This window comes from Nonomuraea montanisoli (genome assembly GCF_013363975.1).
Lineage (GTDB): Bacteria > Actinomycetota > Actinomycetes > Streptosporangiales > Streptosporangiaceae > Nonomuraea > Nonomuraea montanisoli.
Genome location: NZ_JABWGN010000007.1, coordinates 339,381 through 551,020, shown reverse-complemented (window position 1 = coordinate 551,020; position 211,640 = coordinate 339,381). Strand labels below are relative to the sequence as shown.

General features: G+C 70.6%; 203 protein-coding genes, 1 tRNA gene, 3 pseudogenes and 4 CRISPR repeat arrays (1 of these 211 only partly in view). Of the genes and pseudogenes, 83 read left to right on the top strand and 124 right to left on the bottom strand.

Annotation, left to right across the window (positions count from 1 at the left end):
- Positions 1-235: 235 nt before the first annotated feature.
- Together HTZ77_RS20910 and HTZ77_RS20905 are read right to left on the bottom strand one after the other, a co-directional pair.
- Positions 236-925, bottom strand: a complete 690-nt coding sequence (locus HTZ77_RS20910) for a hypothetical protein (protein ID WP_175591291.1) — start codon at positions 923-925, stop codon at positions 236-238.
- Positions 926-991: 66 nt separating this feature from the next.
- Positions 992-1,276, bottom strand: coding sequence for a hypothetical protein (locus HTZ77_RS20905; protein WP_175591290.1), 285 nt, complete (start codon positions 1,274-1,276; stop codon positions 992-994).
- A gap of 628 nt (positions 1,277-1,904) precedes the next feature.
- On the opposite strand from HTZ77_RS20905, the gene HTZ77_RS20900 reads away from it, so the two are divergent.
- From HTZ77_RS20900 to HTZ77_RS20890, 3 genes are all read left to right on the top strand, one after another.
- Positions 1,905-2,216 (top strand): immunity 53 family protein, encoded by a 312-nt coding sequence (locus HTZ77_RS20900; RefSeq protein ID WP_175591289.1) that lies wholly within the window; start codon positions 1,905-1,907, stop codon positions 2,214-2,216.
- Between the two features lie 69 nt (positions 2,217-2,285).
- Positions 2,286-2,495 (top strand): hypothetical protein, encoded by a 210-nt coding sequence (locus HTZ77_RS45345; protein ID WP_205302879.1) that lies wholly within the window; start codon positions 2,286-2,288, stop codon positions 2,493-2,495.
- Between the two features lie 527 nt (positions 2,496-3,022).
- Positions 3,023-3,406, top strand: coding sequence for a hypothetical protein (locus HTZ77_RS20890; protein WP_175591288.1), 384 nt, complete (start codon positions 3,023-3,025; stop codon positions 3,404-3,406).
- Between the two features lie 337 nt (positions 3,407-3,743).
- On the opposite strand, the gene HTZ77_RS20885 is transcribed toward HTZ77_RS20890, so the two are convergent.
- Entirely contained in the window at positions 3,744-4,442 is a 699-nt protein-coding gene (locus HTZ77_RS20885; RefSeq protein ID WP_175591287.1) for a hypothetical protein, read from the bottom strand.
- Positions 4,443-5,291: 849 nt separating this feature from the next.
- Here HTZ77_RS20885 and HTZ77_RS20880 point away from each other — a divergent pair.
- A complete protein-coding gene (locus HTZ77_RS20880) occupies positions 5,292-6,401 on the top strand; it encodes a DUF2267 domain-containing protein (RefSeq protein ID WP_175591286.1) in 1,110 nt (369 codons plus the stop codon).
- A 244-nt stretch (positions 6,402-6,645) separates the two neighbouring features.
- Here HTZ77_RS20880 and HTZ77_RS20875 read toward each other — a convergent pair whose 3' ends face one another.
- Complete coding sequence (locus HTZ77_RS20875; protein ID WP_175591285.1) at positions 6,646-7,860, bottom strand: acyltransferase family protein; 1,215 nt, start codon at positions 7,858-7,860, stop codon at positions 6,646-6,648.
- Between the two features lie 547 nt (positions 7,861-8,407).
- On the opposite strand from HTZ77_RS20875, the gene HTZ77_RS20870 reads away from it, so the two are divergent.
- The 3 genes from HTZ77_RS20870 to HTZ77_RS20860 all read left to right on the top strand — a co-directional run bounded on the left by HTZ77_RS20870 (position 8,408) and on the right by HTZ77_RS20860 (position 11,004).
- Positions 8,408-9,190, top strand: a complete 783-nt coding sequence (locus HTZ77_RS20870; RefSeq protein ID WP_175591284.1) for an alanyl-tRNA editing protein — start codon at positions 8,408-8,410, stop codon at positions 9,188-9,190.
- A gap of 200 nt (positions 9,191-9,390) precedes the next feature.
- The gene (locus tag HTZ77_RS20865; protein WP_175591283.1) at positions 9,391-9,768 is read left to right on the top strand and encodes an EF-Tu C-terminal domain-related protein; all 378 of its coding nucleotides are present in this window, start codon (positions 9,391-9,393) and stop codon (positions 9,766-9,768) included.
- Positions 9,769-10,470: 702 nt separating this feature from the next.
- Positions 10,471-11,004: a site-specific integrase gene (locus HTZ77_RS20860; RefSeq protein WP_235994881.1), complete on the top strand. Its 534-nt coding sequence runs from the start codon at positions 10,471-10,473 to the stop codon at positions 11,002-11,004.
- Positions 11,005-12,336: 1,332 nt separating this feature from the next.
- Here HTZ77_RS20860 and HTZ77_RS47565 read toward each other — a convergent pair.
- Complete coding sequence (locus tag HTZ77_RS47565; RefSeq protein WP_268960049.1) at positions 12,337-12,471, bottom strand: hypothetical protein; 135 nt, start codon at positions 12,469-12,471, stop codon at positions 12,337-12,339.
- A 233-nt stretch (positions 12,472-12,704) separates the two neighbouring features.
- Between HTZ77_RS47565 and HTZ77_RS20855 the strand changes: the two genes are divergently transcribed.
- Positions 12,705-13,268 carry an NUDIX hydrolase gene (locus HTZ77_RS20855; protein ID WP_175591282.1) on the top strand — a complete coding sequence of 188 codons (564 nt, stop codon included), beginning with the start codon at positions 12,705-12,707 and terminating at the stop codon, positions 13,266-13,268.
- Here the strand turns inward: HTZ77_RS20855 and HTZ77_RS20850 are convergent.
- Entirely contained in the window at positions 13,246-14,469 is a 1,224-nt protein-coding gene (locus HTZ77_RS20850) for an XRE family transcriptional regulator (RefSeq protein ID WP_175591281.1), read from the bottom strand. The two genes, HTZ77_RS20855 and HTZ77_RS20850, sit on opposite strands and share 23 nt — an antisense overlap.
- 118 nt (positions 14,470-14,587) lie before the next feature.
- On the opposite strand from HTZ77_RS20850, the gene HTZ77_RS20845 reads away from it, so the two are divergent.
- The 10 genes from HTZ77_RS20845 (at position 14,588) to HTZ77_RS20800 (ending at position 22,096) form a co-directional block, all read left to right on the top strand.
- The gene (locus HTZ77_RS20845) at positions 14,588-15,010 is read left to right on the top strand and encodes a hypothetical protein (RefSeq protein ID WP_175591280.1); all 423 of its coding nucleotides are present in this window, start codon (positions 14,588-14,590) and stop codon (positions 15,008-15,010) included.
- Positions 15,007-15,348 carry a hypothetical protein gene (locus HTZ77_RS20840; RefSeq protein ID WP_175591279.1) on the top strand — a complete coding sequence of 114 codons (342 nt, stop codon included), beginning with the start codon at positions 15,007-15,009 and terminating at the stop codon, positions 15,346-15,348. Before HTZ77_RS20845 ends, HTZ77_RS20840 begins: the two co-directional genes overlap by 4 nt.
- A 302-nt stretch (positions 15,349-15,650) precedes the next feature.
- Positions 15,651-16,367, top strand: coding sequence for a GntR family transcriptional regulator (locus HTZ77_RS20835; RefSeq protein WP_175591278.1), 717 nt, complete (start codon positions 15,651-15,653; stop codon positions 16,365-16,367).
- 122 nt (positions 16,368-16,489) lie between these two features.
- Positions 16,490-16,900, top strand: a complete 411-nt coding sequence (locus tag HTZ77_RS20830) for a plasmid replication, integration and excision activator (RefSeq protein WP_175591277.1) — start codon at positions 16,490-16,492, stop codon at positions 16,898-16,900.
- Positions 16,897-17,211, top strand: a complete 315-nt coding sequence (locus tag HTZ77_RS20825; protein ID WP_175591276.1) for a hypothetical protein — start codon at positions 16,897-16,899, stop codon at positions 17,209-17,211. The genes HTZ77_RS20830 and HTZ77_RS20825 overlap by 4 nt, the downstream gene beginning before the upstream one ends.
- 87 nt (positions 17,212-17,298) lie before the next feature.
- Positions 17,299-18,726, top strand: coding sequence for an FtsK/SpoIIIE domain-containing protein (locus HTZ77_RS20820; RefSeq protein ID WP_175591275.1), 1,428 nt, complete (start codon positions 17,299-17,301; stop codon positions 18,724-18,726).
- The gene (locus HTZ77_RS20815) at positions 18,726-18,926 is read left to right on the top strand and encodes a hypothetical protein (protein ID WP_175591274.1); all 201 of its coding nucleotides are present in this window, start codon (positions 18,726-18,728) and stop codon (positions 18,924-18,926) included. The genes HTZ77_RS20820 and HTZ77_RS20815 overlap by 1 nt, the downstream gene beginning before the upstream one ends.
- Positions 18,919-20,520 (top strand): replication initiator, encoded by a 1,602-nt coding sequence (locus tag HTZ77_RS20810; RefSeq protein ID WP_175591273.1) that lies wholly within the window; start codon positions 18,919-18,921, stop codon positions 20,518-20,520. Before HTZ77_RS20815 ends, HTZ77_RS20810 begins: the two co-directional genes overlap by 8 nt.
- Entirely contained in the window at positions 20,517-20,708 is a 192-nt protein-coding gene (locus HTZ77_RS20805; protein WP_175591272.1) for a helix-turn-helix transcriptional regulator, read from the top strand. Before HTZ77_RS20810 ends, HTZ77_RS20805 begins: the two co-directional genes overlap by 4 nt.
- Positions 20,705-22,096: a tyrosine-type recombinase/integrase gene (locus HTZ77_RS20800; RefSeq protein ID WP_175591271.1), complete on the top strand. Its 1,392-nt coding sequence runs from the start codon at positions 20,705-20,707 to the stop codon at positions 22,094-22,096. Before HTZ77_RS20805 ends, HTZ77_RS20800 begins: the two co-directional genes overlap by 4 nt.
- A gap of 404 nt (positions 22,097-22,500) precedes the next feature.
- Positions 22,501-23,262: a CRISPR direct-repeat array (repeat unit 29 nt; unit sequence GGGACCATCCCCGCGTGCGCGGGGAGCAC).
- A gap of 179 nt (positions 23,263-23,441) precedes the next feature.
- On the opposite strand, the gene cas6e is transcribed toward HTZ77_RS20800, so the two are convergent.
- From cas6e to HTZ77_RS20765, 7 genes are all read right to left on the bottom strand, one after another.
- Positions 23,442-24,131 carry a type I-E CRISPR-associated protein Cas6/Cse3/CasE gene (gene cas6e / locus HTZ77_RS20795; RefSeq protein WP_175591270.1) on the bottom strand — a complete coding sequence of 230 codons (690 nt, stop codon included), beginning with the start codon at positions 24,129-24,131 and terminating at the stop codon, positions 23,442-23,444.
- Complete coding sequence (cas5e, locus tag HTZ77_RS20790) at positions 24,131-24,835, bottom strand: type I-E CRISPR-associated protein Cas5/CasD (RefSeq protein ID WP_175591269.1); 705 nt, start codon at positions 24,833-24,835, stop codon at positions 24,131-24,133. Before cas5e ends, cas6e begins: the two co-directional genes overlap by 1 nt.
- Entirely contained in the window at positions 24,832-26,010 is a 1,179-nt protein-coding gene (gene cas7e / locus HTZ77_RS20785) for a type I-E CRISPR-associated protein Cas7/Cse4/CasC (protein WP_175591268.1), read from the bottom strand. Before cas7e ends, cas5e begins: the two co-directional genes overlap by 4 nt.
- Positions 26,007-26,657 (bottom strand): type I-E CRISPR-associated protein Cse2/CasB, encoded by a 651-nt coding sequence (gene casB / locus HTZ77_RS20780; RefSeq protein WP_175591267.1) that lies wholly within the window; start codon positions 26,655-26,657, stop codon positions 26,007-26,009. The genes cas7e and casB overlap by 4 nt, the downstream gene beginning before the upstream one ends.
- Entirely contained in the window at positions 26,654-28,327 is a 1,674-nt protein-coding gene (gene casA / locus HTZ77_RS20775; RefSeq protein WP_328808672.1) for a type I-E CRISPR-associated protein Cse1/CasA, read from the bottom strand. Before casA ends, casB begins: the two co-directional genes overlap by 4 nt.
- Positions 28,317-31,232 (bottom strand): CRISPR-associated helicase Cas3', encoded by a 2,916-nt coding sequence (gene cas3, locus HTZ77_RS20770; protein ID WP_175591265.1) that lies wholly within the window; start codon positions 31,230-31,232, stop codon positions 28,317-28,319. The genes casA and cas3 overlap by 11 nt, the downstream gene beginning before the upstream one ends.
- Positions 31,233-31,491: 259 nt before the next feature.
- Positions 31,492-33,164: direct repeats of the CRISPR family, unit length 29 nt; unit sequence GTGCTCCCCGCGCACGCGGGGATGGTCCC.
- Positions 33,165-33,400: 236 nt separating this feature from the next.
- Positions 33,401-33,856 (bottom strand): GntR family transcriptional regulator, encoded by a 456-nt coding sequence (locus HTZ77_RS20765; protein ID WP_175591264.1) that lies wholly within the window; start codon positions 33,854-33,856, stop codon positions 33,401-33,403.
- Positions 33,857-34,876: 1,020 nt separating this feature from the next.
- On the opposite strand from HTZ77_RS20765, the gene HTZ77_RS20760 reads away from it, so the two are divergent.
- Positions 34,877-35,182 carry a hypothetical protein gene (locus tag HTZ77_RS20760; RefSeq protein WP_175591263.1) on the top strand — a complete coding sequence of 102 codons (306 nt, stop codon included), beginning with the start codon at positions 34,877-34,879 and terminating at the stop codon, positions 35,180-35,182.
- A gap of 242 nt (positions 35,183-35,424) precedes the next feature.
- Here HTZ77_RS20760 and HTZ77_RS20755 read toward each other — a convergent pair whose 3' ends face one another.
- The 4 genes from HTZ77_RS20755 to HTZ77_RS20740 form a co-directional block, all read right to left on the bottom strand.
- Positions 35,425-35,814: a hypothetical protein gene (locus HTZ77_RS20755; RefSeq protein ID WP_175591262.1), complete on the bottom strand. Its 390-nt coding sequence runs from the start codon at positions 35,812-35,814 to the stop codon at positions 35,425-35,427.
- 118 nt (positions 35,815-35,932) lie between these two features.
- On the bottom strand, positions 35,933-36,253 hold the full coding sequence (locus tag HTZ77_RS20750) for a hypothetical protein (protein ID WP_175591261.1): 321 nt from the start codon (positions 36,251-36,253) through the stop codon (positions 35,933-35,935).
- A gap of 136 nt (positions 36,254-36,389) precedes the next feature.
- Entirely contained in the window at positions 36,390-36,941 is a 552-nt protein-coding gene (locus HTZ77_RS20745) for a hypothetical protein (RefSeq protein ID WP_175591260.1), read from the bottom strand.
- On the bottom strand, positions 36,938-37,270 hold the full coding sequence (locus tag HTZ77_RS20740) for a hypothetical protein (RefSeq protein WP_175591259.1): 333 nt from the start codon (positions 37,268-37,270) through the stop codon (positions 36,938-36,940). Before HTZ77_RS20740 ends, HTZ77_RS20745 begins: the two co-directional genes overlap by 4 nt.
- A gap of 134 nt (positions 37,271-37,404) precedes the next feature.
- Between HTZ77_RS20740 and HTZ77_RS20735 the strand changes: the two genes are divergently transcribed.
- The 10 genes from HTZ77_RS20735 (at position 37,405) to HTZ77_RS48285 (ending at position 46,106) form a co-directional block, all read left to right on the top strand.
- A complete protein-coding gene (locus HTZ77_RS20735; protein WP_175591258.1) occupies positions 37,405-37,578 on the top strand; it encodes a hypothetical protein in 174 nt (57 codons plus the stop codon).
- Between the two features lie 99 nt (positions 37,579-37,677).
- Positions 37,678-38,010, top strand: coding sequence for a WhiB family transcriptional regulator (locus tag HTZ77_RS20730; RefSeq protein ID WP_175591257.1), 333 nt, complete (start codon positions 37,678-37,680; stop codon positions 38,008-38,010).
- Positions 38,010-38,357 (top strand): RRQRL motif-containing zinc-binding protein, encoded by a 348-nt coding sequence (locus tag HTZ77_RS20725; RefSeq protein ID WP_175591256.1) that lies wholly within the window; start codon positions 38,010-38,012, stop codon positions 38,355-38,357. The genes HTZ77_RS20730 and HTZ77_RS20725 overlap by 1 nt, the downstream gene beginning before the upstream one ends.
- Entirely contained in the window at positions 38,354-39,316 is a 963-nt protein-coding gene (locus tag HTZ77_RS20720; protein ID WP_175591255.1) for a conjugal transfer protein TraI, read from the top strand. Before HTZ77_RS20725 ends, HTZ77_RS20720 begins: the two co-directional genes overlap by 4 nt.
- Before the next feature lie 110 nt (positions 39,317-39,426).
- Positions 39,427-41,619, top strand: coding sequence for a cell division protein FtsK (locus HTZ77_RS20715; protein ID WP_205302878.1), 2,193 nt, complete (start codon positions 39,427-39,429; stop codon positions 41,617-41,619).
- A gap of 142 nt (positions 41,620-41,761) precedes the next feature.
- On the top strand, positions 41,762-42,013 hold the full coding sequence (locus HTZ77_RS20710) for a hypothetical protein (RefSeq protein WP_205302877.1): 252 nt from the start codon (positions 41,762-41,764) through the stop codon (positions 42,011-42,013).
- A 29-nt stretch (positions 42,014-42,042) separates the two neighbouring features.
- A complete protein-coding gene (locus tag HTZ77_RS20705) occupies positions 42,043-42,945 on the top strand; it encodes a bifunctional DNA primase/polymerase (RefSeq protein ID WP_175591254.1) in 903 nt (300 codons plus the stop codon).
- Positions 42,942-44,519 (top strand): YfjI family protein, encoded by a 1,578-nt coding sequence (locus HTZ77_RS20700; protein WP_175591253.1) that lies wholly within the window; start codon positions 42,942-42,944, stop codon positions 44,517-44,519. Before HTZ77_RS20705 ends, HTZ77_RS20700 begins: the two co-directional genes overlap by 4 nt.
- 13 nt (positions 44,520-44,532) lie before the next feature.
- Positions 44,533-44,730 carry a helix-turn-helix transcriptional regulator gene (locus HTZ77_RS20695; protein WP_175591252.1) on the top strand — a complete coding sequence of 66 codons (198 nt, stop codon included), beginning with the start codon at positions 44,533-44,535 and terminating at the stop codon, positions 44,728-44,730.
- 20 nt (positions 44,731-44,750) lie between these two features.
- Entirely contained in the window at positions 44,751-46,106 is a 1,356-nt protein-coding gene (locus tag HTZ77_RS48285) for a tyrosine-type recombinase/integrase (RefSeq protein WP_175591251.1), read from the top strand.
- 1,061 nt (positions 46,107-47,167) lie between these two features.
- Positions 47,168-48,233: direct repeats of the CRISPR family, unit length 29 nt.
- 588 nt (positions 48,234-48,821) lie between these two features.
- Positions 48,822-49,461: direct repeats of the CRISPR family, unit length 29 nt; unit sequence GTGCTCCCCGCGCACGCGGGGATGGTCCC.
- Between the two features lie 285 nt (positions 49,462-49,746).
- Here HTZ77_RS48285 and HTZ77_RS20685 read toward each other — a convergent pair.
- Positions 49,747-49,828, bottom strand: a tRNA-Tyr gene (locus HTZ77_RS20685).
- 271 nt (positions 49,829-50,099) lie between these two features.
- Between HTZ77_RS20685 and HTZ77_RS20680 the strand changes: the two genes are divergently transcribed.
- Positions 50,100-50,591, top strand: coding sequence for a YajQ family cyclic di-GMP-binding protein (locus tag HTZ77_RS20680; protein WP_175591250.1), 492 nt, complete (start codon positions 50,100-50,102; stop codon positions 50,589-50,591).
- Positions 50,592-51,091: 500 nt separating this feature from the next.
- A complete protein-coding gene (locus HTZ77_RS20675; protein ID WP_235994939.1) occupies positions 51,092-51,556 on the top strand; it encodes an NUDIX hydrolase in 465 nt (154 codons plus the stop codon).
- Here the strand turns inward: HTZ77_RS20675 and HTZ77_RS20670 are convergent.
- From HTZ77_RS20670 to HTZ77_RS46385, 18 genes and pseudogenes are all read right to left on the bottom strand, one after another.
- Positions 51,531-53,018 (bottom strand): bactofilin family protein, encoded by a 1,488-nt coding sequence (locus HTZ77_RS20670; protein ID WP_175591248.1) that lies wholly within the window; start codon positions 53,016-53,018, stop codon positions 51,531-51,533. The genes HTZ77_RS20675 and HTZ77_RS20670 overlap by 26 nt on opposite strands.
- 37 nt (positions 53,019-53,055) lie before the next feature.
- A complete protein-coding gene (gene htpX / locus HTZ77_RS20665) occupies positions 53,056-53,907 on the bottom strand; it encodes a zinc metalloprotease HtpX (protein ID WP_175591247.1) in 852 nt (283 codons plus the stop codon).
- Between the two features lie 149 nt (positions 53,908-54,056).
- Positions 54,057-54,848: a two-component system sensor histidine kinase NtrB gene (locus HTZ77_RS20660; RefSeq protein WP_175591246.1), complete on the bottom strand. Its 792-nt coding sequence runs from the start codon at positions 54,846-54,848 to the stop codon at positions 54,057-54,059.
- The gene (locus HTZ77_RS20655) at positions 54,811-55,560 is read right to left on the bottom strand and encodes a response regulator transcription factor (protein WP_175591245.1); all 750 of its coding nucleotides are present in this window, start codon (positions 55,558-55,560) and stop codon (positions 54,811-54,813) included. The genes HTZ77_RS20660 and HTZ77_RS20655 overlap by 38 nt, the downstream gene beginning before the upstream one ends.
- Positions 55,561-55,658: 98 nt before the next feature.
- Positions 55,659-56,321, bottom strand: coding sequence for a family 16 glycoside hydrolase (locus HTZ77_RS20650; protein ID WP_175591244.1), 663 nt, complete (start codon positions 56,319-56,321; stop codon positions 55,659-55,661).
- Positions 56,318-57,565: a glycosyltransferase family 2 protein gene (locus HTZ77_RS20645; RefSeq protein ID WP_175591243.1), complete on the bottom strand. Its 1,248-nt coding sequence runs from the start codon at positions 57,563-57,565 to the stop codon at positions 56,318-56,320. Before HTZ77_RS20645 ends, HTZ77_RS20650 begins: the two co-directional genes overlap by 4 nt.
- A complete protein-coding gene (locus HTZ77_RS20640; protein ID WP_175591242.1) occupies positions 57,562-57,720 on the bottom strand; it encodes a hypothetical protein in 159 nt (52 codons plus the stop codon). The genes HTZ77_RS20645 and HTZ77_RS20640 overlap by 4 nt, the downstream gene beginning before the upstream one ends.
- Positions 57,721-57,759: 39 nt before the next feature.
- The gene (locus HTZ77_RS20635; RefSeq protein ID WP_175591241.1) at positions 57,760-59,562 is read right to left on the bottom strand and encodes a DUF2334 domain-containing protein; all 1,803 of its coding nucleotides are present in this window, start codon (positions 59,560-59,562) and stop codon (positions 57,760-57,762) included.
- Complete coding sequence (gene wecB / locus HTZ77_RS20630) at positions 59,559-60,779, bottom strand: non-hydrolyzing UDP-N-acetylglucosamine 2-epimerase (RefSeq protein WP_175591240.1); 1,221 nt, start codon at positions 60,777-60,779, stop codon at positions 59,559-59,561. Before wecB ends, HTZ77_RS20635 begins: the two co-directional genes overlap by 4 nt.
- A gap of 131 nt (positions 60,780-60,910) precedes the next feature.
- A complete protein-coding gene (locus HTZ77_RS20625; RefSeq protein WP_175591239.1) occupies positions 60,911-62,536 on the bottom strand; it encodes an FAD-binding oxidoreductase in 1,626 nt (541 codons plus the stop codon).
- A 109-nt stretch (positions 62,537-62,645) separates the two neighbouring features.
- Positions 62,646-63,359 (bottom strand): GAP family protein, encoded by a 714-nt coding sequence (locus tag HTZ77_RS20620; RefSeq protein WP_175591238.1) that lies wholly within the window; start codon positions 63,357-63,359, stop codon positions 62,646-62,648.
- Positions 63,356-63,958 (bottom strand): TetR/AcrR family transcriptional regulator, encoded by a 603-nt coding sequence (locus HTZ77_RS20615; RefSeq protein WP_175591237.1) that lies wholly within the window; start codon positions 63,956-63,958, stop codon positions 63,356-63,358. Before HTZ77_RS20615 ends, HTZ77_RS20620 begins: the two co-directional genes overlap by 4 nt.
- Before the next feature lie 318 nt (positions 63,959-64,276).
- Positions 64,277-66,334 carry an NADH-quinone oxidoreductase subunit N gene (locus HTZ77_RS20610; RefSeq protein ID WP_175591236.1) on the bottom strand — a complete coding sequence of 686 codons (2,058 nt, stop codon included), beginning with the start codon at positions 66,332-66,334 and terminating at the stop codon, positions 64,277-64,279.
- Complete coding sequence (locus tag HTZ77_RS20605) at positions 66,331-68,178, bottom strand: complex I subunit 4 family protein (protein WP_328808671.1); 1,848 nt, start codon at positions 68,176-68,178, stop codon at positions 66,331-66,333. Before HTZ77_RS20605 ends, HTZ77_RS20610 begins: the two co-directional genes overlap by 4 nt.
- A 61-nt stretch (positions 68,179-68,239) precedes the next feature.
- Positions 68,240-70,333: an NADH-quinone oxidoreductase subunit 5 family protein gene (locus HTZ77_RS20600; protein ID WP_175591235.1), complete on the bottom strand. Its 2,094-nt coding sequence runs from the start codon at positions 70,331-70,333 to the stop codon at positions 68,240-68,242.
- Positions 70,334-70,947: 614 nt separating this feature from the next.
- Positions 70,948-71,250 (bottom strand): annotated as a pseudogene (gene nuoK, locus HTZ77_RS20595) (NADH-quinone oxidoreductase subunit NuoK); the annotation flags it as partial.
- Positions 71,250-71,945 carry an NADH-quinone oxidoreductase subunit J family protein gene (locus HTZ77_RS20590; RefSeq protein ID WP_328808670.1) on the bottom strand — a complete coding sequence of 232 codons (696 nt, stop codon included), beginning with the start codon at positions 71,943-71,945 and terminating at the stop codon, positions 71,250-71,252. The gene HTZ77_RS20590 and the pseudogene nuoK (HTZ77_RS20595), both read right to left, overlap by 1 nt.
- Complete coding sequence (locus HTZ77_RS46385; protein WP_235994934.1) at positions 71,945-73,537, bottom strand: 4Fe-4S binding protein; 1,593 nt, start codon at positions 73,535-73,537, stop codon at positions 71,945-71,947. The genes HTZ77_RS20590 and HTZ77_RS46385 overlap by 1 nt, the downstream gene beginning before the upstream one ends.
- 313 nt (positions 73,538-73,850) lie before the next feature.
- On the opposite strand from HTZ77_RS46385, the gene HTZ77_RS20580 reads away from it, so the two are divergent.
- Positions 73,851-75,182, top strand: a complete 1,332-nt coding sequence (locus HTZ77_RS20580) for a serine/threonine-protein kinase (RefSeq protein ID WP_175591234.1) — start codon at positions 73,851-73,853, stop codon at positions 75,180-75,182.
- A gap of 701 nt (positions 75,183-75,883) precedes the next feature.
- On the opposite strand, the gene HTZ77_RS20575 is transcribed toward HTZ77_RS20580, so the two are convergent.
- Positions 75,884-76,840 (bottom strand): GNAT family N-acetyltransferase, encoded by a 957-nt coding sequence (locus HTZ77_RS20575; RefSeq protein ID WP_175591233.1) that lies wholly within the window; start codon positions 76,838-76,840, stop codon positions 75,884-75,886.
- A 698-nt stretch (positions 76,841-77,538) separates the two neighbouring features.
- Here HTZ77_RS20575 and HTZ77_RS20570 point away from each other — a divergent pair.
- The gene (locus tag HTZ77_RS20570; RefSeq protein ID WP_175591232.1) at positions 77,539-77,814 is read left to right on the top strand and encodes a hypothetical protein; all 276 of its coding nucleotides are present in this window, start codon (positions 77,539-77,541) and stop codon (positions 77,812-77,814) included.
- Between the two features lie 367 nt (positions 77,815-78,181).
- On the opposite strand, the gene nuoH (HTZ77_RS20565) is transcribed toward HTZ77_RS20570, so the two are convergent.
- The 4 genes from nuoH (HTZ77_RS20565) to HTZ77_RS20550 all read right to left on the bottom strand — a co-directional run bounded on the left by nuoH (HTZ77_RS20565) (position 78,182) and on the right by HTZ77_RS20550 (position 80,891).
- Positions 78,182-79,123 (bottom strand): NADH-quinone oxidoreductase subunit NuoH, encoded by a 942-nt coding sequence (gene nuoH, locus HTZ77_RS20565; RefSeq protein WP_205302875.1) that lies wholly within the window; start codon positions 79,121-79,123, stop codon positions 78,182-78,184.
- Positions 79,124-79,287: 164 nt separating this feature from the next.
- Entirely contained in the window at positions 79,288-79,851 is a 564-nt protein-coding gene (locus tag HTZ77_RS47560) for an NADH-quinone oxidoreductase subunit C (protein ID WP_175591231.1), read from the bottom strand.
- Positions 79,848-80,462, bottom strand: coding sequence for an NADH-quinone oxidoreductase subunit B (locus HTZ77_RS20555; RefSeq protein WP_175591230.1), 615 nt, complete (start codon positions 80,460-80,462; stop codon positions 79,848-79,850). The genes HTZ77_RS47560 and HTZ77_RS20555 overlap by 4 nt, the downstream gene beginning before the upstream one ends.
- A gap of 57 nt (positions 80,463-80,519) precedes the next feature.
- A complete protein-coding gene (locus tag HTZ77_RS20550) occupies positions 80,520-80,891 on the bottom strand; it encodes an NADH-quinone oxidoreductase subunit A (RefSeq protein WP_175591229.1) in 372 nt (123 codons plus the stop codon).
- Between the two features lie 85 nt (positions 80,892-80,976).
- Here HTZ77_RS20550 and HTZ77_RS20545 point away from each other — a divergent pair, with 85 nt between their 5' ends.
- From HTZ77_RS20545 to HTZ77_RS20530, 4 genes are all read left to right on the top strand, one after another.
- Entirely contained in the window at positions 80,977-82,836 is a 1,860-nt protein-coding gene (locus HTZ77_RS20545; RefSeq protein ID WP_175591228.1) for a polysaccharide deacetylase family protein, read from the top strand.
- Positions 82,837-83,093: 257 nt separating this feature from the next.
- Positions 83,094-84,938, top strand: a complete 1,845-nt coding sequence (locus HTZ77_RS20540) for a 2-oxoacid:acceptor oxidoreductase subunit alpha (RefSeq protein WP_175591227.1) — start codon at positions 83,094-83,096, stop codon at positions 84,936-84,938.
- Entirely contained in the window at positions 84,931-85,977 is a 1,047-nt protein-coding gene (locus tag HTZ77_RS20535; protein ID WP_175591226.1) for a 2-oxoacid:ferredoxin oxidoreductase subunit beta, read from the top strand. The genes HTZ77_RS20540 and HTZ77_RS20535 overlap by 8 nt, the downstream gene beginning before the upstream one ends.
- 69 nt (positions 85,978-86,046) lie before the next feature.
- On the top strand, positions 86,047-86,943 hold the full coding sequence (locus HTZ77_RS20530) for an NAD-dependent epimerase/dehydratase family protein (protein ID WP_175591225.1): 897 nt from the start codon (positions 86,047-86,049) through the stop codon (positions 86,941-86,943).
- Here the strand turns inward: HTZ77_RS20530 and HTZ77_RS20525 are convergent.
- From HTZ77_RS20525 to HTZ77_RS20515, 3 genes are read right to left on the bottom strand one after another with little or no spacing between them, the layout of a single operon-like run.
- Entirely contained in the window at positions 86,925-88,253 is a 1,329-nt protein-coding gene (locus HTZ77_RS20525; protein ID WP_175591224.1) for a hypothetical protein, read from the bottom strand. The two genes, HTZ77_RS20530 and HTZ77_RS20525, sit on opposite strands and share 19 nt — an antisense overlap.
- Positions 88,253-90,298, bottom strand: a complete 2,046-nt coding sequence (locus HTZ77_RS20520; protein WP_175591223.1) for a glycosyltransferase — start codon at positions 90,296-90,298, stop codon at positions 88,253-88,255. The genes HTZ77_RS20525 and HTZ77_RS20520 overlap by 1 nt, the downstream gene beginning before the upstream one ends.
- Positions 90,299-90,328: 30 nt before the next feature.
- On the bottom strand, positions 90,329-91,081 hold the full coding sequence (locus HTZ77_RS20515) for a WecB/TagA/CpsF family glycosyltransferase (RefSeq protein WP_175591222.1): 753 nt from the start codon (positions 91,079-91,081) through the stop codon (positions 90,329-90,331).
- A gap of 303 nt (positions 91,082-91,384) precedes the next feature.
- Between HTZ77_RS20515 and HTZ77_RS20510 the strand changes: the two genes are divergently transcribed.
- Positions 91,385-91,933 (top strand): dTDP-4-dehydrorhamnose 3,5-epimerase family protein, encoded by a 549-nt coding sequence (locus HTZ77_RS20510; protein WP_175591221.1) that lies wholly within the window; start codon positions 91,385-91,387, stop codon positions 91,931-91,933.
- Here the strand turns inward: HTZ77_RS20510 and HTZ77_RS20505 are convergent.
- Both HTZ77_RS20505 and HTZ77_RS20500 read right to left on the bottom strand, forming a co-directional pair.
- Positions 91,872-93,317: an O-antigen ligase family protein gene (locus HTZ77_RS20505; RefSeq protein WP_175591220.1), complete on the bottom strand. Its 1,446-nt coding sequence runs from the start codon at positions 93,315-93,317 to the stop codon at positions 91,872-91,874. The two genes, HTZ77_RS20510 and HTZ77_RS20505, sit on opposite strands and share 62 nt — an antisense overlap.
- Positions 93,314-94,021 (bottom strand): hypothetical protein, encoded by a 708-nt coding sequence (locus tag HTZ77_RS20500; RefSeq protein ID WP_175591219.1) that lies wholly within the window; start codon positions 94,019-94,021, stop codon positions 93,314-93,316. Before HTZ77_RS20500 ends, HTZ77_RS20505 begins: the two co-directional genes overlap by 4 nt.
- 153 nt (positions 94,022-94,174) lie before the next feature.
- Between HTZ77_RS20500 and HTZ77_RS20495 the strand changes: the two genes are divergently transcribed.
- Positions 94,175-94,978: a 2OG-Fe(II) oxygenase gene (locus HTZ77_RS20495; RefSeq protein ID WP_175591218.1), complete on the top strand. Its 804-nt coding sequence runs from the start codon at positions 94,175-94,177 to the stop codon at positions 94,976-94,978.
- 5 nt (positions 94,979-94,983) lie between these two features.
- Here the strand turns inward: HTZ77_RS20495 and HTZ77_RS20490 are convergent, their stop codons facing one another.
- Positions 94,984-95,775, bottom strand: coding sequence for a hypothetical protein (locus HTZ77_RS20490; RefSeq protein WP_175591217.1), 792 nt, complete (start codon positions 95,773-95,775; stop codon positions 94,984-94,986).
- Between the two features lie 171 nt (positions 95,776-95,946).
- Between HTZ77_RS20490 and HTZ77_RS20485 the strand changes: the two genes are divergently transcribed.
- Positions 95,947-97,104, top strand: a complete 1,158-nt coding sequence (locus HTZ77_RS20485) for an acyltransferase family protein (RefSeq protein WP_175591216.1) — start codon at positions 95,947-95,949, stop codon at positions 97,102-97,104.
- On the opposite strand, the gene HTZ77_RS48280 is transcribed toward HTZ77_RS20485, so the two are convergent.
- The 15 genes from HTZ77_RS48280 to HTZ77_RS20410 form a co-directional block, all read right to left on the bottom strand.
- A complete protein-coding gene (locus HTZ77_RS48280; protein ID WP_205302874.1) occupies positions 97,041-98,744 on the bottom strand; it encodes an amylo-alpha-1,6-glucosidase in 1,704 nt (567 codons plus the stop codon). The genes HTZ77_RS20485 and HTZ77_RS48280 overlap by 64 nt on opposite strands.
- Positions 98,741-100,678, bottom strand: coding sequence for a glycoside hydrolase family 127 protein (locus HTZ77_RS20475; protein ID WP_175591214.1), 1,938 nt, complete (start codon positions 100,676-100,678; stop codon positions 98,741-98,743). Before HTZ77_RS20475 ends, HTZ77_RS48280 begins: the two co-directional genes overlap by 4 nt.
- A gap of 7 nt (positions 100,679-100,685) precedes the next feature.
- Entirely contained in the window at positions 100,686-101,492 is an 807-nt protein-coding gene (locus HTZ77_RS20470) for a carbohydrate ABC transporter permease (protein WP_328808668.1), read from the bottom strand.
- Entirely contained in the window at positions 101,489-102,445 is a 957-nt protein-coding gene (locus tag HTZ77_RS20465) for a carbohydrate ABC transporter permease (protein ID WP_175591213.1), read from the bottom strand. Before HTZ77_RS20465 ends, HTZ77_RS20470 begins: the two co-directional genes overlap by 4 nt.
- Before the next feature lie 11 nt (positions 102,446-102,456).
- On the bottom strand, positions 102,457-103,728 hold the full coding sequence (locus HTZ77_RS20460; protein ID WP_328808667.1) for a sugar ABC transporter substrate-binding protein: 1,272 nt from the start codon (positions 103,726-103,728) through the stop codon (positions 102,457-102,459).
- Positions 103,729-103,796: 68 nt separating this feature from the next.
- On the bottom strand, positions 103,797-104,840 hold the full coding sequence (locus HTZ77_RS20455; RefSeq protein ID WP_175591212.1) for a LacI family DNA-binding transcriptional regulator: 1,044 nt from the start codon (positions 104,838-104,840) through the stop codon (positions 103,797-103,799).
- A 493-nt stretch (positions 104,841-105,333) separates the two neighbouring features.
- A complete protein-coding gene (locus tag HTZ77_RS20450; RefSeq protein ID WP_175591211.1) occupies positions 105,334-106,215 on the bottom strand; it encodes a glycosyltransferase family 2 protein in 882 nt (293 codons plus the stop codon).
- Positions 106,215-107,663, bottom strand: a complete 1,449-nt coding sequence (locus HTZ77_RS20445) for an oligosaccharide flippase family protein (RefSeq protein ID WP_175591210.1) — start codon at positions 107,661-107,663, stop codon at positions 106,215-106,217. Before HTZ77_RS20445 ends, HTZ77_RS20450 begins: the two co-directional genes overlap by 1 nt.
- A gap of 26 nt (positions 107,664-107,689) precedes the next feature.
- Positions 107,690-108,655, bottom strand: coding sequence for a hypothetical protein (locus HTZ77_RS20440; RefSeq protein ID WP_175591209.1), 966 nt, complete (start codon positions 108,653-108,655; stop codon positions 107,690-107,692).
- Entirely contained in the window at positions 108,652-109,908 is a 1,257-nt protein-coding gene (locus HTZ77_RS20435; RefSeq protein WP_235994880.1) for a DUF4910 domain-containing protein, read from the bottom strand. Before HTZ77_RS20435 ends, HTZ77_RS20440 begins: the two co-directional genes overlap by 4 nt.
- Positions 109,909-109,964: 56 nt before the next feature.
- The gene (locus HTZ77_RS20430; RefSeq protein ID WP_175591208.1) at positions 109,965-110,984 is read right to left on the bottom strand and encodes an NAD-dependent epimerase/dehydratase family protein; all 1,020 of its coding nucleotides are present in this window, start codon (positions 110,982-110,984) and stop codon (positions 109,965-109,967) included.
- A gap of 2 nt (positions 110,985-110,986) precedes the next feature.
- Positions 110,987-111,637 carry a PIG-L deacetylase family protein gene (locus tag HTZ77_RS20425; RefSeq protein WP_175591207.1) on the bottom strand — a complete coding sequence of 217 codons (651 nt, stop codon included), beginning with the start codon at positions 111,635-111,637 and terminating at the stop codon, positions 110,987-110,989.
- Positions 111,634-112,410, bottom strand: a complete 777-nt coding sequence (locus HTZ77_RS20420; protein WP_175591206.1) for a glycosyltransferase family protein — start codon at positions 112,408-112,410, stop codon at positions 111,634-111,636. The genes HTZ77_RS20425 and HTZ77_RS20420 overlap by 4 nt, the downstream gene beginning before the upstream one ends.
- Entirely contained in the window at positions 112,407-113,621 is a 1,215-nt protein-coding gene (locus tag HTZ77_RS20415; RefSeq protein WP_175591205.1) for a methyltransferase domain-containing protein, read from the bottom strand. The genes HTZ77_RS20420 and HTZ77_RS20415 overlap by 4 nt, the downstream gene beginning before the upstream one ends.
- 1 nt (position 113,622) lies before the next feature.
- Entirely contained in the window at positions 113,623-114,531 is a 909-nt protein-coding gene (locus tag HTZ77_RS20410; RefSeq protein WP_175591204.1) for a 2OG-Fe(II) oxygenase family protein, read from the bottom strand.
- 58 nt (positions 114,532-114,589) lie between these two features.
- Between HTZ77_RS20410 and HTZ77_RS20405 the strand changes: the two genes are divergently transcribed.
- Positions 114,590-115,168, top strand: coding sequence for a dTDP-4-dehydrorhamnose 3,5-epimerase family protein (locus HTZ77_RS20405; RefSeq protein ID WP_175591203.1), 579 nt, complete (start codon positions 114,590-114,592; stop codon positions 115,166-115,168).
- Here the strand turns inward: HTZ77_RS20405 and rfbD are convergent.
- On the bottom strand, positions 115,150-116,034 hold the full coding sequence (gene rfbD, locus HTZ77_RS20400) for a dTDP-4-dehydrorhamnose reductase (protein WP_175591202.1): 885 nt from the start codon (positions 116,032-116,034) through the stop codon (positions 115,150-115,152). The genes HTZ77_RS20405 and rfbD overlap by 19 nt on opposite strands.
- Positions 116,031-116,957: a dTDP-glucose 4,6-dehydratase gene (gene rfbB, locus HTZ77_RS20395; RefSeq protein WP_175591201.1), complete on the bottom strand. Its 927-nt coding sequence runs from the start codon at positions 116,955-116,957 to the stop codon at positions 116,031-116,033. The genes rfbD and rfbB overlap by 4 nt, the downstream gene beginning before the upstream one ends.
- 35 nt (positions 116,958-116,992) lie before the next feature.
- Between rfbB and HTZ77_RS20390 the strand changes: the two are divergent.
- A pseudogene (locus tag HTZ77_RS20390) lies at positions 116,993-118,093 on the top strand (RNA-guided endonuclease InsQ/TnpB family protein).
- Here the strand turns inward: HTZ77_RS20390 and HTZ77_RS20385 are convergent.
- Positions 118,083-119,150: a glucose-1-phosphate thymidylyltransferase gene (locus HTZ77_RS20385; protein ID WP_175591199.1), complete on the bottom strand. Its 1,068-nt coding sequence runs from the start codon at positions 119,148-119,150 to the stop codon at positions 118,083-118,085. The pseudogene HTZ77_RS20390 and the gene HTZ77_RS20385 overlap by 11 nt on opposite strands.
- Positions 119,151-119,152: 2 nt before the next feature.
- A complete protein-coding gene (locus HTZ77_RS20380; protein ID WP_175591198.1) occupies positions 119,153-120,607 on the bottom strand; it encodes a sugar transferase in 1,455 nt (484 codons plus the stop codon).
- Positions 120,608-120,932: 325 nt separating this feature from the next.
- Here HTZ77_RS20380 and HTZ77_RS20375 point away from each other — a divergent pair, with 325 nt between their 5' ends.
- Entirely contained in the window at positions 120,933-124,493 is a 3,561-nt protein-coding gene (locus tag HTZ77_RS20375) for a WD40 repeat domain-containing serine/threonine protein kinase (protein ID WP_205302873.1), read from the top strand.
- Here the strand turns inward: HTZ77_RS20375 and HTZ77_RS20370 are convergent.
- The 8 genes and pseudogenes from HTZ77_RS20370 to HTZ77_RS20340 form a co-directional block, all read right to left on the bottom strand.
- A complete protein-coding gene (locus HTZ77_RS20370; protein WP_175591196.1) occupies positions 124,490-124,840 on the bottom strand; it encodes a hypothetical protein in 351 nt (116 codons plus the stop codon). The genes HTZ77_RS20375 and HTZ77_RS20370 overlap by 4 nt on opposite strands.
- Positions 124,841-124,887: 47 nt before the next feature.
- Complete coding sequence (locus HTZ77_RS20365) at positions 124,888-125,508, bottom strand: GntR family transcriptional regulator (protein ID WP_175591195.1); 621 nt, start codon at positions 125,506-125,508, stop codon at positions 124,888-124,890.
- 56 nt (positions 125,509-125,564) lie between these two features.
- The gene (locus HTZ77_RS20360; protein WP_175591194.1) at positions 125,565-126,509 is read right to left on the bottom strand and encodes a DMT family transporter; all 945 of its coding nucleotides are present in this window, start codon (positions 126,507-126,509) and stop codon (positions 125,565-125,567) included.
- A 52-nt stretch (positions 126,510-126,561) separates the two neighbouring features.
- Positions 126,562-126,939: a hypothetical protein gene (locus HTZ77_RS20355; protein ID WP_175591193.1), complete on the bottom strand. Its 378-nt coding sequence runs from the start codon at positions 126,937-126,939 to the stop codon at positions 126,562-126,564.
- 92 nt (positions 126,940-127,031) lie between these two features.
- Positions 127,032-127,253 carry a GNAT family N-acetyltransferase gene (locus tag HTZ77_RS48275; protein ID WP_235994945.1) on the bottom strand — a complete coding sequence of 74 codons (222 nt, stop codon included), beginning with the start codon at positions 127,251-127,253 and terminating at the stop codon, positions 127,032-127,034.
- Positions 127,246-127,521, bottom strand: a pseudogene (locus HTZ77_RS48270) (GNAT family N-acetyltransferase); the annotation flags it as partial. The pseudogene HTZ77_RS48270 and the gene HTZ77_RS48275, both read right to left, overlap by 8 nt.
- Positions 127,522-127,531: 10 nt before the next feature.
- Positions 127,532-127,888: an MmcQ/YjbR family DNA-binding protein gene (locus tag HTZ77_RS20345; RefSeq protein WP_175591192.1), complete on the bottom strand. Its 357-nt coding sequence runs from the start codon at positions 127,886-127,888 to the stop codon at positions 127,532-127,534.
- Positions 127,889-127,938: 50 nt separating this feature from the next.
- Positions 127,939-129,381, bottom strand: coding sequence for an alpha/beta hydrolase family protein (locus HTZ77_RS20340; protein WP_175591191.1), 1,443 nt, complete (start codon positions 129,379-129,381; stop codon positions 127,939-127,941).
- Positions 129,382-129,461: 80 nt separating this feature from the next.
- On the opposite strand from HTZ77_RS20340, the gene HTZ77_RS20335 reads away from it, so the two are divergent.
- The 3 genes from HTZ77_RS20335 (at position 129,462) to HTZ77_RS20325 (ending at position 131,609) form a co-directional block, all read left to right on the top strand.
- Positions 129,462-130,061 carry an ArsR/SmtB family transcription factor gene (locus HTZ77_RS20335; RefSeq protein ID WP_175591190.1) on the top strand — a complete coding sequence of 200 codons (600 nt, stop codon included), beginning with the start codon at positions 129,462-129,464 and terminating at the stop codon, positions 130,059-130,061.
- Positions 130,062-130,146: 85 nt separating this feature from the next.
- Positions 130,147-131,181 carry an ion channel gene (locus HTZ77_RS20330; RefSeq protein WP_175591189.1) on the top strand — a complete coding sequence of 345 codons (1,035 nt, stop codon included), beginning with the start codon at positions 130,147-130,149 and terminating at the stop codon, positions 131,179-131,181.
- A 71-nt stretch (positions 131,182-131,252) separates the two neighbouring features.
- On the top strand, positions 131,253-131,609 hold the full coding sequence (locus HTZ77_RS20325) for a VOC family protein (RefSeq protein WP_175591188.1): 357 nt from the start codon (positions 131,253-131,255) through the stop codon (positions 131,607-131,609).
- On the opposite strand, the gene lepB is transcribed toward HTZ77_RS20325, so the two are convergent.
- A complete protein-coding gene (gene lepB / locus HTZ77_RS20320; protein ID WP_175591187.1) occupies positions 131,606-132,145 on the bottom strand; it encodes a signal peptidase I in 540 nt (179 codons plus the stop codon). The two genes, HTZ77_RS20325 and lepB, sit on opposite strands and share 4 nt — an antisense overlap.
- A 54-nt stretch (positions 132,146-132,199) precedes the next feature.
- On the opposite strand from lepB, the gene HTZ77_RS20315 reads away from it, so the two are divergent.
- Positions 132,200-132,772 carry a dienelactone hydrolase family protein gene (locus HTZ77_RS20315; RefSeq protein ID WP_175591186.1) on the top strand — a complete coding sequence of 191 codons (573 nt, stop codon included), beginning with the start codon at positions 132,200-132,202 and terminating at the stop codon, positions 132,770-132,772.
- 55 nt (positions 132,773-132,827) lie between these two features.
- Here the strand turns inward: HTZ77_RS20315 and HTZ77_RS20310 are convergent, their stop codons facing one another.
- The 4 genes from HTZ77_RS20310 to HTZ77_RS20300 all read right to left on the bottom strand — a co-directional run bounded on the left by HTZ77_RS20310 (position 132,828) and on the right by HTZ77_RS20300 (position 135,291).
- On the bottom strand, positions 132,828-133,418 hold the full coding sequence (locus HTZ77_RS20310; RefSeq protein WP_175591185.1) for a DUF6879 family protein: 591 nt from the start codon (positions 133,416-133,418) through the stop codon (positions 132,828-132,830).
- Positions 133,419-133,508: 90 nt separating this feature from the next.
- Positions 133,509-133,631, bottom strand: a complete 123-nt coding sequence (locus HTZ77_RS47545; RefSeq protein ID WP_268960046.1) for a hypothetical protein — start codon at positions 133,629-133,631, stop codon at positions 133,509-133,511.
- 67 nt (positions 133,632-133,698) lie between these two features.
- Positions 133,699-134,760, bottom strand: coding sequence for a HesA/MoeB/ThiF family protein (locus tag HTZ77_RS20305; protein ID WP_175591184.1), 1,062 nt, complete (start codon positions 134,758-134,760; stop codon positions 133,699-133,701).
- 153 nt (positions 134,761-134,913) lie between these two features.
- Positions 134,914-135,291, bottom strand: coding sequence for a nuclear transport factor 2 family protein (locus tag HTZ77_RS20300; RefSeq protein ID WP_175591183.1), 378 nt, complete (start codon positions 135,289-135,291; stop codon positions 134,914-134,916).
- A gap of 58 nt (positions 135,292-135,349) precedes the next feature.
- On the opposite strand from HTZ77_RS20300, the gene HTZ77_RS20295 reads away from it, so the two are divergent.
- Positions 135,350-136,297: an RNA polymerase subunit sigma-70 gene (locus HTZ77_RS20295; protein WP_328808666.1), complete on the top strand. Its 948-nt coding sequence runs from the start codon at positions 135,350-135,352 to the stop codon at positions 136,295-136,297.
- Between the two features lie 53 nt (positions 136,298-136,350).
- On the top strand, positions 136,351-137,298 hold the full coding sequence (locus HTZ77_RS20290) for a DUF5829 family protein (RefSeq protein WP_175591181.1): 948 nt from the start codon (positions 136,351-136,353) through the stop codon (positions 137,296-137,298).
- Between the two features lie 75 nt (positions 137,299-137,373).
- Here the strand turns inward: HTZ77_RS20290 and HTZ77_RS20285 are convergent, their stop codons facing one another.
- On the bottom strand, positions 137,374-138,753 hold the full coding sequence (locus HTZ77_RS20285; RefSeq protein WP_175591180.1) for an erythromycin esterase family protein: 1,380 nt from the start codon (positions 138,751-138,753) through the stop codon (positions 137,374-137,376).
- Between the two features lie 206 nt (positions 138,754-138,959).
- On the opposite strand from HTZ77_RS20285, the gene HTZ77_RS20280 reads away from it, so the two are divergent.
- Complete coding sequence (locus HTZ77_RS20280; RefSeq protein ID WP_175591179.1) at positions 138,960-139,802, top strand: phosphotransferase family protein; 843 nt, start codon at positions 138,960-138,962, stop codon at positions 139,800-139,802.
- A 6-nt stretch (positions 139,803-139,808) separates the two neighbouring features.
- On the opposite strand, the gene HTZ77_RS20275 is transcribed toward HTZ77_RS20280, so the two are convergent.
- Positions 139,809-141,365: a S8 family peptidase gene (locus HTZ77_RS20275; RefSeq protein WP_175591178.1), complete on the bottom strand. Its 1,557-nt coding sequence runs from the start codon at positions 141,363-141,365 to the stop codon at positions 139,809-139,811.
- A 336-nt stretch (positions 141,366-141,701) separates the two neighbouring features.
- On the opposite strand from HTZ77_RS20275, the gene HTZ77_RS47540 reads away from it, so the two are divergent.
- The 3 genes from HTZ77_RS47540 (at position 141,702) to HTZ77_RS20260 (ending at position 146,604) form a co-directional block, all read left to right on the top strand.
- On the top strand, positions 141,702-144,227 hold the full coding sequence (locus HTZ77_RS47540) for a proprotein convertase P-domain-containing protein (protein ID WP_175591177.1): 2,526 nt from the start codon (positions 141,702-141,704) through the stop codon (positions 144,225-144,227).
- Between the two features lie 99 nt (positions 144,228-144,326).
- Positions 144,327-145,583: an MFS transporter gene (locus HTZ77_RS20265; RefSeq protein ID WP_175591176.1), complete on the top strand. Its 1,257-nt coding sequence runs from the start codon at positions 144,327-144,329 to the stop codon at positions 145,581-145,583.
- Between the two features lie 28 nt (positions 145,584-145,611).
- Positions 145,612-146,604, top strand: a complete 993-nt coding sequence (locus HTZ77_RS20260; RefSeq protein WP_175591175.1) for a TolB family protein — start codon at positions 145,612-145,614, stop codon at positions 146,602-146,604.
- On the opposite strand, the gene HTZ77_RS20255 is transcribed toward HTZ77_RS20260, so the two are convergent.
- From HTZ77_RS20255 to HTZ77_RS20245, 3 genes are read right to left on the bottom strand one after another with little or no spacing between them, the layout of a single operon-like run.
- Positions 146,577-147,527 (bottom strand): hypothetical protein, encoded by a 951-nt coding sequence (locus HTZ77_RS20255; RefSeq protein WP_175591174.1) that lies wholly within the window; start codon positions 147,525-147,527, stop codon positions 146,577-146,579. The two genes, HTZ77_RS20260 and HTZ77_RS20255, sit on opposite strands and share 28 nt — an antisense overlap.
- 28 nt (positions 147,528-147,555) lie before the next feature.
- Positions 147,556-148,527: a TrmB family transcriptional regulator gene (locus HTZ77_RS48265; RefSeq protein WP_175591173.1), complete on the bottom strand. Its 972-nt coding sequence runs from the start codon at positions 148,525-148,527 to the stop codon at positions 147,556-147,558.
- Between the two features lie 26 nt (positions 148,528-148,553).
- The gene (locus tag HTZ77_RS20245; protein ID WP_175591172.1) at positions 148,554-149,411 is read right to left on the bottom strand and encodes a helix-turn-helix transcriptional regulator; all 858 of its coding nucleotides are present in this window, start codon (positions 149,409-149,411) and stop codon (positions 148,554-148,556) included.
- An 84-nt stretch (positions 149,412-149,495) separates the two neighbouring features.
- On the opposite strand from HTZ77_RS20245, the gene HTZ77_RS20240 reads away from it, so the two are divergent.
- Complete coding sequence (locus HTZ77_RS20240) at positions 149,496-150,338, top strand: NAD(P)H-binding protein (RefSeq protein ID WP_175591171.1); 843 nt, start codon at positions 149,496-149,498, stop codon at positions 150,336-150,338.
- A 13-nt stretch (positions 150,339-150,351) separates the two neighbouring features.
- Here HTZ77_RS20240 and HTZ77_RS20235 read toward each other — a convergent pair whose 3' ends face one another.
- On the bottom strand, positions 150,352-150,636 hold the full coding sequence (locus HTZ77_RS20235; protein ID WP_175591170.1) for a hypothetical protein: 285 nt from the start codon (positions 150,634-150,636) through the stop codon (positions 150,352-150,354).
- A 152-nt stretch (positions 150,637-150,788) separates the two neighbouring features.
- On the opposite strand from HTZ77_RS20235, the gene HTZ77_RS20230 reads away from it, so the two are divergent.
- Genes HTZ77_RS20230 through HTZ77_RS20215 form a run of 4 tightly spaced genes read left to right on the top strand, consistent with a single transcriptional unit; the run spans position 150,789 to position 152,978 of the window.
- Positions 150,789-151,259 carry a hypothetical protein gene (locus tag HTZ77_RS20230; RefSeq protein WP_175591169.1) on the top strand — a complete coding sequence of 157 codons (471 nt, stop codon included), beginning with the start codon at positions 150,789-150,791 and terminating at the stop codon, positions 151,257-151,259.
- Between the two features lie 13 nt (positions 151,260-151,272).
- Positions 151,273-152,169, top strand: a complete 897-nt coding sequence (locus HTZ77_RS20225; RefSeq protein ID WP_175591168.1) for a hypothetical protein — start codon at positions 151,273-151,275, stop codon at positions 152,167-152,169.
- Positions 152,166-152,561, top strand: a complete 396-nt coding sequence (locus tag HTZ77_RS20220) for a YbaB/EbfC family nucleoid-associated protein (protein WP_175591167.1) — start codon at positions 152,166-152,168, stop codon at positions 152,559-152,561. Before HTZ77_RS20225 ends, HTZ77_RS20220 begins: the two co-directional genes overlap by 4 nt.
- Before the next feature lie 3 nt (positions 152,562-152,564).
- A complete protein-coding gene (locus HTZ77_RS20215; RefSeq protein WP_175591166.1) occupies positions 152,565-152,978 on the top strand; it encodes a YbaB/EbfC family nucleoid-associated protein in 414 nt (137 codons plus the stop codon).
- A gap of 42 nt (positions 152,979-153,020) precedes the next feature.
- On the opposite strand, the gene HTZ77_RS20210 is transcribed toward HTZ77_RS20215, so the two are convergent.
- On the bottom strand, positions 153,021-153,371 hold the full coding sequence (locus HTZ77_RS20210; RefSeq protein WP_175591165.1) for a hypothetical protein: 351 nt from the start codon (positions 153,369-153,371) through the stop codon (positions 153,021-153,023).
- Here HTZ77_RS20210 and HTZ77_RS20205 point away from each other — a divergent pair.
- On the top strand, positions 153,370-153,747 hold the full coding sequence (locus HTZ77_RS20205; protein WP_175591164.1) for a hypothetical protein: 378 nt from the start codon (positions 153,370-153,372) through the stop codon (positions 153,745-153,747). The genes HTZ77_RS20210 and HTZ77_RS20205 overlap by 2 nt on opposite strands.
- Positions 153,748-153,763: 16 nt before the next feature.
- On the opposite strand, the gene HTZ77_RS20200 is transcribed toward HTZ77_RS20205, so the two are convergent.
- On the bottom strand, positions 153,764-154,636 hold the full coding sequence (locus HTZ77_RS20200; protein ID WP_175591163.1) for an isocitrate lyase/PEP mutase family protein: 873 nt from the start codon (positions 154,634-154,636) through the stop codon (positions 153,764-153,766).
- Positions 154,637-154,765: 129 nt separating this feature from the next.
- Between HTZ77_RS20200 and HTZ77_RS20195 the strand changes: the two genes are divergently transcribed.
- On the top strand, positions 154,766-155,755 hold the full coding sequence (locus tag HTZ77_RS20195) for an ArsR/SmtB family transcription factor (protein ID WP_175591162.1): 990 nt from the start codon (positions 154,766-154,768) through the stop codon (positions 155,753-155,755).
- A gap of 12 nt (positions 155,756-155,767) precedes the next feature.
- On the opposite strand, the gene HTZ77_RS20190 is transcribed toward HTZ77_RS20195, so the two are convergent.
- Complete coding sequence (locus tag HTZ77_RS20190) at positions 155,768-156,154, bottom strand: hypothetical protein (RefSeq protein WP_175591161.1); 387 nt, start codon at positions 156,152-156,154, stop codon at positions 155,768-155,770.
- Positions 156,155-156,263: 109 nt separating this feature from the next.
- Here HTZ77_RS20190 and HTZ77_RS20185 point away from each other — a divergent pair, with 109 nt between their 5' ends.
- Complete coding sequence (locus HTZ77_RS20185) at positions 156,264-157,436, top strand: methyltransferase (RefSeq protein ID WP_175591160.1); 1,173 nt, start codon at positions 156,264-156,266, stop codon at positions 157,434-157,436.
- 130 nt (positions 157,437-157,566) lie between these two features.
- Here the strand turns inward: HTZ77_RS20185 and HTZ77_RS20180 are convergent, their stop codons facing one another.
- Positions 157,567-158,385 (bottom strand): SGNH/GDSL hydrolase family protein, encoded by an 819-nt coding sequence (locus HTZ77_RS20180; RefSeq protein ID WP_175591159.1) that lies wholly within the window; start codon positions 158,383-158,385, stop codon positions 157,567-157,569.
- 185 nt (positions 158,386-158,570) lie between these two features.
- Here HTZ77_RS20180 and HTZ77_RS20175 point away from each other — a divergent pair, with 185 nt between their 5' ends.
- The 4 genes from HTZ77_RS20175 (at position 158,571) to HTZ77_RS20160 (ending at position 162,960) form a co-directional block, all read left to right on the top strand.
- Positions 158,571-159,953: a cytochrome b gene (locus tag HTZ77_RS20175; RefSeq protein WP_175591158.1), complete on the top strand. Its 1,383-nt coding sequence runs from the start codon at positions 158,571-158,573 to the stop codon at positions 159,951-159,953.
- A gap of 2 nt (positions 159,954-159,955) precedes the next feature.
- The gene (locus HTZ77_RS20170; protein ID WP_175591157.1) at positions 159,956-161,053 is read left to right on the top strand and encodes an NAD(P)/FAD-dependent oxidoreductase; all 1,098 of its coding nucleotides are present in this window, start codon (positions 159,956-159,958) and stop codon (positions 161,051-161,053) included.
- A gap of 503 nt (positions 161,054-161,556) precedes the next feature.
- Positions 161,557-162,177, top strand: a complete 621-nt coding sequence (locus HTZ77_RS20165; protein WP_175591156.1) for a PepSY domain-containing protein — start codon at positions 161,557-161,559, stop codon at positions 162,175-162,177.
- Between the two features lie 120 nt (positions 162,178-162,297).
- The gene (locus HTZ77_RS20160) at positions 162,298-162,960 is read left to right on the top strand and encodes a hypothetical protein (RefSeq protein WP_175591155.1); all 663 of its coding nucleotides are present in this window, start codon (positions 162,298-162,300) and stop codon (positions 162,958-162,960) included.
- 254 nt (positions 162,961-163,214) lie between these two features.
- On the opposite strand, the gene HTZ77_RS20155 is transcribed toward HTZ77_RS20160, so the two are convergent.
- The 4 genes from HTZ77_RS20155 to HTZ77_RS20140 form a co-directional block, all read right to left on the bottom strand.
- Complete coding sequence (locus HTZ77_RS20155; protein WP_175591154.1) at positions 163,215-163,631, bottom strand: PIN domain-containing protein; 417 nt, start codon at positions 163,629-163,631, stop codon at positions 163,215-163,217.
- Complete coding sequence (locus HTZ77_RS20150) at positions 163,607-163,915, bottom strand: hypothetical protein (protein ID WP_175591153.1); 309 nt, start codon at positions 163,913-163,915, stop codon at positions 163,607-163,609. The genes HTZ77_RS20155 and HTZ77_RS20150 overlap by 25 nt, the downstream gene beginning before the upstream one ends.
- Before the next feature lie 348 nt (positions 163,916-164,263).
- Positions 164,264-164,497, bottom strand: coding sequence for a hypothetical protein (locus HTZ77_RS20145; protein ID WP_175591152.1), 234 nt, complete (start codon positions 164,495-164,497; stop codon positions 164,264-164,266).
- 30 nt (positions 164,498-164,527) lie between these two features.
- Complete coding sequence (locus HTZ77_RS20140) at positions 164,528-165,286, bottom strand: L,D-transpeptidase (protein WP_328808665.1); 759 nt, start codon at positions 165,284-165,286, stop codon at positions 164,528-164,530.
- 90 nt (positions 165,287-165,376) lie between these two features.
- Here HTZ77_RS20140 and HTZ77_RS20135 point away from each other — a divergent pair, with 90 nt between their 5' ends.
- From HTZ77_RS20135 to HTZ77_RS20125, 3 genes are all read left to right on the top strand, one after another.
- Positions 165,377-166,063, top strand: coding sequence for a response regulator (locus HTZ77_RS20135; protein ID WP_175591150.1), 687 nt, complete (start codon positions 165,377-165,379; stop codon positions 166,061-166,063).
- Positions 166,060-167,838 carry a sensor histidine kinase gene (locus HTZ77_RS20130; RefSeq protein WP_175591149.1) on the top strand — a complete coding sequence of 593 codons (1,779 nt, stop codon included), beginning with the start codon at positions 166,060-166,062 and terminating at the stop codon, positions 167,836-167,838. Before HTZ77_RS20135 ends, HTZ77_RS20130 begins: the two co-directional genes overlap by 4 nt.
- Before the next feature lie 327 nt (positions 167,839-168,165).
- Positions 168,166-168,714, top strand: a complete 549-nt coding sequence (locus HTZ77_RS20125; protein ID WP_175591148.1) for a GNAT family N-acetyltransferase — start codon at positions 168,166-168,168, stop codon at positions 168,712-168,714.
- A 523-nt stretch (positions 168,715-169,237) separates the two neighbouring features.
- On the opposite strand, the gene HTZ77_RS20120 is transcribed toward HTZ77_RS20125, so the two are convergent.
- A complete protein-coding gene (locus tag HTZ77_RS20120) occupies positions 169,238-169,798 on the bottom strand; it encodes a flavoprotein (RefSeq protein ID WP_175591147.1) in 561 nt (186 codons plus the stop codon).
- Positions 169,799-170,289: 491 nt separating this feature from the next.
- On the bottom strand, positions 170,290-170,940 hold the full coding sequence (msrA, locus tag HTZ77_RS20115; RefSeq protein WP_175591146.1) for a peptide-methionine (S)-S-oxide reductase MsrA: 651 nt from the start codon (positions 170,938-170,940) through the stop codon (positions 170,290-170,292).
- 121 nt (positions 170,941-171,061) lie between these two features.
- Between msrA and rarD the strand changes: the two genes are divergently transcribed.
- Positions 171,062-172,003: an EamA family transporter RarD gene (gene rarD / locus HTZ77_RS20110; protein WP_175591145.1), complete on the top strand. Its 942-nt coding sequence runs from the start codon at positions 171,062-171,064 to the stop codon at positions 172,001-172,003.
- On the opposite strand, the gene HTZ77_RS20105 is transcribed toward rarD, so the two are convergent.
- The 17 genes from HTZ77_RS20105 to HTZ77_RS20025 form a co-directional block, all read right to left on the bottom strand.
- Entirely contained in the window at positions 171,979-172,968 is a 990-nt protein-coding gene (locus HTZ77_RS20105; RefSeq protein ID WP_175591144.1) for a polyprenyl synthetase family protein, read from the bottom strand. The two genes, rarD and HTZ77_RS20105, sit on opposite strands and share 25 nt — an antisense overlap.
- 11 nt (positions 172,969-172,979) lie before the next feature.
- A complete protein-coding gene (nuoN, locus tag HTZ77_RS20100) occupies positions 172,980-174,554 on the bottom strand; it encodes an NADH-quinone oxidoreductase subunit NuoN (RefSeq protein WP_175591335.1) in 1,575 nt (524 codons plus the stop codon).
- 8 nt (positions 174,555-174,562) lie between these two features.
- Positions 174,563-176,128: an NADH-quinone oxidoreductase subunit M gene (locus tag HTZ77_RS20095; RefSeq protein ID WP_175591143.1), complete on the bottom strand. Its 1,566-nt coding sequence runs from the start codon at positions 176,126-176,128 to the stop codon at positions 174,563-174,565.
- Positions 176,128-177,972 (bottom strand): NADH-quinone oxidoreductase subunit L, encoded by a 1,845-nt coding sequence (nuoL, locus tag HTZ77_RS20090; protein WP_175591334.1) that lies wholly within the window; start codon positions 177,970-177,972, stop codon positions 176,128-176,130. Before nuoL ends, HTZ77_RS20095 begins: the two co-directional genes overlap by 1 nt.
- A gap of 73 nt (positions 177,973-178,045) precedes the next feature.
- On the bottom strand, positions 178,046-178,342 hold the full coding sequence (nuoK, locus tag HTZ77_RS20085; RefSeq protein WP_175591142.1) for an NADH-quinone oxidoreductase subunit NuoK: 297 nt from the start codon (positions 178,340-178,342) through the stop codon (positions 178,046-178,048).
- Complete coding sequence (locus HTZ77_RS20080; protein ID WP_175591141.1) at positions 178,339-179,097, bottom strand: NADH-quinone oxidoreductase subunit J; 759 nt, start codon at positions 179,095-179,097, stop codon at positions 178,339-178,341. Before HTZ77_RS20080 ends, nuoK (HTZ77_RS20085) begins: the two co-directional genes overlap by 4 nt.
- Positions 179,090-179,605 (bottom strand): NADH-quinone oxidoreductase subunit NuoI, encoded by a 516-nt coding sequence (gene nuoI, locus HTZ77_RS20075; protein ID WP_175591140.1) that lies wholly within the window; start codon positions 179,603-179,605, stop codon positions 179,090-179,092. Before nuoI ends, HTZ77_RS20080 begins: the two co-directional genes overlap by 8 nt.
- Positions 179,592-180,893: an NADH-quinone oxidoreductase subunit NuoH gene (gene nuoH, locus HTZ77_RS20070; protein ID WP_175591139.1), complete on the bottom strand. Its 1,302-nt coding sequence runs from the start codon at positions 180,891-180,893 to the stop codon at positions 179,592-179,594. Before nuoH (HTZ77_RS20070) ends, nuoI begins: the two co-directional genes overlap by 14 nt.
- Positions 180,890-183,277: an NADH-quinone oxidoreductase subunit G gene (locus HTZ77_RS20065; RefSeq protein WP_175591138.1), complete on the bottom strand. Its 2,388-nt coding sequence runs from the start codon at positions 183,275-183,277 to the stop codon at positions 180,890-180,892. The genes nuoH (HTZ77_RS20070) and HTZ77_RS20065 overlap by 4 nt, the downstream gene beginning before the upstream one ends.
- Complete coding sequence (nuoF, locus tag HTZ77_RS20060) at positions 183,274-184,563, bottom strand: NADH-quinone oxidoreductase subunit NuoF (protein ID WP_175591137.1); 1,290 nt, start codon at positions 184,561-184,563, stop codon at positions 183,274-183,276. The genes HTZ77_RS20065 and nuoF overlap by 4 nt, the downstream gene beginning before the upstream one ends.
- A complete protein-coding gene (nuoE, locus tag HTZ77_RS20055; RefSeq protein WP_175591136.1) occupies positions 184,560-185,216 on the bottom strand; it encodes an NADH-quinone oxidoreductase subunit NuoE in 657 nt (218 codons plus the stop codon). Before nuoE ends, nuoF begins: the two co-directional genes overlap by 4 nt.
- Positions 185,213-186,541, bottom strand: coding sequence for an NADH-quinone oxidoreductase subunit D (locus tag HTZ77_RS20050; protein ID WP_175591135.1), 1,329 nt, complete (start codon positions 186,539-186,541; stop codon positions 185,213-185,215). Before HTZ77_RS20050 ends, nuoE begins: the two co-directional genes overlap by 4 nt.
- A gap of 46 nt (positions 186,542-186,587) precedes the next feature.
- Complete coding sequence (locus HTZ77_RS20045) at positions 186,588-187,283, bottom strand: NADH-quinone oxidoreductase subunit C (protein WP_175591134.1); 696 nt, start codon at positions 187,281-187,283, stop codon at positions 186,588-186,590.
- Positions 187,280-187,831: a NuoB/complex I 20 kDa subunit family protein gene (locus HTZ77_RS20040; RefSeq protein ID WP_175591133.1), complete on the bottom strand. Its 552-nt coding sequence runs from the start codon at positions 187,829-187,831 to the stop codon at positions 187,280-187,282. Before HTZ77_RS20040 ends, HTZ77_RS20045 begins: the two co-directional genes overlap by 4 nt.
- A gap of 2 nt (positions 187,832-187,833) precedes the next feature.
- Positions 187,834-188,229 (bottom strand): NADH-quinone oxidoreductase subunit A, encoded by a 396-nt coding sequence (locus tag HTZ77_RS20035; RefSeq protein ID WP_175591132.1) that lies wholly within the window; start codon positions 188,227-188,229, stop codon positions 187,834-187,836.
- A gap of 76 nt (positions 188,230-188,305) precedes the next feature.
- Positions 188,306-189,562, bottom strand: a complete 1,257-nt coding sequence (locus HTZ77_RS20030) for a geranylgeranyl reductase family protein (protein WP_175591131.1) — start codon at positions 189,560-189,562, stop codon at positions 188,306-188,308.
- Positions 189,563-189,757: 195 nt separating this feature from the next.
- Positions 189,758-190,474 carry a demethylmenaquinone methyltransferase gene (locus HTZ77_RS20025; RefSeq protein WP_175591130.1) on the bottom strand — a complete coding sequence of 239 codons (717 nt, stop codon included), beginning with the start codon at positions 190,472-190,474 and terminating at the stop codon, positions 189,758-189,760.
- Positions 190,475-190,551: 77 nt separating this feature from the next.
- Between HTZ77_RS20025 and HTZ77_RS20020 the strand changes: the two genes are divergently transcribed.
- Positions 190,552-191,760 carry a hypothetical protein gene (locus HTZ77_RS20020; protein WP_175591129.1) on the top strand — a complete coding sequence of 403 codons (1,209 nt, stop codon included), beginning with the start codon at positions 190,552-190,554 and terminating at the stop codon, positions 191,758-191,760.
- Here HTZ77_RS20020 and HTZ77_RS20015 read toward each other — a convergent pair.
- The gene (locus HTZ77_RS20015; protein WP_175591128.1) at positions 191,757-191,975 is read right to left on the bottom strand and encodes a DUF4229 domain-containing protein; all 219 of its coding nucleotides are present in this window, start codon (positions 191,973-191,975) and stop codon (positions 191,757-191,759) included. The two genes, HTZ77_RS20020 and HTZ77_RS20015, sit on opposite strands and share 4 nt — an antisense overlap.
- A 255-nt stretch (positions 191,976-192,230) precedes the next feature.
- Between HTZ77_RS20015 and HTZ77_RS20010 the strand changes: the two genes are divergently transcribed.
- Positions 192,231-192,452, top strand: coding sequence for a BldC family transcriptional regulator (locus HTZ77_RS20010; RefSeq protein WP_026214226.1), 222 nt, complete (start codon positions 192,231-192,233; stop codon positions 192,450-192,452).
- A 166-nt stretch (positions 192,453-192,618) separates the two neighbouring features.
- On the opposite strand, the gene HTZ77_RS46350 is transcribed toward HTZ77_RS20010, so the two are convergent.
- Positions 192,619-192,984 carry a hypothetical protein gene (locus HTZ77_RS46350; protein ID WP_235994879.1) on the bottom strand — a complete coding sequence of 122 codons (366 nt, stop codon included), beginning with the start codon at positions 192,982-192,984 and terminating at the stop codon, positions 192,619-192,621.
- Positions 192,985-192,994: 10 nt separating this feature from the next.
- On the bottom strand, positions 192,995-194,116 hold the full coding sequence (locus HTZ77_RS20000) for a hypothetical protein (RefSeq protein ID WP_175591127.1): 1,122 nt from the start codon (positions 194,114-194,116) through the stop codon (positions 192,995-192,997).
- 172 nt (positions 194,117-194,288) lie between these two features.
- On the opposite strand from HTZ77_RS20000, the gene HTZ77_RS19995 reads away from it, so the two are divergent.
- Positions 194,289-194,591: a PLD nuclease N-terminal domain-containing protein gene (locus HTZ77_RS19995; RefSeq protein ID WP_175591126.1), complete on the top strand. Its 303-nt coding sequence runs from the start codon at positions 194,289-194,291 to the stop codon at positions 194,589-194,591.
- 58 nt (positions 194,592-194,649) lie between these two features.
- Here HTZ77_RS19995 and ccsB read toward each other — a convergent pair whose 3' ends face one another.
- The 6 genes from ccsB to HTZ77_RS19965 all read right to left on the bottom strand — a co-directional run bounded on the left by ccsB (position 194,650) and on the right by HTZ77_RS19965 (position 200,194).
- Positions 194,650-195,612: a c-type cytochrome biogenesis protein CcsB gene (gene ccsB / locus HTZ77_RS19990; protein WP_175591125.1), complete on the bottom strand. Its 963-nt coding sequence runs from the start codon at positions 195,610-195,612 to the stop codon at positions 194,650-194,652.
- Entirely contained in the window at positions 195,602-197,164 is a 1,563-nt protein-coding gene (gene resB, locus HTZ77_RS19985; protein ID WP_175591124.1) for a cytochrome c biogenesis protein ResB, read from the bottom strand. Before resB ends, ccsB begins: the two co-directional genes overlap by 11 nt.
- Positions 197,164-197,886: a cytochrome c biogenesis CcdA family protein gene (locus HTZ77_RS19980; protein ID WP_175591123.1), complete on the bottom strand. Its 723-nt coding sequence runs from the start codon at positions 197,884-197,886 to the stop codon at positions 197,164-197,166. Before HTZ77_RS19980 ends, resB begins: the two co-directional genes overlap by 1 nt.
- Complete coding sequence (locus HTZ77_RS19975; protein ID WP_175591122.1) at positions 197,879-198,454, bottom strand: TlpA family protein disulfide reductase; 576 nt, start codon at positions 198,452-198,454, stop codon at positions 197,879-197,881. Before HTZ77_RS19975 ends, HTZ77_RS19980 begins: the two co-directional genes overlap by 8 nt.
- 120 nt (positions 198,455-198,574) lie before the next feature.
- The gene (locus tag HTZ77_RS19970) at positions 198,575-199,216 is read right to left on the bottom strand and encodes a histidine phosphatase family protein (RefSeq protein WP_175591121.1); all 642 of its coding nucleotides are present in this window, start codon (positions 199,214-199,216) and stop codon (positions 198,575-198,577) included.
- A 57-nt stretch (positions 199,217-199,273) separates the two neighbouring features.
- The gene (locus HTZ77_RS19965) at positions 199,274-200,194 is read right to left on the bottom strand and encodes a LysR family transcriptional regulator (protein WP_175591120.1); all 921 of its coding nucleotides are present in this window, start codon (positions 200,192-200,194) and stop codon (positions 199,274-199,276) included.
- Positions 200,195-200,377: 183 nt separating this feature from the next.
- Here HTZ77_RS19965 and HTZ77_RS19960 point away from each other — a divergent pair, with 183 nt between their 5' ends.
- Positions 200,378-201,301, top strand: coding sequence for an EamA family transporter (locus tag HTZ77_RS19960; RefSeq protein ID WP_328808664.1), 924 nt, complete (start codon positions 200,378-200,380; stop codon positions 201,299-201,301).
- 18 nt (positions 201,302-201,319) lie between these two features.
- On the opposite strand, the gene HTZ77_RS19955 is transcribed toward HTZ77_RS19960, so the two are convergent.
- Together HTZ77_RS19955 and HTZ77_RS19950 are read right to left on the bottom strand one after the other, a co-directional pair.
- A complete protein-coding gene (locus HTZ77_RS19955) occupies positions 201,320-201,817 on the bottom strand; it encodes a cupin domain-containing protein (RefSeq protein ID WP_175591119.1) in 498 nt (165 codons plus the stop codon).
- Between the two features lie 31 nt (positions 201,818-201,848).
- A complete protein-coding gene (locus HTZ77_RS19950) occupies positions 201,849-202,220 on the bottom strand; it encodes a DUF4267 domain-containing protein (RefSeq protein ID WP_175591118.1) in 372 nt (123 codons plus the stop codon).
- A 95-nt stretch (positions 202,221-202,315) separates the two neighbouring features.
- Here HTZ77_RS19950 and HTZ77_RS19945 point away from each other — a divergent pair, with 95 nt between their 5' ends.
- The 3 genes from HTZ77_RS19945 (at position 202,316) to HTZ77_RS19935 (ending at position 204,534) form a co-directional block, all read left to right on the top strand.
- A complete protein-coding gene (locus tag HTZ77_RS19945; RefSeq protein WP_175591117.1) occupies positions 202,316-202,888 on the top strand; it encodes a TetR/AcrR family transcriptional regulator in 573 nt (190 codons plus the stop codon).
- 284 nt (positions 202,889-203,172) lie between these two features.
- A complete protein-coding gene (locus HTZ77_RS19940) occupies positions 203,173-203,928 on the top strand; it encodes a neutral zinc metallopeptidase (RefSeq protein ID WP_175591116.1) in 756 nt (251 codons plus the stop codon).
- Positions 203,929-203,991: 63 nt separating this feature from the next.
- Positions 203,992-204,534, top strand: coding sequence for a GNAT family N-acetyltransferase (locus HTZ77_RS19935; RefSeq protein WP_175591115.1), 543 nt, complete (start codon positions 203,992-203,994; stop codon positions 204,532-204,534).
- Positions 204,535-204,541: 7 nt separating this feature from the next.
- Here HTZ77_RS19935 and hemL read toward each other — a convergent pair whose 3' ends face one another.
- Positions 204,542-205,831, bottom strand: a complete 1,290-nt coding sequence (gene hemL / locus HTZ77_RS19930) for a glutamate-1-semialdehyde 2,1-aminomutase (RefSeq protein WP_175591114.1) — start codon at positions 205,829-205,831, stop codon at positions 204,542-204,544.
- Positions 205,832-205,965: 134 nt separating this feature from the next.
- On the opposite strand from hemL, the gene HTZ77_RS19925 reads away from it, so the two are divergent.
- The 7 genes in view from HTZ77_RS19925 to HTZ77_RS19895 are tightly spaced (at most 49 nt apart) and all read left to right on the top strand, a layout consistent with a single transcriptional unit that may run on beyond the window.
- On the top strand, positions 205,966-206,826 hold the full coding sequence (locus HTZ77_RS19925; RefSeq protein WP_175591332.1) for a CPBP family intramembrane glutamic endopeptidase: 861 nt from the start codon (positions 205,966-205,968) through the stop codon (positions 206,824-206,826).
- Between the two features lie 49 nt (positions 206,827-206,875).
- Positions 206,876-207,199, top strand: coding sequence for a PadR family transcriptional regulator (locus HTZ77_RS19920; RefSeq protein WP_175591113.1), 324 nt, complete (start codon positions 206,876-206,878; stop codon positions 207,197-207,199).
- Positions 207,196-208,080, top strand: a complete 885-nt coding sequence (locus HTZ77_RS19915) for a hypothetical protein (protein WP_175591112.1) — start codon at positions 207,196-207,198, stop codon at positions 208,078-208,080. Before HTZ77_RS19920 ends, HTZ77_RS19915 begins: the two co-directional genes overlap by 4 nt.
- A 33-nt stretch (positions 208,081-208,113) precedes the next feature.
- A complete protein-coding gene (locus tag HTZ77_RS19910) occupies positions 208,114-209,022 on the top strand; it encodes a hypothetical protein (protein ID WP_175591111.1) in 909 nt (302 codons plus the stop codon).
- A gap of 2 nt (positions 209,023-209,024) precedes the next feature.
- Entirely contained in the window at positions 209,025-210,770 is a 1,746-nt protein-coding gene (locus HTZ77_RS19905) for a peptidoglycan-binding protein (RefSeq protein ID WP_175591110.1), read from the top strand.
- Positions 210,763-211,482, top strand: a complete 720-nt coding sequence (locus HTZ77_RS19900; RefSeq protein ID WP_175591109.1) for an ABC transporter ATP-binding protein — start codon at positions 210,763-210,765, stop codon at positions 211,480-211,482. The genes HTZ77_RS19905 and HTZ77_RS19900 overlap by 8 nt, the downstream gene beginning before the upstream one ends.
- Positions 211,482-211,640: the 5' end (the start) of an ABC transporter permease gene (locus HTZ77_RS19895; protein ID WP_175591108.1), read on the top strand. It continues 1,020 nt past the right edge of the window; 159 of the gene's 1,179 nt are visible here — the first part of the coding sequence; it begins with the start codon at positions 211,482-211,484; the stop codon falls past the right edge of the window. Before HTZ77_RS19900 ends, HTZ77_RS19895 begins: the two co-directional genes overlap by 1 nt.

Here is a 211,640-nt window from a genome sequence, read left to right as displayed (position 1 = left end):
CGTGGGCTAGCCTTCCGGTTCGACAAGACGCCCGACAGCTATCTGGCCGGCCTGCACCTACGCGGAGCCGTCTTATGGATCCGAAGCCTCCGACCAGCCTAAGATCCGAACTCCGCACAGGCGCTAGGCCGGTGGCACCTTCAGGCAGAAGACCGGATCTCAGGCGTCTCCAAGAGTGCACGCCGAACCCGCGGATCAAGCATGGGGGATCTTAATTCCAAGAGCTTCGACGTGTTCAGAGTGAGACGAGATCGTCTTGAGTGATCCCAGCCTCTCGACCAAGCACCACAGCGTGATTCGTCTCGACGTCTACAGCCACATGCAACGGTGACCTTCCTCGCCATCGGGCCAGCCTGGAGCGGGCCACGAAGGTGAAGATCACATGGGGTCGCAGCCCTTGTGGGCTGCTGATCTCTGCAAGCATGTGCCACAGGTCCTCGTCCCAGGCCCCCTTGTCGTACCCCTGCGCAGTCAGCGCCGCCTCTGCCGCCGGCCGGAATGCCTTTCGGATGCGCGCACCGAACACGCTCGCCTGGTCGTACTTGTCGTTGTCTCCCTGATCGGGAAAGAGGTGACGATGGTCGTAGCCAACTTCTCGAAAAGTCGCCCGGAGCCACTGACGCTTCTCCGGTCCGGCAGTTCTCCAGGTGTAGGTCAGAACCTGCGAGATGTTCCGGCGCGATGTCGGTCGTCGAACCATGCTGGCCAGGCATCCTGGAAGCTGGTCGCCGAGGTCGGACAGCATGTGAATCTTGTGGAGACACTCCTTCGCCTTAGGCGATGTGGCGGCGTCCTCCAACCAGAGCGGATCACGAAATCGGACCATGCTGCGGATTTCAAGAAAGGCGCGATGGACCACCCGAGCGAGAGCTTCTTCAGCTCCCGGCGGATAGAGAGCGCGCCTGCGCCCCGTGATGGCCATCACGGTACCCCCACTTGATCGTCCGTCGCCATCGTCCCATCCGGCGGGGAAGCGGGCCAAGGGCCAGAGTCAGCCTTGATCGCTCTGTATTGTTCGTCGTTCAGCCCGACGTCGCCGTACTGCCTTGTAAGCAAGAAGAGCGACACCCGTCAGGACCAGCAGGGCGCCGGCCGCCATCGCACGGAGGGTCATCAAGTCCGCACGGGCGACGGCCTCGGCATGCTCACTCAGCATCTCCGGCGTCGGGTCCTGATAGGGCAGATAGGTGCCACCGGTCGCCATGCAACTGGCAACTGGTAGCAGGAGTCCGACACAGATGGCAAAGACCCCGATCTTCCCTCCGCTGATCGTCACGGGGCCAGGCTACCGAGTAGCCACTCTCGGTTCGGGACCTGCACCGATCACGGCCCGTTAGGGCACTGCGCTGGACGGAAGGCCGGTCCTCCAATGGCCCGGCGATCAGCCCGTGACCTGGATGGTTCTCGCGCGACGCGCGCACCCCGCCCAACTGATCATCCCGTCTGCCGTCGACCTGCCCGAAGGTTTCACATCACGGTCTACGAGCGCCTATCGTGCAGCCGCCTCGCGGATCGATCGGCTGGAGTCGACAACAGGATGTATCGCGGTGTGGCCGTGTGGCGTCGTACCGCCCAGCGCTGCGGCTGAGGCCGGCGCGTGGACTGTTGACGATCTGCGAGGGGCGCTCACGCCTCAGGCGCTCGAAGGAGGAGCACCAAACACGACTCGGAGGGCTCAGGGTCAATCTCTGCACCCGCGAAGACCGGGAAAGATGAGGACATGGGACTCGGCAACGTCTTGCATGTCGCCGACAGAACTCCCGACGTCCTGTTCGCAAAGACGTATGACGATCATGCTCGTTCTGTGAAGACGCAGCTCCTGGCACTGATCGCGTTCCCCGCGAGTCCCCACTCGTTTCCCACCCCGTCGGCCACGCAACGAGCACGGCTGACAAACTCACCACATGATCACAGATGCACTCGTTTTCCTTCAGTCTTGGTACGCCTCCTGCTGCGATGACGACTGGGAGCACGGTTACGGCGTGACAATCGACACCTTGGACAATCCGGGATGGCGCCTGGAGGTCGACCTCGTCAACACGCCTCTTGCAGGGGCCTTACTGGACCGCAGAGTGGTGGAACGCACCGAGGACGACTGGGTACACGCCTGGAGCGATGGGATCCACTTCGGAGGAGCGTGTGGGCCTCTGAACCTCGGTGAGCTGTTGGCAGCATTTCAAGACTTCGTCGGCAACGCTGTCTCGCCCTGCGACTGATGCTCTCGCGGGCTGGGCGGAGGCCGACTCCCCCAGGGAGCCGGCGACGACACCGGGCACAATCAATGAATGTTCGACTTCGGAATCCCCGGATACAGGCCGGAATGGTTGAGCGGACGGTCGGCGATCAGTACCACTCATGGGGCGAGACTGGGCCGCCTTGTCGGCCGGCGACTGACCCGAGCGCTGCTCGTGTGGGACCTTGACGAGGACAAGTGGTTCGCCGACTGCCCGGTCCTCTTGGACTTCGAGGGCGAGCAGGTCGAGATCAACCACTAAAAGTTCGACGAGCTCTCCATCACCTGGAACACCATAGATCCGGCGCTGCCGCCAGACTGGCCGGACTTTCGCCTCGCGTGGCGAGACGACGTACTGGATGACCTCACGGCACTTGTCGGCCGGCCTTGTTCGGCAGTAGAGCTGCTGATGTGGAAGAACAGGGATCTTGTGGAGGGGACCATCGTGTCCTTGGGCTTCGGCTTTCCGAACGGCCAAGTGACAGTCCACAATGCGCTTGATGAGAACGGCATGGAGTTCACTCCGCCTGGCGATCGCTATGCGCGGTACAGCATGGCCTTCTGATCCGTAGGCACCCAAACGATCTTCAGGTGGACTCCCAAGACCTTTCCGGGTCGCCCGTATGCACTCGCGGTCGACCTTGACTCGTATGGGCTCGAACTCAGTGGAAGGATCGCATGAGTTGACAGCGATCGACTGCTGTGACCAGAGATTGCGATTGACAAGCACCGGCCTGGAGGCATCGATGACCTTCTCGGGCATGGAGTGAACTCTTGGAGGAGCCCGCGGTGAAGATCGAAGGCGACAAGGACCCGGTGGATCACCGACTTGATGCATACCGCGGCCGAGTCGCTCGCCTTACCAAGGATGGCAAGCCGATGGGCTTCCTCCACATCACGGTTGAGCGGTGGGGTGAGGTGAAGGGACTGTTCTGGAGACGCCGCTTGGTCAACGGCCGCGAACTACCCCACTGGCACGTGGCCACCCGGAAGGAAGACGGCTCGTGGGAGCACGAGGACACGATCAGCTTCGCCATGACCCCCGAAGAGCTCGATCAGGAGCTGGCCGAACTTGAGAGTGGATACTTCGACGGGCGCCAGGGCCGCCTGCGCATGGAGTGGCTGAACGGTGAGGAGGCAAAATCTGCCCTGAGTGAGCATTTCCACGGGTAGACGCGACGTCATGGTTGAGTCTCTCCGAGGAGAGGGCATCAGCGGTGCCACTGTCAGCCTGGGAAGCGTATGGATCACGCCTCATAGGGCGGCTGACCTAGGCGTGAGGGCTAACGGCACGACGATCAGAGCCGATCCTCAGGTCAGGTGCCGTCGCTTCGATAGAGACAGACCCATCACTCACACCCCGGGCTGCACGGTCCAGTCCAGAGGGCCACGCCCAGCTCAAAAGCTGGCGCATTCTCCGCAAACTACGATGCTGCCCACAAGTCCGGACCGCTCCGCAACACAATCGCGACCCTGCAGAACTATGAGTTCACCGAAGGGCGAAAGGCTCTCATGAGCCCTGGTACGCGGCCACGCTCACGAGCGCCCCAGGTTTGACGTCTTTCCTTTTCATCGCCTCCCTGACCTCAGGTCGGTCACTGTTCTCCGAGCGACTGAATATGCTCACAGCAAGGTGAGCGTATTTCCATTTGGACGATTCCATGAAGACATTGATGGGCGAGTCGTCTGTGGAAATGTTCCAACTATGGCCACGCAGGGACGCTGTCACCTTCTTCAGCGACTCCTCCTCGGTGTCACCGCCGACGTCGATCACGAAGGAATGGGTCACGACAGGCTCATTCCCCATCATGCCTTCTTGACGCTCTTCCCACACGATGGCACCGATCTTACGCACTTCTTCAAGCGCACCGGGCTGGACATCCTCGGGCTTTTTTGCGCATCCCCCGACAACAAGAGAGATGCTGAGAGCAGTCACGATCGCTTTCCGGCCCCGCATGACACCCCGCCTTATCCTCTCCCCCGCCTGGCGGCGTCGGCCGACGAGAGTTGTCTTCATTGACTGGTCCAAACATGCAGCCGGTCCGCAACTCCAGAATTCATCGGTGGCGTTCTTGTAGCGGAGGATGTCCGCGCGGCGCTTCACTGCAACGTCCCTGTTCTCTGGATGCGCCTTTGCGACCTCCAACTTTCCGGGGGCGTAGCCGCTTGCCCGCCACTCCACGAACCGCCGCGTCGCCAATTGTTTCATCCGAGTTCATGACCACCCCAGAGCACCCACAGTGGCCGATCGCCGCATCCATATCGATCAAGGATGTACGCAACACCGGCAGACGTGCCTCGACTTGCATGAGCGTCCGCCATGGCGGTGAATCCTGTCGCCATTAGAGCTCATGTTGCGAAGGCTTCGAGTGCGCCAGGGGCGGTGGCGTGAGGTCTCGCCACCGTGAGGTTGGTTCGGATCGTCAGAATGGTGGCCACAGCAGCACGACCAGGCCGAGCCTCATCATGGGTGAGCCGTCCATCGCTACACGCCCGCCCGGACGCGACGCGCGCCCAGGCGGCTCTTGAGCTTGCCGACCAGGGAGCGAGCGTCACGGTCCACGCCTCGCAGGCTGTTGGAGGCTTCGACATGCTCGCGGTTGCCGTCGGCCCACACCACCCCTCGCCGTCGAGGCGCGTGAACATCGGGCGCCGGTCGACGCGTCTCTCACGCAGCGTCTGGCGATAGATGCTCTCGTCCAGGACGGAGCCGGTGAGCAGGGTGGTGAACAGGCGGGCAAGCAGGGGGTCGGGCGGTGACCTTGAACCAGAAGTGCAGGTCCGTGCCCAGTGGGCGCTGTTCGAGGAAGCGAACCGGCTCGCGGGTGGCCAGCGTCACCGTGCCTGTCTCGGCGCCATGACGCCTGAGGTCTTCCACCAGCCGTCGCGGCTCGGCAGCCCGTCCACGTCGAGGCGGTCGCGGCTCGGCAGTAACGTCGAGGCGCATGGCCGGCTGCTTGACGGCCGTACGAGCATGACCCGACACAAGGGCGCATGTGGCGCGCGACCTCGGGTAGTAAGCCCCGGGACTTCGCCCGGCTACCGGCGAGGAGCACCCATGGCCACCAGCGAACAGCATCGGCCGGAGATCGTCGTCGGGCTCGTGGCGACCCCGCCGGACTACCCGGCGCAGGTGGTTGCGCGGCTCAGCGCCGAGCTGGCCGACCGGCTCGCCGAGCGGGTGGACCCGGACGTGCGGTGGACCGTCCGGGAGGGCTGGGGTGACGTGGCTCCGCGCCGCGACGGCGGTGTTGAGGCGCTGCTCGACGATCTTGCCCGCCGGCGTGCCGACGCCAGGTGGGACGTCGCGATCTGCCTGACCGACCTGCCGCTGCACACCGAGCGGGTGCCGCTGGTCGCGCATGCGTCCGCCCGGCGGCGAGTCGCGGCGGTGTCCTTGCCCGCGCTCGGGCTGCGCCAGCTGCGAGCGGTCCGCTCAGCCGTTCCTGATCTCGTGGGCCGGCTACTCGCTGACGCTTCCGAGGAGCGGGTACCGGCGGCCGGCTGGGCACCGGCTGAGCTGGCCGGCCGGATTGCCGCCATTCACCGGGTGGTCGGCGAGGTTGATGCCGGGGAACTGGGCTACGTCGCCTCGCGGCTGATCGGCCGGGTGCGGCTGCTGACCGGAATGGTCCGGGCCAACCGCCCGGGGCGCGCGCTGCTGGGCCTGTCCAAACTGCTGGTCGGCGCCTTCGGCGCGGCCGCGTTCGCGCTCACCACCAACACCATCTGGCAGATGGGCGATGCGCTCGGCGGACTCCGCCTCACTGTGATCATGCTTCTCGGGCTGACCGCGCTGGTGGCCTGGCTGATCGTCGCGCACGACCTGTGGGAGAAACCGGACCGGGAGACACCGGCTGAGCTGGCCCGGCTGTTCAACCTGGGCACGATTCTCACCCTCACCCTGGCCGCCGCGGTGTCCTATCTGGTGCTGTTCGCCGGAACGATACTCGCCGCGGCGCTGCTGATCGACACATCCATACTGGAACAGAGCCTGCAGCGGCCGGTCGCGTTCACCGACTACCTGATCCTGGCCTGGATCATCAGCTCGCTGGCCACCGTCGGCGGCGCGATCGGCTCCGGACTGGAGGACGAGAACACGGTGCGGGCCGCCGCTTACGGCTACCATCCCGAACCCGGCGGCTGGCGGGACGAGAAGGACGCGTAGTTCCGGCCCCAGGGCCCATCCGCATTGCCGGGCGGGCAAGGGAAGGGAGCGTGCTTGATCGGCCGCGCGCCGGTCGAGGAAGCGGATGCAGCCGTGATGGCGGTGGTGGCCAGAGTGCCCGCCGGTCCGCCGATGACGCCGCGATCACCTTGCCGGCCCCGCCGTACACCCCGAACCCGCCGACCAAGCACCACACCGCCGCACGTAGCAGCCCGCGCCGTCGCCGGCCGCTGCGGAGCGTGCCCTATTCCGGCTGAACCGTTCGTCGTCGAGTTCGTGCGATGAGCCGCTTCCCCAGCCGCTGCGCAGGAGCTTCCACAAAGCGCCAGCTCAACGAGCTGAGTCCGATCAGCAGTCCGAGGAGCCCTGCCAGCGCCATGAATCGCAGGCCCAGTGGCACAGCCAGCGGGTCGGGCCAGAATCGTTCGACGCCCTCCAGGAGCAGGGGATGCAGCATGTAGATCGAGTAGCTGATCAGTCCCAGCCAGACCAGAGGCTGCGGCACCTTGCGGTGTCGCAGCGCCAGCCCCGTGGCAAAGGTGATCCAGGCGGTGGCGATCGCTGTTTGGAGGCCGAACTCGCCGTGTGCCAGCCAGATCCCGATCAGTGGCACCAGCGCCACCCATCCGGCCTGCTTCCAGGAGATCTGGCCCTGCTCGGCTCGATACAGCGCTGTGCCGGCGAACATGGTGGCCAGGATCAGCAGCCCCTGACTAGGTTGGGGAAAGGTCTGGTTGACTGCCAGCAGGCCCAGCACGGTAACCCCGATGACGATCGCGCCTGCCCGCCGTACCGGACCTGAGCCCACAAGGACCGCCACCAGGCCCGCCCCCACCAACGCGGTGACCACCAGGACGACAGCAAGCATGCGATCCGACCCGCCTGTCGACAGCAGTGCCACCGGCAGCGTGCCCACACCCACCATGGCCGCCGCAGCGAATCCGAGCGAACTCGCAGCGCTCCCACGGTGCAGGCCGAGGGTGAACATCGCGGTGACCAGCAGGTAGAAGCCCATCTCGTACGAGAGCGTCCACAGGACGTTGACCAAATTCGGCACGTGCAGGAGGTTCTGCAGCATCGTCAGGTGGCCCACCGCCATGGAGACGGGGCGTACATGCCACCAGATGTGCGCCTCCCAGCCCGCCATCATCAGCAGCAGCACACCCGCCACACACACCCCGAACAGGGGATACAGCCGGAATAATCGGGAGATCCAAAAGGCCCTGATGCTGCCGGTCCGCTCCAGCGACGCGGGCACGATGTATCCGCTGACAAGGAAGAACACCAAGACGCCGTACCAACCGGGCTCGAAGACCGCCTTGACCGGCGATCGCGCCTCGGGGAGCAGGAACTTGAAGGCATGCTCAGCGACCACCATCATGGCGGCGATACCGCGCAGGGCATCGAGCCAGGCCATGCGCGTTCTGGTCGACGAGGCCGCAACCGGAATTGTCAGCATCAACCGCGATACTAGCGATCAATGTGTTTCCCTGGCGATGTGCTGACCAGGTCGCTTCCCTTCATCACGGAGCGCCCATCAAGCAAGCCTCCGGCGGGGCCTCAGGCTCCGGGCGATCGCGACCAACACGGGGCAGTCAGTGGCCGAGGTGGGGCCTGATCTTCCCGTCGCCATCGCCCAGGACAAGCCCGAGCAGACCGGGGCCAGATGCTACGGGAAACCAGGGGTAATCGGGGGTACTCACGGGCAGTCAACGCGAGAAGCCCGTCACCGCGTTTCCACTGATGACGGGCTTCTTTCCGCTGGTGTGGCAGGTGCAAGGTTCGAACTTGCGTAGACTGAGCCGACGGTTTCACAGCAGGTTGACCTACCTGACTGCATCAGGCATCTGACCTCGTAGTACGGCTCTCACCTTCCTCTACCAAGGAAGATCATCCCGCGTGTATCCCGGGGGGTTAGAGCCAGCCACTGATCGGCCTCGGGAACCTGCGGATAAGGAAAGTGCACCCTGTGTCTGCCTCTCAGTGGCTGATCTAACATCAGCACCGTGGCATCTTGGACTAGCCGATACCGGTCGGGCGAGTACGTTGCCGTGTGGGACGACATGCGCGCCTACGGGGCGGCCGGCGTGCCAGAGAACCTCCGGGAGGATGCCGACGAGGTGGCACGTGAGACCATGCAGCGGGTTGCGGCGAACCTCGATGTGCTGGTCGACCGCCTTTCATCTGCGAACTACGCCTTCGCTCATCCTGACACGGTCCGGCGGACCCCCACGGGGGATGACCTCGAAGCGATCATAAGGGCCGAAACGGTTGTCGGGCCCCTCCCCATAGCCGTGCGAGCCTGTCTGGCAGTCATCGGTTCAGTCGACTTGTGCGGAGACGGCGGCTCGCTGCTGCCGCATGTCCGCTACCACACGCCTCCACATAGGACCTGCCATGTCGGCCCCGACCCTCTGGTCCTCCACTCGGGCCAGATGCTCTGGAACGAACTCAGCTCACGGGTGGGCGACCTCAGCCTGGGATGCGCCTGTACGGATCCGGAGGAGGATGAACCGTGCAGCTTTCACGCATACGGCTTCGCGTTCAGCATCGCGCCCGACAGGGCAGCCAAGGAGAACTTCAGCGGGGCAGACCAGTGCGTCCATCTCCCGACTGCGAACCCCGATCCCCAGCTTGAGGGCGTATGGGTGACAGAACCAGTTTCGCTCGTTGAGTACCTGCGCCTGTCTCTCGCGTGGGCGGGATTTCCCGGCTATAGCATCCGCCCGGCACATGTTCCTTTGCCATCCTTTCTCGAACGGCTCGGAAGCAAACTACTGGAGTTCTGAGCAGAGGAACCGCATCGCCAGGTGAGCACCGTAAGACGAGGCGGTTACATGGCGACACGGCCTTTCGGCGGCTTTACAGCTCGTGACCGCTTCTAGGTCCGTATAGCGTCTGACCCGCGTTGCTCGGCTGCCGAGCCGCTCCCAGTAGCATGATCATTGCACGCATATTGCACTGCGTTCCGAGCGCCTATATCCACGATATGAGCAAGATGGATGACTTCCAGGGTGATCAGAGACGTCTCCTGCGGGAGATGCTCACGAGCGGCGAGCCGCACTTCGAAGTGCGGTTGACTCTCGTAAAGACAGAAGAGGGAGGACGCCAGGGACGAATCGTGCACGGCTACCGTCCCCAACTGTGGATCGGGCAACGTCTAGCTTCGGGTGACATGATCCATTGGGACAGTCGGCTCTACCCTCGCAGCGATCGAGGCATAAAGCCGGGAGAGACAGGCAAGGCCCTGATGTTCCTGCTCAGTCTTCCCTCTGCCGTGCTACAAGTCGGCGAGCACTTGGAGTTCTATGAGGGCCGGCGCCGAGTGGCTATCGGCGAAGTCCTCAGCGCAGTCAACCTGCCATGAGCGAACGGTGCCAACCAGTCACCTGCCTGGCAGCCGAACCCACGCTGTCAGCTTGGGGAACGCATGGATCATGCCTCATGGAGCTGCTGACCTGGGCATGCAGCCGGTCATGAGTGACCGTGGTTGATCTCTCGTCACTCTGTCTTGTTGCACGCCAATTACACGACGATCAGCCGGTGATCTGGCTTTCCTTGCGCGCCGCGCACACCTCCGCGTCCTGATCATCCCGTCTGCCGTCGACCCGCCTGCTCGGCTTGTCCCGGATCGATGGGGGACGGGAGGATCAGGCTCCCACCTCAGCCACCATTGGGCCGCGCCGGAGCATCGCGATCATCCCGGAGCTGGAGCGCCCCCGCCGGGGGCATTGCTTCCGCTGCGACTCCGAAATTCTGCCAGCCATTCGGCTACCTGCTCATCGCTGTGTAGGTAATCGTCATCAGGGCCGGCGCGTAGGTCGATGCCGTGAAGATGTGACAACGCCCACCACACGAGGTCGTCGTCTATGGCTGGGTCGTCCGCGCAGATCCATTGGGCAGCCCATCGATCGGCTTGGTCACGGGTCACGGAGCCGTTGAGGATGCCGTCGAGCTGTGCTTCGACCTGCGCGCGGGATGGTGCCGTGAACACGATTCAGGGTCTCACGCACTGACGCGGCCCGTTCGCGGGCGCGCGCGAGAACGGCCCCCAGGCCGCACGCGCAGCGTGTGGCCGCGAACGGGCGGCGTGGACTGCCATCTGCCCGCGTTCGGCTGGGGACGGCTCACGATCGACGTGTCCCGTCCCGAGGTCAACACCCACTGGACCGACAGCGGAGACGCCCACGAGGAACGCGGCCTCAAGCACCGGGGCCGCGCCGACGTCCGAGTGGTGCCCATCCCGCCGGACCTGGTGAAGATCCTCCGCCAGCACATCGACGAGTTCGGCACGGCCAAGGACGACCGGCTCTTCCGGAGTGAGCGAGACGGGGTGATCGCCTCGACGGCCTACACCGAGGTCTGGCAACAGGCTCGGCTCCTGGCCTTCACTCCGGCTCAGGTGGCCTCGCCGCTCGCCAAGCGGCCGTACGACCTGCGGCACACGGCCGTGTCCCTGGGGCTCAACGCGGGCGTCCCGGAGCCGGATGTGGCCGAGCGTGCGGGGCATGGCGTGGACGTCCTCCTGCGCGTCTACGCCAAGTGCATCGACGGCCAGCAGGAGATCGCCAACGAGCGGATCGGCGACGCCCTCGCCGCATGACCGAGTACTCACCACACCCAGAGCCCCGGCCCACCACCGGGGCTCTTTCTCTTGGCCGCGTATTGGCCGAATCGGGCCGCCGACCTGCGGGGACGCACTCAAGATCATTGCACGCATATTGGTGGACCAGCGACAACCGCCCGCTCACGGCGGCATCCGGCTGCACACCCCTGAAACGCAGAAGAGGCCCCGAAGGGCCTCTGACCTGCTGCTACTGCTGGTGGCAGGTGCAAGGTTCGAACTTGCGTAGGCTGAGCCGACGGTTTTACAGGGCGTCGCGCTTCTGACGTCCCAAAGTGCTCTGGCCTGCGACTGAGCGGTACAACAAAGTCGTGCGGCGTCAGCCCGTTCCGGACATATTCCGGATCTTGAAGGCTGCTCGTGTCATAGATCCTTCGCTGAGCATCCTGGCCAACCACGCCTGCGAGTACCGTGACCAGTTGTGCAGACTGTCCATTTAGATCATGGTTTTCACATCACGGTCTACGAGCGCCACGATGCGCTCCCACCTTATGTGCATCCCATCCCAGCATGGCTGGCCGACGAGGGCTCATATCGCGCAGCCGCCTTGCGGATCGATCGGCTGGAGTTGACGACAGGATGTATCGCGGTGTGGCCGTGTGGCGTCGTACCGCGCAGCGCTGCGACTGAGGCCGGCGCGTGGACTGTTGACGATCTGCGAGGGGTACAGCTCGCCGACAACAGGCTTCATCGCTGTTTCGCCTGCGGGGCACAGCACGAGGTGCTCTACCCCGAGCTCACGCCTCAGGCACTCGAGGGGCAGCAGCACCAACACTCCTACGAGTCGGGATGCCCGACATGCGGGGCCGAGTTCCTGACATCACGACTCGGAGGGCTTAGGGTCAATCCCTACACCCTCGAAGACCGGGAAGAATGAGGACATTTGCCTCGGTAACGTCTTGCATGTCGCGCCGACAAAACTCCTGACGTCCTGCTTGCAAAGACGCATGCCGATCTTGCTCGACCTGCGAAGACGCAGTTCAGCATACGGGTGGCGTTCCCCGTGACTCCCCGCCGTTCCCCCCGCTCCATCGGGCACGCAACGGGCACGCCAACCACATCGTTCGGTGGGCCGGGGCTGAGGAACGAAGCCCTGGACCTTCGATCGCCCCCAGCAACTACGTCGGCCAGCCACGCCGTGGCGATCGTAAGGGCTGCATCTGTGCGGCGGCGTGGCAACCCCCGGTCAGTGCGTTCGATCAGCTCATGTCCGTTCCGGATGAAAGATGATCAGGCTTCCACCTCAGCAACTCACGGCTCTGGCACTCGGCGCGGCGATCATGCCGGAGCTGGAGTGCCCCGCCAGAGGCTCTATCTGCGGCGGCGCAGCATCGTCGTGGCCAGCCAGATGATGGTGGGCAGGAGGATGAGCAGCACCACGAGGCCAGTCGCGAGAGCGAGTTCGGCGTCGGTCCATAGCCGGATTGCGGGCTCCTCGTTGTCCACGCTGTGAGACTATCCGCTTTGAGTGCCAGCCGGGCTACCTCTGCCAGCGCGGCCCGAGCACGGCGCGCGCGAGAACGGCCCCCAGGCCGCACGCGCAGCGTGCGGCCGAGCGCAGGGCCGCGACGGCGGCGCGGAGCGCCGCCCTTGATCTTCATAGGGGCTATTCGGCAACGATCTCAGCTGTCACCTGGAAGTGCGTGTACGCCAGGGACGCGGGCCGGTAGCTTCGCGGTGTGGCTGATGACGCTGAGCTGACGCGCTGGGTGGTTCACGGGGAACGGCTGATCTATGACAACCGGTGGATCCGGCTCGGCATGGCCGATGTGGAGATCCCTGGCGGGGAGCGGTTCGAGCATCATGTGGTGCACCTCGACCGGGCCGCTATCGCGGTCGTCGTCGATGAGCAGGATCGGGTCCTGCTGATGTGGCGGCATCGGTTCGTGTTCGACCGGTGGGGGTGGGAGCTTCCCGGCGGGCTGGTCGAGGCCGGTGAGGACCCGATGGCCACGGCCGTTCGCGAGGTCGAGGAAGAGACCGGGTATCGGGCGAAGCAGGTCGAGCACCTGGTGAGTTATCAGCCGATGGCCGGCATGGTGGACTCCGAGCACATCCTGTTCCTGATGCGCGGGGCCGAGCTGGTCGGCAAGCCGGAGGGCGAGGTGGAGGCCGATCGGATCGAGTGGGTTCCGATGGCGGAGATCCCCGGCATGATTGCCGGCGGTGACATCTGGACGTCGGGGACGTTGATCGGGTTGCTTCAGGCTCAGCAGCGACTCAACGGCCAAGGGCGCGGTTGACCGCTTGCGTTAGCTCGTCGATGCGGCGCCGTTGACGGCGTGAGCCGGTCATGGTGGCCAGTTGCTTGGCGCGGTGGATGTGGGGTTGGGCGGCTTCGGGGTCGCCGGCGGCGAGGAGCGCGTGTCCGAGGTCGCAGCGGACGCCTGCTTCGGCGCGGTTGTAGGTGCCGTCCATTCCGGCAAGTGAGGAGCGTAGGTCCTCGACGGTGCCGGGGTCGCCGAAGCGGAGCAGACAGCTTCCGCGCCAGCGAGCGAAGTGGTGGACGTTGATGGACAGGTAGGGCATGTCGAGGTCGCCGTCGCCTTCCGGCAACACGGCGGCGGCCTGGTCGAGGGCGCGACGACATGCGGTCTCGTCTCCGAGGATGGCCGCGGCTTCGCCTTCGGCTGCGGCGAGCCAAGTGCGCAAGCGAGCGGGGACGTGGTTTCGGTGCGCGGCGTGGATGTACTGGAGCAGCTCGGCGGCTTCGGCTGGCCGCCCCATGTCCATGAGGACGTACGCCTGCTCGCCGGAGACGTAGGCCAGCACGGCGGCGTCCTCGGCTTCGCGGGCGGCAGCTTTGGCTGCTTCGTAGTGGTTCCATGCGTCGTTGAGGGCCACGGTGTTGATGGCCTGCCAGCCGGCCAATGAAGCTGTTTCGGCAAGTAGGTGGGCGAGCTGGGCGCGGATGCGTGGGCGTATCGCGTGTCGGTGGGCGCGTTCGATCTGGGCTATCTGGGCGCGCATCTTGTCGGCGATGGCGACGCTTCCGAGTCGGCGGTCCTGGAGGCGGAGGTTGTTGGTGTCCGTCCGCAGGATCATGACCATGGTGTCGTCGACGGCTGCGGCGGCCTCCAGGCGGGCGGCGAGTTCGTCGGTCTGCTCCTGGTGCTCGTCGTCGAGGTCGCCTGTTGGGGAGGCGATGTCGAGTGGGGCCAGGCCGAGGAGCATGCGGGCGTGGTCGGGCAGGCCGAGTCCGGTGGCGATGCGCTCGAAGACGGCGAGTTCTTCGATGGGGCCGGCTGTGCCTTTGAAGATCTTGTTGACGCGGGGCTGCGCTATTTCGGTCGCTGTTGCGATGCGCACCTGACTGATACCGCCGTATTTTGCGACGAGCCGGAATAGGCTCGCGATGTCGCGGTTTTTCAGGCTTTCTCGCATGTCGTCGCGTTCCCAAACCGATGGCGGTAGCTTGATCGGCTCGAAAGCACTCGCGCGCATGCGGCCCTCCGGAACTCGGCTCCGTGATGGTGCATTGCCGTGCCGGGGACTCTATATGCCTCGGTGGTATATCGCCGCTGGATATGTATAAACGGTTGGTCCATTCATGCTCTGCCGCATGACAACTCCGGTCAGGTGTGAAGAATGCGACGGGCGCGGATGGAAGATCGTTACGCGGCGCGGGCATGTGGCGGCGTCGAAGCTGGGCGTCGCGTCCTCCTCCACCGTTGAGTGCCTCTTCTGCGATGGAGCCGAGTGTGGCGCCGCCGCCAGCGGCGAGGTGTTCGAGTGGGAAGTTCGGATCCAGTCCGGCTGTAGTGAGTCGCTCGGGTCGTGCGGGTCGAGCCCGTTCCAGGCGACGGCGATGGACGAGCTGCGCAAGGCGATGCGCGGCGTGGCTGGGGACGCTGCGGTGTGTGGGCGCATCGTCCACAGCGTCTACGGGCTCGGGGGTACGGCTGACGGCGAGAGCCGTCACGAGGTCTTCCGCGCGTACCTGGACACGGCCGGCTCGGTGCGGTTCGAGCGGGTGGCCGAATGAGTGCGGCGAAATTCGTCTCGATTCATCCGGGGCATTCGGCTGAGCTTCTTCGGCAGGCGCTGGCTGTCAAAGGGGTCGCCGCCGACGTTCACGACGGGTACGGGCTCGCGCTCGTCTCGGTCTGGGTCGGTCTCGTGGTGTGGTGCGACGGTAACCATTTCTGGTGGCGAACCGGGTGGAATGCCGGGCGGCGCCGTGTCATCTATGCGTGGCATCCCGCCATTGACCCGGTGCGGGCCGCTCACCGCGTCGCCATGCGTTATGCGGATTTGCGATCCACGCAGTCGGCGACAGGGCCGTTGGCTGAGCTTCTGCGCGAGACCGAGCATGAGCGATGACGAGGTCGCCTTCTGGGGATGCGGGGTGGAGAGCATCCGGCGGAACTCCGTCCTGGTACAGCATGCGGTGCGTACGGACGGTATGACCGCATGGTGCGGGGTGACGGTGCAGCCGGTGTTGATCGACGATTGGCATGTGCCGTTCGTCCCGGACGGCTCGACATCCTGCAAGGAATGTGCGCGGCGGTACAGGCAAGCATCCAGGTGGAGACGGAAGTTTGCCTTTCAAGAGCCCTGACAGGTCACTTCTTAGCCAGTACTGTACTTGTGCGGACGAGCGCAAGAGTGAACGGACGGCCAAGATGAGCATGGACTTCGCTCCGCCGAAGTACGCCCAGGTCATGCGGGCGATTCAGGAGCGTATCGAGTCGGGCGAGTACGCGCCGGGCGACATGCTGCCGTCCGAGACGCAGTTGGTTCGTGAGCTGGGCGTGGGGCGTACCACCGTGGTGCGGGCCCTTCAGACCTTGGCCATGCAGGGCTGGATCGAGCGTGAGCACGGGCGGGGCTCGTTCGTGAAGGGGCGTCCCGAGAGTGGGGCCGATCGTGTCCGGCCGAGCTTGACCGCGACCGAGCAGGGCGAGAGTCCGGAGAGCCTTGTGGAGGTGGCGCGCGTGTCGGCGCCTCGGTACGTGGCGAAGCTCCTCGGGGTCGCCGAGCGTACGCCAGTGATCATGCGTCGGCGGGCGGCTCGTGAGGGGGATCTCCCGTCGGCGGTGGAGACGGTGTGGATTCCGCTGGAGATCGCGGTGGGCTCCGACCTGGACAAGCCGGAACCGCTGCGGAGCGGCATCCGCCGGCATCTCCAGGCGGTCAAGCACCTGCGCTTCGACCACATCACCGAGCGCGTCACCGCTCGTAAGCCGACCAAGGATGAGGTTGAGTTGCTCGGCTCGTCCAACCCGGTGCTCGGCGTGCTGTCCACCGTGCATGATCCGGCAGGGACGGTGCTGCTCGCCATGAGTCTGGCCCTGCCTGGCAGCCTGCATGAGCTTGAGGATGTCTACAAGGTGAGCTAACTCTTACCAAGCCATTCCGGCTCGGCCACTTGTGCGGACGAGTGGCCATTGCCTACTCTCAACTCATGCGGACAAGTGGACGAGCGAACGAGGGGCTCTCCGCCGCAGCAGAGAGGAACCACATGGCAATCCAGGGACCCATCCCGATCAGCTTCGACCAGGTCTTCCCGCACGGCTGCTACCTCGTCGGCAACGTCGAGCAGGTCAAGGACTTCGACGCCTCGGCCAACGGCCGAACCGTCTACGCCAAGGACAAGGTGACCGGCGAGCCGGTCTGGCAGGTCCCGGTCATGGACGGCGACCCGACCGTGAAGGCGTCGCAGAAGACGGTCGCAGTCAAGATCCTGTCCTCGACCGAACCGCCCCTCCCGCCGGCCGCACCCGGCCTCCCGATCACGCCCGTGGAGTTCGTCGGGATGACCGTCACGCCGTACGTGTCCCAGAGCGGGCGGCTGGCCTACTCCATCCGCGCCACGGGGATGCGCCCGCCGCGCGCCAAGCAGGCGCCCGCTGGCAAGGAGGCGGCGGCGTGAGCCTCGAACCGTACACCTACATCACGCTGTCGATGCCGTCAGCGAACAGGCCGCACGTCGCGGTTTCCTTCTACACCCACGAGGTGCGCGCTCGCTCCGGTGTGATCGACGGGCGCCGCCCGTACCTGGCCGTCAGCACCTCCGAGGCGAACGTCTCCATCTCCACCACGGGCGGCGGGTCGGTGACCGACGCCGACCTGGCCCTGGCGCGCGACATCTACGCCGCCGCCGCTCAGTACCTGGCCGACTGCGAGCGCCTGCACACCCAGCAGTCGGCCACCGGCAAGGCCACCGACCAGACGGCGGCCTGACACGTAAGGCGGGGCCGCCAGAAGCGCCAACTTCCGGCGGCCCCCGGGTTTCTCCCACGACTCCACATCACGAGAGGTTCCAAGCTTATGTTCAAGCGGCTGCCTGGCGACGAGGCACGCAACCTCGTCACCACCACGCCCGACACGGCCGTCGTCTTCCGCCCGGCCGTCGTCCAGACTCCCGCCATCCTGACCCTGATCATCTTCGCCTGGCGCGTCCTCACCGGATGCGTGCGGCTGCTGTGGCGGCACCCCGTTGCCGTGCTACTCGCCTTGACGCCCGTCGTCCTCACGCTGGTGTACGGCTGGCGGACCGCGCTGCTCCTCCTCGCCCCGGCCCCTACAGGGATGCTCGCCTGGGCCCTCACCGACCGGCACGACTTCGTCCGCCTGATCGGGCTGCGCGTGCTGGCCTGGTGGCGGCTCGTCTGGGTGTACCGGCGGCACTGGCAATCGGTCATGGTCGTCTCGGGGCTCGGCCGGCATCTGTGGGGCCGTGACTACCTGCCCCAGCTCGGCAAGGTCACCTGCACCGCATGGGCCGACCTGGTCACCGTGCGCATGCTCAAGGGCCAGTCGGTCAAGGACTGGGCCGATCGGCTCGACCACCTGGCGCAGGGCTTCGGTGCGGCCTCCTGCCGCGTGGCGGTTATCCGGGGTGGGCGGCTCCAGCTCACCTTCCCGCGTACTGACCCGCTGGCCGTGCCGCTCGATGCTCTGCCACTGCCCGACGTCCCGACTGTGGGGCCGGTCGAGATCGGCAAGCAGGAGGACGGGCGGCCGTGGCGGCTCAAGGTGCACGGCACTCATGTCCTGGTCGCGGGCGCCACCGGGGCCGGCAAGGGATCGATCATCTGGTCCACCATCCGTGCCCTTCTCCCCGCCGTACGAGCGGACCTGGTCGAGATCTGGGCGCTCGACCCCAAGCTGATGGAGCTGTCGTATGGACGCGCTTTGTTCGGTGAGCGGTACGCCGCCACGCCGGAAGAGTGCGCCGACCTGCTCGACCAGGCCGTCACGGTCATGCAGGAGCGCGCCGCCCGCTTCGCCGGTGTTCTACGCTCCCACACGCCGACCGTGGAGGACCCGTTCATTTTGGTGGTCGTCGATGAGGTGGCGTTCCTGACCGCCTATCAGGCAGACCGGCAGCTCAAGCAGCGCATCTCCGCTGCCCTGGCCACGCTCACCACCCAGGGCCGCGCGGTCGGCATCGGTGTCATGGCCGCCCTCCAGGACCCGCGCAAGGAGGTCATGAACATCCGCAACCTGTTCCCCGACAAGATCGCCCTCCGGCTGGACGAGTCGGAGCAGGTGGACATGGTCCTCGGTGATGGCGCCCGCGACCGGGGCGCCCTGGCCGACCACATCTCACCCGTTCCGGAACGGGGCGCCGGCGTCGGCTATGTCCGGCTGGAGGCCTCACCCGACCCGGTCCGGGTTCGCGCGGCCTATGTCTCCGACACCGACATCCGCGACATGGCCGCCGCCTTCGCTGCCGGAAGGGACGCTGCCTGATGAAGGTCTGCTTCCACGGCACCGCCGAAGAACTCGAACTCGTCGCGGGCCGCCGCCTCATGGTCCTGCTCACCTTCCGCGACCTGCCCCGGCTGCGTGTCTTCGCGCTGCTCCACCCCCGCACGCTCAAGCACCCATACAACGGCCTGTTCCGGCTCTGCGCCGACCTGGCAGAGGACGAGGGAGGTGTCCATGGCTGAACTGCCTCGCGCCGTCCGACAGGCCATGCCGCTGGCCCGTGAGGTGGCCGTGGAGGTCGCCAAGCAGTACGGCGTCTGCATCCGGCCCGTCCCGCTCAAGCGCCTGGACATCGAAACCGGCCGCTGGGAGATCGTGGACGTCCCATGCGGGGCCACCCTCGACGCGAAGTGCCCATCCTGCGCCAAGCGCAACCGGCAACTCCGCATGGCTCAGTGCCGGGAGGGCTGGCACCTCGACCAGGAGCCGGCCATCACCCCGGACGACCCGAATGACGATCAGCGGTGGTTGGTCGAGTTCCGCGCCGACCTCCAAGCCCACCGCGACCAGGCCGCCGCGTCATGTGAGGACACCTCCGCCTGGGACGCTGCAATCGAGGGCGTGGACGCCGAGATCAACGAGGCGGGCATGCGCGGCAACGTCCTCGGTCGTACCGTCCCCAAGCGCACTCGCTCGACCAGACGGCGGCAGGACGCGCCGAACCTGCCCAAGCGCAGAATGGTGCCGACCACGCTCGGGCGGACGTTCACCAGCTCGGACGGCAAGGTCTACCGACCCTCGCTGTTCGTCACGCTGACCCTCCCGTCCTATGGCAAGGTCCACAACGGCGTACCGGTGGATCCGGAGAGTTACGACTACGCGCGGGCTGCTCGGGACGCGCTGCACTTCTCCAAGCTCGTGGACCGGTTCGTGCAGAACCTACGCCGAGTCGCGGGCTATGACGTACAGTACTTCGCCTCCGTGGAACCACAGAAGCGACTCGCGCCACACCTGCACATGGCCATCCGCGGCACCCTCCCCAGAGCGGAGGTCAAGCAAATCGCCGCCGCCACCTACCACCAGGTGTGGTGGCCACCAGCAGACGTGGTCCGCTTCGCCAGCGACCATCTGCCGGTCTGGCAGGACGGGGCCGGCTACCTCGACCCGCAGACCGGCGAGGTCCTGCCGACCTGGGACGAAGCCCTCGACCAGCTCGACGCCGACCAGGACGCCGCACCGCTGCACGTGATCCGTTTCGGCAACCAGATCGACGTCAAGGGCGTGCTCGCCAGCACTCCGGACGCCGACCAGTGCATCCGCTACCTGTCCAAGTACCTCACCAAGAGCCTCGGCGACAGCCTCGACGCCGACAACCCCGCCCAGCGACAGCACGCCGCCCGGATGGTCGATGCGCTGCGGTTCGAACCCTGCTCTCCGAGGTGCCCGAACTGGCTGCGCTACGGCATCCAGCCCAAGGACGCCAAGCAGGGGATGACTCCGGGAGCGTGCCGCAGCAAGGCCCACAAGCCAGATCACCTCGGTTACGCCGGCCGCCGCGTCCTGGTCTCCCGCAAGTGGTCCAACAAGACCCTCGCAGAACACCGCCAAGACCGTCGCACCTGGCTCCTGGAAGCTCTCGGCCAGCCCAACGAGCCGACCGACCCACACCGCTACATCTGGAAGCCCGTCCCGGCCGGCGACGCCAACGTGCCGCCACTCGCCATGCGCCTCCTCCGCTCGGTCGCCGAACGCCAACGCTGGCGAACCCACATGGCTCGCCTCCAAGCTCAGGCAGACGGCCACGATCCTTCGGTAACCGAGGCGGTGGCGGCATGAGGAGGCGAGACGAACTCCTCACCGTCGCCCAAGTCCTCGACGAACTCGGCGGCGTCTGCCGCCGCACCTTCTACCGCTGGCGAGAGATCGGCAAGGCCCCACAGGGGATCCGTCTGCCCAACGGCGAACTTCGCATCTACCGCAGCGACCTCGAAGCCTGGCTCGAATCCCTCAGGAGCGCAGCGTGAACACTTCCTACAAGGTCAAGTTCTGGGAGATTCGCTCCAACAAGTCGGCGGTGAAGTCGGGCAAGACGATCTCCTACACGGTCCGCTGGACAGTGGCCGGCCGCGAGAAGTCCAAGACCTACGAGAAGTCCGCACAGGCCAAGAATTGGCTCTCCGACCTCAGACAGGCGGCCAAGAACGGTGAGCCGTTCGACATCGAGACCGGCCTTCCCGTGTCCATGCTCAAGGCCAAGGAGGCACGCACGGTCTTCGACTTCGTCATGGCCTACATCGACATGAAGTGGCCCCACGCGGCCTCCAAGAGCCGAGACAGCATGTCCGACGCTCTCGCCACGGCCCTTCCGGCTCTGACGAAGGACATGCCAGGCAGGCCCGACGCACAGACGCTCCGTCGCGCCCTCCGCAAGTACGCCTTGTTCCCCGAGGACCGGCGGCCACCGGCGCCCCTGGACATGACCAAGGCGCTCCGCTGGCTGGAGTCGGCCTCGCTCAGCGTGCAAGAGCTGAACGAGACGAAGGTGCTCCGCCCCGCGCTCGACGCCCTGACCCTGTGCCTCGACGGCTCGAAGGCCGGCGCCAATACGATCAAGCGCAAGCGTGCCGTTCTGCATCACGTCCTGGAGTACGCGGTGGAGCTGGAGGAACTGCCGTCCAACCCGCTCCACCGGGTGAAGTGGTCGCCTCCCAAGACGACCGAGACCGTAGACCCTCGCGTGGTCGTGAACCCCCGCCAGGCGCGGGAGCTCCTGACCGCGGTGACCTACGTCGGCAAGCGCGGCAACGGACGACGGGGACGCGGGCAACGTCTGATGGCCATGTTCGCGTGCATGTACTTCGCTGCCCTGCGCCCGGCTGAAGCGGTGAGCCTACGACGCGACGACTGCCACCTCCCCGCCAAGGGCTGGGGACGCCTAACGCTCGACGTGTCCCGCCCCGAGGTCAACAGGCAGTGGACCGACACCGGTGACGCACACGAGGAACGCGGGCTCAAGCACCGCGGTACGAACGACGTCCGAGTGGTCCCCATCCCGCCCGAGCTAGTCAAGATCCTTCGGCAGCACATCGCGGACTTCAGCGTCGGCGAGGACGGCCGACTCTTCCGCAGCGAACGCGGCGGCGGCGTCGCCTCGACGGCCTACACCGAGGTCTGGCACGAGGCCCGGACACTGGCCCTCACTCCCGCCCAGGTCGCCTCTCCCCTGGCTCGGCGGCCGTACGACCTGCGACATGCGGCCGTCTCGCTCTGGCTCAACGGCGGCGTACCAGCTCCCGAGGTGGCCAATCGCGCCGGCCACGGCGTCGACGTCCTGCTGCGCGTCTACGCCAAGTGCGTCGACGGCCAAGAAGAGATCGTTAACCAGCGGATCCAAGACGCGCTCGTCGCCTGAGATGACCTCGCCTGGTAGAAGCACAGGGCTCCGGATCGCCTCCGGGGCCCTTCTTCTTGGCCGCGTATTGGCCGTGGACGTTCCGGATCATGCGCGTCGACCAGAGGAAACGCCCCTTGATCCATTCCGCATATATTCCGGGACCAGCGACAGACGGCCGCTCAGGGCTGCCTACGGCTGCACACCCCTGAAACGCAGAAGAGGCCCCGAAGGGCCTCTGACCTGCAGCTACTGCTGGTGGCAGGTGCAAGGTTCGAACTTGCGTAGGCTGAGCCGACGGTTTTACAGACCCGTCACAATCTTGCGCCGACCTGGGGAAACTCCGATCACGCCCCACATTTGGCCGCGTATTAGCCGTGGACACTCCTGAACGACTGCTTTCTCCCCAATCGGCGCGGGCCTTTTGGACCATCCCCGCATGCGCGGGGAGCACGGTGCCACGATGTGGCTGGACATCGGGTCTCGGGGACCATCCCCGCGTACGCGGGGAGCACGTCGAGCCCGTGCCGCCGGTCAGCGTCCAGCCGGGACCATCCCCGCGTGCGCGGGGAGCACATCCGCTCGCGTACTGCCGGGTCCTCGGGAGGGGGACCATCCCCGCGTGCGCAGGGAGCACCCTCCAGTAGAGGCGAAGCCGGTTCATCATTGGGGACCATCCCCGCGTGCGCGGGGAGCACGGCTTGCCAGGCTACGTCACGATCTGATTAGAGGGACCATCCCCGCGTGCGCGGGGAGCACGTCCGGCGGCCGGGGCGGGTCTACCAGGTGCCGGGACCATCCCCGCGTGCGCGGGGAGCACGAGGAGCTGGGCGCCGGCCACGCTCTGCACGAGGGACCATCCCCGCGTGCGCGGGGAGCACCGCTTCCCGATAGGCGTAGCTCAGGGCTGGAATGGGACCATCCCCGCGTGCGCGGGGAGCACTTGGGCATGGCGTCCCGCATGTTCTTGATCAGGGGACCATCCCCGCGTGCGCGGGGAGCACCGGCCGGCCGAGCATGCGCTGGTGAAGCGGCCGGGACCATCCCCGCGTGCGCGGGGAGCACCATTGGCAAGTTTGTGAACTCCCTCGGTGGGAGGGACCATCCCCGCGTGCGCGGGGAGCACAGCTCGTCAGGCGTGATGCTGCCCGCCGGCACGGGACCATCCCCGCGTGCGCGGGGAGCACGGCAGGGTTCCGATGGTGGCGGCGGGTATGTGGGTGACACCTTCAGCGTCCTCGGCCGTGATGGCGTTGTCTTCCCGGTGCAGGATGCATCGCTCAAGGTAGATGAACGAGATGCGGTCTCCCATTCGGGTGAGCTCGCGCGGCGACGACATGCCACGCTGGCCGACGGTGGCCACGGTTCACACCTCGGCCAGCGTCATGAGGCCGCAACCGTACGACTTGGCGCGCCCGAGCCCACGAGTGAGAGCGTGCCGAAGCGCGTCCGGGTCGGTCACCTCCAACCTCCCGTCGAAGGTGACCGCGAGAAGGGTGACCGGGGCCTTCTGGCCGCGTTTGGCGAAGGACAGTTGGCGCCGGTCGTGCACGACGACCTCATGCCGGTCGAGGCCGGGCACGAGTTGCTGGTCGGCCGACTTCTCAATGATCTTGAACCCGGCCTTCTCCTGGTGCTTCAAGAGCCAGTCGATCTGATGGCGTTGCGTGACGTGCGCAGTGACCTTGGTGGGTTCGCCGTCTTTGCGGCGGATGCTGTGCACCGGGTTGGCCGTCAGCCGGAACGCCCATCGGTCACCGGCCGCCAAGCGGGACAGCAACGGCTCGTAGCCATAGGTGTCCCACCGGCCGGTTTCTGGCCAGCCGCCCTGCTCGACCAAGTGCGTGAGGTCCGGCTTGTCGGGGCTGACGATGTAGAGGTAGGTCTCCGCGCGGCTGTTGCGGTCGACCCGCCACAGGACCCGGGGACCGCCGTCGGGCGCAGCAGGGATGTCGGCGAAGGACGACATGACCGCGGCGTGGAGGATCTGCGGGGACGACAGCAGCCGGCGCGCTCCCACACGCGCGGTGTTGAGACGGAACCTCGTGAGGTACATCAGGCGCCTTCCAGGACGGATGTCGGATCATGGTCGCAAGGCGCGTACGGGTTGGGCACGCTCACCCGTGTCCGGCGAACGCCGCGCAGGGCGTGCCGCCGGTGCAGGGGGTCGAAGCTGAGAGGCTGGTCGCGGAGGCTGTCGACCGGCCCATCCCCCTCGGTGGCCTCGATGTGCACCTCCAGTTCGACAAGGTGCCCGGCGTTACGGTGGCGGCGCTGATTCCAACGTGCCGCCCGCCAGGGCTCCCGCTCAAGGGCTTGCTGCAAAGAGCGGTCGTGGTCGACGCGGAGTTCCACGGGTCGCGTCGGGGGACACGAACGGCGTCCCAGATACGGCAGAAACACCGGAGCGCGCAGTGCCCGGTACAGAGCCTCGATCAGTTGCCGGTCGCCCTCCACTCCCGCGACGAAGACGGCGTCGGCGAGGTAGAACCGCTCTGAGACCGGTACCGCCTCATCGCTGACGAAATGGTGTGCGGTCTGGTAATCGCGCAGCACCGTACCGGCCTGATCGATGCGAACGCCGAAGCGCAGGGCGGCCAGGTCGGACACGTCTGCCGAGCGTTGTCGTCCTTGAGCTGCGGCAAGCAGGCCGATCACGCCGCTCTTGGTCGGCGCAGCCTCGGTCATACGGCGGGCGAAGCGCGACGCGGACCCCCACGACTGCAGAGGCCCGGCCAGTTGCATCAGCAGAACGCTCATGCGCCCTGCCGCTGGGCGATCTCGTCGCCGATGGCCTGGATCAACTCCCGCAGCGGTAGCTCGGTGCCCAGTCCGGACAGCGCTTCGGTGTTCTTGCCCACCCTCAGCACCCAGCTCGGCCCCTCGTCGGCGACCCCGTAGACGCGCTCGACCTCAGGGAGGTAAGAGGCCAGACGTTCGGACGCCTGCCGTACGTGACCACCGATCTCCGGCTCCGCCCGGCAAGGCTCCTCGTACGCGGCGGCGCAGTTGATCGGCCGCGACGAGCGTACCTTGACGACCACGGCGTCGGGCAGCGTGTGGTTTCCGAAAGTGTTGAGCTTTCCGGTGGGCAGGGAGGTCAGGAAGCCCTCGACGAACGCCTCGACGGCTCTGCGCAGCGGCTCGACAGCAGGCTGGTCGTCGCGAAGTCCCTTCCCGAGGTTCTTGCCGAGCAGGTCGACGTCGAGGGCGGCGTACCGGTAGAGGGTGGCCGAGTTGAACTCCACCGTCCCGATCATGCCCGCGCCGAGGTCGTCGGTTTCGCGCTTCTTGTAGTCGTCGACAGCCGTGTAGAAGTCAGATTCGTTCTCGACCTGGTGGACGCTGATGGCATGGGCGACCTGTGCGGCCGCGTCGACGTTGATATCCGCCTCGTCGGCTACCATGCGCCCGAAGAGCGCGATGTCGGCAGAGTGCCGGGTCTTGGCGATCCGCCGAGCCTGGTCCTTGACAGCCTTGTCCTTGAAGTAGTCCTTGGGGGCGCCGTGTGCCTTGACGGCCAGCTCGGCCAGCCCGTCGAGTTGGTGGGCGCTGAGGAACATCAGATACTTCGACTCCGGAGCGGACTCCTCCTCCGCCGCTTTGCGCTTGGGGCGTTCGATCTTGGCCCCGGTCGCCAGCTGAATGGTCTCGGCCGCCAGCGTCCAAGCCTCGGCCTGCTCGATGGCGGCGTCCAGGCGCATGATCCGCTCGCCCAGCAACTCGGCCACCCTTCGGGTACGGACGCCAAGCTCAGCAGGGTCGAGCAGATCGTGGAACGCTCGCCGGGTTGCCCGCTTCCACGCCTGGCTAGAGACCCGAGCGCGTCGTACACCGCCATAGATGGCGCTCTTCGGCGTTCCGGTGTCGTCGCGGTTCAGACAGCTCGGAGGAACAGTCTGCAGGACGTGGAGTTCGAGAACGGTACGGGTCACTGGGGCTCCTTCTCGGCCGGCTCATTGTCGGTACGTGTCTCGGCCCCTGAACCACCAGGCCGGTAGGAGTGGAAGCTGCGCCCCCAGCTCTGGCGTACCTGGCGCATCCCTTCGGGGTGCTGCGCCTGGTAAAGCTGGCGAGCGAGAAGCGCATAGTCAAGCGGGATGGACTCTCTGCGAAGCAGAGTGATGATTTCTCTAAGCCGGTTGGCGAGAACCTGCCGGGTGTTGGCTGCGCCGACGCGCACGAAGCGCCGGCGGATCGGCTCATCGATCTTCCCCACGGGCATCAGGCGACGCACTGCCTCCCCCAATTCGACACCCCGTCGATGCATCCGCTGATCAGGATGGGATTGCTGGTGGAGGGCGTACAGGGTGACGGCTAAGAACAGGGCCGCCTCTGCCTTGACCGCCTCGTTGTAGGAAAGCGGCCTCTCGGCGTACAGCCGATCGGTGCCTGCCATGCCCCACAGCTCGGGCACTTCCTCCGGTAGCTTGCCCGCGCCACGCCTGAGCTGGGCCAACGCGGCAACCGCTGAGCTTCTGTCGTCCAGATAGCCGGCTTGCAGGTCACCGATGTACGCGCCGGCGACATCACGGATCAGGTCGCCGGCCGAACGACGGTCGGCGACCGAGGGGGTGGTCATGCTTGTGCCTCCACGTCTCGTGGTTGACCGTCGCCGTCCGGCGGGTCTGGCGGGGACTCGGCTGGGGAAGCCATTGGCAGGGCCGCGCGTAGGCGTGTCCGGAAGGTCCGGTGGGCCTCCGATGCGCTCAGCCAGAGGTCCGCCCAGGCAGCGTCGCCCATCCCTCGCAGCAAGTCGTCACCGAGGCGGCTGACGAGACGATGTGCACGCTGATGCCAGACGGATCGGCGTTCCAGAGGATCATTCTGCGGTCGAAGATCGGCCAGCCAGGTTCGGAACGCTCCATCAAGGGTCCAGAATCCAGTGGCGCGGGCTACGTCCCTGGCCAGCTCGGGCACGGTTCGGGCAGCTCGTGCTAGATCTGCGGCCAAATCGCCGAGCACGGTGACAGCGCGCTCGGCATCGGCGACCGCGTCGATCGCGGCCTGGCCGAGGCCGGTGTCTCGCTGATGCAGCAGCACCAGCGGCATCGCCACCGCGTCGTCGATGATCTCGTCGATGACCGACTGCTGGGTTCCGTACACCGCGCCGAACAGCCGTGCCCGGATCAGATAGTCCAGCGGCAAGCCGCCTTCGACGGTAAGGCGAGCGGCCCAATCCAAGATGCGAGGACGGACGATGCGCGCAGCCTCGCCGCGCTGCTGCCCACCAGGGGCAAGACCAGCGATCAGCGCGCCCAGCCCCCGCCAGGCGCTCTGGCTCGCGTCGTGTTCGCGCGGCAGATAGACCTGTGTCAAACCGAGTTTCTTCTCCTGGGCCGGGCTGCGCCGCCACCCGGTCATGGGCTCGACCTGGTGTTTGTTGCGCGACTCAAGGATGTCTCCGTAGGTGAGGATCACCCCGGTCACGCCTTCGGCGTCGAAGAAGAGTCGGACTCTCCTCGACTGCCAGGTGTAGAGATCCCGTAAGCCTGCCGGACGACTGGAAAGCTGGATCGGGTCGATCGATCCGGGTCCTACCGGTGGGCGGCGCCAGACTGGAAGATCGCTCTCGCCATCCCTGCGAAGGTTTTCGGTGTCGAAAGCAATCAGGTTGAGCAGAAGGGTCTGTCGTAGGTTGTCCCCCTCGACGAGCACGCCGCCCAGCGCCCCGGCCCACGACACTCCTTGCGGGTAGATCTTGCCGCCCTTGACGCGAGAGTCGCCGACCACGCCGGTCTTGATCCCGGAAGTGTCGAACGCGTGGGCATGCACCAGCCAGCGGGCCGCCTCCGCGAATCCGAGCCTGCTGACGCCCCGCGCTCGCATGGTGAAGAAGGGAACACCGTTGGGAACGTCGGCGACGAGGCGATCCAGGGAGCTGGCCTCGCCGGTCGCAGTGCGAAGCCCTGCACATTGGAAGAAGGGTTGCTCGGGATGCAGCAGGTCGAAGCGGTCACGATGTTGGTCGAGGTAGGCGGTGATGCGATCGACTGGCAGGCCCTCGTCCCACAGGTCCTGCCACTCCTCCGGGTCGGCTGGACCGTCCACCGCATCGTGCAGGATCGCGAGCAGTAGCCGGAGCAGCGCGAACTCCTGAGTCGGGACATCCCCGACCAGCCGCCGGAGATCGTCGGCCTGGCAGAACACGTCCTGCAGCGACAACTCGTCCTGGCTACCGTCCTGGCGTTGGACGGGCAGCCAAGGCCGACGGACCAGATCGAACGAGGGTGGAGCAACCTCACTCAGCACGAACCACCTCCAGGCCATCGGTTGGGGTGTAGCGCAGGTCGTAGCCTGCCAGGCGGCTCCGACAGTTTTCGTCCAGGACAAGGATCAGTTCGCCGGCCAGCCAGTGACTTTCCTTGGACTGCCACGCCGCCACGTAGTTCTGCTCCAGTTCATCGATCGCCTGGTCTATGACTCCGGGCAGGGAGATGTGGAAGGGCAGCCGCAAGCCGCATCCGGCGACAATGCGTGCAAGCTTGGGCTCAGGTGGCGTGTCGGTGGGCAGCTCAAGCCCGCCTCGTCCCTTGTCCAGCCAGGGCAGCGTGGCCAGCGTGCCGTCGCTCCTGCGCTGCACGACAAGCACCTCTAGGCACTCGCGGCTGTCACGGACCTGTGCCCGGCCACGACGGGTGTCGTCGGCGTCGCCGATTCCCGCATCAACCCAGCCGATGACCGCTCGTCCGGGTTTGCCTGCCGCGTTGATCTGGAAGTCTCGTGCCCTGTTGTCCTGCTGCGCTTGATGCAGCTCGTGCGCCTGGCGCGCCTGCTCCATGGCCTCCTGCCACTGAGGCGGGCCGACTGGTGCAGAACCGTAGGCGTCCTGGACGAGCGGGCTGATGTCCTGCGGCAGGCGCACGACATGCCCACTTGTGGCGGTCCCCGACAGGTACGGCTCCAGCACCGCAGCGGATCGCAGCAGCGCGTGCCGGCGGTAGATCAGCACCGACCCACGCACGGGGTCGACGGGAGCCCTAGTCCAGTCAGCTCCCGTGACGAAGCAGCGCGCCGAGCGCAGCCGCGGTGGACGGTCGCTTTGGCCTTCACCCCGCTGATGCCGGTGCAAGCGGCCCATGCGTTGCAGCAACAGGTCGATCGGACACAGGTCTGACACCAGTAGGTCAAAGTCGATGTCGAGCGATTGTTCCGCCACTTGGCTGGCGACAACGATATGACGACCGACTGGGCGACCCGTGCTTTTCTCTGGAGGGCCGAACCTCTTTAGAAGATCGGCGTCTTTTTCTGCTCGGTCCAGATCGATAAACCGCGCATGCGTCACACTGACTGAGTCATGACCGAAGCGGTCTCGCAGATATGCCGATGTCTCCATTACACGACCGACGGTGTTACGCACGACCAGCGCACAGCCACCATCGGCCAGTTCCCGCTCCAACATGTCGCCGAGTGTGGTCAGATCGTCGTTCAAGCGCTCGACATGGACTTCAGTCTCTCGTCCGGAGGCGGCGACAACCTCCACCGTTGCCGGACGATCGAATTCGACCGCAGTCAGCAGCGGATAGCCGGACGCGTTCTCCACGTCGGCCAGGCCCTCGCCGTCGGCGCCAGCCCCCGCGTATGCCTGCGCGAGTTCGCGGCGCCTCCTCGTGGGCAGGGTCGCCGACAGCACGACCGCCGGAACCCGGTACGCGCCCAGCCACGACAACACCCGATCCAGGTAGGAGTTCATGTAAGCGTCGTAGGCGTGCGCCTCGTCGATGACGACCACCTTGCCCGACAACGCGAGATGTCGCAGCGCCAGGTGCCGGCTCTTCAGCCCCATGAACAGCAGCTGGTCGACCGTCCCCACCACGAAGGACGCCAGCATGCCCTTCTTCCTGCCTCGTAGCCATTGATGCGCGATCAGTTCGGCGGAGCCCATCGCGCGGTCCACGCGGGGGCGCCACTCATTCCCCGAACCGTCTGTTTCCACTCCGCGGATCTCGCGCCGCCCGGCACGCATCAGCGCCGAATAGTCCTCGTTCAGCGCCGCCTTGGAGTGCGCCAGCAATACGGACCGCGGCCCCTGACCAAGGCGCACATCGGGCACACGCTCAAGCCACTCGAGCATCCGCGGGAACATCCCGTTACTGGTCGCCATGGACGGCAGGGCGACGAAGCAGCCGCCCGCCCCAGAGCGCGCGGCGAAGATCTCGGCGACTGCGAGCGCGGCTTCCGTCTTCCCCTCGCCCATCGGTGCCTCGATCACCATCAGTCCAGGAGATGACATGCTCCGAGCCAAGGCGACGGCGCGCTCCTGCACCGGGCGGATACGCGCTCCGCGAGGGAGCGAGAAACGATCGAGAAACAGCTCGTCCGGCTCCCCTTGCGGCTCGCCAGGCCGCCAAGGGGCAGGAAGTTCGAGGCCGCGCCATGCCGCTTCGACCCGCTGCCGCTCGCCCTGCCTTTGGGCTTCGGGAAAGTACGGAAACAGATCGGGGTTGCTCGCGATCCAGTCCGCGACGATGACGAGGCCGCTGAGCAGTACTTGGGCCGGCTGGGGGAGCTTCACCCCCTGCCAGGCAACCAGCCTCTCCTTTACCCCGCTGGTCTCGGCGCACAGGTCCAACAGCTCCCACTGCACATCTCGCCAGAGAGAGGCACAGCCAGGCGTGCGCAACAACTGGGGGCGAACGTTCAACTCACGAATGTCCTGGTGGGTGGGCGGCACCCCGTGATGACCACCGGCGATGATCGCGAACTGTGCGGTAGCCGAACGCGTCCACCCATAACGTTCCATCAGCCAGTCACACAGAAGCGCCTGACCGGCCAGACCATGAGGAGCGAGCTTACGATCAAGCAGTTGCTTGTACGGCGGCATGTCGAGGCCGGCAGCACGCATCCTGTCAGCGAGCGTCTCCACCTGGCACGCGAACGCCGGGGTGGCCTTGCCTATGTCGTGTGTGATCGCCAGCCAGATAGCCAGGCGCCGCCCGTCATCTAGACCACCCGGCAGTGCCTCCGCGATCACACGCTGCACCTGAGATGGCAACCAGCGATCCCAAAGGAGCCCCGCCACCGCGCCGCTGTCAGGCAGGTGCCGCCACAATGGCAACCATCCGTCAGTGGCGGCATCGTGTTTCGCCCACACCGTACGCGCAGCAGCCGAGAGGCCCCCAATCGACCAGCGCGGGAAGAGCTCCCCATCGAGCATGGCCACCATTAAAGACCACTACCACCGAAGACGCAGGAACCACGGGATTCATTTCCATAACGCCCTTGCGGAGGTTTTCAGCGTTACACAAAATGCTTCCTGTCTGAAATAAATACATATGACCGCATCGATGGTGCCGATGGCGACCAATGTCTACAGATAGATTCGACGACAGATGGGATTGGAGTGACATATGTCCGAATCTTTGAAAGTGCTTCGAATCGGCACTTCACCTGGGTAACGTCCCAGGTCAGGCAGTGTGCTCCCCGCGCACGCGGGGATGGTCCCGACTGGCGCGCGCTGTTCCGGTACGAAGCCGTGCTCCCCGCGCACGCGGGGATGGTCCCGGCGCGCTCGTCCCCGTGCCCGGCATGGATCCGTGCTCCCCGCGCACGCGGGGATGGTCCCGGCGGCTGATCCCGTGGCCGCCCTGGCCGTCAGTGCTCCCAGCGCACGCGGGGATGGTCCCACGGCCCGGACTGCACGAGCAGTGGAGACCCGGTGCTCCCCGCGCACGCGGGGATGGTCCCTCAACCACGAGATGACCGCCGAGCCGAACGGAGTGCTCCCCGCGCACGCGGGGATGGTCCCGCTGCCAAGCGAATCAGGGATGCTGAGGACCGGTGCTCCCCGCGCACGCGGGGATGGTCCCGACACGGAGCAGTTGGCCGTCATGCAGGCGGCGTGCTCCCCGCGCACGCGGGGATGGTCCCGGGAAGCCGCCGGCCAGGTCGGACCACTCCAGGTGCTCCCCGCGCACGCGGGGATGGTCCCGCCGGACGGGCCACCCCACAACCGAACAGGGGTGCTCCCCGCGCACGCGGGGATGGTCCCTGTGCCAGCCGCAGCCTGTCTCCGCTGAAGGTGTGCTCCCCGCGCACGCGGGGATGGTCCCCTGTACATTTCGTCCGAGTAGACAAAATGGCCGTGCTCCCCGCGCACGCGGGGATGGTCCCCCCTTCGGTCCCTCCTCAGGGACCCCCGCGCGGTGCTCCCCGCGCACGCGGGGATGGTCCCATCTCGGCCCAGACCGGGCCGAGCAGCCGCTTGTGCTCCCCGCGCACGCGGGGATGGTCCCGTCGGCGACCACTGCCAGAGGTGTGACGTCGCGTGCTCCCCGCGCACGCGGGGATGGTCCCGAGCTGGGGCACTGGGGTGAGCAGGTCTGCGCGTGCTCCCCGCGCACGCGGGGATGGTCCCCGCTACCCGGACTTCCAGGCGCGGTCGCTGGAGTGCTCCCCGCGCACGCGGGGATGGGCCCTACGCACCGGGCAACGAACGACCTTGTCACTGGTGCTCCCCGCGCACGCGGGGATGGTCCCCTGTCTCATCCTCATTGGTTGGTTAGCGAAGGGTGCTCCCCGCGCACGCGGGGATGGTCCCGAGCTGGGGCACTGGGGTGAGCAGGTCTGCGCGTGCTCCCCGCGCACGCGGGGATGGTCCCCAGCACCGGGTCCTTGGTCAGATACGTAGGAGGTGCTCCCCGCGCACGCGGGGATGGTCCCTTGCTCTCGATCAGCCATGGGCGGGCGAATTTGTGCTCCCCGCGCACGCGGGGATGGTCCCCACCGCAAGTGACGGCCGCCACGGGACCACGGGTGCTCCCCGTGCACGCGGGGATGGTCCCCGCTACGCCGCGGACATGGCGCTTCTCAAGGCGTGCTCCCCGCGCACGCGGGGATGGTCCTGGCACGTGCGAACCGCCGTAAACGCCCCGCAAGCGCTCCCCGTGCACGCGGGGTTGGTCCCGACACATACCACCGATGTCATCATCTCAAAGTGTGCTCCCCGCGCACGCGGGGATGGTCCCTCCTCAGGGGTCTTGGCGTTGCGGACCATCTCGTGCTCCCCGCGCACGCGGGGATGGTCCCGCCACCGTCCCCACCGGCTCGCTGTGCTCGTCGTGCTCCCCGCGCCCGCGGGGATGATCCCCAGTCCGCCAGCACTGCTCCGCTTTAAGGAGGTGTTCCCGCGGGGATGGTCCCGACCGCACCAACCTGGACCGGATCAACCCAGTTGGCAATGACGAACAGGCCGCAGAATGCACGTTATCCGCAGGATGCCCTCCATAGAGGAGACACAGCAAGTCAGCAGGCCGCCCTGAAACCCGCGACAGGGCAACCGCAGAATCCCGCAGTTCCACGCAGAATGCCGTAGCCGCTTTCAGGTCATTCGTCGGGCGAGGAGTGGTTGAAGACCAACTCGACGCGATCTCCGCGCAGTATCCTGCGATGCTTACGCGGGCCTGGCATGACCTCGAAGACCGGCACCCCCTCAGGGACTCCCCCGAACTCGCGCAGTTCCTCCGACGTGGCCAGGTCTCGCCGTTCCTCCGGTGTAGGCATGCGCGTCACCACTCGCGCGCCCGCCGGCACTTCGTACGGCTCCCGGTCCGGCTCACCGACCACGAGCGATCCCCGCTTGCGCACTGTCGTGATGCGCCCCTCGGCCCGCAGCAACGCCAGGGCATCGCGAACGGTGTCCCGACCGACGTCGTAGATCTGCGCGAGCTGGGACTCCGAAGGCAGCCACGCACCTGGGCGGTACCGGCCCGAAGTGATGTCCGCGCGAATCGCGTTCGCGACCTGCCGGTTCAGCGGCACCCCGGAGCTGTAGTCGATCACAACACATGAGTCTCATGGGGCCATGTTGCCATGGGCCTTGTGGCCATGAGGCCCTAGACGTAACCTGGGGAAACCCTGCCAGCAAATGGTTTTTGACTCAGCCCACCTCCGCAAGCGCAAGACGGGAGATCACGAACGCATGACCGACATTCTTGATCGGCTCGTTGGCCAGGACGGATGCAGCACGTCCAGGCGCCCATCGTTCGGACGCTCCCCTGCCGGCCACTGGAACGCCAAGGTCCCAAGGAAGGCATCGGCGTCCACGGAGGCCGTCGCCGCCATGAACACTCAGCTCACCGCCGGAACGTCGACGCGGCTTGTACGCGAGCGCGGGTGGCTGTGGAGCCATCGCAGCCACTACCTCCCCACGGCAGGGAGGCCGCGATGACCGCCTGGGAGCCATTTCAGAGCGCTCGGAGCAGCAGCATCCGAGTCACGGAGACCTCGTGCTGCGGGGCGTACGAGTGGGTTTGCCAAGGAGGGCTGTTTCTCGTCCTCCGCCGCACAGGACGGAATTATGAAGAGACCGGAAGAGGGCTTTACCGCCATGCACGCGCCGTCTGGGATGACCTTGTTCTCGCGCATGCTCGGAGCCATTCGCCCTCACGGGAGGAAGAGCTCTCGGGCTCGAAGCCTCACCAGGACGCCGCGTGATCACGGGGCGAGGGCACACGGTGGAGCCACGACGCCGCCCAACCACATTCAGGAGCAATACGTCCACCTGGTTCGGCTGGCGTGGGACCTGCGGTGGGCCGGCCTGGCGGTTTCGGTGGAGCTGCCTCGCGGCGGCGAGCCGTTCGTGGAGCTCCCGAGAGCACGGGGCCCCTTGCACGTGCGGGCCTCGCTACGGAGCGACCGGTGGATCTTCACCTGGGGCCGCGGGCGAGACCACTGGACATACGCCCTCGACCACAACGCCGCCAGCCAGATCGAAAAACTCGCCAGATGAAGTGCCGCGGCCCCCCCCACGTCCACTCATGCACGTTGCACTGTCGCCCGCCACGCAACCGAGAGGCATCCATGGCTGCGAACGACACCACAGACCAGCCGGCCGGACCGGACGCCGAGCTCAGCGCCATGAGGCGAATCTATGAGGACGTCACCCTGACCCTCCAGAGCATGCCCGACCTCCAGCAGGCGTTCATTCAAGCCACACGCCTGGCAGACGACCTTCGCAAGATGGCGGACGACGCCGCGCTGACCCGCGCAAGGGTGGCGGCACAGATTCACGACGCAGAGGCTCTCTCCTTGGCGGCGCTGGCGACGAAACTGGGGATCTCGAAGGCTCGCGCCGATCAGCTACTCAAAGCCGCACGCAACCGCTGACTCACACTGGGAACCGCGGCATACTGCGGAAAAGCGCGGCGGGACTGTCCAGCCGCGCGAACCCGCTCCGAGTAGCCAGCATCGGCGATAGCGCGGTTCCGCGGATTGTGCGGCTGACCGGAACTAGATGATCAATTCCAAGGGATGTCCGCGGAGGGTGTGGGATGGGCGGCGGCCAAAGCCACCGCGAGACGGTCAAGCGGCGGACTGCCGGCCCTGGTTGTCGCGGTGGCAGCGGGCGGTCAGGCGTCAGGGTCGACTTCGGGGTGCGTGAACCGCACGGGCCTGCCCAGCGACCGCGCGTAGGCGATTTCGGCTCGGGTGCTGTCTCCGATGTAGTCGCCGACTACGAGTACCTCATCAGCGAGCCGGATCTTCGCCCGGTGCAGATCGTCGAGTCGAACCTTCAGCGCCTCGGCCTCGACAGGATCGGACCAAAGTTCGTGCGGCGACTTCATGTCACAACCCGGTTTGACGACAATCTTTCCGGCTTTAGTCTCCCGCAGATCGGCCTCGTTCATCTCGGTCATGAAGCGGGTGGAGCCGCAGATCACGACGATACGCGGGAGGCTCAATAGCTGCTTCGCGTCGGCGAGCTTCTCCTCGGGGGTGAGCAGTTGTGGGTATGACACTGGTCCCTCCTGGTGGTGTGGTCCAAGGGGTGCCTGCGGAGCCGAGTAACGAGGGTGTCCAAGATCGTTTTGTGGCGAACGACCCTCTCCCCCACCCTGGGAACGCCCCGCCTCCGGGCTAGACGTCCGCAACGAGGACGACGGTGATCGCCTCGAAGGTGTCCTCTACCGAGGCCCGCAACCTGATCCGGCCTTCACTGTCCGCCTCGTCCGGAAGGGCACTGGCCGCGAGAGCCTCCCGCCACGCCTCGAAGTCGTTACGACGGTCAGTGGCGTTCTCGGCGTCGCACCGCCCGATCAGGGCCGGCTGAGCAGCACTGCCGGCGATGCTCCAACTGATCACCGGCAGCTTCTCGTTGGCGACGCGCCCGAGAAGCTGCTCCAGCACCTTGACGGCCCGCTGCTGCCGATGAAGCCGATCGCGAGATTGTTCTACCACTCGTTCCCCTCCTGCACGCGATCCGGATCTGGACGCGGTATCGCCAACGGAACATCCCCACGTGCGCGGGGAGCAGACGACGTTCGAGCCAGTTGCAGCCCACTCCCCCACGTACGCGGAGCCGCCAGGCGCCGGGCTAACGCGCCTCGACTCCCTCGGGAAGCGTGATCGGCTCCTCGCCGTGCTCGTGGTCGTACATGCCGGCCAGTGCGGGACGGAACAGCGCGAGGTGATCCGGCCACTTGCCACAGAGCGCCGAGCGCGCCGCGGAGTCCGTCTGCAGCAGGAAGCTCAGGTGCCGCAGCCCGTGCATGAGCACGTCGATGTACCGCGGGATCGGGGCCTCCGTCGCCTCGACCGTGATCGGCTTGCCGACCGCGTCCGGGAGGACCGGGCTGATCGGAGCGGCCTTCTGCCACTTGTCCCGCACGAACGCGCCGCAGCCGATCACCGCCACGTACGTGAGGATCACGGCGGTCTCCTCCGCGCGCCAGGACGTGGAGTGCAGGAGCTTGACCCCCTCCGAGGTGTCGTTCGCCTTCAGGAGTTCCGTGACGGCCGTGTGGGGATCGCTGTCCTTCCGGATCGCCTCGGAACGCCATGCGTCGGTCCCGCTGATCAGCCATAGGCCGGCCTCGTCAGCGGAGACCGGCCAGACCTCGACGATGACCTCTGTCCGCTCGTTCAAAAGTTCCCCTCCGTCGCGTTCCCGCGTTGCTCGTTGGCGTCTTTCGCGGTCTTGATGAGCTGCGCTGCTCGCGCCTTCGACACTCCGATGCGGTCAGCCAGGCCGGCCAGCGACATGCGTTCCTGCTCGAAGATGCGGGCCGCCGCCATGGCACGCTGGTCCGCGGAAGCCTCGAACAGCCGCCTCAGCGTCTCCACCAGTTCCGTCGCACCGCTGTACGCCCGGTTGTGGTCGGGATCCGCATTGATCGCAGAGAGTGCCGCATCGAAAGCGTGGTCGAGGTCAGCAAGCGCGGAGAGGACCGCCTCGCTCACGCCTTCCTTAGTCATGGGGGCAAGCGTACGCGCTTCGTCAAGGGGGGACTAGACACGCCGCGTACAGGGGGCCCTTGACGTTCGTGCAGGGGGGACTGTACGGTCTTTCGTGTAGCGCCCCCTACACGGGCAGCCGACCAGGAGGAACCATGCTGATCCCTACGCCCCAGCGCTCCCGCATCGTGCCGACGCTGCTCGTGCTCGGCGTGTTGGTCTTCATCGTCCGCGAGCCGGCGAAGGCCGCCGTCATGGCCTCCCACGGCATGGACGGCCTCATCAACGTCGTCGACGCGCTGGCGACCTTCATCTCGAACCTCAGCTAGATCCGACGTCCACCGTCGAACACAGCGAGGGACGGCCCCTCATCCGCCAAGACAACGAGCCGTCCCTCAGTACTCCCTCGCAGAAGGAGCACCATCATCATGACCTACGGGTCCATCCACTCCAACGGCCATCCCGCTCACCTATCCGTCGAGCAACTGCGGAAGGCACTGCGCGCCAAGGGCGCGACGCCGGTCCCCGAGTGCGCCTACGACCCGGAGCTGCACGTCGGGCCGCGCCGCTCCATTGAGACCGCCGAGCAGCGCGCCGCCCGCGAGCAGGTCGCCCGCGAGGTCTGCGCCGGCTGCCCGACCCGCCGGCTGTGCGAGCTGTACGCGCTGAGGGTCCGGCCCTCCTCGGGCATCTGGGCCGGGCGCGCGGCCACCGAGATCTCCAAGGGCGTTACCGAGCTCGATGAGCTGGAGGTGGCGTGATGAGCAAGTCCAGCGCCCGCTTCCGTGACCCGGCCGGCGAACGGTACGGGTTGCCCAGCTACCCGCTGGGCATGGCGCCGCCGCACCTGCTCACCCGCCGCCAGCTCGACGCCGCCGGGCTGCGTCCCGGCGTGCACGGCGCGCAGGCGCAGGTCCTCTGGCGCACGCGCCGCCGCGGCGCGTGCGTCGTCCGGGCCGCGTACCTGTACGACGTGCGACTCGCTCAGCCCAAGCGCAGTTCGGCGGGCAAGACCGGCCGCAAGTGCCCTGTGTGCCTGACCGTGCCGGGTTACGCCCTGCCTCGCCACCTCGGCACCTGCCTGGACTGCGCTGGGGAGGTCGCATGAGCATCGCCATCCCGGAGCCGTCCCCGGACGATGTCTCCCGCGGACTGACCGCCCTCGAACAGCACCTCGCCGACGTCGCGTCCACGGGTGCGAAGCGCACGGCGGCCAAGCACGACGGCGAGACCAGGCGCGTGCGGCAGTTGCGCGCCGAGGTCGCCGAAGCGCATCTGCTGGCGCGACTGCAGGAGGACGACACCCCGCTGCTCGTCGACAGCCGGCGGGTACGCGAGCGCCGCAAGGCAGCTCAGGAGGCCGCCCGGCTGCACGCGCTGGGGCAGGACCCGGCGATGCGGGCCTGGCAGGCAGCGCGCATGCGTCGCCTGCTGGTGGCCACCGCGCTCGTCGCTCTGGCGCTGGCTCTGGCCTGGTCGACGGCCGGCGTGCAGGCGTTCGCCGCCGACGGTGCCGCGCCGTGGTCACCGGCCTGGTTGTTCGCCTGGCTGGTCGAGCCGTTCATGTCGCTGGCGCTGCTGGTCGTGGTGAGCGCACGGGCTTACCTCGGCGCTAGGGGGGCACCGCTGTCCGACCGCAGGCTGATCCGCATCGAGTGGCTGTTCCTGGGGCTCACGCTGGGCATGAACGCCTGGCCCTACCTGCCCGGCGTCGCCGAGACGTTCAGCCTGTCGCGGCTGGTGCTGCACCTGCTGGGGCCGATCGTCGCGGTGGCCGTCGTCATCGCGCTGCCGATCATCCTGGCCGCGTTCGCGGCACTCGACCACGCGCAGACCAGTACCCCCCATACCTGGTCGTCGTACAGGTCGAACGCGGTTGACCGGTACCCCGGCGGGCGCGGCGACGGCACCGACATCGAGTCCCTGACTTCCCGAGCGCGCCGCCTTATCGCGGCCGGCGAGCTGCCGCCGGACCCCGGCGCGGACAAGATCCGCCGAGCGCTGCGATGCGGCATGGACACCGCCCGTGCCGTACGCGACGCCCTCGCCCGTCCGACCGCCGGCTGACACCGGAAAAGCGATCACTCCAGAGCAGGGCGCGGCCCCAACTCCGCCAAGAACCGTGGCCGCGCCCCGCCACCCCGCCATCAGCAGAACCGACACGAGGTGACCTCATCATGACCCAAGAACACCCGTACGAGTCCGACGACGGGCACAGCGAGCCCGCGGCCGACAGCCAGGGCGGCCAGGTGGTTCCGCTCGACGCGCGGCGCCGCGCCCGCCAGGCCGACGAGGTCGGGCGGGACGACGATGACGACTTCTTCGACCGGGAGACCGTCGCGGTCGAAGGCCGGATCGTCGGCCCGCCGGTGGACCCGCCCGACGACGACGCGGTCCCGCACCGCCTGCGGGCCGGGCAGCAGCGCGCGCCCATCATCCCGACCGCGCTGCGCACCTGGAGCGGCATCCGCGCCATGCTGCTCTGGCAGCTCAAGGACGCCGCCTACGTGGCCGGCTACCACGCCGTTCGCACGCCGAAGTACACGTTCAAGGTGCTGTGGTACGCCCTGCCGGGCCTGTTCGGCACCCTTGTCCGCCTGCTGCACTGGGCGACGGCCGAGGAGGGCAACTGGGCGCTGCGCCAGTACGCCGCCGACCGGAACGATCCCGAGACGTGGCTCAAGCTGGACAAGCAGCGTCAGCGCCAGGCTCGTTGGCGGTGGTTCCTCCTGATGACGGGGAGCATGGCCGTGGCCATCGCATTGCCGGTGTTCTGGTTCTCCGACGTACCGGCATGGGCGCGGATCACCGTGGTCGGGGCCGTACTGCCGCTGCTGGCCCGCGCCGGCCGCCCGGCCGACGCCCCCATCACCGACCGCGTCTCCCAAGGGCCGCGCTACCGCAAGCTCACCGCCGAGCTGGTCCGCCGGGCGTTGTTGTCGTGCGGGCTCGCCGGCATCAACCAGGCCGTGGCCAAGGACCAGCACGCGATCAGTTTCCCGCAGGACATCCACCGCGTGGGGCCCGGACATCTGGCCATCGTGGACCTGCCCTACGGCGTGGAGGCCGCCGACGTCGTCGCCCGGCGCGGCCGGTTGGCCTCGGCGATGCGGCTCCCCCTCGATCAGGTCTGGCCCGAGCCCGGCACAGGCCACCCCGGACGGCTGGCGCTCTGGGTGGGGTACGAGCCTGCCTCCAAGATGAAGCAGCCCGCCTGGCCGCTCCTGAAGGAGGGCAAGGTGGACGTCTTCAAGCCGTTCCCGTTCGCGACCACGCCGCGCATGGAGACGGTCCACGCCGAGCTGATGTTCCGCAACTGGCTGGACGGCGGACAGCCCGGCTCCGGCAAGACCTTCGCCCTGCGCCTCAAGGTCCTGGCCGCTGCACTCGACCCGCGTACCGAGCTGCGCGTCTACGAGCTGAAGGGAGTCGGCGACTTCAAGGTGCTGGAGCCGGTGTGCACCGAGTACGGCAACGGCTTCGACGACGAGACGAAGGCGCGCTGCGCCGCCATGATCGCCTGGCTGTACAAGGAGTGCGAGCGCCGCTCCAAGCGCATCGACCACTACGCCGCGCTCGGCAAGGCACCGGAGAACAAGGTCACGCCCGAGCTGGCGTCGCTGAAGGGCTCCGGCCTGCACCCGCTGATCGTCGCCATCGACGAGATCCAGGAGCTGTTCCTCGACCCGAAGTACGGCAAGGAAGCTGGGGAGATCTGCGAGAAGGTGATCAAGCTGGGCCGCGCCCTGGGCGTGATCCTGCTGATCGGTACTCAGATCCCGGACAAGGACAGCCTGCCGACCGGCATCACTCGCAACGTCAACACCCGCTACTGCATGAGCGTGGCTGACCAGACGGCCAACGACATGATCCTCGGGACCTCGATGTACAAGAACGGCTACCGCGCCACGGTGTTCGAGCCGGTCGTGGACGCAGGGTGGGGCATCCTCACGGGTCTCGGCAAGCCCGCCGCCCGCCGTTCCTTCTACGTCAACAGCAGCGACGCCAAAAAGGTCGTGGCCCGCGCGATGGAGCTGCGCGGCCTGGCTGGCACTCTGCCGGAGCCGGGCACGCAGACCCGCGAGGACGCGCCGACGTTCGACGTGCTGTCCGACCTCGCGGAGATCTGGCCCGCGGGGGAGAGCGCCGCGTGGAACGAGGCGCTGTGCTCACGCCTGGCTGAGCTGCGCCCCACCTTCTACGCCGGCTGGAAGTCCGAACAGCTCACCTCGGCGCTCAAGCCGTACGGCGTCGCGGTCGGGGACATCGGCCGCCGCATCGACGGCAAGGCCGTCACCCGGCGCGGCATCCGCTTCGACGATCTCACTTCCGCCATCGCTGAGCGTAATCGCCGACGCCGCTCCGGCTGACCTGCGGTGAGGTGCTAGCGCTAGCGACCGCACCCGCTAGCGCTAGCAGCCCCGCTAGCACCCCAATCCACGGCCCGATCAGGACGCTAGCACGCTAGCGGCCCTGGCTGACGACACCCAAAAACCGGCCCTGGAGGCTGTCTTGGACCCCGTCGCGCTCACTTCTATCGCCGGCCCATTCGCCCTGATCGTCATCACACTCCGTTATCTCTTCGCCTGCTACGTCCGCCCGTTCGGGCGCTGCCGCAAGTGCAAGGGGGAGCGCCGCATCCGCAATCGGATCGGCCGCGGCTCCCGCTACTGCCGCCGCTGCGACGGCACCGGCCTGCGCCTGCGGTGGGGCCGCCACTTCCTCAACTACGCCCGCCGCATTCACCGCGACGGCACCCGATGACCCCGCCTGCCTCAAGCCGGAGAGCCACCATGCCCAGCGACCTGATCCGTCATGCCCTGGCCGCCGCCGCCCGGGGGTGGCACGTCTTCCCGCTCATTCCTCGCGACAAGCGCCCGCTGCGCGGCTTCACCCACTGGGAACGCCACGCCACCACTGACCCGGAGCGCATCCACAGCATGTGGACGCGCGGCCCGTTCAACATCGGCATCGCCTGCGGCCCCTCTGGCTTGGTGGTGCTCGACGTCGATGTACCGAAGCCAGATGAACCACCACCGCCGGCCTGGGACCTACCCGGGGTCCACGAGGGCGCGGACGTTCTGGCGATGCTCTGCGAGCAGGCCAGACAGCCGTTGCCGCTGGAGACCTTCACCGTGCGGACAAGACGCGGCGGCATGCACCTCTACTTCGCCGCCCCGACCGACGCCGACCTCGGCAACACCGCCGGCCGCCTGGGCTGGAAGATCGACACCCGCGCTCGTGGCGGCTATGTGGTCGGCCCTGGCAGCTTCGTCGACCTGCCGGACGGCAGCGGCCCCTACAGAGTGCTGCACGCTCCACCGCCCGCTGTGCTGCCTGCCTGGCTTGCCGAACGCCTCGCCGCGCCGACACGCACCGTGGAGACCGGCACCTCCACGGGGGCCGTGCTGGCCGCTTGCGGTGGCGACCGCGCCGCCGGCTACGCCTTGACCGCGCTGCGCGGCGAGGTGGAGAACGTCTTGGCCGCTGCGACCGGCACCCGCAACAACACCCTTAACGCCGCTGCTTTCGGTCTTGGCCAGCTTGTCACCGCCGGAATCCTGCCCCGCCACCTGGTGGAGGCGTGCCTGCAGCACGCCGCCGAACTGACCGGCCTAGGCGAGCGCGAGGCGTTCACCACCATCCGCTCGGGACTCGACGCCGGACAGCGCCACCCGCGGAGGGCAGCCGCTTGACGACGCTCAACGGACACGCCTCCACCCGGCGAGCCGCCGACGCCATCCTCGCCGACGTCGGAGCCGCCAACGCTCTGGCAGAACTGCACCAGCAGCCGCCCGTCTGGGAGACGCCGGCCCCGCTCGGCCAGCGCGGAGAGCTGCCGTCGTTCCCGGTGCATGCGCTCCCCTCGTGGATGGCCGAGCACGTGAGCGCGGTCGCCGAGGAGACACAGACTCCCCTCGACCTGGCCGGCTGCGTCGGCCTGGCGGCGCTGTCCACGGCCGCCGGCGGACGAGCGGTGGTCAACGTACGCGGCTCCTGGACCGAGCCGGTCAACCTGTTCGTCCTGGTGGCCATGCCGCCCGGCTCGCGCAAGTCCGCCGTGTTCCGCGCCATGACCACGCCTCTCCTGCACGCCGAGAAGGCGCTGCTCGACCGGATCGGACCACAGATCACCGAGGCCGAGGTGGCACGACGGCTGGCCGTAGACGTGGCCGAGAAAGCCGCCCGTGCGGCAGGCACGGCGCGCGGAGAGGCGGCGCCCGAAGCCATCGCCGAAGCGCAGAGCGCCGCGCTGGCCGTCGAGTCCATCAAGGTACCGGTCAAGCCGCGGCTCCTCGCCGACGACATCACGCCCGAGACAGCCGCCAGCCTGCTCGTCGAGCAAGGCGGACGGCTGGCCGTACTTAGTGCCGAGGGCGGCATCTTCGCCACCCTCGCCGGCCGTTACTCCGGCACACCCAACCTCGACCTGTTCCTCAAAGGCCACGCCGGAGACGCTCTGATCATCGACCGGCGAGGCCGCACCGAACGCGTCGACCACGCCGCCCTCACCATGGGCCTGGCCGTCCAGCCCGAGATCGTCGCCGACATCGCAGGCATGCCCGGCTTCCGTGGCAAGGGCCTGCTCGGCCGCATCCTCTACAGCCTGCCCAAGAGCAACGTCGGCTACCGGCGCATCGACCCACCACCCGTCCCGGAAGACGTCGCCACGCGCTACGACACCAACCTGCAGCAACTCACCATCGCCATGCACGACTGGGACGACCCTGCCCGGCTCGTCCTGTCCACCAAAGCCGCAGAGATCTTCACCGAACAGCGGCGCAGGACCGAGATCCGGCTGCGTCCACACTCCGGCGATCTCGGCCACATCACCGACTGGGCGGGCAAGTTCGACGGCGCCGTCATGCGCATGGCCGGCCTGCTCCACCTCGCCGCCCACATCGACGGCGCCTGGCGACGCCCCATCGAGGCCGACACGGTCAGCGCCGCCATCGCGCTCGGCGAGTACTTCACCGCCCACGCCCTGGCCGCCTTCGACGCCATGGGCGCGGACCCCGACCTCGAAGCCGCCCGCACCGTCCACGCCTGGCTCCAGCGCACCCGCACGGCCCGCTTCACGGTCCGAGAGGCGTTCACCGCGCTCCCGCGCAGCCGCTTCCGCAAGGCCACCGAGCTGGAGGCGCCGCTCGACCTGCTGGAGCAACTCGGCTGGATCCGCCGCGAGCCCGAGCCGCCTCGCACGGGCCCCGGCCGCCGCCCCTCTCCCGCCTACGCCGTACACCCGCACCTCTACCAGCACGGATCTTGAAAGGGAGCCGCTGTTGAACTCGGCAAGCCGCATCGACGAGAAGCTCACCGTCTCCGAGGTCTGCACCGAACTCAAGATCGCGCCCTCGACCTTCTACGACTGGCGCGCCAAGAAGCGCGGGCCCCGCTGCATCACCCTCGCCAACCGGCAGCTCCGCGTACGCCGCTCCGAACTGGACCGCTGGCTCACCGAGCGAGAGGACGCCGTCTGATGGACCGGACCTCGTACAGCGTGCGCTTCTGGAAGATCCAGTCCTACAAAGGCCGGCGGGTCACGACCCACACCGTTCGGTGGGTCGTGGAGGGGCGCGAATGGAAAGAGCCGTTCCGCACCCTGGCCCACGCCGAGAGCTTCCGCGCGCAGCTCATGACCGCCGCTCGGCAGGGAGAAGCTTTCTCCATCGCGACCGGCCGCCCGGTCTCGTGGAAGCGCGAGGAGAACACCCTCACCTGGTTCGCCTTCACGCTCGCGTACGTGGCGGCCAAATGGCCCTACGCCGCCCCCAACCACCGCCGAGGCATCGCCGAGGCCCTGACCGACGCCACCGAGGCTCTCCTGACCAAGGAGAACTCCGCCTTCGACGCCGACACCCGCCGGGCCGCGCTGCGCTGGTCCTACAGCGATCGCGTCCGCGACAATGCCGAACCGCCCGCGAACCTCGCACCGGTGATCCGCTGGCTGGAGACCAACACGGTGCCCATGGTCGCGTTCGACGAGCCGGGCAAGGGCGCGCTCCTCACCCGCGGCGTCCTCGACCGGATCAGCCGCACCAAGGACGGCAGAACCGCCGCCGCGAACACGGCCAACCGCAAGCGCATGTGCCTCAACAACGCCATGCAGTACGCCGTCGAGATCGGTGTCCTGTCCACCAACCCGCTCAAGACAGTGAACTGGACCAAGCCCCGCACCCTCACCACCATCGACCCCCGCGTGGTCATCAACATCCACCAGGCCCGCCGTTTCCTGACGGCTGTCGAACAGCACAGCGAACGCGGCAGACGCATGAAGGCGTTCTTCGGCTGCATGTACTTCGCCGCCCTGCGCCCCGAAGAAGTCGTGGACCTGCGCGCGGAACATCTCATCAGCCTCCCCGAGAACGCCTGGGGCGAGATACGGCTCACCAACGCCGAACCCCGCGCCGGAAGCCGCTGGACCAACAGCGGCAACGTCCGCGAACGACGCGAACTCAAACACCGGGCAGCCGGCGAAACCCGACCCGTCCCCATCCACCCCGAGCTGGGCGCGATGCTCCGCGACCACATCCGCCAGTTCGGCACAGGCCCCGAAGGCCGCATCTTCATAGGCCCACGCGGCGGACTCATGACCGACCGCGCCTACCTCAAGGTCTTCCACGAAGCCAGAGCGAAGGCATTCACCGAAGCAGAGGCCAAGTCACCCCTCATGGACGTCCCCTACGCCCTGCGCCACGCCGCCGTCTCCACCTGGCTCAACGCCGGCGTCCCCGCACCCCAAGTCGCCGAATGGGCAGGCCACAGCGTCAACGTCCTCCTCCGCGTGTACGCCAAATGCATCCACGGACAGCAAGGGGAAGCCATGCGACGCATCTGGGACGCCACCAAGCTCTGAGGCCAGAGCCAGTCGTTTGCGCTATGCGATCAATGAGGGGCCCGCCTTGATGACGAGCCCCTCATTCGGCGAATTCCCACCATTGAAGCAGGCCCCGCATGCGCGGGGAGCACCCTCACTATCCAACTTCCCGTGGGGTCATCCCTACTCATGTAGGGAGCAAGACAGAGACTTGCAGATTACCCTGCACCGCATCGCTCGCCCCGTCTGATACAGGGAGCGCACCCTTCAGCACATGTCAGGTGGCCCCAGGACGCTTCTCGCCCACAATAGTGCTGCGCCACCGGCAGCTCCGCTCGCCAGCAGACTCTGCGGGAGTCCTGCCCCAGACGCGTAAGTCAGCGCGCCCGTGACGCCTCCTATGAGAGCCGCGAACATCAGGAGGACGAATGCCCGCAGGTCGAAGGTGGGGTGGGACTGATTGTTCACGAAGCACCTCTACTCTCGCTTAGCGGCCTACAACTTCCCGTGTTCCTTGGAATGAGAGGACGCTAGCAGCCTTAGAAGAAGATCACTTGCCGCACCCTCGAAACCATGCCGAGTTTGCATGCGATAAGTGACCACATGGGCGCAACGCGACATGAAGCATCAAAACTACATCTAATGCCCAAATCGGCTTTCACTACAGAATGAGGCAGATGAAGATCGCTTTGTATGTCCGCCGATTGCCCTAAACGCCGGCGCTTTCTTCAGCGTTACCAGTTACAGCGATCTCATCAGAAGCCTTTGAGGGACTGAGCAACAGGAGGCTTCGCGATGCGACCGAGCGCGCCAAGCTGAGGCGTTGTGTGCTCCGCAAGAGCACACCTGATCTACGACAAACGGGATCCGGAACGGGATGGCCGCCATAGAGATGTCCGCCAGAGGTCCGGTCTCGTTCGCGACCAGAGTCAGCCTAGGACGGAATCATCGATGAGTCCGGCCTGACCCGACTAAGCCCATAGAGTCGCAGGAAGACGACCGCTCCAACGGCTAAGCGAAGGCTTCTGCCCTGAATGTCCAAGTCTCCGAAACTGCTTCAAGGTGACGTCCGCCGCACACATCACTGCAGGTGAGGAAGAGTGCTCCCCGCGCCCGCGGGGATGGTCCCTCTACCAGCGAGGTGCCAGGAATGTGTATTAGGTGCTCCCCGCGCCCGCGGGGATGGTCCCGACCCCGACTCAGCCGACATCGCCGCCCGCGAGTGCTCCCCGCGCCCGCGGGGATGGTCCCGACCCGGAGCTGTTCTTCCCCTACGGCTACAGGTGCTCCCCGCGCCCGCGGGGATGGTCCCTGCTCGACGACCACCCGGCCGCGCGGTGGTGGGTGCTCCCCGCGCCCGCGGGGATGGTCCCGCACGGCGGACAGTTCCAGGTCGTCCAGGTAGGTGCTCCCCGCGCCCGCGGGGATGGTCCCGACTGAGCGCTGTACCCAGTGGCGCGGAGGATGTGCTCCCCGCGCCCGCGGGGATGGTCCCCCGGTCGCCGACGAGCTGAACTGGCAGGTCGAGTGCTCCCCGCGCCCGCGGGGATGGTCCCAGGCCGCGTGATGGATATCGCGACGTGCCAGTGTGCTCCCCGCGCCCGCGGGGATGGTCCCGGCGTCCAGGTCGAGGTCCCCAAGCCCCCCGTGTGCTCCCCGCGCCCGCGGGGATGGTCGCTGCACCGAGCCCGGGTGGAGGAGGATGTCGTCGTGCTCCCCGCGCCCGCGGGGATGGTCCCAGGCCGCGTGATGGATATCGCGACGTGCCAGTGTGCTCCCCGCGCCCGCGGGGATGGTCCCGGCGTCCAGGTCGAGGTCCCCAAGCCCCCCGTGTGCTCCCCGCGCCCGCGGGGATGGTCGCTGCACCGAGCCCGGGTGGAGGAGGATGTCGTCGTGCTCCCCGCGCCCGCGGGGATGGTCCCAGGCCGCGTGATGGATATCGCGACGTGCCAGTGTGCTCCCCGCGCCCGCGGGGATGGTCCCGGCATCCAGCTCACGCAGGCGTGGTACCCGCTGTGCTCCCCGCGCCCACGGGGATGGTCCCTACCACATCTACAACCTCTACCTGCTGATGTCGTGCTCCCCGCGCCCGCAGGGATGGTCCCGCGGCACTTCCCTACGCGGTGCTCTACCCGGAGTGCTCCCCGCGCCCACGGGGATGATCCTCTGTGGAGCCAGGAGCGATGGAAGCGGGTGCTCCCCGCGCACGTGGGGTGATCCTTTGACAGTGGACCGTCGAGGCGTCTTCGGCCCCCGCTTCCCGCGCTACCACGACTGCTTCGCTCTCCAAAGTATGCTGAGCCCTCCGGGGGCTCAGCATCCTGTGCGCGCCAGAGGACAATCTTCGCCGAGCGTTCCTAGAAGTTGTCTTCCTGGCCGACCAACACGCTTCCGGTCTCCACGGTGTAGCAGTCGCATGAGCCGCATCCGGGAATCATCCAGCCTCCTTGCGTAGGGGTTGGCAACACCTTATGACTCGACCCCAGTACTCCCCCGTGGCCTATGAGGGAGAATGCTGTTTTCAGCTCCGTGGGGCGTGTTAGTCGAGAGCCATGGGCCGAGAGCACGACCCGACGAGGCTGTCCCCTGAGTGCCTGCCCCAAGGAGTCCGCCGGACATACCCTGTCCTAGCCTCCTTGGCACCGATACATAAACTGCTTTCACAGCAACCTGAGGCCCGCAGCCCAAAATGTCCGTTTCTCCAAAAGTGCTCAGAACGGAAGTCTGCCGGTTAGATCGCCGCAGGTCAGGAAGAGTGCTCCCCGCGCACGCGGGGATGGTCCCATCATGGAAGAGTCCCCCTGGAGGGCGAAGCTGTGCTCCCCGCGCACGCGGGGATGGTCCCTCGACGTCGTCGCCGCTCATGGCGACCGGCACGTGCTCCCCGCGCACGCGGGGATGGTCCCAGGCCCGGGTTCGGCCAACTCCGGATAGGAGAGTGCTCCCCGCGCACGCGGGGATGGTCCCGCAGGCGCCTAGCTCGTGAGCGAAATAGTCGGGTGCTCCCCGCGCACGCGGGGATGGTCCCGACACCGCCCAGGTGCTGCTGTCCGGCACGGAGTGCTCCCCGCGCACGCGGGGATGGTCCCAAGGTCGGCTGGAAGTTCAGCCCGGTCGAGTGGTGCTCCCCGCGCACGCGGGGATGGTCCCCCGACGATGCCCAGGGCCTCCGCGGCCTCCGAGTGCTCCCCGCGCACGCGGGGATGGTCCCGTAGGCCGGGCCGACGGCGCGCGTCCACTCGGGTGCTCCCCGCGCACGCGGGGATGGTCCCTCGCCGGCGGCGCGGTGCTCGTCGGTCTCCACGTGCTCCCCGCGCACGCGGGGATGGTCCCGAGATCGCCCGCCGCGGACTCGCCCGCGAGGAGTGCTCCCCGCGCACGCGGGGATGGTCCCCCGGGCGGCTCGCCGTACGTGTACGCGCTGCCGTGCTCCCCGCGCAGCGGGGATGGTCCCCGCCACCTCATGCACGCAGACCTCTGGAGCCGGTGCTCCCCGCGCACGCGGGGATGGTTTCGCGCTGTGGCATCCCAAGATCTGGGATGCCACAGCGCCCTCAAACTTAGCCGCGTATTAGCCGCGGATGGCCGTAGCCCGCCGTAGATGACCATGGACAGCCGGACACAACGAGAGAGGCCCTTCACCGCGTTTCCGCTGGTGAAGGGCCTCTTTCTGCTGGTGTGGCAGGTGCAAGGTTCGAACTTGCGTAGGCTGAGCCGACGGTTTTACAGACCGCTCCCTTTGGCCACTCGGGCAACCTGCCGTGTCTTCCGCTCTCGCGGCGACAGACAGAAGAATAGCGGACTTCCGGGGTGCACGTGACACCGGTTTGTGCCGCCCCGGGATCACGGCCGTACCTGTGCCGGATGGTGGCAGGGTGGAGGGGTACGGGCCTGGTGGACTGCACTACGGGCCGATGCTGGCTAGGCTCGTGCGCTGGGTCCGTGTTCACGGGGGCGCGATGCGTGGTCGGCGAGCCCGGAGGCCGGGCCGGACACCGCAGACATGCGTTCGCAGCTGAGAGGATGTGCGTTTTGGCCGATTCGTCTTTCGACATCGTCAGCAAGATCGACCGCCAGGAGGTCGACAACGCGCTGAACCAGACCGTCAAGGAGATCGGGCACCGTTTCGACTTCAAGGGCACGGGGGCGAGCATCGCCTGGTCCGGGCAGGACAACATCGAGATCAAGGCGAACAGTGAAGAGCGGGCGAACGCCGCGCTCGACGTGTTCAAGGAGAAGGTGGTCAAGCGGAATCTGTCGCTGAAGATCCTGGATGCGGGCGAGCCCAAGCTGTCGGGCAAGGAGTACCGCATGCTAGTGAGCCTCAAGGAGGGCATCGACCAGGAGAACGCCAAGAAGATCTCCAAGCTGATCCGCGACGAGGGGCCCAAGGGCATCAAGGCGCAGATCCAGGGCGAGGAGTTGCGGGTCAGCTCGAAGAAGAAGGACGACCTGCAGGACGTCATCTCCCTGCTCAAGGGCAAGGACCTCGACATCGCGCTGCAGTTCGTCAACTACCGGTAGGTGGAGGACAGGCCGGGTCGGGCGTTCGTTCCGGGGCGCAGTTCTTGTCATCGCTCTTCGTCGCTGCCTGCGTCCCGGGCCGGCCAGTCCCGTCCGGCGGAAGACCCACGCGTCGTCATCAGGTTCTCTCACTCTCCTCGCGACAGCCCGTACACGTGGGCGAGGACGTCCAGCTCCTGCGTCGTGGGCACGCTGAGGCCGCGCTCGAAGCCGATGAGGTCCGGCGGGGCCACCCCGCTCGCCGGCCGGCCTCCTTGACGGTGAGCCCTTTCCCCTCGTGGGTACGGCGCAGGGTCTCCGCGAGTGCGGCCTGAGGGCCGTTCAAGGGCAGTGCGGCGCCGGCGACCGCCCCGCGCACGTGCGGCCGCACCCACACCGATCCGCCGCCGCCCAGCCGCCGCCAGTGCCCCTTCACCCTGACCATGGCTGAGGTTCCGGCCGGGAAGGGATCCGTAGCGGGTGGCGCGATCGGCGGCTCGGTAGGCTCGGGCGACGTGACGATGATTCCCCTTCGGCGGTTCACCGCGCGGGTCCTGCCCGTCGACGACCAGGACCGGGTTCTGCTGCTGTACGGGTTCGAGCCCGCACGCCCCGACGAGCGCTTCTGGTTCACGATCGGCGGCGCGCTGGAGGAGGGCGAGACGCTGCAGGAGGCCGCCGCGCGCGAGCTGCGCGAGGAGGTCGGCATCCGCGCCGAGGTGGGCGAGTTCACCGGTCCGTACGGCACGAGCACGGTCGAGTTCTCCTTCGCCCAGTACGCCATCACCCAGGACCAGACGTTCTTCGCGGTGCGGGTCGGCGCGGCCGAGGTCTCGTTCGACGACATGGAGGAGATCGAGAAGGCCACCACCGTGGGGCACCGCTGGTGGAGCGCCGAGGAGCTCGACGCCACGGACGAGGTGGTTCACCCCCCTGAGGTGGCCCACATCTTGAGGAGGATCACTGAGGGCGGAGGACCCGCGTAGCGCCCGCGATCAGCGCCGTCGCCAGGATCCAGCCGGCGACGATCAGCCCGTACGCGAGCCCCTGCGTCCATCCGGCCGGGTCGAACATCTCCCGCTGCCCGAAGGTGGGCAGCGGGAGCAGCAGGTCGAAGCTGTAGGCGAACGAGTCGAAGACCGGCGCCTCGTCCGGCTTGAGGGGCCGCGGCGGGTTGAGGCCGAAGGCGACGGTGCCCGCGAGCAGCAGCACGGCGAACCAGACCCCCGCCAGCCAGGGACGGTGCCCGTAGCCGACCGTGACGTCGAGCAGCCGTCCCCATGCCCGCTGGCCCGGCCCCTGGGTGCGGCGCCTGGCGCGGAGCTTGGCGAGCTGGGCGCGCCGGGCGAGGCCGTCGTTGCCGTCGCGGAGGTGCCAGGCGGCGAGCTGCTCGTACGGCTGCGGCCGGAAGCCCTCCGGGTCGCGCGCGACCCACTCCACGCGCCGCTCCACGCCGCTGCCGCGCAGCCGGTCGTACGTCAGGCCGTTGAGGCGCAGCTTCTCGGGCCAGGTGCCGGGATCGTCCTGAAGGGTGCCGACGCGGGAGTAGGCGAGGTTGACGACGCCCTCGATGGGCATGGCGGGCTTGAGGTAGAGCTCGCGGACGTCCATGTGGCTGGCGTGCAGCGCGTACGCGGTGTCGGGGCTGCTCAGGACGCCGTTGACGGAGAGCGTGCCGTTGACGCGCACCCCGCGCAGCCGGACGCAGCCCGTCGCCGTGAAGCCGCGCGTGAAGTGGACGGCGCCCTCGACCACCATGTCGTCGGCCCTGATCGCGTAGTCGCCGGGGTTGCGGATGGCCGCGCCCTCGAAGTTGACGTCGCCGTTCACGCGGCTGCCGGCCAGGCGGACGCCGCCGGTGATGTCGGCGCCCCGTAACGTCGCGCCGCTCTCCACGACCATCGAGCCGGCCGACAGGGCCCACACGTCGTCGGCGGTCAGGCGGGTGCCGCCCAGCCACAGCCCGCTCTCGAACACGGCACGCCCGAGGCGGACGGTGCCGGTGATGTTCGAACCGGACAGGCTCAGGTGGCCCGCCACCCGCATGCCGCCACCGCTGAAGCCCGGCAGCGCGCAGTCGATCAGGCGTACGGTGCGGGTGGTCGTGGCGGTGAGGAGGACGGGTTCGTCCAGATGGCAGCCGCGAAGCTGGAGTTCGTGCTCCACCCGCCCGCCGAGGATGGACAGGGAGCCGGTGATCCGCGCCCCGTGCAACCGCACGGCCGCCACCGAGCCGGGCGCGGACTCGCGCGCGCCCAGCAGCAGGGACGCGATCACCTCGGCGCGGATCGTCCGGTCAGGGCCCCAGGTGTCGCCGTCCTTGGGGGCGTTCTCCCCCGCCGTGGTGCCGGCGGCGGCCGCCACCGGGGCGAGCTTCACGGTCTCCCCGGTGGGAAAGGCGTTCCACAGCTTGCGTTCGGCCTCGCTGAGCCGGGGGGATCGGGCCATGGGGATGATTATGACCGGCTCGTCCCGGACGGGGGTCTCAGCGGCGGTAGCCCGCCATGCGCTCCAGCCGGGCGACGCGCTCGGACGTGGGCGGATGCGTGGAGAACAGCCGGCCGAAGCCCGAGCCGCTGAACGGGTTGGCGATCATCATGTGGGACGCCGAGGTGAGGCGGCTGTTCTCGGGCAGCGGCAGGCGGCGCGCGCCCAGCTCGATCTTGCGCAGGGCGGAGGCGAGCGCCAGCGGGTCGCCGGTGAGCCTGGCCCCGCACTCGTCCGCCTGGAACTCGCGCGTACGGGAGATCGCCGCCTGGACCATGCCCGCGGCCACCGGCCCCAGCACCATCATGAGCAGCGCCCCTACGAACCCCGGCCCCTCGTCGTCGTCCGAGCCGCCGAAGAAGACCGCCACGTAGCTGAGCCAGGTGATCATCGTGGCCAGCGCCCCGGCCACCGACGAGAGAAGGATGTCGCGGTTGTACACGTGCGACAGCTCGTGCCCGATCACGCCGCGCAGCTCCCGTTCGTCCAGGAGCTGGGTCAGCCCGTACGTCACGCAGACGGCGGCCCTGCGCGGGCTCCGGCCGGTGGCGAACGCGTTCGGCTGCACCGTGGGCGAGACGTACAGGCGCGGCATCGGCTGGCGGGCCTGCGTGGACAGCTCGCGGACGATGCGGTACAGGGCGGGGTGCTCCACCTCGCTGACCGGCCGCGCCCGCATGGCGGACAGGGCGATGCGGTCGGAGAAGAACCAGGCGACGGCGTTGCTCGCCACGGCCAGCACGAACGCGATCCGCAGGCCGGTGTCGCCGCCCAGCCACGCACCCGCGACGAGGATCAGCGCCGACATGCCGCCCAGCAGGACGGCGGTGCGCAGGCCGTTGTGGTGCAAGGTCCCTCCCTTCGTGGCGGGGGTTCACCTGCTCCAACGACTGTGGTGGTCTTCATCGTTCCCGGGCGTGCGCGACCGGACGCGCGGAGCGACGCCCGCCCCAGGTCAGCCAGCCCTCGGCGGGTGCGCGGGCCGACGCCCGCCTCGGCTCAGCGAGCCCGGGGCAGGTGCATGTGGACGCTGGTGCCGCGGCCCGGCCGGGACGCCAGGGTGGTCCGGCCGCCGGCCTCCTCCACCGCCCCGCGGGCGCTGCACAGGCCGAGGCCGGTGCCCCGCTCCCTGGTGGTGAAGAACGGCTCGAACGCGTGCTCCGCCACCTCGGCCGGCATGCCGTGACCGGTGTCGCGGACGGTGAGCCGGACCCGCTCGTCGCCCTCCGGCGGGGCCGTCTCGATGGTCAGCCGTCCGCCGTCGGGCATGGCGGCCAGCGCGTTGACCAGTACGTTGAGCAGCGCGTTCTCCAGCGCGGCCCGGTCGATGCCGACGGCGGGCAGCCCTTCGGACAGCCGGGTGTCGAGCTCGACCTCGCCCCCGAGCGCGGGGCGCACCAGGCGGGCCGTCTCCTCGACGACCGCGTTCAGATCGGTCGGGCTCGGCCGGTCCGCGCGGCCGGGCGCCAGGAACCTCCGGGACAGGGCTTCGCCGCGCTCGGCCGCCTGCCGGATCCGCTCGACGTCGGCGCGGCCGGGAGCGTCCTCGGGCAGCGCGTCGAGGGCCAGCTCGGCGTGGCCCAGGACCACCCCGAGGAGGTTGCCGAGGTCGTGCGCGAACCCGCCGACGTCCAGGCCGGCCTCGCGCAGCAGGCGAAGCGCTTCCCGCCGCGCCTCGCCGTCATCGCCCCCGCAGAGCAGCAGCCGCGCCTCGCCGCCCTCGCCTCCGCACAGACGCAGCCGCGCCTCGCCGTCATCGCCCCTGCACAGCAGAACGTGAATCGGGACCATCGTGCATGTCCCCTCCGTCTCCGAACCGGTAGCCCACACCGTGCACCGTGCGCACCCAGCGGCCGGACCGGGCGTCGTCGCCGAGCTTGCGCCGCAGGTTGGCGATGTGGACGTCTATCACGTGGGCGTTGCCCGGCCAGTCGGTGTGCCAGATCGCCCGGGTCAACGTCTCGCGAGGCCATACCCGCCTCGGGTTGGAGACGAACAGCACCAGCAGGTCGAACTCGATGCGGGTCAGCGGCACGGGCAACCCCGCCAGGTGCACCTCGCGGCTCTCCTCGTCCACGACCAGGTCGCCGAACTCGTGGAGCCCCGCCCGTTCTCGGAAGGCGCTCTCCGGCTCGCGACGCGGCCGCCGGAACATCGCCGCGACGCGCGCCCGCAGCTCCCGCGGCGAGAACGGCTTGGTCATGTAGTCGTCGGCGCCCACCTCCAGGCCGAGGAGCCGGTCCGCCTCGTCCGTACGGCCCGACACCATGATCACGTACGCGCTCGTCATGCCGCGCAGCCGCCGGCACACCTCGATGCCGTCCATGTCCGGCAGCATGAGGTCGAGCGTCACCAGGTCGGGCCGTCTCCGCGCGACCAGGTCCAGCCCTTCCGCTCCGGTGTCCGCCTCCGACACCTCGAACCCGGCCATCCGCAGGACCTCGCACAGCAGCCACCGCACCTCCGCGGTGTCCTCGATGACCAGCGCCCCCGGCCGTTCCACGACGCATCACCTCTGTCAGCCACCGATCGCCAGCGAGCGCGGTGGCGGCGCGGTCGCACGACCGTGACCCTGGCGATCCCTCCCCCGTCAGGCGTCACTTACCGCCGCTGGCCGCCGTGAAACCGCTTCCCGGCAGATGCGATGCGCAGATCGGTGAAGCAGGTCGTCGCGTCCTCGTTGTAGAGGCCGATGTGGCCGCTCCGATAGGGCCGTTCACGGTCCTGGAAACGCACCAGGCGGCGGCCGTCCACCGCGGCCGTCATCGTGTCGCCCACCTGGTGGACCTCGATCGTGTGCCACACGCCGAGCGCGTACGGCCGGGGTCCGGTGGCGAGGTAGCGCTGGTTGCCCGGGTAGCCGGGGGTGACCTTGCCGAGCTCCCAGCCGTTCGGTTTGGGCACGAGGTAGTAGAAGTGGCCGTCGTCCGTGTAGTGCCACACGACCCAGGCGACCTCCCAGGCGTTGGGCGCGGGCCGCCGTAGCTGGCGCAGGGTTCTGGCCCGTACGCGGATCCGGACGTCCGCGTAGCGGCCGGTGGTCAGGGCCAGCGCGGCGTGCGTCTCGGCCGGGCTCCGGGCGGGCCGCGGCGACAGCCGCCACGTCCACCGGCCGCCCGCCTGGTACGTGCACGCCTGCCCGTACCCGTCGTACGCCAGCGACAGCCCCGCGCGCACGGTCCCCTCCTGCCACGGGGCGCAAGGGGCGGGCCCTGCCGGCGTCACCGGGAGGGCGAGCAGGGCACCGACCACCAGCGCTCTCACGCGTGCTCCGGTGACGGATCGGCCAGCCGCTCGGTCTTCATCCAGACCCGCCGGCCGCGCGCCGCCCGCCACAGCCCCCGCCAGGCCGCCACGAGCCAGATCAGGTTGTAGACGATGAACAGGTGGCCGTAGCAGAGCCCGCGCAGCCGCCCCATGTCACCCGTGATCCGCGCGTACAGCGGCCCGAACAGGTAGGCTGCGCCGAACGTCAGCGCGTACCACGATGCGATCGGCACCGGCTGGATGAGCTGCTCGCGCGCCAGCGGCGAGAACGCCACGCCCACCAGGGACGCGACCAGCGAGAGCGTCATGAAGGCGCCCACGAAGATCAACAGCGGGCTGAGCAGCACGTTCAGCAGGTCGGCCGCCATCCGGCCGGACGCCCGCTCGACCACCGACGGCACGAGCCGCAGCGCCTGGAGGTGTCCTTGGTACCAGCGTGAGCGCTGCCTCGCCAGGGCGCGCGTGCTGACGAGACCCTGCTGGCTCACGGTCGCGTCCGGGACGCAGACGGTGCGCCAGCCGGCCAGCACCATCCGCACGCCCAGGTCCAGGTCCTCGGTCAGGCTGGGTGACCACGGGTCGTCCCCCAGGTCCAGCAGGGCGCTCAGCCGCATGATCTGGCCGTTGCCGCCGAGCCCCGCCGAGCCGATGCCGGTGCGGGTGCGCTGGAACATCCAGGTGTAGACGACGAACTCCATGTCCTGCATCCGCGCCAGGAGGCTCTGCCCCCGGTTGCCGATCCGCACCCCCATCTGAACGGCGCCGACCCGGGGATCGGCGAAGTACGGCAGCGCATTGTCCAGGCCGCGCGGGTCGAGCCGGCCGTCGGCGTCCATGAGGCAGACGAGGACGCGGTCGGCGTCGCCGCCCGGCAGGTCCTCCAGGTTCTCCGCCAGGCGGCGCAGGGCGTGGTTGAGCGCGCGGCCCTTGCCCTGGCGGGCGTTCGGGAGCTCGCGCCTGAGCAGCCGGACCCGCGGGCCGGCGACCCGCCGGACCACCTCCGCCGTCCCGTCGTCGGAGCCGTCGTCCACGACCAGGACCGGGCCGCGCGGCAGGGCGCGCAGCGTGCCGGCGATGACGCGTTCCTCGTTCAGGCAGGGCACCAGGAAGACGACGGAGAAGCCGTCTCCGTCGCCGGCGGGGTGCTCGGCGGTGCCCGCCGACTCCAGGTACATCCCCAGCGTGTAGGTGAACACCAGCAGCACCGCCGACAGCGCGCACAGGACGAGCACGGTGATCATCGACGCCTCCGCTGGGCGGCCAGCACGAGCGCGCCGAGGACGACGACGTACAGCGCGAACAGCAGTCCGGCGACCGCCAGGGCGAGCCGGGCCACGTCGAACGCCGTCGCCCCGACGTCGGCGGCCCGCGCGAGGATCGAGGTGGCTTCGGTCATGCTGCTTCCCTCTCTTCCCTCACTTGTCTCATAGCCGTCTCATAGCCGGCACGGCGCCTCGAAGCGGTATCCCATCGACCGCATCCGGCCGACGATGCGCTCCAGCCGGTCGGTGCCGAGGAAGGGGTGGTAGAAGAAGCCCGCGACGTTGTCGCGTACCACGAGCTGCGCGCGGGCGTGCTCCAGGATGGTGGCGGGCGTGCCGTCGTCGTCCTCGGTCGGGCGCAGCTCCACCAGGCCCAGGCTCTCGGGGATGACGACGCTGCCGTAGACGTCGCGGATCACGTACGGGGCGAACTGCTCGTCCATGTACGGCGACACCGGCGCGTGCCCCTGCCAGCCCGGGGTGAAGTACGAGCCGCGGTCGTAGCGGGCGGCGAACCGGCGCGCGATGACGCGGTAGTCGGCCGGCGAGGCGGCGTAGTGGGGCACCTCGAAGATGCGCGGCTCGGGCAGGCCGGCCGCGCGGACCTCGGCCATCGCCTGGTCGAGGCGGTGTTCCATCCAGGCGGACGAGTCGCCGTGGATCGCCCCGTCGTAGACGAGCCGCTGCCGGGCGTCGAAGTGCGTGCGGAAGAACTCGAAGTCCTGGCCGCTCTCCCCGTTGGTGGGGTTGGGCGGGCCGTCCGACTGGTGGGTGTAGCCGTGCAGGACCATCGTGCCGCCGTGGTCCAGGAGGTAGACGAGGGCCCGCACCAGCTCCGGGCGGTCCCGCAGGCGGATGGTCGCCCGCTTCGGTCCGTCCGGCAGCGGGCCGCGGTAGATCGGGATGACGCCGAAGCTGAACGGGACGCCGAGCCGGTACAGCGTCTCGCCCGCCGCGCGGATGGCCTCGGGATCGGCCTGCGGTCCGAGGTCCTCCAGGCGGACCAGGGCGCGGTGGCGGGCCGGCGTGCCGGGTGCGAGCAGGTCGAACAGCAGGTCGGACACGGCCAGGAAGCGGTCGTCGTCCTCGTCCACGTTCACCGCGGCCTCGGCGACGTAGGTGAGGTTGCCGGACCTGACGGCCCAGGGGCGCGTCCGGCCGTCCGTGGTGACCGCCGTGGCCAGCACGCGCGCTCTGCGGGGGTCGAGGCCGGCGAACGCGCCGATCGGGCCCTGGGTGGGGTCGCGGCTCAGCAGCACTCCCTTGTACCGGACGCCGTCGACGCCCGCCAGGCCCTGCTCCGCGGCGCGTACCTGTCCGGCGGACTGCGGGAGCGGCGGCCGGGCTTCGGGGCCCTGGCGCTGAGCCCGGCGCGGTGCCAGCCCCGAGCCGCCCCACCGCCAGCCGTAATGCTCGGCGAAGCGGGTCGGGGTGGTGAGCGCGCCGATGTTGCCGCCCAGCCAGAGGACGGGCCCCCGGCCGGCGAGCACGTCGTGGCGCAGGGCCGCCGGAAGCCGCTGGACGCTCGACAGGCCCACGTACACCAGGGCCCGGTGCCTGCCCAGCATGCCGGCCCGGTAGGCGCTCGTCCGGATCACCCGTACCGGGCCGAAGTGGGAGACCAGGTTGGCGGCGCGGGTCGCGTACACCTGGAACGCGGCGGGGCCGTCGGCGTCGTCCACGGCGATCAGCGTCGCGTTCACGTCCCGCCCGCCCCTGCCGGGTCGGTGCATGCCGTTCTCACCCGCGCCGCCGCGCGCTGCCGCCGCCGGGTTCGCGTACTGCCCGCGCGGTGTGTCAGGGCCTTCCGTGCCGCACGCCGGCCACGTACGGGGCGCCGGCAGGGTCGGCGGCTCCTTGCCGGAGAAGATCCCCAGGCTGGCGCCCGACACGACGAGGCCGCTCAGCAGCAGCGCCGCCAGCCACCTGAGGCCGGTGTGCCGCCGTGGCCCGTCCGCACGCCTCGGGCCGCTCATCGACTCACCGCCCTTCGCGTGCGCCGGGCCACCGCGGGCTCGGTCCGCGGGTGCTGTTCGGGCAGCGCACCGAACGGGACCGGGCGCGGACCGAGGCCGAACAGATGGGCCAGCGCCGCCAGCGCCCGCTCGGTGGCCCGCCCGTCGCCGTAGGGGTTGCGCGCCCGCGCCATGCGCCGGTACTCCTCGGGCGAGTGGAGCAGGCCGCTGACACCGGCCACGATGGCGTCCTCCTCGGTCCCCACCAGCCGTGCCGCGCCGGTGCGGATCGCCTCGGGCCGTTCCGTGGTGTCGCGCATCACGAGCACCGGCTTGTCCAGGCTCGGCGCCTCCTCCTGGATCCCGCCGCTGTCGGTGAGCACGAGGTACGAGCGGCGAAGGAGGCGGGCGAAGTCGCCGTAGTGCAGCGGCTCGGTGAGTGTGATGTTCGGATGCCGGCCGAGGCGCGGGAGCAGGGTGCGCCTCAGCTCCGGGTTCGGATGCATGGGGAAGACGAGGCGCACGTCCCGCCGCCCGGCCGCCGCCAGCCGGGACAGGGCCCGGGCGATGCCCTCCATCCGGCGCCCCCAGGACTCCCGGCGGTGCGCGGTGACCACGATGACGCGCCGGCCGTCGTCATCGAGCCCGGCCAGCCTCGGTTCCCTGTACCCGTGACCCGTACAGGTGCTCCTCAGGAGCGCGTCGACCACCGTGTTCCCGGTGACGACGACCAACTCGGCGGGGACGCCCTCGCGCAGGAGGTTGTCCGCGCTGTCGGACGTCGGCGCCAGGTGGAGGGTGGCGATCCGGCTCGTCAGGCTGCGGTTCGCCTCCTCGGGGAACGGCGAGTACAGGTCGCCGCTGCGCAACCCGGCCTCCAGATGGACGACCGGCACCCGGTGGTAGAAGGCCGCGAGCGCCCCGGCCAGCGTGGTCGTCGTGTCCCCCTGCACGACGACCACGTCGGGACGGCATGCGGCCACGAGACCGTCCAGCCCGGACACCGCCCGGCTCGTCAGCTCGGCGAGGGTCTGTCCCTGTCGCATGATCCCGAGATCGGCGTCCGGTTCGATGCCGAACGTCTCATGGACCTGGTCGAGCATCTCCCGGTGCTGCCCTGTCACGACGACGACCGGCTCGAAGAGCGCCGCCTTGGTGAGCCCGATGACCAGGGGTGCCACCTTGATCGCCTCTGGCCGCGTGCCGTAGACCACCATGACGCGACGCACGTCCGGCATCGCCCGCCCGGTGCCCATGAGCCTTGCTGAAGAGCACATAAAACGACATTTCGCACCAGAACGTTCAGCAATCCTCAAGACCACCTCAGCGCTGCCTCAATTCCGCGAGCGACTCGGAGGCGGGGCCTGGCTCAGTCGGGCGGCCGTACCGACAGGGCGTGCCGGAAGTGGTCGCGTGGATCCCACGTCCGCTTCACCCGTTGGAGCCGGGCGTAGTTCGTCCCGTAGTAGAGGTCGTGCCAGGGCACGGAGGAGGTGTTCTGTTCGGGGTCGGCCAGATCGGGGTCGGGGTAGTTGATGTAACAGCCGCCGTTGCGCGCGTCATGCGACGGCACGCCACCGGTCGTGGCGTACACCTTCCGGTAGAGGTCGCGTACCCACTGCTGATGCGCGGCGTCCTCCTCGGCCGACGAGCCGGACGCGGTGAAGATGGCCTTGAGCACACAGTCGCGTTGCGCGACGGCGGTGTCGCCGGGGCGGACGGCGTTGACCTTGCCGCCGGTGGAGACCAGCCACAACGCGCCCTGCGGACCGGCTTCGGGCCTGGCGGACAGGAACTCCCACAACACCTGGATCTGGGCGTCGGTGAACCGGTCGCGCAGATACCCGGTCTTGACGACGAAGCGGGAGCCGAGAGTCTCCTCGCTGTCGCCCGCCGACGTCTGGTTCTCGAGCCAGGGCCGGTACGCCTGCTCAAGGTGATGCGGTGCGCTCATGCCCGCGGTGAGGGCGGCGACGTAGCCGGCCAGGGTGCGCTCGGCCTGCGGGCCGACCACCTGCCCCTTCACGATGACCGCGCCGAGCTTGGTGCCGAACAGCAGCAGCGCGCTGTGGAGCGCGGTGCCGGGGGAACCGGGCGCGCTGTTGGCGGCGTGCCATCCGCCGTGCTGGCGTACCAGCCGGGTGAACGACTCGTGATCGAGCCGGTCCCACCCCCACAGCAGTTGGAAGTCCAGCACCCGCGCGGGCGGGCGCGGCAGCAGGTGCCGCGGGTCGTCGCCGGCCGCGCCGGGTGTACGCAACCAGTAGCGGGTCACCACGCCGAAATTGCCGCCACCGCCTCCGGTGTGCGCCCACAACAGGTCGCGGTGGGGGTTGTGTGGCTCACGGGTGGCCACGGTGACCCGTACCTCGTTCGCGGCGTCCACGGTCACGACCTCGACGGCGTACAGGTGGTCGACCCCCAGCCCGTGCAGCCGGGACATCGCGCCGTGCCCACCGCCCATGATGTGTCCGCCCGCCCCCACCTCAGGGCAGCTGCCGAGCGGGACGGTCACTCCCCACCCGAGGAACAGCCGCCGATACAGTTCCCCGAGCTGGATGCCCGGTTCGACAGCGAACGCCCGCCGGGCGGGGTCGTACCGAAGGCCGGTCATCCCGGCCAGGTCGATGATGACCTCGGTGTCGGGGTTGTCGACGAAGTCGGCGAAGCAGCCTCCACCGCTGCGTACGGCGATGCGTTTGCCGGCTCTCACCGCCTCGGCGACCGCTGCGACGACCTGGTCGGTGGAGGAGGCCAGATGAATGTAGTCCGGGCTGGCGCGGAACCGTCGGTTGCTGCCCCTGGCGACCAGATCGGGGTATCTGGTGTCGCGGCGGCCGACCTTGTCCCCGGGCATCGACGGCGGGCAGGCGGCGGGCGTCGCCGCGGCGGCCGACCGGGGCCCGGCCCAGCCGCCGACGCCGCCGGTGGCGAGCCCTCCCACCGCGCCGGCGGTCAGACCGGCCAGAACGGCGCGGCGATCAGGCATGTTCATGAAGCTTCCTCCTGGAAGACAGTCCGTACACGAAGGCGGGTGGGGAAGTGCCGGCACGCCAGGCCGAGATGCCTTGAAGCGTGGCGCGGATCCGGAAGTCGGCCGGACGTCATCCGGCGATCATCAGGTTGACGACCGCGTTGGTGGCCAGGCCGATGCCGAGGCCGCCGATGGTCCAGCCCAGCAGCTTGGCGCTGTTCCTGGTCAGCCACGTGTTGAGCCGCCGCAGAAGCGGATCCATCCGCTGATGGGCGGCGAGCCTGGCGACGGCCAGGGCCGCGGCCGGGATGACCATGACCGCGCAGTATCCGGCGAGGACCCCGCCGGTGAGTTGCCAGCCGAGGCCGGAGTTGGCGATCAACGCGATCGCGGCGAGGTAGGGCAGCATCGTGGCCACCTCCAGGGCCACCGCCACGGCGGCCAGGCTCATCAGTCCGCGGGCGCTGCCCGGTCCCGTCATCGCCCGTGTCCGCCACCGGTGAACCCTGCCCGGCTCGTCCCCCTGACGGCGGGCCCGAGCCTCCAGCCGGTAGCTCCACACGATGATCAGGACGCCGGCGGCGAGCTGCCCGATCCGAAGCGGAACCGGCGGGACGTCCGCAAAGGCACGCCGCACGGTCTCCATCGCGGCATCGGCGCCCGCGGCCAGCAGGATTCCGACCAGGAAGTAGAACAGCGCGACGGTGGCCAGGTAGACGAAGATCCGCCCGGCACGCAGCCGGCCCGGCGTCAGCAGCAGCCAGATCGGGATCAGCAGCGTTCCGAAACTGGTGCTGTCAAGCAGGCTGAGCCCGGTCAACGCCAGCGCGAGCGCGGGCGTCACCTTCCCTCGCCTCGGCCGAACATCCGATCGACGTACGCCCGCAGCGCCGCACGCGAACTCGCGGCGTCGAAGCTGCTGGTGGTCGCGTGATGCAGGCACAGCCCGTCCACGAAAGCCGCCAACGCCGCGGCCTCGGCCCTGACGTCGAGGTCGAGGTCGAGCTCCCCGGCTCGTTGAGCCCCCTCGAAGGCTTCGGTGAGGCCGTCGATCAGCTCGGTGACCCCCGCCTGGTGTGTCGCGGCCATCTCCCGATCGGTGAGCGAGGCCTGGACGAAGCTCAGCCAGACGCCCAGTTCGTTCTCCCGCTCGGGCTCCAGCGGCAGGATCTGCTCCATCAGCGCGACGACGACCTCCCGGACCGGAGGCACGATCGGGACTCGACGGACCCGCTCCTGCGTGCGTCGACAGACGTAGTCGAACCCGAACCGCAGCAGTTCGTCCTTGGTGCGGAAATAGCGCTGCACCAGGCCCACTGACACCCCGGCCGCAGCCGCGACATCCGTCAGGGTGGTTCGCGCCAGCCCTCGCTCGGCGACCGTGGCCAGCAGCGCTTCGGCGACCTGGGTTCTTCGTGTCTCGGGATCAGCATGTTGAGTCATCGAGGAAATATTATGAGCATATTCTTTTATCGCGCAACCGCCGGCCCCGCTTCCTTGCTCACCTGAGAGGAATCCCCAGGAGGCATGAGCGGGCACACCGGGGTTCCCACCCATCAGCCGTCGTCGTGGGGTGGACGTGGACGGGGCCCGAGGTCGGGCGGTGGCGGATGGAGGGGACGACCGGGTTTCGACAAGCCGAACGGAACGCTGATGAGGCCGCGGGCGGGGCCGCAGGTGGGGGCGGCGGCGGGAAGAACCGGGCGCGCCAGGGAGGGCCGGAGTAGTGGTCCTGGATCGGAGGAGACGCGCAACCGGGGCTTATGAGGTCAGGTCGAACACCAACTGAGGCGCCACCGAGAACGCCACCGTGATCACGACCGCCAGCCCGACGGCCACCCAGGTGGCGGGGAACGCCCGCCGGTCGATCGCCGACGGCGCCGGCGTGAGGACCCGGGCGGTCCAGGCCACGTAGTAGTAGAGGCCGATCACCGTGTTGACCGCCATGACCACCGCCAGCCAGCCCGCCCCGCCGTTCACGACCTCACGGAAGACCACCACCTTGGCGAACAGCCCCGCCAGGCCGGGCGGCAGACCCGCCAGGCAGACGAGGCAGAACGCCAGCGACAGGCCCGCCACCGGGCTGCGGTAGGCGAGGCCGCGATAGTCGTCCAGCTCGTTGCGCGCGCACATCCGGGACACGAGCATGACGACGGCGAACGCGCCGAGGTTCATGGCGGCGTAGATGACGAGGTAGGCCAGGGACGCCCCGACCGGTCCGCTCACCAACACCTCACCCCCCGGCGCGAACACCGCACCCCCCGGCGCGCCCGCCGACGTGAACACCTCGGCCCCCGGCGCGCCCACCGACGCGAACACCTCGGCCCCCCGCCCACTCGCCGACGCGAACACCTCTGCCCCCGGCACACCCGCCGGCGCAGACACATGACCCGCCACACCGGTCCAGGAACCCACCGTGGGCACATGACCGGCCCCACCCGCCCAGGAGCCCATCCCTGTCACATGACCCGCCGCACCCGCCGCCCAAGACCCCACCCCGGGCGCATGACCCGCCGCACCCGCCCAAGCCCCGCCCCCCGACACATGACCCGCCGCACCCGCCCAAGCCCCGCCCCCCGACACATGACCCGCCATGCCCGCCGAGGAACCCGCTGCGGCGACTCTCTCGGTGGCCTGGGCGGCGACCGCGAGCGGGGTCAGGATGTAACCGGACTGGGCGACCGACGACCAGGCCAGCAGGCGTACGGCGGAGCGCTGGCGAAGGGCCAGCAGGTTGCCCACTGTCATGGTGAGCGCGGCGATGACGGCGACGACGGGCGTCCAGGTCACCGACTGTCCGGAGAGCGCGGTGGTGAGCAGCAGGATCAGCCCCGCGAACCCCGCCGCCTTCGAGATCACGGACAGCAGCGCGGCCACCGGCACCGGGGCGCCCTGGTAGACGTCGGGCGCCCAGGCGTGGAACGGCACCGCGGCCACCTTGAACGCGAACCCCGCCAGCACCAGTACGACGCCCACCGTGACGACGCCGGACGCCGGGGACGCCGCCAGGGCTTCCGCGGAAGACGCGCCCGCCACCCCCGGCGCGGGCACGGCGCCACTGAAGATCTCCGTCAGGCGGGAGAGGTACACCGTCCCGCCGATGCCGTACAACAGCGACACACCGAACAGCATGATCGCCGTGGACACGACCGAGACGACGAACAGCTTGACCGCGCCCTCCGAGGCCCGTCCGTCGTACCGTTTCAGCGCCGTGAGCGCGAAGACCGGGAGCGACACCAGTTCGAGCGCGACCACCAGCATGATCAGGTCGCGCGACGCGGGGAGCGTCACGGCGCCGACGATGGTGCAGAGCAGGAGGAAGTACCACTCCCCGGCGGGTATGCCTCCCGCGGCCAGCTCCGACATGGACATCAGCACGACCACCAGTGCCGCGACCAGTACCAACCCGGCGAAGACCAGCGTGAACCGGTCGGCCACGAACGAGCACAGGGCCGCGGCCGGCTGCGACGCCCCTGCGGACTGCGACGCGCCGACGAACTGGGAGGCGCCGACGAACTGGGAGGCGCCGACGAACTGGGAGGCGACAGCGGGCCCGAGCCCCGGCCCGGCCTGGGACAGGCTGCCGGGTACGCAGAACGTGGCCAGGGCCTGGCCGTCCTGTCCTGCCCCCGCGAGCCGTACGGACTGGGCCACGACGAAGCCGAGGGCCACGACCACGCCCCCGATCGCCGTCAGGCCCAGCCCCGTCCTGACCCGCGGACCGGCGGGCAGGAAGGCGTCGAGGAGCAGCACGAGCCCGGCCACGAGCGCCAGCACGAGCGGTGGGGCGATGGCGAAGTAGTCGATCTGCTGGATCATGACAGGGCTCCCAGGAGCGTCTGCACGGCCGGCGTGGTGAGCGACAGCAGCAACCCGGGCCAGAGCCCGAAGAGCAGGATCAGGACGATCAACGGCACCCAGGCGACCATCTCGTACGGCTGGATGTCACGCGGCGGCCCCCCGCCCGCACCAGGCTCACCACCACCGAACCCGGCAGTCTCCCCGCCAGGTCCACCGATCTCCCCGCCGGGTCCACCGATCTCCCGGCCGCGCTCGTCCCTGCCGAATCCGGTGATCTCTCCGCCAGGCATGTCACCACTCAATCCGGCGATCTCCCCGCCCCGCACGTCACCGCCCGACTCGGCGATCTTCCCACCGAGGAGCCTCTCCTCAAGTCCGCCCGGACCTCTCGTCGGCACATCCGCAGCCAGTGCCGTGCTCTCCGCCGCCCCTTCCCCCCGACCACCTGGAGCACCCGTCGTCGTTCCCGCCCCCACCAAGGCCGGACTCGGGCGCGAGGGCCGGCCGTGGGTGACGCGCGAGAGCATGACCAGGAAGTACGCCGCCGTCAGCACCGCGCCCAGCCCGCCGATCACCATGTACGTCAGGAACAGCCCCCTCGGCAGCCCGTCCCCCGGCCGGAACGCCCCGAGCAGGGCCAGCATCTCCCCCCAGAACCCGGCCAGCCCCGGCAGGCCCAGCGACGCGATCGACGCGAACGTCAGCACCGCGCCCAGGTGCGGAAGCGTCGCCAGCATGCCGCCGCCCAGGGACGGCATGTCGGCTGTGCCGTACCGGTCCTTGATCGAGCCCGCGAGGAAGAACAGCAGGCCGGTGATCAGCCCGTGGGCGACGTTGGCGAACAGGGCCCCGTTGACGCCCACCGTCGTCAGCGTCGCGAACCCCAGCAGCACGAACCCCATGTGGCCCACCGACGAGTAGGCGATCATGCGTTTCAGGTCGCGCTGGGCGAGGCAGGCCAGGGCGCCGTACACGATGCCGACCACGGCCAGCGCCCCCAGCCAGGGCGCTGCGGCCACCGCGCCCTCCGGCAGGATCGGGATGGCGATCCGGGCGAAGCCGTACGTGCCCATCTTCAGCAGCACGCCGGCCAGCAGGACAGAGCCGGCCGTCGGGGCCTCGGTGTGGGCGTCGGGGAGCCAGGTGTGCAGGGGCCACATCGGCGTCTTGACCGCGAGGCCGAGCCCGACCGCCGCGAACGCGACGATCTGCGCGCCGCGCGACATGCCCGCGCCGTGCGCGCGGGCGAGCGCGACGATGTCCAGCGTGTCGGTCTGCGACCAGATGAACAGCAGGCCGACCAGCATCACCACGGAGCCGAGCAAGGTGTAGAGGATGAACTTGGTCGCCGCCCCCCGACGTCCCTTGCCGCCCCAGCCGGCGATCAGGAAGTACATGGGGATGAGCACGATCTCGAAGAACACGAAGAACAGCAGCAGGTCGAGCGCCAGGAACGTGCCGACCATGCCGACTTCGAGCACCAGCAGCGTGAACACCAGCGCTCTCGGCCGTGTCCCCATGAGCCGTCCGGGACCCCGGCCCCGACCCCAGCCGAGGTAGGCGAAGCAGAGGAACGTCAGCAGCGCCGTCAGCGCGACCAGCGGCAACGAGATCCCGTCGACGCCGAGATGGAAGCGCAGACCGAGCCCGGGGATCCACGGCAGGTCGACGGTGAACTGCGGTGTCGCCGTCCGCCCGTAGTCGAACACCGCCACCATCACCACGGCCAGCGCCAGCGCGAACCCCGAGACCGCCTGCCCGTACAGCGGCAGCGCCGGGCGGAGCGCGGCCGGAGCGACGAGCAGGAGCAGCGCCCCGAGCAGCGGCACCGCGAGCAGCGTGACGGGAAGCCAGCCCATCATGTGAACACCACCGCCGCATCGCCCGGGCCCGCGACGCGGGGTACGACCTGGAGCCAGCCCATCATGTGAACACCACCGCCCCCACCGCGATCAGCAGCAGCCCGGCGATCAGCCCGCTCACGTAGAGCTGGACGTTGCCGTTCTGGGCGAGGCGGAGCAGCCCCGACAGCCCGCGCGCCGCCTGGCCGGAGCCGCGTACAGCGCCGTCGACCACCACGTCGTCGGTCCTGACGACCAGCCGGGCCATGGCCAGGACGGGCCGCGCGAACACGGCGGCGTACAGGGTGTCCACGTAGAACGCGCGCTCGCACGGCGCGCGCAGCGGCCCCAGCAGCCGGGCCGGATCGGCGAGCGGCGCCGAGCGCCAGGCCGCGTACACCACCCCGGCGCCGAGCACGGCCAGCACCACCCCGACCGCCGCCACCCCGACGTCGACGTGGACGCCGCCGGCGAACCCGAGCAGCAACGCCGGCACCGCCAGCAGCGCGACCGGCACGAGCATCGTCGGCGGCCCTTCCCGCACGTCGATGACGTGGGCCGTGCCCGGTTCGGGCTCGGGCAGGGCGACGACGACTCTGCTCTCGCCGAAGAACGTGCGCAGCCACGCTCTGGTGGCGTACGCGCCGGTGACGGCGACGGTCGCGAGCGCGCAGCCGTACAGGAGCAGGGCGGCGGCGTCGGTGAGGCGGCCGCCGGCGAGCGCGCCGTCCATGGCCGCCAGCACGGCGTCCTTGCTGAAGAAGCCGCTGGCCGGCGGCAGGCCCATCAGCGCGGCGAATCCCACGGTCATCGCCGCGAACGTCACCGGCAGCGATCGCCGCAGACCGCCCATCCGGCTCATCAGGTTGGAGCCGACGTGGTGGATGACGACGCCCGCGCACAGGAACAGCAGCGCCTTGAACGCGCCGTGGGTGAGCAGGTGGAAGATCGCGGCGTTCGCCGAGCCGGCCGCCAGACCGCCCGCCATGTAGGCGAGCTGGCTGATCGTGGAGTAGGCGAGCACGCGTTTGAGGTCGTCCTGGGCGAGCGCCGCCAGGGCGGCGCCGAGCATGCCGAGGGCCGCCATGACGGCCAGCACGTCGAGCGTGGGCCGGGCGGCGAGGAACGCCGGGAAGAGCCGGGCCACGATGAAGATGCCGGCGGCGACCATGGTGGCGGCGTGGATCAGCGCGCTGATCGGCGTGGGACCCGCCATGGCGTCGGGCAGCCAGGTGTGCAGCGGCACCTGCGCGCTCTTGCCCGCCACGCCCGCGAGCAGCAGCATGGTGGCGGTCACGAGCGTGGCCGCGGACATCTCGGGCACCTTGGACAGCACATCGGAGACGCGGAAGCTGCCCGCGGCGAGGCCGAGCGTGAACAGGCCGAACAGGAATCCGACGTCGCCGAGCCGGGTGACCAGGAACGCCTTGACCGCCGCGCGGGAGTTGGCGCGATCCTCCCACCAGTGGCCGATGAGCAGGTACGAGCAGAGGCCCATGATCTCCCAGCCCACGTAGAGGACGAGGAGGTCGCCGGCGTAGACGACGAGCAGCATCGCGCTGGTGAACAGGCTGACGAACGCGCTGTAGGACGGGTAGCGCGGGTCGTCGTGGAGGTAGCCGACGGAGTAGATCTGTACGGCAAGCGCGACCAGGGTGACGAGGACGCCCAGGATGGCGGAGAGGTCGTCGGCCTGGAGGGTCAGGGAGATGGGGATGCCGCCGGTGACGATCGTGCCGTAGGTGTGACCCACGGGCCGCCCGGGAGCGGCGTCGGCGAGATACGCGAAGCCGGGCGCCCAGGCCAGCGCGATGGCCAGCACGGCGGAGGCGGCGGTGGGCAGCACGGCGAACCAGGCCGCGCGCCGACGCGCCCGCGGGTCGCCCTCCCGTCCGGCCGGGCCGACGGACGTGGGGCCGCCAGGGAGGACGGCCGTGGTCGTGCGGTCCTGTGCCGGACGGTCCCGTGCCGGACGGTCCCGTGCCGGACGGTCCCGTGCCGGACGGTCCCGTGCCGGACGGTCTTGTGGGGAGGTGGTCGATGTGGGGGCCGTGGCCGTCTCTGGTGAGAGCCGGTGTGCTGTACGGGAGCTGGGCCGGCGGGTGCGGGACAGGAGGAGGCCCGCCACGGCGGCGACGAACGGCAGGAGCACCGCGAGAAGCGGGAAGGTCGTCATCGGTTGCCTCCTCGCTTGGTGTCGCTTTCTCGTTGAGCGGCCGGGTCGCCGTTTCGTGGCGGGGCGGGCTGGTCGGTGGGCCGTGCGGCCCCGTCACCGCCTCCTGGCTCGGCGCTGCCCTGATCACCTGGACGCGTGGCTTCGTCACCTGGCGCGGTGGATTGGTCGCCTGGCGCCGTGGCTTGGTCGCCGTCGCTCAGCCGGGGTGTCCGGTCGCGCCCGTTGCCGGTGGTGTCGCGTCGCTCGGCGCTCTGCTGGGCGGGCTCTTCGTCGACCGGGCGCGCGGGGTTGCCTTGTGCGGCCTCCGGGGACACGGTGCTCTGTGCCGCCTCCGGGGACGAGGCGCTCAGTGCGGCATTCGAGGAGGAGGCACTCTTTTGGGCCTCCGTGGAGGAGGCACTTGGTGTGGCATCCCGGGACGGAGCACTTGGTGTGGCATCCGGGGACGGGGCACTTGGTGTGGCATCCGGGGACGGGGCACCCTGTGTGGCATCCGGGGACTGAGCGCTAAGTGCAGCTTCTGGGGACGGGGCGCTCGGTGCGGCCTCCGGGGACACGGCGCCCTGTGCGGGCTTGGCGGAGTCGGTGGGCGGGGTCGTGGCGTATGTCGCCGGCTCGGACAGCTCGCGGAGGCGGTCGATGTCCACGGTTCTGCGGTTGCGGTAGAGGGCCAGGATGATGGCCAGGCCGAGGCCCACCTCCGCCGCCGCGATGACGATGACGAACAGCGTGAGCACCTGACCGCTGTGCAGCCTGTCGCGCAGCCACACGTCGAACGCGACGAGGTTGAGGTTGACGGCGTTGAGCATCAGCTCGACGGACATCAGCACCAGGATCGTGTTGCGGCGGGCGAGCACGCCGTACACGCCGATGGAGAACAGGAGCGCCGACACGACGGCCGGGTAGACGATGTGCATCAACGCCCCCCGGTCCGGTGCGTCGGCGGCTCAGGGCTGCTGGACGATTGGCCCGGTGCGTGGGGCGCGTCTCCGGGTTCGTGCGGGTGGACCGGAGGAGAGCCGGGCGGCGGGATCGGCGGCTTCCGGTCGGCGGACGGTGCCGTCGGCGACGGGGAGCCGCCGCCCGGGATGTCCGTGCGGGACAGGACGATGGCGCCGATCAGGGCGGCCAGCAGCAGCACCGACAACGCCTCGAAGGGCAGCACCCATGTGCTGAACACGCTGGCGCCGAGCTCCTTGGCCGCGCCCGCGCCGGGCTTGAGGGGCGCGTAGGCCGTGCGGAAACCGTCGACCACCACCGTCACCAGGACGGCGGCCGTGGCCACGGCGACCAGCGCGGCGACGAGCCGGTTGCCACTGTCGAGGTCGGCGGAGCGCCCGATCGGGGCCCGGGTGAGCATGATGCCGAACAGCATGAGCACCACCACGGCACCTACGTAGATCAGCACCTGCACCCAGGCGACGAACTCCGCCGTCAGCACGAGGTAGCACCCGGCGAGCGCGCCGAAGCAGACCACGAGCCACAGGGCCGCGTGGACGAGCTGGCGCGTCGTGACGACGAGCAGCGCCGATCCGACCGCCACCGCACCCAGCAGCAAGAACACGATCTCTTGCCCGGTGGGTGACAGATAGGAGGGCACTGCCTCGGTCACTACTCCTCCTCAGGCTCCCTTGGGTCGTCAGGGTCGAGACGCCCTGGCGGGCGGATGGAGCGAGGATCGGCCATCCGGCGCCTGCGCGGCCTCGGGCCAGAAGTCTGCTCTTCTGGCTCGGGGTTCGGCTGCGGCTCGCCCGAGGCTGTGGACAACTCTTCGCCGGATGTAGGGCCTGTGGATGACGGCTCCAGGGCCTCAGCTTCCCCTGGGGGCTTTTGGGGGGCTTCCGGAGACACGTCCCCTTCCCCTTGAGCGCCTTGGGCGGCTCCTGCGGACGAGCGGTCTTCTCCGATCTGCGCGGACTCTCGGTCGAGAGGCTGCTCGTGCCCGGTCTCCGATCCCTGGGACTTCGGGGCTGTCGCGGGTGAAGTGTCGCCCTTGAGTGACTCTGAGGGTTGGCCCTCCGTGGTGGGCGATGCGGCCGGCTTGTCGGCAGACGCGGCAGGTGCAGGGAGGGCGCCGGGCGGGCGGATGCCACGGATGTTGGTCATGCGTGTCCTGCCGGCGGCCCGGGCGGGCCTCTGCGGGCTCGCCGACGTCCGGCCCGGTTTGTCGTCCGCTCGTGTCGGCTGTCCCGGCTCCTCGGTCTGCGGCGACTGTCCGGGACTGTCCGGGCCGGCCACCGCGCCGCCAGTGCTGCCCTCCGTGCCTGCGAGCCCGTGTGCGTGCCGTGACTCTGGCGTGGGCATGGCCTGTGCGGGATCCGCCGAACGCGACTCGCGCTTGGGTGTGCCCTGGGAAGGGCTGGGAGCCCGCGTCTCGGCGGTGGGGGTGTCCTCTGTGGATACGTCCCCCGTAGGAGCGCCCGCCGTGGGGACGTCCGCTGCGGAAACGTCCTTCGTGGTGCGAGTGACCCGCGGCTCTGCCGTGCCGGGAGTGGAGGGGCGCTCCGATGCGCCGGAGTCCCCGGCCGCAGCCGGGCGGCGGGCCGATTCTCGCGTGGGGCCGCCGGGCTCGTCTACCGCGCGGGCCGGGGAAGGCGCACCAGTCGCGCGAGCTTCGGACGAAGTACCTGTCGCGCGGGCTTCGGGCGACGTATCTGTCACAGGGGCTTCGGATGACGTACCTGTCACAGGGGCTTCTGACGACGTGTCCGCTTCAGGGGTGGCGGAGGTCGTACCTTCCGAACGGGCAGCGGTGGGTGCATCCCCCGTGCGCGGAGCGGCGGCAGCGCCTGACGCGCGAGGACCGGAAGGTGCGCCCGACGCGCGGGCTCCGGCGGGTGCGCCTGCTGCCCGGGGGCCCGCTGCGGGGCGGCGCGGGGCGGCGGCGAGTTCCTTGGGGGGCTCGGCGCCGGGGTCGTGGGCCGGGGGCGGCGGCACCGTGGGCACCCAGGTGGCGAGGCGGTCCTTCTCGTGCAGCAGGTTGCGGATGTCGCCCTCTGCGTACTCGAACTCGGGAGACCAGAACAGCGCGTCGAACGGGCATACCTCGATGCAGATCCCGCAGTACATGCACAGGGAGAAGTCGATGGCGAAGCGGTCGAGGACGTTGCGCTGACGCGGGCGACCGCCTTCCGGCGCCGGGAGGGTCTCCTTGTGCGAGTCGATGTAGATGCACCAGTCGGGGCACTCACGGGCGCACAGCATGCACGAGGTGCAGTTCTCCTCGACCAGGGCGATGACGCCGCGGCTGCGGGGGGGGAGATCCGGCTTGACCTCGGGATATTGCTGGGTGACGGATTTGCGCAGCATGTGCCGGAGGGTGACGGAGAGTCCCTTCGCCAACCCAACACCCGGTATCCGCGCCATGGTCATCATCATTGCGCACTTGACCGCGCACGTGAATGCGCCGGTCGCGTTGTCCCCAGTTTTTCCACAGCTATCCACAGGTTATCGGGAGGTTATCCACAAGATGGCTCCACAGCCGATATGAACCAGAGTGGGGCGATAGCCTTCCGGCATGTTGAACAGCCGGACGCGCGGTCCCAGTGGCCTGGCATGGGCCGCTGCGGTGCTGTGGGCCGCCCTGCCGCTGTTGACGTGCGGAATGCTGACGCCGTTCACGATCGCGTTCGCGGCGTTCTGGCTGCGCAGCGTGTGGCAGGTGATCGCCGCCGCCTTCTACACCGTCTGCGTGGGCTCGTTCCTCATCGTCATCTTCGCGTACGACCGGTTCGAGGACATCCCGGAGCCGATGTCCTCGCTCATCTCGCTCGCCCTGGTGGTGACCTGGCTGGGCGGCGTCATCCACTCCGGCATCCTCGTGCCGCGCATGGTCAGGGCGCGCCACCTGAGCCAGCCTCCCTTCGCGGCCAAGGCGAGCCACCAGAGCCCGTCCCCGTACATCCCTCGGCCCGACATCCACCAGAGTCCGTCCCCACGCCATTCGCCGCCCGACTTCCACCAGAGTCAGCCCCCGCGCCATTCCCCGCCCGACCTGCGCCGGAGCCCGTCCCCGCGCACTCCCGGGCCCGACATCCACCAGCGCACCACCGCGCCGACGTACCACCAACGGAACCCGGGGGAGCCGGAGTGGATCGGGCATTACCGGGTGCTGCGGTCCCTCGGCCGAGGCGGGCAGGGCGCCGTCTACCTGGCGCAGGCGCCCAACGGCGGGCGCGTGGCGGTGAAGGTGCTGCACGACCTGGTCGACGAGACGGCTCGCGCCCGCTTCGCCCGCGAGGTGGAGGCGGCGCGGCGAGTCGCGACGTTTTCCACAGCCCGGGTGCTGGACGTGAACATCAGCGGGCAGGACGCGTACATCGTGAGCGAGTACGTGGAGGGGCCGTCGCTGGAGCAGCTCGTGCGCAACCACGGGCCGCGCGACGAGGACAGTCTCACGCGGCTGGCGTTATCCACAGCCGGGGCGCTCGCGGCCATCCACAAGGCCGGGATCGTGCATCGTGACTTCAAGCCGAGCAACGTGCTGATCGGGAACGACGGGCCGCGGGTGATCGACTTCGGCATCGCGCGGGCGCTCGACCAGGTGACGGTGACGTCAGGGAAGATGGTCGGCACGCCGCCGTACATGTCGCCCGAGCAGTTGACGGGGGCGGCGGTGGGGCCGTCGTCGGACGTGTTCAGCTGGGGGGTGACGATGATGTTCGCGGCCACGGGACGGCCGGCGTTCGGCGAGGACACGGTGCCGGCGGTTTTCCACAGGGTGCTGACGTTCCATCCGGACCTGTCGCCGTTGCCTCCGGGCTTACGGAAGATCGTGGGGGCGTGCCTGCAGAAGGCTCCCGAGGACCGTCCGGCTGCTTCGGATGTGATGTTGGCGATCATCCACTGATGGAATGATCTGCCATCCGGCTCATCCCGACATAGGGTCATCCGTCGTACGGCTAATCCACCTGTCCGGATAATCCACCTGTCCGGATAATCCACCTGTCCGGATAATCCGCTGTCCGGCTCGTCTGCTGTCCGGCAAGTCCGCTCCGGCAAGTCCGCTGTCCGGCAAGTCCGCTGTCCGGTTCATCCGCCGTGCGGTTCATCCGCCATGTGGTCATCCACCGTGCAACTCATCCGGAGCGCGGTTCATCCGGCGTGCGGTTCATTTATCGTGCAGCTCAGTCCGTACACCTTGCCCACGCGCACCTCATCCGCCGCGCACCTCATCCACCGTGTGGTTCATCCGCCGTGCGGCGCACCCTGCCGTGTGGCTCTGGCGTGCGGTCAAGGCTGCCGGGTCTGGTGACGATGGCTGGCAGCCTTAGGACACCGAGCTCCCTGCTGGGCCAGCTGGTGGGGCTGGACCACATTGCATCGCGGGCGAGCCCCCGGCTGGAACGGGGACCTGGCGACAAGATGACGCGGCCGAGCCTCGCGGCAGAGGGGTAGCAGCGGGCCCATGTGGCCGCCGTAGGCCGATTCTTCCCAGGCAGCCGCCGTAGGCCGTTCCTTTCCAGGCGGCCGCCGTAGGCCGATTCATCCCACGTGGCCGCCGTAGGCCGATTCATCTCAGGCGGTCGACCAGGTCCGGCGAGCCCACGGTCAGATGGGCAGGCGCCAGGTGTTCCACTCGTCCAGCAGGCGGAAGCCCATGGCCTCGTTGATCGCGAGCATGTGGGCGTTGGATTTGGCGTTCCACGTGACCACCCGTTCAAGCTGCGGCTCGCGCTCTCGAAGGCGTAGCAGGTTCGCCAGTTTGAGAAGGAGACCGAGGCGGTGGCCGCGGTGCGCACGGAGGACGGCGGTGTCGGTCTGGAGCGCCCAGCCGTCCTCCCGGTCCGCGTCGAGGAAGATGCGGGTGAACCCGGCCGGTGCGCCGTCGCCGACTCGCCGGGCCATCGCGGTGTAGCAGTCGAGCCCGCCCGGCACCATCGATTCCTCGTGTGCGCGGACACGCTCGGCGTCGAAGTGGGAGTGCTCCGTGCTCGCGTCCGCAGGGGCGTCGTTCATGCCGCCCATCACCGTGCCCAGATCGGCCAGCCGTTCCGGGGCGGTCGGGCCGGTCCAGAGCTCGACCTCGTACCCCTCCACTGGGGGCAGCATCCGCCGGAATCCCGCCCAGTCGGCCGTACGCAGGTCGAGGGTGCGGCGGGCCTCGGCCACGGACACCGTGAAGCCGTGCGCAACGGCGAAACGCGCCCCGACTCCGTCGGTCGGGGTCTCCACGAACAGCAGGCTGCGGCCGTTGGCGCGCGCCCGCCCGGCCGCCTCGTCCAGCAGCCGCGCGCCGAGGCCACGTCCGCGCCGGTCCGGGCGTACGAACAGCGGATCCAGCCAGGCGATGTGCGTGTTGTCGTGCTCCGGGAACCGCAGCCGGTAACAGGCCACCGGCTCGCCGCCCTCCTCGACCACGCGGACCTCGTGTCGCTGGCCGGGCGAGCCGTGAGTGAACAGCCACTGGAAGCGTCGCCGGCTGAAGAGGGGTCCGGGCAGATCGGCGAACGCCTGGAGGTAGGCGTCGTGGAGGCGGGCCAGAGTCGCGTCGTCGATGGTCGTCATTCGGGCAGGTATCCCCTCGTCAGCATGCGGAACATGTAACAGGACCGCGTCCGGCCGAGGCGAAGGATTTATCGCCGGACTCCGGGCGGCTCGGCCTGGCCTGGCCCTCGGCCCGCCCCCTCACGCCAGCGTGGGTGACAGCCGCCCGGCTCTCCGCCAGCGGACGTCTCCATCGAGAGAATGAGCCACCGGGAGAAGGGGACGCGGCTGCATGTGGAGTGTCACGGGGCTGCACGGCCGGGGCGGACACCCGCAACGGGGCGATGCTCAGGACGTCTCCAGGGAGGATGCGGACATCCCTGACGTCTCCAGGGGACGGTTTGAGTGTTCAGGTGGACGGTCACGGCTTTCCGGGCGGAAGGCAGATAGCGGGTGCTGTGACTGGAAAGGTTCACCGGGTTAGTGAGTGCCGGCCGAACCTGGGCGCCGCGCCGATCGCCCAGGCGAACTCATCTCTTGAGACCTGGCGGTGGTGGCATCGAAGCCGCGGAGGGACGGATTACAGGTCACCGCCGTTCATGTCAGCGATTTTCGCTGTCCTCCGCCTGGCGGTACTCCTGTGCGTGTTCGTCGTTTTCAGTGTCGATTTCGAGTGATCAGGGACATGGCGGGTGAACGTCTCCGGTCACCGCACCGGTGCATGTCCCGTGCAGTGACCACAAGCGTTCGCCGTGCTGGGCAACGCTACTCTCGGCAGAGTGGCGGAGGGCGAGTTCACGATCAAGTTGACGCAGGATCAGGCCCTGGTGCTCTCTGACTGGCTCGACCGTGTGATCGGCACTGCGGAGTTCGGCGACTTGGTCGGCGAGGACCGTGCGGTCTGGTCACCGCTCCATGTGATCGCCGGGAGGCTGGAGACCTCACTGGTCGAGGTCTTCATGCCGGACTACAGCGGACGCCTGGCTGCTGCGCGGGAGCGGCTCTTGCAGACCCTCGGGGAGCTGGGTCGGCCCGTGGACGAATCGGAGCGATAGCAAGAGCGCGATGCGGATGAGGAGAGGTGCACGGCGTCCCTCGGGGAGCGCATTGCGGCGCATCTTGCGGCGCTTCATCCCCTGCATGTGGGGACGCCGCATCTGGGGACGCCCATCCATGGGATGGAAGCCTTCTCGGGCGAGCGATCGCGCCGCCAGCACCGGCCGGCTCGGGGCCGCCGGCGGGCCTGGTGTTGGCGGCGGTGCCGGTCAGCAGCGTGCCGGGCAAGCTGCTGCTGTGCGCCGCTGGTGATGTGCGCCGCTGCTGGTGGTGTACGCCGCTGGTGCGCTGGTGGTGGTGTACGCCGCTGGTGCGCTGGTGGTGGTGTGCGCTGGTGGTGGTGTGCGCTGGTGGTGCTGGTTGCCGTCAGGTCAGGACCTTCACCACGCCGGTCAGTGCGAGCTGCACCAGGGCCAGTGGCACCAGCCCCACCCACGCCAGCTTCTGGAGTTGGTCCTCGCGTAGCCGCGGGAAGCTCACCCGCAGCCAGATCACCACGAACGCCAGCGCGAACACCTTGACCAGCGTCCACAGCCAGCCCGGCAGCAGCGGGCCGTGCCAGCCCCCCAGGAAGAGCACCGTCGTCAGGAACGACAGCACCACGATCCCGACGTACTCCGACAGCATGAACAGGGCGAAGCGCATGCCGGTGTACTCGGTCATCGGGCCCATGATGATCTCGGACTCGGCGACGGGCATGTCGAACGGCGGCCTCCGCAGTTCGGCGAGCCCGGCCAGGAAGAAGACCACGCCGCCGATGGCCTGCCACGGCAGCCACCACCACTGCCACGCCTCGACGATCCCGGGGAGGGACAGCGTGCCCGCGGCCATCGCGACGGACGAGGCGGCCAGCACCAGCGGCAGCTCGTACGACATGAGCTGCGCGGCCGCGCGCATGCCGCCGAGCACGGAGTACTTGTTGGCCGAGGCCCATCCGGCCATGATCGAGCCGAGCACGCCGATGCCCATCACCGCGAGCACGAAGAACAGGCCCAGGTCCAGGTTCACCGCGACGCGGCCCTGGTCGATCGGGATGACGATCATCACGACGAGGTAGGGGACCAGCGCCACCCCCGGGGCGATCATGAAGATGCGCCGGTCGGCCGCGGCCGGGATGACGTCCTCCTTCTGGGCGAACTTCACCCCGTCGGCGATCAGCTGCGCCCACCCGTGGAAGCCGCCCGCGTACATCGGCCCGAGGCGCGACTGCATGTGGGCCATGACCTTGTGCTCGGTCTGCCCCACGATCAGCGGCAGGACCAGGAACACGGCGAGGATCACGACGAAGCTGATCACTACGTCAAGCATCGGGCGCAGCCTCCTGATCGGACTAGTCGGACGGGACGGGCATCGACTGTCGTCCCCACTTGGGTTCGTGAGGCAGCAACCACCGTCCCCCGCGCTCGGGCCGGTCACGCGTCTGGCGTCGTCCCCCGCCTTCACAACGCGTCACACGTCGCCCGACGCGCTCGTCAGGCATCGGGGGCCTTGCCCCAGTCGGCCGGGACTCCGGGCGGGAGCGTCCTGCGGCGGCTCGGCGCGCCGTGGCCCGACTCTCCCGGCTCCTTGGCCCCCGGCCACGCCTTGGCGACCCGGGCGGCGAGGATGAAGTCCTTGCGCAGCGGATGGCCCTCGAACCCGTCGGGCAGCAGGAGCGGCACCAGGTTCGGGTGGCCGTCGAAGACGACGCCGAACATCTCGTACGTCTCCCGCTCGTGCCAGTCGGCGCCCCGGAACACGCCGACGGCCGACGGCAGGCGCGGCTCGGCGCGCGGCACGCTCGTCCGCACGAGGACGCGGCGGCAGGCCACCGGGTCGTACAGATGCGCGACGATCACGAACGTCTCGGGCGGCTCGTCCACGCCGGTCAGCCAGTCGAAGAACGCGTAGCCGGAGTCCCTGAGCGCGGTCAGGACCTCGATCCAGTCGCCGGGGTCGGTGACGTCGAGGGTCGTCTCGCCGTACGACTCGGTGATCCGGACGCGGTCGCCGCCGAAGCGCTCGGCCGTCTCCGCGGCGGCCCGGCCGGCGCTCACGCCTCCCCCTGCGACGCACCCGGATCCGACGACGCGCCCGGATCCGACGACGCACCCGGCGTCTCCAGGGCGGCCGGCGCCTCCGGCGACGCGCCGTGGGCCCGGGACCAGAGGTAGCGGTCGCTGAGCTTCTCCCCGGCGATCTTCTCCTGCAGCTTCATGATCCCGTACAGCAGCGCCTCGGGCCGCGGCGGGCATCCCGGCACGTAGACGTCGACCGGAATGATCTGGTCCACGCCGTTGGTGACGCAGTAGGAGTCCCAGTACGGCCCGCCGCTGTTGGAGCAGGCGCCGAACGAGATCACGTACTTGGGGTCGGGCATCTGCTCGTACAGGCGCTTGACGGCCGGCGCCATCTTGTCGGTCACGGTGCCCGAGACGATCATGAGGTCGGCCTGCCGGGGACCGTTGGCGAACGGGATGACCCCGAACCTGATGAAGTCGTGCCGGCTCATCGACGTGGCGATGAACTCGATGGCGCAGCACGCCAGCCCGAAGTTGAACACCCACAGCGAGTAGCGCCGCCCCCAGTTGAGGACGAAGCGCATCGGCTTGGGCGCCAGCCGGGAGGCCGGCCCCACGGTGGGCATCGGGAGATCCGTCGCTGCCATGTCTCCATTGTCCCGCCTGATCGGCCTCAGGTGTAGATCCGGCCCGCGAGTGAGAGGTCAGGTCCAGGTGAGGACGCGTTTGCGCCAGGCGTACAGGATGCCCAGCGCGATGAAGCCGAGGAAGACGAACATCTCCACCAGCGTGGTCAGCCCGAACCCGGGCGCGTCGAACACCGTCGCCCACGGGAACAGGAACACCGCGTCCACGGCGAACACCACGTACAGGTACGTGAAGACGTAGTAGCGGACCTGCGACTGCGCCCAGCCCTCGCCCACGGGATCGACGCCGCACTCGTACGAGGTCAGCTTGTCGGGGGTCGGCCGGGTGGGCCGCAGCAGCCGGTTGGCCATGAGAGCCCCGGCCACGATGGCCACGCCGATCGCGAACAGCGCGGCGACCAGCGCGTAGGACCCGAAGTAGCCGTCCACATCCCGATCGTAACCCAGTCAAACCTCCGGACCTATCCCCCCAAATCGGAGTAAAAGGGATGATCGCCACCATAACCTGGCAGCTATGCACAAATTGCGCCTCATCGGTGGACTCGCGCTGCTCGCCCTCGCGAGCGGCGGCTGCGGCCTGAGCTCGGGCTCCCATGAGCGCAACATCGTCGTGCCCGCGGACCCCACCCTCCTCGACTACGTCAACCCCTCGACGGTGAACGGGCTCACCTCACGGTCGCTGAGCGAGGGCGAGAGCGCGCGCCGGTATGTGCACATCACCTATCCGCAGCTCAAGGGCGCGCCGGCGCTGGGCACCGCGCTCCACAGGGAGGCCGAGCGGCAGCTCCACGCCTTCCGCGCCGTCGTGTCGGCCGCCTCGTCCGACGCCCTCCGCCCCCGCGACCCCGGCACGGGCTACAAGGACCAGAACTCCGGCGCCGGCTACAGGACGGGTTCGAAGGGCCGCGGCACCGGCTACAAGGCGAGCAGGCCCCCGAGCAAGGACAGGGCCCACACCAAGGACGAGCCCCACACCAAGGACGGGCCCCACGCCAAGGGCAGCCCCCTCACCGAGGGCGGTGCACGCGCCCTCCCCCTCGCCGACCACCTCAGCGAGAGCGCCTTCACCAGCACCTCCCTGCGCCGGCCCGAGCTGAACGTGCAGTGGCAGCTCACCGCCGCCTCCCCCGACGTGGTGGGGGTACGGCTGCGCAGCGGCGAGTACGTGGGCGCCGGATGGGCCCGCTCCACCAGGACCTTCTGGTACGACCGGCGCCACGACCAGGTCGTCGGCTCGACCGGGCTGCTCGCGGGCAAGCCGGCGGTCCAGGAGGCGGCCCGGCTGGTCCGGGAGGGCCTGGAGTCGCGCGGCGCGGCCGTGGACCGCTCCGCCGTGACGGCCACCCAGGACCGGCTCGACTCGATGGCGTTCAACCGGATGGGCGACCTGGTCGTGGAGTTCGACGACTGCGAGATCGGGTCCTGTTCGCTGGGGCGCGTCGCGGTGGCCGTCCCGGCGTGGCAGATCCAGCCACTGCTGTCGGGGACCGGCCGGCTCGCCCAGGCCGCCGCCATGACGGCGCCCCGCGAGACCGCCCTTCCCCCGATCGCCCCCGAGGAGGGGCCGGCCGAGCTGCGGGCCCCGAGCACCGCCCGACCGGACGAGCCCCGCCCGGCCCCGAGCACCGCCCGACCGGACGACAAGCCGCCGGTCGGCGCCGGGACACGGGCCGGCTCCGGCGTCCAGGCCGCCGCCCCCGCCGGACCGATCCCCCGGCACGTGGACTGCGCCAAGGCCAAGTGCGTCGCCCTGACCTTCGACGACGGGCCCGGCCCCCAGACACCGCGCGTGCTCGACGCGCTGCGCGACGGCGACGCGCGGGCGACGTTCTTCGCCGTCGGGACCAACGCCGAGGCCAACCCGTCCGTGCTGCGCCGCATGCACGACGAGGGCCACGTGATCGGCAACCACTCGTGGGCGCACCGCGACCTGACGAAGCTGCCGCTGAACCGGATCATCGACGGGCTCGGCCGCACCCAGGACGTGATCACGGAAGCCTCCGGGCGGATGCCCGCGCTCGCGCGCCCGCCGTACGGCGTGGCGAGCCCGGACGTGCTGGAGGCGGCGCACCGGGTGGGCGTGGCGCTGGTCGGCTGGGACGTGGACACGCGCGACACGCCCGAGGATCCCGAGGGCCTCGGGGAGGACGCGCGGACGATCACCCACCGGGCCGTCAGCGGCGCCCGGGCCAACGCGATCATCCTGCTGCACGACACCAACGGCGCGACCGCGGACGCGGTTCCGGACATCCTCAAGAAGCTGGGCGACAAGGGTTACACCTTCGTCACCGTTCCGGAGTTGTACGGCTCACCAGGCATGGAGCCCGGGCACTTCTACCGCTCCGCGACGGCCACCGAGGTGAACGGCCCCTGAGGCGGCGCACCCCCATGGGCCACGTATAGTTGGCCCTCGTGACCCGAACAGTCCTCTTCGCCCGCCTGCACCTCGACCTCGGCAGGCTCGCGTCGGCACTGTGTCACCCCTAGCGGTTCAACAACCTCCCCCTGAATCCCACCGCGTTTACCCGCGTTATGCGCTGAGGAAACGTGTTGAACCTCGCGAGGATCTAGCATGGAACTGAGAACGCGCCCCAAGCGACCGCGCATTGGCGCGTCGAGGAGGACTGAGCTGTGACGAAGCAGGTCCAGCAACTCGACCGCGTGATCATCCGCTTCGCCGGCGACTCCGGCGACGGCATGCAGCTCACCGGTGACCGCTTCACCGCCGGCACGGCGGAGTTCGGCAACGACCTGTCCACGCTGCCCAACTTCCCGGCCGAGATCCGCGCGCCCGCCGGCACCCTGCCCGGCGTGTCCAGCTTCCAGCTGCACTTCGCCGATCACGACATCCTCACGCCCGGCGACGCGCCGAACGTGCTCGTCGCGATGAACCCGGCGGCGCTGAAGGCCAACCTGGGCGACCTGCCCCGGGGCGCGGACATCATCGTCAACACCGACGAGTTCACCAAGCGCAACCTGCAGAAGGTCGGCTACGAGACCAACCCGCTGGAGGACGACACCCTCGCGGAGTGGCGGGTCCACGCGGTTCCGCTGACGTCGCTGACGGTCAAGGCCCTGGAGGGCTTCGACCTGTCGAAGAAGGACGCCGAGCGCTCGAAGAACATGTTCGCCCTCGGCCTGCTGTCGTGGCTCTACCACCGGCCGATCGAGCACACGATCACGTTCCTGCAGCAGAAGTTCGCCAAGAAGCCCGAGATCGCCAAGGCCAACATCGCCGCCTTCCAGGCGGGCTGGAACTACGGCGAGACGACCGAGTCGTTCTCGGTGTCGTACGAGGTCAAGCCGGCCCGGCTGGCCCCGGGCGTCTACCGCAACATCTCCGGCAACCAGGCGCTGGCCTACGGCCTGATCGCCGCCTCGGTGCAGGCGAAGCTGCCGCTGTTCCTCGGCTCGTACCCGATCACGCCGGCCAGCGACATCCTGCACGAGCTGTCGAAGCACAAGCGGTTCGGCGTGCGGACCTTCCAGGCCGAGGACGAGATCGCGGGCGTCGGCGCGGCGCTGGGCGCGGCGTTCGGCGGCGCGCTGGGCGTGACGACGACCTCGGGCCCGGGTGTGGCGCTCAAGGCCGAGACCGTGGGACTCGGGGTCACCACCGAGCTGCCGCTGATCATCGTGGACGTGCAGCGGGCCGGTCCGAGCACCGGCATGCCGACCAAGACCGAGCAGACCGACCTGCTGATGGCGATGTACGGCCGCAACGGCGAGTCGCCGGTGCCGGTCGTGGCGCCGATGTCGCCGAGCGACTGCTTCGACGCGGCGATCGAGGCGGCCCGGATCGCGGTGAAGTACCGCACGCCGGTCATGCTGCTGTCCGACGGCTACCTCGCCAACGGCTCCGAGCCGTGGCGGCTGCCGGAGATCTCCGAGCTGCCCGACATCTCGCAGGCGTTCACGACCGAGCCCAACGGCGAGGACGGCGCGTTCCTGCCGTTCAAGCGCGACGAGGAGACGCTGGCGCGTCCGTGGGCGATCCCCGGCACGGCGGGTCTCGAACACCGCATCGGCGGCATCGAGAAGGCCGACGGCACGGGCAACATCTCCTACGACCCCGACAACCACGACCTGATGGTCCGGACGCGCGCGGCCAAGATCGCCGGGATCGACGTGCCCGACCTGGAGGTGGACGACCCCGACGGCGACGCCCGGGTGCTCGTGCTCGGCTGGGGCTCGACGTACGGACCGATCGCGGCGGCGGTGCGGCGGATCAGGAAGTCCGGCGGCAAGGTCGCGCAGGCCCACCTGCGCCACCTCAACCCGCTGCCGGCCAACACCGGCGAGGTCCTCAAGGGCTACGACAAGGTGCTGCTGCCCGAGATCAACCTCGGCCAGCTCGCGCTCCTGCTGCGGGCCCGCTACCTCGTCGACATCATCAGCTACAACCGGGTGCGCGGCCTGCCGTTCAAGGCCGAGGAGCTGGCCGGGGTGATCCAGGACGTGATCGACAGTGACTGAGCTGCTCAACGGGAAGGGCCTGTCCCTCGTCCCCAAGACCGACGCCAAGCAGACCCTGAAGGACTTCAAGTCCGACCAGGAGGTCCGCTGGTGCCCCGGCTGCGGTGACTACGCGATCCTGGCCGCGGTGCAGAGCTTCCTGCCGGAGCTGGGGCTGCGGCGCGAGAACATCGTGTTCGTCTCGGGCATCGGCTGCTCCTCGCGCTTCCCGTACTACCTCGACACCTACGGCTTCCACTCGATCCACGGCCGCGCGCCGGCGATCGCGACGGGCCTGGCCGCGAGCCGGCCGGACCTCAGCGTGTGGGTGATCACGGGTGACGGCGACGCGCTGTCGATCGGCGGCAACCACCTGATCCACGCGCTGCGCCGCAACGTCAACCTCAACATCCTGCTGTTCAACAACAGGATCTACGGCCTGACGAAGGGGCAGTACTCCCCGACCTCCGAGGTCGGCAAGATCACCAAGTCGACGCCGATGGGGTCGCTGGACAAGCCGTTCAACCCGATCTCGCTGGCCCTCGGCGCCGAGGCGTCGTTCGTGGCCCGCACCATCGACTCCGACCGCAAGCACCTGCAGTCGGTGCTGCGCGAGGCGACCGCCCACCGCGGCACGTCGCTGGTGGAGATCTACCAGAACTGCAACATCTTCAACGACAACGCCTTCGAGCCGCTGAAGGACCCCGAGGTCCGCGACGACATCACGCTGCGGCTGGAGCACGGGCAGCCGATCGTGTCGGCGTCCAAGGCGGTCGTGCGGGGCGACGACGGCCGCATCGCGGTGGTGCCGCGGGCCGACGTCGCGGCCGAGCGGATCCTCGTCCACGACGCGCACTCGCCCGACCCGTCGCTGGCGTTCGCGCTGTCGCGGCTGGACGAGCCGGCGTTCGAGCACGTGCCGATCGGCATCTTCCGCCAGGTGGACCGGCCGGCGTACGACGTGCTCATGGCCGAGCAGCTCGAGGAGGCCGTGGCGCAGCAGGGGCCGGGCGATCTGTCCGACCTGCTGATGGGCGGCGACACCTGGCGCATCGGTTAGGGGCGACAGTGAGGGGGCGGCGAGGAGCCGCCCCCTTCGTCATGTCCGGACAACCTATCGGGGGATGTCATGTCGGGCTCACTGGTGACGGGCGCCACCGGCTTCATCGGCTCACACCTGCTGCGGCGGCTCGGGGCGGCGGGCGAGGCGCACGGGGTGAGCCGTTCGCCGCGGCCGGAGGCGCCGGGCGTGGTGTGGCACCAGGTGGACCTGCGCGACGCGCGGGCGGTGGAGGAGCTGTTTGCCGCCGTCCGGCCGGAGGTGGTCCACCACCTGGCGGGCGAGGTGGACGGCGCCCGCGAGATGGGCGTGGTGCTGCCGACGCTGACGGGCAACCTGACGAGCACGGTGAACGTGCTGGCGGCGGCGGCCCGGTCGGGGAGCCGGGTGGTGCTGGCGGGGTCGAGCGAGGAGCCGCGGCCGGGCAACGGGCACGCGGCGCCGCCGTCGCCTTACGCGATGGCCAAGGCGGCGGCCTCGGGGTACGCGGACCTGTTCCACCGGCTGTGGGGGGTGCCGTGCACGATCGTGCGGCCGACGATGGTGTACGGGCCGGGCCAGCGTGACGAGGCGAAGCTGGTGCCGTACGTGACGCTGTCGCTGCTGCGGGGCGAGGAGCCGCGGCTGACCAGCGGCGCGAAGGTGGCCGACTGGGTGTACGTGGACGACGTGGTGGAGGCGTTCGCCGCGGCGGGCGCGGGCGGGCGGGCCGTCGGGCACGCGGTCGACGTGGGCACGGGGGTGCGGGCGTCGGTCCGGGAGGTGGTGGAGCTGCTCTACCGGATCGTCGGGGCCGGCGGCGGGCCGCGGTTCGGCGCGGTGGCGGACCGGCCGCTGGACGTGCCGCAGTCGGCCGAGACGGGGCCGGCGCGGGAGCTGCTCGGCTGGGAGGCGCGGGTCGGGCTGGAGGAGGGCCTGCGGCGGACGGTCGCCTGGTACGCCGCCCGTCAGGGTGTGATCTTGTAGATGTGGTAGGTGCTCTCCTCGGCGAAGGAGTCGGTGAAGGCGCCGCCGGTGACGGGGATCCGCCGGTTCTCGTAGAGCGCCTCGACCTGCCCGGCCGGGACGCCGGGGGGCAGCGTGAAGGTGTACGGGCCGGGTCCCCCGTCGGCGCCGGGCATGGCGAACAGGTAGGAGGCGCCGCCGTACCGCTTGAGCATGGTGTCGATGCCCTTGCCGAAGTCGTGCTGGAGCGACTGGGTGTTGAGGACGGGGGCCAGCTCCTTGATCTGCCTGTTGACCTCGGCGACGGCGGGCCTGGTGGCCGCCCCGCAGGCGTCGCGCAGGACGTGCTGGCTCTGGCACTGGCCGCCGAAGCTGTGGTTGAAGTAGACGACGCCGCGGGCGCCGTGGATGAGTGAGCTCATGACGGCGCCCTTGAGCTGGGCGGGACCGATCGCCTGCCGGTCCTCGGGCGCGGGCCGGCCGACCTCGACGAAGGCGTAGATGGGCTGCCGCTTGCCGTCGAGGGCGTCGAGCTTGCGCTGGCGGTCGATGAGCAGCCCGTAGTTGGCGGCCCTGGCGCACTGGTCGGCGCGGAACTTCAGCGAGTTCTGGGCGTCCAGGCAGGCGTAGTAGCTGGTGTACCAGTAGACGTCGAGGGAGACGAGGTCGGTGTAGTCGTTGACGAACCTGCCGGCCTGCCGGTCGTTCTGCCAGATCATGACGCCTTTGCCGAAGTTGGCGTAGTGGGGGCGGCCGTCGTTCTTGGGCAGGCGGTCCTTGAGGGTCTTCATCACGGTGTAGCCGCAGCGTTCCTTGTGCGGGTCGTCGGGGACGCACAGGGGGCCCTGGCCGGGGAAGTTGCCGGTCCAGCCGTCGTCGCCGGGGCCGGCCCACATGTCGGCCTCGTCGGTGACGAGCCAGGCGACGGTCTCGGGACCGTACCCGGCGATCGGTTTACCGGTGATGGCGAACATGCCGTTCTTCCTGATCAGCGCCATGTCGCTGGTCTCGGTCAGCTCGACGTAGGTGTTGATGCCGGCCTCGCGGTCCTTGTCCACGTCGTCCTGGGTGATGACGGACTCGTACCAGACGCCGACGGGGAAGAACGACGGGTCGGTCCAGCCGGCGGCGGCGGTGGCGGGGAAGCGCGCGTAGTAGGCGGGGCCGCCCTCCCAGTCGACGGGCGCGAGGGCCGGGGCGGAGGTGGCCGGGCCGGGGGACGCTGTCCCGCGCGGCCCGGACCCGGCGCGGCGCAGGTCGAGCACCACCCACACCAGGGCCGCCGCGGTGAGGAGGACCAGCGCGACGAGGAGGGGGCGGGGGACCCGCATCAGCGCTCGCCCTCGGCCAGCGCCATGAGCTCGCGGGCGCGGGCGGACCAGGAGGCGTCCCGCACGGACGCGCGCAGCTCCTCGGGCGTCGCCGGGCCGCCCGTGTCGAGGGTGAGCCGGACGGCCTCGACGAACGCGGCGTGGGTGGCGGCGCTCCTGACCAGGCCGGTGTACGCGGCCAGCTCGGCGAACTCGGTGCTGACGACGGGCAGGCCGAGCGCGAGGTACTCCTTGAGCTTGATCGGGTTGGCGTGGCGGATCCAGGCGTTGTCCCGCCACGGCATGATCGCCACGTCGAAGCCCGACCCGTACGCGGGGATCCGCTCGTAGGGCCGGAAGCCGAGCCAGTGGACGTTGGGGTACTTCGTCAGCCGCTCCATGGGCGCGGTGGAGTCGCCGACGAGCACCAGCGACGCCTCCGGCAGCTCGACGGCGAGGCGTTCGAGCAGCTCGAAGTCCACGACGAAGTCGTCCAGGGCGCCGAAGAAGCCGATCCTGGGCCCCGGGACGGCGGCCAGGTCGGGCGGCAGGTCGGCGGTCCGGGTGAAGTGGCGCGGGTCCACGCCGTGGTCGAGGAAGTGCGCCCGGTCGCCGGTGAGGGGGCGTTCCTCGGCCATGAGGGCGCGGCTGACGTAGACGACGCGGTCGGCGCGGGCGAGCAGGGCGCGTTCCATCGCACCGATGGTGGCGGCGTCGGCCTCGGGGAACGCCGAGTGCCGGTCGGAGCGGTTGAACACCAGCGACCGCCTGGCCATGGGGCGCACCACGTCCCAGGCGGTGGGGATGGTGACGACGACGGCGGGGCGGCGCATGCCGAGCGCCCGGCACACGGCCCGCACCTGGGCCCGGACGAGCGCCGCGTTCAGGGCGCGGAGCAGGGGCGAGCCGTAGAACGGCAGCGGCAGCGGCGACATGACGTGGAAGCCGGGCAGCGGCTCGCGCACGAGCTTGGCGACGCTGCGCAGCTTGCGCGCGATCCGGCGGACGACCTGGGTGGACCTGCCGGGGGCGGGCATGCGCATGCCGATGCTGTTGACCACGAGCACCTCGCGGTGGGCGGCGATCGAGCGCATGAGCTGGAAGTCGGAGTGCGCCTGGTTGTGGTACCACCAGTCCTGGGCGGAGAAGCAGACGTAGCCGGGCGCCGGCTGCGCGGTCTCCTGGGGCCAGCGCGGCAGGGGCCACAGGGCGCGCAGGGCGGCCCGGTGGCGCTCTCCCCCGGGCCGGCCGCGGCTGGCGGCGCGCAGCGCCTCGTTGAGGGTGACGGCCAGGCGCATGAGCAGGGCGCGGGGCCGGCCGTGGAGCTGGCGGTGGAGCCTGACCCGGTTGGCCGCGGACAGGGCCCACAGGCGGCTGGAGGTGGACTGCTCGCCGCCCAGGTGGACGGCGAGGGCGGTCGGCACGTAGCGGACGGCGAAGCCGCGGTCGCCGGCGCGCAGCATGTACTCCGTCTCCTCGGAGTACAGGAAGTAGCGCTCGTCGAGCGGGCCCGTGGCGTCGAGGCACCGGCGGGAGACCAGCCAGGCGGCCCCGGTCGCCCAGTCGTGCGTGCCGGGCCGCTCGTACGCCTCGGCGGCGACGACCAGCTCGCCCAGGGCGGGGACGCGTCCGGCGCGGTGGCCGCCGAGCAGTGCCTCGCCGAGCGCCCGCGCCACGGTGGGGCGGCGCCGCAGCGAGAGGTGCCGGTGGCCGGAGTCGTCGGTGAGGCGCGGCACCGTGATGCCGGTGCCGGGCTCGGCCAGCGCCTCGCGCAGCGCCGTGAGGGCGCCGGGGGCGAGCCGGATGTCGGGGTTGAGCACGAGCACGTCGCAACCGGGGGCGGCGGCGATCCCGGCGTTCACGGCGGCGGCGAAGCCGGCGTTGCGGCCTGTGGAGACGATCTCGACGGTGGGCAGCGCCTCGCGGGCGCGGTCGAGGGTCGCGTCGGCCGAGTCGTTGTCCACCACGACCACCCGGGCCTCGCCCGCGCCGGCGGCGGCCAGCGAGCGCAGGCAGTCGCCCACGACCCGCTCACTGAAGTAGGTGACGATCACTATCGCGAGCATGCGGGCACGGCCTCTCGGGAGCGTCGGGACTCAGGAGTGTCGGAACCGGCTGAGCAGGGCGCCGGCGAGCAGCGCGAGGGCGAAGGGGGCGTCGTCCCGGAGATAGCGGCGGGCCAGGCGGCGCGGCTCCAGCGCGAGGCGGTGCAGCCACTCGCCGCCCGCGCGCTGCAGGGCGCGCGGGGCGCGGCTGAACTGGCCGGCGGCCATGGGGATGCCCGCGCCGCAGCCGAGGAACCAGGCGGCGGGCAGGTCCGGGCGCAGGTCGCGGATGAGCCGTTCCTGCTTGGGGAAGCCGAGGCCGACGAGCACGAGGCCGGGGCGGGCGGCGACCACCTGCCCGGTCACCTCGCGGTACGCCTCGGGATCGGCGTCGAAGCCGTACGGCGGGGAGAGGGCGCCGGCGATCCGCAGACCTGGGCTGCGCGCCTTGAGCGCCCGCGCGGCGGTCTCGGGGACGCCGGGGTCACCGCCCAGCAGGTAGACGGAACGGCCGGCGCGCGCGGCCCGCGCGGACAGGGTGTGGACGAGCGAGGCGCCGGTGACCCGCTCGGGGATGGCGGTCCCGGCCAGGCGGCCGGCCCACACCACGGGCATGCCGTCGGCGACCACCAGCTCGGAGCCGGCGACCAGCTCGGCCAGGGAGGGGTCGCGGGTGGCGGCCCGGACGATGTCCACATTGGCGGTGACGATCGCGCCGCCTCGACCGGCCGCCCACGCGCGGGCGACGTGCTCGGCGACGGCGGCCTCGGTGAGGGCCAGGACGTGGACCGCTCCGACGCGCACCCGCGCCGGGGGATCGGTCGTGAGGAAGGGATCCGCCGGAATGGTGTCGCTCCTTCGCGCCGCCGACCTAACTTCACGACCTTTCACGAAATAATCGGTATAAGAGACAAACCCGTTACCCGGGATCCAGCGGAGGCCCCGCGCCGACCCCGGGCCGGGCGCGGGCGGGACCTGACGGTGCGGGCGGGGCGATGGGGGGTCACGCGGCGGCCGCCTGAGGGTTTCCGGCGCGCCGGTCGAGGATGGCTTGACCAGATCGGGCCAGGGCTTCCGGCGGGGCGGGCGGGCGGCGATCATGGGCGCATGAGAGTGGAGCGAGGCGCGTTCGACGGGGTCCTGATCTTCGTCCCGACCCCCCACCACGACGACAGGGGCTTCTTCACCCGCACGTTCGACACGGCCCTGGCCGCCGCGCACGGGCTCGACCCGGCGGCGTTCGTCCAGGACAGCCAGTCCCGCTCGCGGCTCGGCACCTTGCGAGGCATGCACTGCCGACTCGGGCGGGGCGAGGCCAAGCTGGTCAGGTGCGCCCGCGGAGCGATCCACGACGTGCTGGTGGACGCCAGGCCCGGCTCGCCGACGTTCGGCGAGAGCTGGAGCGTGGTGCTCGACGACAAGGAGTTCGCCCACCTGTACGTTCCGCCGGGGCTCTTCCACGGCTACCAGGCGCTCACCGAGCAGGCCGACGTGTGCTACCGGATCGACCGGGAGCACGACCCGGCCGAGGACCTGACCGTGCGCTACGACGACCCGGACCTCGCCATCGGCTGGCCGCTGCCGGTCACCGCGATCAGCGCGCGGGACCTGGCGGCGGGGTCGTGGAAGGAGGCGCGGGAGCGGCTGCTCGGCTGAGCCCGCCCTCCCCTGCGCGAGCCGCCGGCCCACCGGGCGAGGCCGCCCGGGCGGCGCGGGCCTCGCGCAGGAGGGCGCCGGCCGCGCCCACCAGCAGGAACGACAGGCCGGTGATCACCGCGTACGCGCGCAGGTCGAAGGTGGCGGCGCCGATCAGTGGCACCACCAGGCAGGCCGCCAGCGTGAGCCCGAGGTCGCGCGAGGCCGGGTCGGCCAGCAGGCGCCGGGCGCGCAGCGCCGACCAGATGCCGGCCGCGAACAGCCCCGCGAAGGCCAGCACGCCGATGATCCCGGTCTCGACGGTCGTCAGGATGTACTGGTTGTCGAAGACGAGGTACTTCGGGGCGTACCAGGTGCCGAGCCCGCGCCCCAGCCAGGGATGGCGGCCGATCTCGGTGGTGGCGGCGGCGTAGTCCATGGTCCGCCAGCGCAGGCTGGAGTCGTTCGAGATGTTGGTGAACAGCGCGATGATGGCCCCCAGCACGCCCGGCACCACGAGCTTCACGGCCCCGAGGAAGACCAGCACGGCACCGGCCGCGAGCAGCCGCCGCATCCTCGGCCAGCCCGCGAGCAGCACCACGGCGGCGCCGGCCAGCCCGACGAAGGCCGAGCGCGACACCGAGAACACCATCCCGGCCCCGATCAGCCCCGCGCACACCCACCAGCGCAGCGCGGGCGCGCCCCGCTCCCGCGCCTGGAACGCGAAGTGCAGCGCGATCGGCAGGATCATCGCGCACATCACCGCGAACTCGATGGGGTGCCCGGTGGTCGCCGCCACCCGGCTCAGCCCGTTGCGCTCCAGGATGAACAGCTCCTCCTGGGTGTAGCGCAGGCCGGGCAGCACCATGTACTTCGTCGGGTCGAACTTGAGCAGGAACTGCACCGCGCCGATCACCCCGAGCACCGCGCCCATCACGGCGACCGTCTTCAGCACCAGGTCGAGCCGGTCCCGGCCGCGCACGCCGTCCACGACGAGCAGCACGACGCCGATCATGGCGAACGCGGTGACGAGCATGTGGTCGGCCAGCTCCACCTCGTCCCTGGGCAGCGGGCCGGCCGTCGCGTAGGCGTACGTGGCCAGCAGCGAGGCGGCGTGGACGAACACGGCCGAGCGGACGAGCGTACGGCCCTTGGCGGCGCCGAGCGTGCTGGTGAAATGCGCGCACAGCCACCACAGCAGCGCGAACAGGCCGATGGACTCGGCGGGGGTGATCGCGAACGACAGCCCCCGGTACACCAGCCGGGCCGGGACGATCATGAGGACGACCGCGAACACGACGCCGACCGTGGCGCCGTCGGCCCGGTGCGGCCTCGGCAGCGCGGACGCCTCCAGCAGCGCCCGCGTCCTGGCGGCGGAGTCGGCGGAGGCGGTCGTGGCCGTCATGCCGGCCGCCGCCTCAGCCGCAGGTTCGGCCGCCCGCCCGGGCGTCCGTCCAGCCACCGTCTCAACGCGGGGGCGACGCTCTCCGCCGCGAACCCGGCCGTCAGGGCGGCGAACAGGCCGAGCGCCAGCACCGCCGCCGCCGAACGGCTCTTGCCGCCGCGCTGCTCCAGCGGCGCGGTCGGCGCGACCATCTCGGTGAGCTTGATGTACGTGCTCGGCGGCGCCTGGAGCACCTGCTGGCGGGCGTCCATCTCCAGCTTGGCCCGCGCCACGAGCCTGACGACGAGCTCGTGCGCGGCCTGGGCCGACGGGCTCTTGGCCTCGATGATGACGAAGGGGCCGTTGGCCAGCAGTTCGGGGTTGGAGCTGCCGTTGTGGACCACGTACGAGGTGTCGCCGCCCGGAGGCGCGCCGAGCGTGGCCGCGGTCTCGGGCGCGCTGAGCGCCTGGAGCAGGATCGAGGCGGAGACGTTGAGCGCGCCGTCGTAGTTGAGCAGCGGGTTGACCCGGGGGTTCGGGTAGTCGGGGTTGGCTGGAACGCTCCCGCCCGTGACCGGGACGGTCAGGACCAGCACCGCGCTCGACTGGTAGACGGCCGGGATCGTCCGGTAGACGCCGAAGGCCACCGCGAGGGAGAGCAGGAACGCGGGAGCCGTGACGTACCACCTGCGGAACACGACCAGGACCGTCCCCCAGAAGTCCAAGACGCTTTCCTTCCCGTATCAGAAAACGGGTGTCTCCCCACAGATCATCGTTTTTCCCGGTATCCAGCGTTACCGGTTATTTGTAACGGGACAACGGCGCACCGCGATGTCACTGCCGGGCCATTTCGCCGACATTCAGGGTGGGGAGCACCGATGCAGCAAGCACTGAGCTTTACCTTCCACCGCGACGAACTCCTTCCGCTCGCCGACAGTCACCGCGAAAGCTTCCTCAAGGCCACGCCGTTCCGGCACGTCGTCATCGACGACTTCCTGCCCGCCGAGGTCCTGGAGCCGGTGCTGGCCGAGTTCCCCGAGCCCCGCGACATCGAGTGGCAGCGCTTCGACAACGCCCGCGAGGTCAAGCTCGCGCTCGCCGACACCGAGCGGATGGGGCCGGCCACCCGCCACCTGCTGGCCGAGTTCAACGGGCAGGTGTTCATCGACTTCCTGGAGCGGCTCACCGGCATCGAGCACCTGGTGTCCGACCCGCACTACGACGGGGGCGGCCTGCACCAGATCCGGCCCGGCGGGTTCCTGAAGGTGCATGTCGACTTCAACCGGCACCGCCGGCTCGACCTCGACCGGCGGCTGAACGGACTGCTCTACCTCAACAAGGACTGGGAGGAGTCCTACGGCGGCCACCTCCAGCTCTGGAACAAGGACATGACCACCTGCGAGCACCGCATCCTGCCGGTGTTCAACAGGTTCGTCCTGTTCGCCACCACCGACGACGCCAACCACGGCCACCCGGAGCCGCTGACCTGCCCCGACGACCGGGCCCGCCGGTCGATGGCGCTGTACTACTACACCAACGGCCGTCCGGAGGAAGAGGTGCTGGACGAGCACGACACCAAGTTCAAGCAGCGGCCGGGCGAGGAGTGGAAGAGCTCCTTCCGGCAGACGGCCAGGCGCTGGGTGCCGCCCGCGCTGGCGGACCTGGCGACGCGACGCAAATAGTGAGGTCAGCGGCCGTTGAGCCGCACCACGTCGATGGGGCCGGTCTCGTCCAGATCCTTGGACGGGCCCGGCCCCGAGCCGTTCCCGCCCGCCTCGGGCGCCTGCGGATCCGGCTCCCCCTCCGCGTCAGGGGCAGGGGTGGGCTCGGGGGCGCGGAGGGACAGCCTGCGGCGCACGACCGCGTACGCGGCCCCGAACCCGGCCACGAGGCCGAGCAGCAGCCCGCCGACGGCGCCCTGGAGCTTGGCCGACCCGTCGGCCTTCGGCCCGAGCCGCACGACGTCCTCGGCCTGGACGAACGTGATCGGGTGCGCCTTCAGCTCGTTCTGCCGGTCCTCCAGCTCCTGGCGCAGCCGCTCCTGGGTGGCCGCCAGGACCTTGGCGGCCGTGGCCGGCGAGTCGCTCTCCACCTGCACGTAGACGAACGGGCCCGTGGTGCCGACGCCGAGCAGCGTCGGGTTGCTGCGGCCGTCGTCGATGGTCAGGTCGGTCGGCCCGTCCTCGGTGACGCCGACGGAGGCGAACACGTCGGAGGTGTTCAGGGCCAGGATGAGGATGCTGGCCGTGGTGCGCAGGTCGTCGGTGAACTGCAGCAGCGGGTTGGTCTGCGCGACGGGCTTGGTGCCGTCGATCGAGCCGCCGCCCGAGGGGGTGACGAGGACCATGGACGCGCTCGTCACATACCGCTCGGGCATCAGGAGGTATCCGGTGAACGCCAGGGCGACGGCGAGGACGGCGACCGGGACGGCGATCAGCTTCTGCCGGGCAAGGCCGAGAATGGTCTTCCAGAATTCCATATATCCCCTGCCCGATACCCACAGCAAGGGGGCGCGATAATCCCCCCGAAAAACCGTTCCAATGAGGCATCGGGCTTTCTCAGCCGCCCGTTACATCCGCTTTGTTACGCGGGCCGGTCCTGAACCGATGAACCTCACGGTGGCCGGGAACCGGCCGGTGCGGGGGTGGGCATGGAACCGGGGGCCGCTGGTTTCCCTGAACGGTCGGCACAACTGGTCCCCGAACGGCCCGCGCGGCTGGGCGGGCTCGACGGCATCCGTGGCCTGGCCGCGCTGTTCGTGGTGCTGCACCACTGCCGGCTGCTGTCCTTCCCCGGCTTCCCCGCCGACACGGGGCCGGTCTGGGCGAGCTGGCTGCTGTACGGGCATGTCGCCGTCGTCGTCTTCATCGCGCTGTCCGGGTTCTCGCTGGCCGTCAAGCCCGCCCGGTCCGGATGGCGGCTCGGCGGCCTGAGGCGCTTCGCGCGCCGCCGCGCCTGGCGGATCCTGCCGCCGTACTGGGCGGCGCTGCTGTTCAGCCTCGCGGTCGCGTGGACGCTGGTGCCGCAGCCGGGCCAGGGACCGCCCACGGCGAAGAGCGTGGTCTTCCACGGCCTGCTCGTCCAGGACCTGTTCGGCTCGCCGAGCCCCAACGGGGCGTTCTGGTCGATCGCCGTCGAGGCGCAGCTCTACTTCGCCCTGCCCCTCCTGCTGCTGGTGGTGCGGCGGCTGGGCGCGGCGGTGATGGTGGCGGCCGTCACCGTGGTCGTGCTGGCGGTGGGCCTGCTGGCCGGCGGGGTGCCCGTGGTGGCGCTGCTGATGCGGCTGACCCCGCAGTTCGCGGTGCTGTTCGCGGTGGGGGTGCTGGCGGCCGGGGTGCTCCGCGCGCCGGTGCGGGCTCCCCTGCACTGGTTCGCCCTGGCCGCGTTCGTCCCCGTGGTCGTCCTCGTCGCCGTGCGCGGTCCGGTCTGGACGGTCGCGCACTTCTTCTGGGTGGATTTGGCCCTCGCCCCGGCCGCCGGGCTGTTCCTGGCGGCCGTGGCGGGCGGCCGGCCGCGGCCGCTGGTGCGCGTGCTCGACAGCCGGCCGCTCCGCTCGCTCGGCTCGTTCTCCTACAGCCTCTACCTGGTCCACGCGCCGATCGTGGTGGCGCTGCACCACTTCGTGGTCGCCCCGCTCCTCGGGCCGGGGGTGGCCGGGTTCCTGGTGCTGCTCGTCCTGGCCGTGCCGGCCTCGGTGCTGTTCGCACGGGGGTTCGCCGCGGTGTTCGAGCTGCCGTTCCAGCGTTACCGCGGGATGGCGGAGCTGCGCGCGGCGACGCGCTCGTGGGCGCCGGCCAGCAGGAGATAGGCGCTGGCCGTCCAGGTGTAGGCGCGGTCGCGCAGCCCAGCCCCGGTGCGGGCGTCGAAGTTCTCCGCGAACCCGGACTTCTCGCACAGGGCCCGGAAGCGCGCGCTGATCTCGTCGGCCAGGCCGGGGTGCCCGGCGCGGCGCAGGCCGTCCTCGATCAGCACGGTCGAGGGCGCCCAGACGGGGCCGCGCCAGTAGCCGTCGTCGCGGTAGTGCTCCGACGTCGGCGGCTCGGTGGCGAGCCCGTACTCCGTCAGGTGCGTCCCGATCCGCGCGGCCAGCGTCGCGCTGACCTGTTCCGGCAGCTCCTCCCCCAGCACGATCGGCATGAGGTCGAGCAGGCTGGAGCCGGACCAGGTGCGGCCCGAGCGCACCCCCCGGGCAACGAACCGGTCGCCGCGCCACAGCTCGGCGAGCATCGCCTCACGCATCCGGTCGGCCGCCGTCGTCCACCGGGCCGCCGCGGGCCGGTCGGCGAGCTCCCCGGCCAGGCGGGCCAGCTCGCGCATCTGCAGCACCAGGAAGGCGGCCAGGTCGGCGGTCTCGACGACCCGCTCGGGGTCGAAGGTGGTGGCGTTGTCCCAGCCGCTGTCGTTGCCGTGCTGGTAGTGCGCCAGCTCGCGGCCCGGGGCGCGCCGGGCGGTCAGCCAGAAGGTCGTCCAGCGCTCCAGCAGCCGGTACGTCTCGGCCGGCTCGCCGGCGGCCGCCGGACCGAGGCGGCGCAGCGCCCAGCCGTGGATGGGCGGCTTGACGAAGTTGTGCAGGACCTCGGAGTGCGCGACCGAGTCGGGCAGCGCGCCGGCGGCGTCCTGGTGGTCGAAGGGCAGCCGGAACTGGTCCCACGCCAGGGCGGGCAGGCCGTCGCCGAGCGCGAGCGCGTTGAAGCAGTGGTCCCAGCTCCACACCTTGTCCATCCAGTGCTTGGACATGAGCACGGCCTGCCGGGTGACGAACCCGGCCGGGCGGACCGTGGCCGACCACAGCACGTACGCCGCGAGCTCGGCCGCCGGGGTGCGGTCGCCGCGCCATGGCGCCACGGCGCCGGCGAAGGCCGCGAACCGGTCGCGCGCCGCCTCGGCCACCTCCGGGAAGCTCGCCCGGTGCGCGTAGGGGGCGCGGGCGGTCTCGTACTCCTCGATGGCGATCTCCCACGCGTCGTCCGGCAGGACCACCCCGCGCTCGGCGGTGCCGAGCGCCTGGTCGCCCAGCGGCTCGGTGCGGCCGCCGAGCGGCGTGACCCGGTAGCGGCGGCCGGTCTGGTAGACGGTGAAGACCGACGAGCCGTCGGTGGGGTCCTGGTAGAAGTACGGGCCGCTGAACGGGGTGAGCACGGGATCGGCGGCGAGCACCCGCAGCCCGAGGCCGCGGCCGCGCACCCGGACGGTGTCCGGGCTCTCGTAGACCAGGTCGATCCGGCCCCCGTCATGCGTCCAGGTGAGCAGGTGCGACGTCGCGGTGACGGCGGCCTCGGCCCGCTCCCGCCCGGCGGTGGGGACGAGCCGCAGGACGGGGTGCATGCCGGTCTGGTGCGACACCAGGTGCACGTCGTCGGCCCAGACGCCCTCGGCCACGACGGGCGAGAAGCCGAACCAGGAGCCGGAGGAGCTGAACGGGATCTCCCGCGGGGAGAAGGAGGTCACGGTCGCGGGGTCCCTTCCGCGGGCAGCCACACGCGCATGCTCGCCGGCCCGCGGTGTGCCCATGAGTGGTACGGCCGGAGCGGCACGTCGAACCGTTCCCCGTCCTCCGCGAGAGGAGCCGGACGGCCGGGGGCGTAGGCCCAGCCGCGACCGATGTGGGCGGGAATCCGGCCGCGCACCCGCGCGCCCCCGCCGTCCGGCTCCGGTCCTGATCCCACGTCGATCACCAGGGCGTCGAGCCCGCCGGGATCGGGCAGGTCGCGCGACTCGGCGCACAGCACCTCCGGGCCGCGCTCGACGGCCACGCAGCCGCGCACGGCGTCGATGCGCGGGTCGGGCCAGGTGAAGCGGGGGCGCATCGGCAGGTCGAGGACGACGACGTCACCGGTCCGGAAGGCCCGCCGGATGGCGAGCGTGCCGGGCTCCACCGGCCGCGTCCGCCCGTCCTCGGTCACGGTCGCGCCGGCCGCCCACGCGGGCACCCGCAGGGAGAGGGTCCAGGGTGAGGACGCGTCCGCCGCGACCCGGACCCGGACGGCGCCGGTGGAGGGGTAGTCCGTCTCGACGTCCACGGCCACCGGCCGCCCGTCCGGCAGCTCGGCGCGGATGGCGCACGGGGCGTACTGGTGGATCTGCAGGCCGTCGTCGTCGGTCGTGGCGAGGTAGCCGGCCAGGCCGGCCAGCGTGCGGGCGACGTTGGTGGGGCAGCAGGAGACCTCGAACCACGCGGCCCGGGTGCCGCCCTCGGCGCGCGGGCTCACCTGCGCCGGGTCGGCCGGCCTGCCCGGGCTGCGCTGGTGGAGGGGGTTGGCGTAGAAGAAGGCCCGCCCGTCGGGGCTCGGGGAGGCGGCGACGACGTTGTAGAGCGTCCGCTCGATCAGATCGGTGTACCGGACGTCGCCCGTGGCCAGGTGGAGCCGCCACGACACCATGATCGAGGCGATGCCCGCGCACGTCTCGCAGTAGGCCCGGTCCGGCGGCAGCTCCCAGTCCTCGCCGAAGCCCTCGTCCTGGTGGCGCGAGCCCATCCCGCCGGTGATGTAGGTCCGGCGCTCGACCGAGCGCTCCCACTGCCGCTCCACCGCGCGCAGCAGCTCGTCGTCGCCGCGTTCGACGGCGACGTCCACCGCCGCGGCCGTCAGGTAGAGCGCCCGCACGGCGTGGCCGCGCCAGACCTCGGCCCGCCGGATCGGGACGTCGTCCTGGAAGTAGGCGCGTCCCAGGGGGATGTCCCGGAGCGTTCCATGGCCGCGGCGGTCGAGGAACAGCCGGGCCTGCTCGACGTAGCGGTCCTCGCCGGTCGCCCGGCCGAACTCGGCCAGGCCCACCTCGATCTCGGGGTGCCCGCAGATCCCGGGCAGGCCGTCCGCGCCGAAGGTCCGGCACACGTGGTCGGCCGCCCGCCGCGCGACGCGCACCAGGTCGTCCTCGCCGGCCGTGCGCAGCCGCGCCACCGCCGCCTGGAGCAGGTGCCCCGTGTTGTACAGCTCGTGCCCCATCTCCAGGTCGCTGTAGCGCGGCTGCTGACCGTCGTGCCCGAAGCACGTGTTGAGGTAGCCGTCGGGGTCCTGCGCCCGGGCCACGCGCGCGGTCAGCCGCTTGATCGCGGCCTCCGCCCCCTGGTCACCGGTACGGCCTGCCTCCCAGGCCAGGGCCTCCAGGAGCTTGTAGACCTCGGAGTCGGAAAACGACCAGCCGGGACGGTCGGGCGAGGTCGTGCCGTCGGCGACGCGGTCGAAGTTGGCGAGCCAGCCGAGGCGTTCCATCCACGACTCGCAGTGGGCCAGCGTGGCCCCGGCGTTCACGCTCTGCCTGCCGCCCCAGAAACCGCCGGTCAGGGAGACCTGGCCGAGCCCGAGGGGGCGTACCGGACCGCTCGTGGGCAGCACGGGGACGGCGCGGGCGGCGGCCGGCGCCTGAGGTGTGATCGTCACTGGTCGTTCAGTCCTTTACTGCGCCGGCGGTGACCCCGGCGGCGATGTAGCGCTGCGCGAGAACGAGGAGGAAGGCGGCGGGGACGGACGCGATCACCGCCGTCGCCATGATCGCGTTCCACTGGGTGGTGTTGTTGCCGATGTAGCGGAAGATGCCGAGCGTGACCGGGATCGTGTCGCTGCTGCGGTTGAGGGTCGAGGCGAAGATGAAGTCCGACCAGGCCCAGAGGAACGCGAACAGCGACACCGTGATCACCGAGTTGCGGCTCAGCGGCAGGACGACGGACCGGAACGTGCGCCAGGTGCCCGCCCCGTCGATCTGCGCCGCGGCCATGATCTCCCGGGGGATGCCCGCCATGAACGCCCGGAACAGCAGCACCGCGAACGGCACGGCCAGCGTCGAGTCGGCGACGATCAGCCCCGCGACGGTGTTCAGCATCCCGAGCCTGATGTAGATCGCGTAGAAGCCCATGGCCATGACGACGGCCGGGATCATCTGCGTGACGAGCAGCAGGAAGTCGATCGCGCCGGTGCCGCGCGGCAGCAGCTTCGCCAGCGCGTACCCGGCGGGCAGGGCCACGAGCAGGGTGAGGGCGACGGTCCCGAGGCCGATGAACAGGCTGGTGGCCAGGGCCGGAAGCTGCTGGCCGAGCGCCGCCGCGTACCCCTCGAACGTGGGGTCCCAGGGGAACCAGTGGGGCGGGTCCGCCCGCATGTCGCCGGTCCTGGTGAGGGAGACGTTGACCATCCAGTAGACCGGGAAGAGCATCACCCCGGTCAGGACGACCCCGACGGCGGTCCTCCATCTGCTCACGAGATTCCCTCCTTCCGCTGCATCCGGACGTGGAGAAGGCCCGCGGCGAAGGCGATGAGGATGAGCAGGTTGCCGACGGCCGCCGCCGGGGAGAAGTCGGGCTGCCCCGTGCCGAACGCCTCGCGGTAGGACCAGATGGCCAGCGTCGCCGACGCGTCCGCGGGCCCTCCCCTGGTCATGATCCAGATGATGTCGACGACCTTGAGCGTGTAGATGAGCCCGAGCAGCAGCGTGATCGCCGACACCGGGCGCAGCAGGGGGAAGGTGATGCGCCAGAACCGCTGCCAGGCGTTCGCCCCGTCCAGGCCGGCGGCCTCGTACAGGGAGGCCGGGATGTTCTGCAGCCCGGCGTACAGGATCACCAGGTTGAACGGGATCCCCAGCCAGATGTTGGCGACGGTGACGGACAGCAGCGCGGTGCCCGGGGAGGTGAGCCAGTTGATCTGGCCGATCCCGAACGCCCGCAGGAAGGCGTTGACGATGCCGTTGTCGCTGTTGAGCATCCACGACCAGGTCGAGGCCGAGACGATCAGCGGCAGCAGCCACGGCACGAGGAACATCGCGCGCAGCACCGCGGACAGGCGGAAGCCGCGCTGGAAGAAGACCGCGAGCGCCAGGCCCAGCGCGTACTGGAAGGCGATGGACACCAGCGTGAACAGGGCCGTGTTGCGCAGCGCCGCGAGGAAGGCGTCGTCCGACAGGACGGCGCGGTAGTTGTCCAGGCCGGTGAACTCGGGGTCGCCCTGGACGAACGCGCGCGGCGTGTAGTCGTGCACGCTGAGCTCGATGTTGCGGTACAGCGGATAGGCGTAGAAGACGAGCAGGTAGACGACGAGCGGCGCGAGGAAGGCGAGGGCCGTCCAGCGCCCGGAGGGCCGGCGGCCGGGGGCGGGGCTCACCTTCGCCGTCGGCCTGCCGCCGGTCGCCACCGCGTCGGTGCGGATGAGTGCCATGGAAGATCCACTCAGCCGCCGACGGCCTGCTTGGCCTTGGCCTGCGCGTCCTTGAGCGCGTCGGCGGGCGCGGCCGAGCCGCTGAGCGCCTTCTGCACCGCCGTCCACAGGGCCTCGGAGATCTTGGGGTACTTGGTGCCGAGGTTGTCGCTCGTGCGGCCCTTGGCCGATCGGACGGCCTCGACCCACGGCTTCAGGCTCGGCTCCTTGGCGAGGATCGCCTGCTGCCCCTCGGCGGTGGACGGGATGTAGTACGCGAACGTCGTGCCCGTCTCGACCAGGCCCTCAGGCGTGGTCATGCACTCGACGATCTTCTTGGTGGCGGTGTAGCGCTTGGTGTCCTTCTGCACCGGGACCGTGATGAACTCGCCGCCCGTGGGGGTGGGGGCGGCACCGCCGTCCTTGGCCGGGATCTGCACGATGCCCGTCGGGAAGCCCGCCTTCGCGGCGCTGTTGATCTGCCAGGTGCCGTTCTCGGCGAAGCCGAACTCGCCGGTCAGGAACTCCTCCCAGGTGGTGTTCTGCGAGTCGCTCATCACCGAGTTGGGGGCCAGGCCGTCCTTGACCCAGGAGTTCCAGAGGCTCAGCCCCTCGGCCGCCTGCGGCGAGTCCAGCTCGGTGAGCTTCGCGCCCGCGCCCCAGAACCACGGCAGGAACTGGAAGGAGCCCTCCTCCGTGCCGATGGCCGCGAAGGTGATCGCCTTCTTGCCCGATGCCTTGACCTTCTTCAGCGCCGCGCCGAGCGAGGCCCAGTCCTTGATCGAGGCGGGATCGACGCCGGCGGCGTCGAGGATCTTCTCGTTGTAGTAGAGGGCCAGCGTGTTCGCCCCGATGGGGATGCCGTAGGTCTTGCCGTCCAGCTCGCCGGCGGCGATGAGGTTCTTGTCGAACCTGGCGGTGTCCAGGCCGAAGTCGTCCATCGTGGCCAGCATCCCCGCGTCCGCGAGGGTGGAGACGGCGGGGTTGTCGAGCAGGATGACGTCGGGGGCGTTGCCCTCCTGGCCCGCGAGCAGGGCCTGGTTGGTCAGCGCCGTGGTGTCGTAGGCGGTGCGCTTGATGGTGACGCCGGCCTGCTTGCCGCAGGTGTCCACCCGCTTGGCCCAGGCGGAGGAGGCGTCGTGCTGCGGGTACGGGTCCCACCACGTGTAGGTGTTCGCGTCGGCGGCCGGCGCGGCGGCGTCGCCACCGGGGGTGGGCGCGGACGCGCACGCGGTCAGGGCGGCCAGGCTCAGGAGGGCGGTTCCGAAGGCCGCCGCGCGGGCGGGGAACGATGGACGAGTCACCCGAATCCTCCAGGTGTTAGCGCTAACAAACGAGCGCCGTCGAATGGTTCTGTGGGGTGCGCCCGGTTCTAGCGGGCGGGCGTACGCGGGCGGGGATCCCGCGGCGGCGTGGTGCTGCCGCGGGACACGAGCTCGGGCGAGATGAAGCGCACGACGAAGGGCTCGCGGCGGGCCGTCGCCGACTCCACGCGGCGCACGAGCTGGCGCACCGCCATGGAGCCGAGACGGTCGGGCGCGCTCTCGACGAACGAATAGGGCAGGGAGAAGGCCGCGGCGAACTCCGCGGAGTAGCGCCCGATGACCGACAGGTCCTCGGGCACCCGCAGCCCTCGCTCGTGGGCGACGGAGGGCAGCGCCGCGGCGGCCGCCTCGTTGTTGATCAGCAGGCCGGTGGCCGACGGGTAGGTGTCCAGCAGCGTGTGGAGCAGGCGCCCGACGGCCGGCTGCCGGGACTCGCCGTACACGGTGTGCAGGGTGACGCCGCACTGGCGCGCCCGCTCCAGCGCGGCGTCCCTGAGGCGCCACACGTACGCGCCGCCCCGCTCGACCACGTGCTCCGGTTGCGAGATCAGGATCAGCTCGCGGTGGCCGAGCCGGTGGAGGTGGTCCACCATGGCCCGTCCGGCCTCCTCGAAGTCGAGGTCGAACACGTCGATCCCCGAGCAGTCGCCCGGCAGGCCGACCGTGGCGCCCGGTTGGGGCGCGGCCCGCAGGATCGGCAGCCTCGGGTCGTCCTGCGCGATGTTCATCAGGACGACGCCGTCCACCATGCGGGAGTCGGTGATGCGCCGCAGCGCCCGTGCCCCGTCCTCGTCGGTGACCAGCAGCGTGTCGTAGCCCAGGTCGCGGGCGGTGTCGGTGACGCCCTGGATGTACTGCATCATCGCGGGCGCGAACTCGTCCGTGTAGAAGCGGGCGAGCAGACCGAGGACCTTGGTCCTGGACGTGGCCAGCGCCCGCGCGCCGGCGTTCGGCGTGTAGGCGAGCGCCTCGGCCGCGGCCAGCACGCGCCGGCGCACCTCCTCCGAGATGGGCCGCTTGCCCGACAGCGCGTACGACGCCGTGCTGCGGCTGACGCCCGCCTCCCGGGCCACGTCCCCGATCGTCGCCATTCTCACCTCCTTGGTCGTCGAACCGGTTCGACATTGACGACTGCCTGACTCCCGTACCGCCTGCCGGATGCCTGGGCGAAGGCGCCGTTGTCGTCGGCGTTCGCAGGCCACAGCGAGCCGGGGCGCGGCACCGTCCCGGACGGGGGCCGCCTGCGAACCTTCGGAACAGGCGAACCGGTTCAACGATGTGCTCGACTGTCGCCCAGGCTCGGATCCGCGTCAAGGGCGCGTCACGCCCGATACCGAATCGTGACATGTCGGTGAACGGAAGGCGCAACTCCCCCGCAGCTCACCCGCTGCCGGAGCATTGACGGGCCGCGGCGCCGCCGCGTAACCTGCGCGAAACCCGCGTTGCGCCGCCGGTCATTCCCGGATCAGTCTGTTAACGCTCACATCACATGGTGGACAGGGACGGCACTCCCTCCCGCAGGACGATCACCCAGGGAAGTCGTTGATGACACCGACGAGCATCACCAGGGCACGGTGGCGCCCTTCAGCGGGAGGTGACCAGACCGGCGAGCTTGCGTCCGCGCCGGACGGCGACCGTGCCGTGCCGGCGCACGTACATCCGCGCCACCAGCGCGCGGCCCCTGCGGCGCTGGGCGGAGGTCAGCTCGACCTCGCCCAGCGCCCGCAGCAGCTCCCTGCACTGGATCAGCGTGGAGACGCGCACGTGCCAGGCCGGCGCGCCGAGCTTGCGGGCGATGTCGGCCAGGCGCTGCGGCTCCCAGTCGCGGCCCGCCAGCACCTCGGGCACGTGCCCCCACGGGCCGGCCAGCGCCATGCGGGCGGCGAAGATCTCGTCCTCCCGCAGCAGGGCGGGCCCTCGGTTGACGGCCATGACCCGGGTGCGGCGCATCAGCGCGTAGAGCGGGTCCATGGCGAACGGGTCCTCGTTGAGCATGCGCAGCGACTCGGCGAAGCGGTCCACGGGGTCGTCGGACAGGTAGCCGGTCCCCGTGTACGGCGCCGTCCGCGTCGTGCCGTCGGGGCCGGTGTACGCCTGCTGGGTGGTCACCAGGAGCAGCCGCTCGTCGCGGGCGAAGACCTCCAGGCAGCGGGAGACGTAGTCGGGCGCCAGCCAGTTGTCGTCGCCGGCCCACCGGTAGAACGCGCCTCGCGAGCGGCGGATGGCGTCGCTGAAGTTGGGGAGCTGCCCGATGTTGCGCGGCTGGCGGTGGTAGACGACCCGCGCGTCGGTGGCGGCCCAGTCGCGGCAGACCTCCTCGGTGCGGTCGGTGGAGGCGTTGTCGCAGATGACCAGCTCGATGTTGCGGTGGTCCTGGGCGAGGACCGAGGTGATCGTCTTCTCCACCCGGTCGGCGCCGTTGTAGACGGGCAGCCCCACGGAGACCAGCGTGTCGTCGAATGCCATCAGGCGCTCCTTCTCACCAGTTTGTGCATCGCGGTGCCCGGCACCGCGACCAGGACGAACAGCAGCAGCCCGGCGCCCCCGGCGACGGCCAGCCGCACGAGCGCGGGACCGCCGGCGGTCAGCCCGTCCAGGACGAGCATCAGCGCCCCCGCGGCGACCGCCGCCGCGGCGGGCCGGACGAGCGCGGGCAGCGCGGGCGTCACCCGGACGCCCACCCGGTGCAGGAGGAACAGCGCGAAGGGGACCGCGACCAGCGCGGCGACCAGCGCGTGCGCGACGGCGGCGCCCCTGATGCCGCCGAGGTGCGCCCCGGCCACCAGCGCGGGCAGCAGCGCGGCGGCCCACACGAGGTTGAGCCAGACCGTCGTCCTGGTGGCGCCCAGCCCGGTCAGGATGTCCACGGCCAGGAACGAGATGAGCATCCGCACCACCATGAGCACGGCCAGCCAGCGCAGCACGCCCGCCGAGAAGTCCCACCGCTCGCCGTACAGGAACGAGACGAGCGGGTGGGCGAGGACGGCCATGACCAGCGCGGGCGGCAGCACGAAGGTCACCATCACCGGCACGGACCTGCGCACGCCCTCCGACAGCGCCGCCGGGTCCTCGGCGAGGCGGGAGAAGCTGGGTAAGGAGACGTAGCGCAGCGCCGTGCCGATGATCCCCGGCACCCAGCTCGACACGTTGAACGCCAGCAGGTAGTAGCCGAGCTGCTCGGCCCCGAGCACGTTGCCGACCACGACGTAGTCGGCGTTCATGAGCACGGCCTCCAGCCCGAACCCGAGCGCCGAGGGGATGCCGAAGCGCAGCAGCCGGCCCGCCACCTCCCGGTCCAGGCCGAGCCGGACCGGGACCCAGCCCCAGACGAAGATCAGCACCCCGGTCACCACGGAGGCGGCGACCTGGCCCCAGGCGAAGCTGTAGGCGCCCGCCCCGCGCAGCGCCAGCGTGATCGCCACGGCCGCGTTCGCCACGAACCCGATCATGATGGCGCGGGTCAGCTTGTCCTGGTCGAAGCGGCGCAGCAGCGCGGCGCTGCGGACCGCGGTGAACGCCTCGATGAGGATGATCGAGGTGAGCAGGCGGACCACGCCCGTGGCGTCCTCGTTGCCGGCCATCCGGGCGAAGACCGGGGCGAACCCCCAGAAGAGGCCGTACAGGCCGGTGGCGAAGACGAAGCTCAGCACCGTGGCCGTCGGCGCCATGTCCTCCAGGCGGCCCCGCCACTGCACGGTGGCCGCCTGGATGCCCACGTCCTTGACGTGCATGACGAGCTGCGTCGCCGCCAGCGCCACGGCGTAGGTGCCGAAGTCGTCGGCCGCGAGCACGCGCGCGAGCACCAGTCCCATCGCGAACGACCCGGCCCTCGTGACGAGGTTGCCGAGGATGCTCCAGCGCAGCCCACGCCCGGCCTGGGCGCCGATCTCCTCGACGCGCTGTGTCTCGTCCATCCGTGCCTTTCCGATGGGGGGTGCCGTCAGGGGGTCACGCGTTCGAGCCAGATCTCCCGCCAGAACGGCACGAACTCGCGCGGGCAGTTGAGGCTGTGCACCCCCTGGCACACCACGTTCTCCAGCGTGATGCAGGGGGACTTCATCGTGAGCATGCGTCCGGAGCGCTCGTCGATGCACCGCTCGACCCGGGCCTGGACGCGCACCACCTTGCCGCAGTAGCGCGCCATCTCCTCCTCGAAGCCGAGGCCGCGGTTGAGCATGTCCTCGTTGAGGGTGGCGAGGATCTCGTCCTGCGACTTGACCCGGACGAGCTCGCCGGGCTTGAGGTCGAGGGCGCCGGTGGGCGTGCGCCCGCGCAGTCCCGGCCGCAGGAATCCCCACCTGCGGCCCTCGCGGAACCACAGCTTCTCCGGCAGGAGGCGCTTGCTGGCCGCCTGGAGCCGGTTGAAGATCCCGATGAGCAGGGCGTGGGCCGTGCGGGAGGCTCCCACGTTGCCGGAGCGCACGTCGGTGACGTACTGGCCGAGGCTGCGCACCGGCAGGCAGACCGGGGCCGCGCGCAGCAGCTCGGTGGCCTGGCAGGCGTAGTGCTCCGCCGAGTCGGGCTTGCGGATGTTGATCTCCAGCAGCGGCAGGAGCCGTCCGTCGCGCGCGGCCGGCGCCTCCGGGAACGCCTCGCCGCCGCTCCCGACCCGCTTCAGCCACGCCTCCTTCCAGTACAGCGAGCAGGCCGTCTGGCAGCCGCCGTGTGCGGCGCCGTCGCAGCGCGCCCCCGCCAGGTGGACCGCGCGCTCCATGCGGCGCAGCCCGCTGCGGGTCTGCGTGTCGCACAGTTTGTGCGCGACCTTGTGGACGGTCATCCGGCGGCCGCAGAACGCCAGCATCTCCGGCATGAACGGCAGCCCGTCGAGCTCGCCGCGCTCGTCCAGCGTGGCGAGGATCTCGGCTTCGCCGCGTACCTCCACCACGTCTCCGACCCTGAGGTTCAACCGATCTCCTTCACCAGTCCGGCAGTGGCCAGCGCCCGCGCGGCGGTCTCGACCGCCTCGAAGGGCAGCGCTGATCGTTCGGCGATGTCGAGCAGGCTGTGGTCCCCGTCGGACAGGTTCAACACCCATAACATCGCCATCTGAGCCTGTTTCGTGTCACTTCTCCCGCCGAGAGATCCGTAGAGTCCGCGCCGGCCGAGCTGCGGCTCGCCGTACGGGCTGAGGTTGAGGTAGGTGCGCTCGCCCTCCAGGACCCCGACCACCCGCCACAGGACGTCCAGGGTGTCGGCCATGGCCTCCGGCGTGACGAAGCCGGGGTCGTCGGCCGAGGTGTGGTACTCGGGGTAGCCCGCGTACGGGGTGCGGGTGAGGCCCCCGAACGGCAGGTTGAAGCCCGGGGAGCAGAACTGCCGCTCGTCGTAGCCGTACGGCGAGAAGTCCAGCACGGTGTGCGGCCGGTCCCCGAGCACGTGGGTGACGGCCCGGTCGATGCCGGCGTCGCCGCGCCTGCTGCGCTTGTACGTCAGCGGCCCCCGGTCGCCCGCGCAGGCCAGCGTGAGCCCGTGCCGGACGAGGCCGACGCGGTCCCGGTTGAGCGCCAGCCAGGTGATCGCGCCGATCGTGCCCGGCATGAACAGGAACCGGTAGGTGTGGCGGCGCGTCGGCATCGCGGCCAGCCGGCCGGCCAGGGCCGTGGCCACCGCGACGCCGGCCAGGTTGTCGTTGGCCAGCGACGGGTGGCAGACGTGGCAGGAGATCACGACCTCGTCGGGCAGCTCGCCGGGCAGCACGTGCTCGGCGATGGTCAGCGACCCGTCGGCGAGCGTGGAGTCGACGCGCACCTCGTACGGCCCCTCGCCGAGCCCGTCCAGGACGTCCTGGCTGAGGCAGAAGCCCCACGTCTCGGCGTAGTAGCTGGTGCGGTAGGGCACCAGGGACGGCTGCTCCGGCAGCGTGTGCAGGCGCGGGCGCAGCTCCTCCAGCGTGAACACGCCGGAGACCGGCACGCTGTAGCCGACGACGTGCAGGTTGGAGGCGCGGAAGTCGACGACCCGGCGCCCGGAGGGGTCCTTGACGTAGGCGTCGCGGATGTTCCACTCCTTGGGCACCGTCCAGTCGAGCACCTGCGTGCCCGTCGGCACCTCGGTCACGTCGAGCGCCAGCCGCTCACCGATGACGGCGAGGGTCTGCCGGACGCCGTCGCCGGTGATGCTGCGGCAGATCGGGTACAGCCGCTCCACCAAAGCGTGCATCTCTTCAGGCGTCATGGGCTCGGCCGTCGCGGGCTCGGGCGTCGTGGGCTCCGGTGTCATGGGCGGAGCTCGGCGGAGATCTCGCCCGCGTCGCGGCGGTCCGACAGGCGGGCCAGGCGCGTGTAGCGGCGCTCGAAGGCGTGCCGGGTCAGCCCGTGCGTGCGGTAGGCGTCCACCAGCTCGGCCGCGCCCTCCTTGACGGTCCAGCGGGCCTCGTAGCCGGGCAGCGCCTGCCGCACCCGGGAGAAGTCCACCCGGTACGAGCGCGGGTCGCTGCCGGTCTCGCCGGTGATGACCAGCGTGGAGCCGGGCACCGCCTCGACGACCTCGGCCGCGATCTCGGCGACCGTCACGTTGTTGCGCTCGGTTCCCACGTTGAAGGCCCGCACGTGGACGGCCTCGCGGGGCGCGGTGAGCGCGCGCAGGAACGCCTCGGCGATGTCCCGGGCGTGGACCAGGGGCCGCCACGGGGTGCCGTCGGACAGCACCCGCACCTGGCCGCTGAGGTGGGCGTGGCCCACCAGGTTGTTGAGCACGATGTCGGCGCGCGGCCGGGGCGAGTAGCCGAAGGCGGTGGCGTTGCGCAGGAACACCGGCGAGAAGTCGTCGTCGGCCAGCTCCACCAGGTCGTCCTCCACGCGGACCTTCGACTCCGCGTACGGCGTGACGGGCCGCAGCGGGGCGTCCTCGTCCACCAGGTCGTCGCCGCCGGAGGCGCCGTAGACCGAGCAGGTGGAGGCGTACAGGAACCGTTTCGCCCCGGCGTCCCTGGCCAGGCGGGCCAGCCGTACGGACGCGTGGTGGTTGATGGCGTAGGTCAGCTCGGGCGCCAGCGACCCGAGCGGGTCGTTCGACAGCGCCGCGAGGTGGACGACGGCGTCCACGCCGTCGAGCAGCTCCGGCGTCACGTCGCGCAGGTCCACGGCGTGGGCGGGCGGTTCTTCCGGCAGGGGCCCGAGCACGCAGTCGGCGAACAGCCCCGAGTCGAGGCCGACCACCTGGTGCCCCGCGCCGCGCAGCACGGGGGCCATGACGCTGCCCAGGTAGCCCTGGTGGCCGGTCAGCAGGATCCGCACAGTCAGTCTCCAGCCAGGTCGAGGGTGAGCTTGCGGGTGTGGAACGCCTCGGCGTAGCGGGCGCCGCACTCGACGCCGCGCACGCGGGCCAGCCCGAGGAACGCCTCCCGGTCGTACCAGGACCGCCGCCGCTGCGACGGGTAGTGCCGCTCCAGCAGGTCGGCCTTGGCCTCGGCCGTGCCCGGCTCCAGCGGCTGGTAGACCGAGGGGCGGCCGAGGTCGCCGTCCCACTTGACGATCTCGTAGCCGAGCGTGAGGTGGTCGCGGTAGACGGTGGGCACCAACTCGGCCAGGCCGCGGTGGTCCTGGTGCGCGTCGCCCTGCCACGGGGCGAGGATCAGGTCGGGGCTCGTCTCCGCCCGCAGGTCCTCCAGCGTGTCCTTGGCCTGCTCCCAGTACGACGGCAGCCGCCCGTCGGGGATCTTGAGCACGGTGACGGCCAGGTCGGCGCCGGGGCAGAACGCGCCCAGCGCGGCCCGCTCCTCGTCCTCCCGCTCGGTGCCGCCCCCCGACAGCACGAGCGCGTCCACCCGCACACCGGGCCGGGCCGCGCAGAGCGTCAGCAGCGTGCCGCCCGCGCCGATGGCGATGTCGTCGCAGTGCGCGCCCAGCGCGAGGACCCGGGCCAGCGCGCCCGGCCGGAGGCCGATCATGCTTCCCACAGGGCCCACGGCCGCTCGCCCCGCTCCCAGGAGCGGTCGAGCTCCAGCCGCTGGTTGACGGTGTCGCTGGGCCGCCAGTAGCCGCGGTGCCGGTAGGCCAGCAGCCGGCCGCGCTTGGCCAGCTCGGCGCAGCCGTCGGCCACCAGGTCGCCGTTCTCCGGGATGTGGTCGAAGACCTCCTGCCGCAGCACGAAGAAACCGCCGTTGACCCAGAGCGGCATCGCGCTGACCGGGGTGATGGCGCCGACGACGTTCGCCTCGGTGACGTCCACCACGTGGAAGGTGTTGGTGGGCGGGACGACCATCATCGACGCGCCCGCGTCGGCGGCGGTGAAGCGGCGGATCATGTCGGTCAGCGGCGCGTCGGTCAGCACGTCGGCGTAGTTGGCCAGGAAGATCTCCTCGCCGTCGAGATGGTCGCGCACCCGGCGCAGCCGCTCGCCGATGGGCGAGTCGACGCCCGTGTCCACCAGGGAGATCGACCAGCCGGAGATGTCGGTGGACAGCAGCTCCACGCGGCCGTCGCGCAGCACGAAGTCGTTGGAGGCCGTCTCGCGGTAGCCGAGGAAGAAGTCCTTGATGTGCTGGGCGCCGTAGCCCAGGCACAGGATGAACTCCTTGTGCCCGAAATGCGCGTAGTAGCGCATCACATGCCAGACCAGCGGGCGCGGCCCGACGAGCTGCATGGGCTTGGGCAGATCACCGCCGGGGATCTCGCTGCGCATCCGGGTGCCCCGCCCGCCGCAGAACAGCACGACCTTCATGACACCACCTCCAGCTCGGGGATCGGGAAGACCAGCCGGCCGCCCCACTCGCGGACGTAGGAGAGCTGCTCGACCAGCTCGTCGCGCAGGTTCCACGGCAGCACCAGCACGTAGTCCGGCCGGTCGGCGGCGATCCGCTCCGGCGGCAGCACCGGGATGCGCGAGCCCGGCGTGAACCGGCCGTGCTTGTACGGGTTGCGGTCCACGGTGTACGGCAGCAGGTCGGGCCGGATGCCGCAGTGGTTGAGCAGCGTGTTGCCCTTGCCCGGGGCGCCGTATCCGGCGACCGTGTGCCCGGCCTCCGCCGCGTCCACGAGGAAGCGCAGCAGGTCGCGCCGGACCTTCGCCACGCGCGCCGCGAAGTCGTGATAGCCGGACAGCTCGTGCAGCCCGGCGGCCTTTTCCATGGCCAGCACGTCGGCCACCCGGTGGGAGGGCGTGGCCGACGGGTCCGGCACCGCCCACAGCCGGATCGAGCCGCCGTGCGTGGGCAGCAGCTCCACGTCCACCAGCGTCAGGCCGCCGCTCGCCAGCGCCCTGCGGGCCGAGGCGACCGTGTAGTACTGGAAGTGCTCGTGGTAGATCGTGTCCCACTGGTTGAGCTCCATGAGCGTCAGCAGGTGCTGCACCTCGATGGAGACCCGCCCGTGGTCGGCCACCAGGGCGCGCAGGCCCCGGGTGAAGCCGATGACGTCGGGGATGTGGGCGTACACGTTGTTGGCGACGACCAGGTCGGCCGGGCCGTGCTCCTCGCGGACGCGGCGGCCGGTCTCCTCCGTGAGGAACGCGGTGAGCGTGGGCACCCCGGCGTCCCGCGCGGCCTGGCCGACGTTGGCCGACGGCTCGATGCCGAGGCAGCGCACACCGCCCTCGACCACGTGGCGCAGCAGGTAGCCGTCGTTGCTGGCCACCTCCACGACGAACGCGCCGGGCCGGAGATCCTGCTCCTTCACGAAGCTCCGCGCGTGCTCCACCCACGAGGTGGAGTAGGAGGAGAAGTACGCGTACTCGGTGAACGTCTGCTCGGGCGTGATGAGCGGCGGGAGCTGCGCCAGCCAGCACTCCGTGCAGACCCGCAGGTGCAGCGGGAAGGTCGTCTCGGGCTCGTCGAGCTGGTCGGCGGTCAGGAACGACTCGCACGGCGGCGTCGCGCCGAGGTCCACGACCCCGGCCAGGCTGGTGGAGCCGCACAGGCGGCAGGCGGCGGCCACGTCAGCGCACCCCGGCCAGGGCCGCGGCCTCGGCCTCGGTCTCGTAGGCCGCCGCGAGCTCCTCCGGCATCCGCGCCAGGTCGCCGCACCGGGTGAAGTCGCGCAGCGTGGTGCCCGTGCAGCGGGCGTCCACGTTCGGCGCCCCCCGGCGCTCGCGCACGTCCCCCACGTGCACGGTGCGGAAGTCGATGCTGAAGCGGGTCCGGCCGGAGGTGTTGGGCACCGTCGAGTGCAGGTGGGCGCCGGAGAACATGAGCACGCCGCCCGGCTCGGGCACGACCCGGATCTGCGGGTCGAGGTCGATCGCCTCCTCCGGCCGGGGCTGCACGCGGGTGTCGGTGCGCACGTGCTCGGCGGCGGACCGCCGGCTCGTCCGGTTCCACTCGCCGTAGTCGTAGGCCGCGCTGCCGTTGCGCACCGGCGTGTCGAAGTAGCGGGGGTGGAAGGCCATCACGTTCTCCGCCACCACGCCGAAGACCGGGATCCACCAGTTGACCTGGTTGAACGGGGCGGAGTACCAGCAGTCGCGGTGCGGGTGGAAGGCGTAGGAGATGCCCGAGACCAGGTAGTCGTCGGAGGTGGAGGTGCGTAAGCGGGGCACGTCGAAGTACGTCAGCGACGGATCGCAGCCGCGCTCCTCGATCAGCGCGGGCACCAGCTCCTTGCAGCGCGGATGGTGGATGAAGCGCGGCTTCAGCTCGGCCAGCAGCCGGGCGAAGTCCTCCACGGGCATGTCGTGCTGCGCGGTCTCCGGGTCGAGCGGGCCGAACGCGTCGGAGACCAGCTCCCGGGCGAAGCCCACCAGCTCCGTGGCCGCCGGCGTGGCGGAGTAGACGAACAGGTCACCCCGGAACAGCAGCTCGCGGCGCCGGTCGTCGGTCGCCGTGCTGTTGGAGAGGACGGCCGTCATGTGAGGATCCCTTTCTCGTGGTCTAGGTGCTGGGGCCGGACCGTGGCATCCTGCGATCATGGATGCCCTCTCGGTCGAAGGGGCGTGGCTGCACGCGCCGCGTGTCCACGCCGACCTCCGCGGCTCGTTCTTCGAGGCGTTCCGCACGGCGGGGCTGCCGCACCCGCTGGAGGCCGCGCAGGTCAACTGCTCGGTCTCGCGCCGGGGCGTGGTCCGCGGCGTGCACTTCGCGGCCGTGCCGCCCGGCCAGGCCAAGTACGTGCTGTGCGTGGCCGGCGCCGTGCTCGACGTGGTGGTGGACCTGCGCACCGGCTCGCCCGGGTTCGGCCGCTGGGACGCGGTGCGGATGGACGACGAGACGCCCCGGGCCATGCTCATCTCCGAGGGGCTCGGCCACGCGTTCATGGCGCTGAGCGAGCGGGCCACGGTCGTCTACCTGTGCTCGCAGCCGTACAACCCGGGGCGCGAGCACGCCGTCCACCCCTTCGACCCCGCGCTCGGGATCGACTGGCCGGGCGAGGCGGAGCCGGTGCTGTCGGAGAAGGACGCCGCGGCGCCCACCCTCGCGCAGGCGGAGGCCGCGGGACTGCTGCCGGACTACGAGGAGTGCGCAAAGTTCTACGCCACGCTGCACTGAGGACCCGCCTCCCCCACCTGGGCCGGGGTCCTCGGCAGCTCCCCGGTCAGCGTCGGCCACGCGGCGCGCAGCGCGTCGCGCCAGTGGCGGATCGGCGCGCACCGGGTGTGGGCGAGCACGCTGTTGCCCGGCCGGGCCGCCGGGCGGGGGTAGGCGGTGCTCGGCACCGGGCGCACCAGCCCGGGATCGGCCCCGCACAGGGCGTACACCTCCCGGGCCAGGCCCCACCAGGTCGTCTCCCCCGAGCTGGTGCCGTGATAGACGCCGGGCGGCAGCCCGGAGCGGGCCAGCCGCAGCACGAAGGCGGCCAGGTCGGCGGCCCACGTCGGCTGGCCGCGCTGGTCGTCCACCACGTCCGGGGCCGCGCCGGCGCGGGCCAGGCGGGTCATCGTGCGCACGAAGTTGGGGCCCGCCGCGCCGTACAGCCAGGCGGTGCGCACCACGTGATGCCCCCGCTCCAGCGCGGCGCGCTCCCCGGCGAGCTTGGTGCGGCCGTAGGCGTTCAGCGGGCAGGTCGGCGCGTCCTCCGGGTACGGCTCACGGCTCGTTCCGTCGAAGACGTAGTCGGTGGAGATGTGCACCAGCCGGGCCCCGGCCGCCGAGCAGGCGTCGGCCAGCGCCGCGACCGCGTGCCCGTTGACCTCCAGCGCCTCGGCCTCGTGCGTCTCGGCGTCGTCCACGGCCGTCCAGCCGGCGCAGTTGACGACGACGGCGGGACGGCAGGCGGTCACCATGTCGCGCACCGCGCGCCGGTCGGTCACGTCCAGCTCGGAGCGGCCCAGCGGCAGCGCCGGCTCACCCGAGGCCACGGCCGCGCGTAACACGTCGGCGGCGAGCATGCCGCCGCCCGTGATCAACCACCTCACGCGCCCTCCCACCAGTCGCGGTTGGCGGCGTACCACTCGACGGTCTCCTTGAGCCCCTGGTCGAACGGGACGCGCGGGCGGTAGCCGAGGGCCCGCAGCCGCGTGTCGTCCAGCGAGTAGCGGCGGTCGTGGCCCTTGCGGTCGGCGACCGGCTCCACCATGTCCCAGCCGGCGCCGCACGCCTCCAGCAGGCGCCCGGTCAGCTCGCGGTTGGTCAGCTCGGCGGTGCCCGCGACGTGGTAGACCTCGCCCCGCTCGCCCTTCTCCGCGACCAGGTCGATGCCGGCGCAGTGGTCCTCGGCGTGGATCCAGTCGCGCACGTTCAGCCCGTCGCCGTAGAGCGGTACCTTCCGGCCGCGCAGCAGGTTGGTGACGAACAGCGGGATGATCTTCTCGGGGTACTGCCGGGGGCCGTAGTTGTTGCCGCACCGGGTGATCGACACGTTCAGGCCGTGGGTGACGGCGTACGCGCGGGCGATCAGGTCGCCGCCCGCCTTGGACGCGGCGTACGGGGAACGCGGCTGGAGCGGCGCGGACTCGTCCCAGGAGCCGCTGTCGATCGTGCCGTACACCTCGTCGGTCGAGACGTGCACGACCCGCGGCACGCCGGCGTCGAGGCACGCCTGCATCAGGGTCTGCGTGCCCATGACGTTGGTGCGGACGAACTCGGCGGCGCCCTCGATCGAGCGGTCCACGTGCGACTCGGCGGCGAAGTTCACCACCAGGTCGTTACCCGGCACCACCTCGGCGAGCAGGCCGGCGTCGCACACGTCGCCGTGGACGAACGTGTGCCGCGCGCCGTCCAGGTTGGCCCGCCGGCCCGCGTACGTCAGCTTGTCCAGCACGGTCACGTCGTCGCCGCCGTGCGAGCGGACGAAGTGCGAGCCGATGAAACCGGCCCCGCCGGTGACGAGGATTCTCATCGGTCACCTCTGGATGGTTTGCGAGACTGTGGGCCGTGGCGCAGATCGCGAAACGGACCTACAGGTACCGCTTCCATCCGACCGTGGAGCAGGCCGATGAGCTCGCCAGGACCTTCGGCTGTGTCCGGTTGGTCTACAACCGGGCACTCGAAGAGCGGACCCGCGTCTACACGCTGGAAGGCCGGCGCGTCTCCTACACCGAGTCCTCGGCGGCGCTCACCCGGTGGAAGAAGACGCCCGAGCTGGCGTTCCTCGGTGCGGTGTCGTCGGTGCCGTTGCAGCAGGCGCTGCGCCACCTCCAGGCCGCTTTCGCGAACTTCTTCGCCAGGCGGGCCCGGTATCCGGCGTTCAAGTCGCGTAAGCGGTCGCGGCTGAGCGCCGAGTACACCCGTTCCGCGTTCCGCTGGCGCGACGGCCGGCTGACGTTGGCGAAGATGGACGCGCCGCTGGAGATCGTGTGGTCGCGTCCGCTGCCGGAGGGGGCCGAGCCGTCCACCGTGACCGTGTCGAGAGACGCGGTCGGCCGGTGGTTCGTGTGCATCCTGGTGGAGGAGACGATCCGCCCGCTGGAGCCGATCACGAACGTGGTCGGGGTGGACGCCGGGATCATCGCCCTGATGACGCTGTCGACCGGGGAGAAGGTCGCCAACCCGCGGCATGAGCGGCGCGACCGGCGTACTCGGCTCGTCCGTGAGAACCAAACGGTCGTGATCGAGGACCTCGCTGTCCGCAACCTGGTCAAGAACCGGCGTGTCGCCCGCGCGATCAGCGATGCGTCCTGGCGGCAGATGCGGTCGATGCTGGAGTACAAGGCGGCCTGGTACGGGCGGGAGTTGGTCGTGATCGACCGCTGGTTCCCCTCCTCCAAGCTGTGCTCGGCGTGCGGCGCCTTGCGAGGCGAGATGCCGCTGGACGTCCGCGACTGGCGATGCGCCTGCGGCGCCCGCCACGACCGCGACGTCAACGCCGCCGAGAACATCCTCGCCGCCGGGCCGGCGGAGAGGTGAAACGCCTGTGGAGCTGGTGTAGGACCTCAACGGAGACCTCCGAGCGGGCAACCGGCAGAGAAGCAGGAACCTCGACCGGCGACGGTCGGAATCCCTTCTCTTGAGGAAGTGGATGAAGTCAAGAGCTGATCTGCACCTTGCTGTGATCGCCCAGCACGAGGCGGTGGGCTCGGGGAGAGGCGGACGCGGGCGTCACCTCGACGTCGTGGCCGATGAGCGACGACTCGATCCGGCTGACGCCGCGGATGGAGCTGCGGGGTAACACGATCGAGTACTCGATCTCGGCGCGTTCGATGACGCAGTCCGCCCCGATGGAGGTGAACGGGCCGACGTAGCCGTCCTCGACGCGGGCGCCCGGGCCGATGACGGCCGGGCCGACCACGCGGGAGCGGGCCACCACGGCGCCCGGCTCGACGACGACCCGGCCGATCAGCTCGCTGGCCGCGTCGACCGAGCCACTGATCCGCGGCTCCAGCGACTCCAGGACCAGGCGGTTGACCTCCAGCATGTCGGTGACGTTGCCGGTGTCCTTCCAGTAGCCGGAGATCACCGAGGACTCCACGGGCAGGCCGGTCTCGATCAGCCACTGGATCGCGTCGGTGATCTCCAGCTCGCCCCGCCAGGACGGCTTGAGCTCGGCCACCGCCTCGTGCACGGCCGGGGTGAACAGGTAGACGCCGACCAGCGCGAGGTCGCTCTTGGGCCGGGCCGGCTTCTCCTCCAGGCCGACGACCCGGCCGGAGGCGTCGAGCTCGGCGACGCCGAACTGGCGCGGGTCGCTGACCTTCGTCAGCATGATCTGCGCCGCGGGCCGTTCGCGGGCGAAGCGGCGTACGAGGCCGTCGATGCCGCCGACGATGAAGTTGTCGCCGAGGTACATGACGAAGTCGTCGTCGCCCAGGTAGTCGCGGGCGATGAGCACGCCGTGCGCCAGCCCGAGCGGCGCCTCCTGGCGCAGGTAGGTCACCTCCAGCCCGAACGCCGAGCCGTCGCCGACGGCCGCCTCGATCTCCGCCTGGGTGTCGCCGACGACCAGGCCCACCTCCCGGATGCCGGTCTCCGCGATCGCCTCCAGGCCGTAGAACAGCACCGGTTTGTTGGCGACGGGGACGAGTTGCTTGGCGGAGGTGTGGGTGATGGGCCTGAGCCGGGTGCCCGCCCCTCCGGCGAGCACGAGTGCTTTCACCGCTAGTAAGCCCCTTCTCCGCGGGTGACGACGGACCAGGTCTTCCACAGGATCTGCAGGTCGAGGACGAGCGACCAGTTCTCCACGTACCGCAGGTCAAGTCGGACGGATTCCTCCCAGGTTAGGGTGGAACGTCCGCTTACCTGCCACAGTCCGGTCATGCCCGGCTTGACCACGAGCCTGCGGCGCACGTCCGCGCCGTACTGCGCGACCTCCTCCGGCAGCGGCGGGCGCGGGCCGACGAGCGACATCTCGCCGCGGACCACGTTGAGCAGTTGCGGGAGCTCGTCGATGGAGTACCGGCGCAGGTAGGCGCCCACGCGGGTGATCCTTGGATCGTTCCGTATCTTGAACAGCACGCCGTCCAGCTCGTTGTCCTGGAGGAGCGACTGCTTGAGCCGCTCCGCATCCACCACCATGGTCCGAAATTTCACGACACGGAATTCTCTGCCGCCCCTCCCGACGCGGGTCTGGTAGAACAGCGCCGGCCCGGGGCTGGTCAGGCGGACCAGCAGCACGATCGCGGCCAGCGGCACCGCCATGACCAGCAGCGCAAGGCCCGCCACGCACCGGTCGAACACGCTCTTGACCACCTGCTTGGCGCCGTCGAACTCGGGATGCTCCACGTGCAGCAGCGGCATCCCCGCCACCGGCCTGATGCTGATGCGCGGGCCGGCCACGTCCATCAGCGCCGGGGCGACGAACAGGTCGGTCCGCTCGGTCTCCAGGCTCCACGCCAGCCTGCGCAGCGCCACGCCGTCCATCTCGGGGCAGGTCAGCACCGCGACCGCGTCCGCGCCGACCCGCGCCACCGCCTCCGACACCTCGCCGAAGGAGCCCAGGACGGGGATGCCTTCGAGGTCGTCGTCCACGCGGTCGGGCGGCAGGCACGCTCCAACGACGCGCATGCCGTGGTGCGGCTGACCCCTGAACTGCATCACCAGGTCGAGGATCGCCTCGCGGTGCCCGACCGCGACCACCTGGCGCAGGTATTCGCCGACCGCCCGGCGGCGGTGCAGGCGTTTGCGCATTCTGTAGCGGAAGTACAGCGTGGACAGCAGCGCCAGCGGAAGCATCGCCATGACGAAACTCCGCGCGACCGCCGTCTGCGTGGCGTAGGCGCCGATGGCCACGGCCGCCATCAGTGCCGCCCCGCCGTTGAAGACCGCCCTGAACTCCTCCATTCCCTCGCCGTGCGCGCGTTCCCGGTACGCGCCGCCCATCAGCAGCGCGACGGGCCAGGCGACGACCAGCCCGACGCCGAGCGCGTACTCGGCGACCGGGATGAACGCGCCGTACAGGAGCCGCACTCCCAGCACGCACACACACGCGCCGAGCGCGCAGGCGACGTCACCTCCCCAAAGGATCCGCAGGTACGCCCGCGTCCAGATGCTCGACGCATGGTGCGGAACGGCCTCGAGGAGCGCGACATCGGACTCCCCAATCCCCACCCTCATAACACCACCCTGCAACTCTGTGCACCGCTTTACCCTGACGTTCTCCGTACACTTCCGGATGAGCTGTCTCGTTAGTACACATCAAGGGCGGCGACCCCCACTAAAGAGTAAAGATCAATTCCGCAGTGGGGAATAACGACATATGTCCACAAGTGGACGCCGTTTGCGGCGTTCGAGGGGTTGACGACCAGATCAGTCCGTGTCAGTACGCCGTGGGGTAAATTGCGATATTCAACGATTTAAAACGGCAATTACGGCGTAGTTACGGGCGGACCGCCAGTGGGCGATCTGGGGGGATGTAGGGCGTTCCGCGAACTCTTCGGCGATGGTGCACATCCAAACCTCTGTGACTCTTGTTACGGGGGATCCGACGCGGATCGGGAAGTACTGGCTGGCCGGACGACTGGGCTCGGGCGGCCAGGGGGTGGTCTACGACGCCTACGACCCGGAGGGGCACCGGGTGGCGATCAAGATGCTGCACGGCACCGACGTGGGCCTCTTACAACGCGAGGTCACCGCGGCCCAGCGGGTCTCCTCCTTCTGCACCGCCCGCCTGGTCGAGGCCGATCTCACCGGGCCCCGGCCGTACCTGGTCAGCGAGTACGTGGAAGGGCCCAGCCTGGGCGCCGCCGTACGGGACGGCAGGACCTTCGCCCCCGGTGAGCTGCACCGGCTCGCGACCGGCGTCGCCACCGCGCTGACCGCCATCCACGACGCGGGCGTGATCCACCGCGACATGAAGCCGGACAACGTGGTGCTCGGCCCCGACGGCCCCCGGGTGATCGACTTCGGGCTCGCACGGACGCTGGAGATGTCGCTGACCGCGACGGGTCTGGTCTCCGGGACGCCCACCTACATGGCGCCGGAGGTGTTCACGGGCGAGCGGGCGGGGGCCCCGGCTGACGTGTTCGCGTGGGGCGGGATCGTGCTGTTCGCCGCGACCGGCAAGGACCCGTTCAAGGCCGAGACCCTCGGCGCGGTCATGCACCAGGTCATGTCGGTCGAACCTGACCTCACCTGCCTGCCGGAGACGCTTCGCCCGCTGGTCCACGCCGCGCTGCGCAAGGACCCGATGGAGCGGCCCACGGCCCGCGCCCTGCTGCTCGCGCTGATCAGCGGCGACGGCCGGCTCGACACGGCGCGGCTGCTCGCCGAGGGCGGCCGGGCGTCGCAGATCGCCACGGAGGCGCGCGATCCCGGCCTGGGACCGCTCGCGGAAGAGGCCTACGGCATGCTCGGCCCCGCCGAGCGCGACCTGGCCGCGCAGGTGTTCCTGCGGCTGGTCACGGTGGACGAGGACGGCGAGCTGTCCCTGCGGCGGGCCCGCATGAGCGAGTTCCCGGAGGCGGCGAACGTGCTGCGGGTGTTCGCCTACCTCCTGGAGGTCAGCGGCGAGGAGGTGCGGCTGACCCGGCCCGCCCTTCCCCACGCCTGGCCCCGGCTGCGCGGCTGGATCGAGGCCAACCGGGACGGCCTCGCCGTCCACCGGGACATCATGAGCGCCGCCCGGCGGTGGGACGACGGGGGCCGGCGCGACGGCGACCTGCTCACCGGGCGCTCACTGGAGTCCGCGCTGCAGTGGGCGGCCACCGGCCGGCGGGACATCACGCTGGTCCGCGCCGAGCGCGACTTCCTGAACGCGGGGGCCTCGCTCGGCCGCCGCCGGGCCCGCAGGAGCCGGGTGGTGTCCCTGAGCCTGGCCGTGCTCCTGGTGGCCTCGCTGGGCGCGACCGGGGTCGCGGTCTGGCAGAGCCGGGTGGCGAACGACCGGTTCCGCATGTCGGAGGCGGCCAGGATCGCGGCCGCCGCCGGGGCGATCCGGGCCACCGACCCGCGCCTGGGCGATCTGCTCAGCGTCGCGGCCTGGCGGCTCGACGCGACCCCGCAGACCCGCAAGGCCATGAACGACTCCCTCGCCCAGCGCGAGACGGCCGTGTTCCAGGACCCGGTCACCGGTCCCGACACGCTGCGCACCCTCAGCGCCGACAGCAGGACCCTGGTCAGCGTCAGCGGCGGCGAGGCCCGGCTGTGGGACGTGGTCCGCCGCGTCCAGGTCGGGAAACTGCGGCTGGAGGTCAAGGGGACGCCGATCGACGTGGCGCTGAGCCAGTCCGGCGCGGTGCTCGCGGTCCTGACGAGCAAGGGCGCGTACGCCTGGGACGTGCGGACCGGCAAGGCCAAGGGCACGTGGCTCTTCGACAAGCCCATCGGCGGTGACGCCGCCGACCGGGCCGCCGTCAGGTTCGGCACGGTCGACCGCTACGTCATGGTGCGCCGGGACGGTCCCGGCGACGTGTTCTGGGACCTGCGGACCGGCCGGAACACGAAGGTCCCCGGCTTCTGGAACGGCGCGATGACGCCCGACGGATCGGCGATCTTCACGCAGTACCACGACATCAAGACGATCGGCAGGTTCGCGCTGCCCGGCCTGAAGCTCACCGGCACGAGGCCGGCGCAGGAACCGTGCAAGTACTGCCCCGAACCGCTGGCGGTCACCAAGAAGGGAGAACTGCTGGAGGTGCTGCCGAGGCGGCGGCTCGGTGTCACCGACCTGGCGGACCCGGACAACTCCTCGGCCGGCACGCTGATCAACGACGGCCCCGCCACCTGGAACCAGGGACGCGTGATCTTCAGCCATGACGAGAGACTGTTCGCCTCGGCGACGGACAAGGAGATCCAGCTCTGGGGCGAGGGCACGCTCCTCGCCACGCTGACCGTCCGCTCCGCCTCCGACGAGACCTCCGACTGGGTGGCCGAGGCGATGTCGCCCCAGCCGAGATTCGACCCCGGCGGAAAGGTGCTGCGCTACCTCAGCGAGGACCGGGTGTTCTCCCTCGACGTCTCCGCGCTCAGCGGAACGGGCGACGGCGAGTCCAGCACGATAGCGGTCAGCCCGGACGGCGCGACGAGCGTGGAGTTCCGCGGCACCGACGCGTACCTGCGCAACGCCAAGAGGCGCGACCTGCTGCTGCGCGGCAGCCAGGACAGCGACGCCTCCGTCCTCTTCACCGGCGCCGCCTTCAGCAGCGACGGCAGGACGATCGCACTCACCACCTTCGAGCCCACCCCGGTGGGCCGCGACGACTTCACGAACATCACGCACCTGCGCATCCACGACGCCGCCACCCGCAAGGAGATCAAGCAGCTCAAGGTGAGCGACGACGACGAGGGGTTCGTGGCGGGCTACAGCCCCGACGGCAGCAAGGTCGCGGTGCTGCTCACCCAGGTGGAGGACTCGACGAAGTCCACGCTCCAGGTGTGGGACTGGAAGGCGGGCCGCGCCCTGTGGTCGGCCAGGATGACCAGGCTGACGGACGTCGCCTTCAGCCCCGACGGGACCAGGCTGGCCGTGCTGGCGCAGGAGCCCCGTCTGCTGAACGCGGCCACCGGGAAGCCCGCCGGCCCGGTCCTGCGGGCCACCGGCCGCACGACCCGCCTGGAGTACGGCGCGTTCACCCGATCCGGGGAGCTCGTCACCGCGGACAACCGTGGCCGCATCGCGGTCTGGAACCGCGAGGGCTCGCCCCGGACGGTCATCAGCGGCGCCTCCGGCAGCCCGACGGCGCCGCTGGCCGTGTCACCGAAGGAGGACCTGGCCGCCCTCGTGGGCGGCGACGGCAAGGTCCGCCTCTACGACCTGGCGCGCGGGCAGTACGTCGGCGCGGTCCTGGACGACGACCGGGGCAACGTCCAGCGGGTGTCCTTCACCTCCGACGGCACCCGCCTGATCACCTTCGACCAGGTCGACCTGCGGCACGAGTATCCTGTCGCGCCCCCGGCCGTGGCCGAGGCCCTGTGCGCCCGCTTCGGACGCACCCTGACCGAGCAGGAGTGGACGGCCAACCTTCCCGACGTCGATCCCGTCTCCGTGTGCGGGGACGACTAGTCGTATTCGAGGTCCGGCAGCGTGGACGGCGGGTCGGGGCTGCGCCAGACGACGACCGCGCCGTCCCGCGCCGCCTCGGCCGCGAGCTGGAGCCGGTCCAGGTCGAAGTCCGGCAGGTAGCGCAGGCGGGCCAGGAACGTCGAGTCGGTGGCCGACCTCGGCACCACGCAGCCCTCGCCGTCGCGGTCGAGCAGGATGTAGAGGACCTCGGAGTCGGTCTCGGCGACGACGCGCACCTCGACGACGTCCTCCCAGGCGAGGGCCTCGACGCTTCCGTCGGCGTAGTGACGGGTCACGCCCTCTTCCGTGACATACACGTAGGAGTCCGGCATCGGGTTGCCGTGCATGGCCGCGATTCTCGCGAGTCGGAGGGGCGTACCGCAAGGGCTCGCGCTCAGCCGCCCCAAGTGTGCCCGAGATGGGCCGCCACCGCGGCCCGCGCCGTCTCCACCGAGCTCCCGGCGATCGCGTCCAGGAGCTCCCGGTGCTCGCGCACGAGCACCTCTCTGTCCTCGTACACCTCCCGCAGCCGCACCAGCCCGAGCCGGGTCTCGGCCGCGAGCGCCCCGTACAGGCGGTCGAGGCGCGGGCTGCCCACGGCCCTGATCAGCGCCTCGTGCAGCGCCATGTGCTCGGCCACGGTGTCGGCCCACGGCGCCTCGGCGGGCAGGCCGTCCATCCGGGCCAGCGCGGCGTCGGCCTCGGGCACCCGCCGCCCGGCCATGGCCTGGGCCATGAGGTCCTCCAGCGGGCGGCGCACGTACATGAGGTCGTCGAGGTCGTCGAGGGTCACCTCGGGGACGTACGCGCTGCGGTTGCGCTCGCGCCGCAGCAGGCCCTCGTGGACGAGCGCGGCCAGGGCCTCGCGCACCGTGGGCCTGGCCACGCCGTACGCGGCGGCGATCTCCTGCTCGGGCAGCGGGGTGCCCGGCGCGATCTCGCCGGACAGCACCCGGCGGCGCAGCTCACCGGCCAGGGCGCCTACGGCCGAGACGGGTCTGAGGGGCAGGGTCACGGGTCAGACTCTAACCGCAATACCGCCCGTTCCCCGCCCTCGCGGACACGCCCTGCTCAGGCCCGCCGGGATCGCCCGGTTGACGGAACGGGCTCGGGCACGGCGGGGTCGCCCGGTGTGGACGGGGTCTCGGGCGCGCCCGGCCGGGGACGCCGGTCGGGCAGGGCCACGACGACCAGGCTGACCGCCAGCAGTGCGAGCCCCGCCCACGACACCGGGGCCAGCCGCTCGTCCAGCACCACGAGCCCGAGCAGGGCGGCGACCGCGGGCTCGGCCAGCGCCAGCGTCGCGGCCGTGGCCACCGGCGTGGTGCGCAGGCCCCTGCCGTACAGGAAATAGGACAGCGCCGTGGAGGCGAGCCCGAGGTAGAGGACGGCGAGCAGGGCCTTGGGCTCGCCCAGCCACCCCGCGCCGCGCCAGAGCAGCACCGGCAGCATGATCACGGCCGCGCCGCCGAACAGCACGCCCATCACCCCGTCGGACGGCGCCCCCTTGGCGATGGCGCGGGCGGCGGAGACCGCGTAGAAGGCGTAGACCAGGCCGCCCAGCAGCGCGAGCAGCACCCCGGACACCATCTGCCCGCCCTGCCCGCCGGCCTCCTCGGCGCCGCCCGCGATGAGGGCGGCGCAGCCGGCGATGGCGGCTGCGGTGGCCAGGACCCAGCGTCCGCTCGGCCGCTCGCGGTGCAGCACCCACGACAGCAGCCCCGTGAACACCGGCCCGCTGCCGATCGCCACCACCGTGCCGACCGCCACGCCCGTCCGGCCGACCGCCGCGAAGAAGCAGAGCTGGTACGCGGCCACCGCGGCGGCGGCGAGCAGCGTGGCCGGGCTCACCGCCCGGCGCACCCCCTTGCTCGCGAAGAGCGCGAGGACGGCGCCGCCGATGACCAGGCGCGCGGCGGCCAGGGCGACGGAGTCGGCGGAGACGAGCAGGCCCGCGGTGCCGGCCGTGCCCCACAGCACGGAGGCGCCCACGACGGCCAGAGGTCCTTGCTTCATCTGAACATTGTCAGACAATCAGACAATGCTGTCCAGTCTGATCAGCCCACGGTCACACGAGCTCGTCCAGGAGCTGATCGATGAGGCGGGCGGCGGAGGAGACCAGCTCGGCCGCGTAGTCGTCCAGAACGGCGATGCCGTCGTGGATGCCGGACGTCGCGCAGGCCGGCAGGTCGAGCAGCGCCTCCCCCTCGGCCCAGGCGGCTCCCTCCACGTGGAAGGCCCCGTCGGAGGCGGCGACGGAGACGGTGAACCGCACCTCGCGGCCGTCGGGCAGCATGAACGCGGTGCCGGCGCGGACGCCGGCCGGAGGGAAGAAGTAGCAGAAGGGCTCGCTGCGGACGAAGGGGTGACGTAAGGCGGCGAGGCTCGCCGCCGCCCGGCTCATGGCCGCCAGCAGACCGGCGGCCGCCAGGCTCTCGCTGTCCACCCAACCGAGGGTAGATCACCCCGGCGACCGCCCGCCAGCCAGCTCCCCGAGGCCGGCGGCCAGCCAGCTCCCCGGGGCCGGCGGCCGCCGGGTCAGTCGGTGGCCAGGCGGGCGTGGCGTTCGACGTCGTGGCGGACCCCGTCGTAGACGAGCTTCCCCCGCTCGATCCCCTCGGCGAGGAAGCCCGCCTTGGCGGCGACCCGGCACGAGGCCGGGTTGTCGACGCGGTGTCCCAGCTCCAGCCGGAAGAGCCCGTTCCCGGAACGCCCACCGGGCCAGCTCCTGCACCGCCGCCGGGGCGACACCGCGGCCACGCGCCTCGCGAACCGTCCAGTAGGAGACCCAGCCGTTGGCGTGGGCGTCGATGCGGGCCACCGCCACGTTGCCGACGACCCGCTCGCCGAGCGTGACCGCGAACGCGTGCCCCACCCCGTCCCACGAGGCGATCCACCCGAGCGCGTCCTGCAGCGTGAGGACCGGCCAGGGGGCCTGGCGGGACAGGTCGAGGTCCTGGAAGGCGGCCAGCACGGCGGGGGCGTCATCCTCGCGCCACGCGCGCAGCCGGATGTTCGTTGTCAGCATTAATGCCAGGTTATCCCCCGATGTGGTGGGCGGATTCGAAGGCCGTCACCAAGGTCTTGGGGGCGGTCAGGCACCACGCCTCGGCCACCAGCTCGAACAGCTCGTCGTAGTCGATGCGGTCGAGCCGGATCACCACCCACCCGAACCTCCCGGCGGTGAACTGCGGCTCGAACACCTCGGGCCGCTCGGCCACGAGCGCGATCTGCTCCTCGACGGTGGCCTTGACGCCGACGGTCTCGGTCTCCTCCCACAGGTAGCCGAACCCCTTGCCGCGCACCTTGAAGCTGACCCAGGTCGCCATGCGGTCCATGCGGACCTCGGGCAGCTTCTCCACCAGATCGAGGAACTCTTCGACGCTCACACCCATGGCCCCTGTGTAGCAGCCGTCACCGACACAACCTCACCCGGGCCGTGGACTCACAGCCCCGGGAGCAGCAGCCCCCAGTACAGCCCCCACGGCACGAGCACCAGTCCTCCGGCCGTCAGCGCGGCCAGCCGCACCCGCTCGCCCGCCGTGACGCCCGCGCGCCCCCGCCACCACGCCAGCCCGGTGACGGCCGTGGCCACCACGCAGGCCACCGCCAGCGCCTGGAGCGCCAGCCAGACCACCGGCCGGCCCGCCACGAGCGGTCCCGGGCTGCCCAGTTTGGCCCCCGTCATCACCGCGTACATGACATAGCCGAACGACCCGAGCACCACGGTCAGCCCGCCCGCGCTGAGCAGCCGCGCCGCCGCGCTCACCGGCCGCCGCGAGCGCCCGCGCACCCGCCGCGCCAGAGCCGCCAGCGGGTACGCGGCGAACCCGGCGAGCATCACCACCAGCGCCCCGGCCTGCACGTCGGCCGCCTCCCACCAGTCCACCGGCGGCACCGGCACGGTCGGGACCGCCTGGACCGGCGCCGGCCCGGACGTGCCGCTCACGGGCGGACGGCCGGAGGTCACGTCCGTCACCCAGGAGCCGACCAGGTCCGCGTAGCCGGGGGCCAGCTCGGGCAGCCGGGTGACGCCGCGGTCGGGGGTCCGGTGGGCGGCGTGGTCGGCGTCCGCGAAGTAGCGGACGGTGAGGTGGTCGTTGCCGCCGCGGCGCAGCGCCTCGGCGAAACCCGCGCTGCTCTCCCTGGCGGGGGTCAGCAGGTCGTGGACGCCCCAGACGGCGAGCACCGGCTGACGCACGGCGGCGATGGTCGGGGCGGGGTCGTAGTACGGCTCGGGGAACAGCTCGCCGTCGGCCAGCACCCGGTACAGGTCGGGTTCCGTGCCGTCCACCAGCCGTCCCCTGACCCCCGCGGCGCGCAGGCCGGCGTGCACGGCCCATGCCTGCTGGAGCAGCGGCTGCTGGCTGTTGGCGCCGACGAGCACCACGAACGCGACGTCGCGGGACCGGGCGGCGGCCATCGGCGCCACCCAGCCGCCCTCGCTGAGCCCCCAGACGCCCACCTTCGCCGGGTCCACGCCCGGCTGCTCGCGCAGCGCCGCCACGGCTCCCAGCGCGTCCCCCGCGAGCTGGGCGTACGAGCGCTCGAAGAGCGAGTAGCCGACGGACCGCTTGTCGTACACCAGCACCGACAGCCCCCTGCGGGCGAACTCGACGGCCTCGCCCATGAGCTTGGTCCGGGGCGTCCCCGTGCCGGCTCCGTGGATCAGCACGATCCCGGGTCGTGGCCGCGCCCCGCCGCCGCGGGCGGGCGACAGGACGGTCCCGTGCATGACGAGCCCGCCGTCGCCGGTGAAGGTCACCTCGACCGCCTTCAGATCACCGGGTACGCCCGGAGCCCGGGTCACCACGGCGGCCCAGGCTCCGGGCACAGCGAGCAGCCACCACAGAACGGCGGCCAGTCCCGCCACCACAACACGTCTCATGTCTGCCGAGACTACTTTGCAGAGAAGTCTCGGCAAACAGATCCCGGCAGAAATCCCTCTGCGGTACTAGACTCCTCCTCATGACGGATGAGGCCGCGCCACCCGAGTCCTTCCTGCTCGACGACCCGGCCCGGCTCAAGGCCCTGGCCCACCCGATGCGCCGCCTCATGCTCCGCCACCTGGGCGTTCATGGCCCGGCCACCTCCACCACGCTCGGCGAGCTGCTCGGCGCGAAGACCGGCACGACCAGCTACCACCTGCGCCAGCTCGAGAAGTACGGCTTCATCGAGGAGATACCGGAGCGCTCGACCGGCAGGGAGCGCTGGTGGCGCAAGGCCCGGGCGCCGCGCGACATGCGCCTGCCCACGCCCGACCGGCTGGCGCCGGAGGACCGCCCGATCCTCGCCGAGTTCCACCGCCTGGGCCTGGAGGAGGACCTGCGGCTCCTGGAGGGGCTGCCCCGGCTGTACGAACGCGACCCGGCGCGCGTGAAGGCGTCACGGGGGCTCGGCTGGATGACGGACGAGGAGTTCGAGGCGTTCTTCGAGGCGTACATGGAGCTCCTGCTCAGGCACAGCCACTCCCGGGACGAGGCCCCGCCGGACGCCCGCCCGATGTACCTCCGCCTCTGGGCGTTCCCCGCGGCCCCGGAAGACCGTGAGGGGACAGCGGACAGCTGATGCTGGTGCGGCCCGAGGGGCTGCTTTGTGGGGTTTGCCCGGTTATGGTGACCGCAGGACAGCGGCGTCAGGCGGGAGGACAAGCGTGCCCATCTTCCTCGCCCGCGTGCTGGCCCGGCTCTCCCTCCTCGGGACCTGGTGGACCCCGGTCCTCGTCTTCGCGCTGGTGTTCCTGACGAGCTGGCCGCTGATGGCGCTCGCGGAACCTGCCGGCAGCGAGATCGTGGCGCCGGGCAACTACTGGTGGTACTTCGTCGTCACCGCCTCCACCGTGGGCTACGGCGACCTGTACCCGGAGACCGCCGCCGGGCACGTCGTGGGCGCGTACGTCATCGCCGGCGGCATCGCGACGCTGACGACCGTCTTCGCGAGGTTCGCGTCGACCCTGGAACGCGCCAAGGGACGAAGGATGCGAGGTGCCGTCACCGTGGACATGTCCGGTCACATCGTGCTGCTCGGCTACACACCCGGCCGTACCGAGCAGATGGTGGACGAGCTGACCGCCGACGGGTCGTGCCGCATCGTGCTCTGCACGTGGGACGAGGTGCAGACGCATCCGATGCCGGAGCGCGAGGTGACGTTCGTGCGCGGCGACCTGACCGACGACAAGGTGCTGCTCCGGGCCGGCGTCCACCGGGCGTACAGCGTGCTCGTCGACGCCCGCGACGACAACGAGGCGCTGGCCGTCGCGATCACCGCCGACCACGTGGCCCACGGGGCGCACCTCGTCGTGGCCCTGCGTGACGTCTCCCGGGTCCGCCAGCTCCGGTACGTGCGGGACACGCTGCGCTGCGTCCAGTGGCACAGCCCGTACATGATCACCGAGGAGCTGCGCGACCCGGGCATCGCCGAGGTGTACACGCAGCTCATGACCCACGGCGACGCCGAGACGTACTCGGTGCGGCTGCCCGAGTCGCTGGGGCCGGTGCTGGTGGACCGCTGCCAGCTCTCGCTCGGCCGCCGCTGCGGCGCCACGCTGCTCGCCGCCCGCACCGGCGACGAGCTGCTCGTGAACCCCGGCTGGCGGACCGAGCTGCCGCCGGGCTCCGTGCTCTACTACGTCGCCTCCCGCCGCCTCACCCCCGACGAGCTCGCCACCGCCCTCCGCGCGGAGGGATGAGCCGGTTCGCGGGCGCGTTCGTCGAGCTCCCCTGCTATATCTTGACGTCAAGATACTGGGAGGAACTCGGAATGCTGCACCACGTCCAGCTCGCCTGCCCGCCCGGGAGCGAGCAGGCCCTTCGCGACTTCTACCAGGGCGTCCTCGGCCTGGCCGAGATCCCCAAGCCCCCCGTCCTGGCGGCGCGCGGCGGCTGCTGGTTCCGCGGCCACGGCATCGAGCTGCACCTGGGCGTCGAGGCCGACTTCCGCCCGGCCCGCAAGGCCCATCCCGGGCTGCTCGTCTCGGGCCTCGACGCGTGGGCCGGGCGGCTGCGCGCGGCGGGCTATCCGGTGGCGTTCGACGGCGACTTCCCCGGCATGCGCCGCTTCTACAGCGAGGACCCGCACGGCAACCGCCTGGAGTTCCTGGAGCCGGTCGGCGCCTAGGATCCGCGCGGAGCCTCGACCACCCCGACGACGTCCGAGACGCTGATCGTCCCGGTGCCGGGAGCGCCCTGATGGGCGCGGGAGTCCAGGGCGGAATGCCGGTTGTCGCTCATGACCCAGATCCGGTCCCGCGGCACCTGCACGGCGAAGTCCAGTTCGGACGCCGGGGGTTTCGCTATGTACGGCTCGTCCAGGGCCTTGCCGTCCAGCTCCAGCCGGCCGTGGGAGTCGCAGCACTTCACCGTGCCGCCCGGTACGCCGATGACCCGCGAGACGTAGGTGGCCTCCGGGTCGGGGGTGCCTTCGGACCAGCCCTCCGGCTGGCGGAAGATGATGATGTCGCCGACGCGCGGGACGTACCCGTCGTCGACCCGCCGCACCGACATGTGGGCGCCCTTCTTGATCGTCGGCTCCATGGCCTCGCTGGAGTTCGTGTAGGTGTGGCCGCCGAAGATCCCCAGGTCCGCGGACGCGCAGCCGGCGACCGGCGTCAGGAGCAGGACCAGGGACAGGGCGGATAAGCGTGGACGGATCATCCGGACATTGTGCGGCACGGAAGTGACGCAGGCGCCCCTCCTAGACTTGGCCCCATGGCACGGATCCTGCTCCTGCACTCCCAGTACGGCCTGCGGCCCGCCGTCCACCAGGCCGCCGGGCGGCTGCGCGCGGCCGGCCACGAGGTGCACGTCCCCGACCTGTACGACGGGCGCGTCGTCGGCACCCCCGAGGAGGCCATCGCGATCAAGGAGGAGATCGGCCGCGACGAGCTGCTGAAGCGGGCCGTGGCCGCCGCCGCTCCCCTGTCCGGGCAGGGCGTGGTCTACGCGGGGTTCTCCCTCGGCGGCGCGCTCGCGCAGAACCTCGCCCTGGCCGACGAGAACGCCCGGGGGCTGCTGCTGTTGCACGGCACGTCCGACCTGCCCGAGGGAGCGTCCCTGGACGACCTGCCCGTCCAGCTCCACGTCGCCGACCCCGACACCCACGAGCCGGTCGACTGGCAGAACGCGTGGTACCTGCTGATGCGCCGGGCCGGGGCCGACGTGGAGGTGTTCCGGTACCCGGGCGCGGGCCACCTGTTCACCGACCCGGACCTGCCCGACCACGACCCCGAGTCCGCCGAGCGCGCCTGGGCGGCGGCGCTCGGCTTCCTCGCCGACCTCTGACCCGACCGGCCGACCTCCGACCCGACCCGCCGACCTCTGATCCGAGGCCGGACGCTCAACCCGAGGCCGGGCGCTTTCTGGCCCAGTACGCGCGCAGGTCCTCGCCCCGCTCGAACAGGCCGGCCAGGACCGGCACGCACGGCTCGACGACCCGCGGGTCCGTGATCCGGCGGGCCCCGACGTGCCTGCCCGTCTCGTCGTACAGGACCTCGTAGAGCAGGGTCGGGCGGAACAGCACCAGCTCGGGCACGGGACCGCCGCCCTCGTACGGCCGCACCGCCGAGACCGGCACCACCCGGCCGTTCTCCCCCTCCTCGGCCCGCATGGCGAGCAGCGCGAGCTCCCACCGCAGGTACGGGGTGAACGGCTCCTCCACCACCCTGATCCGCCGGAAGTCGAGCCGGGCGGGATTGTCGTCGCGGAACCCGGGGCGCATCCGCTCGGCCAGCTCCATCGCCCGCTCCCAGTCGCCCTCGACCATCGCCAGATAACTGGGCAGATCTCCCTCGTCGAAATGCTGCGCCCGTTCGAGCTTCCACACGACGCCGCTCGTGGCCGCGAGCGCTCCGGCGAAGTCGGCCCCGTACGCGGCGGCGTCCATCACCTCGGCGGGCACGGTGCGCAGACGGTTCAGAACGTCACTCATCAGGCCTCCCGAAGAGGCCCAGCCGGCCTCTCGACGTGACTCATCAGGCCTCCCGGCGTGCGGGCGGGCCACCCCCCGCCCGCACGCGGGTCAGTTCGAGTTGCCCTGGCTGGGCGCCCACGCGGTCGGCCCGGCCTTGTCGAGCCGGCGGACGACGATCCCCTTGCGCGGCTTCCGCTCCTGCTGGGCTTCCGGGGCGGGGGTGTTGCTCATGACACTCCTCCTTACCGAGGTGAGTGGGGAACGGTAACCGAGAACGTACGGTCTTCCGGCTGCTTGATCAAGAACAGATGTCGCAGTCGGGACGCGATGGATACCGGGCGTACACGTGACCGTCCGGGTCCAGCAGCATCACCCCGTGGAAGTAGCCCGGCGGCGTGGACATGACCCCGGTCACCAGGGCCAGGACGTCGTGCGCGACCAGGTGACCGGACAGCCCGGCCGAGGCCCCGGTCACGCCGGGCCAGGCGTAGTCAGCGCCGGGGCAGGGCGGTATGCCGGCCCGCACGCACTCGTAGCAGGGACCGCCCGGCCCGAAGACGCCCACGCTGACGAGCGGGCCGTTGTACCCGCCGCTCACCCACGGGATCCCCGCCTCCGCGCACACCCGGTTGGCCCAGGTCTGGATCCCGGACGGCCCGCGGGGTCGGTCGGCGCAGAGCGCGAGGACGTCGAACCCGTCGATCAGGCGGGCCAGCCGCCCGGGGCCGTCCACCGCGGCCGCCTCGGCGGTGATGCCGATCTCGGAGTTGACCTGGCGCAGCCGGTCGAGCGCCACCTCCGCCTTGAGCCGGCCGACGTCCGGCTCGGTGTAGAGGATCTGCCGGTTCAGGTTGGACAGCTCCACGACGTCGGGATCCACCAGGTGCAGTCGTCCCACTCCGGCGGCGGCCAGCGTCCAGGCCACGTGACTGCCGGTCCCGCCCAGGCCGAGCACCACCACCCGGGCGTTCTTGATCCGCACCTGCGGCTCCCAGCCGTGGTCGCGCGGCGTGAGGTCGACCCAGCGGAAGTAGTCCCTGGTGCGGCTGTGGCGCTCCTTCTCCCGCTCGGTCAGCTCCGGGCAGGGCTCGGGCGCGGCGTCCTCCACATGGCCGGACGACAGGAGGGTGGCGACGATGCCCTCGGCCTCCTCGCACGTCAGGACGGGGTAGCAGGCGCGCAGCTCGGCGGCGATCTCCGCGGGGGGACGCGTGCCGTCCATGAGGCCCAGAGCCGTCCAGGCCCAGCCGTCGGCGTCCGCGATCTCGGAGGCGATGCCGTACAGGGCCCCGCCGAGCCGGACGGTGCCGTCGCCGGACCGGTGGGGAGCGTGCTCGGGTTTCACACGAGGCAGGCGCATCCCCCGATCGTCGTTACCGGCCAGTACCCCGGTCAAGATCGATTATCGGCTCCGGCGAAGCCGGCGCGCCAGAAGCCTCCGTCTCCTCGGAGCAGGTCCGGACGCCGCCCGGCCCCGAACCGCGCGACGGTCCGCGGCCGGGCGGCGGCCCGCTCACGGCCGGGACTGCTCCTGGCGGCGGCGGAACTCCTCGAACGGGGTCCGGTCGAACACGAACCTGTTGTAGACGATCTTCCCGTCGCGCACCGTGACGCACTCGGCCGCCGGCGCGCTCCTGGCCGGGATCGTCTCGGCGTCGTACATGATCAGGGCCGTCTCGTCGTCACCGAACGCGGCGATCATCTCCGCCCTGACGAGCAGGTGCTCGGCGAACGGCCCCAGGAACTCCCGGTACGCCCGGACGCCCGTGAGCCGCCCCGCCGGGGCGTCGCACACGACGTCGTCGGCGAGGTAGCTCATCGCCAGGTCGAGGTCCTTGCCGGTCCACGCGCGGTGGTGGGCCAGCGCGATCTGCAATGCTGAGCCGGTCATGGTGTCTCCTTCCGTTGTCGCCCGTTACGACACCGGGAGCCCGCGGAACGGAACGGTCGTGGCGGAAATCGCGTTCGAGGAGCAGGTCGCGGCGTACCGGCGCGAGCTGCTGCTGCACTGCTACCGCCTCCTGGGATCGCTGACGGACGCCGAGGACGTCCTGCAGGAGACGCTCCTCGCCGCCTGGCGCGGCCTGGACGGCTTCGAGGGCCGGGCGTCGTTGCGGTCGTGGCTGTACCGCATCGCCACCAACCGCTGCCTGAACGCGCTGCGCGACCGCGGGCGGCGCGTGCCGCCGGAGCCGAAGCCGCCGTTCGAGCCGCCGCCGCCGAGCCGCCACGGTGACGTGCCGTGGCTGCAGCCGTACCCGGACACGCTGCTGGTGCCCGACGCGGCGCCCGGTCCCGAGGCGCGCTGCACGGCGCGCGAAGCGGTCGAGCTGGCGTTCGTCGCCGCACTCCAGCGGCTCCCGCCGCGGCAGGCCGCCGCCCTCGTGCTCTGCGACGTGCTCGGCTACCCGCTCGGCGAGGCCGCGCCGATGCTCGACGCCACACCGGCCGCCGTCAAGGGTCTGCTGCAACGGGCCCGCGCCACGCTGGGGCGGCAACCCTCGGACGCCGGGCAGACCTCGGGCGCCGGACAAGCCTCGGTACCGGAACGCGAGCTGGTCCGCCGCTTCGCCGACGCCTTCACCGCCGGCGACGTCGACACGCTGGTCACCCTGCTCACCGACGACGCGTGGCTGGCCATGCCCCCGGCGCCGCACGAGTACCACGGCGTGGCGGCGATCGCCGCGTTCCTGCGGGCGAGCACGGCCTGGAGCGCGGACCTCCCCGTGCTGCTGGTCCCCACGCGGGCGAACGGGCAGCCGGCCTTCACCTGCCGCCTCGGCGGGCAGCCCGCGGGGGTGATCGTGCTCACCCTCTCCGGCGAACGGGTGCGGGGCATCACCCGCTTCCTCGTCCTCGACGAGGATTCCCTGAGCCGTTTCGAACCGCGATGTTAGGGGTTTGTCAAATCCTCAGTGGAGATGATCATTACCTGCCTAAGATCACGCACATGCTGATTAACCGAACCTTACGGACGATCACCGTCCTCACCGCGGCGTTCACCGTCGCGCTGACCGGGGCGGTCGCCGGAGGCGCGAGCGCGGCGTTGGCCGACGACACCCAGCCGAAGACCGACCGTCAGCTGCTGTTCTACAACCACGCCTACAGCGTCGTGGACAAGGAGACCGCCGACGCGGTCGAGAACTCCGAGTACCTGAAGAAGTTCGCCAACTTCGAGGTCCGCACCACGACCGGCGGCGGGATGACCTGGAAGGGCCGCTACCTGAAGGGCCGGGAGACCTACCTCGAACTGTTCTCGGTCGGCGACCTGCCCGGCCAGGACGCCGAGTTCGGCTCCGCCGGCATGGGCGTCTCGACCGAGCGCGCCGGCGACCTCGCCACGGTCACCGAGCGGCTGAAGGCCCAGAAGATCACCCCGGTCCCGTACCGCCAGACGCGTGACTTCGGCGACGGCGTCAAGGTGCCGTGGTTCGACACCATCCGCACCTTCAGCGACCAGTACGAGGCCTTCGACCCCTGGGCGATGGAGTACCTGCCGGAGTACTTCGCCGACCCGCGCAGCAAGACCGAGCCGGAGAGCTTCCCCGGTGACGTCGGCCGCGAGCGCTACCTGCCCGACGACTACCGCGACCGCCTGATGCGCGACATCACCGCCATCCGCATGGGCGTCCCGGCCCGCGACCTGGCCACCATGGTGCCGCTGCTGCGCGCCGGCGGGTTCACCGTCCAGTCCCTCGCGAACGGCGGCGTCGTCGCGACGGGCGGCGGCACCCGGATCCAGCTCGACTCCGTTCCGCGCGAGCAGGCCGGCCTGAAGCAGGTCGACTTCGTGCTCAACAAGTCCCTCGCGTACATGACCGAGGAGCGGATCGGCCGCTCGACCCTCTCCGTCGGCCCCGGCGCGCGCGCCGTGTGGACCTTCGACGCTCCCCAGTAAGGGGGCTCTTCCAGACCTGCCCCACCGGACCGGACGACGCCGGCCGCCTGGCCGCCGTCGTCCGGTTCCCGCGTGTCACGGCAGGAGCTTGGCGGCCCTGACCCGGTGCAGGTGGATCACCACGTCGAACGACTTGCCGAGCGCCACCTTGGTCGCCTGCTCCGGCGACCAGAAGCCGCCGCCGATCAGGCGGGAGGAGCGGGCCTGCGCCAGCCACGCCCGGGCGGGCTGCGGCGCGGTGCGGGTGTCGAGGATGAAGTCACGGTGGCGGACCTGGTCCAGCACGTACTCGTTGTAGTCCGCCCCGGCGGTCGGCACCGAGCCCTTGCAGGCAAGGGGCCGCTCGGCCGGGCGCGAGCCGGCCGGGCACTCGCCCTTGTCGATCAAAAAGTTGTAGCCGCCCTGGTCGAAGGAGGTGCCGACGGTGAGGAAGCGGTCGCCGAGGCGCTCGCGCAGGATGCCGCCCATCGGGCTGGGCACGAACATGGTGTCGATCGGGGTGTAGCTGAGGTGCGCGTTCAGCCCCGACACCTGGATCTTGTGGCCGGTCGTGCGGTTCCACCAGACGACGTTGTCGGCCAGCGCGGTGTCGCGGTACTCCTGGGCCTGCCGGCGCCCCTCGGCGGTGGCCTGGTCGAAGGCGAAGTCGGTGAAGGTCTGCGACAGGGCGCGGGCGTGCTGCACCGCCCACGGGTAGTCCTCGCCGCCGGCCTTCTGCTGCTGGAGGAGCTTGAGCGCCTCGGTGGCGCGCCGGGCGTTGTCCTTGCGGGTCTCCAGCGGCTGGGACAGCGCGATGCCCATGTACTCGCCCGCGTTCGGGGTGGTCGGCCGCAGCCCCTCGTACAGCTTGGTGAACTCGGGCGTCAGGTCGGGGTGGTGCTCGGCGACGTAGCCGAGGACCTTGTCGAACAGGACGTCACCGGGGTAGAGCAGGTCGGCGCCCATGAACTGGACCTTGGCCTGGTGGGTGGCGTTGTAGGAGCGCATCCAGGTGAGCAGGCCGAGGAACTCCTGGTTGTCGAACAGGTCGTAGGGGCCCTTGACCTCGTCGTGCATGATCGTGCGCGGGTCGCCCTCGCCGTTGAGGACGTAGTCGTTGAGCCGCACGCCGGTGCTCCAGCTCAGCTCCCGGGCGAAGGTGGTGAACCCCTTCTCGGTGACCAGGTAGCGGAAGAGCCGGTGGTTGAGCGTGTAGAACTCGGCGGTGCTGTGCGTCGCCTCGCCGACGCCGACCACCTTCGCGCCCGCCACCATCGCCCCGAACGCGTCCAGGTCGCGCATGCCGCCCCGAGGGGAGGTGGAGGCCAGCGGCTTGGCCACGGCGTCGAGCGCGGCCACCACCTTCGCGTCACCGGTGCCGGCGGCGGCCGCCGAGGCGCCCGCGGCGGCGCCGGCGGTGGTTAGGGCAAGGCTGAGGGCCAGCACACCGGCCCGGGTCTTCGTGTTCACAGTCATGTTCCGATACGTGAGGGGATCGCTGTTGACGGACCAGAGCCTTCTGGACCACGCTGTCAGCGCACTCGCCGTCCGCTGACAGCGGTCCGCTGAGGCGTCAGCGCGACGCCGACCGGGGCCGGACGCGAGGACCGGGGAAGCAGCCGCCTGACCGCACCGCCGCGCCTTCTGATCACATGGCCACCACGACCGGGAGCAGCCGACGCATGACCGACCGGGTACCCGACGACCTGCTGGCGATAGCCGACGCGCTCCTGCCGGGGACCTCCCTCGGCTCGGCGCGGCTCGTCCGGGGCGGGATCCACGACGTCGTCCTGCTGCCCGGTGTCGCCGCCGTGCGCGTCAGCCGGCGCCCCACCGGGGCCGAGGCCCTGCCGCGCCGTACCGAGGTGCTGCGGCTGATCGCCGCCGCCGGACTCCCCTTCGCCGTCCCCGAGCCGCTGACGCCGGTGACGAGGTTCGAGGAGCGGGCGGCCGTCGCCGTGTCGTGGATCGGCGGCGCCGGGCTCCCCGAGGGCGCGGGCGACCCCGCGGGGACCGGCGCGCTGCTCAGGGCCATCCGGGAGCTGCCCGTCACCCCGGAGCTGCGCGCCGTGCTGCCCGCGCCGCGCGAGCACGAGGGCCGCGACAACTGGGCGGCGATCCTGGCCGAGGAGGTCGTCCCGCGGTTCCCCGAGAAGTGGCGCGAGGAGGGCCGGCGGCGCCTGGCGGAGGCGATGGCCCTCGAACCGGTGCCCGACACGCTCGTCCACGGCGATCTCGTGGGGAGCAACGTCCACTGGGGCGCGGACGGCCGGCTGATCGGCGTCCTCGACTGGGATCGGGCTCACCTGTTCGATCCCGCGATCGACGCCGCGTTCATGGCGTGGCACGGCTGGGACAACCTCCGCCAGGCCGTCGACGGCGACACCTACCGGCGCGCCCGCGTCTGGGAGCGCACCTTCGGCGTGGACCACCTCGTCGCGGTCCTCGAACTCGGCGGCAAGCCGCTGAAGTACGTCGACAGCTACGTCGACCACATCGTGGCCTGGCTGGAGCGGTACGCCTGACAGCGCTCACATGGTGAGGCTCCAGGAGACGATCCGTCCCGTGTCGATCTTGTACGCGTCGCGCACGCGCAGCCGCCAGGTGCCCTCACGCGTCTCGGCGCCGAGGTCGACCGGGTACTCGGCCGCCAGGTCGGCCGCGGCGTCGTCGGGTTTCGCGCTCTTGAGCGGGTAGCTCGTCCCGTCCGGCGCGACCAGGTCGACGACGAGGTCGCCACGGTACGCGTGCCGGACGTCCACGGTGACCTTGGCCGCGGCCGAGCCGGATCCGGCGCAGCCGCTGACCGCGACGGGCCGCTCGACCGTCGCGCGGTCGGCCAGCGCGGCGCCCTCCGCGTCGGTGAACGGGCCGCAGGCCGCGGCCGCGGGCGCGACGTACAGCAGCCGGTTGGGCGAGCCGCTCCCCGCGTTGGTCACCTTGCCCGTGGTCGCCGCCGCCACGATCGCGTCGGAGATCTGCGCCGGGGTGGCGCCGGGATGGGCGCCCAGGTAGAGCGCGGCGGCGCCGGCCACGTGCGGCGAGGCCATCGACGTGCCGCTGATCGTGTTGGTGGCGGTGTCACTGGTGTGCCATGCCGAGGTGATGTCCCCGCCGGGGGCGAACAGGTCGAGGCACCTGCCCCAGTTGGAGGTGCCGCGCCGGCTGTCGTCGCGGTTGGTCGCCCCGACCGTGATGACCTCCGGGATGTTGGCCGGACCGACCTTGCAGGCGTCGGCGTTGTCGTTGGCCGCCGCGGCCACGTAGGTGTACCCCTTGGCCACCGACGCACGGATCGCGTCGGTCAGCGCGGAGCTCGGCGAGGTCTTCACGCTGACGTTGACCACCGCGGGCCCGGTGGTGTGGGCCGCGATCCAGTCGACGCCGCCGAGCACGCCGGAGTTCGGCCCCCTCCCGTCGCAGCCGAGCACGCGTACGGCGATCACCCTGGCCTTCTTGGCCACCCCGTGGCGGGTGCCGGCGATCGTGCCGGCGACGTGGGTGCCGTGCCCGTTGCAGTCGCTGGCGTCGTCGTCGCCGTCGAGCAGGTCCCTGCCGAAGGAGGCGCGCCCGCCGAAGTCGGTGTGGGTGGCGCGGATGCCCGTGTCGATCACGTAGACGCGGACGCCGTCGGCGGTTCCGCCGTAGGTGTACGAGCGCGACAGCGGCAGGTCGCGCTGGTCGATCCGGTCCAGGCCCCAGCTCGGCGGGTCGTCCTGGCGCTCGGCGACCGTCGCCGTCGCGTCCTGCTCGACGTAGGCCACGGACGGGTCGGCAGCGAGCCGTTCGGCCTCGTCCCGCGACATCGCGACGGCGAAGCCCTGGAGGGCGGCGGAGTAGGTGCGGGTGACCGCTCCGCCGTACCGGTCGGCGAGGTCCTTCGCGGCCGGTGGGACGCCGCGGGAGCGTAAGTCGCGCGTGTCCTTGAGGACGACGATGTAGTGGTCCTGGAGGGCACTGCCGGGCTCTGCGGCGCGGATCGTGCCCGGCGTGGGTGAGGGGGGCCCGGCGAGTGCGGCGCCGGTCGAGGCCGCGAGTGTCGCGGCGGCGACGGCCCCGACGGCCAGGGCGCGGGTGAGTCGTCTCATGGGGTGAAGGTCATGCCGAACGCCGCCGTTGTGGGGGAAGGTGTGTCACTGGCAGCAATGCGCCACAACCCCAACCCTAAATAGCCATAAATCCCCATAAATGGCGTCATAGCGGGTGGCGCGGTGGCGTCAATTCGCGGAACGGCACGTGTTGGCCCGCGCCCCGGCCAGGCACGACTCGGGCTGACCTGCCCGCGCACCGCCCCGCAATTCACTGAATGCTGTCAGCCCGTCCGACAGCGCCATTGACTGTGTGCGTGCGGCGGGTAACTTTCCGATCGCCGTGGGGCCCACGGAGCCACCTCACCCGAACCCCACACGAGAGGAACACCGTCCGTGATCCGTCACCACGAACGCCGCCGGATGCTGTCCGGCACGGCGGGCCTGGCGATGCTGGCCGCGCTCGGCGCGGGACCGACAGTCCAAGCCCAGGCCGCCACCTCCCCACCCACCGAAGCCTCCCTCCCCGTCCAGGCCGCCGCCTCCGTCCGTACGGCGGCGCAGGAGCCGCCGGCCGCGGCAGCCGTGCCGCAGCTCGCCGAGGGCGGCGCCGGCACGGCCGCCGCCGCCGTGTCCGGATCCGCCGCGGGCGCTGCCGCCCGCCAGGTGTGCGGCTCCGGCGCAACCTGGCTGCGCCTGCGCTTCACCCGGCTCGACCTGCGCGGCGACGACAGCCTGACCGTCACCGGCTCGGCGGGCGGCTCCTTCCGGTTCACCGGGGACGCCTGGCGCGACCGGACCTTCACCACCCGGGCCCTGCGCGGCGACTGCGTCACGGTGAAACCGCACTTCAGCGACCCGTCCAGCGCGTACGCCATCGACGGCTACCAGGCCGGCACGCAGGCCCTGGAGGCGGCCGAGGTCGTCGTGGCCGGGGCGGGAGACATCTGCGGCACCGCCTGCTCCGACACCGCGAAGCTCATCACCGGCACCATCAAGCCGGCCGCCGTGTTCACCGCGGGCGACAACGCCTACGAGAGCGGCAAGCTCAGTGAGTACAACGGCGCCTACAAGCAGACCTGGGGCGCCTTCTTCGACAAGACCTACCCCACTCCCGGCAACCACGAGTACAAGACCTCCGGCGCGTCGGGCTACTTCGACTACTTCGGCGCCCGCGCCGGAGCACGCGGCAAGGGCTACTACAGCTGGGACATCGGCGACTGGCACTTCGTCGCGCTCAACAGCAACATCTCGATGAGCGCCGGCTCCGAGCAGGAGAAGTGGCTGCGCCAGGACCTCGCCGCCACCACCAAGCCGTGCACCGCGGCCTACCTGCACCACCCGCTCTACAACGTCGGCGAGCACGGAGCGGCCACCAACACCAGGCCGCTGTGGAAGGCCCTCTACGACTACAAGGCCGACCTCATGCTGGCCGGCCACGACCACAACTACCAGCGCTGGACCCTGCAGGACTCCCAGGGCAACGCCGACCCGAACGGCATCAGGGAGATCCTCGTCGGCACCGGCGGCCGGAGCTTCTACTCGCTCGGTTCCAGCAACCCCGCCAACCTGCAGGCCAAGAACTCCAACACGCACGGCGTGCTCAAGCTCACCCTGTCCAGCACCGGCTACCGGTTCGACTTCGTGCCGATCGCCGGCCGGACGTTCACCGACAGCGGCACGGGCACCTGCCACAAGGCGGGCTCGACCGCGCCGGACTTCGCGGTGAGCGCCCAGCCCTCCTCGCTGAGCGTCGCCCCCGGCGCCTCGGCCACCTCGACCGTGCGGGTCGCGAGCCAGAACGGCTTCGCCGGCACGGCCCAGCTCACCGTCTCGGGACAGCCCTCGGGCGTCACCGCGACGATCGCGCCCGCCTCGGTGACGGTCGGCTCCGGCGGTACGGCGAACGCCACGCTCACCGTGTCGGCGGCCGCGGGCACGCCGGCCGGCACCCACACCCTGACCGTGACCGGCACGTCCGGCTCGCTCACCAGGACGGCCGCCGTGCAGCTCTCCGTCGGCGGCGGGGGCGGCACGACCGTCTTCTCCGACGACTTCGAGACCGACCGGGGCTGGACCGTGAACGCCGCCGGCACCGACACCGCCACCGGCGGCCGGTGGGAGCGCGGTGACCCCGAGGAGACCCAGGAGGAGGGCGTCAAGCAGCTCGGCAGCACGACCAGCGGCGTCAACGCCCTGGTCACCGGCCGGCTGGCCGGGTCCGGGCCGGGCGCCAACGACGTGGACGGCGGCGTCACGACCGTCCGCTCCCCGGCCATCGCGCTGCCCTCCGGCCCGTCCACGCTGAAGCTGTCGCACACGTTCGCCCACCGCGACAACTCCGGCCCCGACGACTACCTCCGCGTCAAGGTGGCCGGCGCCTCCTCGACCACCACCGTGCTGGAGCGGACCGGCACCGCCTCCACCGACCTGGACGGCGCCTGGAAGACGCTCACCGCCGACCTGTCCGCCTTCGCCGGGCAGAGCGTCCGGATCGTCGTCGAGGCGGCGGACGCCGGGACGGCGAGCCTCGTCGAGGCGGCGATCGACGACGTGCAGATCACCTCGTCCGGCGGGGGAGCCGTCTTCCGCAACGACACCGCGTCCCCGGTGCCGGACCGCGGCGACGTGGAGAGCCCGATCACGGTCACCGGCCAGGCGGGCGACGCGCCGTCCGCCCTGCGGGTGGACGCCCGCGTCTCCCATCCCTACCGCGGCGACCTCGCCGTGGAGCTGGTCGCCCCCGACGGGCGCACCTTCCCGATCAAGGCCGCGCACAGCAAGGAGGACGGGGCCGACCTCACGGTCGGCACCACCGTGAACGCGACGGGCACGCCGGCGGACGGGCGCTGGCTGCTCCGGGTGAAGGACACCCTCGACCAGGACGACGGCGTCCTGAACTCCTGGAGCCTGACCTTCTGACCTGCCCGTTCCCTGATGACCTTCTGACCGCGCGCGGGGTCGCGGACGGCCCCTCCGCTCCCCGCGCGCCCGATCCCCCGCTCCTCAGGAGGGTGAACCGTGTACCTGTCCACCACCAGGGCCGCCGGGAGCCCGGTCGCGGCGAACGGGCGGCTGGGAGCCGCCCGCGTGCCCGCCACCGTGGTCGCCCTCGGCCTGGTCAGCTTCTTCACCGACATCTCGGCCGAGATGGTGACCGCGTTCCTGCCGATGTACCTGCTGTACGGCCTGGGCACCGGCTTGCTGAACCTCGGCCTGCTCGACGGCCTGTACACGGGCGCGGGCGCGCTGCTGCGGCTGGCCGGCGGCCATCTGGCCGACCGTTCCGCGCGCCCCAAGGCGGTGGCCATGGCGGGCTACGGCCTGTCGGCCGCGGGAAAGCTGCTGTTCCCCCTGGTGGGCGGGTCCGTCGCGGGCATCGGCGCGGCGGTCTCCGTGGACCGGGCCGGCAAGGGGCTGCGGGCGGCTCCCCGCGACGCCCTCATCACGGCCGCCACGCCCCCGCACGCCCTGGGCGCCGCCTTCGGCGTGCACCGGGCGCTGGACACGGCCGGGGCACTGCTCGGCCCCGTGACGGTGTTCGCGCTGGTGGCCGCCATCGGCGACGCCTACGACGCGGTCTTCGTCACCAGCTTCTGCCTGGCCATGATCGGGGTGGTGATCCTCGCCTGCTTCGTGCGTGACCGGCGGGTCGCGCCGGGGACCCGGCCGAAGGTCTCCCTGCGGGACGGCCGGCGGCTGCTGGCCCGGCGCCCGCTGCGGCGGGTGGCCGCGTACGCGACCATGCTGGGGCTGGTCACGGCCGGCGACGCCTTCCTCTTCGTCGGGGTGCAGCGGCAGACCGGGCTCGGCGCGGCCACGCTGCCGCTGCTGCCGCTGGCCACCTCGCTCGTCTTCCTCCTCGCGGCGGTCCCGCTGGGCAAGCTCGCCGACCGGGTCGGCGGCTGGAAGGTCTTCGTCGCCGGCCACGCGCTGCTGGCGGCGGCCTACGCGCTGCTCGCCGCCGCCTGGCAGGGCCCGTTCGCGGCGCTCGGCGTGCTGCTGCTGCACGGACTGTTCTACGCGGCCACCGACGGGGTGCTGATGGCGCACCTCGCGCCCCGCGTGCCCGAGCACCTGCGCGCCAGCGGCCTGGCCATCACGCAGACCGGCCAGGCCCTGGCCCGCGCGGGCGGCACGATCGCCTTCGGCGCGCTCGCCGCGAGCTGGGACCTGCGGGGCGCGTTCGCGGCCTTCGCGGCGCTGCTCGTCGCCGGCGTCCTGGCGGCCGGCGCGTTCCCGCCCGACCCGCGCCGCGCGAGGGAGGCGTCGTCGTGAGCATCCACGGCCGCGGAAAGGAGACGTCGTGAGCGGCCACCGCCTGCGGATCGTCGCCGGGATCTGCTCGATCGCGGCGCTCGTGGGGGCGGGCGGCGGCTACGTGGCCTGGGCGATCGCGGCGGACGAGCGACCGGCCGCGATCGCCCCGGCCACGGCGGAACCGGGGACCCTGGTGTTCCTCGACCACGGCCGCGCCCTCTCCCAGGTCCCGGTCACGGACCCGGGCGCCGCACCGGTCCGCCGCGCCCCGACCTGCCTGCGCTCCTACACCGCCGGCGGCACCACGATCTGCCTGCGTACCGTGGCGGTGCCCGCCGGTTTCGAGGCGGCGTTCCTGCGCGGCGACAAGGAGATCGCCGAACCGGTCCGCGTCGACGGCACGCCCAGCAGGGCGCGCGTCTCCCCCAGCGGGCGCCTGACCGCCTGGACGGTCTTCCGCACCGGCGACTCCTACAACCCGGGGGCCTTCGCGACCACCACCGGCATCTACGACACCCGTACCGGCACGCTGCACGGCTCGCTGGAGGACTTCGCCGTCCTCGTGGACGGCAAGCCGTACCAGCGGGAGGACCGCAACTTCTGGGGCGTCACGTTCGCCGCCGACGACCGGACCTTCTACGCGACGATGGGCTCCGCCCGGCGGATCTGGCTGCTGCGCGGCGACCTGGCGAGCCGCACGCTCACCGCGGTCGGGCGCGACGCGGAGTGCCCCTCGCTGTCGCCCGACGGCACGCGCCTCGCCTACAAGAAGCGGGTGGGGACGCGCTGGCGGCTGCACGTCAGGGACCTGGGGACCGGGCGCGAGACCCCGCTGGCGGAACCGGCCGAGATCGACGACCAGGCGGCCTGGGTGGACGACGCGACCGTCGCCTACGCGCGGCCCGACGACGGGGGCCGCGTCTCGCTGTTCGCCGTCCCGGCCGACGGCACGGGGGCGCCCCGCCTGCTGCGCCGGGACGCCTCCTCCCCCGCGGTGGTCCAGCGCCCGGATCAGTCCCACTCCCAGGCCACGCCGTGAATGCCGGGCTCGGGGTCGAAGACGGTGTGGGTGGCCGTGCCGGTGCCGCCGATCCACAGCTCCTCCGTCGTGGTCCTGGGGTGCGCGACCGACGGCTGGTGGAAGGCGCGGCAGAGCGCGGGCAGGGCCGCCCGGTCGAAGACCACCTCCACGGTCAGCTCCCTCGTGCCGGGCACCACCCGGTGGGCGGTGTACGGGTCGAGGTGGCCGGGCGGGAAGGCGAGCACGTACTCCGCCACCGTGATCGCGCCCTGCGGGAGGATCCGGTCGAGGATCATCTCGTGCACCTCGAAGCCGGTCTCCGGGTCGGCGCGCACCCTGCCGGTCCGCCATCCCCGCGCCTGCTCGATCGCCGGTCCCGGCACCCCGGCCATGTGGAAGTGGTGCACCATGAGCGCGCGCCGCACCTGCGGGCGCTGCGCCTCCATCACCACCTGCAGGGACATCGAGCGGATCTGCCGGTGCGCGTCGAGCCGGACCAGCGTGCTGCGCCGCCGTTGGAGCAGGTGGTCCAGGCAGTCCGCGGTGGCCTCCACCTGCGCCAGCACCCGCACCAGGCCCTCCGGCCTGGCCCACGACCGGTCGGGCCGCGCCGGGCGGGGCGCCTGCTGGCCGGTCCACCGCCCCCGGGGCCGCGGCGGCCCGAGCAGGCCGACGAGCGACCCGGGCGGCACGTGCAGCACCTCCTCCAGAGCGCGCAGCGCCCGCAGGGACTCCTCGCGTTCCGGCTGCGTGCGGCCCGACTGCCAGTAGCTCAGCGCGGTCCTGCTCACCGAGATCCCCTGCTCGCGCAGGCGGTGCTGGAGGCGGTCGAGGCTCAGGCCGCCGGCCTGGATGGCCAGCCGCAGCGCGACGCTGAACGGCCCGGCGTCCAGCGCCTCGTCGAGGGACCTGCGTAACTCCTCTGGCGTCCGCTGGTTCACCGCTGCGTCCCCTTCCGCCGGGTTCCGGCTACAACCAGCCGCGCTGAGCGGCCGCGACGGCGAGCTGGAACCGGGTGGTCGTCGCCGTCAGGGCCATGAGCTGTTCCAGCCGGCGGTAGAACGTCCTGCGGCTCATCCCCAGGCTCTCGGCCGCCCGGGCGTCGCTGACCCCCGCGTTGAGCAGGACGAGCAGCCGGCGATCGGCCGCCCTGACCGACGGGCCGGTCCCGGCCGCCAGGTGCAGGGGGATGGCCGTCTTCCAGCAGCTCTCGAACAGGCCGGCCAGCGCCTCCAGCAGGCCGCCCGAATAGACGATCGTCAGCGTCGCGTCCTGCCCGTCCTCGGGCCTGGTCAGCCACGCCAGGTCCTTGTCGAGGATGGTCATGTTCACCGGCAGGTCAGCCGCGGCCCGCGCCTGCTCTCCGGCCTCCACGCACGGCGTGACGTTCTCCTCCAGGTAGCCGGGCAGCTCCAGCGACTCCCGCGCGTAGACCACCCGGTAGGCGACGCCCCGGGCGAGCTGCTCGATCTCGGCCCTGTTGACGGCTCCGAACAGGTGCGGCGGGCGGTCCAGCCGCCGGATCTCGTGCCGGACGCTGTTGACGAGCTGGCGGATGCGCAGCTTCACCGCCGGGCCGGTGACCACCTCGACCGGCGACTCGACGGCGCCCCTGCGGGCCGAGCGGCGGTGGGTCTCGAAGGCGTTGCCCACGGCGATGCGCGCCCGCTCGACGTCGGCCTGCCGCCGCCGTACCAGCGCCTCCAGGCCCACCTCCGGGACCACCGCGCGGAAGCCGTCGCCGGCGTCGCGCCGCGCCACCAGGCCCCAGGTGGTGAGCTCCTTGAGCGCGGACCGCGCCCGTTCGGGCCTGATGTCGAGCGCCTCGGCGAGCGCCGCCTCGGTGGTCTGCTGCGTCCAGAGCAGCTGTACGTACACCCGGGCCGTTTCGGACCGCAAGCCGAGAATGACCAGGTGGCTGTACAGATCATCCGGTTCCACCGGATCACTATAAAAAGGCTTTCGGTTTATATGTCGGTATTTCCAGAGGGAATTCCGCATCCGCCATGTCTGAGCGGCCGGCCGCGCCACGATCGCAGCCGCTTGAGCGCATCGTGGGAGGGCGTGCCGGGGGCGGCGGTGTAGAGGATGATGCGATGGTCGCCGCCGGGGACGGACAGGATCTCGCAGTCGAGCTCGATCTCCCCCACCCAGGGGTGCACGGTCCTCTTCGTCATGGTCCGCTGCACCTCGACCTCCCGCTCCGCCCACAGCTCGCGGAACAGCCGGCTGGTCGACGTCAACTCGTCCACGATCTGCCGTACGTCGGGGTCGTCCGGGTAGCGGCCGCTGGCCCGCAGGTCGGCGACGGCCTGTCGGGCGTGCTCGATCCAGTTGTGCGGCCGGCTCGGCGAGTCGCCGAACAGCCATCGCAGCGTGTTGCGCTCCCGGGGCGGATTGGCTCCCAGGTCACCGATCAGGGCGACCACCATCTCGTTCCACGCGAGCACGTCCCAGCAGACGTTGACGATCATGGCGGGGTACTCGTCGAGGCGGTCCAGCAGGCGCAGCGCGTTGGCGGGCACCTCGGAGGAGGAGCCCGCCCGCGCCGGGGCCTGGTCGCCCATGCGCAGCAGGTAGTCGTGCTCGTCGTCGGTCAGGCGAAGCGTGCGGCTCAGCGCGGCGAGCACCTGCGCGGACGGCTGGGGCCCGCGGCCCTGCTCCAGCCGGATGTAGTAGTCGACCGAGATCCCGGCCAGCAGCGCGACCTCCTCGCGCCGCAGCCCCGGTGTCTGGCGCCGGCTGCCGGGAGCCAGCCCCACCTCGCCGGGTCTGACCCGTTCGCGCCTGCTCCGCAGGAAGCCGCCGAGTTCCTCCCTGTTCATCGTCTTCCATCATGGCCTGGTACTCCGAGTCCCAGGCCCGTGGGTGCCTACCCGGCGTCTCCGGACCGCGGCCAGGCTGGTCGCATGACGATTCTGGTCACCGGAGCGCGCGGACACGTCGCGCGCAGCCTCGTACGACAGCTTCTCGCCGCGGGACAGCCGATCCGCGCGGCCGGCCGCGACCCGGGCGCGGCCCGCGTGCCCGCCGGGGTGGAGACGACGCACTGCGACCTCGCCGACCCGGGCACCTTCGACCAGGCGCTCGCGGGCGTCGGCAAGGTCTTCCTGTACGCCGAGCCGCGCGGCGTGGACGACTTCGTCGCCGCCGCCGCGTCCGCCGGGGTCGAGCACATCGTCCTGCTGTCCGCGCTGCTCCACGATCCCGCCTCGGCCGACGCGATCAGCCGCATGCACGGCGACGCGGAGCGGGCCGTGACCCGCTCCGGCGTCGCCTGGACGTTCCTGCGACCGGGCGGGTTCGCCACCAACACGCTGCAGTGGGCCCCCTCTGTCCGGGCCGAGGGGGTGGTACGGGACCCGTTCCCGGAGTCACGGTCGGCGCCCGTGCACGAGGCCGACATCGCGGCGGTCGCCGTCCGCGCCCTGACCGAGCCGGGGCACGAGGGCGCGGCGTACACGCTGACCGGGCCGGAACTGGTCACCCGCAGGCGTCAGGCCGAGCTGATCGGCGATGCCGTCGGCCGCCCGGTCCGCTTCGACGTCCAGGATCTGGAGCACTACCGGGCGGAGCTCAGCGCCTGGACGACGCCGCAGGTCGCCGAGGCCGTGATCCGCGAGACCGCCGCCGCCGTGGACCGGCCAGCGCCGCCCACGGACACGGTCGCGAAGGTCACCGGCCGGCCCGCCCGGACGTACGGCGAGTGGGCCCGCGACCACGCCGCGGACTTCGGCGCCGGGGCGCTCTGACCGGGGCCGGGCGCTACCCGGCCGCCACGACCTCCCCCGCCGTGACCTGAGGAGCGTTCGGCAGCAGGGAGGCCATGCTCTCCCGCACGTAGTCGGCGGCCCGCTTGGTGGACTCCTCGGCCCCGGCCTCGTCCTCGAAGACGCTGGTGGACAGCATCACCCCGTCCCCGGCGTCGACCCAGTAGTAGGCCACGAACCCGGGGACGTCGCGGAGGAGCGGCAGGAACTCCTCCTTCACCCGGCGTCCCGCCTCGGCGGGATCGGTGACTCCCTCGTATCGGCGTACCGTCGCGTACATGGTCGTCCTCCCTCCGGGGCCCGAAGATCGCCCCACGAGGGGGGACGTACCCCTGGCATCCGCTCATGGACGCCAAGGGGCGGCAAACGAATGATGCACCTCAGGACACGGGCGCCTCCGGCGACTCTGAACGGTGATGATACAAAGAGCGCGTGTCAGATGATCTTCAGTCACTCACGGTCAGTTCGCCGTCCATGGTGAGCCCGTGCCCCCACACCCCCGCCTGCCCGCCACCCGCCTGCCTCCCGCAGAGCCTGCGAGCGCAGCCGGCACGGGCCGCGTCCGCCCGACAGGCGGCGATACCGGACGACACGGGCCGCGGCCCCGGCGGCTACGACGTCAACGAGGCGTTCGTGCGGAAGTTCGCCGGCACCATGGACAGCTCGGCCACCGGCGTGGACACCGTCAAGCACTGGACTCCCCGCTTCGAGGGCTGGCAGCTCACCCCCATGGCCGGCGTGCCCATAGCCGGGTTGTTGTTCGTCGACCGGTTCAACATCATCTCCGACACCTGGAAGGACTGCGCCGGCATCCTGTCCGGGTTGTTGCGCACCGACAGCGGCAAGATCGTCAAGGCCGCCGACAACTACGCCGCCGCCGACCACCACAGCACCCCCGCGTGAGGAGGAATCCGCGATGACGGTTCCGTCGGGTCCATCGGGCGAACCGCCGAAGCTCATCCTGCCGGGTCACACCGCGCCCCCGGGCGACCGGCAACTGCACATCACCAACGCCCACGGCACCGTGCAGCGGACCATCACGATCAGCCCCGCGCAGCCTGCCGACCCCGGCTTCTACCGGCGGCTGCTCCAGGGGCTGAACCCACTGCGCCAGAGCAACCGGGCCGCGATGGCCGTCTCGGGGCTCGGCGTGGCCGCGCTCGCGCTCGACGTGGCGGCCACCCTCAACATGGGCAACCCGTTCCTGTTCTACCTGCGCCGCGAGCTGTGGAAGGACATGGCCGGGGCGCTGGAGGGCAGCCGGTCCGACCTGTGGCGCTCGTTCTTCGACGACATCACGCCCAACTGGAAGGGCCTGGCGCAGCAGACCCTCCAGCAGTACGTCCGCTTCAACGTCAACGGCCTGTACGGCCAGCTCGGCAAGATCTCCGGTGAGATGAGCAGCACGATGCACAGCCAGTACAAGGAGGTGATGGATTACGACCTGTCGGTGTTCGGGTTGTACGCCGCCTCGGCCCCCCTCCTGCGCGCGGTGGCCACGATGAGCGCCCACCCCCTCGGCAGGATCGCCCTGATGAGCCAGATCACCCTGTTCCTCAGCGGGCTCGGCAACCTCGTCAAGCAGTTCGCCGACGTCTACACCAAGTACGAGAGCGAGCTCAACAAGCTGGAGCTGAAGCTCAACGACCTGAGAGGCGCCTTCTATCGCTCCGGTGACCCGGCACGGGGCGCGCGCGACCTGCACCTCACCGACGCGATCGCGGACCCCGCCCAGGTGGACGAGTACTGGGTCCCCATGTCCAAGACCGACGCCCCGGCCAAGAGCCACCCGCCGGCCAGGAGCGCCACATGAGGGACGTCAAGGCGTTCGCCGCGAACGGGCCGGAGGACCTCACCCGCCTGCTGCGCGAGGCCGACGGCTGGAATCGCGCCCTGAACGAGGCGTTGAGCGGGCTGGAGGAGGAGCGGCTGGCGGGCACCGACCCGTCAGGAGTGGTCCGCGCCGAGGTGAGCGGCAGCGGGCGCCTGCGCGGGCTGTCCATCGATCCGCGCGGCCTGCGCGGCCTCGACCACGTGCAGCTCGCGCATGCCGTCCAGGAGGCGATCGCCGCGGCTCACCGCGCGATGGGCGACCGGCTGACGGAGGTCGTCGAGGATCTCGCGGGCCCGGCGCGGGGCACCACGAGCGCCGACGCCGCCGACCCGCTCGACGGTTACATCCGCAACGTGCTGCTAGGAGACTGAGCGATGGAAGGGCCTGACGGGATCAAGGAGTTCGAGGAGGCGCAGGCGCGGCTGGACGCGCTGATCTCCGCCGCCGCGCGAGCGGAGGCCAGGGTGGAGGAATGGAGCGCCGCCGAGTTCTCCGGCCGGGCCGACGACGGCGGGATCACGGCCTTCACCGACGCGGTCGGCACCCTCGTGCGGCTGGAGATCTCTCCGCGCAGCCGGAGACGGCTCGACGCGACGAGCCTGGCCCACGCCATCCTCACGGCGGTCACGACAGCCGAGGACGCCGCGGCGGCCTCCAGGGACGAGCTGTTCGCGGACCTGCTCCCCACCCCGGGCGGAATCGCTCCGGGCGGGATCGCTCGGGGCGGGATCGCTCGGGGCGGGATCGCTCAGGGCGGGATCGCTCCGGGCGGCCCTCGCTCCGCGTAGCGGCCGGGGCAGCGGCGGGGCCCAGGCTCGGGACCCTCTCCCCTACCTGGGCCTCATGTCGTACGTGGCGGCTATGTCGCAGGCGAGCTCCAGCTGCCCCCGGAGCACGTCGTCCACGACACCGCGCACCTCGACCGAGACCACCGCGCCGCCCACGGACCGCGCCGGCCTGAGGTCGAGCCGGGTCACCTCGCCGACGAGCGGGTAGCCGTACCAGCCTTCCTCCCGCTCGTCGTCGGTGTGGGGCAGCGCGGCCTCGACCGCCTGCCAGTCGAGGTCGTCGAACGCGTGTCTACCACGCGCCAGGACTCGTGAGCCGCCGGCCGGTCCGGTACGTCTAAGAGGCATGAGGAGCAGGCATACAGCGCTCGCGGCATCGTTCGCCGTGGCCATGAGCGCGATCATGGCGCCGCCGGCGCAGGCGGCGACCGTACAGAAGAAAGTGCTGGTGGAGCTGCGCGAGACGGGCGGCTTCGCGGGGTTCAAGGATCGCGTGATCGTCTACACCGACGGGTGCGCACGGGTGAGCCGCCGTACGGGGCCCACCGTGGACAAGTGCCTCACCGGCAAGGAGATACGGACGTTGCGCGGCCATCTGAAGCACCTGCGCGTGGGCCGTTCGGAAGCGCGGCCGCAAGGAGCGGACTTCCTCACCTACACGCTCGCCTACCGGGGCCACCGCGCCAGCCGCTACACGCTGCCCAGCTCCTGGAAGCCGGTGGTCCAGCAGCTTGAGCAGGTGCGTCAGAAGTACTGGGCGCCGGACTGACGCACCGGCCCGCGAGTCAACGGCGGAACAGGACGTCGAGTTCGCCGAAGCCCAGTGAGCCGTCCAGCGCTGTGAGGCCCCCCGTGCCGAGCAGCTCCGCGGCGGCTCTGCTGGCCGCGGTGTAGGCGGCCTGGGCCAACGCGGTGCCCAGGCTGACCCTGCGTACCCCGGCCTGCGCGAGCTCGGCGACAGTCGGCCCGCCGGCGACGGCCATCGCGTTGACCGGCAGCGGCGAGGCCGCGCAGAGGGCGCTCAGCACGTCCAGGTCGAGCAGGCCGGGAACGAAGATCCCGTCGGCTCCCGCCTCGGCGTACGCCGCCGTGCGCTCCAGCACCTCACCCAGCCGGCCGTCCGGTGCGCCGATCCCGAACAGGAAGACGTCGGTGCGGGCGTTGACGAACAGCTCCGGCAGGCCCGCTCCGGTCGCGGCGTCCCTGGCGGCGCGCAGCCTGGCGCCCTGCTCGGCGACGTCGAACAGGGGACCCCCGACGGCTGTGGAGTCCTCCAGATTGACGCCCACCGCTCCGGCCTCGACCACCGCCCGCACGGTCGCGGCGACGTCCGCCGGAGCCGGTCCGTAGCCGCCCTCCACGTCGACCGTCACCGGCACGTCGACGGAGTCCACGACGCGGCGCGCGGCCTCCATCATCTCGCCCCGGCCGAGCCGCTGGCCGTCCCCGCGGCCCAGCGACCACGAGACGCCGCCGCTGGTCGTGGCGATCGCCGTGGCGCCGGCGGCGGCGATGACGGCCGCGCTGCCGGCGTCCCAGGCGTTGGGCAGCACCAGTACGGACTCGGCGCTCAACGCGCGGAACAGCCGCGCCTTGCTCCGGCTCGCGGGAGTCGCGTCGGCGGCTGCGGCGGCGGGGGCGGGAAGGTCAACGGACATGCGCGTGACTGCCTTTCGGGTTGTTCAGGTGTTCGGGTGGTCGGCACCTGCTCCTGGGATGCTGCTGGGCGGAGGACCGAAGGTCCACTGATTAAGCTGTGACCGAATCCTGGAAGCAGCGGAGGCGGCATGAAGACGCGGCTGGCCTTTTCGGTGAACGATCTGGCCGAGACCCGGTTCGCCGTCTCACCCATGTGGGAGGTCGTCACCAGCTTCCGGGCGCTGGCCGCCGCCGTGGTGCCGCGCCCGCACCGCGGCTGGGCCGACCAGGTACGTCCCCGGCTCGCGGCCGCGGGCCTCGATCGCGGCTGGCTGGCCGACATGATCCCGCCCGCCGGCCACCTCCCCGACTTCCTCAACCCGGCGCCGACGACCCGCTCCCCCGGCCTTGCCGACGAGCTGGCCGCCATCGCGGCCACCGATCCCCAGCAGGTACGGCTGGACCTCGACCACCTGGCCGCGGAGCGCGACGGCGTCCTGTCCCCCCGGCTGCGCGGCCTTCACCGGGCCCCGCACACCTGCCTGCCGCGGATCGTCGCGGAGATCGAGACCTACTGGGCGCTGGCGATAGCGCCCTACTGGGCGAGGATCCGCGCGGTCCTGGAGGCGGACCTCTTCCACCGGGGCCGCCAGGTCGCCGAGCAGGGCACGGCCCAGGCGCTGGACGAGCTGCACCACACGGTGCGCTGGGCCGGCGGCAGCCTCCACCTGGAGGAGCGGCACTGCGCCGTCACCAGGATCGAGACCGGAGCCGGACTGCTCCTGGTGCCGTCGGTCTTCGCCTGGCCACGGGTGCTGACCCGGTCCGTCGCGTCCGAACCGCCGCAGCTCGCCTATCCGGCGCGCGGGATCGGCACGTTGTGGGAGCGCCGGACCCATGCGCGACTGGACGCCCTCACCGCCGTGCTCGGCCGTTCCCGGGCGTTGATCCTGGCCGAACTCGACACGCCCGCCTCGACCACCGAACTCGCCCGCCGCTCGGGCCTTTCCGCGGCGGGCGTGTCCCAGCACCTCACCGCCCTGCGGGCCGCCGGCCTCACCAGCACCCATCGGGCCGGCCGCTCGGTGCTCTACGCGCGCACCGGTCTCGCCGACGCCCTGCTCACCGCACAGACGTGAGCGACGGCGAGGTCAGCGGTCGAACCAGCGGGCCGCCGAAGGCGTGAGCAGGGCGATGACGACCGCGAGCGGCAGGACGACGCCCAGGTTGATCAGTGTCCTCCAACCGAACTCGCCGTCGAGCACCGGCCCGGCGATGTTGCCGCCGACCGTGACCGCCTCGACGGCGACGGCGCACCAGCGCACCCACTTCCTGCGTGACGAGCAGCGGAATGCCAGCCCTCCCAGGGCGACCACGACGAGGAGGAGGAGCGGGAGCAACGCCACGAGAAGCATCGGGGCGCCGGCCGCCGCCATCATGGCGAAGAAGAAAAGACCGAAGCCCGACTGCAGGATCATGGCGCCCCTGGCGGTTCGCACCGCGCCCGGCATCGGCTCGGCCGGAATGACGTCCGTCACACGATCATCGTGCCTCACGGCGAAGCCTTGTGGAGCTCGGCGGCAGGAAAAGGCGCCGGCGATCCCGCGAATGGCACTGCGGGCGCGTGACTCGCTAGCCTGAGGCGCGATGAACCATCTGAGCACGTCGAGAGGCGAGTTCGCGCTCACCCGCTTCCCCGAGGACCCTCGTGATCCGCTGCGCGCGTGGGACGCCGCCGACGAGTACCTGCTGCGGCATCTCGAGGGGATCGACGGCGAACCGACCGACCTGTCGGGCACCGTGGTCGTGCTGGGCGACCGCTGGGGTGCGCTGGTCACCGCGCTCGCCGGCCATCGTCCCGTGCAGATCACCGACTCCTACCTCACCCAGCAGGCGACCCGGGCGAACCTGAGCCGCAACGGCGTCGCCGAGGACACGGTACGGCTGCGCACGACCATGGACGCGCCGCCGCCCCGGATCGACGTGCTGCTGATCCGGGTGCCGAAGGGGCTGTCGCTCCTGGAGGACCAGTTGCACCGTCTCGCGCCGCACGTGCACGCGGGCACCGTGGTCGTCGGCGCGGGAATGGTCACCGAGATCCACACCTCGACGCTCCAGCTCTTCGAACGCGTCCTCGGCCCGACCACGACCTCGCTGGCGGCGAAGAAGGCGCGGCTCATCTTCTGCTCACCCGACCCCGGGCTGCCCCGGGGCACCGATCCGTGGCCGCGCAGCTACGCGCTGCCCGCCGGCATCGGAGCGGTCTCCGGGCTCACCGTCACCAACCACGCGGGCACCTTCTGCGCCGACCGCCTCGACATCGGCACCCGGTTCTTCCTGCAGAACCTGCCGCCGCTCCGGGGCCGTGGCCACGTCGTGGACCTGGGCTGCGGCAACGGGGTGATCGGGCTCGCCGCGGCGCTGAGCGACAGCGAAGCCAAGGTGACGTTCATCGACGAGTCCTACCAGGCGCTGGCTTCGGCGGAGGCGACCTTCCGGGCGAACACGGACATGGGCGCGGCTCCGGGCGCGGGCGACCGGGCGACGTTCCTGGCGGGCGACGGCATGTCCGGCGTACCGGCGGGCACGGTGGACCTCATCCTGACCAACCCGCCGTTCCACACGCACCGCGCCAGGACCGACGCGACGGCCTGGCGCATGTTCAACGGGTCACGCGCGGCGCTGCGCCGCGGCGGCGAGCTCTGGGTGGTCGCCAACCGGCACCTCGGCTATCACGTGAAGCTGCGCCGCCTGTTCGGCAACTGCGAGGTCGCCGCGAGCGACCGCAAGTTCGTCGTCCTGCGGGCCGTCAAACGCTGACCGGCTCGGCGGCCCGCGCGGGCCGACCCCGGGAAGAGGTCGGGATCGCTGCTGCAGCTCACCGGCTCGGCGGACACCGCCGCGCCGGGGCGGGGATCGAGCGATCGCGCCGCGGTGGGGCAGAGGCGGGTCAGTCCGCCAGGGTGCGCAGGAACGCGCCCGCCACGGCGCGCTGGCCGGCGAGGGTCAGGTGCAGGCCGTCGTCGAGGTGCGGCGAGTCGTCCGCCCGGGCGGCGCTGGCGGCGCGGGTGTCGACCGTGGGCTCGGGCTGGGCGTTCAGGTGCTCGGCGATGTGGTCGATGTCGCCGTTGGCCCAGCTGAGGTGGGCCCGCTGGAAGTGCGGGTACGCGGCGACCCGGTCTTCGTCCACGGCGGACGGCGTGAGCCACACCCAGCGGGCCGCGACGCGCCGGGTGGCGAGGTCCCGCAGCGCGACGAGGTTGCGCCGGGTCTCGGACGGGCTGACGAGCGTGGTGCCGTCGCCGGGTCCGAGACGTTGGACGTCGTTGCCGCCCAGCATGCACAGCACCCAGTCCGGACGGTGATACGACAGGGCGGGCAACTGGGTCAGCGCCTGGGTGGTGCTGCATCCCGTGACGGCGAGGTTGGTCAACGTGACGGCGTCCGCGGGGCGGCGCAGCGCGAGCAGGTGACGCAGGATCTCGAACCAGGACAGGCGGTCGGCGGTGGTGCTCTCGCCGATCGCCACCACGCGCTGGCCCGGCCGGAACGGCAGCCGGTCCACCTGTCCGGCGACCGCCGGATCGGCGAGCATGTCCGCCGCGACCTCCCGTACCGCGGCTTCGCAGCCCTCGACCAGGTCGCGGTACGCGGAGTCGTCCAGCCCGAACAGGGCGGCGATGCGGGCGTCGTCGAGACCCCCGAGGTAGGTCAGCGTCTTTTCGGGCTGCTGGAAACGCACCAGCCGCTCGGCCACACCTGCGTTCATGGGTTCCCTCTCGACATTCGTTCACTGAAGTGAATCGTTCTCTGCTATGAATATATACGGAGGCATGCCGCAGCGTGCGCCGGGCCCCGCTTGCCGTGACGCGAATCACCGTCGCCGGGACCTCGTCGCTGTCACAAACTCCAGCACCCATGTGTCTTGTGAGTAGGCAACGTAAGGGGGCCCACATGCGCTCAGTACTGGCCAACCGCCGCTCGTTCCAGTTCTCCCACTGGTCGTTCATGTTCGCGGAGATCGCCGTCTGGTCGTTCGTCGTTCTGGTGGTGACCGGAGCGGTGCTGATGGTGTTCTACGACCCCGGCATGTCCCAGGTGACCTATGACGGCTCGTACGGCCCGCTGCGCGGACTCTTCGTCAGCAGGGCGTTCGACTCGACCATGCACCTGAGCCTGGAGGTGCGCGGCGGCCTGCTCATCCGCCAGGTCCACCACTGGGCGGCGCTCGTCTTCGTGGCGGCCGTCGTGCTGCAACTGCTCCGCGTGTTCCTCACCGGCGCGTTCCGCCGCCCGCGCACCGGACAGTGGCTGATCTGGGTGACGCTGCTGGCGCTCGGCATGGCCGCGGGCGAGACCGGCAACGCCCTGCCCGACGACATGCTGTCGGGTGGGAGCCTGTGGCTGATCGTGTCGGTGGTGCAGTCCATCCCCGTGGTGGGGACCTGGGTGATGTCGCTGCTGTTCGGCTCCGGTTTTCCCGGCGACAGGGTCATTCCGGTCATGTACGGCGGGCACCTGCTGCTCCCGGTCGTCATGGCCGCGCTGCTCATCGCCCGTGAACTGCTGATGCGGCGGCACGGCCACTCCCGGTTCGTCGCCTCGATGCCGGCGCGGCGGAGCGCTCGGCCGACGATGGCGCTCGCGACGATCGGCATGCTGATCATCCTCGGGTTCGGCTTCCAGATCGCCCCGATCTGGCTGTACGGCCCCGCCCAGCCGACGCAGATCTCGGCGGGCTCCGTTCCCGACTGGTACATGGGCTTCCTCGACGGCGCCCTGCGGATCATGCCCCCGTGGGAGCTCACCGTCGGCGACCACACACTCAGCCTCGCGGTCCTCGTCCCCACCCTCGTGATACCCGGGATCTTCTTCACCGCCCTGGCCGCCTACCCCACGGCCGAGCGCCTCCTCCTCGCGCGTCGCAGCCGCCGTGACGCGCTGGGCCGTCCCAAGACCACGAGCCGCATGGCCCGCGAGACACGCGCGCATGACGTGCTCGACCGGCCCCGCGAGACGCCGGTGAAGACGGCCGTCGCGGTCGCCGGCATCACGTTCTACGGCCTGCTGTGGGCAGCCGCGGCCAACGACCAGATCGCCCACCAGTTCCACCTGACCGTCAACGCTGTGACGATCTTCTTCAGGTTCGCCGTGGTCATCGGTCCCGTCGTCGCCTTCGTCATCACCCGGTGGATCTGTCTCGCACTGCAGCAGACGGATCGGGAGGTGGCCGAGCACGGCGTGGAGACGGGGGTCATCACACGGTCCCCGGACGGCGGATTCCACGAACGGCTGGTGCCAGCACGGCGGGAGCCGGCGATCGTCTCGGGGAGATGACCATGACTCCGGACAGGCCACAGGTCGTGATCGTCGGAGCCGGGGACGCCGGATACCAGGCGGCGCGGACCCTGTCGCGCAAGGTGGGCGACGGCGCGGAGATCGTGCTGGTCAATCCGACCGGCGTCGCGCAGCATCGCGAGCTGCTCCCGCAGGTGATGACGGGCGTCCTCAGCCCGGAGCGGGTGAGCGTGCCGCTGGCCGGGACGCTGCCCGGTGTGCGCGTGGTGCTCGGCACGGTCACCCACATCGACGCCCACGCCCGGCGCGTGCTCTACGACGGCGGCGTGCTGGACTACGACCGGCTGATCGTCGCGGTGGGAGGCGTGAGCGAGGTGGCCCAGATCTCCGCGCTCTCGTCGCACAGCGTCGGGTTCCACACCGTCGACCAGGCCCTCCACCTGCGCGATCACATCCACCGGCAGCTTTCCGCGGCCGCCGCGAGCACCGATCCCTTCGAACGCGCGACACGCTGCACGTTCGTCGTACTCGGCGCGGGTTACGCCGGCATAGCGGCGGCCTCGGCCGGGCAGTCGCTGTGCCAGTCGATCGCCTGCCGGGACCCGCGGTTGCGCGAGCAGCCGATCCGCTGGATCCTGGCCGATCCCGCCGAGTGGCTGCTGCCCGACATGCGGCACCGCCTGTCCCGGACCACGGCACGGACGCTGCGGTCGCGCGGCGTGGAGGTCCGGACGCGGACCTCGGTCGGCCAGGTCACCACCCGGGGGCTGCGGCTCACCGACGGCGAGTTCATCCCGACCCGCACGATCGTGTGGAGCTTCGGGGTCCGCCCCGATCCGCTCGTGACCAACCTCGGGCTGCCGGCCGAGCAGGGCAGGATCAGGGTGGACGAACACCTCGCCGTGCCCGGCCATCCGGAGATCTACGCCTGCGGTGACGCGTCCGCCGTCCCCGACCTCACCCGGACCGGCAAGCTCACCCCGATGAGCAGCCGGCATGCCGTGCGTCAGGGCATGCTGGCGGGCGGCAACGTCGCGGCCTCCCTGGGGTACGGGTCGCGAAGGCCGTACCAGCACCGGATCCGCGACTCCATCGCGGACCTGATCCCGACGTCGGAGCGGCCGCTGAGCATGGCCTGAGCCGCCGCGCCCCGTGACCTCGGATCGACGCCCAGGCGCGGTCCATACGCGGCTGGACCTGGGCGGGATCCACCCACACGTCGAGATGCCAGCACCCCGCTCGGGTTGACGGGAAGCTCACTGCCCGCCGCCGACGATCTGTCGCCGCCCACGCCCTGCTCGCACGGCTACATGTACGGCGGAGCGGTCTACGCGCTGGTCGACCGCCCCTACCCCGCCGACATGCAGGCGGCGGCCCGGTCCGGAAGGCTACGGCCGGTGGACCACACCCACCAGAACCCCTCCTACGCCCCCGGCACCGGAAACCCGGCGGCAGGACCACGGCCCAAGCCCTGCTGCCCGCCGTCCTCAACCAGATCGACGCCGGCCTCTCCCTCCCCACCGGCGTCGACCAGATCGTCCGCGAGCGCGTGAAGCACCACACCAACAGGAGGGCGACCGCGCAGGATCCCCTTGCCCGAGTCCCGGCGTGCCTTTATGAAGTCCCGGGCAGCGTCACCAGCATGAACGGCAGAAGACGGACAAAGACCACCATCGGCACCATTTTCGCCGGCTCGGCCCTGCTCGCGGCCGCGGCCTGCGGGAGCGCCCAGCCTCAGCTCAGTGCCGTCGAGCCGGCGCCCGCGGGAGAGGCCGCGGCCGGCCCCATGTCACTTCCAGGGCCACTGGGCAACCCCAGCGGCGACCCCGGTCAGGAATCCGGCGGTACGGCCAGTGAGAAGGCGAGCGCCGCGGCCATGAACGCCGTCAAGGGCTCCAAGGTCCTCTCGGTCCAGTCGGAGAACGGCGGCCAGATCTGGGAGGTCCAGCTGGCCGCACCCGACGGCACGGAGCGGCTGCTGGAAGTGGACGCGTCAGGAAAGGTCTCCGCAGTCCGGGTCAAAGACACTGGCAAGGGAGAAAAGGCCAGGGTCATGGGCATCATCAAGGACGCCGAGCTCACCTTCGAGGACGCGGTGAAGAAGGTGTCCTCCGCCGTGTCGCAAGGCAAGATCATCCATATGAGCCTGGACAGGTACAACGACAAGCTCCTCGTCTGGGAAGCCGATGTCCTCACCTCGGACGGCACCTGGCACGGGGTCAAGGTCGACGCCAAGACCGGCACCGTGACCAAGACCGGCTAGAAGAGCCGAGCTCGCGTCAACCCGCCGTGGACCTGCGTGCCATCGACCAGTGGCGGAGAATCCGCGAGCTCCGACTCATTCCCGGGACGCCAGGACGAGGGCGGTTCGACCTCGACCTGCTTGAGCCGATCTGGCGAGAGGACTGAAAACCAAGTCGTTCCCGCCGGCATCAAACCCTTTATGATCAGTGTGGCACTCTCCTTGCTCCTGGCACTGTCCCCGGCGACGGTGACCGAGATACCGAAGAACTTCCTGCTCACCGAACGCGACGCGCGCAGGCACCTGGCCCCCGAGGAGGCGGAGGAACAGGGCTACAAGATCAGCGACAGGCTCACCGAGCCATGGGAGCTGAACCCGTGCCGGCACCAGCGCGCCGTCGATCGCGGCCGGGCGGCAGCCCGCACGATCACGCACTGGACCAGCGCTCCCAGCGGCTCCTCCGAACAACTCGTCATCTACCAGAGCCCCCGCGCCGCCCGTGCCGCACTCACCCGCCTTGACGCCGAGGTCAAGCGATGCGCGCGCAAGGCCGACCCGTCAGCGCCCGAACTCAAGATCCAGTGGCGGACGAGCAAGGCCAAGGCGGGAGACGAGGCCATAGGCATGGGCTATCAGACCCGGCAGGACGGGAGCGTGAACCAGACGATCACCGGAATCGTCACGCGCAGGGGCAGCGCGCTGATGATCTACACGACCGACGAGGGATCCTACGACCCCGGCCGACTGACCAAGAACGCCCGGAAGATGGCCGCCAGGGTGTGCAAGATTCCCGGCGTCTGCTAGCTCGACCGTAGTGCCGGGAAAGGGGGGACTCTTCGCCACCTTCACCGCTCCAAGCTGCGTCGCGGTCCACGCCCACCGGCAACGGGCCGGCCAAACGCACTCGCCTGCCGCCCACGCCGAGGCTGCCCGGTCTGTGAACACAGTCGGCCGCAGGGGGACTACGGCACGACATCGGCGACGCCCAGGTCGGACAGCCGATATGCGTGGACTGGTACGACTACATCAAGACTGCTGGTGTCACTCCGAGAGTGCTCTCAGACTGCGACCACCTTCACGGCCTTCCCGCACAACTTGCTCAAGTCGTCCTCATCAGAGGTGAGCACGACGACCGGCCTCACCGAGCCCAGCGCAGTAGCCGCCACCACCGCGTCTATGGCGTACTTGTGACCGTGCAGGCCGACGCCACGGAGAAGCTCGATCGCCCGTGATGCGATGCCCTCGGTCACAGGCTCGATCTTCAGACGAGACAGGTACCACCTCAGGCGATCGCTCTTGACGCTAACGTCTTGCGCCTCGATCGGTGTCATCGCGCTGACCACAACCCGGAAGTCGTTGTCCTGCGCCTCCCGCACAAGCGCGGTCACCCGCAGGTCAGCCTCGCACCACTTCGCGAGCCCTTCGCAGTCGAGGACCACGGTTCCCGCACTCAGCCTGCTTCGTGCGCGCGCCATCCGTCCTCCTCCTGGAGTTCGGGCGCCGATTTGACCTGGCGGAACAGCTCCGCCGCTTCGTCGCGCATCGACTGCGGGATCGGCCTCGAAGCCTCGTTCGCCTGGAGCGCCTCCTCCAGGAGATCCCGCTCGATCTGGCGTTCCACAGCGGCGTCAACGTAGGCGGAGAACCCGCGGGCTCCGACTCGCTCTCGGACGGCGCGAATGTTGCCCGCTCTCAGAGAGACACTGACCTTCGCCGCTGGCCCGTCCCCCGGGGCGAACTCTCGCTCAGGCATGCTCATGAGACCAGTTTACTACCCGAAGTAGCAAAGAGATTGGCGTGGCGCTGGAAGGCCCCACCTGGGGGACCTGAGGGCTCGGCCCCGTCCCGCCGATCCCGCAGTACCCTCCCGGATTCTTGAAAGATACGGCTGGCGGTAGCACTCGATCTCGCGCAGCAGGAGCCACCTCCTCCGTGCCGGGCGACCTCCAAGAGGCGCATGGTCCAGCCGTTCGCCGCGTCGTATTACATCGCCCTGCTCCTGCCCGCGATGGCCTGGTCGCCGACGCGACCGCGGGCAGGAGGGGGCCTTCATGAGCCTCCGGGCGTCGAGATGCGTCACCGTAGGAACTACGGCGACGCACCACGATCAGCCGGTGTAGGCCGGCTTGACGACGGCGGGCTCCTTCGGGCTCGGCGTCGGCTGGGCCGTGGGCCGGTGGTCGGCCGGCGCCGCGGAGGGCACCGCGGCGGGCGCCGCGGAGGGCGCCGCGGCGGGCACCGGCTGCTTGGGATCGGCCGCGGCCGTACCCGAAAGGCCGGCGAGGCCCGCGGCCAGAGCCAGCGCCGCGCCGAAGCCGATGAGCGTGGCCTTGATCTTCATATGGATTCCCCTGTTCATTCGAGTCGGGCCTCAGCCCTTGACGACGACCGGAGTACCGATCGCCAGGTTCTTCGCCATCCAGGTGATGTCGTCGTTGCTGAGCCGGACGCAGCCGTGGCTGGCCCGCGTGCCGATGGCGGACGGCTTGTTCGTCCCGTGGATCGCCAGCTGCCCCGGGCCGCCGGCGAAGCTCTTGAGCACGGGCGAGAAGCCGCTCAGCCCGAAGGCGTAGGCGCCGTAGGCCCCACCGTCGCCGACCGGCTTCACCAGCTCGGTGAAGAAGTAGCGACCTGGAGGCGTCGGAGTCCCCGCTTCGCCCGTCGCGACCTTGCCCGTCCTGACGGCCCGGTCGCCGTCGTAGACCGTGAACCTGAACGCCCCGCGATCGATCTCCACCCGGTAGGAGGTCTCCGCGAGCGTCACGTCGATGGCCTTGATCCAGCCCTTGCTGCCGTTCGGCCGGATCGGCAGCAGAACCTGGAGCCACTCACCCTCGTCACGTTCCACCAGGAAGACCCGCGTCGCGCCGTAGCCGTTGGGGCTCGTGATCGCCCGCTGGGCCACCCCCTCCTTGTTCCGGTAGACCGTGATCCGAGACCCCTTGACGCTCGCGATCTTCGATCCGGCGCTGCTCGCCGGCTCCGACCGCGCGCCACTGCTCGCGGGCTCATGGCGTACGGCACTGCTCGAAGGCTCATGGCGTACGGCACTGCGCGCGCCGGCTGCGCAGCCGGCGAGCAGGATGACGAGTGTCGCCGCGGCGGCCGTACGAAGCAGGTTGGTTCTCACTCGCCGCAGCCTGGCGACAGAATGTGTGAAACCTGTTTGGTTGTCATGCGGATCCCATATGCACCCCTGGCATGCGCATAGCCTCAGGCCATGTGCGCGTACGTACTGGTCGCGGAGGACGATCCCAAGCAGGCCGAGCTGCTCCGGCGGTATCTGGAGCGGGAGGGCCATGATGTCCTCGTCGTGCACGACGGGCGTTCCGCGATCGACGAGGCGCGACGGGCGGAGCCCCGCCTTGTGCTGCTCGACGTGATGATGCCGAAGGTCGACGGGCTGGACGTCTGCCGGGTGCTGCGTGCCGAGTCCGATCTGCCGATCCTGATGCTGACCGCCAGGTCCACCGAGGATGACCTGCTGCTGGGGCTCGACCTCGGCGCTGACGACTACGTGACCAAGCCGTACAGCCCCCGCGAGCTGATGGCCCGCGTGCGAACGCTGCTGCGCCGAACCCGCAAGTCCCAGGACGCCGATCGGCTGCTGTTCCAGGCGGGCGACCTGGTCGTGGACCCGGTCAGGCACACCGTCACCGCGGCGGACACGCTGGTGGAGTGCACGCTCGCGGAGTTCCGGATCATCGAGACCCTGGCCGCCGAGCCGGAGCGGGTGTTCACCAGGAAGCAGTTGCTGGAGCGCATCCACGGCTTCGACAGGTTCATCACCGAACGCACGGTCGACGTGCACGTGATGAATCTGCGCAAGAAGATCGAGCCTGACCCGCGCCGCCCGGTCCGGCTGGTGACCGTGTACGGCGTCGGCTACAAGCTGACGCACGCATGAGGTCGCTGTTCGTCAGGTTGCTCACGAGTTCGGCTGTCGTGGCGGTCTGCTCGATCACCGCCACGGCGTGGCTGGCCGCCAGCAGCACCTCCGGCGCCATCCAGCGCGAGCAGGGTCAGACACTGGCCAGCGACGCCCAGATCAACAACAGCCTGCTCGGCTATGCCTCCCGCCATCCGGACTGGTCGGGCGTCACCGCCACCGTGCGCGATATGGCCGCCCGTAACGGCCGTCGCATCGCGCTGACCAGCGACAAGGGCACCCTCATCGCGGACTCGGCGACCGCCGGGACCCCACTGCCCGCCAGGGTTTCGGCCGTCGTCGACCCGCTGACCGTGGACGTGACCCTGGTGCCCGGGGCGGCCAGGGACCGTATCGATCCACGCGCAGTGGGTCCTTTCCTGCTGTCCGCCCCCGATCGCGCCCGGCTGGTCAAAGCCGCCAACGCCTACGCCGCCTGCGCCGGCCGTACCGGACAGGTCGTGAAGATGACCATCTCGAACACCGGCCGGCCCATGGTGACGACGACCGGCAAGGAACCCGACCCCCAGGAGCCGCGCCCGATGCCGAGCGCGGCTCCCACGGTGACGGACCCCTGCGACGCCACCACTTTCAGGACGCCGACGCGCACCGAGAAGGCCGCGTTGAAACAGCTCAACCTCCTGGTAGGCAGGTGCCTCAAGGGCAAGAGCGCGGAACGGGGCTCGGTCGGCCTCGATCTCGCCTGGGTCTCCAAGGAGAAGCAGCCTCAAGGCGCGGAACCCGATCAGACGATCTCGTCCTGCATCGTCACAGCCCGCAAGGAACAGCTCGATCCCTACGTCGCCCCCGCGGCCTACCTGTACATCGGCTCCCCCACCGAGGCCGGCGGCCAGCGCATCCCGCTCCCCTCGATCGCCGGCGCCGCCCTGCTCGTGCTCCTGCTGACCGTGGGGGTAAGCGTCATGGCGGCCCGGCGCCTGGTCAGGCCGGTCAACGCGCTCACCGACGCCGCGCGGCGGATGCGTGACGGGGACAGCTCCGCCCGCGTCATGGTCAGGACGACCGGCGAGATCAGCGAGCTCGCCACGGCGTTCAACGAGATGTCGGAACACCTCCAGCGCATGGAGGAGCAGCGCAAGGCCATGGTCAGCGACGTCTCCCACGAGTTGCGGACCCCGCTGAGCAACCTCAGGGGATGGCTGGAGGCAGCCCAGGACGGCGTCGCCGAGCTGGACCCGGCGCTGATCGCCTCGCTGGTCGAGGAGATCCTGCTGTTGCAGCACATCGTCGACGACCTTCAGGAGCTCGCCCTCGCCGACGCGGGCAAGCTCCGTCTGCACGTCGAACCCGTTCGCCTCGGCGACCTTCTCGACCAGGTGGCCACCGCTCACCGAGGCCGGGCCGAAGCCGCGGGACTCACGCTGACCACCGTGATCATCGATGACCCCTCGCTGACCGCGGATCCGGTACGGCTCCGCCAGGCCGTCGGCAACCTGGTCACCAACTCCCTGCGCTACACGCCACGCGGCGGGCACATCACGCTGGGCGCCCGCCAGGATGGCGACCAGGTCGTCATCGAGGTGACCGACACAGGGGTCGGGATCCGCGCCGAATACCTCCCCCACGTCTTCGACAGGTTCTGGCGCGCCGAGAAGTCCCGCAACCGGCGGACCGGGGGCAGCGGGCTCGGGCTCGCCATCGTGCGCAACCTGGCCGAGGCACACGGCGGCACAGCCACGGTCACCAGCGTGCCAGGCGTCCGCACGACGTTCGCCCTGCGCCTTCCGTCGTAGCGAGCCGCAGTATCCGTTGGGAACTTTGAACAGATACTGCTGGTCCACACCTGTGAGCAGTACGTTCGTCTGACGGCAATCACTGGCTGACCGCCCGCTTTTCAGGCGGACCGATCATCCTGCTCGACTGAGCGGACGGTGCTGTCATCTCTGCCAGGGATACCCGGCGCCAAGGCCCGACGAAAGAGGGCCGCGGCAGCGATCGCCCCAGCCCGTCCGGTGAGCACCGAAGTCAGCGATCGTCACGACTCCAGCCACTGTGACATACGGGGGCAGGCGGGCGAAAACCAGGTGTCGGCGGCGGAACAGATCGTTTAGCCTCCGGGGATGAAGCTTCGTGAAGAGCGGCCGGACGATGCGGGCGCCGTGCGTCACGTCCATCGGCGAGCGTTCGGCGACCATGGCGAAGTCGTGGCCGACCTGGTCGACACCCTGCGCCACGGCATCAGCTCCTGCGGAGGGTTCGCGCTCGTGGCCGAGGCTGCCGGGCAAGTCGTCGGGCACGTCATGTTCACTCACAGCCTGCTCGACGCCCCGCGACGGCTGATCGACGTGCAGGTGCTCAGCCCGCTGGGCGTGCTGCCCGAGCACCAGCGTCAGGGCATCGGCTCGGCCCTGGTCCGCGCGGGGCTCGCGACTCTCGCCGAAGGTGAGTGTCCCGTCGTCTTCCTGGAAGGTGACCCCGGCTACTACTCCCGCTTCGGATTCACTCCAGGGGCCGAGCTAGGCTTCCGCAAGCCGTCTCTGCGCATCCCTGACGCCGCCTTCCAGGTGATCAGGCTTCCGGCGTACGAGCCGTGGATGACGGGGACGCTGGTCTACTCCGAGCCGTTCTGGCGTCACGACGCCGTCGGGCTCCGCGACGTCAACGCCTGACGACGCCAGCAAGGCGGTGTCAGCCTGACCTCGGGTCCCTATTTACCCGTCCGGCAAGGGACGCAGAAGTTCAACCCCGACCTGCTTGAGCCGATCTGGCGAGAGGGCTGAACCCAAGACGTCCAGGACGTCCCGGAAGGCTGTCTCCCTTACCCAGGGGCGACAGCTTTGTTACTTTGTCCTCGAACCATCAGTGACAGCCGGACTTCTACGGACGCCCCCGGGACGTACCGGATGTCTGCGCTCGTGTCGCCTCCGGAACTCCGACCTGCGAAAACACGTTCTCCGAGTGGTACAACGTACTCGCACCAAGAGCCATCGTCCCTCTACAGCACGACCGCAGCGAACATCTCGGCGAATCACCTCAAGGCGCATAGACGATTCCGGGCAAGAGAGAGCTCTTCTGGGCCGAACTCGCCCGCCAACGGATCGCCATAGCCCGCCACATCACACGCGAGCGAGACGAGCAGATCGCCTGTCCCTCCCCCGAACCGGAGTGATGGGGCCGCCGGCATCACGGCTGCTATCCGGCAGACGCGGCACGGAACTCGTCGAGCGCATCAAGCGCGAGCTCCCAGGCGAACGGCGCTCCACCGCTCCGCGGCGCCGCCGGCTCCCAGACGCCAGGGCCGTACAGAACCTTCACGCCCGCGCCCCTCAGCTCGTCGATGTTCCGCTCGAACGCGGGATGGGCCGCCTGGGCGCTGTTGACCGCCGGAGCGGCCACCAACGGAATACCCATACCAATGGCCTCAGTGATCAAGCCCAGAGCCAGCGTGTCGCTGATCCCCGCAGCCCACTTGTTGATCGTGTTGAAAGACGCAGGGCAGACCGGAATCGCGTCAGGGGGCGGAAGCACATCGGGCTCGTCCGGATTCTTGTACTTGTGCCGCACCGGGTAGCCGGTGAGCTCCCCAAGAGCCTCGCTGTCAACGAACTTCATCGCCTCGGGCGTGGCGACCACGCATGGCGTCCAACCCCGCTCGGCCGCCAACTCGACGAACTCGCCGATGACACGGGCGCGCGGGGTGGCGCAGACGACGACATGGAGCACAGGATTCTCCGGCTGATCTGGCACGTTCATGAAGGCATTCAAGTCCAATGACTCGGCCGGCGTGGGCGGGCTGGCTACCCTGGGAATGCGACGTCCCTCCAGACCTGGAGACTCCCGCGCGCAGTCTTGACGATCTGGAGACCGAGGTCATGCGGGTCAACAAGTTCCGGCAGGCCGCCCAGTACGTGGAGCTCGGCACCACGTTGCCTTGTCGCCATTCACAACGTCGCTGTCGCCGTGGAGCTCGGCGACGCCGACGAAGCCATCCGCCGTAGCCCGCCCACAGCCATGCGCGGGACAGGGGGCATCTGCGCCTCCCAGGCGAGGTTGATACCGTCCGCCAGGGCGCCTGCGGACATCTTCCAAGCGCTACCGAGGCGGTCACCCCCCGGTAGTCCCTAGACGGTCAAGCAGTACCGGGGTGTGGGGCGGAGCCCCACCCGGGGGTCTCGGGGGGCTCGGCCCCCCCGATCAGGGGAGCCCGAGCGGAGCGAGGCCCATGCTTTTTCAGGGCCCTGCTTTCAGGAGGTCAGCCCAACGGGGCAGGAGACCCCGGTGCCGCCGATCCCGCAGTACCCGTTCGGCACCTTGTACAAGTACTGCTGGTGGTAGTCCTCCGCAAAGAAGAAAGGTCCCGCCTCGGCCAGCTCTGTGGTGATCGAGCCGTAGCCCGCCTCAGACAGCACCTTCTGGTACGCCTCCCGCGACGTCTCGGCCGCCTCCCGCTGCTCCGGCGAGTGGTAGTAGATCGCCGAGCGGTACTGCGTGCCCGCGTCGTTGCCCTGGCGCATGCCCTGCGTCGGGTCGTGGGCCTCCCAGAAGACCTTCAGCAGGTCCTCGTACGACACCTTCGCCGGGTCGTAGACCACCCGCACGACCTCCGCGTGGCCGGTGCGGCCGCTGCAGACCTCCTCGTACGTCGGGTTGGGCGTGTAGCCGCCCTGGTAGCCGACGGCCGTGGTGATGACGCCGGGCGTCTGCCAGAACTTGCGCTCGGCGCCCCAGAAGCAGCCGAGGCCGAAGTCGGCGATCCGCGCACCCGGCGGGTACGGCGGGGCGAGCGGCGCGTCGAGGACCGCGTGCCGGGGCGCGACCGGCATCTCCTCGGGCCGCCCGGACAGGGCGTCCTCCGGTCGGACCATGGTCGTCTTGTTGCCGAACAGCCAGCCCATCGTGCCACCTCCGCAGACTCTGCCTACGATACACAGGCCCTAACGCTTAAGAGTCGCTACATAGTCCCGTATAGCGATACACATTTGTGTTTAAGCATGGTAAGCGCCGAAAATAGGGGACATGCCTGACGTTCGCCGTGGTGTGTTGTTCGGGGTGGCCGCGTACACCATGTGGGGGCTCTTCCCCCTGTACTGGCCTCTCCTCAAGCCCTCCGGAGCCGTGGAGATCCTCGCCCACCGCATGGTGTGGTCGCTGGTCGCCGTCGTCGCGGTGCTGGCGGTGCGCCGCCACTGGTCGTGGATCCGGACGATGGCCCGCCAGCCACGCAAGCTCGGCCTGCTCGCGCTCGCCGCGGCGATCGTCACGGTCAACTGGGGCGTCTACATCTACGCGGTCAACACCCACCACGTCGTCGAGAGCGCCCTCGGCTACTTCATCAACCCGCTGGTCAGCGTGCTGTTCGGAGTGGTGCTGCTGCGGGAGCGGCTGCGCCCCCTGCAGTGGGCCGCCGTGGGGTTCGGGGCGCTGGCCGTGCTCGTGCTGGCCATCGACTACGGCCGGCTGCCGTGGATCGCGCTCACGCTCGCGGTGTCGTTCGGCCTGTACGGGCTGGCCAAGAAGCAGGCGAACGTGGGCGCGGCCGAGAGCCTGACCGTCGAGACGCTGGTGCTGCTGCTGCCGGCCCTGGGCTACCTGGTGTACCTGGGGACGACCGGGCAGGCGACGTTCGGCAGCGCGGGCGCGGGTCATGCGGCGCTGCTGGTGGGCGCGGGTGTCATCACCGCCGTGCCGCTGCTGTGCTTCACGGCCGCCGCCATCCGGGTGCCGCTGAGCACGATCGGCCTGCTCCAGTACATCGCGCCGGTCCTGCAGTTCCTGTGCGGGGTGCTGGTGGCGAAGGAGACGATGCCGGCCAGCCGCTGGATCGGCTTCTCGATCGTCTGGCTGGCCCTGGCCGTCTTCACCTACGACAGCATCCGGGTGGCCCGCGCCACCCGTGCCGCCAGAAATCGCACCGCGGAGGCCAGCAAAGCGGCTCAGCCCGAGCGTTCCATCACGTAGTCGCACAGCGCCATGAAGGCGTCCTTGGCCGGGATGTCCGGCAGGGCGGAGATGTCGTCACGGGCCCGGTCGATCCAGGCCGCGAGCTCCTCCCGGGCCCTGGCCATCGCGGGGTGCTCCCGCAGCAGCGTCAGGGCCTCCTCCACGTCCTCCTCCGCGACCGGGCCCGACAGCAGCTCCACGAGCCGCGCGGGAGCGCCGGAGGCGAGCGCGTACAGGACGGGCAGCGTGTGGACGCCCTCGCGCAGGTCGGTGCCGGGCGTCTTGCCGGACTCGGTGGAGGTGGACGCCACGTCGAGCAGGTCGTCGCCGAGCTGCCAGGCCACGCCGATCGCCTCGCAGGCCCGGCTGAGGCGCTCCTCGACCTCCGCCGGGGCGCCCGCCAGCAGCGCGCCGAAGCGGCCGGAGGCGGCGATCAGGGAGCCGGTCTTGTCGGCGAGGACGCTGATGTAGTGCGCGACGGGGTCGTCGCCCTCACGCGGCCCGATCGTCTCGCGGATCTGGCCCTGCACGAGCCGGGAGAACGTCTGCGCCTGGATGCGGATGAGCTCCGGACCCAGGTCGGCCAGGATGTCGGACGCCTGGGCGAACAGGTAGTCGCCGGTGAGGATGGCCACGGTGTTGTCCCACCGGGCGTTGGCGGACGGGGAGCCCCGGCGGACCGGGGCCTCGTCCATGACGTCGTCGTGGTAGAGCGACCCGAGATGGGTCAGCTCGATGACCACGGCGCCGGGCACGACGCCCGGCGCCGACGGGTCGCCGAACTGGGCCGCCAGCAGCACCATCAGCGTGCGGAAGCGCTTGCCGCCCGCCTCGATGAGGTGCTTGGACGCCTCCGTGACGAAGGCGTCCTCGCTCTCGACCGACGAGCGCAGGAGCTTCTCCACGGCGGCCAGGCCGGTGGCCACGTCCTGCGCCAGCCGCTCGTCCTCAATGGGAAGGTCAACAACGGGAGGCGCGGACATGGCATATCCCCTTATCTGATGAACAAGTTGGCCGCGGCCTGATGGGCCACGTCGAGCATGGGCTGCGGGAAGATTCCGACTCCTACCGTAACGAGCGCCGCCACGGCGATGACGGCCACGGTGCCCATACTCGGCTCGGCGATGGACGGGCCGTCGGCCGCCGGCTCACTGAAGAACATGAGCACGATGACGCGGACGTAGAAGAACGCGGCCACCGCCGAGGCGACGACGCCCAGCACGACCAGCCCGGTCATCCAGCCGCCCAGCGAGTCGCCCGACTCCGAGCCGCTGGCCAGGGCCGCCGCGAACACCGCGTACTTCCCGAAGAAGCCGCTCGTCAGCGGGATGCCGGCGAAGGCGAGCAGGAAGAACGCGAAGACGCCCGCGAGCAGCGGCGACCGCTTGCCCAGACCCGCCCAGCGCGACAGGTGACCCGCCTCGCCTCCGGGGTCACGGACCATCGTGACGATCGCGAACGCGCCCACCGTGGTGAAGCTGTAGACCAGCAGGTAGAACAGGATCGCCGACAGCGAGCCGGCGTTCTGCTGGCTCTTGTCGAACGTGGCCATGACGCCGATCAGCAGGAAGCCGGCGTGCGCGATCGACGAGTAGGCCAGCATCCGCTTGATGTCGGTCTGCGTGATCGCCAGCACCGCGCCCACGATCATGGTGAGGGCCGCGACGGCCCACATGACCGGCCGCCAGTTCCAGTCGAGGTTGCCCAGGCCGACCCAGAACACGCGCAGCACGGCGCCCATGGCCGCGACGAGCGTGCCCGAGGCCATGAGGGCGGTGATGGGGGTCGGGGCGCCCTGGTAGACGTCCGGCTTCCACGCCTGGAACGGCGCAGCGCCGATCTTGAACAGCAGGCCCACGCCGAGCATGGCGAACCCGATCAGCAGCAGCGGGTCGAGCAGCGCGCCACCGGCCAGCGCCTTGTTGATGCCCGGCAGCGACACCGTGCCGGCGTAGCCGTAGAGCATGGCCGTGCCGTACAGGAAGAACGCCGACGAGAACGCGCCCAGCAGGAAGTACTTCATCGACGACTCCTGCGACAGCAGGCGACGCCGGCGGGCCAGGCCGCACATGAGGTACAGCGGCAGCGACATGACCTCAAGGCCGACGAACATCGTCAGCAGGTCGTGGGCCGCCGGGAACAGCATCATGCCGCCCACCGCGAACAGCAGCAGCGGGTAGATCTCGGTGTGGGCGCCACCGGCCGCCTCGGCCTCCTCCTCGTCGGCGCTGCCGGGCACCGCCGCCGCCGAGGCGACGAAGTGGCCCTCGTCGTTGACGAGCAGCACGCACACGAACGACAGGACGAGGATGACACCCCAGATGAACAGCGAGGGCCCGTCGACCGCGACCGCGCCCATGGCCACCGCCTCGGTGGGCGCGCCCCGCATGATCACCTGGACGAGCACCAGGGCGAACGCGCCGCCCAGGGAGACCAGCGTGAGCGGGACCTGCATCACCTTGCGCAGGTAGCGGGGCGCGAACGCCTCCACGAGCACGCCGAGGACGGCCGCGCCGAACACCAGCAGCATCGGCGCCAGCGTGCCGTACTCGATCGTCGGCGCCTGCATGATCGGATTCACTGACCGGCCCCCTTCTCAGCGATAGCCGGGTTGTCCACCTTGACGTTGACCAGCGTCTGGTTGACCGCCGGGTTGATCACGTCCAGCAGCGGCTTGGGGAAGAACCCGAAGCCGATGATCAGGGCGACCAGCGGCGCGAGAACGACGATCTCCCGCACGTTGAGGTCCTTGAACGCCTTGACCGGCTCGGCGGTCGGCCCGTTGAGCACCCGCTGCACCATCCACAGGATGTAGACGGCCGCGAGGATCACCGCCAGCGCCGAGACGACGGCCGCCACGGTCAGCGCGCCGGAGCCGTGCGCCTTGCTGGCGTACGTGCCGGTCATGACCATGAACTCGCTGACGAAGGACGACAGCCCCGGCAGCGAGAGGCCGGCCAGACCGGCGACCAGGAAGAAGCCGGCCAGCAGCGGGGCGACCTTCTGGGCGCCGCCGTAGTCGGCGATGTGCGGCGAGCCGCGCCGGGCGATGAGGAACCCGGCGGCCAGGAACAGCGCGCCGGTGGCGAAGCCGTGGTTGACCATGTACAGGGTGGCGCCCGACTGGGCGACCTGCGACATGGCGAACACGCCCATCACGATGAAGCCGAAGTGCGAGATCGACGTGTAGGCGATGAGCCGCTTCATGTCGCTCTGCCCGATGGCCACGATGGCGCCGTAGATGATGCTGATGACCGCGAGCACCACGATCGGCATCGTGAACGCCTTGGCGGCGTCGGGGAACAGCTCCAGGCAGAAGCGGAGCATCCCGAAGGTGCCCACCTTGTCCAGCACGCCCACGAGCAGCACGGCCGCGCCGGCCGGGGCCTGGGCGGCGGCGTCGGGCAGCCAGGTGTGGACCGGCCACAGCGGCGCCTTGATCGCGAAGGCGATGAAGAAGCCGGCGAACAGCCACTTCTGCGTCGCCGGGTCCTGGATGGCGCCGACGAGCTCGGGGAACATGAACGTGCTCTTGCCCGCGACCACGTACAGGCCGATGACCGCGACCAGCATGAGCAGGCCGCCGAACAGCGAGTACAGCAGGAACTTGACGGCCGCGTACGACCGCTGCGCCCCGCCGTACGACCCGATCATGAAGTACATCGGGATGAGCATGGCCTCGAAGAACACGTAGAACAGGAAGATGTCGGTCGCCGCGAAGACGCCGATCATCATCGCCTCGAGGACGAGCAGCAGCGAGAAGTACGTCTTGACCGACCGCTTAGGCGTGATCAGCGTGCCGTCGGCGGTGCGGACGCCGTCGGCGTCGTGCCACGAGGCGAGCACCACGATCGGCACGAGCACCGCGGACAGCACGACCAGCACCAGCGCGATGCCGTCGACGCCGACCCCGAAGTGGACGCCGAAGCTCGGGATCCAGTCGTAGACCGCGGCGAACTTGAACCGGTCGCCCTTGGCCGACGGGAACTGGAACGCCATGACCAGCGTCAGCGCCAGCACGACCAGCGAGACCGCCAGCGTGACCTGCTTGGCGACCTGGTCGGCGCCCTTGGGCAGCAGTGCCACCACCACGGCCCCCAGCACGGGCACCGCCAGGAGTATGGGGAGCCAGAGTGACGACATCAGATGTTCCCAACGAGGAGCAGGGCGCCGGTCAGCAGGGCGGCACCGATCAGGATGGACAACGCGTACGTTCTGGCGAAGCCCGTCTGGATCCGCCGCAGGCGGCCCGAGGTCCCGCCGATGCCCGCGGCCAGCCCGTTGACGACTCCGTCGATGCCGCGGTTGTCGAAGAACACCGCGATCCGGGTGAGCCACTGACCGGGTCGCATGAACAGCGACTCGTTGAGCGCGTCGCCGTACAGGTCGCGCCGGGCGAACGTGGTGAGGAACGAGCCGCGCGGCTGGACGGCGGGCACCTCGGCCCGGCCGTACTTCATCCAGGCGTACACGGCGCCGACCGCCACCAGCGCCAGCGTGGCGAGGCCAGGCGTGCTGGCGAAGTGGAACGTCGGAAGCTCCTCAGGGCGCCCGACCGCGGGCGCGAGCCACAGCATCAGCCGGTTGCTGAGGATGAGGTAGCCGCCGAGGAAGATCGAGCCGATCGACAGGACGATCAGCGGCACGGTCATGACGGTGGGCGACTCGTGCGGGTGGGCGTCCTCCGCCCACCGCTTCTCACCGAAGAACGTCATGAAGATCATCCGGGACATGTAGAAGCCCGTGATGCCCGCGCCGATCACGGCCAGCCAGCCGAGCACCTGGTTGTGCTCCACGGCCGTCTCGATGATGCCGTCCTTGGTGAAGTAACCGGACAGCAGCGGGAATCCGATGATCGCCAGGTAGCCGATGATGAACGTGACGAAGGTGATCGGCATGTACTTGCGCAGCGCGCCGTACTTCCGCATGTCCACCTCGTCGTTCATGCCGTGCATGACCGAGCCGGCCCCGAGGAACATGTCGGCCTTGAAGAAGCCGTGCGTGATCAGGTGGCCGATGGCGAAGGCGTAGCCCGCCGGGCCGAGGCCCGCGCCGAGCATCATGTAGCCGATCTGCGACATCGTCGAGCCGGCCAGGCCCTTCTTGATGTCGTCCTTCGCGCAACCGATGATCGCACCGGCGAGCAGCGTGGCCGCGCCGACGATCGCGACGGCCAGCGCCTGCGCCGAGCCCTCCGGGAAGAAGAACGCGCCCGAGCGGACCACCAGGTAGACGCCGGCGGTGACCATGGTCGCCGCGTGGATGAGGGCCGAGACCGGGGTCGGGCCCTCCATGGCGTCGAGGAGCCAGGACTGCAGCGGGAGCTGCGCCGACTTGCCGCACGCGCCGAGGAGCAGCAGCAGGCCGATCGCGGTGACCATCGGCTGCGACAGGCTGCCCGCCTTCTCCGAGAGCTCGGCGAAGGCGAAGGTGCCGGTCGCGCTCCACATGATGAACATGCCGACGAGCAGCCCGAAGTCACCGACGCGGTTGACGACGAACGCCTTCTTCGCGGCGACCGCGGCCGACGGCTTGAACTGCCAGAAGCCGATGAGCAGGTACGAGGCCAGGCCCACGCCCTCCCAGCCGATGAACAGGCCGACGTAGTTGTCGGCCAGCACCAGCAGGAGCATCGCGGCGACGAACAGGTTCAGGTACGAGAAGAACCGGCGCCGGTCGGGGTCGTGCGACATGTAGCCGATCGAGTAGATGTGGATCAGCGATCCGACACCCGTGATCAGCAGCGCGAAGCTGATCGACAGCGGGTCGATCAGCAGCCCCATGTCCGCCATGCCGGGGATGAACTCGTACAGGTGCACGGCCTGACGCCGCTGCTCCGCGGACAGGCCGAGGAGTTCGACGAACGCCAGCACCGCCACGACGAACGAGGCGAGGGACATGGCCACGCCCAGCAGATGGCCCCACCGGTCGGTCTTGCGTCCCAGGATCAGCAGGATCGCCGCGCCCAGGAGCGGGAAGGCGATCATGAGCCATGAGACGCCGATCACGCCGCCGGCGGTGTGCTGGACGATCTCAACAGGAGATTCCACCAGTCACCTCTTAGTACTTCAGCAGGTTGGCGTCGTCGACGGACGCGGACCTGCGGGTTCGGAAGATCGTCACGATGATGGCCAGGCCGACCACGACCTCGGCTGCGGCCACCACCATCACGAAGAACGCGATGATCTGGCCCTCGAGGTTGCCGTTCTGCCGGGCGAAGGTGACGAACGCGAGGTTGCAGGCGTTGAGCATGAGCTCGACGCACATGAACACCACGATCGCGTTGCGCCGGATGAGCACGCCCATCGCGCCGATGGCGAACAGCAGCCCCGACAGGACCAGGTAGTGCGCGGTCACTTGGAGTCCTCCTCGGCCTTGTGCTGGATCGCCTCGGCCAGGCGCGGGTCCTCGGGCAGGTGACCGTGCTCGACGTCGTAGCGCGCGATGTAGCGGTTGACCGAGTCCTCCGCGACGGAGCCGTCGTGCAGCAGCGCCGGCATGTCGATGGCGTTGTTGCGGGCGTACGTGCCGGGGCCCGGCAGCGGCGACGGGCGGTCGCCGAGGAAGCGGGCCCGCGACAGGTCCTTCTGCGTGGCCTTCTCGGTGAGCCGCTCGCGGTGCGCCAGCACCATCGCGCCGAGCGCGGCGGTGATGAGCAGCGCCGAGGTGATCTCGAACGCGAACACGTACTTGGTGAACAGCAGCAGCGCCAGCGACCGGATGTAGCCGGCCGTGCCGACCGCGCCCTCCACGCCCGCCTGCGGGGCGAAGACCGCGTTGCCGACGGCCACGATGATCAGCACGGCGAAGCCGATGGCCGCGATCGCCGCCCAGAACCGCTGGCCCTTGAGCGTCTCGACCAGTGAGTCGGACGAGTCGACGCCCACCAGCATGAGCACGAACAGGAACAGCATCATGACGGCGCCGGTGTAGACGATGATCTGCACCGCGGCCAGGAACGGCGCGTCCTGCACGGCGTACATCACCGCCAGGCAGAGCATCACGGTGCCGAGCATCAGCGCCGAGTACACGGCCTTCCGGTTGAAGACCATGCCGAGCGCGGCGCCGACGGACACGACGGCGAGCACCCAGAACGTGATGGTCTCACCCATTGGTCCGCCCCAGCCGGTAGTAGTCCTCTTCGGTCTCGCCGAGCCGCATGGGGTGCGGAGGCTGCTCCATGCCGGGTGTGAGCGGCGCGAGGAGCATCTCCTTGGTGTAGATGAGGCTCTCGCGGTCGGTGTCGGCCAGCTCGTACTCGTTGGTCATCGTGAGCGCCCGGGTGGGGCACGCCTCGATGCAGAGTCCGCACAGGATGCACCGCAGATAGTTGATCTGGTAGGTGCGCCCGTAACGCTCGCCCGGGGAGAAGCGCTCCTCGTCGGTGTTGTCGGCGCCCTCGACGAAGATGGCGTCGGCCGGACACGCCCAGGCGCACAGCTCGCAGCCGACGCACTTCTCCAGCCCGTCCGGCCACCGGTTGAGCTGGTGGCGCCCGTGGAAGCGCGGAGCCGTCGGCCGCTTCTCCTCCGGGTAGTTGATCGTGACGGGCTTCTTGAACATCGTGTGGAAGGTGACCCCGAAGCCCTTGACGGGGTTCAGCCAATCAGTTAGTCCCACTGGGAATCTCCTTGTGCTGCACCCCGTGGTAGTGCGGCAGATCGAGCGGCGGCACCGGGAAGCCACCCGCCGCCGGCTCGCTGGACAGCTCCTCGAACTCGGCCTCCGCCTGGGCCTTCTTCGCTTCCCTGCGCCGCTGGTTGACGGTGTCGAACCGGAGCCAGATGGCGATGGCGCCGATGACGATGACCGCGCCGAGCCCCATGGACACCGCCGAGGTGTCGTTGTTGACCACCACGTTGCGGACCGCGGCGACGACGAGGATCCACGCCAGGTTGACCGGGATCAGCACCTTCCAGCCCAGGGACATGAGCTGGTCGTAGCGCACCCGCGGCAGGGAGGCCCGCACCCACACGATGAAGCAGAACGTGAGCACGAACTTGATGAAGAACCACAGGACCGGCCACCAGCCCTGGTTGGCCCCCTCCCACAGGGAGATGGGCCAGGGCGCCCGCCAGCCGCCGAGGAACAGCGTGACCGCGATGCCGGAGGCGGTGAACGTGTGAAGGTACTCGCCCATCATGATCAGAGCGAACTTCAGGGAGGAGGAGTACTCGGTCTGGAAGCCGCCGACCAGCTCGCCCTCGCCCTCGGGCAGGTCGAACGGGATGCGGGCGGCCTCACCGAACATGCAGACCACGTACACGAGGAACGACGGGATGAGCAGGACCGCGTACCAGGTCTGCTCCTGCGCCTTGACGATCTCCGAGGTGGACAGCGTGCCGGCGAACAGGAAGATCCCGACGAACGACAGGCCCATCGCGATCTCGTACGAGACCACCTGGGCCGCCGAGCGCAGACCGCCGAGCAGCGCGTACGGCGAGCGCGACGACCAGCCGGCCAGCACCACGCCGTAGACCGAGATGGCGCCCATGGCCAGCATGAACAGCACGGCCACCGGCAGGTCCACGAGCTGCAGCGGCGTCTGCACGCCGAACAGGTTGACCATCGGCCCGATGGGCACGATCGAGAAGGCCAGGAAGGCCGGGACGACCATGATGATCGGGGCCAGCAGGTAGAGCACCTTGTCCACGGTCCGCGGGAAGAGGTCCTCCTTCAGGCCCATCTTCAGGCCGTCGGCCACGGACTGCAGCAGACCGAACTTGCCGGCCCGGTTGGGGCCGTAGCGGTTCTGCATCCGCGAGATGAGCTTGCGCTCGAACCAGACGCCGAACAGGACGCCCAGCATCAGGAAGACGAAGAGCATCACGGCCTTGATGATGGTGATCCAGACCGGGTCCTTGCCGAAGTCGGCGAGGGTCGGATCGGCCGCGAGAACGTGGATCATGAGGCGCTCCCGATGGTGACGATGTCGCCGGCCACCGCGCGCAGGTCGCGGGTGACCGAGCAGCCGCCGGAGTTCGCCGGCACCCAGACCACGCGGTCGGGCAGGTCCGCGACGCGGACCGGCAGTGTGACCGGGTTGGGGCCGGGCCCGCCGACGACGAGCTTGTCGCCGTCGGCGACGCCGATCTCCGCCGCCGTGCTCTCCGAGACCAGGGCCTCGGCGGCGCGGGCGGTGCCCGCGAGGTACGGCTCGCCGTCCTGCAGGCGGCCTTCGTCCAGCAGCAGGTGCCAGGTCGCCAGCACCGCCTCGCCGGCCGCCGGGGCGGCCTGCGCGCGGGTGGCCACGCTGGGCGCGGCGACGCGGGTGCCGCGCCAGGCGCCGATGGCGCCGAGCTCGCGGCGGACGGCCTTGGCGTCGGGCAGCCCGAGGTGGACGTCCATGCGGTCGGCGAGGTTGCCGAGGACGACCAGCTCGCTCTGCAGGCCGGGCACCCTCAGCGGCGCCTCGAACGAGCGTCCGCGGCCCTCCCAGTTGACGAACGTGCCGCCCTTCTCCTGCACGGCGGCGACCGGCAGGACCACGTCGGCGCGGTCGGTGACCGCGCTGGCGCGGATCTCCAGGCTGACGATGAACGGCGTGCGCTCCAGCGCGTCGAGCGCGGCGGCCGGGTCGGGCAGGTCGTAGGGGTCGACACCGGCGACGACGAGCGCGTCGATGTCGCCCTCCGCGGCGGCGGCCAGGATGCCGGTCGTGTCGCGGCCAGGGGCGGCGGGCAGCGAGGCGACGTTCCACGCCCGGGCGATCTCCGCCCTGGCGCCCTCGTCCTCGACCGGCCGGCCGATCGGCAGCAGGTTGGGCAGTGCGCCCGCCTCGACGGCGCCGCGCTCACCGGCCCGGCGCGGCACCCAGGCCAGCCGGGCGCCGGAGGCGGCGCTGAGCCGGACGAGGGCGGACAGGGCGCCCGGGACGCCGGCCAGGCGCTCGCCGGCGAGCACGACCGTGCCCTCGGCGAGGCCGCCGACCAGCTCCCCGATCGCGTCGGCCTCGCCGCCCGGCGCGGTGCGGATGAGCGTGCCGCCCATCTTGGCCAGCCCCGGGGTGGCGAACGGCGCGATGGCGGTGACCTTGAGGCCGCGCTTCTTCCACGCCTTGCGCAGGCGCAGGAAGACGATCGGCGACTCCTCCTCGGGCTCGAACCCGACGAGCAGCACGCCGGGCGCGCTCTCCAGCTCGTCGTAGGAGATCTCGATGCCCTTGCCGGCGACCGCGTGGGCCAGGAACGCCGCCTCCTCGGCGGAGTGCTGCCGGGCGCGGAAGTCGATGTCGTTGGAGCCGAGCGCGACGCGGGCGAACTTGGAGTAGGCGTAGGCCTCCTCGACCGTGACGCGCCCGCCGACGAGGACGCCGGCCTTGCCGCGGGCGGCGGCCAGACCCTGGGCGGCGACGCTCAGCGCCTCCGGCCAGGAGGCCGGGACGAGCACGCCCTCCTCGTTGCGGATCAGCGGGGTCTTGAGGCGGTCGGGCTGCGTGGCGTAGGTGAACGCCCAGCGGCCCTTGTCGCAGTTCCACTCCTCGTTGACCTGCGGGTCGTTGCCGGCCAGGCGGCGGGTGACCCGGCCGCGCCGGTGGTCGGTGCGCAGGGAGCAGCCGGACGCGCAGTGCTCGCACGCGCTCGGCGTGGAGACCAGGTCGAACGGCCGCGCCCGGAACCGGTAGGCGGCGCCGGTCAGCGCGCCGACCGGGCAGATCTGCACGGTGTTGCCGGAGAAGTAGGACTGGAACGGCGCGCCGTCGGCGACGCCCACCTGCTCCTTGGCGCCGCGCTCGAAGAACTCGATGAACGGGTCGCCGGCGATCTGGTCGGAGAAGCGGATGCAGCGGGCGCACTGGACGCACCGCTCGCGGTCGAGCAGCACCTGCGTGGACAGCGGGAGCGGCTTGGGGAAGGTCCGCTTGTGCTCGTGGAACCTGGACTCGCCCTGGCCGTTGGACATGGCCTGGTTCTGCAGGGGGCACTCGCCGCCCTTGTCGCAGACCGGGCAGTCCAGCGGGTGGTTGAGCAGCAGGAACTCCATCGCCGCGCGCTGCGCCTTCTCGGCGACCGGCGAGGTGAGCTGGGTCTGCACGACCATGCCCTCGGCGACCTCGATCGCGCACGACGGCTGCGGCTTGGGGAAGCCGCGGCCGTTGCCCGCGTCGGGGATGTCGACGAGGCACTGACGGCAGTTGGCGGCCGGGTCGAGCAGCGGGTGGTCGCAGAAGCGCGGGATCTGGATGCCCAGCAGCTCGGCCGCCCTGATGATCAGGGTGCCCTTGGGGACGCTGATCTGGAACCCGTCGATCGTCAGGGTCACCAGGGTGGTCTCTACGGCGGTTGTGGTCACTGGTCACCCCAGAGAGTGGACTTCTTCGCGTCGAACGGGCAGCCGCCGACCTCGAAGTGCTTGAGGTACTCGTCGCGGAAGTACTTCACCGAGGAGTGGATCGGGCTGGTCGCGCCGTCGCCGAGGGCGCAGAAGGAGCGGCCCAGGATGTTGTCGGCGATGTCGGTGATCGTGGCCAGGTCGTCCTCGGTGCCCTGTCCGGCTTCGAGCCGCTTGAGCACCTGCTTGAGCCAGTAGGTGCCCTCGCGGCACGGCGTGCACTTGCCGCACGACTCGTGGGCGTAGAACTCGGTCCAGCGCAGCACGGTGCGGACCACGCAGGTGGTCTCGTCGAAGATCTGCAGCGCGCGGGTGCCGAGCATGGAGCCCTTGGCGCCGACCGCCTCGAAGTCGAGGGGCACGTCAAGGTGCTCGTCGGTGAAGATCGGCGTGGACGAGCCGCCGGGGGTCCAGAACTTGATCCGGTGCCCCTCGCGGATGCCGCCCGCCATGTCGAGCAGCTCGCGCAGCGTGATGCCGAGCGGGGCCTCGTACTGGCCGGGGCGGGTGACGTGGCCGCTCAGCGAGAAGATGCCGAAGCCCTTGGACTTCTCGGTGCCCATCCCGGCGAACCAGTCGGCGCCGTTGGCGATGATCGAGGGAACACTCGCCACGGACTCCACGTTGTTCACGACAGTCGGCGAGGCGTACAGGCCCGCCACGGCCGGGAACGGAGGCTTGAGTCGAGGTTGACCCCGGTAGCCCTCCAGCGAGTCCAGCAGCGCCGTCTCCTCGCCGCAGATGTACGCGCCGGCGCCGCTGTGCACGACGAGCTCCAGGTCGTAGCCGGAGCCGAAGATGTCGGTGCCCAGGTAGCCCTTCTCGTACGCCTCGCGCACGGCCGCGTGCAGCCGGCGGATGACGTGCAGCACCTCGCCGCGCACGTAGATGAAGGCGTGGTTGGCGCGGATGGCGTAGGAGGTGATGATGACGCCCTCGACCAGCGAGTGCGGGTTGGCCATCATCAGCGGGATGTCCTTGCAGGTGCCCGGCTCCGACTCGTCGGCGTTGACGACGAGGTAGTGCGGCTTGCCGTCGCCCTGCGGGATGAAGCCCCACTTCATGCCGGTCGGGAAGCCCGCGCCGCCACGGCCGCGCAGACCGGAGTCCTTGACGGCCTGGATGACCGCGTCGGGATCCATGTCGAGCGCCTTCTTGGCCGCCTCGTAGGGACCGTAGCCGTCGAGGGTGAAGGAGTCGGGACGGTCCCAGTTGGCGGTCAGGACGGGAGTCAGGGTGACGCTCATGCCTCTGGGGCCTTCCATCCGTTGGCCTTGGCGACCTTCAGGCCCTCCAGCGAGGCGCCGGCGGCCGACGGGCCCTCGCCCGCGAGCTCGTCGGGCAGGCCGGACAGCACGCGCGAGGCCTCCTTGAAGGTGCACAGCTTCTTCGGACCCCGGGTCGGGCGCACGTCCTTGCCGTCACGCAGGTCGTCGACGAGCTGCTTGGCCGACTCGGGCGTCTGGTTGTCGAAGAACTCCCAGTTGACCATCATGACCGGGGCGAAGTCGCAGGCGGCGTTGCACTCCAGGCGCTCCAGCGAGATCTTGCCGTCGGACGTGGTCTGCTCGTGACCGACGCCGACGTGCTCGCTGAGCTCCTCCCAGATCTCGTCGCCGCCCATGACCGCGCACAGCGCGTTGATGCACACGCCGACGTGGTAGTCGCCGGCGGGCCTGCGCTTGTACATGGTGTAGAACGTCGAGACGCCGACGACCTCGGCCTTGCTGAGGCCCAGCATCTCCGCGCAGAACTCGTGGCCGTCGTCGGAGACGTAGCCGTCCTCCGACTGCACCAGGTGGAGCAGAGGCAGCAGGGCGGACCGCGCCTTGGGGTAGCGGCCGATGATCTCCTTGGCGTCCCTCTCGAGACGCTCACGGACTTCCGGTGAGTAAGTCACCGGTCCACACCTCCCATGACGGGGTCGATAGAGGCCACCGCGGCGATGACGTCGGCGACCTGGCCGCCCTCCGCCATCGCGGGGAAGCCCTGCAGGTTGCAGAAGGACGGCTCGCGGAAGTGGACGCGGTAGGGACGGGTTCCGCCGTCGCTGACCACGTGGGCGCCGAGCTCGCCCTTGGGCGACTCGATCGAGGCGTACGCCTGGCCGGCCGGCACCCGGAAGCCCTCGGTCACCAGCTTGAAGTGGTGGATCAGGGCTTCCATGGAGCTGCCCATGATGTGGGCGATGTGGTCGGGCGAGTTGCCGAGGCCGTCGGGGCCGAGCGCGAGCTGCGCGGGCCAGCCGATCTTCTTGTCCTCGATCATCACGGGGTCGCCCTTGAGGGGGCCGGCGATGCGGTCGAGGGCCTGCTCGACGATCTTGAGCGACTCCTCCATCTCCCGCATGCGCACGAGGTAGCGCGAGTACACGTCGCAGCCGCGCTCGGTCGCCACCTCGAACTCGTAGGTCTCGTACCCGCAGTACGGCTGCGACTTGCGCAGGTCCCACGGCAGGCCGGAGGCCCGCAGGATGGGGCCGGTGATGCCGAGCGCCATGCAGCCGGTCAGGTCGAGGTAGGCGACGTCGCGGGTGCGGCTGAGGTAGACGGGGTTGGCGTCGAGGAGCTTGCGGATGTCCTTGATCCGCTTGGGCATCTCCTTGAGGAACTCGCCGACCTTGTCGACCGCGCCCGCGGGCAGGTCGACGCTCACACCGCCGGGGCGGATGTACGCGTGGTTCATCCGCAGGCCGGTGATGTACTCGAAGAGATCCATGATCATCTCGCGGTCGCGGTAGCCGAAGAGGAACGGCGTGGTCGCGCCCAGCTCCATGCCGAACGTGCCCATCGCGACCAGGTGCGAGGAGATGCGGTTGAGCTCCATCATCATGACCCGGATGGCCTGGGCGCGGTCCGGGATGCGGTCCTCGATGCCGAGGAGCTTCTCGACGCCCAGGCAGTACGCCGTCTCGTTGAAGATCGGCGACAGGTAGTCCATGCGGGTGACGAACGTGGTGCCCTGGGTCCACGTCCGGTATTCCATGTTCTTCTCGATGCCGGTGTGCAGGTAGCCGATGACGCCGCGCGCCTCGGTGACCGTCTCGCCGTCGAGGGTCAGGACCAGGCGGAGCACGCCGTGGGTGGACGGGTGCTGCGGACCCATGTTGACGACCAGGCGCTCGGCCTCGGAGTCGCGCACCCCGGCGGTGACGACGTCGTCCCAGTCGGCGCCGCCGACCGAGTAGACCTTGCCCTCGGTGGCCTCGTCGTAGCCAGTGGTCACTGGTGCTCCTCCCTGCGGTCGTCGACGCGCTGCTCGAAAAGCTCGCTCACGCGTAAGACCTCCTGCTGTCGGGCGCGGGCACCGTGGCGCCCCGGTACTCGACCGGGATGCCGCCGAGCGGGTAGTCCTTGCGCTGCGGGTGGCCGTCCCAGTCGTCCGGCATCATGATCCGCGTCAGCGCGGGGTGGCCGTCGAAGACGATGCCGAAGAAGTCGTACGTCTCGCGCTCGTGCCAGTCGTGGCCCGGGTAGACGCCGACCGTCGACGGGATGTGCGGGTCGGAGTCGGGGCAGCTCACCTCGACCCGGACGCGCCGGTTGTGCGTGATCGAGCACAGGTGGTAGACGGCGCGCAGCTCCTCGCCCGCCAGGTGCGGGTAGTGGACGCCGGACACGCCGAGCGACAGCTCGAAGCGCAGGGCGGGGTCGTCGCGCAGCTTCTGCGCCACCTCCAGGAGGCGCTCGCGCTTGACGTGCAGGGTCAGCTCGCCCCGGTCGACGACGACGCGCTCGACGGCGTCGTCGAGGGCCAGGCTGTCGACGATCTCATCGAAGTAGCCCCCGTACGGGCGGGGCGAGGACAGCTGCGGCGCCCGGCGCACGACGAGGCCGCCGTAGCCGGAGGTGTCGCCGTGGTCGGCCGCGCCGAACATGCCGCGGCGCGCGATCGGCGCCTCGGGCACCTCCGGAGCCGCCGGGACCTCGGCCCCGGGGACCTCGGGGAGGTTGTCTGGGGAGGTCACTTGGCAGCCCCCTGGTCGATCAGCGGAAGCTGGCGCAGGGCCCGCAGTTCGAGCTCGTCGATCTGCTTGGCGCGGTGCGCGCCGAACTTCATGTTCTGGATCTTGTCGTGTAGCTTGACGATCGCGTCGATCAGCATCTCCGGCCGCGGCGGGCAGCCCGGCAGGTAGATGTCCACCGGCACGACGTGGTCGACGCCCTGCACGATCGCGTAGTTGTTGAACATGCCGCCGCTGGAGGCGCACACGCCCATCGCGATGACCCACTTGGGCTCGGCCATCTGGTCGTAGATCTGCCGCAGCACCGGAGCCATCTTCTGCGACACGCGACCGGCGACGATCATGAGGTCGGCCTGGCGGGGAGACGCCGAAGCGCGCTCCATGCCGAAGCGCGCCAGGTCGTAGTGGGGGCCACCGGTGGCCATCAGCTCGATGGCGCAGCAGGCGAGACCGAAGGTGGCCGGCCACACCGAGTTCTTGCGCGCCCATCCCGCGGCCTGCTCGACCGTGCTGAGGATGAATCCGCTCGGGAGTTTCTCTTCAAGTCCCATTATCAGTCCCAGTCCAGACCCTTGCGGCGCCACACGTACGCGTACGCGGCGAGCACGGTGACGATGAACAGCAGCATCTCGACCAGCGCGAAGATGCCGAGGCCCGAGGCGATCACCCGGCCGTCGTCGCCGCGCAGCGGGGCGAACGACACGGCCCACGGGTAGAGGAAGATGATCTCGATGTCGAACACGATGAAGAGCATCGCGGTGACCATGTACTTGAGCGGGAACCGTCCGCCACCGACAGGCTGGGGCGTCGGCTCGATGCCGCATTCGTAGGCGTCAAGCTTCGCGCGGTTCCAGCGCTTGGGACCGGTGAAGGGAGCGATGGCGACCGAGAAGATCGCGAAGCCCCCCGCGAGAACGGCGAGCACCAGGATGGGCACGTAAAGGTCCATCGCTACGCCTCCTCTGGAGTCGCCGCGCGCGCGGGCGCGCAGCCTGATCTATGGATGTGCCGGGTGTGTGCGGGATTCATGCTGGCGGCGCGACCTTCGAGAGTGCGTTGATGATGTTGTCTGACGCATTGCCCCGCCGGTCGGTGAGATTACCAAGGAGTTTGAGCGCGAAGCGCATCAGCCTCGGGTGAGGCAGACCGTGGCGGGTGCCGAAGCTCATGACGCCGGGCTTTCCGATCGCCTCGACGAACCACCGGCCGAGGGTGAAGTAGCCGCCGTAGGCGTCCTTCAGCGTCTTCGGGTAAGCGCGAAGGGTGCGCTCGCGCTGGGCGGGCGTGGTGTCCTTGCGCAGGGCCCGCTCGATGACCTCGGCCGCGATCTCGCCGGTCTCCATGGCGTACGCGATGCCCTCGCCGTTGAACGGGTTGATCGCCCCGCCGGAGTCGCCGACCAGGACCAGGCCGCGCGTGTAGTGGGGCTGCCGGTTGAAGGCCATGGGGAGCGCGGCGCCGCGGATGGGCGCCGTCATGTTCTCCTCGGTGAAGCCCCACTCGGCGGGCATCGACCGGCACCAGCGCCTGAGCAGGTCGCGGTAGTCGATGTTCTTGAACTGGGCGCTGGTGTTGAGCAGGCCGAGGCCGACGTTGGCGGTGCCGTCGCCGACGCCGAAGACCCAGCCGTAGCCGGGCAGCAGCGTGTCCTCGTCCCAGAGCTCCAGCCAGGTCTCCAGGTAGTCGTCGTCGTGGCGGGGGCTGGTGAAGTAGGTGCGCACGGCCACGCCCATCGGGCGGTCCTCGCGCTTGTGCAGCCCCATGCCGAGGGCCAGGCGGGTGCTGTTGCCGTCGGCGGCGACGACGATCCGCGAGCGGTACGCCTTGCCGTCCTTGGTGGTGACGCCCACCACGTGGCCGCTGCGGTCGTCGAGCACCGGCCCGGTGACGTTGACGCCCTGCATGAGCCGCGCGCCGGCCTTGACGGCGTGGGCGGCCATGATCTGGTCGAAGTCCTGGCGGGTGCGGACCAGGCCGAAGTCGGGGAAGCGCTCCAACTGGGGCCAGTCGAGCTCGAATCGGTGGCCGCCGCCGACGACCCGCAGGCCCTTGTTCCGCACCCAGCCGGGGGCGTCGATGTCGACGCCCATGTTCATCAGCTGCTTGACCGCGCGGGGCGTCAGCCCGTCGCCGCAGACCTTCTCCCTGGGGAAGGTGGTCTTCTCGAGGAGCAGCACGTCGAGCCCGGCCCGGGCGAGGTGAAAGGCGGTGGCGGAACCGGCGGGACCGGCGCCGACGACGATGACGTCGGCGTCAGCCTTAGTGGCTGTGGGCACGGTCACGGGACTGTCCTGTCCTACACGATCGAAGGCTTCGGGGTGTCTGGTCGCCTTCGTTCCTTTGTGAACCCCTTCACAAACTTGTCGGCCCGCAGTCTAACGCTTTTCCGGTACATAGTGGCAGTCGGGGCCTGCCGCTTTGACCAAACCGTCGCCGAAGGGGATTTCGGACACCACCGCCCTGTCCGTAGCCGTGGATCAGACCGGCTTGAACCCCCGGTGGATGGCCACGATGCCCAGATCCAGGTTGCGCCAGGCCACCCGCTCCCAGCCGGCCCCCTGGATCGTGCGGGCCAGGGTCGCCTGGTCGGGCCAGTCTCTGATCGACTCGGCGAGGTAGTCGTAGGAGTCGCCGTTGGACCCGAAGACGCGGGCCACCACGGGAAGAAGCCGCATCAGGTACTGGCGGTAGACCAGGTCGAAGGCCGGCAACGTCACGTGGGAGAACTCCAGGATCACCAGCCGGCCGCCCGGCCTGGTGACCCGCAGCATCTCGCGCAGCGCCTGGTCGGTGTCGTGGACGTTGCGCAGCGCCACCGAGATGGTGACGGCGTCGAAGGAGTCGTCGGCGAAGGGCAGCCGCATCGCGTCGCCCGAGACGAACGGCACGCCCGGCCCGCTCAGCGCGTTGCCGCCGCGCCTGCGCACGCCGGTGCGGAGCATGCCCAGCGAGAAGTCGCAGGCGATCGCGCGCGCCCCCAGCGTGGTGAAGGTGTCCGTCGAGGTGCCCGTGCCGGCCCCGAGGTCGAGGACCAGCTCGCCGGGCCCCGCGTCGACGGCGTGGGCCACGGCCTTGCGCCACAGGCGCACCTGGCCGAGCGTGAGCACATCGTTGACGAGGTCGTAGCGCCGGGCGGTGCGATCGAACATCGCGGCGACCTCGTCCGGCTGCTTGTCCAACTGAGCGCGCGTCATGGCCCAAGCCTATGACCCTCACGACAATCAACGGAAAGTAAACGTATGACCACGCAGAGTCTGCTAAAACTTGGCGAATGTTTTCCCGAGTCACACTCGCGGCGCTTCTCGTGGCCGCGCCCGTCACGCACGGGCGGGTGGTGTCGGCCGACCCGGTCAACACCACCCCGCACGTCCTCGACGGCATCGTCAACGCGATCGCGCTGGTGGGCGGCGCCGTCGTGGTGGGGGGCTCGTTCAGCGAGGTGTCCGCCGCCGACGGGTCCGGCACGGTGGCGCGCGACAACCTGTTCGCCTTCGACCTGGCCACCGGGCGGATCCTGCCCGGCTTCGCGCCGGAGGTGGACGGTCCCGTGTACGCCCTGGCCGCCGGCGACGGCGGCACCGTCTACGCCGGCGGCGACTTCCCCGAGGTCAACGAACAGCCCGTGGGTCCGCTGACGCGGCTCGGCCTGGCCGACGGCGCCGTCGTGCCGGGCTTCGCGCCGCGTGTCGCGGGCGGCATGGTCAGTACGCTGGCCCGGCGCGGCTCCCGCCTGTACGCCGGGGGCGACTTCACCGCGCCCCGCACGGCCCTGGCCCGGCTGGACGCCGTCACGGGGGCCGCCGACCCGCGCTTCGCGATCACGCCGGGCGCGCCGCTGGCGCCCCGGGTGAAGGTGACCGCGCTGGCGGCGACGGCCGACCGGCTGGTGGTCGACGGCAGCTTCACCACGCTCGACGGCCGCTCGCGGCCCCAGCTCGGGCTGATCGACGTCGGCGGATCCACGGCCAAGGTCGCGCCCTGGCGTTCCACCGCGTACGCGCCCGCGTGCATGCGCGCGTTCCCCTCGTACGTGCGGGGGCTGGACGTCTCGCCGGACGGCCGCTGGTTCGTGGTCGTCACGACGGGCGGGCCGCGCGGCGGGCGGCTGTGCGACTCGGCCGCGCGCTTCGAGACGTACGCGACGGCGCCGGACGTGCGGCCCACCTGGGTCAACAGCACGGGCGGCGACTCGCTCTACGCGGTGTCGGTCACGGGCGCGGCGGTCTACGTGGGCGGCCACCAGCGCTGGATGGACAATCCGCGGGGTCACGACACGGCCGGGCCGGGGGCGGTGCCCCGCGAGGGGATCGCCGCCATTCATCCGGTCACAGGTAAGGCCCTCAGTTGGAATCCCGGCCGGGAGCGCGGCATCGGAGTGAAGGCATTTCTGGCCCACCCCGGCGGACTACTGGTTGGTAGCGACACGACGAGACTGGGACGGGAGTACCATGCCCGGATTGGCATGTTCCCCCTGCCCTAGCCGTCGTGCGGGTCCGGCCGGTCGATCTTCTTGGTGAGGCGTGTGCTCATGGCGTCTCGCTGCTTGGACAGCAGGACATAGCTCACGACTCCGCTGACCAAGAATGAGACGACGATCAGCCAGAACAGGTTTTGCAGGCCCAGCAGGAAGAGCAGGCCCGCGGTCACGAGGAAGAGAACAATCCTCAACAGGGTGTAAACGAGAACGGGACGCACACGTCGAGGTTACTCGCCGGCCAGTGCGGTCGCTCTTCGCATCCGGCGCGAGCGCTGCTAGTGTGCCCAGTCAGGGAGTTTCGTAAAGAAACACCCACGAGAGCCCCAAAGAGGCTCTATCATATAACAATCGGGCAGTCAGCTGATAACAACCCGTGATCTTTGTCGAAAACCACGGATAAATCAGGCTTCGCTCGACACACTGGTTACCTGTCCGCCCGCTGGCAGGAAGCGGGATGCGAGGGGGAGAGATTGGTGGAGAGTAGCAGCGAGCGTCTGCTGACCCCAGGAGAGGTTGCCGCCCTCTTCCGGGTAGACCCAAAGACGGTTACGCGCTGGGCTGCGGCAGGCCGCATCAGCAGTATCCGCACCCCCGGAGGGCACCGGCGCTTCCGCGAGTCGGAAGTGCACGCCCTTCTCCGAGGCGAGGATGTCCTGACGGCCGACCGGCCGGCAGGCGAGTCCCCGCGCGTCTGACGTTCCGTCTTCGGTGATCCTGCGCGCCAGGATCACCGCGGCGGGATGATTGCTTGATCATGTACGTCCGGATCACGCACGTTCGAGTCATGCACGGTACGCCCGGGCGCCATCCGCTGACCGTGGCTGGCGCCTGTCCGGGACGGCCCCTCCCCCGGCCGCGCGGCTAGGTCTCCTCCTGCTCCACCCCGACCTGCCGCTCCGCCCCGGCCCGGCCCGCGACCGGCTGCTCCTCCTGGGACGCGCCCGCCCCCGCCCGCTCCGCCGTAGCCTGCTCGGCTCTCAGCCGCTCCGCCTTCACCTGCTCGGCCCGGTATGCCTGGAACTCCCGCTCCAGCTCGTCGTTGCCCTCCTGCCACCTGACGCGCCGCTCGGCCAGCTCCTCCTCGGTCAGCGCCTCCGGCAGCCAGCGGTCGTAGTCGGGGTCGCCGGGCACCAGGTCCACGTAGGCGTTCGCGATGAGACGCCCGTCTTCGCTGGTGAGGGTCCGCGGCACGCGCAGGGTCCCGTCAGCGAGCCGGATGACGTACATGGCTGATCACCTAGATTCCGTAGCGCCGGTTGAAGAACAGCATGACGTCGAGCGCCATCCGCGTGTCGCCGTTCAGCATGTCGACGAGCGCCGGCCGCTGCCGCGAGGCGATCGCGGCGAAGGCGTCGGCGAAGAACTCCTTGCGCCCCAGGCCGCCTCCCTGCCGGTGGAAGGCCGAGGCCAGCAGCGGCGTGGCCTTCTCGTACAGGGCCATGAACTCCGGCGAGTCGGACACCCAGTCACCGTACGTGGAGTCGATGTCGTCGATGGCGTGACCCACCTCGTGCATCATCACGTCCGGCGTGGGCGACGGGCGGTCGCCCACCACGATCTTGCGGTCGCCGTACGCGCCGGCGCAGATGTCCCAGGTGGCCCGGCCCGAGGGCAGCGGGGCCCCGCGCAGGTAGCCCATGTCGTCGAGCTCCGGGACGCCGCCGGGCCCGACGTAGATGCCCTCCAGGCCGTCGGCGAGCAGGTCCTTCAGCCGCTCGGGGAGCCGGGCGAGGCTCTCCACGGCCCGCACCACGTCCGGGGGCGGCGGGCCCAGCCGGGCGTCCCACTGGCGGTGCAGGACCGCCTCCAGCCGTCCGCAGTGCCGCAGCCCGTCGGACAGGGACGGGGCGTCGGGGCGGTTCGGCTGCGCCCTGGGCGGCAGGTCGTCGAGCTCGAAGTCGTACCAGGTGTACTGGGGACGCTCGACCACGGCCGCCGGCAGCCGCTCGCTCCCCTCCCACCGCCTCCGGCGCTCCCATGGCCGCGTCGTCTCCGCGCGTCCCGGCGGCACCCTGTGCGGCTCCCTGGCGTCCCTGTCACGCTCCGGCCGCGTCTGCCTGTCACGCTCCAGCCGGGAGCGTAAGGAACGGCTCTCCGCCTCGCGTGCGGACTCGTACGGGTGACGGTCGCCGACCCGCTCGGCGTGCGGCGGGCGGGCGCTCCCCCGGGCGCCCCAGCCGGTCCCGGCGTCGGCCGTGCCCTCCGGTTCGGCGTGCTCGGCACGGCGCGTGGGGCCGCCGTAGGCCCAGAACGAGCGGTCGGCGTCGGGGGGCGCCTCGCTGCGCCGGGAGAAGAGGTACGAACCGCGCCGCCACCAACGACCCCGCCGATGGCGGCCTTTGTCGTTAGAAAAGGCCATCGCACCTCTCCACGCCATGGCGCCCGCGCAGACCGCCGGACGGCCGGAAGGGCGCCGCCCGGCGAGGGGCTCCGCTGAATCTGTTCCACGGTACGACGCGGATCATCGCGAGTCACCCGAAATGGTGCATGTGACCGACACGATCACGTCGCGGATGGCTTACAGTTCGGGCATGGCAGGTGTCGTAATCGGCCTGGCGCTGCTGGCCTTCTGGCTCTACTCGCTGTTCGACCTCATCACCACACCCGAGGAGGAGGTCCGAAACGTCCCCAAGACGCTCTGGCTGCTGATCGTCGTGCTGGTGCCCTTCGCGGGCGGGCTGTTCTGGATGCTGCTCGGCCGCCCCCAGGGCGCGCACCCGACCGAGCGGGCCCCCCGCCGGCCCGACGTCCACCACGCCCCGATCCCCAAGGGGCCCGACGACGACCCCGAGTTCCTGCGGGAGCTCGACCGCCGCATGCGCGGCGACGACTGACGCGATCACACCCCCGCGGACGGTGCCCCTCCCCGTCCGCACCGACCGCCCGCGCCGGTCAGTTCACGTCGGCGTAGCTGTGCAGGCCGCTGATGAAGATGTTCACGCCGACCAGGTTGAACAGCAGGCAGCCGAAGGCGATGAGCTGCACGATCGTCGCCGCGCGGCCCCGCCAGCCCGCCGTCACCCGCGCGTGCAGGTAGGCGGCGTAGGCCACCCAGGTGATGAACGCCCAGACCTCCTTGGGGTCCCAGCCCCAGTAGCGCCCCCACGCCTTGTCCGCCCAGAGCGCGCCCGCGATGACGGCGAACGTCCACACCGGGAACGACAGGACGATCGCCCGGTGCGCCACCCGCTCCAGGTCGGCCCGCGACGGCAGCCGCGACAGGCCGTCCCCGCGCACCAGGTAGAGGATGCCCGCGACGCCGGCCAGGATGAACAGGCCGCTCGACAGGATCGCCGCCGTGACGTGGATGGCCACCCAGTACGAGTTGAGCGCCGGCACCACCGGACCCGCGGCCGTGTAGAGCACCTTGACCGCGAAGCCGAGCCCCAGCGTCGCCGTGATCATGACGAACGCGCCCAGGAAGCGCACGTTCTGCCGGATCTGCGTGACGAGGAAGGCGGTCACCGCGGCGAAGCAGATCGCCACCACGAACTCGTACATGTTGCCCCAGGGCCACCGGTCCACGGCGAGACCCCGGGTGACGATCGCGCCCAGGTTGGCCGCCCAGCCCAGCCAGCCGAGCACGAGCGCGGCGACACCGGCCTTGGGCGCCCAGCTCGGCGGCTCCACCCCCTCCTGGGCGGCCGCCTCGGCCGTGCCGTCCGCGCCGTCCGCCTCGTCGGCGCCGCCCGCGCCGCCGACGGTGACGGGCACCTTGGCGCGCCTGGCCGCCACGTCGGAGCGCGCCCGGCCGAAGGCCAGCTCCAGCGCGAAGCCGACCATGGAGAAGAGGTAGAGCAGCACCGCGGCGAGGACGAAGAGGTCGCTCACCTCGGCCAGTCGGTCAGCGGTCATCCTTGTCTCCAGCGGTGAGAACCTTCACGATGTCGTCGAACTCCTCGGCGAAGCCCGCGGCCGAGCCCTCGGTGCGGGTCAGGCCGCCCACCTCGACCGCGCCCCCGTCGCCGATCCGCACCCACACGCGGCGGCGGCGGATCATCAGCGACAGCGCGATCGAGACCGTCGCGAGCCCGGCGAAGATCAGCGCCGGCATCCGGCCCGGGTCGTAGGCGATCTGGAGCGTGATCCACTCCTTGACGCCGGTGAACTCCAGTCTGCCCGCGCCGTCCGGCAGGTCGAGCGACCCGCCCACGGCCAGCGGCTTCGGCACGGAAGTGCCCATCACCAGCGGCTTGAGCTTCTTCATGAGGTCGGTCGGGGCCAGCTCGTACACCGACTGCGGCCGGCCGGAGCGCACGCCGAAGTCGCCGGTGAACGCGGCCAGGACCTGCACCTCGGGCTGCAGCTCACCGGGGAAGGCGGAGGCGTAGGTGCCGTCGGTCAGCGGCACGCTCGTCGGCAGGAAGCGCAGCAGGAAGCCGAGCTGCGAGGGGCGGGCGTCGGGCGCCTTGACCACGCAGCCCGAGGTCAGCGTGGGCTTGTGCTCGACGAGGCACGGCACCGGGCCCTCGAAGGCCACCTGCCCCTGGCCGTCGGTGACCTTGAAGACCGGCGCGTAGCCGTGGCCGATGAGGTAGGTCTGCGTGCCGTCGATCTCCAGCGGCTCGTTGACCTTCAGCTCGTAGTCACGGGCGGGCGCCGTCGGGGTGTCGTTGACGCGCAGGTAGGCGGAGTAGTCGAGCTCCTGCCCCTTCTTGTCGCCCTGGACCTGGTAGCTGGCCTTGAAGTCCTTCAGATCGAACGAGAACGGCTCCAGCGACTCGGCCGACACCTCGCGGCCGGGGATGAACCGGTCGTAGTTGGCGACCGTGTTGGCGAAGCCGTCGCCCTCGACGACGAGCACGTTGCCCCGGTAGCCGAACAGCGAGCCGATGCCGACCGCCACCAGCAGGCCGAGCAGCGAGACGTGGAAGAGCAGGTTGCCCGTCTCCCGCAGGTAGCCCTTCTCGGCGGCCACCCATCCGTCGCCGGTGTCCACCCGGAAGCGGCGGGCGCGCAGCCGCCGGGCGGCCTCCTCGACCGTCAGGTCGGCGGTGAGGGCGGCGTGGTGCGGCAGCCGCGACAGGTTGCGCGGGGCGGCGGGCGGGCGGCGGCGCAGTTCGCGCAGGTAGGTGGCGGCGCGCGGGACGACGCAGCCGATCAGCGAGGTGAACAGCAGCAGGTAGATCGCCGCGAACCAGACCGAGGTGAAGACGTCGAAGAGCTGGAAGCGGTCGTACCACTGCGCGAGCGTGGGGTTCTGCTGGAAGAGCCGCGCCACCTTGTCCGGCTCGACGCCGCGCTGCGGCACCAGCGACCCGGGCACCGAGGCCAGCGCGAACAGGAACAGCAGGATGAGCGCCGTCTTCATCGAGGTGAGCGTGCGCCAGAACCAGCGCGCCCAGCCGAGCACGCCGAAACCGGCGGGCTGCGGCGCCCGCTCCTTCTCCAGCTCCTTGACGGCCATCAGATCACCGGCCTGAACCCGCCGACGAGGCCCTGCATGCTTGCGATCATCTCTCCCCACAGGCCGGTCACGAGCAGGAGCCCGACGGCCACCATCATGCCGCCGCCGATCCGGGTGATCAGCCGGCTGTGCCGGCGGATGGCGCGGAACGTGCGCAGCGCCTTGCTGTAGGCGAGGGCGGCGGCCACGAACGGCAGCCCGAGCCCCAGCGCGTACGCCACGGCGAGCAGGGCGCCCCGCGAGGCGCTGCCCTCGTTGAGCCCGAGCCCCAGCACCACGGCCAGCGTCGGGCCGATGCACGGCGTCCAGCCGAGCCCGAAGACCACCCCGAGCAGCGGCGCGCCGGCCAGCCCGGCGGCCGGCAGCCGGTGGATGCGCACGTCGCGCATGAGCCCGGGCAGCACGCCGAGGAAGGCCAGCCCCAGCAGGATCGTCAGCACGCCGAGCACCCGCGTGATGACGTCGGCGTTGCCCATCATCACCGAGCCGAGCGTGCCGAACAGCGCTCCCCCGGCCACGAACACCACCGCGAACCCGGCCACGAACAGCGCCGTGCCCAGCACCAGCCGCCCCCGCCTCGGGTCGGCGCTCATGCCGGTCACGTACGACAGGTAGCCCGGCACCAGCGGCAGCACGCACGGCGACAGGAACGACACGACCCCCGCGAGGACGGCGATCGGGACGGCCAGCAGCAGCGAGCCGGAGGCGACGACGTCACTCATCGCGCACCTTGGTCACGGTGTCCATGAGGTCCTGGTAGCGGACCGCGCCGAGCGCGCGGGCGGCGATGCGGCCCTGCTCGTCGATCACCAACGTGGACGGGATCGCGGCGGGCGGCACCGTGCCCTGGAAGGCCAGCGCCACCTTGCCGGGCTGGTCGAAGATGCTCGGGTAGCCGGTCTGCTCGGTGCGCTCGAACGCCTGCGCGTCGGCCTTGCGGTCCTTGAAGTCGATGCCGACGAACGCGACGCCGCTGCCCTTGGTCTTGGCGGCGACGTCCTTGAGCACGGGCGCCTCGGCGCGGCACGGCCCGCACCAGGAGGCCCAGAAGTTGAGCACCACGACCTTGCCCTTGTGCGCGGCGAGGGAGGCGGTGCCGCCGTCGAGCGTCTCGCCCTCGATCGCGGGGGCCGGCTTGCGGTCGGCTGCGGAGAACACCTGCATCGTGCCGTCGCCCGCGACGAAGCGCGTGTCGCCCGCCTGGGGCTGCCCGCCCTGGTTGCCGGCGCAGCCCGCGACCAGGACGGCCACGAGGGCGAGTGAGCCGAGGGAGACGGGCTTCGCGCGCACGGGGAAGATCTCCTTGTACTACAACCGGTAGAGCTTGCAACTCTACCGGCGGAACCGGCCGGCCAGGACTCTGGGGGCGTCGCGGCGAGATCGGGAGCGGTGAGATCGGGAGCGGCGGGGTCAGGCGCCCGGCAGGGTGGGCCCCTTGACGAGCGAGCCCGCCGGCTCGCTGTAGCCGACGCTGACCAGCCGGTTGCCCTCGAACGTGAACGTGGTGAGGCTGGCCAGCGCGCACTGCCTGCGCCGCGGGTCGTGCCAGAGCCTGCGCCGCCCCTCGGCCGCCATGCGGATCGCCCAGATGGGGAGCTGATGGCTGACCAGGACCACCTCGTGCCCGCGCGCCGCGTCGCGGGCCTCCTCCACGATCGAGCGCATGCGCGCGATGATCACGGGGTACGGCTCGCCCCAGGACGGGCGCATGGGGTTCCAGAAGTACCGGTAGTTGCGGGGGTTGCGGAAGATCGCCAGCCCCTGCCCGACCATGCGGCCTTCGAGCAGGTTGCCGGCCTCGATCAGCCGGTCGTCGGTGGTGACGTCGAGGCCCAGCGTCTGTGCCAGGGGGGCCACGGTCTCCTGGGCGCGCTCCAGGGGAGAGCTGTAGAGAGCGACGATGTCACGGGAGGCCACCGCCTTGGCGACGGTCTCGGCCATCAGCCGGCCGGTGTCGGACAGGTGGTATCCGGGGAGCCGGCCGTAGAGGATGCCGTCGGGGTTGTGCACCTCGCCGTGACGCATCAGGTGGACGACGGTGGTTTCAGCCATGATGAGCCACAGCCTATCGTTCCCTCCCTGACGTCCTCCTGAGACCTGGACGGCGTTTCAGACGGTCGCCCAGGCGTTCTCGTGGGCCCGGCTGGCCTGGGTCAGCGCCTCGACCGCGGCCCTGATCGCGGGCCGGCGGGCCGCGTCGGTGCGCCAGATCGCGTAGATCCGCCGCGACTGCCGGGGCCGCAGCGGCACGACGCTGGCCCCCTCGGGCACGCGGTCCCTGCCCAGCCGGGGGATGATGGCGCAGCCGAGCCCGGCGGCGACGAGCGCCATCTGCGTCGGGTACTCGTCGGCCATGCAGGAGATCTCCGGCTCCAGGTCGGCGTTGCGCAGCGTGAAGACGAGCCAGTCGTGGCAGACCGTGCCGGGCGCGGAGCTGATCCACTGCTCGCCGCTCAGCGCGGCCAGCGCGACCTCCTTGCTCGCCGCGAACGGGTGGCCGCTGGGCACCACGACGTCGGCGATGTCGTCGAGCAGCGTCGCCCTGGACAGGCCCTCGGGCATGGCCATGGGGCGGTTCATCCAGTCCTGGATGACGCCGAGGTCCAGCTCGCCGCGCGCCACCTCGCGCACCACGCGCTCGGGTTCGCGCTCGTTGAGCAGGACCTGGAGGTCGGGGTGGCGCTCGCGCAGCCCGCTGAGCGCGGCCGGCATGAGCCCGCGGGCCGCGGTCGGGAAGGCGCCCAGGTGGAGCCTGCCGACGACCGCGCCGCGCAGCGCCTCGAAGTCGGCCTCGGCGGTCTCCACCAGGGCGAGGATGCGCTCGGCGTGCTCGGCCAGCAGCCCCGCGGCGTCGGTGAGCCGCACGCCGCGGCCGTTGCGCTCCATGAGGCGGGCGCCGGTCTCGCGTTCGAGCTTGGCGATCTGCTGGGACACCGCGGACGGGGTGACCATCAGCGCGTCGGCCGCCGCGCCGACCGATCCGTAGACGTGGACGGCGTGAAGGGCCTTGAGCCGGTTCAGGTCCAACATGTAAGCCAGCCTAAAGGGTTTAGCGTAGAAAGTCTCGCTTGTCGTTCAATCTGTAGCGTTGGAAAATATATGCATGCGAATCCTTAAGACGAAGAAGCAGTCCACCCCGTCGGTCTCCTACCTCCAGGTCCTGGCCGAGCAGGCCCGCGAGTCCCGCGTCCGCTACCAGAAGCCGCGCTCTGCGTGACCTCGCGCCAGCTGACACCCCGCCACCTGGCGCTGGCCGTCGGCCTCGCGGCCGTCTGGGGTGTCAACTTCGTGGTGATGCAGGTGGGCCTGCGTCACTTCCCGCCGCTGCTGTACGCGGGACTCAGGTTCGCCCTGGCCGGATTCCCCGCCCTGCTCTTCGTGGGGCGGCCCCAGGTGCCGTGGCGCTGGGTCGCCGGCGTGGCGGCGGCGATCGGAGTCGGGCAGTTCGGCCTGCTGCTCATGGGCATGCGGGCCGGTATGCCCGCCGGGCTCACCTCCCTGGTCCTGCAGGCCCAGGTGGTGTTCACCGTGGTCTTCGCGGTGCTCCTGCTGGGCGAGCGGCTCACCGCGCGGCGCGTGGGCGGCCTGTCCGTCGCCTTCGCCGGCCTCGCGCTGGTCGCCTTCGACTTCGGCCTCTCGGGGCCCGCCGGCGCGTTCGCCCTGTGCGTGGCCGCCGCGGCGGCCTGGGGCCTCGGCAACGTCCTGCAGCGTCGGGCGGCGCCGCCCGACTCGCTGCGGTTCATGGTGTGGGTGAGCGCCCTGTCGGCGCCGCCGCTCCTGCTCCTGTCGTTCCTCGTGGAGGGCGCGCCCCGGCTGGCCGTCCCGGCCGAGGGGTGGCTGTCTCTGGCGTACGTCGCCTTCGTCTCCACGCTGGGCGGATTCGGCGTGTGGGGGTGGCTGCTGCACCGCTACGACGCCTCGACCGTCGCGCCGTACACGCTGCTGGTGCCCGTCTTCGGGCTGTCGTCCGCGGCACTGCTGACCGGCGAGCCGCTGTCGTGGGTCAAGGTCGCGGCCGGGGCGCTGATCGTGGCGGGCGTCCTGTACGCGGGCGGCCGCCCGCGCTTCCGTTTCCGCTCCCGCTCCGCCGCCCCCGCTCCGCCCGAGCGGGCCGCCTCCGCGGCGCCGCGCCCCTGACCCCGCGCGGGCCCGCCCTCATGCGGTACGGGCGCGGTCCCACGCCTCGCTGGCCCTGAAGTAGGTGTCGTAGAGCTCCTGGACGTCGAGCAGGCTCTCCGGCGGCACCTTGCCGTACGCGATGCGCTCCAGGTGGCGGAAGTACTCGAACCGCGCGACGCCCGGCGTGATGACGATGAGCAGGTCGGCGTCCTCGCCCGGGGCGGCGGCGAAGGCGTGGTCGACGTTCGGCGGGACGACGACGAGGTCGCCGCGCTCGGCGGTGACCACCCGCTCGCCGGACAGGAGCTGGGCGGTGCCGTCGAGCACGTAGAACAGCTCGGCCGAGCCCGTGTGGAGGTGCGGCTTCGCGCCGTCGGCGCCGTCGGCCAGCGTCACGCGCTGGGTGGACAGCGCGCCGCCGGTGGAGTCGCTGTCGGCCAGCAGGCGGATGGTGGTCGGGGCCCGGCCGATGACCTCGGCCTCGGCGGAGCGGACGATCACGGACTCGGTGAAGCGCGGGTCGATGAGGGACATCTCGCGAAACCTTTCTGACGTGCCGGGGGGCTCAGACCAGGAAGAGCAGGGTGGCGCTGATGAGGAGGACCACAGCGGTGGCGAAGTGGACGCCGAAGGCGGTCGCCTTGGCCCCGCCGTTGCGCAGGACGATGACGGTGTCGGCGAACGGCATGATCGCGGCCACGAGCATGTACCACGCCTCGGCCTGGGCCCCGACGAAGAACAGCAGGGCCAGGCCCATGACGCCGTAGGTGGCGTCGCGCCATCCCTTGATCGTCAGGTAGGCGGCGTCGCCGCCGTCCTTGGCCGGGACGCCGTAGCCGGCCGCGGCGGCGCGGGGCTGCGTGAGGAAGCGGTAGCCGATGAAGAGGATGAGCAGGTCGAGCGCGACGGCGAGCCCGTAGGCGATGGGGGACAGCATGGCGATCTCCGTTCAGATCTTTCTAGCAGCGCTAGGAACAAGAACGACGCTATCAGAGCGTGGACAGAAACGCTAGCGGTGCTAGAGTCGAGAGCATGTCGATACAGGCGCGCCGAGAGCGCGAGCGTGCGGAACGTGAGCGGCTGATCATCGAGGCGGCCCGCGAGCTGGCCGAGACCGAGGGGTGGGAGGCGGTGACCACCCGCCGTCTGGCCGAGCGCGTGGAGTACAGCCAGCCGGTGCTCTACAGCCACTTCAAGGGCAAGGACGCCATCATGGCGGCGGTCGCGGTCGAGGGCTGCGCCGACCTCGCCGTCGACCTGCGTGCCGCCCGCCTCGCGGCCGGCAGTCCCGAGGAGGCCCTGGCCGGCATCGCCGACGCGTACTCGTCGTTCGCGGAGCGGCGGCCGGCGCTGTACGACGCCATCTTCAGCCAGCGCGTGGACCTGCCGTTCGCGACCCCGGAGGCGCCGCCCGCCCTGCAGGCCGCCTTCGGCGAGCTGCTGGAAGCCGTGCGCCCCTTCGCGGGCGACGACGACCTGGGCCTGCTGACGGAGACGTGGTGGAGCGGCCTGCACGGGCTGGTGACGCTCATGCGGGACGGCCGGCTCCCGCGCGAGGCCCACAGCCGCCGCGTCGCCATCCTGCTGAACCGCTTCGCCCACTGAGTCCGAGGGGTCGGACACCGGAGCGTCGCCGACCGTCCTTCGTCGGGCCGCGCCCTTGCCCCCATGCCAGGGCGCGGCCTGCCCCACCTCCCCCACCAGGGCCGCGCCCTCCCCGGTGAGCGTGATGGCGCCGCCGCCGGTCGGCCCCTTTAGGAGCGGTCTTTAAGACCCTTTTTATGGCGATAGATAGCCATTCATTCACCCAGAGCCGCGGCCCGGATATTGGCGGCAGCCAAGGTCATTTTGTGGCTAAGATGCCGCCCATGCGGTTAACCCCCCTTGTTGTGGCATGCACGCTTTTCTCCCTGCTGCTCTCCGGTACGGCCCAGGCGTCCGTTTACCCCATCAGAGAGCCCGACCTCACCAAGAACAAGCTGTACGGCACCGGCGCGCTCGAACCGGGCGAGTGCCGCGAGCGGGACCTCCAGGACAACCACGTCCCCTCCGCCAAGCGCTACCTCACCGCCGTGCTGGACTGCCTCAACACCTCGTGGGGGGCTCATTTCAAGCGCGCCGGCATGCCGTTCAGCAAGTCGAGAATCGGCTTCATCACCAAGCCGCGGCGATACTGCGGCCACAAGTGGGGCAAGTACACGGCCGCGACATACTGCGACAAGGAGCGGCGCTTCCTCGTCCTTCTCGACAAGGACACGCTCTCCGACCCCGAGGGCGTGTCCCTCATGCAGCTCGCCGCGCACGAATATGGGCACCATATTCAGAACCTCACCGGCATGGCCCGGGCGTTCGACTACTACCCGTACAAGGGCAAGAAAGAGCTCAACGAGCAGATCCGGCGCTACGAGCTCCAGGCCGAATGCCTGAGCGGCGTCTTCGTCGGCAGCGTCTGGGAGTCGCTCGGCCGCGACGAGGCCGACTGGGACGATCTCGTGGACGTGACCCGGGAGAGCGGCGACGAGTGGACCAAGGCGTCCGACCACGGCAAGGGCAGCAACATGGCCGCCTGGCTCGACAAGGGTTTCCGCGCCACCGCGCCGAAGGCGTGCAACACCTGGCTGGCCCCGAGCTCCAAGGTCTCCTGACGCACCCGAAAACCGCGTGCGGCCTCCTCGGGAGGAGAGTTACCCTCCCCCCGAGGAGGCACGATGATCACCTGGCGCCGGGTCGAGGAGCGGGACTTCCCCCTGCTGGGCCGGTGGCTGGCCCGACCGCACGTGGCCCGCTGGTGGAACCACGAGACGTCGCCCGAGGCGGTCGAGCGCGACTTCGGCCCCGCCGCCCGAGGTGAGGAGCCGTCGGAGGACCTGCTCGTCCTGCTCGAGGGCCGGCCGCTGGGGCTGGTGCAGCGCTGCCGGCTGGCCGACTACCCGGAGTACCTGACCGAGCTGTCCGGCGTCGTCGAGGTGCCCGGCGGGGCGATGAGCATCGACTACCTGATCGGCGAGCCCGAGCTGACGGGGCGCGGGCTCGGGCCCGCGATGATCCGCGCCGTCGTCGCGGCGACCTGGGCGGATCATCCCGGGGCAAGCGCCGTCATGGTGCCTGTGGTCGCGGCCAACCGGGCGTCGTGGCGGGCGCTGGAGAAGGCGGGGCTGCGCCGGGTGGGCGAGGGCGAGCTGGAGCCGGACAACCCGGTGGACGACCCCGCCCACTACGTGTACCGGATCGACCGCCCGCTCACCCCCTGACCTCGGCCTACCGGGTCGCGGCGGCGGCCTTGGCGGCGATGGGCAGCGCCTCGGCCACCCGGCCCAGGGCCTCCTCGTCGTGCGCCGCCGACAGGAACCACGCCTCGTACGCCGACGGCGGCAGGTAGACGCCCTGGTCGAGCATGGCGTGGAAGAAGGCCCGGTAGGCGGAGACGTCCTGGGTGCGGGCCTGGTCGAAGTCCGTCACGTCGGCGTCGGTGAAGAAGATCGAGAACAGGTTGCCCGCCCGCTGGAGCCGGTGCGGCACGCCCTCGGCGGCCAGCGCCTCCGAGGCGGCCCGGCCCAGCCCCAGCGCCGCGGCGTCCACCTTGGCGTAGACGGCGTCGTCCAGGAGCCGCAGCGTGGTCAGGCCGGCGGCGACGGCCAGCGGGTTGCCCGACAGCGTGCCGGCCTGGTACACGGGCCCCTCCGGCGCGAGGTGCGCCATGACGTCGGCCCGGCCGCCGAAGGCCGCGGCGGGCAGCCCGCCGCCCATGACCTTGCCGAACGTCATCAGGTCGGCCTCGACCGGGTCCAGTCCGTACCAGCCGGCGGCCGAGACGCGGAAGCCGGTGAGGACCTCGTCGATGATGAGCAGGGCGCCGTTGGCGGTGCACAGCTCGCGCAGGCGCGCGTTGAAGCCGTCGCGCGGCGGCACGACGCCCATGTTGGCCGGGCACGCCTCGGTGATGACGCAGGCGATCTCGGCCGCCGCGAACGCCGCCTCCACCGCTTCGACGTCGTTGTACGGCAGGACGATCGTGTCGGCGGCCGACGCCCCGGTGACGCCCGGCGTGTCCGGCAGCCCGAACGTCACCACGCCGGAGCCCGCCGAGGCGAGCAGCGCGTCGACGTGGCCGTGGTAGCAGCCCGCGAACTTGATGATCTTGGAGCGGCCGGTGAAGCCGCGGGCCAGGCGCACCGCGCTCATCGTCGCCTCGGTGCCGGAGCTGACCAGGCGGATCCGCTCGACCGGGCCGACCCGGCCGACGATCTCCTCGGCCAGCTCGACCTCGCCCTCGGTGGCCGTGCCGTACCCGAAGCCGCGCGAGACCGCCTGCGAGACCGCCTCGACGACGGCCGGGTGCCGGTGGCCGAGGATCATCGGCCCCCAGGAGCACACGAGGTCGACGTAGCGGTTGCCGTCGACGTCCGTGACGTAGGGGCCCTCGCCCGACGCCATGAAACGCGGGGTGCCGCCGACCGCGCCGAACGCGCGGACCGGCGAGTTGACGCCTCCGGGCACGAGGGCGCGGGCGCGGTTGAACAGGTCCTCGGACTTCTGTGTACGGCTCACGCGCTCCAGGTTAGTCGCGGGGGGTCGTGGTGCCCCCGGAAGGCCCTTTCCTCATACTCCGAAATATGTAGACATGATCGGCCCGTGAGAGGAGGACACCCGCCACCGCGTCCGCGACGATCACTACCGTGACCATGTCCGTATCCCGCACCACGTCCACCGGCCTGTTCACCGGTCTGGCCCTGGCGGCCTTCGCCGCGGCGTACGCCGGGCTGATCGCGACCGGGCACACCGGCGTGGCCCACTCCGCCGACCCCGGCGCGTCCCAGCTCTCCCTGTGGGGCGCCGCGCTGCCGCCGCTCGCCGCGATGGCGCTGGCCCGCCTGGTGCCGCCCAGGAGGGAGCCGCCGGCGCCGCTGGCCGGGCTGCCCAGGGACCGGCTGCTCAGGGAGGCGTGGGCGCTCGTGGCCGCGGCCGTGCTCTTCGCGTGCGTGGCGCCGTTCGCGCGCGCCGGCACGGGCCTGCTGTATCCGCCGGCCAAGGTCCTGCTGCTGCTGGTCCTCCCGCTGGTCGTCTTCCGGGTGTTCCGCGGGGACGGCCCCAGGGCCAGGGCGATCCCCGCGCCGGTCACCTGGCTCGCGCCGCTGCCCGCGGTCGTCGCGTGGTTCCTGCTGGCGCAGGTCAGCCCGCTGGCCGCGCCCCTGAGCCAGGACCTGCCCGACCCGGTCACCCTCGCCGTGGCCTCGCTCGTCACGCTGCTCACCGCGAGCGTGCTGGAGGAGATCTTCTACCGGGGCTGGCTGCAGACCCGGCTGGAGGCGCTGTACGGCCGGTGGCCGGCCGTCATGGCGTCGTCGTTGCTGTTCGCGTTCCTGCACACCACCCACATCCCGCCCGCGGCGCCCGTGCTCGGCGTGGCGAGCATCGTGGCCTTCCAGGGCGTGTTCGGGCTCATGCAGGGCTACCTGTGGGCGCGCTACCGCAACATCTGGGCGGTCATCCTGATCCACACCCTGGTCAACCTGGTGTACGTGCCGATGCTGCTGGGCCGCTGACCCGCCCGCGACGTTGCCGACGCTACGTTCAACGGACTAGCTTCGCCTCATGCCCAGAGGAACCTCGGAAGTCAGCGAGCCGATGTACTTCGTGCTCGCCGCCCTGCGTGCCGGCCCGCTGCACGGACACGCGATCAGCAAGTCGATCAAGGAGCTCTCCGGGGGCCGGGTCCAGCCCTCGGTCGGCACCCTGTACGGCATCCTCGAACGCCTCAACGAGCGCGGCGTGATCACGGTGGACCGCGAGGAGACGGTCAACGGCCGCAACCGGCGCTACTTCAGGATCACCGACGAGGGCGCGGCGCTCGTGGAGGCCGAGGCGAGACGCATGCAGGAGGCCGCCTCCCTCGTGCTGCGGCCCTCGGGCGCATGACGGCGTTAGAACGGCGTTACCGCAGGCTGCTGCTCGCCTATCCCAGGAAGTACCGCGCGGCGCACGGCGACGAGCTGCTCGACGTCCTCCTGGAGTCCGCCGCCCCCGGCCGCTCGTTCCCCGAGCTCCGGGAGACGTGGGGCCTGCTCCTGGGCGGCGTCCGCAGCCGGATCATCCACCAGGCGCGGGGCAGCGCGTGGGCCGATGGGCTGCACCTGGGCGTCACGGCCGTGGCCGTGGCGAACCTGGCCGTGTTGCTGCCGTACGCGGGGTCGCTGCCCCTGTGGACGGCGCTGTCGGCGCTGGCGCTGCTGGCGACCCTGCGGGGGTGGGTGCGCACGGCGATCCCGCTCACCGGCGTCGTCGCCGTCAAGGCGGTCGCGCTCGCGGGCGGCTGGCAGGCGCTCGGCATCACCCTGCTCCCGGTGTCGCCCTCGGCGCTGACCCACCAGATGCTGTTCCAGTTCGGCAGCCCGTTGACCGTGGCGACCGGGTACACGGTCGTGGTGTCGGGCCTGCTGGCGCTCGCCTGGCGCCGGCGGCCCGTGCGGGCCCGGTCATGGTGGTGGTGGGCCGTGGTCGTGGCCGCCGCCTGGGCCGGGCCGTCGTGGATGCCGGACGACACCACGTACCCGCTGAGCCTGAGCAGGGTGGCCGTGGAGATCGCGGTCTGCGGGCTGGCCGTGATGGGCGCGTACCTGGCGCGGGACCTGCGCTGGGCGCTGGCCTCGGGCCTCTACCTGCTCGTCACCTCGGCGGAGCTGGTCCTGCACAAGGAGGAGCTGACCAGGCAGCACCTGGCCTACTGGGGCCTGCTCATCCTGCTGACCCTGGCCTGCGCCTTCGCGCCGTTCCGACAGCGGAGGCATTGCCTGGATTGACCATACTCCGTTCCACAGAGTATGGTTCCCGCCATGCTCAAACGATCACGTCTGGCTTACGCCGTTCTCGGCATCGTCGTGACCGGGGTCCTCGGCGGCTGCGGGGGCGCCGCCGAGAAGGCCCCGGCCGCGGCGGCGAGCACGCCCGCCGCCGCCGACAAGAAGCAGCAGCTCGAATCGGTCAAGGCCGACTGCATGAAGCAGAAGGGCTTCAAGTACGTTCCGTACGCGGGCCCGCCGAGGAAGGAGACCGAGCAGGACCGCAAGATCTCCTCCGGCGACTACCAGGCGATGCGGAAGGACCGCGAGAAGAACGGGTTCGGCGTCTACCCCGCGTACGTCTACCCCGAGGAATTCCGCCGCGAGAGGGAAAAATCGGACGCCGCCCATCCCGACCCCAACCTGAAGATCCAGTCCAAGCTCTCCCCTGCCCAGTTGGACGCATTCCACAAGGCGTCGGACGCCTGCCAGGCCGCGGCGGCCAAGCAGGTCCTCGGCCTGACCATCAAGTCCGGCATGGACTACTTCCAGCAGCGTGACGCCGCCCGGAAGAAGGCCGTCACCAGCGAACTCGACAGTGACCCGCGGCTCGTGGAACTGGCCGGCGCCATGGCCACCTGCCTGAAGAACAAGGGCTACTCCGTGGCCGACACCGCGCCGTCGAAGATGGCGGTGCGGGGCCACATCTCTTTCCTGGAGCAGCAGGACAGGCAGGGCCGGGAGCAGCACCCGGAGGAGGCGCAATCCATGCCCAAGGCCAAGAAGGGCGAGGAGCCGAACTACCTCTCGCCGGAGCTCACCCCCGAAGAGGCCAAGCCGTACCTCGAAAAGGAGATCAAGGCCGCGCTCGACGACCTGGAGTGCGGCAAGGACTTCTACGCCGCCTACGCACCCCGCGAGACCGCGATCAGCCAGCAGGTCAACGACCGCTTCCCCATGTGACCATGCCGTCTTCTCGCAAGCTCCTCACCGGCGTGGTCGCCGGCGTCGTGCTCGTCGCCGCCCTGGGCTGGGCGGTGAGCACCCGGTTGCGCTCGCCCGCCGACGAGGCGGCCCGGCGCGCCGCCCCCAAGCCCTCCCTCGTCACCGCCGCCGTCGAGCGCCGCAAGCTCGTCAGCACCGTCGTGGTCAGCGGCACGCTGGAGTACGGCTCACCGCTGCCGATCAGCCTGGCCGGGGCGGTCGGCGGCACGTCCGAGCAGCAGCGAGTCACCCGGGCCCCCCGGCGCGGCCGGCTGGCCGAGGGCGCGGTGCTGATGGAGGTCAACGGCCGCCCGGTGTTCGCGCTGCGCGGGACCGTCCCCATGCACCGCACGATGACCCCCGGCACGAAGGGCGACGACGTCGAGCAGGTGCAGCGGGCGCTGGGCCGGCTCGGACACAGGGTCCCGGTCTCGGGCGTCTTCGACCGGGCCACGATCGCCGCCGTCACCAAGCTGTACGAGAAGAAGGGCTACGAGGCCCAGCAGCCGACGCTGACCGACCGGCAGACGTACGACACGCTGCGCAAGGCCGTACAGACGGCCCAGGAGACGCTGGCGACCGAGAAGAAGACCCTCGACGAGGGGCGGGACGTGCTCCCCCTGAAGCTCAAGCTCACCAACGCCAGGGCCGACCTGAGGACGGCGCGGACCATGCTGGAGGAGGCCGGGGCACGGGAGCTGACACCCGAGGACGACGCCAAGCTGGCCGCCGCCGACGCGGCCGAGCGGGCGGCGGAGGAGCGGCTGCTCGAAGCGGAGCAGACGCTCGAAGCCGCCACGGCCCGGCCCACCGTCGCCCCCGAGGCCACCGCCTCGTCGTCCACGACGCCCGCGCCCGTCCCCACGCCCCAGCAGAGCACCGACACGAGCCTGCTGGAGATGAAGGTGGCCAACGCCCGCGCCGACCTGGCGGCGGCCCGCGAGACCCGCGAGCGCGCCCTCGACGAGGCGCGCGAAGGACGCACGGCGAAGCTGAGGGAGCTGCGCAAGGCCGTGCGCGCCGCACAGGAGGCCGTGGTCACGGCCGAGCAGGCGCTGCGCCAGGCCAGGCACCTCTCGCCGACCCGGCTCAAGGTGGCGAACGCCGGGAAGGACCTGGCCGCCGCCCGGTCGATGCTGGCCGAGTTCGCGCGCTCCTACGGCGTCACCGTGCCGCCCGGCGAGGTGGTGTTCCTGCCCAAGCTGCCCGCCCGGGTGCGCAAGACCTCGATCAAGGCCGGGCAGACGGTCGAGAACGACGTCGCCACGGTGACCGGCTCGACGTTCATGGTGACGGGATCGGTCGAGACCGCGGAGGCGGAGCTGCTGCGCGAGGGCATGCGGGCGACCATCGAGCCCGACACGGGCAGGACGTACCCGGCGACGCTCACCGCCTTCGGCGAGAAGGCCAGGCTGCCGGGCAAGGTGGTGCCGCCGGCGGGATCGCAGCCGATCGTGATCACGCCCGGCTCCTCGAAGGGCCTCAAGGCCCTGGCGGGCGGCGCGGTGACGGCCAGGGTGACGGTGGGGGCGACCGAGGACCCGGTGCTCGTCGTGCCGGTGGCCGCCGTGGTCACCTCCGCCGACGGCAAGGCCCGCGTCCGCGTCGAGTACGCCACCGACCGGACGAAGGACGTGGAGGTGCGCACGGGCCTGACCGCCGACGGGAACGTCGAGGTCACCGGCGCGCTCAAGGAGGGCGACCGGGTGGTGGTCGGCGTTGCCTGACCAGGTCACCGAGCGCCCCGTCGCCGGCCGGCCCATCGACACCCGGCCCGTCATCGAGCTCGCGGACGTGTGCCGCGACTTCCCCTCCCAGCCGCCCGTCCGCGCCCTGTCGCACGTCTCGCTCCGGGTCGGCCGGGGCGACTACCTGGCGATCGTCGGCCCCTCCGGATCGGGGAAGTCCACGCTGCTCAACGTGCTGGGCCTGCTCGACCGGCCCACCTCGGGCCACTACCGGCTGGACGGCACGGAGACCACGACGCTGCGCGAGAAGCACCGGACCCGGCTGCGCGGCCAGCGCATCGGCTTCGTCTTCCAGTCGTTCCACCTGCTCCCCCACCGCAGCGTCGTGGAGAACGTCATGCTCGCCGAGATCTACACCGGGCAGCCGCGCGCGGGGCGGCGCGGACGGGCCCTGGCGGCGCTGGAACGCGTCGGCCTCACGCACCGGGTGGACTTCCGGCCCGGCCGCCTGTCCGGCGGCGAGCGCCAGCGCGCGGCCATCGCCAGGGCCCTGCTGGGCAACCCGTCGCTGCTGCTGTGCGACGAGCCGACGGGCAACCTCGACAGCCGCAACACCGAGGCCGTGCTGGGCCTGTTCGACGAGCTGCGGGCGCAGGGCATGACGATCGTGGTCATCACGCACGAGCAGGAGGTCAGCACGCGCGCCGGGCGGCGGGTCAGGATCACCGACGGCACCCTGCTGGAGGAGTGATGGACGTACGCGACCTGGTCGGCGAGGCCGTCGCCGGCATGCTCGCCAGGCCCGTGCGCTCGGCGCTCACCACGCTCGGCACCGTGCTCGGCATCACCACGCTGGTCGTCACGCTCGGCGTGGCCGCCACCGCCGGCAACCAGATCGTCGGCCGCTTC

Bases quoted from the DNA above. Each gene is read 5' to 3' on its own strand.
- HTZ77_RS20730 (WP_175591257.1), top strand. From the start codon at position 37,678: ATGACCTACGGGTCCATCCACTCCAACGGCCATCCCGCTCACCTATCC.
- HTZ77_RS20425 (WP_175591207.1), bottom strand. From the start codon at position 111,637: ATGATCGGCCTCCGGCCGGGCGCGCTGGCCCGGGTCCTCGCGCTGGGC.
- HTZ77_RS20220 (WP_175591167.1), top strand. From the start codon at position 152,166: ATGAGGGACGTCAAGGCGTTCGCCGCGAACGGGCCGGAGGACCTCACC.
- HTZ77_RS20640 (WP_175591242.1), bottom strand. From the start codon at position 57,720: ATGACCGAAGCCACCTCGATCCTCGCGCGGGCCGCCGACGTCGGGGCG.
- HTZ77_RS19915 (WP_175591112.1), top strand. From the start codon at position 207,196: ATGACGGCGTTAGAACGGCGTTACCGCAGGCTGCTGCTCGCCTATCCC.
- nuoH (WP_175591139.1), bottom strand. From the start codon at position 180,893: ATGATCCACGTTCTCGCGGCCGATCCGACCCTCGCCGACTTCGGCAAG.
- HTZ77_RS20520 (WP_175591223.1), bottom strand. From the start codon at position 90,298: ATGCTCGCGATAGTGATCGTCACCTACTTCAGTGAGCGGGTCGTGGGC.
- HTZ77_RS20880 (WP_175591286.1), top strand. From the start codon at position 5,292: ATGGCCACCAGCGAACAGCATCGGCCGGAGATCGTCGTCGGGCTCGTG.
- HTZ77_RS20285 (WP_175591180.1), bottom strand. From the start codon at position 138,753: ATGACTGTGAACACGAAGACCCGGGCCGGTGTGCTGGCCCTCAGCCTT.
- HTZ77_RS20420 (WP_175591206.1), bottom strand. From the start codon at position 112,410: ATGAAGGTCGTGCTGTTCTGCGGCGGGCGGGGCACCCGGATGCGCAGC.
- HTZ77_RS20120 (WP_175591147.1), bottom strand. From the start codon at position 169,798: ATGAACGTGCCAGATCAGCCGGAGAATCCTGTGCTCCATGTCGTCGTC.
- HTZ77_RS20840 (WP_175591279.1), top strand. From the start codon at position 15,007: ATGAGTGCGGCGAAATTCGTCTCGATTCATCCGGGGCATTCGGCTGAG.
- HTZ77_RS20170 (WP_175591157.1), top strand. From the start codon at position 159,956: ATGACTCCGGACAGGCCACAGGTCGTGATCGTCGGAGCCGGGGACGCC.
- HTZ77_RS20275 (WP_175591178.1), bottom strand. From the start codon at position 141,365: ATGAGACGACTCACCCGCGCCCTGGCCGTCGGGGCCGTCGCCGCCGCG.
- HTZ77_RS20095 (WP_175591143.1), bottom strand. From the start codon at position 176,128: ATGTCGTCACTCTGGCTCCCCATACTCCTGGCGGTGCCCGTGCTGGGG.
- HTZ77_RS20810 (WP_175591273.1), top strand. From the start codon at position 18,919: ATGGCTGAACTGCCTCGCGCCGTCCGACAGGCCATGCCGCTGGCCCGT.
- HTZ77_RS20505 (WP_175591220.1), bottom strand. From the start codon at position 93,317: ATGACGGCCACGACCGCCTCCGCCGACTCCGCCGCCAGGACGCGGGCG.
- HTZ77_RS19950 (WP_175591118.1), bottom strand. From the start codon at position 202,220: ATGCTGTCCCCCATCGCCTACGGGCTCGCCGTCGCGCTCGACCTGCTC.
- HTZ77_RS20155 (WP_175591154.1), bottom strand. From the start codon at position 163,631: ATGGCGCGCGCACGAAGCAGGCTGAGTGCGGGAACCGTGGTCCTCGAC.
- HTZ77_RS20410 (WP_175591204.1), bottom strand. From the start codon at position 114,531: ATGACGGCCGTCCTCTCCAACAGCACGGCGACCGACGACCGGCGCCGC.
- HTZ77_RS20225 (WP_175591168.1), top strand. From the start codon at position 151,273: ATGACGGTTCCGTCGGGTCCATCGGGCGAACCGCCGAAGCTCATCCTG.
- HTZ77_RS20525 (WP_175591224.1), bottom strand. From the start codon at position 88,253: ATGCGGGTCCCCCGCCCCCTCCTCGTCGCGCTGGTCCTCCTCACCGCG.
- HTZ77_RS20135 (WP_175591150.1), top strand. From the start codon at position 165,377: ATGTGCGCGTACGTACTGGTCGCGGAGGACGATCCCAAGCAGGCCGAG.
- HTZ77_RS20725 (WP_175591256.1), top strand. From the start codon at position 38,010: ATGAGCAAGTCCAGCGCCCGCTTCCGTGACCCGGCCGGCGAACGGTAC.
- HTZ77_RS20660 (WP_175591246.1), bottom strand. From the start codon at position 54,848: ATGGTCCCGATTCACGTTCTGCTGTGCAGGGGCGATGACGGCGAGGCG.
- HTZ77_RS20735 (WP_175591258.1), top strand. From the start codon at position 37,405: ATGCTGATCCCTACGCCCCAGCGCTCCCGCATCGTGCCGACGCTGCTC.
- HTZ77_RS20205 (WP_175591164.1), top strand. From the start codon at position 153,370: ATGAGCGCGATCATGGCGCCGCCGGCGCAGGCGGCGACCGTACAGAAG.
- ccsB (WP_175591125.1), bottom strand. From the start codon at position 195,612: ATGACCGCTGACCGACTGGCCGAGGTGAGCGACCTCTTCGTCCTCGCC.
- resB (WP_175591124.1), bottom strand. From the start codon at position 197,164: ATGGCCGTCAAGGAGCTGGAGAAGGAGCGGGCGCCGCAGCCCGCCGGT.
- HTZ77_RS19905 (WP_175591110.1), top strand. From the start codon at position 209,025: ATGCCGTCTTCTCGCAAGCTCCTCACCGGCGTGGTCGCCGGCGTCGTG.
- nuoH (WP_205302875.1), bottom strand. From the start codon at position 79,123: ATGCTTGACGTAGTGATCAGCTTCGTCGTGATCCTCGCCGTGTTCCTG.
- HTZ77_RS20830 (WP_175591277.1), top strand. From the start codon at position 16,490: ATGGCAATCCAGGGACCCATCCCGATCAGCTTCGACCAGGTCTTCCCG.
- HTZ77_RS19920 (WP_175591113.1), top strand. From the start codon at position 206,876: ATGCCCAGAGGAACCTCGGAAGTCAGCGAGCCGATGTACTTCGTGCTC.
- HTZ77_RS45345 (WP_205302879.1), top strand. From the start codon at position 2,286: ATGTTCGACTTCGGAATCCCCGGATACAGGCCGGAATGGTTGAGCGGA.
- cas5e (WP_175591269.1), bottom strand. From the start codon at position 24,835: ATGAGCGTTCTGCTGATGCAACTGGCCGGGCCTCTGCAGTCGTGGGGG.
- HTZ77_RS20020 (WP_175591129.1), top strand. From the start codon at position 190,552: ATGTTTTCCCGAGTCACACTCGCGGCGCTTCTCGTGGCCGCGCCCGTC.
- HTZ77_RS47545 (WP_268960046.1), bottom strand. From the start codon at position 133,631: ATGAGCAACACCCCCGCCCCGGAAGCCCAGCAGGAGCGGAAGCCGCGC.
- HTZ77_RS20245 (WP_175591172.1), bottom strand. From the start codon at position 149,411: ATGAACAGGGAGGAACTCGGCGGCTTCCTGCGGAGCAGGCGCGAACGG.
- HTZ77_RS20545 (WP_175591228.1), top strand. From the start codon at position 80,977: ATGCACAAATTGCGCCTCATCGGTGGACTCGCGCTGCTCGCCCTCGCG.
- HTZ77_RS20760 (WP_175591263.1), top strand. From the start codon at position 34,877: ATGGCTGCGAACGACACCACAGACCAGCCGGCCGGACCGGACGCCGAG.
- HTZ77_RS20865 (WP_175591283.1), top strand. From the start codon at position 9,391: ATGAGCAAGATGGATGACTTCCAGGGTGATCAGAGACGTCTCCTGCGG.
- HTZ77_RS19995 (WP_175591126.1), top strand. From the start codon at position 194,289: ATGGCAGGTGTCGTAATCGGCCTGGCGCTGCTGGCCTTCTGGCTCTAC.
- HTZ77_RS20435 (WP_235994880.1), bottom strand. From the start codon at position 109,908: ATGCACGCTTTGGTGGAGCGGCTGTACCCGATCTGCCGCAGCATCACC.
- HTZ77_RS19955 (WP_175591119.1), bottom strand. From the start codon at position 201,817: ATGTCCCTCATCGACCCGCGCTTCACCGAGTCCGTGATCGTCCGCTCC.
- HTZ77_RS20615 (WP_175591237.1), bottom strand. From the start codon at position 63,958: ATGACTCAACATGCTGATCCCGAGACACGAAGAACCCAGGTCGCCGAA.
- HTZ77_RS20360 (WP_175591194.1), bottom strand. From the start codon at position 126,509: ATGAAGCAAGGACCTCTGGCCGTCGTGGGCGCCTCCGTGCTGTGGGGC.
- HTZ77_RS20450 (WP_175591211.1), bottom strand. From the start codon at position 106,215: ATGGCATTCGACGACACGCTGGTCTCCGTGGGGCTGCCCGTCTACAAC.
- HTZ77_RS19970 (WP_175591121.1), bottom strand. From the start codon at position 199,216: ATGGCTGAAACCACCGTCGTCCACCTGATGCGTCACGGCGAGGTGCAC.
- HTZ77_RS20445 (WP_175591210.1), bottom strand. From the start codon at position 107,663: ATGGACGAGACACAGCGCGTCGAGGAGATCGGCGCCCAGGCCGGGCGT.
- HTZ77_RS20235 (WP_175591170.1), bottom strand. From the start codon at position 150,636: ATGTACGCGACGGTACGCCGATACGAGGGAGTCACCGATCCCGCCGAG.
- HTZ77_RS20900 (WP_175591289.1), top strand. From the start codon at position 1,905: ATGATCACAGATGCACTCGTTTTCCTTCAGTCTTGGTACGCCTCCTGC.
- HTZ77_RS20340 (WP_175591191.1), bottom strand. From the start codon at position 129,381: ATGAGACGTGTTGTGGTGGCGGGACTGGCCGCCGTTCTGTGGTGGCTG.
- HTZ77_RS20405 (WP_175591203.1), top strand. From the start codon at position 114,590: ATGGATGCCCTCTCGGTCGAAGGGGCGTGGCTGCACGCGCCGCGTGTC.
- HTZ77_RS20490 (WP_175591217.1), bottom strand. From the start codon at position 95,775: ATGGAATTCTGGAAGACCATTCTCGGCCTTGCCCGGCAGAAGCTGATC.
- HTZ77_RS20125 (WP_175591148.1), top strand. From the start codon at position 168,166: ATGAAGCTTCGTGAAGAGCGGCCGGACGATGCGGGCGCCGTGCGTCAC.
- HTZ77_RS20150 (WP_175591153.1), bottom strand. From the start codon at position 163,915: ATGAGCATGCCTGAGCGAGAGTTCGCCCCGGGGGACGGGCCAGCGGCG.
- HTZ77_RS19980 (WP_175591123.1), bottom strand. From the start codon at position 197,886: ATGAGTGACGTCGTCGCCTCCGGCTCGCTGCTGCTGGCCGTCCCGATC.
- HTZ77_RS20885 (WP_175591287.1), bottom strand. From the start codon at position 4,442: ATGAAACAATTGGCGACGCGGCGGTTCGTGGAGTGGCGGGCAAGCGGC.
- HTZ77_RS20210 (WP_175591165.1), bottom strand. From the start codon at position 153,371: ATGGCCACGGCGAACGATGCCGCGAGCGCTGTATGCCTGCTCCTCATG.
- HTZ77_RS20180 (WP_175591159.1), bottom strand. From the start codon at position 158,385: ATGAACGCAGGTGTGGCCGAGCGGCTGGTGCGTTTCCAGCAGCCCGAA.
- HTZ77_RS19945 (WP_175591117.1), top strand. From the start codon at position 202,316: ATGTCGATACAGGCGCGCCGAGAGCGCGAGCGTGCGGAACGTGAGCGG.
- HTZ77_RS20040 (WP_175591133.1), bottom strand. From the start codon at position 187,831: ATGGGACTTGAAGAGAAACTCCCGAGCGGATTCATCCTCAGCACGGTC.
- HTZ77_RS20875 (WP_175591285.1), bottom strand. From the start codon at position 7,860: ATGCTGACAATTCCGGTTGCGGCCTCGTCGACCAGAACGCGCATGGCC.
- HTZ77_RS20850 (WP_175591281.1), bottom strand. From the start codon at position 14,469: ATGCGCGCGAGTGCTTTCGAGCCGATCAAGCTACCGCCATCGGTTTGG.
- HTZ77_RS20805 (WP_175591272.1), top strand. From the start codon at position 20,517: ATGAGGAGGCGAGACGAACTCCTCACCGTCGCCCAAGTCCTCGACGAA.
- HTZ77_RS20455 (WP_175591212.1), bottom strand. From the start codon at position 104,840: ATGGCGACGATCGGGGACGTGGCCCGGGAGGCGGGCGTCAGCCGCAGC.
- HTZ77_RS19965 (WP_175591120.1), bottom strand. From the start codon at position 200,194: ATGTTGGACCTGAACCGGCTCAAGGCCCTTCACGCCGTCCACGTCTAC.
- HTZ77_RS20675 (WP_235994939.1), top strand. From the start codon at position 51,092: ATGATTCCCCTTCGGCGGTTCACCGCGCGGGTCCTGCCCGTCGACGAC.
- HTZ77_RS20605 (WP_328808671.1), bottom strand. From the start codon at position 68,178: ATGATGGGCTGGCTTCCCGTCACGCTGCTCGCGGTGCCGCTGCTCGGG.
- HTZ77_RS20835 (WP_175591278.1), top strand. From the start codon at position 15,651: ATGAGCATGGACTTCGCTCCGCCGAAGTACGCCCAGGTCATGCGGGCG.
- HTZ77_RS20335 (WP_175591190.1), top strand. From the start codon at position 129,462: ATGACGGATGAGGCCGCGCCACCCGAGTCCTTCCTGCTCGACGACCCG.
- HTZ77_RS20575 (WP_175591233.1), bottom strand. From the start codon at position 76,840: ATGACGACCATCGACGACGCGACTCTGGCCCGCCTCCACGACGCCTAC.
- HTZ77_RS20670 (WP_175591248.1), bottom strand. From the start codon at position 53,018: ATGGCCCGATCCCCCCGGCTCAGCGAGGCCGAACGCAAGCTGTGGAAC.
- HTZ77_RS20845 (WP_175591280.1), top strand. From the start codon at position 14,588: ATGACAACTCCGGTCAGGTGTGAAGAATGCGACGGGCGCGGATGGAAG.
- HTZ77_RS20240 (WP_175591171.1), top strand. From the start codon at position 149,496: ATGACGATTCTGGTCACCGGAGCGCGCGGACACGTCGCGCGCAGCCTC.
- HTZ77_RS20345 (WP_175591192.1), bottom strand. From the start codon at position 127,888: ATGGGTGTGAGCGTCGAAGAGTTCCTCGATCTGGTGGAGAAGCTGCCC.
- HTZ77_RS20600 (WP_175591235.1), bottom strand. From the start codon at position 70,333: ATGACGACCTTCCCGCTTCTCGCGGTGCTCCTGCCGTTCGTCGCCGCC.
- rarD (WP_175591145.1), top strand. From the start codon at position 171,062: ATGCCTGACGTTCGCCGTGGTGTGTTGTTCGGGGTGGCCGCGTACACC.
- HTZ77_RS20185 (WP_175591160.1), top strand. From the start codon at position 156,264: ATGAACCATCTGAGCACGTCGAGAGGCGAGTTCGCGCTCACCCGCTTC.
- HTZ77_RS20315 (WP_175591186.1), top strand. From the start codon at position 132,200: ATGGCACGGATCCTGCTCCTGCACTCCCAGTACGGCCTGCGGCCCGCC.
- HTZ77_RS20175 (WP_175591158.1), top strand. From the start codon at position 158,571: ATGCGCTCAGTACTGGCCAACCGCCGCTCGTTCCAGTTCTCCCACTGG.
- HTZ77_RS19935 (WP_175591115.1), top strand. From the start codon at position 203,992: ATGATCACCTGGCGCCGGGTCGAGGAGCGGGACTTCCCCCTGCTGGGC.
- HTZ77_RS19910 (WP_175591111.1), top strand. From the start codon at position 208,114: ATGCTCAAACGATCACGTCTGGCTTACGCCGTTCTCGGCATCGTCGTG.
- HTZ77_RS20375 (WP_205302873.1), top strand. From the start codon at position 120,933: ATGGTGCACATCCAAACCTCTGTGACTCTTGTTACGGGGGATCCGACG.
- HTZ77_RS20165 (WP_175591156.1), top strand. From the start codon at position 161,557: ATGAACGGCAGAAGACGGACAAAGACCACCATCGGCACCATTTTCGCC.
- HTZ77_RS20715 (WP_205302878.1), top strand. From the start codon at position 39,427: ATGACCCAAGAACACCCGTACGAGTCCGACGACGGGCACAGCGAGCCC.
- HTZ77_RS20370 (WP_175591196.1), bottom strand. From the start codon at position 124,840: ATGCACGGCAACCCGATGCCGGACTCCTACGTGTATGTCACGGAAGAG.
- HTZ77_RS20635 (WP_175591241.1), bottom strand. From the start codon at position 59,562: ATGAGCGGCCCGAGGCGTGCGGACGGGCCACGGCGGCACACCGGCCTC.
- HTZ77_RS20290 (WP_175591181.1), top strand. From the start codon at position 136,351: ATGCTGATTAACCGAACCTTACGGACGATCACCGTCCTCACCGCGGCG.
- HTZ77_RS46385 (WP_235994934.1), bottom strand. From the start codon at position 73,537: ATGCTGTGCGCCCGTGAGTGCCCCGACTGGTGCATCTACATCGACTCG.
- HTZ77_RS19925 (WP_175591332.1), top strand. From the start codon at position 205,966: ATGTCCGTATCCCGCACCACGTCCACCGGCCTGTTCACCGGTCTGGCC.
- HTZ77_RS20080 (WP_175591141.1), bottom strand. From the start codon at position 179,097: ATGGGTGAGACCATCACGTTCTGGGTGCTCGCCGTCGTGTCCGTCGGC.
- HTZ77_RS20705 (WP_175591254.1), top strand. From the start codon at position 42,043: ATGCCCAGCGACCTGATCCGTCATGCCCTGGCCGCCGCCGCCCGGGGG.
- HTZ77_RS20820 (WP_175591275.1), top strand. From the start codon at position 17,299: ATGTTCAAGCGGCTGCCTGGCGACGAGGCACGCAACCTCGTCACCACC.
- HTZ77_RS20105 (WP_175591144.1), bottom strand. From the start codon at position 172,968: ATGTCCGCGCCTCCCGTTGTTGACCTTCCCATTGAGGACGAGCGGCTG.
- cas3 (WP_175591265.1), bottom strand. From the start codon at position 31,232: ATGCTCGATGGGGAGCTCTTCCCGCGCTGGTCGATTGGGGGCCTCTCG.
- HTZ77_RS20530 (WP_175591225.1), top strand. From the start codon at position 86,047: ATGTCGGGCTCACTGGTGACGGGCGCCACCGGCTTCATCGGCTCACAC.
- HTZ77_RS20645 (WP_175591243.1), bottom strand. From the start codon at position 57,565: ATGATCACCGTGCTCGTCCTGTGCGCGCTGTCGGCGGTGCTGCTGGTG.
- HTZ77_RS20465 (WP_175591213.1), bottom strand. From the start codon at position 102,445: ATGGCACTCATCCGCACCGACGCGGTGGCGACCGGCGGCAGGCCGACG.
- rfbB (WP_175591201.1), bottom strand. From the start codon at position 116,957: ATGAGAATCCTCGTCACCGGCGGGGCCGGTTTCATCGGCTCGCACTTC.
- HTZ77_RS20625 (WP_175591239.1), bottom strand. From the start codon at position 62,536: ATGAACATGCCTGATCGCCGCGCCGTTCTGGCCGGTCTGACCGCCGGC.
- HTZ77_RS20610 (WP_175591236.1), bottom strand. From the start codon at position 66,334: ATGATCCAGCAGATCGACTACTTCGCCATCGCCCCACCGCTCGTGCTG.
- HTZ77_RS20130 (WP_175591149.1), top strand. From the start codon at position 166,060: ATGAGGTCGCTGTTCGTCAGGTTGCTCACGAGTTCGGCTGTCGTGGCG.
- HTZ77_RS20200 (WP_175591163.1), bottom strand. From the start codon at position 154,636: ATGTCCGTTGACCTTCCCGCCCCCGCCGCCGCAGCCGCCGACGCGACT.
- HTZ77_RS20300 (WP_175591183.1), bottom strand. From the start codon at position 135,291: ATGACCGGCTCAGCATTGCAGATCGCGCTGGCCCACCACCGCGCGTGG.
- HTZ77_RS20000 (WP_175591127.1), bottom strand. From the start codon at position 194,116: ATGGCCTTTTCTAACGACAAAGGCCGCCATCGGCGGGGTCGTTGGTGG.
- nuoL (WP_175591334.1), bottom strand. From the start codon at position 177,972: ATGATCGCCTTCCCGCTCCTGGGCGCGGCGATCCTGCTGATCCTGGGA.
- HTZ77_RS20195 (WP_175591162.1), top strand. From the start codon at position 154,766: ATGAAGACGCGGCTGGCCTTTTCGGTGAACGATCTGGCCGAGACCCGG.
- nuoF (WP_175591137.1), bottom strand. From the start codon at position 184,563: ATGAGCGTCACCCTGACTCCCGTCCTGACCGCCAACTGGGACCGTCCC.
- HTZ77_RS20815 (WP_175591274.1), top strand. From the start codon at position 18,726: ATGAAGGTCTGCTTCCACGGCACCGCCGAAGAACTCGAACTCGTCGCG.
- nuoN (WP_175591335.1), bottom strand. From the start codon at position 174,554: ATGCAGGCGCCGACGATCGAGTACGGCACGCTGGCGCCGATGCTGCTG.
- HTZ77_RS20740 (WP_175591259.1), bottom strand. From the start codon at position 37,270: ATGACTAAGGAAGGCGTGAGCGAGGCGGTCCTCTCCGCGCTTGCTGAC.
- HTZ77_RS20215 (WP_175591166.1), top strand. From the start codon at position 152,565: ATGGAAGGGCCTGACGGGATCAAGGAGTTCGAGGAGGCGCAGGCGCGG.
- HTZ77_RS20380 (WP_175591198.1), bottom strand. From the start codon at position 120,607: ATGAGGGTGGGGATTGGGGAGTCCGATGTCGCGCTCCTCGAGGCCGTT.
- HTZ77_RS20485 (WP_175591216.1), top strand. From the start codon at position 95,947: ATGGAACCGGGGGCCGCTGGTTTCCCTGAACGGTCGGCACAACTGGTC.
- HTZ77_RS20305 (WP_175591184.1), bottom strand. From the start codon at position 134,760: ATGCGCCTGCCTCGTGTGAAACCCGAGCACGCTCCCCACCGGTCCGGC.
- HTZ77_RS20280 (WP_175591179.1), top strand. From the start codon at position 138,960: ATGACCGACCGGGTACCCGACGACCTGCTGGCGATAGCCGACGCGCTC.
- HTZ77_RS20720 (WP_175591255.1), top strand. From the start codon at position 38,354: ATGAGCATCGCCATCCCGGAGCCGTCCCCGGACGATGTCTCCCGCGGA.
- HTZ77_RS20325 (WP_175591188.1), top strand. From the start codon at position 131,253: ATGCTGCACCACGTCCAGCTCGCCTGCCCGCCCGGGAGCGAGCAGGCC.
- HTZ77_RS20495 (WP_175591218.1), top strand. From the start codon at position 94,175: ATGCAGCAAGCACTGAGCTTTACCTTCCACCGCGACGAACTCCTTCCG.
- HTZ77_RS20025 (WP_175591130.1), bottom strand. From the start codon at position 190,474: ATGACGCGCGCTCAGTTGGACAAGCAGCCGGACGAGGTCGCCGCGATG.
- cas6e (WP_175591270.1), bottom strand. From the start codon at position 24,131: ATGTACCTCACGAGGTTCCGTCTCAACACCGCGCGTGTGGGAGCGCGC.
- casB (WP_175591267.1), bottom strand. From the start codon at position 26,657: ATGACCACCCCCTCGGTCGCCGACCGTCGTTCGGCCGGCGACCTGATC.
- lepB (WP_175591187.1), bottom strand. From the start codon at position 132,145: ATGATCCGTCCACGCTTATCCGCCCTGTCCCTGGTCCTGCTCCTGACG.
- HTZ77_RS46350 (WP_235994879.1), bottom strand. From the start codon at position 192,984: ATGTACGTCATCCGGCTCGCTGACGGGACCCTGCGCGTGCCGCGGACC.
- HTZ77_RS20145 (WP_175591152.1), bottom strand. From the start codon at position 164,497: ATGAAGATCAAGGCCACGCTCATCGGCTTCGGCGCGGCGCTGGCTCTG.
- msrA (WP_175591146.1), bottom strand. From the start codon at position 170,940: ATGGGCTGGCTGTTCGGCAACAAGACGACCATGGTCCGACCGGAGGAC.
- HTZ77_RS20555 (WP_175591230.1), bottom strand. From the start codon at position 80,462: ATGGCAGCGACGGATCTCCCGATGCCCACCGTGGGGCCGGCCTCCCGG.
- HTZ77_RS20310 (WP_175591185.1), bottom strand. From the start codon at position 133,418: ATGAGTGACGTTCTGAACCGTCTGCGCACCGTGCCCGCCGAGGTGATG.
- wecB (WP_175591240.1), bottom strand. From the start codon at position 60,779: ATGCCGGACGTGCGTCGCGTCATGGTGGTCTACGGCACGCGGCCAGAG.
- HTZ77_RS20035 (WP_175591132.1), bottom strand. From the start codon at position 188,229: ATGGACCTTTACGTGCCCATCCTGGTGCTCGCCGTTCTCGCGGGGGGC.
- HTZ77_RS20580 (WP_175591234.1), top strand. From the start codon at position 73,851: ATGTTGAACAGCCGGACGCGCGGTCCCAGTGGCCTGGCATGGGCCGCT.
- HTZ77_RS20510 (WP_175591221.1), top strand. From the start codon at position 91,385: ATGAGAGTGGAGCGAGGCGCGTTCGACGGGGTCCTGATCTTCGTCCCG.